Origin of the sequence: Aeromonas sp. 603404, assembly GCF_049171775.1 — a bacterium.
GTDB classification, from domain to species: Bacteria; Pseudomonadota; Gammaproteobacteria; order Enterobacterales; family Aeromonadaceae; genus Aeromonas; species Aeromonas veronii_A.
In genome coordinates this window covers 1-230,686 of the sequence record NZ_JAAKPE010000001.1, presented here as the reverse complement: position 1 = coordinate 230,686, position 230,686 = coordinate 1, and the positions used below count along the sequence as shown (strand labels likewise).

202 protein-coding genes, 2 tRNA genes, 1 other RNA gene and 1 riboswitch (1 of these 206 cut by a window edge) are annotated in these 230,686 nt (G+C 57.9%); of the genes, 84 read left to right on the top strand and 121 right to left on the bottom strand.

Annotated elements, in window-relative coordinates; all coding sequences use genetic code 11:
- Both iscR and trmJ read right to left on the bottom strand, forming a co-directional pair.
- Positions 1 to 16: the beginning of a Fe-S cluster assembly transcriptional regulator IscR gene (gene iscR / locus G5306_RS01025; protein ID WP_026035025.1), read on the bottom strand. The gene continues 488 nt to the left of window position 1, outside the view; the window shows 16 of its 504 coding nt (coding positions 1–16); it begins with the start codon at positions 14 to 16; its stop codon lies beyond the left edge, outside the window.
- A 92-nt stretch (positions 17 to 108) separates the two neighbouring features.
- Positions 109 to 831 (bottom strand): tRNA (cytosine(32)/uridine(32)-2'-O)-methyltransferase TrmJ, encoded by a 723-nt coding sequence (gene trmJ, locus G5306_RS01020; protein ID WP_337072071.1) that lies wholly within the window; start codon positions 829 to 831, stop codon positions 109 to 111.
- Positions 832 to 1,018: 187 nt separating this feature from the next.
- Here trmJ and G5306_RS01015 point away from each other — a divergent pair, with 187 nt between their 5' ends.
- The gene (locus tag G5306_RS01015; protein WP_005351023.1) at positions 1,019 to 1,435 is read left to right on the top strand and encodes a hypothetical protein; all 417 of its coding nucleotides are present in this window, start codon (positions 1,019 to 1,021) and stop codon (positions 1,433 to 1,435) included.
- Here the strand turns inward: G5306_RS01015 and ubiT are convergent.
- Positions 1,388 to 1,921: a ubiquinone anaerobic biosynthesis accessory factor UbiT gene (gene ubiT, locus G5306_RS01010; protein ID WP_005344837.1), complete on the bottom strand. Its 534-nt coding sequence runs from the start codon at positions 1,919 to 1,921 to the stop codon at positions 1,388 to 1,390. The two genes, G5306_RS01015 and ubiT, sit on opposite strands and share 48 nt — an antisense overlap.
- Before the next feature lie 189 nt (positions 1,922 to 2,110).
- Here ubiT and ubiU point away from each other — a divergent pair, with 189 nt between their 5' ends.
- Together ubiU and G5306_RS01000 are read left to right on the top strand one after the other, a co-directional pair.
- Complete coding sequence (ubiU, locus tag G5306_RS01005; RefSeq protein ID WP_421312096.1) at positions 2,111 to 3,106, top strand: ubiquinone anaerobic biosynthesis protein UbiU; 996 nt, start codon at positions 2,111 to 2,113, stop codon at positions 3,104 to 3,106.
- Between the two features lie 11 nt (positions 3,107 to 3,117).
- Positions 3,118 to 3,990 (top strand): U32 family peptidase, encoded by an 873-nt coding sequence (locus G5306_RS01000; RefSeq protein WP_421312094.1) that lies wholly within the window; start codon positions 3,118 to 3,120, stop codon positions 3,988 to 3,990.
- An 82-nt stretch (positions 3,991 to 4,072) separates the two neighbouring features.
- Here the strand turns inward: G5306_RS01000 and ppsA are convergent, their stop codons facing one another.
- The gene (gene ppsA, locus G5306_RS00995; protein WP_421312092.1) at positions 4,073 to 6,445 is read right to left on the bottom strand and encodes a phosphoenolpyruvate synthase; all 2,373 of its coding nucleotides are present in this window, start codon (positions 6,443 to 6,445) and stop codon (positions 4,073 to 4,075) included.
- Positions 6,446 to 6,792: 347 nt separating this feature from the next.
- On the opposite strand from ppsA, the gene ppsR reads away from it, so the two are divergent.
- Positions 6,793 to 7,605 (top strand): posphoenolpyruvate synthetase regulatory kinase/phosphorylase PpsR, encoded by an 813-nt coding sequence (ppsR, locus tag G5306_RS00990; RefSeq protein WP_005333888.1) that lies wholly within the window; start codon positions 6,793 to 6,795, stop codon positions 7,603 to 7,605.
- A gap of 238 nt (positions 7,606 to 7,843) precedes the next feature.
- Here ppsR and G5306_RS00985 read toward each other — a convergent pair whose 3' ends face one another.
- Entirely contained in the window at positions 7,844 to 8,182 is a 339-nt protein-coding gene (locus tag G5306_RS00985; RefSeq protein WP_235671494.1) for a hypothetical protein, read from the bottom strand.
- A gap of 344 nt (positions 8,183 to 8,526) precedes the next feature.
- On the opposite strand from G5306_RS00985, the gene G5306_RS00980 reads away from it, so the two are divergent.
- On the top strand, positions 8,527 to 9,909 hold the full coding sequence (locus G5306_RS00980; RefSeq protein WP_421312090.1) for an amino acid permease: 1,383 nt from the start codon (positions 8,527 to 8,529) through the stop codon (positions 9,907 to 9,909).
- Positions 9,910 to 9,997: 88 nt separating this feature from the next.
- Here G5306_RS00980 and G5306_RS00975 read toward each other — a convergent pair whose 3' ends face one another.
- Complete coding sequence (locus G5306_RS00975) at positions 9,998 to 10,324, bottom strand: ArsR/SmtB family transcription factor (RefSeq protein WP_128815807.1); 327 nt, start codon at positions 10,322 to 10,324, stop codon at positions 9,998 to 10,000.
- Between the two features lie 106 nt (positions 10,325 to 10,430).
- On the opposite strand from G5306_RS00975, the gene G5306_RS00970 reads away from it, so the two are divergent.
- Positions 10,431 to 11,501 carry a permease gene (locus tag G5306_RS00970; RefSeq protein ID WP_421312088.1) on the top strand — a complete coding sequence of 357 codons (1,071 nt, stop codon included), beginning with the start codon at positions 10,431 to 10,433 and terminating at the stop codon, positions 11,499 to 11,501.
- A 127-nt stretch (positions 11,502 to 11,628) separates the two neighbouring features.
- Here G5306_RS00970 and G5306_RS00965 read toward each other — a convergent pair whose 3' ends face one another.
- Together G5306_RS00965 and G5306_RS00960 are read right to left on the bottom strand one after the other, a co-directional pair.
- Entirely contained in the window at positions 11,629 to 11,967 is a 339-nt protein-coding gene (locus G5306_RS00965) for an HAD family hydrolase (protein ID WP_323912126.1), read from the bottom strand.
- A gap of 135 nt (positions 11,968 to 12,102) precedes the next feature.
- The gene (locus tag G5306_RS00960) at positions 12,103 to 12,300 is read right to left on the bottom strand and encodes a hypothetical protein (protein WP_323912128.1); all 198 of its coding nucleotides are present in this window, start codon (positions 12,298 to 12,300) and stop codon (positions 12,103 to 12,105) included.
- A 204-nt stretch (positions 12,301 to 12,504) separates the two neighbouring features.
- On the opposite strand from G5306_RS00960, the gene G5306_RS00955 reads away from it, so the two are divergent.
- Positions 12,505 to 14,058 carry a methyl-accepting chemotaxis protein gene (locus G5306_RS00955; protein WP_216953960.1) on the top strand — a complete coding sequence of 518 codons (1,554 nt, stop codon included), beginning with the start codon at positions 12,505 to 12,507 and terminating at the stop codon, positions 14,056 to 14,058.
- Between the two features lie 91 nt (positions 14,059 to 14,149).
- On the opposite strand, the gene gcvP is transcribed toward G5306_RS00955, so the two are convergent.
- From gcvP to gcvT, 3 genes are all read right to left on the bottom strand, one after another.
- Positions 14,150 to 17,026 (bottom strand): aminomethyl-transferring glycine dehydrogenase, encoded by a 2,877-nt coding sequence (gcvP, locus tag G5306_RS00950; protein WP_421312087.1) that lies wholly within the window; start codon positions 17,024 to 17,026, stop codon positions 14,150 to 14,152.
- A 298-nt stretch (positions 17,027 to 17,324) separates the two neighbouring features.
- Positions 17,325 to 17,714 (bottom strand): glycine cleavage system protein GcvH, encoded by a 390-nt coding sequence (gcvH, locus tag G5306_RS00945; RefSeq protein ID WP_005333898.1) that lies wholly within the window; start codon positions 17,712 to 17,714, stop codon positions 17,325 to 17,327.
- 84 nt (positions 17,715 to 17,798) lie between these two features.
- The gene (gene gcvT / locus G5306_RS00940; RefSeq protein WP_005352980.1) at positions 17,799 to 18,896 is read right to left on the bottom strand and encodes a glycine cleavage system aminomethyltransferase GcvT; all 1,098 of its coding nucleotides are present in this window, start codon (positions 18,894 to 18,896) and stop codon (positions 17,799 to 17,801) included.
- On the opposite strand from gcvT, the gene G5306_RS00935 reads away from it, so the two are divergent.
- Positions 18,873 to 19,100 carry a hypothetical protein gene (locus G5306_RS00935; RefSeq protein WP_041915404.1) on the top strand — a complete coding sequence of 76 codons (228 nt, stop codon included), beginning with the start codon at positions 18,873 to 18,875 and terminating at the stop codon, positions 19,098 to 19,100. The two genes, gcvT and G5306_RS00935, sit on opposite strands and share 24 nt — an antisense overlap.
- A gap of 212 nt (positions 19,101 to 19,312) precedes the next feature.
- On the opposite strand, the gene G5306_RS00930 is transcribed toward G5306_RS00935, so the two are convergent.
- The 3 genes from G5306_RS00930 to G5306_RS00920 form a co-directional block, all read right to left on the bottom strand.
- Positions 19,313 to 20,581 carry an FAD-dependent 2-octaprenylphenol hydroxylase gene (locus G5306_RS00930; protein ID WP_421312418.1) on the bottom strand — a complete coding sequence of 423 codons (1,269 nt, stop codon included), beginning with the start codon at positions 20,579 to 20,581 and terminating at the stop codon, positions 19,313 to 19,315.
- Between the two features lie 136 nt (positions 20,582 to 20,717).
- On the bottom strand, positions 20,718 to 21,941 hold the full coding sequence (ubiH, locus tag G5306_RS00925; RefSeq protein ID WP_100645564.1) for a 2-octaprenyl-6-methoxyphenyl hydroxylase: 1,224 nt from the start codon (positions 21,939 to 21,941) through the stop codon (positions 20,718 to 20,720).
- Between the two features lie 185 nt (positions 21,942 to 22,126).
- A complete protein-coding gene (locus tag G5306_RS00920) occupies positions 22,127 to 22,696 on the bottom strand; it encodes a UPF0149 family protein (RefSeq protein ID WP_005333908.1) in 570 nt (189 codons plus the stop codon).
- A gap of 173 nt (positions 22,697 to 22,869) precedes the next feature.
- On the opposite strand from G5306_RS00920, the gene zapA reads away from it, so the two are divergent.
- Both zapA and ssrS read left to right on the top strand, forming a co-directional pair.
- On the top strand, positions 22,870 to 23,202 hold the full coding sequence (gene zapA, locus G5306_RS00915; protein WP_005333910.1) for a cell division protein ZapA: 333 nt from the start codon (positions 22,870 to 22,872) through the stop codon (positions 23,200 to 23,202).
- A 16-nt stretch (positions 23,203 to 23,218) separates the two neighbouring features.
- Positions 23,219 to 23,400, top strand: a non-coding RNA gene (gene ssrS / locus G5306_RS00910) — 6S RNA.
- 165 nt (positions 23,401 to 23,565) lie between these two features.
- Here ssrS and emrD read toward each other — a convergent pair.
- The 3 genes from emrD to G5306_RS00895 form a co-directional block, all read right to left on the bottom strand.
- Positions 23,566 to 24,762 (bottom strand): multidrug efflux MFS transporter EmrD, encoded by a 1,197-nt coding sequence (gene emrD, locus G5306_RS00905; RefSeq protein ID WP_005333920.1) that lies wholly within the window; start codon positions 24,760 to 24,762, stop codon positions 23,566 to 23,568.
- Positions 24,763 to 25,023: 261 nt separating this feature from the next.
- Positions 25,024 to 25,686 carry a glutathione S-transferase family protein gene (locus G5306_RS00900; RefSeq protein WP_421312085.1) on the bottom strand — a complete coding sequence of 221 codons (663 nt, stop codon included), beginning with the start codon at positions 25,684 to 25,686 and terminating at the stop codon, positions 25,024 to 25,026.
- Between the two features lie 168 nt (positions 25,687 to 25,854).
- Entirely contained in the window at positions 25,855 to 26,310 is a 456-nt protein-coding gene (locus G5306_RS00895; RefSeq protein WP_005352991.1) for a hypothetical protein, read from the bottom strand.
- A 199-nt stretch (positions 26,311 to 26,509) separates the two neighbouring features.
- Here G5306_RS00895 and suhB point away from each other — a divergent pair, with 199 nt between their 5' ends.
- From suhB to pseC, 7 genes are all read left to right on the top strand, one after another.
- Positions 26,510 to 27,313 (top strand): inositol-1-monophosphatase, encoded by an 804-nt coding sequence (gene suhB / locus G5306_RS00890; RefSeq protein WP_005352992.1) that lies wholly within the window; start codon positions 26,510 to 26,512, stop codon positions 27,311 to 27,313.
- Between the two features lie 322 nt (positions 27,314 to 27,635).
- Positions 27,636 to 28,568: a ZIP family metal transporter gene (locus tag G5306_RS00885; protein WP_005361496.1), complete on the top strand. Its 933-nt coding sequence runs from the start codon at positions 27,636 to 27,638 to the stop codon at positions 28,566 to 28,568.
- Positions 28,569 to 28,736: 168 nt separating this feature from the next.
- On the top strand, positions 28,737 to 29,429 hold the full coding sequence (gene mtnN, locus G5306_RS00880; RefSeq protein ID WP_021230869.1) for a 5'-methylthioadenosine/S-adenosylhomocysteine nucleosidase: 693 nt from the start codon (positions 28,737 to 28,739) through the stop codon (positions 29,427 to 29,429).
- Positions 29,426 to 30,388, top strand: coding sequence for a cobalamin biosynthesis protein CobD/CbiB (locus tag G5306_RS00875; RefSeq protein ID WP_216953966.1), 963 nt, complete (start codon positions 29,426 to 29,428; stop codon positions 30,386 to 30,388). The genes mtnN and G5306_RS00875 overlap by 4 nt, the downstream gene beginning before the upstream one ends.
- Complete coding sequence (locus G5306_RS00870) at positions 30,381 to 31,226, top strand: cobalamin-binding protein (RefSeq protein ID WP_421312083.1); 846 nt, start codon at positions 30,381 to 30,383, stop codon at positions 31,224 to 31,226. Before G5306_RS00875 ends, G5306_RS00870 begins: the two co-directional genes overlap by 8 nt.
- Before the next feature lie 156 nt (positions 31,227 to 31,382).
- On the top strand, positions 31,383 to 32,387 hold the full coding sequence (gene pseB / locus G5306_RS00865) for a UDP-N-acetylglucosamine 4,6-dehydratase (inverting) (protein ID WP_227340774.1): 1,005 nt from the start codon (positions 31,383 to 31,385) through the stop codon (positions 32,385 to 32,387).
- On the top strand, positions 32,384 to 33,505 hold the full coding sequence (pseC, locus tag G5306_RS00860; RefSeq protein ID WP_421254829.1) for a UDP-4-amino-4,6-dideoxy-N-acetyl-beta-L-altrosamine transaminase: 1,122 nt from the start codon (positions 32,384 to 32,386) through the stop codon (positions 33,503 to 33,505). Before pseB ends, pseC begins: the two co-directional genes overlap by 4 nt.
- On the opposite strand, the gene G5306_RS00855 is transcribed toward pseC, so the two are convergent.
- The 19 genes from G5306_RS00855 to G5306_RS00765 all read right to left on the bottom strand — a co-directional run bounded on the left by G5306_RS00855 (position 33,502) and on the right by G5306_RS00765 (position 56,313).
- Positions 33,502 to 34,668, bottom strand: a complete 1,167-nt coding sequence (locus G5306_RS00855; protein ID WP_216953971.1) for a nucleotide sugar dehydrogenase — start codon at positions 34,666 to 34,668, stop codon at positions 33,502 to 33,504. The two genes, pseC and G5306_RS00855, sit on opposite strands and share 4 nt — an antisense overlap.
- The gene (locus G5306_RS00850; protein WP_216953972.1) at positions 34,668 to 35,693 is read right to left on the bottom strand and encodes an NAD-dependent epimerase; all 1,026 of its coding nucleotides are present in this window, start codon (positions 35,691 to 35,693) and stop codon (positions 34,668 to 34,670) included. The genes G5306_RS00855 and G5306_RS00850 overlap by 1 nt, the downstream gene beginning before the upstream one ends.
- A gap of 161 nt (positions 35,694 to 35,854) precedes the next feature.
- Positions 35,855 to 36,994: a dTDP-4-amino-4,6-dideoxygalactose transaminase gene (gene rffA / locus G5306_RS00845; protein WP_421312081.1), complete on the bottom strand. Its 1,140-nt coding sequence runs from the start codon at positions 36,992 to 36,994 to the stop codon at positions 35,855 to 35,857.
- Positions 36,991 to 37,944: a radical SAM/SPASM domain-containing protein gene (locus G5306_RS00840; RefSeq protein WP_421312079.1), complete on the bottom strand. Its 954-nt coding sequence runs from the start codon at positions 37,942 to 37,944 to the stop codon at positions 36,991 to 36,993. Before G5306_RS00840 ends, rffA begins: the two co-directional genes overlap by 4 nt.
- Before the next feature lie 11 nt (positions 37,945 to 37,955).
- Positions 37,956 to 38,657, bottom strand: coding sequence for a WbqC family protein (locus G5306_RS00835; RefSeq protein ID WP_421204706.1), 702 nt, complete (start codon positions 38,655 to 38,657; stop codon positions 37,956 to 37,958).
- Between the two features lies 1 nt (position 38,658).
- A complete protein-coding gene (locus tag G5306_RS00830; protein WP_421312077.1) occupies positions 38,659 to 40,248 on the bottom strand; it encodes a hypothetical protein in 1,590 nt (529 codons plus the stop codon).
- 257 nt (positions 40,249 to 40,505) lie between these two features.
- Positions 40,506 to 41,504 carry a hypothetical protein gene (locus tag G5306_RS00825; protein WP_421312076.1) on the bottom strand — a complete coding sequence of 333 codons (999 nt, stop codon included), beginning with the start codon at positions 41,502 to 41,504 and terminating at the stop codon, positions 40,506 to 40,508.
- A gap of 220 nt (positions 41,505 to 41,724) precedes the next feature.
- The gene (gene asnB / locus G5306_RS00820) at positions 41,725 to 43,533 is read right to left on the bottom strand and encodes an asparagine synthase (glutamine-hydrolyzing) (RefSeq protein WP_129505123.1); all 1,809 of its coding nucleotides are present in this window, start codon (positions 43,531 to 43,533) and stop codon (positions 41,725 to 41,727) included.
- A 60-nt stretch (positions 43,534 to 43,593) separates the two neighbouring features.
- Positions 43,594 to 44,757 carry a hypothetical protein gene (locus G5306_RS00815; protein ID WP_421204704.1) on the bottom strand — a complete coding sequence of 388 codons (1,164 nt, stop codon included), beginning with the start codon at positions 44,755 to 44,757 and terminating at the stop codon, positions 43,594 to 43,596.
- A 14-nt stretch (positions 44,758 to 44,771) separates the two neighbouring features.
- Complete coding sequence (locus G5306_RS00810) at positions 44,772 to 46,394, bottom strand: glycosyltransferase (protein ID WP_421312074.1); 1,623 nt, start codon at positions 46,392 to 46,394, stop codon at positions 44,772 to 44,774.
- 19 nt (positions 46,395 to 46,413) lie between these two features.
- The gene (locus G5306_RS00805; protein ID WP_421204702.1) at positions 46,414 to 48,774 is read right to left on the bottom strand and encodes an HAD family hydrolase; all 2,361 of its coding nucleotides are present in this window, start codon (positions 48,772 to 48,774) and stop codon (positions 46,414 to 46,416) included.
- 113 nt (positions 48,775 to 48,887) lie between these two features.
- Positions 48,888 to 50,021 carry a UDP-galactopyranose mutase gene (glf, locus tag G5306_RS00800; RefSeq protein ID WP_421312073.1) on the bottom strand — a complete coding sequence of 378 codons (1,134 nt, stop codon included), beginning with the start codon at positions 50,019 to 50,021 and terminating at the stop codon, positions 48,888 to 48,890.
- Positions 50,022 to 50,065: 44 nt separating this feature from the next.
- Positions 50,066 to 51,037: a glycosyltransferase family 2 protein gene (locus tag G5306_RS00795; protein WP_421173049.1), complete on the bottom strand. Its 972-nt coding sequence runs from the start codon at positions 51,035 to 51,037 to the stop codon at positions 50,066 to 50,068.
- Between the two features lie 169 nt (positions 51,038 to 51,206).
- Complete coding sequence (locus G5306_RS00790) at positions 51,207 to 52,412, bottom strand: acyl-CoA reductase (RefSeq protein ID WP_323912156.1); 1,206 nt, start codon at positions 52,410 to 52,412, stop codon at positions 51,207 to 51,209.
- A complete protein-coding gene (locus G5306_RS00785) occupies positions 52,391 to 53,446 on the bottom strand; it encodes an acyl-protein synthetase (protein WP_421204701.1) in 1,056 nt (351 codons plus the stop codon). The genes G5306_RS00790 and G5306_RS00785 overlap by 22 nt, the downstream gene beginning before the upstream one ends.
- Entirely contained in the window at positions 53,443 to 54,801 is a 1,359-nt protein-coding gene (locus G5306_RS00780) for an AMP-binding protein (RefSeq protein ID WP_421312071.1), read from the bottom strand. Before G5306_RS00780 ends, G5306_RS00785 begins: the two co-directional genes overlap by 4 nt.
- Positions 54,798 to 55,547: an SDR family NAD(P)-dependent oxidoreductase gene (locus G5306_RS00775; protein WP_227340787.1), complete on the bottom strand. Its 750-nt coding sequence runs from the start codon at positions 55,545 to 55,547 to the stop codon at positions 54,798 to 54,800. The genes G5306_RS00780 and G5306_RS00775 overlap by 4 nt, the downstream gene beginning before the upstream one ends.
- The gene (locus G5306_RS00770; protein ID WP_144715547.1) at positions 55,547 to 55,780 is read right to left on the bottom strand and encodes an acyl carrier protein; all 234 of its coding nucleotides are present in this window, start codon (positions 55,778 to 55,780) and stop codon (positions 55,547 to 55,549) included. The genes G5306_RS00775 and G5306_RS00770 overlap by 1 nt, the downstream gene beginning before the upstream one ends.
- The gene (locus tag G5306_RS00765) at positions 55,777 to 56,313 is read right to left on the bottom strand and encodes a GNAT family N-acetyltransferase (RefSeq protein WP_421312069.1); all 537 of its coding nucleotides are present in this window, start codon (positions 56,311 to 56,313) and stop codon (positions 55,777 to 55,779) included. The genes G5306_RS00770 and G5306_RS00765 overlap by 4 nt, the downstream gene beginning before the upstream one ends.
- 173 nt (positions 56,314 to 56,486) lie before the next feature.
- On the opposite strand from G5306_RS00765, the gene pseF reads away from it, so the two are divergent.
- The 6 genes from pseF to G5306_RS00735 are packed head-to-tail and all read left to right on the top strand — an operon-like array spanning position 56,487 to position 61,772.
- On the top strand, positions 56,487 to 57,182 hold the full coding sequence (gene pseF / locus G5306_RS00760) for a pseudaminic acid cytidylyltransferase (protein WP_421312067.1): 696 nt from the start codon (positions 56,487 to 56,489) through the stop codon (positions 57,180 to 57,182).
- The gene (pseG, locus tag G5306_RS00755) at positions 57,172 to 58,428 is read left to right on the top strand and encodes a UDP-2,4-diacetamido-2,4,6-trideoxy-beta-L-altropyranose hydrolase (protein WP_421223450.1); all 1,257 of its coding nucleotides are present in this window, start codon (positions 57,172 to 57,174) and stop codon (positions 58,426 to 58,428) included. Before pseF ends, pseG begins: the two co-directional genes overlap by 11 nt.
- A 6-nt stretch (positions 58,429 to 58,434) precedes the next feature.
- A complete protein-coding gene (gene pseI / locus G5306_RS00750) occupies positions 58,435 to 59,481 on the top strand; it encodes a pseudaminic acid synthase (protein WP_421309654.1) in 1,047 nt (348 codons plus the stop codon).
- A complete protein-coding gene (locus G5306_RS00745) occupies positions 59,474 to 60,769 on the top strand; it encodes a motility associated factor glycosyltransferase family protein (protein WP_323912169.1) in 1,296 nt (431 codons plus the stop codon). The genes pseI and G5306_RS00745 overlap by 8 nt, the downstream gene beginning before the upstream one ends.
- The gene (locus G5306_RS00740; protein WP_010635733.1) at positions 60,766 to 61,026 is read left to right on the top strand and encodes a hypothetical protein; all 261 of its coding nucleotides are present in this window, start codon (positions 60,766 to 60,768) and stop codon (positions 61,024 to 61,026) included. The genes G5306_RS00745 and G5306_RS00740 overlap by 4 nt, the downstream gene beginning before the upstream one ends.
- Entirely contained in the window at positions 61,026 to 61,772 is a 747-nt protein-coding gene (locus G5306_RS00735) for a class I SAM-dependent methyltransferase (protein ID WP_421204695.1), read from the top strand. The genes G5306_RS00740 and G5306_RS00735 overlap by 1 nt, the downstream gene beginning before the upstream one ends.
- Here G5306_RS00735 and G5306_RS00730 read toward each other — a convergent pair.
- From G5306_RS00730 to flaA, 12 genes are all read right to left on the bottom strand, one after another.
- On the bottom strand, positions 61,754 to 63,115 hold the full coding sequence (locus tag G5306_RS00730) for a DUF4910 domain-containing protein (protein WP_421204694.1): 1,362 nt from the start codon (positions 63,113 to 63,115) through the stop codon (positions 61,754 to 61,756). The two genes, G5306_RS00735 and G5306_RS00730, sit on opposite strands and share 19 nt — an antisense overlap.
- Positions 63,112 to 63,516: a VOC family protein gene (locus G5306_RS00725; RefSeq protein ID WP_005346679.1), complete on the bottom strand. Its 405-nt coding sequence runs from the start codon at positions 63,514 to 63,516 to the stop codon at positions 63,112 to 63,114. The genes G5306_RS00730 and G5306_RS00725 overlap by 4 nt, the downstream gene beginning before the upstream one ends.
- Positions 63,513 to 64,268 (bottom strand): AAC(3) family N-acetyltransferase, encoded by a 756-nt coding sequence (locus tag G5306_RS00720; protein WP_408082949.1) that lies wholly within the window; start codon positions 64,266 to 64,268, stop codon positions 63,513 to 63,515. Before G5306_RS00720 ends, G5306_RS00725 begins: the two co-directional genes overlap by 4 nt.
- Complete coding sequence (locus tag G5306_RS00715; RefSeq protein WP_227340795.1) at positions 64,265 to 64,498, bottom strand: acyl carrier protein; 234 nt, start codon at positions 64,496 to 64,498, stop codon at positions 64,265 to 64,267. The genes G5306_RS00720 and G5306_RS00715 overlap by 4 nt, the downstream gene beginning before the upstream one ends.
- Complete coding sequence (locus G5306_RS00710) at positions 64,491 to 66,110, bottom strand: HAD-IIIC family phosphatase (RefSeq protein ID WP_227340796.1); 1,620 nt, start codon at positions 66,108 to 66,110, stop codon at positions 64,491 to 64,493. Before G5306_RS00710 ends, G5306_RS00715 begins: the two co-directional genes overlap by 8 nt.
- 85 nt (positions 66,111 to 66,195) lie before the next feature.
- Positions 66,196 to 68,280, bottom strand: a complete 2,085-nt coding sequence (locus G5306_RS00705) for a 6-hydroxymethylpterin diphosphokinase MptE-like protein (RefSeq protein WP_421173043.1) — start codon at positions 68,278 to 68,280, stop codon at positions 66,196 to 66,198.
- Positions 68,281 to 68,286: 6 nt separating this feature from the next.
- A complete protein-coding gene (locus G5306_RS00700; protein WP_129503714.1) occupies positions 68,287 to 68,595 on the bottom strand; it encodes a hypothetical protein in 309 nt (102 codons plus the stop codon).
- Complete coding sequence (fliS, locus tag G5306_RS00695) at positions 68,592 to 69,014, bottom strand: flagellar export chaperone FliS (protein ID WP_005346697.1); 423 nt, start codon at positions 69,012 to 69,014, stop codon at positions 68,592 to 68,594. The genes G5306_RS00700 and fliS overlap by 4 nt, the downstream gene beginning before the upstream one ends.
- Before the next feature lie 25 nt (positions 69,015 to 69,039).
- Positions 69,040 to 70,458, bottom strand: a complete 1,419-nt coding sequence (gene fliD / locus G5306_RS00690; RefSeq protein ID WP_216954022.1) for a flagellar filament capping protein FliD — start codon at positions 70,456 to 70,458, stop codon at positions 69,040 to 69,042.
- A 26-nt stretch (positions 70,459 to 70,484) separates the two neighbouring features.
- Positions 70,485 to 70,925: a flagellar protein FlaG gene (locus G5306_RS00685; protein WP_129503712.1), complete on the bottom strand. Its 441-nt coding sequence runs from the start codon at positions 70,923 to 70,925 to the stop codon at positions 70,485 to 70,487.
- A gap of 33 nt (positions 70,926 to 70,958) precedes the next feature.
- Positions 70,959 to 71,864, bottom strand: a complete 906-nt coding sequence (gene flaB, locus G5306_RS00680; RefSeq protein ID WP_129503711.1) for a flagellin B — start codon at positions 71,862 to 71,864, stop codon at positions 70,959 to 70,961.
- A gap of 579 nt (positions 71,865 to 72,443) precedes the next feature.
- On the bottom strand, positions 72,444 to 73,355 hold the full coding sequence (gene flaA / locus G5306_RS00675; protein ID WP_129503710.1) for a flagellin A: 912 nt from the start codon (positions 73,353 to 73,355) through the stop codon (positions 72,444 to 72,446).
- A 382-nt stretch (positions 73,356 to 73,737) separates the two neighbouring features.
- Here flaA and G5306_RS00670 point away from each other — a divergent pair, with 382 nt between their 5' ends.
- Both G5306_RS00670 and G5306_RS00665 read left to right on the top strand, forming a co-directional pair.
- On the top strand, positions 73,738 to 74,370 hold the full coding sequence (locus G5306_RS00670; protein ID WP_129503709.1) for a trimeric intracellular cation channel family protein: 633 nt from the start codon (positions 73,738 to 73,740) through the stop codon (positions 74,368 to 74,370).
- Positions 74,371 to 74,469: 99 nt separating this feature from the next.
- The gene (locus tag G5306_RS00665; RefSeq protein ID WP_042053183.1) at positions 74,470 to 74,862 is read left to right on the top strand and encodes a hypothetical protein; all 393 of its coding nucleotides are present in this window, start codon (positions 74,470 to 74,472) and stop codon (positions 74,860 to 74,862) included.
- 72 nt (positions 74,863 to 74,934) lie between these two features.
- Here G5306_RS00665 and thiI read toward each other — a convergent pair whose 3' ends face one another.
- Positions 74,935 to 76,383: a tRNA uracil 4-sulfurtransferase ThiI gene (gene thiI, locus G5306_RS00660; RefSeq protein ID WP_042053185.1), complete on the bottom strand. Its 1,449-nt coding sequence runs from the start codon at positions 76,381 to 76,383 to the stop codon at positions 74,935 to 74,937.
- Positions 76,384 to 76,560: 177 nt separating this feature from the next.
- On the opposite strand from thiI, the gene G5306_RS00655 reads away from it, so the two are divergent.
- On the top strand, positions 76,561 to 77,526 hold the full coding sequence (locus tag G5306_RS00655) for a hypothetical protein (protein WP_421312065.1): 966 nt from the start codon (positions 76,561 to 76,563) through the stop codon (positions 77,524 to 77,526).
- A 426-nt stretch (positions 77,527 to 77,952) separates the two neighbouring features.
- On the opposite strand, the gene pbpC is transcribed toward G5306_RS00655, so the two are convergent.
- From pbpC to G5306_RS00635, 4 genes are all read right to left on the bottom strand, one after another.
- Complete coding sequence (gene pbpC, locus G5306_RS00650) at positions 77,953 to 80,298, bottom strand: penicillin-binding protein 1C (protein ID WP_236727557.1); 2,346 nt, start codon at positions 80,296 to 80,298, stop codon at positions 77,953 to 77,955.
- Positions 80,299 to 80,350: 52 nt separating this feature from the next.
- Complete coding sequence (locus G5306_RS00645) at positions 80,351 to 85,234, bottom strand: alpha-2-macroglobulin family protein (RefSeq protein WP_421312064.1); 4,884 nt, start codon at positions 85,232 to 85,234, stop codon at positions 80,351 to 80,353.
- 165 nt (positions 85,235 to 85,399) lie between these two features.
- The gene (locus G5306_RS00640; protein WP_421243958.1) at positions 85,400 to 86,059 is read right to left on the bottom strand and encodes a DedA family protein; all 660 of its coding nucleotides are present in this window, start codon (positions 86,057 to 86,059) and stop codon (positions 85,400 to 85,402) included.
- A gap of 216 nt (positions 86,060 to 86,275) precedes the next feature.
- Positions 86,276 to 87,964 carry an FAD-dependent oxidoreductase gene (locus G5306_RS00635; RefSeq protein ID WP_005344666.1) on the bottom strand — a complete coding sequence of 563 codons (1,689 nt, stop codon included), beginning with the start codon at positions 87,962 to 87,964 and terminating at the stop codon, positions 86,276 to 86,278.
- Positions 87,965 to 88,099: 135 nt separating this feature from the next.
- Here G5306_RS00635 and G5306_RS00630 point away from each other — a divergent pair, with 135 nt between their 5' ends.
- From G5306_RS00630 to G5306_RS00620, 3 genes are all read left to right on the top strand, one after another.
- Entirely contained in the window at positions 88,100 to 91,036 is a 2,937-nt protein-coding gene (locus tag G5306_RS00630; RefSeq protein ID WP_245133507.1) for a sensor domain-containing phosphodiesterase, read from the top strand.
- A gap of 65 nt (positions 91,037 to 91,101) precedes the next feature.
- Complete coding sequence (gene pflA, locus G5306_RS00625; protein ID WP_005333994.1) at positions 91,102 to 91,899, top strand: pyruvate formate lyase 1-activating protein; 798 nt, start codon at positions 91,102 to 91,104, stop codon at positions 91,897 to 91,899.
- An 87-nt stretch (positions 91,900 to 91,986) separates the two neighbouring features.
- A complete protein-coding gene (locus G5306_RS00620; protein ID WP_257699128.1) occupies positions 91,987 to 92,628 on the top strand; it encodes an energy-coupling factor ABC transporter permease in 642 nt (213 codons plus the stop codon).
- Between the two features lie 84 nt (positions 92,629 to 92,712).
- Here the strand turns inward: G5306_RS00620 and G5306_RS00615 are convergent, their stop codons facing one another.
- The gene (locus G5306_RS00615; RefSeq protein ID WP_421173037.1) at positions 92,713 to 94,005 is read right to left on the bottom strand and encodes an NAD(P)/FAD-dependent oxidoreductase; all 1,293 of its coding nucleotides are present in this window, start codon (positions 94,003 to 94,005) and stop codon (positions 92,713 to 92,715) included.
- Positions 94,006 to 94,079: 74 nt separating this feature from the next.
- Positions 94,080 to 94,619: an alpha/beta hydrolase YcfP gene (ycfP, locus tag G5306_RS00610; RefSeq protein ID WP_005334000.1), complete on the bottom strand. Its 540-nt coding sequence runs from the start codon at positions 94,617 to 94,619 to the stop codon at positions 94,080 to 94,082.
- Between the two features lie 505 nt (positions 94,620 to 95,124).
- On the opposite strand from ycfP, the gene G5306_RS00605 reads away from it, so the two are divergent.
- Complete coding sequence (locus G5306_RS00605) at positions 95,125 to 96,531, top strand: nucleobase:cation symporter-2 family protein (RefSeq protein ID WP_139441505.1); 1,407 nt, start codon at positions 95,125 to 95,127, stop codon at positions 96,529 to 96,531.
- Positions 96,532 to 96,594: 63 nt separating this feature from the next.
- Here the strand turns inward: G5306_RS00605 and G5306_RS00600 are convergent, their stop codons facing one another.
- The 3 genes from G5306_RS00600 to G5306_RS00590 all read right to left on the bottom strand — a co-directional run bounded on the left by G5306_RS00600 (position 96,595) and on the right by G5306_RS00590 (position 99,577).
- Positions 96,595 to 98,391: a M3 family oligoendopeptidase gene (locus G5306_RS00600; protein ID WP_421202610.1), complete on the bottom strand. Its 1,797-nt coding sequence runs from the start codon at positions 98,389 to 98,391 to the stop codon at positions 96,595 to 96,597.
- A 123-nt stretch (positions 98,392 to 98,514) separates the two neighbouring features.
- Positions 98,515 to 99,435 carry a DUF808 domain-containing protein gene (locus G5306_RS00595; protein WP_421202611.1) on the bottom strand — a complete coding sequence of 307 codons (921 nt, stop codon included), beginning with the start codon at positions 99,433 to 99,435 and terminating at the stop codon, positions 98,515 to 98,517.
- Between the two features lies 1 nt (position 99,436).
- The gene (locus G5306_RS00590; protein WP_021231002.1) at positions 99,437 to 99,577 is read right to left on the bottom strand and encodes a hypothetical protein; all 141 of its coding nucleotides are present in this window, start codon (positions 99,575 to 99,577) and stop codon (positions 99,437 to 99,439) included.
- 251 nt (positions 99,578 to 99,828) lie between these two features.
- Here G5306_RS00590 and G5306_RS00585 point away from each other — a divergent pair, with 251 nt between their 5' ends.
- Complete coding sequence (locus tag G5306_RS00585) at positions 99,829 to 100,431, top strand: DUF924 family protein (protein ID WP_421312060.1); 603 nt, start codon at positions 99,829 to 99,831, stop codon at positions 100,429 to 100,431.
- Positions 100,432 to 100,498: 67 nt separating this feature from the next.
- Here G5306_RS00585 and G5306_RS00580 read toward each other — a convergent pair whose 3' ends face one another.
- From G5306_RS00580 to G5306_RS00560, 5 genes are all read right to left on the bottom strand, one after another.
- Positions 100,499 to 102,118 carry a methyl-accepting chemotaxis protein gene (locus G5306_RS00580; RefSeq protein ID WP_421202612.1) on the bottom strand — a complete coding sequence of 540 codons (1,620 nt, stop codon included), beginning with the start codon at positions 102,116 to 102,118 and terminating at the stop codon, positions 100,499 to 100,501.
- A gap of 104 nt (positions 102,119 to 102,222) precedes the next feature.
- Positions 102,223 to 103,482 carry a dicarboxylate/amino acid:cation symporter gene (locus tag G5306_RS00575; RefSeq protein WP_421202613.1) on the bottom strand — a complete coding sequence of 420 codons (1,260 nt, stop codon included), beginning with the start codon at positions 103,480 to 103,482 and terminating at the stop codon, positions 102,223 to 102,225.
- 204 nt (positions 103,483 to 103,686) lie between these two features.
- Entirely contained in the window at positions 103,687 to 104,118 is a 432-nt protein-coding gene (locus tag G5306_RS00570) for a CC0125/CC1285 family lipoprotein (protein WP_216980324.1), read from the bottom strand.
- 216 nt (positions 104,119 to 104,334) lie between these two features.
- Positions 104,335 to 104,411 (bottom strand) — tRNA-Pro (locus G5306_RS00565).
- A 112-nt stretch (positions 104,412 to 104,523) separates the two neighbouring features.
- Positions 104,524 to 105,867 (bottom strand): dihydroorotase, encoded by a 1,344-nt coding sequence (locus G5306_RS00560; RefSeq protein WP_075115531.1) that lies wholly within the window; start codon positions 105,865 to 105,867, stop codon positions 104,524 to 104,526.
- An 80-nt stretch (positions 105,868 to 105,947) separates the two neighbouring features.
- On the opposite strand from G5306_RS00560, the gene G5306_RS00555 reads away from it, so the two are divergent.
- The gene (locus G5306_RS00555; RefSeq protein ID WP_421312058.1) at positions 105,948 to 106,823 is read left to right on the top strand and encodes a 6-pyruvoyl trahydropterin synthase family protein; all 876 of its coding nucleotides are present in this window, start codon (positions 105,948 to 105,950) and stop codon (positions 106,821 to 106,823) included.
- 69 nt (positions 106,824 to 106,892) lie between these two features.
- On the opposite strand, the gene G5306_RS00550 is transcribed toward G5306_RS00555, so the two are convergent.
- Positions 106,893 to 108,905, bottom strand: a complete 2,013-nt coding sequence (locus G5306_RS00550; RefSeq protein ID WP_216979043.1) for a methyl-accepting chemotaxis protein — start codon at positions 108,903 to 108,905, stop codon at positions 106,893 to 106,895.
- A 249-nt stretch (positions 108,906 to 109,154) separates the two neighbouring features.
- On the opposite strand from G5306_RS00550, the gene hinT reads away from it, so the two are divergent.
- From hinT to tyrA, 12 genes are all read left to right on the top strand, one after another.
- Positions 109,155 to 109,505 (top strand): purine nucleoside phosphoramidase, encoded by a 351-nt coding sequence (hinT, locus tag G5306_RS00545; protein WP_266133813.1) that lies wholly within the window; start codon positions 109,155 to 109,157, stop codon positions 109,503 to 109,505.
- Positions 109,505 to 110,941 carry a COG3014 family protein gene (locus G5306_RS00540; RefSeq protein ID WP_421312057.1) on the top strand — a complete coding sequence of 479 codons (1,437 nt, stop codon included), beginning with the start codon at positions 109,505 to 109,507 and terminating at the stop codon, positions 110,939 to 110,941. The genes hinT and G5306_RS00540 overlap by 1 nt, the downstream gene beginning before the upstream one ends.
- An 82-nt stretch (positions 110,942 to 111,023) precedes the next feature.
- Entirely contained in the window at positions 111,024 to 111,422 is a 399-nt protein-coding gene (locus G5306_RS00535) for a YcfL family protein (protein ID WP_005334038.1), read from the top strand.
- Entirely contained in the window at positions 111,422 to 112,018 is a 597-nt protein-coding gene (gene lpoB / locus G5306_RS00530) for a penicillin-binding protein activator LpoB (protein WP_005302153.1), read from the top strand. The genes G5306_RS00535 and lpoB overlap by 1 nt, the downstream gene beginning before the upstream one ends.
- A 10-nt stretch (positions 112,019 to 112,028) precedes the next feature.
- Positions 112,029 to 112,853 carry a phosphotransferase gene (locus G5306_RS00525; RefSeq protein ID WP_254204278.1) on the top strand — a complete coding sequence of 275 codons (825 nt, stop codon included), beginning with the start codon at positions 112,029 to 112,031 and terminating at the stop codon, positions 112,851 to 112,853.
- Positions 112,854 to 112,856: 3 nt separating this feature from the next.
- Positions 112,857 to 113,714 (top strand): DUF6279 family lipoprotein, encoded by an 858-nt coding sequence (locus G5306_RS00520; RefSeq protein WP_421312056.1) that lies wholly within the window; start codon positions 112,857 to 112,859, stop codon positions 113,712 to 113,714.
- Between the two features lie 96 nt (positions 113,715 to 113,810).
- Entirely contained in the window at positions 113,811 to 114,245 is a 435-nt protein-coding gene (locus G5306_RS00515) for a hypothetical protein (RefSeq protein ID WP_043819384.1), read from the top strand.
- 158 nt (positions 114,246 to 114,403) lie between these two features.
- Positions 114,404 to 116,206, top strand: a complete 1,803-nt coding sequence (gene secD, locus G5306_RS00510; RefSeq protein ID WP_421312054.1) for a protein translocase subunit SecD — start codon at positions 114,404 to 114,406, stop codon at positions 116,204 to 116,206.
- A 150-nt stretch (positions 116,207 to 116,356) separates the two neighbouring features.
- A complete protein-coding gene (secF, locus tag G5306_RS00505) occupies positions 116,357 to 117,274 on the top strand; it encodes a protein translocase subunit SecF (protein ID WP_257690224.1) in 918 nt (305 codons plus the stop codon).
- Between the two features lie 289 nt (positions 117,275 to 117,563).
- Positions 117,564 to 118,880: a glucose-1-phosphate adenylyltransferase gene (gene glgC, locus G5306_RS00500; RefSeq protein ID WP_216954048.1), complete on the top strand. Its 1,317-nt coding sequence runs from the start codon at positions 117,564 to 117,566 to the stop codon at positions 118,878 to 118,880.
- Between the two features lie 346 nt (positions 118,881 to 119,226).
- Positions 119,227 to 120,300 carry a 3-deoxy-7-phosphoheptulonate synthase gene (locus tag G5306_RS00495; RefSeq protein ID WP_139411344.1) on the top strand — a complete coding sequence of 358 codons (1,074 nt, stop codon included), beginning with the start codon at positions 119,227 to 119,229 and terminating at the stop codon, positions 120,298 to 120,300.
- Between the two features lie 135 nt (positions 120,301 to 120,435).
- Positions 120,436 to 121,563: a bifunctional chorismate mutase/prephenate dehydrogenase gene (gene tyrA, locus G5306_RS00490; protein WP_421312051.1), complete on the top strand. Its 1,128-nt coding sequence runs from the start codon at positions 120,436 to 120,438 to the stop codon at positions 121,561 to 121,563.
- Positions 121,564 to 122,125: 562 nt separating this feature from the next.
- Here tyrA and G5306_RS00485 read toward each other — a convergent pair.
- Entirely contained in the window at positions 122,126 to 123,175 is a 1,050-nt protein-coding gene (locus G5306_RS00485; RefSeq protein ID WP_088869706.1) for a porin, read from the bottom strand.
- Between the two features lie 395 nt (positions 123,176 to 123,570).
- Here G5306_RS00485 and dinG point away from each other — a divergent pair, with 395 nt between their 5' ends.
- The 3 genes from dinG (at position 123,571) to G5306_RS00470 (ending at position 127,441) form a co-directional block, all read left to right on the top strand.
- Positions 123,571 to 125,643 (top strand): ATP-dependent DNA helicase DinG, encoded by a 2,073-nt coding sequence (dinG, locus tag G5306_RS00480; RefSeq protein WP_421173160.1) that lies wholly within the window; start codon positions 123,571 to 123,573, stop codon positions 125,641 to 125,643.
- Between the two features lie 142 nt (positions 125,644 to 125,785).
- On the top strand, positions 125,786 to 126,445 hold the full coding sequence (locus G5306_RS00475; protein ID WP_216954052.1) for a DUF2057 domain-containing protein: 660 nt from the start codon (positions 125,786 to 125,788) through the stop codon (positions 126,443 to 126,445).
- Between the two features lie 99 nt (positions 126,446 to 126,544).
- Positions 126,545 to 127,441: a histone deacetylase gene (locus tag G5306_RS00470; protein WP_421173159.1), complete on the top strand. Its 897-nt coding sequence runs from the start codon at positions 126,545 to 126,547 to the stop codon at positions 127,439 to 127,441.
- A 159-nt stretch (positions 127,442 to 127,600) separates the two neighbouring features.
- Here the strand turns inward: G5306_RS00470 and ylqF are convergent, their stop codons facing one another.
- Positions 127,601 to 128,551, bottom strand: a complete 951-nt coding sequence (gene ylqF / locus G5306_RS00465) for a ribosome biogenesis GTPase YlqF (protein ID WP_421173158.1) — start codon at positions 128,549 to 128,551, stop codon at positions 127,601 to 127,603.
- A 323-nt stretch (positions 128,552 to 128,874) separates the two neighbouring features.
- Between ylqF and G5306_RS00460 the strand changes: the two genes are divergently transcribed.
- The 8 genes from G5306_RS00460 to G5306_RS00425 all read left to right on the top strand — a co-directional run bounded on the left by G5306_RS00460 (position 128,875) and on the right by G5306_RS00425 (position 137,551).
- The gene (locus G5306_RS00460) at positions 128,875 to 130,272 is read left to right on the top strand and encodes an alkaline phosphatase (protein ID WP_005334065.1); all 1,398 of its coding nucleotides are present in this window, start codon (positions 128,875 to 128,877) and stop codon (positions 130,270 to 130,272) included.
- 11 nt (positions 130,273 to 130,283) lie between these two features.
- Positions 130,284 to 131,675: an alkaline phosphatase gene (locus tag G5306_RS00455; RefSeq protein WP_103250647.1), complete on the top strand. Its 1,392-nt coding sequence runs from the start codon at positions 130,284 to 130,286 to the stop codon at positions 131,673 to 131,675.
- Between the two features lie 72 nt (positions 131,676 to 131,747).
- On the top strand, positions 131,748 to 132,434 hold the full coding sequence (locus G5306_RS00450; RefSeq protein ID WP_201906334.1) for a hypothetical protein: 687 nt from the start codon (positions 131,748 to 131,750) through the stop codon (positions 132,432 to 132,434).
- A gap of 82 nt (positions 132,435 to 132,516) precedes the next feature.
- Positions 132,517 to 133,254, top strand: coding sequence for a substrate-binding periplasmic protein (locus G5306_RS00445; RefSeq protein ID WP_158111102.1), 738 nt, complete (start codon positions 132,517 to 132,519; stop codon positions 133,252 to 133,254).
- Between the two features lie 245 nt (positions 133,255 to 133,499).
- Entirely contained in the window at positions 133,500 to 133,895 is a 396-nt protein-coding gene (rnk, locus tag G5306_RS00440; protein WP_005334070.1) for a nucleoside diphosphate kinase regulator, read from the top strand.
- Between the two features lie 192 nt (positions 133,896 to 134,087).
- Complete coding sequence (uhpA, locus tag G5306_RS00435; protein ID WP_005334071.1) at positions 134,088 to 134,678, top strand: transcriptional regulator UhpA; 591 nt, start codon at positions 134,088 to 134,090, stop codon at positions 134,676 to 134,678.
- A complete protein-coding gene (uhpB, locus tag G5306_RS00430; protein ID WP_421312048.1) occupies positions 134,675 to 136,195 on the top strand; it encodes a signal transduction histidine-protein kinase/phosphatase UhpB in 1,521 nt (506 codons plus the stop codon). The genes uhpA and uhpB overlap by 4 nt, the downstream gene beginning before the upstream one ends.
- Positions 136,196 to 136,216: 21 nt before the next feature.
- A complete protein-coding gene (locus G5306_RS00425; protein ID WP_421312046.1) occupies positions 136,217 to 137,551 on the top strand; it encodes an MFS transporter in 1,335 nt (444 codons plus the stop codon).
- An 86-nt stretch (positions 137,552 to 137,637) separates the two neighbouring features.
- Here G5306_RS00425 and G5306_RS00420 read toward each other — a convergent pair whose 3' ends face one another.
- Positions 137,638 to 138,771, bottom strand: a complete 1,134-nt coding sequence (locus G5306_RS00420) for a GGDEF domain-containing protein (RefSeq protein WP_421312044.1) — start codon at positions 138,769 to 138,771, stop codon at positions 137,638 to 137,640.
- A 521-nt stretch (positions 138,772 to 139,292) separates the two neighbouring features.
- On the opposite strand from G5306_RS00420, the gene G5306_RS00415 reads away from it, so the two are divergent.
- From G5306_RS00415 to G5306_RS00400, 4 genes are all read left to right on the top strand, one after another.
- A complete protein-coding gene (locus tag G5306_RS00415) occupies positions 139,293 to 140,093 on the top strand; it encodes a transporter substrate-binding domain-containing protein (RefSeq protein ID WP_236361932.1) in 801 nt (266 codons plus the stop codon).
- A gap of 99 nt (positions 140,094 to 140,192) precedes the next feature.
- Positions 140,193 to 141,152 (top strand): amino acid ABC transporter permease, encoded by a 960-nt coding sequence (locus G5306_RS00410; protein WP_421312041.1) that lies wholly within the window; start codon positions 140,193 to 140,195, stop codon positions 141,150 to 141,152.
- A complete protein-coding gene (locus G5306_RS00405; RefSeq protein WP_421312039.1) occupies positions 141,136 to 141,258 on the top strand; it encodes a hypothetical protein in 123 nt (40 codons plus the stop codon). Before G5306_RS00410 ends, G5306_RS00405 begins: the two co-directional genes overlap by 17 nt.
- On the top strand, positions 141,242 to 141,985 hold the full coding sequence (locus G5306_RS00400) for an amino acid ABC transporter ATP-binding protein (RefSeq protein WP_421312037.1): 744 nt from the start codon (positions 141,242 to 141,244) through the stop codon (positions 141,983 to 141,985). Before G5306_RS00405 ends, G5306_RS00400 begins: the two co-directional genes overlap by 17 nt.
- A gap of 107 nt (positions 141,986 to 142,092) precedes the next feature.
- Here G5306_RS00400 and G5306_RS00395 read toward each other — a convergent pair whose 3' ends face one another.
- The gene (locus G5306_RS00395) at positions 142,093 to 142,884 is read right to left on the bottom strand and encodes a substrate-binding periplasmic protein (RefSeq protein ID WP_421305653.1); all 792 of its coding nucleotides are present in this window, start codon (positions 142,882 to 142,884) and stop codon (positions 142,093 to 142,095) included.
- A 168-nt stretch (positions 142,885 to 143,052) separates the two neighbouring features.
- Between G5306_RS00395 and G5306_RS00390 the strand changes: the two genes are divergently transcribed.
- On the top strand, positions 143,053 to 143,892 hold the full coding sequence (locus G5306_RS00390; RefSeq protein ID WP_421312035.1) for a sterol desaturase family protein: 840 nt from the start codon (positions 143,053 to 143,055) through the stop codon (positions 143,890 to 143,892).
- Between the two features lie 97 nt (positions 143,893 to 143,989).
- Here the strand turns inward: G5306_RS00390 and G5306_RS00385 are convergent, their stop codons facing one another.
- From G5306_RS00385 to tadA, 9 genes are all read right to left on the bottom strand, one after another.
- Positions 143,990 to 145,405 (bottom strand): basic amino acid/polyamine antiporter, encoded by a 1,416-nt coding sequence (locus G5306_RS00385; RefSeq protein ID WP_421312033.1) that lies wholly within the window; start codon positions 145,403 to 145,405, stop codon positions 143,990 to 143,992.
- A 9-nt stretch (positions 145,406 to 145,414) separates the two neighbouring features.
- Entirely contained in the window at positions 145,415 to 146,317 is a 903-nt protein-coding gene (locus G5306_RS00380; protein ID WP_088869413.1) for a homocysteine S-methyltransferase family protein, read from the bottom strand.
- Between the two features lie 293 nt (positions 146,318 to 146,610).
- Positions 146,611 to 147,153, bottom strand: a complete 543-nt coding sequence (locus G5306_RS00375; protein WP_069555291.1) for a hypothetical protein — start codon at positions 147,151 to 147,153, stop codon at positions 146,611 to 146,613.
- Between the two features lie 19 nt (positions 147,154 to 147,172).
- Positions 147,173 to 148,492 carry a hemolysin family protein gene (locus G5306_RS00370; RefSeq protein WP_005334094.1) on the bottom strand — a complete coding sequence of 440 codons (1,320 nt, stop codon included), beginning with the start codon at positions 148,490 to 148,492 and terminating at the stop codon, positions 147,173 to 147,175.
- Positions 148,493 to 148,682: 190 nt separating this feature from the next.
- A complete protein-coding gene (gene phoU / locus G5306_RS00365; RefSeq protein ID WP_005334097.1) occupies positions 148,683 to 149,393 on the bottom strand; it encodes a phosphate signaling complex protein PhoU in 711 nt (236 codons plus the stop codon).
- A gap of 108 nt (positions 149,394 to 149,501) precedes the next feature.
- A complete protein-coding gene (gene pstB, locus G5306_RS00360; protein ID WP_216954080.1) occupies positions 149,502 to 150,320 on the bottom strand; it encodes a phosphate ABC transporter ATP-binding protein PstB in 819 nt (272 codons plus the stop codon).
- Positions 150,321 to 150,430: 110 nt separating this feature from the next.
- On the bottom strand, positions 150,431 to 152,080 hold the full coding sequence (pstA, locus tag G5306_RS00355; protein ID WP_042012620.1) for a phosphate ABC transporter permease PstA: 1,650 nt from the start codon (positions 152,078 to 152,080) through the stop codon (positions 150,431 to 150,433).
- Positions 152,081 to 152,112: 32 nt separating this feature from the next.
- Positions 152,113 to 154,350, bottom strand: coding sequence for an ABC transporter permease subunit (locus tag G5306_RS00350; RefSeq protein WP_227340827.1), 2,238 nt, complete (start codon positions 154,348 to 154,350; stop codon positions 152,113 to 152,115).
- 204 nt (positions 154,351 to 154,554) lie between these two features.
- Entirely contained in the window at positions 154,555 to 155,106 is a 552-nt protein-coding gene (tadA, locus tag G5306_RS00345) for a tRNA adenosine(34) deaminase TadA (protein ID WP_266133794.1), read from the bottom strand.
- Between the two features lie 255 nt (positions 155,107 to 155,361).
- Between tadA and G5306_RS00340 the strand changes: the two genes are divergently transcribed.
- The 4 genes from G5306_RS00340 (at position 155,362) to aceA (ending at position 159,485) form a co-directional block, all read left to right on the top strand.
- Positions 155,362 to 155,438 (top strand) — tRNA-Pro (locus G5306_RS00340).
- A 223-nt stretch (positions 155,439 to 155,661) separates the two neighbouring features.
- Positions 155,662 to 155,802, top strand: coding sequence for a hypothetical protein (locus tag G5306_RS00335; RefSeq protein ID WP_421204665.1), 141 nt, complete (start codon positions 155,662 to 155,664; stop codon positions 155,800 to 155,802).
- Positions 155,803 to 156,490: 688 nt separating this feature from the next.
- On the top strand, positions 156,491 to 158,098 hold the full coding sequence (gene aceB / locus G5306_RS00330) for a malate synthase A (RefSeq protein ID WP_421312030.1): 1,608 nt from the start codon (positions 156,491 to 156,493) through the stop codon (positions 158,096 to 158,098).
- 73 nt (positions 158,099 to 158,171) lie between these two features.
- The gene (gene aceA, locus G5306_RS00325; RefSeq protein WP_005344572.1) at positions 158,172 to 159,485 is read left to right on the top strand and encodes an isocitrate lyase; all 1,314 of its coding nucleotides are present in this window, start codon (positions 158,172 to 158,174) and stop codon (positions 159,483 to 159,485) included.
- A gap of 204 nt (positions 159,486 to 159,689) precedes the next feature.
- On the opposite strand, the gene hda is transcribed toward aceA, so the two are convergent.
- The 3 genes from hda to upp all read right to left on the bottom strand — a co-directional run bounded on the left by hda (position 159,690) and on the right by upp (position 162,290).
- Positions 159,690 to 160,391: a DnaA inactivator Hda gene (hda, locus tag G5306_RS00320; protein WP_021231044.1), complete on the bottom strand. Its 702-nt coding sequence runs from the start codon at positions 160,389 to 160,391 to the stop codon at positions 159,690 to 159,692.
- 102 nt (positions 160,392 to 160,493) lie between these two features.
- Positions 160,494 to 161,513 (bottom strand): DUF2066 domain-containing protein, encoded by a 1,020-nt coding sequence (locus G5306_RS00315; RefSeq protein WP_421204662.1) that lies wholly within the window; start codon positions 161,511 to 161,513, stop codon positions 160,494 to 160,496.
- A gap of 150 nt (positions 161,514 to 161,663) precedes the next feature.
- Entirely contained in the window at positions 161,664 to 162,290 is a 627-nt protein-coding gene (gene upp, locus G5306_RS00310; RefSeq protein WP_005334115.1) for a uracil phosphoribosyltransferase, read from the bottom strand.
- 176 nt (positions 162,291 to 162,466) lie between these two features.
- Here upp and purM point away from each other — a divergent pair, with 176 nt between their 5' ends.
- The gene (gene purM / locus G5306_RS00305) at positions 162,467 to 163,504 is read left to right on the top strand and encodes a phosphoribosylformylglycinamidine cyclo-ligase (RefSeq protein ID WP_042080181.1); all 1,038 of its coding nucleotides are present in this window, start codon (positions 162,467 to 162,469) and stop codon (positions 163,502 to 163,504) included.
- Positions 163,501 to 164,139, top strand: coding sequence for a phosphoribosylglycinamide formyltransferase (gene purN, locus G5306_RS00300; protein ID WP_421312028.1), 639 nt, complete (start codon positions 163,501 to 163,503; stop codon positions 164,137 to 164,139). Before purM ends, purN begins: the two co-directional genes overlap by 4 nt.
- Positions 164,140 to 164,247: 108 nt before the next feature.
- Here the strand turns inward: purN and G5306_RS00295 are convergent, their stop codons facing one another.
- From G5306_RS00295 to G5306_RS00275, 5 genes are all read right to left on the bottom strand, one after another.
- Entirely contained in the window at positions 164,248 to 165,009 is a 762-nt protein-coding gene (locus G5306_RS00295) for a Nif3-like dinuclear metal center hexameric protein (protein WP_421312025.1), read from the bottom strand.
- 156 nt (positions 165,010 to 165,165) lie between these two features.
- A complete protein-coding gene (locus tag G5306_RS00290; RefSeq protein ID WP_421312017.1) occupies positions 165,166 to 166,509 on the bottom strand; it encodes a sigma-54-dependent transcriptional regulator in 1,344 nt (447 codons plus the stop codon).
- Between the two features lie 76 nt (positions 166,510 to 166,585).
- Positions 166,586 to 167,620 carry a sensor histidine kinase gene (locus G5306_RS00285; RefSeq protein ID WP_216954098.1) on the bottom strand — a complete coding sequence of 345 codons (1,035 nt, stop codon included), beginning with the start codon at positions 167,618 to 167,620 and terminating at the stop codon, positions 166,586 to 166,588.
- A gap of 106 nt (positions 167,621 to 167,726) precedes the next feature.
- Positions 167,727 to 169,148, bottom strand: a complete 1,422-nt coding sequence (locus G5306_RS00280; protein WP_216954401.1) for a sigma-54 dependent transcriptional regulator — start codon at positions 169,146 to 169,148, stop codon at positions 167,727 to 167,729.
- A gap of 268 nt (positions 169,149 to 169,416) precedes the next feature.
- Positions 169,417 to 170,295, bottom strand: a complete 879-nt coding sequence (locus G5306_RS00275; RefSeq protein ID WP_227340833.1) for a DUF2726 domain-containing protein — start codon at positions 170,293 to 170,295, stop codon at positions 169,417 to 169,419.
- Between the two features lie 196 nt (positions 170,296 to 170,491).
- Between G5306_RS00275 and G5306_RS00270 the strand changes: the two genes are divergently transcribed.
- The 3 genes from G5306_RS00270 to ppx all read left to right on the top strand — a co-directional run bounded on the left by G5306_RS00270 (position 170,492) and on the right by ppx (position 174,631).
- Positions 170,492 to 171,007, top strand: coding sequence for a glycine cleavage system protein R (locus G5306_RS00270; RefSeq protein WP_216963538.1), 516 nt, complete (start codon positions 170,492 to 170,494; stop codon positions 171,005 to 171,007).
- 74 nt (positions 171,008 to 171,081) lie between these two features.
- Complete coding sequence (gene ppk1 / locus G5306_RS00265; RefSeq protein ID WP_421213051.1) at positions 171,082 to 173,151, top strand: polyphosphate kinase 1; 2,070 nt, start codon at positions 171,082 to 171,084, stop codon at positions 173,149 to 173,151.
- Positions 173,141 to 174,631 carry an exopolyphosphatase gene (ppx, locus tag G5306_RS00260; protein WP_042052939.1) on the top strand — a complete coding sequence of 497 codons (1,491 nt, stop codon included), beginning with the start codon at positions 173,141 to 173,143 and terminating at the stop codon, positions 174,629 to 174,631. The genes ppk1 and ppx overlap by 11 nt, the downstream gene beginning before the upstream one ends.
- A 60-nt stretch (positions 174,632 to 174,691) precedes the next feature.
- Here ppx and mgtE read toward each other — a convergent pair whose 3' ends face one another.
- The 14 genes from mgtE to G5306_RS00190 all read right to left on the bottom strand — a co-directional run bounded on the left by mgtE (position 174,692) and on the right by G5306_RS00190 (position 189,277).
- Positions 174,692 to 176,035, bottom strand: a complete 1,344-nt coding sequence (mgtE, locus tag G5306_RS00255; protein ID WP_421204981.1) for a magnesium transporter — start codon at positions 176,033 to 176,035, stop codon at positions 174,692 to 174,694.
- Positions 176,036 to 176,155: 120 nt separating this feature from the next.
- Positions 176,156 to 176,325: riboswitch (M-box (ykoK) riboswitch) on the bottom strand.
- Positions 176,326 to 176,501: 176 nt separating this feature from the next.
- Complete coding sequence (gene flgL / locus G5306_RS00250; protein ID WP_216954104.1) at positions 176,502 to 177,710, bottom strand: flagellar hook-associated protein FlgL; 1,209 nt, start codon at positions 177,708 to 177,710, stop codon at positions 176,502 to 176,504.
- Positions 177,711 to 177,714: 4 nt separating this feature from the next.
- The gene (locus G5306_RS00245) at positions 177,715 to 179,718 is read right to left on the bottom strand and encodes a FlgK family flagellar hook-associated protein (RefSeq protein WP_216954106.1); all 2,004 of its coding nucleotides are present in this window, start codon (positions 179,716 to 179,718) and stop codon (positions 177,715 to 177,717) included.
- Positions 179,719 to 179,721: 3 nt separating this feature from the next.
- Positions 179,722 to 180,795 (bottom strand): flagellar assembly peptidoglycan hydrolase FlgJ, encoded by a 1,074-nt coding sequence (gene flgJ / locus G5306_RS00240; protein WP_421235708.1) that lies wholly within the window; start codon positions 180,793 to 180,795, stop codon positions 179,722 to 179,724.
- A 43-nt stretch (positions 180,796 to 180,838) separates the two neighbouring features.
- Positions 180,839 to 181,936 (bottom strand): flagellar basal body P-ring protein FlgI, encoded by a 1,098-nt coding sequence (locus G5306_RS00235; protein ID WP_216954108.1) that lies wholly within the window; start codon positions 181,934 to 181,936, stop codon positions 180,839 to 180,841.
- Between the two features lie 8 nt (positions 181,937 to 181,944).
- Positions 181,945 to 182,616, bottom strand: a complete 672-nt coding sequence (flgH, locus tag G5306_RS00230) for a flagellar basal body L-ring protein FlgH (protein ID WP_216954403.1) — start codon at positions 182,614 to 182,616, stop codon at positions 181,945 to 181,947.
- 14 nt (positions 182,617 to 182,630) lie between these two features.
- A complete protein-coding gene (gene flgG / locus G5306_RS00225) occupies positions 182,631 to 183,419 on the bottom strand; it encodes a flagellar basal-body rod protein FlgG (protein ID WP_216954109.1) in 789 nt (262 codons plus the stop codon).
- Between the two features lie 14 nt (positions 183,420 to 183,433).
- Positions 183,434 to 184,180 carry a flagellar basal-body rod protein FlgF gene (gene flgF / locus G5306_RS00220; RefSeq protein WP_005344530.1) on the bottom strand — a complete coding sequence of 249 codons (747 nt, stop codon included), beginning with the start codon at positions 184,178 to 184,180 and terminating at the stop codon, positions 183,434 to 183,436.
- Between the two features lie 137 nt (positions 184,181 to 184,317).
- Positions 184,318 to 185,676 (bottom strand): flagellar hook protein FlgE, encoded by a 1,359-nt coding sequence (gene flgE / locus G5306_RS00215; RefSeq protein WP_227340839.1) that lies wholly within the window; start codon positions 185,674 to 185,676, stop codon positions 184,318 to 184,320.
- Positions 185,677 to 185,686: 10 nt separating this feature from the next.
- Positions 185,687 to 186,427, bottom strand: coding sequence for a flagellar hook assembly protein FlgD (locus G5306_RS00210; RefSeq protein WP_216954111.1), 741 nt, complete (start codon positions 186,425 to 186,427; stop codon positions 185,687 to 185,689).
- Positions 186,428 to 186,442: 15 nt separating this feature from the next.
- Positions 186,443 to 186,862 carry a flagellar basal body rod protein FlgC gene (gene flgC, locus G5306_RS00205; RefSeq protein ID WP_005344527.1) on the bottom strand — a complete coding sequence of 140 codons (420 nt, stop codon included), beginning with the start codon at positions 186,860 to 186,862 and terminating at the stop codon, positions 186,443 to 186,445.
- The gene (gene flgB / locus G5306_RS00200; protein WP_005344526.1) at positions 186,862 to 187,260 is read right to left on the bottom strand and encodes a flagellar basal body rod protein FlgB; all 399 of its coding nucleotides are present in this window, start codon (positions 187,258 to 187,260) and stop codon (positions 186,862 to 186,864) included. The genes flgC and flgB overlap by 1 nt, the downstream gene beginning before the upstream one ends.
- Positions 187,261 to 187,521: 261 nt before the next feature.
- Positions 187,522 to 188,346, bottom strand: coding sequence for a CheR family methyltransferase (locus G5306_RS00195; protein ID WP_005344525.1), 825 nt, complete (start codon positions 188,344 to 188,346; stop codon positions 187,522 to 187,524).
- A gap of 19 nt (positions 188,347 to 188,365) precedes the next feature.
- Positions 188,366 to 189,277 carry a chemotaxis protein CheV gene (locus tag G5306_RS00190; RefSeq protein WP_005344523.1) on the bottom strand — a complete coding sequence of 304 codons (912 nt, stop codon included), beginning with the start codon at positions 189,275 to 189,277 and terminating at the stop codon, positions 188,366 to 188,368.
- A gap of 144 nt (positions 189,278 to 189,421) precedes the next feature.
- On the opposite strand from G5306_RS00190, the gene flgA reads away from it, so the two are divergent.
- The 3 genes from flgA to G5306_RS00175 all read left to right on the top strand — a co-directional run bounded on the left by flgA (position 189,422) and on the right by G5306_RS00175 (position 190,932).
- Positions 189,422 to 190,105, top strand: coding sequence for a flagellar basal body P-ring formation chaperone FlgA (gene flgA / locus G5306_RS00185; RefSeq protein ID WP_421312417.1), 684 nt, complete (start codon positions 189,422 to 189,424; stop codon positions 190,103 to 190,105).
- Positions 190,106 to 190,198: 93 nt separating this feature from the next.
- Positions 190,199 to 190,519: a flagellar biosynthesis anti-sigma factor FlgM gene (flgM, locus tag G5306_RS00180; protein ID WP_005344518.1), complete on the top strand. Its 321-nt coding sequence runs from the start codon at positions 190,199 to 190,201 to the stop codon at positions 190,517 to 190,519.
- Entirely contained in the window at positions 190,516 to 190,932 is a 417-nt protein-coding gene (locus tag G5306_RS00175) for a flagella synthesis protein FlgN (RefSeq protein WP_040066163.1), read from the top strand. The genes flgM and G5306_RS00175 overlap by 4 nt, the downstream gene beginning before the upstream one ends.
- Positions 190,933 to 190,968: 36 nt before the next feature.
- On the opposite strand, the gene yfcE is transcribed toward G5306_RS00175, so the two are convergent.
- Positions 190,969 to 191,511 (bottom strand): phosphodiesterase, encoded by a 543-nt coding sequence (gene yfcE / locus G5306_RS00170; protein ID WP_227340840.1) that lies wholly within the window; start codon positions 191,509 to 191,511, stop codon positions 190,969 to 190,971.
- 10 nt (positions 191,512 to 191,521) lie between these two features.
- The gene (locus G5306_RS00165) at positions 191,522 to 193,159 is read right to left on the bottom strand and encodes a peptide ABC transporter substrate-binding protein (RefSeq protein ID WP_421208147.1); all 1,638 of its coding nucleotides are present in this window, start codon (positions 193,157 to 193,159) and stop codon (positions 191,522 to 191,524) included.
- Positions 193,160 to 193,316: 157 nt separating this feature from the next.
- On the opposite strand from G5306_RS00165, the gene G5306_RS00160 reads away from it, so the two are divergent.
- The gene (locus tag G5306_RS00160; protein WP_421208145.1) at positions 193,317 to 194,216 is read left to right on the top strand and encodes a DMT family transporter; all 900 of its coding nucleotides are present in this window, start codon (positions 193,317 to 193,319) and stop codon (positions 194,214 to 194,216) included.
- A 19-nt stretch (positions 194,217 to 194,235) separates the two neighbouring features.
- Here G5306_RS00160 and rsuA read toward each other — a convergent pair whose 3' ends face one another.
- On the bottom strand, positions 194,236 to 194,928 hold the full coding sequence (gene rsuA / locus G5306_RS00155) for a 16S rRNA pseudouridine(516) synthase RsuA (protein ID WP_421208144.1): 693 nt from the start codon (positions 194,926 to 194,928) through the stop codon (positions 194,236 to 194,238).
- A gap of 168 nt (positions 194,929 to 195,096) precedes the next feature.
- Between rsuA and G5306_RS00150 the strand changes: the two genes are divergently transcribed.
- The gene (locus G5306_RS00150) at positions 195,097 to 196,296 is read left to right on the top strand and encodes an HD-GYP domain-containing protein (protein ID WP_421204654.1); all 1,200 of its coding nucleotides are present in this window, start codon (positions 195,097 to 195,099) and stop codon (positions 196,294 to 196,296) included.
- Positions 196,297 to 196,304: 8 nt separating this feature from the next.
- Here G5306_RS00150 and G5306_RS00145 read toward each other — a convergent pair whose 3' ends face one another.
- Positions 196,305 to 196,484 carry a hypothetical protein gene (locus G5306_RS00145; RefSeq protein WP_421312013.1) on the bottom strand — a complete coding sequence of 60 codons (180 nt, stop codon included), beginning with the start codon at positions 196,482 to 196,484 and terminating at the stop codon, positions 196,305 to 196,307.
- Between the two features lie 125 nt (positions 196,485 to 196,609).
- Positions 196,610 to 197,263 carry a fructose-6-phosphate aldolase gene (fsa, locus tag G5306_RS00140; protein ID WP_227340846.1) on the bottom strand — a complete coding sequence of 218 codons (654 nt, stop codon included), beginning with the start codon at positions 197,261 to 197,263 and terminating at the stop codon, positions 196,610 to 196,612.
- A 128-nt stretch (positions 197,264 to 197,391) separates the two neighbouring features.
- Between fsa and G5306_RS00135 the strand changes: the two genes are divergently transcribed.
- The 5 genes from G5306_RS00135 (at position 197,392) to G5306_RS00115 (ending at position 204,602) form a co-directional block, all read left to right on the top strand.
- Complete coding sequence (locus G5306_RS00135; RefSeq protein WP_421312012.1) at positions 197,392 to 198,288, top strand: glycyl-radical enzyme activating protein; 897 nt, start codon at positions 197,392 to 197,394, stop codon at positions 198,286 to 198,288.
- Between the two features lie 53 nt (positions 198,289 to 198,341).
- Positions 198,342 to 200,774: a formate C-acetyltransferase/glycerol dehydratase family glycyl radical enzyme gene (locus G5306_RS00130; RefSeq protein ID WP_421312011.1), complete on the top strand. Its 2,433-nt coding sequence runs from the start codon at positions 198,342 to 198,344 to the stop codon at positions 200,772 to 200,774.
- Positions 200,775 to 200,865: 91 nt separating this feature from the next.
- The gene (locus G5306_RS00125) at positions 200,866 to 201,612 is read left to right on the top strand and encodes a DNA-binding transcriptional regulator YciT (protein WP_029303991.1); all 747 of its coding nucleotides are present in this window, start codon (positions 200,866 to 200,868) and stop codon (positions 201,610 to 201,612) included.
- Between the two features lie 127 nt (positions 201,613 to 201,739).
- Entirely contained in the window at positions 201,740 to 202,630 is an 891-nt protein-coding gene (locus tag G5306_RS00120) for an EamA family transporter (protein ID WP_421312009.1), read from the top strand.
- Between the two features lie 121 nt (positions 202,631 to 202,751).
- Positions 202,752 to 204,602 carry an extracellular solute-binding protein gene (locus G5306_RS00115; protein ID WP_421312008.1) on the top strand — a complete coding sequence of 617 codons (1,851 nt, stop codon included), beginning with the start codon at positions 202,752 to 202,754 and terminating at the stop codon, positions 204,600 to 204,602.
- A 94-nt stretch (positions 204,603 to 204,696) separates the two neighbouring features.
- Here G5306_RS00115 and G5306_RS00110 read toward each other — a convergent pair whose 3' ends face one another.
- Positions 204,697 to 205,089 (bottom strand): DUF2750 domain-containing protein, encoded by a 393-nt coding sequence (locus G5306_RS00110; RefSeq protein WP_005344491.1) that lies wholly within the window; start codon positions 205,087 to 205,089, stop codon positions 204,697 to 204,699.
- Between the two features lie 156 nt (positions 205,090 to 205,245).
- Positions 205,246 to 205,800, bottom strand: coding sequence for a hypothetical protein (locus G5306_RS00105; RefSeq protein ID WP_227340850.1), 555 nt, complete (start codon positions 205,798 to 205,800; stop codon positions 205,246 to 205,248).
- Between G5306_RS00105 and G5306_RS00100 the strand changes: the two genes are divergently transcribed.
- Positions 205,799 to 205,972 (top strand): hypothetical protein, encoded by a 174-nt coding sequence (locus G5306_RS00100; RefSeq protein WP_227340851.1) that lies wholly within the window; start codon positions 205,799 to 205,801, stop codon positions 205,970 to 205,972. The two genes, G5306_RS00105 and G5306_RS00100, sit on opposite strands and share 2 nt — an antisense overlap.
- Before the next feature lie 73 nt (positions 205,973 to 206,045).
- Positions 206,046 to 206,294, top strand: coding sequence for a TIGR02647 family protein (locus G5306_RS00095; protein WP_005334209.1), 249 nt, complete (start codon positions 206,046 to 206,048; stop codon positions 206,292 to 206,294).
- Here G5306_RS00095 and G5306_RS00090 read toward each other — a convergent pair.
- From G5306_RS00090 to G5306_RS00040, 11 genes are all read right to left on the bottom strand, one after another.
- Complete coding sequence (locus tag G5306_RS00090; protein WP_421312006.1) at positions 206,281 to 206,586, bottom strand: hypothetical protein; 306 nt, start codon at positions 206,584 to 206,586, stop codon at positions 206,281 to 206,283. The genes G5306_RS00095 and G5306_RS00090 overlap by 14 nt on opposite strands.
- A gap of 90 nt (positions 206,587 to 206,676) precedes the next feature.
- Positions 206,677 to 206,886, bottom strand: coding sequence for a cold-shock protein (locus tag G5306_RS00085; protein ID WP_005302803.1), 210 nt, complete (start codon positions 206,884 to 206,886; stop codon positions 206,677 to 206,679).
- A 208-nt stretch (positions 206,887 to 207,094) separates the two neighbouring features.
- Positions 207,095 to 208,195, bottom strand: coding sequence for a dihydrolipoamide acetyltransferase family protein (locus G5306_RS00080; RefSeq protein WP_421254860.1), 1,101 nt, complete (start codon positions 208,193 to 208,195; stop codon positions 207,095 to 207,097).
- Positions 208,192 to 209,178, bottom strand: coding sequence for an alpha-ketoacid dehydrogenase subunit beta (locus tag G5306_RS00075; RefSeq protein ID WP_021231077.1), 987 nt, complete (start codon positions 209,176 to 209,178; stop codon positions 208,192 to 208,194). The genes G5306_RS00080 and G5306_RS00075 overlap by 4 nt, the downstream gene beginning before the upstream one ends.
- Positions 209,171 to 210,259: a pyruvate dehydrogenase (acetyl-transferring) E1 component subunit alpha gene (gene pdhA / locus G5306_RS00070; protein WP_041209832.1), complete on the bottom strand. Its 1,089-nt coding sequence runs from the start codon at positions 210,257 to 210,259 to the stop codon at positions 209,171 to 209,173. The genes G5306_RS00075 and pdhA overlap by 8 nt, the downstream gene beginning before the upstream one ends.
- A gap of 267 nt (positions 210,260 to 210,526) precedes the next feature.
- The gene (locus tag G5306_RS00065; RefSeq protein ID WP_421312004.1) at positions 210,527 to 211,396 is read right to left on the bottom strand and encodes a hypothetical protein; all 870 of its coding nucleotides are present in this window, start codon (positions 211,394 to 211,396) and stop codon (positions 210,527 to 210,529) included.
- The gene (locus G5306_RS00060; RefSeq protein ID WP_421312003.1) at positions 211,393 to 215,367 is read right to left on the bottom strand and encodes an amino acid adenylation domain-containing protein; all 3,975 of its coding nucleotides are present in this window, start codon (positions 215,365 to 215,367) and stop codon (positions 211,393 to 211,395) included. The genes G5306_RS00065 and G5306_RS00060 overlap by 4 nt, the downstream gene beginning before the upstream one ends.
- A gap of 125 nt (positions 215,368 to 215,492) precedes the next feature.
- Positions 215,493 to 216,260 (bottom strand): 2,3-dihydro-2,3-dihydroxybenzoate dehydrogenase, encoded by a 768-nt coding sequence (gene dhbA, locus G5306_RS00055; protein WP_421312002.1) that lies wholly within the window; start codon positions 216,258 to 216,260, stop codon positions 215,493 to 215,495.
- Complete coding sequence (locus tag G5306_RS00050) at positions 216,257 to 217,204, bottom strand: isochorismatase family protein (protein WP_421312001.1); 948 nt, start codon at positions 217,202 to 217,204, stop codon at positions 216,257 to 216,259. Before G5306_RS00050 ends, dhbA begins: the two co-directional genes overlap by 4 nt.
- Positions 217,201 to 218,847, bottom strand: a complete 1,647-nt coding sequence (locus G5306_RS00045) for a (2,3-dihydroxybenzoyl)adenylate synthase (protein WP_421312000.1) — start codon at positions 218,845 to 218,847, stop codon at positions 217,201 to 217,203. Before G5306_RS00045 ends, G5306_RS00050 begins: the two co-directional genes overlap by 4 nt.
- Complete coding sequence (locus tag G5306_RS00040; RefSeq protein WP_421311998.1) at positions 218,844 to 219,992, bottom strand: isochorismate synthase; 1,149 nt, start codon at positions 219,990 to 219,992, stop codon at positions 218,844 to 218,846. The genes G5306_RS00045 and G5306_RS00040 overlap by 4 nt, the downstream gene beginning before the upstream one ends.
- A gap of 266 nt (positions 219,993 to 220,258) precedes the next feature.
- Here G5306_RS00040 and G5306_RS00035 point away from each other — a divergent pair, with 266 nt between their 5' ends.
- Together G5306_RS00035 and G5306_RS00030 are read left to right on the top strand one after the other, a co-directional pair.
- Entirely contained in the window at positions 220,259 to 222,211 is a 1,953-nt protein-coding gene (locus G5306_RS00035) for a TonB-dependent receptor domain-containing protein (RefSeq protein ID WP_337072978.1), read from the top strand.
- Positions 222,212 to 222,336: 125 nt separating this feature from the next.
- On the top strand, positions 222,337 to 223,401 hold the full coding sequence (locus G5306_RS00030) for a 3-deoxy-7-phosphoheptulonate synthase (protein WP_421311997.1): 1,065 nt from the start codon (positions 222,337 to 222,339) through the stop codon (positions 223,399 to 223,401).
- 77 nt (positions 223,402 to 223,478) lie between these two features.
- Here G5306_RS00030 and G5306_RS00025 read toward each other — a convergent pair whose 3' ends face one another.
- From G5306_RS00025 to G5306_RS00015, 3 genes are all read right to left on the bottom strand, one after another.
- Complete coding sequence (locus G5306_RS00025; protein ID WP_040066127.1) at positions 223,479 to 224,477, bottom strand: LacI family DNA-binding transcriptional regulator; 999 nt, start codon at positions 224,475 to 224,477, stop codon at positions 223,479 to 223,481.
- Between the two features lie 177 nt (positions 224,478 to 224,654).
- Complete coding sequence (locus tag G5306_RS00020) at positions 224,655 to 226,556, bottom strand: transglycosylase SLT domain-containing protein (RefSeq protein ID WP_040066126.1); 1,902 nt, start codon at positions 226,554 to 226,556, stop codon at positions 224,655 to 224,657.
- A gap of 99 nt (positions 226,557 to 226,655) precedes the next feature.
- A complete protein-coding gene (locus G5306_RS00015) occupies positions 226,656 to 229,160 on the bottom strand; it encodes a putative bifunctional diguanylate cyclase/phosphodiesterase (RefSeq protein ID WP_421204641.1) in 2,505 nt (834 codons plus the stop codon).
- A gap of 368 nt (positions 229,161 to 229,528) precedes the next feature.
- On the opposite strand from G5306_RS00015, the gene hpf reads away from it, so the two are divergent.
- Entirely contained in the window at positions 229,529 to 229,867 is a 339-nt protein-coding gene (gene hpf / locus G5306_RS00010) for a ribosome hibernation-promoting factor, HPF/YfiA family (protein WP_005334257.1), read from the top strand.
- Between the two features lie 111 nt (positions 229,868 to 229,978).
- Here hpf and G5306_RS00005 read toward each other — a convergent pair whose 3' ends face one another.
- A complete protein-coding gene (locus G5306_RS00005; protein WP_216977409.1) occupies positions 229,979 to 230,488 on the bottom strand; it encodes a VC2046/SO_2500 family protein in 510 nt (169 codons plus the stop codon).
- Positions 230,489 to 230,686 lie beyond the last annotated feature (198 nt).

The window sequence follows — 230,686 nt, the reverse complement described above, 5'->3', positions numbered from 1 at the left end:
TTGAAGTCAGTCTCATGTGCCTTACCGTCTTGCGAAGCAATTTAATGGGGCACATGGTCACATACCCGACCAAATCAGTCAAGTATATGGTTGAGTAAATCAGTCGGATTAATCCGGTACGCGCGCTTTCTGCACCGAGGTCAGAATACCGCGCAGAATGTTGAGCTCCGCCGCTTCCGGCCGAGCCCGATTGAACAAGCGACGCAGCTTGCTCATCACATGACCCGGATGATCATCAGCAATAAAACCGGTCTTCATCAGAGTTTGTTCCAGGTGCTGATAAAACCCTTCCAGCTGGGCGGCACTCGGATAGGCCATCTCATCTTCAAGCTCGGCGGCCTGCCCCTGCAGCCAGCGCATCCGCACTTCGTAACAGAGGGTCTGTACAGCCATGGCCAGATTGAGAGAGCTGTAATCAGGATTGGCCGGAATGGCCACGTGGTAGTGGCACTTTTGCAATTCGTCGTTGGTGAGACCGGTGCGCTCACGACCAAACACCAACGCAACCGGGTGCTGCATCCCCTCAACCACCGACTTTTCGCCGGCCTCACGGGGATCGAGCATGGGCCAGCTCAGGGTTCGAGAGCGGGCGCTGGTGCCAATCACCAGACCACAATCGGCAATTGCGTCGTCCAGCGTCGGGACGATACGGGCATTGGCAAGCACATCGCTGGCACCAGCCGCCAGGGCGAAGGCATTGTCATCCGGCAAGGCTTGCGGATCAACCAATACCAGCTGAGTCAAACCCATGGTCTTCATGGCTCGTGCCGCAGACCCCATGTTGCCGGTATGAGAGGTGTTTACCAAAACGATACGAATCTGATCCAACATGCCCAGTCAATCTTCAGTCAAAAATGGCGCGCAATTGTAACATAAGAGAACACAATGTTGGCACCGTAAAAGCCGAGCCATTTCAGAACAAAACTACCCGTTTGTATAACAAACCAGCATGAGGGAAGTGAGAGGGGGGGACTAAACTTGATGGATATCCGATAAACGGCACAGGAGACACCACGCCATGCTTCCTCCCTTTATCTATGAGAGATTGCCCAGCCTCTACCTGCTGGCAGCCATTGCCATTATTACGTTGAGTGAACAGCCCCTGCTCTGGTTTGCAGGCGCCTTGCTGTTTATCGCCGGAGCGGTGACCTGGATGATGCGCTCCAGCTACCGACGTACCGATCTGATTATCTTTCCGAGCAAACGCTGGCTACAGCCGGAGTGGCTGTATGAAGCGCAACCCTTTATCTGGCTGGCTGCGGGGCTGGCCATGTCACAGCTGCCCGCCCCTGCGGCACTCATCGCCTTGGTGCCCTGTCTGTGGGCCTGTCGTTGCCTCTGGGCACGGCACCATTATCGTCGCCATGCCCATGGGGTGATTGTCCACTTAAGACGGGATCCCGCCCGGCGCCGTCTGCACCGGAGCCTGCGCTGACTCGGTGCGGGCGCGTTCGATAAACGTCGCCAGATCCATCAGGGGATACTTCATCAGGCTTGGCAAGCCATCGAGATCCAGACTGTCCATCAGGTTTTTCACCTCAAGGCCCAGTTCGGTATCCCCTTCTATCTTCAACTTGCGCTGGAAGAAGAGCGAATCCGGATCCTCTTTGCGACCGGCAATCAGGATCAGGTCGTTGGCGGTACCGCTGAAGCAGACATCGGCCTTGTCACACTCGCGAGCTACCACCAGCTGGCCATTCTGCTCACTGATAAACCAGCACAGCTCCAGATCAGAGACTTCGACTTTCAGCCACTTGTCTGCCAGAAACTCGAAATCACCATCTTCGATAGCCTCTTTGAAAACCCGGGCCAGCAAACTCTCCATCAGCTGCTTTTGCAGATTGAAGGGAACCAGCTTGAGGGGATGGCGCAAGAAGCGCGGAGCCTGTTCGACCAGGCGGCGTTGCAGTTGTTGAAACACGATAGACTCCCTTTTTTGCGCATTCAAACACAGGGAGAGTGGCAAGATCCTGTTGGAAATCAAACTTGTGCAGGGTTACCTCAAGAAGGGTAAAGCCACACAAAGCTGCCTCAGGTCAAAAAGCGGGAGTGCATGGCTGCATACAATCAGGGCTCGTTTGCCCTTCATATGCACTCTCGGAGCGTACCAATGGAATTACTCTGTCCGGCAGGCAGTTTGCCGGCACTGAAAACCGCCGTGGATAACGGGGCCGATGCCGTTTATATCGGTTTCAAGGATGACACCAATGCCCGCCACTTTGCCGGTCTCAACTTTACCGACAGCAAACTGGAGAAGGCGGTAGATTATGTGCATCAACATGGTCGCAAGCTGCATATTGCCATCAATACCTTTGCCCATCCTGGGGCCGATACTCGATGGAAACAGGCGGTTGATCGCGGGGTGGCCCTCGGCGCCGATGCGTTAATCATCGCCGATCTCGCCGTGCTGGAATATGCCAGCCGCCACTACCCCGAGATGGAACTCCATGTCTCGGTGCAGGCCAGCGCCACCAATGCCGCCGCCATTCGCTTCTATCAGCAACAATTCAATGTCACACGGGTGGTGCTGCCCCGGGTGCTCTCAATGCATCAGGTCAAGCAGCTGGCCCGCGAGACCGATGTTGGCCTTGAGGTATTCGCCTTTGGCAGCCTCTGCATCATGGCCGAGGGGCGCTGCTATCTCTCCTCCTACATGACTGGCGAGAGCCCCAACACCGTCGGCGCCTGCTCACCGGCCAAGTTCGTCCGTTGGGCAGAGACCCCGAATGGCCTCGAGTCGCGACTCAACGAAGTGCTGATCGACCGCTATGGCCCGGGCGAAAATGCTGGTTACCCGACCCTGTGCAAGGGGCGTTTCGACGTGGATGGCCAGACCTACCACGCGCTGGAAGAGCCCACCAGTCTCAATACCCTGGGTCTCTTGCCCGAGCTGTTCAAGACCGGGATCCAGTCGGTCAAGATTGAAGGGCGCCAACGCAGCCCTGCTTATGTGGAGCAAGTGACCCGGGTCTGGCGTGCGGCCATCGATGCCTATCAGGCCAATCCCGAAGCCTATCAGGTCGAAGCCGAGTGGGATGCCCAGCTCGCCCGCGTCTCCGAAGGTAGCCAGACTACCCTCGGCGCCTACCATCGTCAGTGGCAATAAGGAGTCCACCCATGCAATTTTCTCTCGGGCCCCTGTTCTTCTACTGGCCCAAAGCCGATACCGAAGCCTTTTACCATGCCGCCGCCGACAGTCAGGCCGACATCATCTATCTGGGGGAGACAGTCTGCAGCAAGCGGCGCGAACTCAAAGTCGATGACTGGATTGCACTGGCCCGTCAGGTGGCCAGCTCCGGCAAGCAGGTGGTGCTCTCGACCCTCGCCCTTATCTCCGCCCCTTCCGAGCTCAAGGAGGTGAAGCGACTGGTCGACAATGGCGATCTTATGGTCGAAGCCAACGATCTCGGTACGGTGCAACTCGCCTGGGAGGCAGGGATCCCCTTCGTCTGTGGTCCCGCCATCAACGCCTATAACGCCGATGTGCTGCGCATGCTGCTCAAACAGGGGATGAAACGCTGGGTCATGCCGGTGGAGCTCTCCCGTGACTGGCTGATCCAGCTCAATCAGGATCTGGGCCCCCTACGCGACCAATTTGAGGTGGAGGTGTTTGCCTACGGCCATCTGCCGCTCGCCTATTCGGCGCGCTGCTTCACCGCCCGCTCCCTCGACAAACCGAAAGATAACTGCGAGCTCGCCTGCATCAACTACCCCACCGGACGACTGGCCAACAGCCGCGAAGGGCAACGGGTGTTCAATCTCAACGGGATCCAGACCCAGTCCGGTTACTGCTACAACCTGGGTAACGAGCTGGCTGGTATGGAAGGTCTGGTAGATGTGGTCAGGCTTTCGCCGCAAGGGATGGAGACGCTGGAGATGCTGGCCCGCTTCAAAGCCAACCGGCAGGGCCAGGCTCCCCTCTCCTTGCAGCAAGGAAGCGACTGCAACGGCTACTGGCGCCAGATCCCCGGCATGAGCCTGGTGGAATAAGCCCAAGGGCAAAACATAAGATAATAGCGATCAAAAGGGGGCCATTAGGCCCCCCTTTCTAATCACTCATGTCGATAGTGACTTACTTGGCGCCATGCTGCTCCGCCAGATAGAGCCAGGTATCGACAACTGTATCGGGGTTGAGCGACACCGAGTCGATCCCCTGCTCCACCAGCCAGGCGGCGAAGTCCGGATGATCAGATGGGCCCTGACCGCAGATCCCCACGTACTTGCCCGCCTTGCGCGCAGCCTGGATCGCCATCGCCAGCAGCGCCTTGACCGCCTCGTTACGCTCGTCGAACAGATGGGCGATTAGCCCGGAATCCCGATCCAACCCAAGGGTGAGCTGGGTCATGTCATTGGAGCCGATGGAGAAGCCATCCACGTGCTCGAGGAACTTGTCTGCCAACAGGGCATTGCTCGGGATCTCGCACATCATGATCACCTTGAGCCCCCGCTCGCCGCGGCGCAGACCGTTCTCGGCCAGGATGTCGATCACCTGCTCCGCCTCGCCCACGGTGCGCACGAAGGGGATCATCACCTCGACGTTGGTCAACCCCATCACATCGCGCACCCGCTTGATCGCCTCGCACTCGAGGGCAAAGCAGGGGCGGAAGCTATCGGCGATGTAGCGGGATGCGCCACGAAAACCGATCATCGGGTTCTCCTCGTGGGGCTCGTAGCCACGACCGCCCACCAGATTGGCGTACTCGTTGGACTTGAAGTCCGACATCCGCACGATCACCCGCTCCGGCCAGAAGGCGGCCCCCAGAGTGGCGATCCCCTCGGTCAGCTTGGCCACATAGAACTCCCGCGGGCTGTCGTAACCGGCGATCATCTTGGCGATGGTGGTCTGCAGCTCTGGGGTTTGCTGGTCAAACTCCAGCAGCGCCTTGGGGTGCACGCCGATCATCCGGTTGATGATGAATTCAAGGCGCGCCAGCCCAACCCCTGCATTGGGCAACTGGGCAAAGTCGAAAGCGCGGTCCGGGTTGCCGACGTTCATCATGATCTTGATGGGCAGGCGCGGCATATTGCCCACCTCGGTCACCGCCACATCGAAGTCCAGCTCGCCGTCATAGATAAAACCGGTATCCCCTTCCGCACAGGAGACGGTGATCCGCTGGCCCGGCTGAATATGGTCGGTGGCGTTGCCACAGCCGACCACCGCCGGAATGCCCAGCTCGCGAGCGATAATGGCGGCGTGACAGGTGCGGCCTCCCCGGTTGGTGACGATGGCGGAGGCCCGCTTCATGATGGGCTCCCAGTCCGGGTCGGTCATGTCGGTAACCAGCACGTCGCCGGGTTGCACTTCGTCCATCTGGCTGATGGAGGAGATGACCCGCGCCGGGCCCGCGCCAATCTTGTGACCGATAGCCCGCCCCTCGATCAGCACCTTGCCCGCTTGCTTGAGGGCAAAACGCTCGAGGGTGTTGGCCTCCTGGCGGCTGCGCACGGTTTCCGGGCGGGCCTGCACGATATAGAGCTGGCCATCCTGACCATCCTTGGCCCACTCGATGTCCATCGGGCGGCCATAGTGCTGCTCAATGATGAGGGCCTGTTTCGCCAGCGCCATCACCTCCTCATCGCTGATGCAGAAGCGGCTGCGCTCGGCCTCATTGGTGTCGACAATCTTCACCTGACGACCATGACCGGCATCGTCAGAGTAGGTCATCTTGATAAGCTTGGAGCCGAGGGTCTTGCGTACCACCGCCGGGCGGCCCCCCTTGAGGGTCGGCTTGTGCACATAGAACTCGTCCGGGTTGACCGCGCCCTGCACCACCATCTCGCCAAGACCATGGGCGCCGGTGATAAAGACCACGTCGTTGAAACCGGACTCGGTATCCAGGGTAAACATGACGCCGGAGGCGGCGAGATCCGAGCGCACCATCCGCTGCACCCCGGCCGAGAGGGCAACACCCTTGTGGTCGTAGCCCTGATGCACCCGATAGGAGATGGCGCGATCGTTGAACAGGGAAGCAAACACATGCTTGACCGCCGTCATGACGGCATCGATGCCACGTACGTTGAGGAAGGTCTCCTGCTGACCGGCAAAGGAGGCGTCCGGCATATCCTCGGCGGTGGCGGAGGAGCGCACCGCAAACGAGGCCTCGACACCGGCACTCAACTTTTCATAGGCAACCCGGATAGCCTGCTCCAGCTCGGGCTGGAACGGGGCTTCGATCACCCAATCGCGGATCTGCTGACCGGCCCGGTTGAGGGCGGCGATATCGTCCACGTCGAGATTGTCGAGCAGATGGTGGATCTTGCCGTTGAGGCCGCTTGACTCCAGAAACTCGTTAAACGCAAAGGCGGTGGTGGCAAAGCCCCCCGGCACGGATACGCCGGCGCCAGAGAGGTTGCTGATCATCTCGCCAAGGGATGCGTTCTTGCCGCCAACTCGTTCTACGTCCTGCATTCCGAGTTGTTCGTACCAGAGCACGTACTGTTGCACTTGGATGTCTCCAGGTTGGTGGGCACCGATGCCATAGCACCTCGTGCGCCCGATTTAATCGATGAGGTTATGGGTAAGTCAGGTGCGTTATTGTCTGTTTCTTTTGTTGCCAACGACAATGAAAACGTTTTCTACTGATTTTCAAAAAAATCCCCGAGCAAGAGTTGGGGATGGTCGAATGACCGGAACATTCTACAATGGCGACACAAAAAGATAACGATTCAGGTTTGCAAGCCACTTCACAACTTGGGCACAGCAGACCGGTTGACAAAACTGGTATGGTTTCGGGAGATACTTCTCACCCCTTACCCCATGCGACCCCACCCGCGGTATCACAGGAGCCCTACGTGCACACCGTATTTTATGTTTCAGACGGAACCGCCATCACCGCCGAAGTGTTCGGCCACGCGGTACTGAGCCAGTTTCCGCTGGCCTTCGAGCAGATCACTATCCCCTTTGTGGAGACACTGGAGAAAGCCCGTCAGGTACGGATGCGGATCGACGAGCAGTTTCGCCAGACCGGGGTACGCCCCATTCTGTTTCACACCATCGTCGACCCGCTGGTACGGGAAGAGGTACTGAAATCGGAGGCGTGCGGCCACGACTTTCTCAATACCTTCGTCAGCCCGCTGGAGCAGGAGCTGGGGGTCAAAGCCGAGCCCCGCCTCCACCGCACCCACGGCATGGAGAACCGCAAGCTCTATGACGATCGCATCGAGGCGGTCAACTTCGCACTTGCCAACGACGATGGCATCACCACCAGGGAGTACGATGAGGCGGACATCATCCTGATCGGGGTCTCCCGCTGCGGCAAGACCCCCACCAGCCTCTATCTGGCGCTGCAGTTTGGCATTCGCGCCGCCAACTACCCCTTTATCGAGCAGGACATGGGGATGCTGGAGCTGCCCGCCCCCCTCAAGGCCAACCGTCACAAGCTGTTTGGCCTCACCATAGCGCCGCAGCGGCTGCACGAGATCCGTAACCAGCGCCGTGCCAACAGCCGCTACTCCTCCATCGAACAGTGCGAGCAGGAGCTGGCCTGCGTGGAGCGACTGTTTCGCCAGGAGGCGATCCGCTTCCTGGATACCAGCTCCCACTCGGTGGAGGAGATCAGCGCCAAGGTTCTCGAGGCAACCGGTCTGCGCCGCCAGCTCTGTTAAGCCAGCTTGACAGCTATCTGCATCAACAAAAGATAAAAATTACAGTGTCGCGGCGAAAGTCAGCTGTGGCGAACTGCAATTCACATAGATGGCAGTGAAAAGCATGGATAAAAAGGGATAAGCACCACAAATACTTGTCCCTCTTCTTGTCGACCTTGGCGTTGTGCCCTTGTCACCCGCTGCCAGTTAGCCGCTATTCGATTCCGTTCTGCTGCGCTCGGCAAACAGCCAGCGTTCACTAACGATTGAGCTCAGGGTTGTTCATCAACCGGGCATAGAAGGCCAGCAAACCGTGGCGCAGGCGAACCCGCTCCGCCAACCAGCCGCCAACGAGCGCCCCCGTTACCCCACCAACCAGCAACAGCGGCTGCCAGTAGTGCAGCAACTCCTGATCACCGAGTAACAGCCAACCCAGCAACATAATCGCGGCCACCAGCAACAACAGCGGACTGGCGGCAATCCCTAACCAGAGCGCCACCAGCACACTCCGGGCAACCCCTTGTTGCAGCACGCTTTCGCGTTCCCTGTGCTCCAACTCCCTGCACTCTTCCTTGCACTCCCGCTTGTTTGGCATCATTTGCATCCATTTGTGGCTCGGCACAACAAAAGCACACCAACAAGACAAAATGTCAACAAAACAGAATTCGATTGCACAAACATCAACCAAAAACTACCAACGTGCCTCTTCAGATCATGAAAAAGCTGCCATTGGTACAAAATACGGCCATTCGAGATGGAAAATAGGTGCATTCATGGCGGATTATCACTATTCTGCTTCGGTTGCCAGCCAACACTAAAAATTGAAAACGGCATGGCGTAACGAAATAAATACAGATTTCGTCAGGTTTTGGCTACGCACTGCGGCCTGCTCAGGATGAGCCCAACACCGACCAGAGACAACAGAGACGTAAGGACAGACCCATGGATTTGAAACAAGACGGTGAGGAGCTGAAGCGCGGCCTTAAAAACCGCCACATTCAGTTGATTGCTTTAGGCGGCGCCATCGGCACCGGCCTCTTTCTGGGCATTGCCCAAACCATCAAGATGGCAGGCCCCTCGGTCCTGCTGGGGTATGCCATCGGCGGCTTTATCGCCTTCCTGATCATGCGCCAGCTCGGTGAAATGGTGGTGGAAGAGCCGGTAGCCGGTTCATTCAGCCACTTTGCCTACAAATACTGGGGCGAGTTTGCCGGTTTTGCATCCGGCTGGAACTACTGGGTGCTCTACGTGCTGGTGAGCATGGCCGAGTTAACCGCAGTGGGCATTTATGTCCAATACTGGTGGCCCGAGATCCCGACCTGGATGTCGGCCGCCTTCTTCTTCGTGCTGATCAACGCCATCAACCTCTCCAACGTCAAAGCGTTTGGCGAGATGGAGTTCTGGTTCGCCATCATCAAGGTGGTTGCCATCATCGGCATGATTGGCTTTGGCGGCTATCTGCTCCTCTCCGGTGCCGGCGGACCCGAGGCCAGCGTCACCAACCTGTGGGCTCAGGGCGGCTTCTTCCCCAACGGCATCAGCGGTCTGGTGATGGCGATGGCGGTGATCATGTTCTCCTTCGGCGGTCTGGAGCTGGTGGGCATTACCGCCGCGGAAGCGGACAACCCCGAGAAGAGCATTCCCAAGGCCACCAATCAGGTGATCTACCGCATCCTCATCTTCTACATCGGCGCCCTGGCTATCCTGATGTCCCTCTATCCCTGGGGTAAAGTGGTGGAAGGCGGCAGCCCGTTCGTGATGATTTTCCACGCTCTGGACAGCAATCTCGTCGCCACCGTACTCAACATCGTGGTACTGACGGCAGCACTGTCGGTCTACAACAGCTGCGTCTACTGCAACAGCCGGATGCTGTTCGGGCTGGCCAAACAGGGCAACGGCCCGAAAGCCCTGCTCAAGACCAACAAGAGCGGCGTGCCACTGGTTGCCCTCTCGGTCTCGGCCATCGCCACCCTGCTCTGCGTGCTGATCAACTACCTGATGCCGGGCAAGGCGTTCGGCCTGCTGATGGCGCTGGTGGTCTCCGCACTGGTGATCAACTGGGCGATGATCAGCCTCGCGCACCTCAAGTTCCGCAAGGCCAAGGTCGCAGAGGGTGTCCAGCCCAAGTTCAAGGCGTTCTGGTACCCCTTAGGCAACTATCTCTGCCTCGCGTTCATGGCCGGTATTCTGGTGATCATGTATATGACCCCCGATTTCCGCATCTCGGTCGAACTTATCCCCGCCTGGCTGGTGGTACTGGGCATTGGCTTTGTCATCAAGCGCAAGGGACAAGCTCAAAGCAAGGTTGCAGCCAATCTGGGTTAATGCACGCAGTTGAGAAAAACAATGCAAAACGCCGATCGCATGATCGGCGTTTTTTTATTACGCGCAGCACTACTAGCAGCCATAGCCCTCAGGAAGGCAGCTCTTGCCTTTGATCTTGCCGATGCTCCGGGCTGTTGACGCAACACTCATCGCGGAAAAAGGCGATGATCTCCTCCAGCACCGCGTATTGAGAGACGCACAGCAGGGTGCGACTCTCCCGGTTTTGCTTCACCAGCCCCACCGAGACCAGCGCCGCGATATGGTGGCTGAGGGTGGAAGCGGGGATCACCAGCTGCTTTTGCAGCTCCCCCACCGGCAACCCCTGCTCTCCCGCCTTGACCAGATGCTTGAAGATAAACAGTCGGGTCGGATGACCCAGCTCTTTCAATGCCTTGGCGACCTCTTCCAGTTGCATCTCTGCGCCCTCCACGAATTTGATATTTCGATAATACCAGAAATATCTTGACCGACCATTAATTTCGATTATTTTGGAAATATAGAAACCAAGTGAGGATACGACAATGAATGAGTGGTTAACCATGCTGACCGATGCAGCCCAGATGTTCCTGTTTCTGGCTGTCGAGCTGTCGGTGCTGTTTCTGGTCATTAGCGCCGGGGTCAGCCTGATCCGTCAGAAGATCCCCGACGAGAAGATCCAGCGGATGCTGGGGGCCCGCCACGGCAAGGGCTATCTGCTCTCTGCCCTGCTCGGCGCCGTCACCCCCTTTTGCAGCTGCTCCACCATCCCCATGCTGAGAGGGCTGCTCTCGGCCAAGGCTGGCTTTGGCCCCACCCTCACCTTCCTGTTTATCTCGCCACTGCTGAACCCCATCATCGTCGGCTTGATGTGGGCCACCTTTGGCTGGAAAGTGACCCTGCTCTACGCCGTGATCGCTGCCAGCGTCTCCGTCATGGCGAGCATGCTGCTCGACAGGCTCGGGTTCGAGCGCCATGTCATCGACCCCAAAGAGGCCACCCCCTCTTGCGGTAGCGGCTGTGGCCCGGCGACCCGCGCCACCACTCAAGCACATTGCAGTGACAACCAACGCAGCGCCATTCGTGCAATCAAACCCCTCAACGGGGCAGCGTGCTGCCCGGCACCGCAACCAGAGATGGCAGAACAGGCCACCCTCTCCTGCTGCGGCGATGGCACGGCAACCCTGACTCGTGCGCCACAGCTCCCCACCGCCTGGGTCAAAGCTCGCCTCGATGCCTGGCAGCAGTTCAAAGCGGTATTGCCCTTCCTGCTGCTGGGGGTGCTCATCGGCTCGTTTATTTACGGTTTTATTCCGGCCGAGTGGATCGCCGCCCATGCTGGTGCCGACAACCCGCTGGCCATCCCTTTCAGCGCCATCGTCGGGATCCCGCTCTACATCCGTGCCGAGGCCGTGATCCCTCTAGCGTCGGTACTGCTGGGCAAAGGGATGGGGATGGGCGCCGTCATGGCGCTGATCATCGGCAGTGCCGGTGCCAGTCTAACCGAGGTGATCCTGCTCAAATCCATGTTCAGAACCCCGATGATTGCGTCCTTCCTTACCGTGATCCTCGGCATGGCGATCCTGATGGGCTACCTGACGCAACTGCTGTTTTAAACCACCCATTTTTAAGCAGGCAGAGTGTTAAGCCAGCTGAGTGTGAAACCATCAGGCTTCACATAGACAAAACGCCGATCAACAGATCGGCGTTTTGCATGTTCTGTATGACAATCTGCAACCGGCGTTACAGATATTGCCCGACGATGGTGAGCAGATCCTCGACGTCACAGACGATATGGTCGGGTTGGTGTTCCCAGCGCTCCGGGGTCGCGCGGCTCTGCTCGCCAAGCGCCCCTTGCAAATGACGGGCAAACTGCACATCCGCTTCATGGTCACCGATATAGATCAGCGACTGGCACCAGGCTGGGCCGAAGATAGACTCCAGACATTTGAGGCCACCGAAAGGATGAGGTTTTTGCTGCAGTCCGGGCACGTCATCATAGCCGACCACAGCCTTGAACCGGCTGTTCACGCCATGCAGTTCAAGCACCCGGAGAAGGTTTTTTAGGCGTTTTTCGAACAAATGCCATGGGAAATGGCAGAGAAATGGTCAATCACCACCTCCAGCTCCTAAAAAATGCACCTAAGTCCCTGTCTCTCCTGATGTTTGGCTCACTGACTGCCAGCCTGCACTAGGCTCGTCCCGCGACAGGCCGTACTAATCCATATCGAGCGCCTGCCAGTTCTTGGCGGCGTGATTGGCGTGGTGATACTCCGCTTCGCTGCGCAGATAACGAGGTAACTGATCGCCGGTCAGATGGGGGGCGACCTCAGCCAGGATCTGCTTGGCGATATCGATATTCTGCGGCACCGAATTGACCAGGGTGCCGTCATAATTCCATAAAATCGCCCCCAACTTAATTGCCTTACCTGTATCGCTGCGTGGCTATAACTCATGCGATGTTACTTGGCTTGCGTCCCCCGCCAAACCGTTGCGATGGAAGATGTGTAGATGCCCCTGCTAGGCGCAGAACAGTTAATGAGCAACAACACAATAAAATGAGCAGCCTCTGCCATACTCAGACGATGCATTCCGTTATGGTAAAACCGGAGCCTGATCATGGTAACCAACACACCTCACACTACAGATACCGAAGTTGAATTTACCGACAACGTCCAGTTGGTATCGACCACCGATCTCAAAGGAGACATCACCTACGCCAATCCGGCGTTTTGTCAGGTGGCAGGCTATAGCCTTGAAGAGATGCTGGGACAACATCACAACCTGGTACGCCACCCAGACATGCCCAAGGCGGCATTCGCCGATCTCTGGGCCCATCTAAAAGCGGGCAAGCCGTGGCGGGGCATAGTCAAAAACCGCTGCAAAGATGGTAGCTATTACTGGGTTGATGCCTATGTCACCCCGATCTATGAAGATGGCAAGATGGTGGGTTACCAATCCGTTCGTTGCCGACCCTCCGCAGAGCACAAAGCGCGTGCCAACAAGATGTACAAAACCCTTAAGGCACGCGAAACCGGCTCCGCCATTCACATGGGGCAGCGCCTGCTCACTCCGGCCATCATGACCATACCCCTGCTGCTGCTCAGCGTGATTAGCGCGCTCTGGCTGCTCACACCACTGCAGGCGCTCTGGATCATCATTCCCCTATTGGCCACCCTCTGGTTCAACCGTAATGCGCTCTTCCTCACACCGCGATTCTTGCAACAGCTTGAGCAGGACTACGACAGCATCAGCCGCCTGATCTTCTCGGGGGATGCCCCCCACAGCATTGCCGATTTCCATATCAAGCTCTGGCAAGCCAGAATCCGTACCGTGCTGGGAAGAGTCGATGACACCACACTCTCGCTCAATGCCATGGCCAACAATTTGAGTGGTTCGGCCGCACTGGCCAGCAGGGATATCTCCTCACAGGATATGCAAATTCAGCAAGTCGCCACCGCAGTTACCCAGATGGCATCAGCTGCCGAAGAGATCAGCCGCAATATTCAGGACAGCAACCAGCAGATAGAAGAGGCGCGCAACCATTGCATCACCACCAGCAATCAGCTTTCCGATGCGGGAGAAGAGATGTCGGCACTGGCTACCCAGGCAGAGCAGGCCTTCCAGTCAGCCGTCGAGCTGGCAAGCGAGTCCGAACGGATCGGCAGCATCATGAGTGAAATTCGCGGGATTGCGGATCAAACCAACCTGCTGGCACTCAATGCCTCCATTGAAGCAGCGCGGGCGGGCGATCAGGGACGCGGCTTTGCAGTGGTGGCTGACGAGGTACGCAGCCTGTCGACCAGAACCCATAGAGCAACAGAGCAGATCCAGAGCAGCATTGGTCATATCCAGCAAACCCTCGGGGGATGGAAAGAGATGATGCATCTCAATGTGACCAGAACCAATGATTGCCTCGCAACCACTCGGGCAAGCACCGGCAACCTGAATCAGGTCGTGATCGAAATAGACAAGGTCTCTGATTTTTCCAATCAAGTTTCCGCTGCAGCGACCCAGCAGCAAGCGGTGATCGAGGAGATCTGTCGTAATATCAATCAGATATCCTCACTTTCTCACGATAACAGCCTCAAAATCGATCAGGTCAGTAAAACCAGTGCCAACTTGCAGAGCAAAGCGAGCCAGCTCAAGGACCTAAGCCGGACATTCGGATAGCAGCATGCAGATAAAGTCCATGTAAACGAAGGGCCACCCGTCTGGGTGGCCCTGTTGTTTATACGGCTTAACTGTTGCTCCTGGACGCTACTTACTTGGCGTAATCCTCGGTCGGAATGCAGGAGCAGAACAGGTTGCGATCGCCGTAGACGTCGTCGATGCGGTTCACAGAGGGCCACAGTTTGGCGGCGCGCACAGCGTCGGACGGGAAGACCGCCTCGGCGCGGCTGTAGCCACGGGACCACTCTGCATCCATCACGTCATCCTGAGTGTGCGGCGCATGAACCAACGGGTTGTCGGCGAGGCTCCACTGCCCCTCCTGCACCTTGGCAATCTCGGCGCGGATGGACGTCATCGCCTCGACGAAGCGATCCAGTTCGCGCTTGGATTCCGACTCGGTCGGCTCGACCATCAGGGTGCCCGCCACCGGGAAGCTCATGGTCGGTGCGTGGAAGCCGTAGTCCATCAGCCGCTTGGCTACGTCCATCTCGCTGATGCCAGAAGCCTCCTTGAGCGGACGGATATCCAGAATGCACTCGTGCGCCACCCGACCGTTGCGGCCAGAGTAGAGCACCGGGAAGGATTCACCCAGCTTCTTGGCCAGATAGTTGGCGTTGAGGATCGCTACCTGAGTGGATCTCTTCAGCCCCTCGTCACCCAGCATGGCGATATACATCCAGCTGATGGGCAGGATGCTGGCCGAGCCGAACGGTGCCGCCGACACGGCGCCGTTGTCACGGCTCTCCTTGTCGGTCTTGACCACGGCGTGACCAGCCACGAACGGTGCCAGATGCTTCTTCACGCCGATGGGGCCCATGCCCGGGCCGCCACCGCCGTGAGGAATGGCGAAGGTCTTGTGCAGGTTGAGGTGAGAGACGTCTGCCCCGATAAAGCCCGGCGCAGTCAACCCGACTTGCGCGTTCATATTGGCGCCGTCCAGATAGACCTGACCACCGTGCTGGTGAACGATGTCGCACACCTCCTTGATGGTCTCCTCGTACACCCCGTGGGTGGAGGGATAGGTCACCATCAGACAGGAGAGCTGATCCCCCGCCTCGGCCGCCTTGGCGCGCAGGTCGTCGAGATCCACGTTGCCGGACTTGTCACAGGCGGTGACGATCACCTTGAGCCCCGCCATCTGGGCAGAGGCGGGGTTGGTACCGTGGGCAGAAGCTGGGATCAGGCAGATGTCGCGATGCCCCTCGCCACGGGACTCGTGGTACTTCTTGATGGCGAGCAGACCCGCGTACTCGCCCTGGGCACCTGAGTTGGGCTGCATGCAGACCGCATCGTAACCGGTCACCTTCACCAGCCAGTTTTCGAGGTCGGCCAGCAGCAGTTGGTAGCCCTTGGCCTGTGCCAGCGGGGCGAACGGGTGCAACTTGCCGAACTCGGGCCAGGTCACCGGGATCATCTCGGCGGTGGCGTTGAGCTTCATGGTGCAGGAGCCCAAGGAGATCATGGCGTAGTTGAGCGCCAGATCCTTGGCTTCGAGACGGTGGATATAACGCAACATCTCGGTTTCGGAGTGGTACTTGTTGAACACCTCGTAGGTCAGCACGGCGTCGGTGCGCAGCAGATCCTGCGGGATGGCGTGATGGGCCTGCGCCGCCTTGTCGAGAGCCTCGAGCTCCAGTCCGTGACCTTGACCGAGGAAGAGATCGAACAGCTCGGCCACATCGCCGCGGGTGGTGGTTTCAGAGAGGGACACCCCTACCGCACCGTCGAGATCGGCGCGCAGGTTGATGCCGAGCCCCTCGGCCTTGGCAATGAGTGCTTCTTTATCTGCCGTCAGCACGGTCAGGGTATCGAACCAGCTGGCATGCTTGAGGGCCACGCCCTTGGCCTTGAGGCCGAGCGCCAGAATGGTGGTGAGACGGTGCACACGGGAGGCGATGGTTTTCAGCCCCACCGGGCCGTGATAGACGGCGTAGAAGCTTGCCATGTTGGCCAGCAGCACCTGAGCAGTACAGATGTTGGAGTTGGCCTTCTCGCGGCGGATATGCTGCTCGCGGGTCTGCATCGCCATGCGCAGCGCGGCCTTGCCACGGGCATCCTTGGAGACACCAATGATGCGGCCCGGCATGGAGCGCTTGTAGGCATCACGGGTGGCGAAGAAGGCGGCATGTGGGCCACCGTAACCCATGGGCACACCAAAGCGCTGGGCGGAGCCCAACACCACATCGGCGCCCAGCTCGCCCGGGGATTTGAGCAGCAGCAGGGAGAGCAGGTCGGCGCTGACGCAGGCCAGCCCTTTCTGGGCCTGTACCGCGGCAATCAGGGCGCGCAGATCTTTCACCTCACCTGTGGTGGTGGGGTACTGGAACAGGGCACCGAACACCTCTTCGCTCACTGCATCGCTGGCGGCGCCAACCGCCACGTCGAAACCGAAGTGAACCGCACGCTCCTTGACCACGTCGATCACCTGCGGATGCACGTCATCGGCCACGAAGAAGAGGTTGGATTTGGACTTGGCCATCCGCTTGGCCAGCGCCATCGCCTCGGCGGCGGCGGTCGCTTCATCCAGCAGGGAGGCACTGGCCAGATCCATGCCGGTGAGATCCAGCGTCAGCTGCTGGAAGTTGAGCAGGGCTTCGAGACGGCCCTGTGCCAGCTCGGGCTGATAGGGGGTGTAGGCGGTATACCAACCCGGATTTTCCAGCACATTGCGCAAAATGACGTGGGGCACATGGGTATCGTGATAACCCATGCCGATATAGCTCTTGGCAATCTTGTTCTGAGCGGCATAGCCCTTGAGCTTGGCCAGCGCCTCCACCTCGGTCATGCCGGCACCGATGCCGAGCGGGCCCGGCAGGCGAATGGCGGCAGGCACGGTCTGTTCAATCAAATCGTCCAGGCTTTCGGCCCCGACGGTCGCCAACAGCTGGCGCAGCTCTTCCTCGCCCGGGCCGATATGGCGGCGGACAAAATCGGTTTTTTGCTCGAGTTCAAACAGTGACTGGGTCATTTCCCTATTTCCTGATAAATAAGTCCTGGCATGACATCCTGATAACCAAGACCTGATGTTCCTGATCGTCGGCTGATACCGACTCCACTCATGTTCTGGGTCCCGCAGACAAGGTGCGGCACCGGATGCTGCGGCAGCATCAAGAGGGGATCGCCTTGTTGCGGACCGGCCCGTTTACCCTGGCAAGAGCAGGCTGGTAAACGACAGACGCGGGCGACTTCACCCTTCCACCGGCCGGTGCTTGCCCGGCTGGCGGTCATACAAAGGGGCCCTGCTGTGTTGGCAGGGCCCGGGGGCATTACTCTTCGTCCACCACGTTCTGGTAGCCTTCGGCATCCAGCAGGTTGGCCAGCTCGCTCTCGTCATCGAGCTTGATGCGGAACAGCCAGCCAGCGCTGTAGGGGTCGGAGTTGACCAGCTCGGGGCTCCCTTCCAGCTCTTCGTTGACGGCGATGATCTCGCCGCTCACCGGGCTGTAGATATCGGAGGCCGCCTTGACCGACTCGGCCACGGCGCAGTCGTCACCGGCACTGACCTGCTTGCCCACTTCCGGCAGCTCGACAAACACCATGTCACCCAGCAGCTCCTGGGCGTGCTCGGTGATACCGACCACGGCCTCGCCGTTGGCTTCAACACGGATCCACTCGTGGGAAGTGGCATATTTCAGTTCGCTCGGGATATGGCTCATTTGTGCTTCCTTTGATCTTTGAGTCGCGTTTAAAAACGAATATGAAAAGGGATGGGGGAGGCACTGCCCTCCCCCAAAACGGTATTAAACCAGCTTCTGGCCGTTACGGACGAAAGCGGGCTTGGTGACCTTCACGGTGACCAGCTTTTTGCGGATCTCCACCTCGGCCAATTCACCGATATCGCGGGGCACCCGTGCCAGGGCAATACTGTAGCCCAGGGTGGGGGAGAAAGAGCCGGAGGTGATCACACCTTCCCGCTTCTCACCGTTTGCCGCAGTGAAGGTAACGGGCATACCGGCACGCAGCACCCCTTTCTCCTCCATCACCAGACCCACCAGCTTGGGCTGGTTGCCCGCCGCTTTCTGCGCTTCCAGCACGTCACGGCCGATGAAATTGCGATCGCTCGGCTCCCAGGCGATGGTCCAGGCCATGTTGGCGGCGAGTGGAGAGATTGACTCGTCCATATCCTGACCATAGAGGTTCATCCCCGCTTCGAGGCGCAGGGTATCGCGGGCACCGAGGCCGCAGGGGGCCACGCCGTTATCCAGCAGCGCTTGCCACAGCTCGCAGGCTTTCTCTTGCGGCACCACGATTTCATAACCATCTTCGCCGGTGTAGCCGGTAGTGGCGATAAAGAGATCGCCAGCCTGCACGCCGAAGAAGGGTTTCATCCCCACCACGGCGGTACGCTGAGCGGCGCTCAGCACAGCAGCAGCCTTGACCTTGGCGTTGGGGCCCTGCACCGCAATCATCGCCAGCTCAGGACGCTCGGTCACTGTGATATCGAAATCGATGGCGTGATGGCGGATCCAGGCCAGATCCTTCTCGCGGGTAGCGGAGTTGACCACCAGCCGGTAAAACGTATCGCCAAGATAATAGGTGATGAGGTCATCGATAACCCCGCCTTCCGGATTGAGCATGCCGCTGTAGAGGGCCTTGCCGGGGGCAGTGAGTTTGGCCACGTCGTTGGCCAGCAGGTGTTGCAGAAAGGCTTTGACCCGTTCGCCGGTCAAATCGACGATGGTCATGTGGGAAACATCGAACATACCGGCATCGCTGCGCACCGCGTGGTGCTCTTCCAGCTGGGAGCCGTAGTTGATGGGCATTTCCCAACCGTGGAAGTCCACCATCTTGGCGCCGGCTTCCAGGTGTTTGGGATGCAGTACAGTAGTCTGGATCATCGCATTCTTTCCTTAGCAAAAAGCCTTTTCGCTTTGGCGACCACCCTTGCGACCCGCGCCACCGCTCTGACTGCATTGCGTGCAACAAAAAGCGACCGGATCCAAAAGTGTGTGCTCGCTCCTGCCCTTGCCAGGCAAGAGGGATTCCTTGAACGGAGCGGATTATATGACAAGCAGGCGAGCGTGCCGCTCAAAAAAAACTAATCCCCTCCCGTAAAACTGACTCCAGACACTAAGATAAATGCAGTGATAAAAACAGCCATAAGCCGACTCAGGCGAGATTAAATTTTGATTTTCACCGTTTCGTCACAATTTGCAGAAAAACGTTTCGCTCCAGAGCAAAATTAAAGGCTGACACCCAAAACGGGTCGTCAGCCTTGTCGGATTACTTTTGTTGTCAAAAACGGCGAGTAATATTAGTTTTTTTCACCCTTGGCCTGCATGGCACTGCCTTTGGTCGCAGCAACAGCCCAGTCAGGACGGGCCAATGCGGGCAACTCTCCCTCCAGCCCCATGGCGGCGCGGATCACCCCCTCCTTGAAGGGCGTCAGCAGATTGGCCGCACGCAACCCCACGCCCCGCACCAGCTTCTTGAGCGGGTTGGCCCCGCTGAACAGCCGCTTGAGCCCCTCCATCGCAGCGAGCATGCGAGCCGCTTCGCTCTTGCGCCAGCGCTCGTAGCTGCGCAGGTTGGCGAGCAGGCCGATATCCTCGCCCGCAGCATGATTTTGCAAGATCTGCTCCGCCAGCGCGGCAGCATCCAGCAGGCCAAGGTTGACCCCCTGCCCCGCCAGGGGGTGGATGGTATGAGCGGCATCTCCCACCAGCACCAACCGCTCGCGAGCAAAGTCGCGGGCATAGCGGGCGGTGAGGGGAATGGCGCTGCGCGGCCCCTCCACCTTGCACAGACCGAGCCGGGCATCGAAGGCGGCGGTAAGCTGGCGATTGAACTGCTCGTCGTCGCAGGCGCAGAGCGCCTCGGCGCGGGCCGCAGGCAGCGACCAGACGATGGAGCAGAGGTTCTCTTGCCACAGCGGCAAAAAGGCGAGCGGGCCATCCGGGGTAAAGATCTGGCGAGCAACAGCTTCATGGGGTTCGGCGCAGCGCACCGTCGCCACCAGCGCGTGGTGACCGTAATCCCAGCTGGTGAGCGGGATATCGGCCTGACGGCGCACCCAGGAGTGGGCGCCATCGGCGGCTACCACCAGTTTGGCCGAGATAGCCTGACCATCTTCAAGGAGCAGCAGGGCGCCCGCCGAGCCGCTCTGCAGGCTCTTGGCTCTGGCGGGGGTCAGCAACTGGATATTGCTGGCACCTTCAATCGCCTCAAGCAGTGCCAGCTGGATCACCCGATTCTCGACGATGTGGCCGAGGTTGGCCTGACGCAAGCTGGCGGCATCGAAGTCGATATGGCCGAAACTGTCCTGCTCCCACACCGCCATCTTGTCGTAGGCCTGCAGGCGGCGCGCTTCAATGCCGTCCCAGGCGCCGACATGGCGCAGGATCTGCTGGCTGGCCAGACTCAGGGCGCTGACCCGGTTATCGGCCACCTCCCCCAGCTGCGGGTCGGGCAGTTGTCCCTCCACCACCAGCACCTTGAGGGCGCTATGTTGCAGGGCCGCAGCGAGCCCCAGCCCCACCATGCCGCCACCGACAATCACCACATCCACATTTTGCATCTGCATCATCTCATCCTTTCAGGGCTGACCGGCTGGCCAGCGAGGGGACGCCCGCAGGCATCACCTCTTTATTCAATAGGTTTTGATCAACGAATGGCGGTCACCATCTTCCGGTCAACAGGTTCCACTCAACAAGTGCTGGCTAGTTGCCGCACACATCAGCGACAAAGCCCAGGGTGCGCGAGGCAAGCGGCGCCTTGAGGCACGGGAATCGCCCCATCAGGGTGAGCGCCAGATTGCGCCCAGCCACCAGCGGATCGTGACCATTGGAGAAGAGCTGGGCCAGCGAAGAGGTAAGCCAGACGGTCTGCTCCTGATCGCGCTGACGCTGCTGCCAGTAGCCACTCAGTACCTTGAAGCTGCCGATATCCTCCCCCTCTGCCAACGCCTTGGCTACGGCGCCGGTAAGCAGGTCGAGATCCCGCATCCCGAGGTTGAAGCCCTGTCCGGCAATCGGGTGCAGGGCGTGGGCGGCATTACCGACCAGCACGGTGCGCTGGGCCAGCGGGTAGTCGCAGGCGGTCAGAATGAGCGGATAGACGTTACGCACGCCGCATCGCTCGAAGCGACCAAGCCGCCAGCCAAAGGCCTGCTGCAGACGGGCAAGAAACGCCGCCTCATCGAGGGCCGTCAGCTCATCCACCTCATGCTGCCCTACGCTCCACACCAGCGAGGAGAGCCCCTCCTGCATCGGCAGTAGGGCCAGCGGCCCCCCTTCGGTAAAACGCTCGAAGGCGCGTCCCTCAGGGTCTTGCGCCGTTTTGACCGTGGCGATGATGGCGTGTTGCTCAAAGTCGTGGCGGGTCACCGGCAACTTGAAGTGCTGACGCACAAAGGAGTTGCCGCCGTCTGCCGCCACCAGCAGGCGGGTCTCAATCTGTTCACCGCTCTCGAGGGTGAGGGTCACCTTCTCCTCATCGGGCACAATCTCGCTCACCCGAGCCGGACAACAGACCCGGATATTGGGAGAGGCCGCCATCGCCCGTTGCAACTCATGACCGGCAGCTGCAAGCTCGATCACCTGGCCCAGCGCGGGCAGACCGTATTCGGCAGCCGACAGGCGAGCCTGACCGAAGTGGCCCCGATCCGAGACATGAATCTGGGTAATGGGGGCGCAATGGGGGGCAAACAGCGGCCAGAGTCCGCATCGCAACAGCGCATCACAGGTACCGGCCGAAAGCGCAATGGCGCGGGCGTCGAACCCTGAATGGGTGTGCTGTTCGGGGACGCTTGCCTCCAGCAGCAGGATCTCGAGGGGGGAGCCATCGGATCGAAGCAGGGCTGCCAGCGAGAGGGCCAGCACGGCACCGCTCATTCCACCGCCGACCAGGGTGACATCGACCTGTCGCACATCAGATTGAGACATAAGCAGAGAGGAAGAAGTGAAAAAGGTGGCCTCATGCTATCACAAAGCCGCTGGCCGAATGCGAGGTCACCGGCAAAAAACCGGTTGCGCCTCACAGGGTTAGCCACCACAAGGGAATAAAAAAGAGCGCCATCAGGCGCTCTTGCAGATTCAGTAAGGGTCGCGTTGACCCGCACCTCAGCACCTCAATGAAGGGTCGGCGGCGCGCTCGGGGTATCGGGGCGCTTGCCAAACTCTTCGAAGGCCATCATAACACCCAGTTTGACGTGTTCGTAGAGCACCAGGAAAGAGGCTTCGTTCTCGTCATCTTCCTGATCGAACTCGGCGGAGACCTGAGTGATGCTGGCGATATCCTGGATCATCTCCTGCAGCTCTTCCGACGCGCGGGAGAGCTCCTGCTGCACCACGCCGAAACCGGCCAGAAATGCCTGTGACCAGTCCACCAGCGAATCGATGCGCTCGTCGAGGGGAGCATCATCACTTGGCAGCAGCAGCTCGACGCCCTTCTGGGCCATCAGGCTCTCGACCACATTGTGATAAAGATCGGTCATCACCTGGCGCACCGGGGCCGGCAGGCCGAAACCGTCGTTCACCAGATCGTTGAAATGGGGCAGCCAACTCTTGTCGTCCAGTGCCACACCGCCGCACACCAGACCGCAGATCACACCATGGGCCTCTACTGCGCTGGCCATCAGCTCATGTTGTTCCATGATGTCGGCCACTGCCGCATATTTAAGGGGGTTCGTTTTGCTCATCGAGGATCCGCTCAAAGTTCAGTCAAATTTGCAGAATTAATGGTCAGGATCCTAGCATTCTCCCTCTTGCAGAGCCAGCAAGGCCTTGAAACTTATGCATCTGCGCTATATAGTCCCGCCCAGTTGTCCACGTGGATAAAGGCGGAAATCAGCTCCGCCGTATTGAGGAAGGCATGAGCACAGAGGCCGTAGAAATCGTCATTTTGGGACGTCCCTACAAGGTATCCTGTCCCTTGGGACAGCAGGATGCCCTGCGCCAGGCCGCCGAGCAGCTGACCGACAAGTTGATCGACCTGCGTCAACGCTCCAAAGTCTCCAGCAACGAGCAATTGGCTATCATGGCGGCGCTCAATTTCTGTCATGAGCTCTGCCTTGAAAAAGAGAAGAACCACCAATACTCTGAGACCATGGACAAGCGGATCAAGATGCTGCAGCGCACCATCGAAGCGGCCCTGATCGAGCACGGACAATATGGTGATTCCAGCGAAGAGGGGCAACAGCCCTAATCGCAAACCGTTTTAAAATTCCCTGGGATGTTTGTCAGCCGGTTCAAGTCCCCGAGCCGATATTCATACCAAACAGGGGATCTGCCTTCTGGCTATTGCGCATGCTCGGCACGACCGAGAAGCCTGCGGTCAGATCCGATCCCCGCCTTGAACCGACGGTTCAAGGGCCCAAACCGGCAACGGCATCTCGGGGTACCAACAGCAAAAGCCCGTCACCAGCGTGACGGGTTTTTTCTTTTCCGGAATTAACCTCACAACATCGATCACTACATCAAGCTAATGCGATCTCCTAGCCCGTTCTCCGGATAAAACAAAGCCCACCGCTGAGGGTGGGCTTGCTCCAGATGCAAAGAGAGCGGCAGATCAAATTGCCATCTGCTCGTGGGGGGAGCCATGGTGGCGTAACCAGACAAAACTCAGCGCCACGATCAGCACCATCAGGGTCATGATGGCACCCAGAGTCACCTGACCGGTCATCGGGAAACCGGCCGCCAGCAGGGTCACCACACCGGCACCCAGATTCTGCATCCCGCCGAGAATGGCACCCGCGGTACCGGCCTGACCCGGGAAGGGCTCGATGGCACAGGAAGTGGCGGTCGGGTAGAGAATACCGCTACCAATGAAGTAGACAGCCGCACCACCGACCAGCGAGGCGGCACTCACCACCCCGAACAGCCCCGGCACCAGAATGATGAGGGAGCCGAGCGCCAGAAAGGCGATGCCAAGGCGCATCAGTTTGCCCTGAGTCAAACGGAAGCTCAGCTTGGCAGAGAGCCAGGCACCGAACAGATAGCCGGGCAGCGGCAGCACGAACAGCACGCTCACGGTACGGGCACTCAGTTTCAGCACATCGCCGAGCAGCACACCGGCCGCCGCTTCAAATACTGCCAGTCCCGCAAAAGTCGCCATCAGGCAGAGCAGGTTGCCCTGAAACTTGGGGTTGCCCAGTACATGGCGATAGGCAGCACCGACGCGCAGCGGCTGACGGGCAGCAGCAGGCAGCGTCTCACCAAACCAGGCCATGATCGCCAGGGTAGCTACGGCACCAAAACCGAACAGGAACCAGTAACCGGCACGCCAGTTGAACAGCTCGGTCAGCCAGCCACCCAGCACCGGTGCCAGCAGCGGGGAGAAGATCACCCCCATGCTGACCAGACTGTTGGCGCGGTTGAGCTCGGCGCCGTTGTAGCGATCGCGCATCACGGTACGGCTCATGGCGCCACCGGCACCGGTACCCAGCCCCTGAATAAAGCTGCCCACCAGCAAGGCGGCAAAATGGGGGATGACCTGAATGATCAGGGTGCCTACCAGAAACACCATCATGCCGACGATCAGCACCGGACGACGACCGATGCGATCCGACAGCGGCCCGTAGACAAACTGGGAGAGGCCATAGGGGATCAGGTAACAGGCCATCACCGCCTGCAACTGGCCCGAGGCCACATTGAAGTCCCCCGCCATCATGGGAATGGAGGGGACATAGAGGGTCTGGGTCATCTGGCCCACAGCGACCATCAGAATGGTCAGTAAAAACAACGGATAAAAACTGTGCCGATCCATATCAGTCCCAAAAAATCGAAAAAATGCTGCCGCCCTCTGGCACAAAATGGCCCAGAGGAATCTGATCACAGAGGCTGTGATGCAATCAAAAACAGTGTTGGAAACAGTAGGCGGGGAGCCCGCCAGACCACCGCACAGGACGCTTGGTGGTATGGGGGCATCATAGTGATTCAGCTCACAGAAAACGAACGAATCTTTATAATCGGCTTGCCTTAGTTTTTCTAATATTACGGGGCAATACGCCCCGTCTGCGGTTCAAAATCAACGTGTTACCATCTGTTGTGCCTGCTTGATCAGCTCATCCGGCTGCTCTTTGCGCGGTGGTATGGTGATCCCCTTCTGGCAGGCAGGCTTCTCGGCCATCCGATCCATCCAGGCTTGCAGATGGGGTAACCCTTCGATGGAGATGCCGCTCCAGTCATAAATCCGCACCCAGGGCCAGGTGGCGATATCGGCGATGCTGTACTCGTCCGCTAGATATTCGTGATGGGCCAGATGGCTGTCGAGCACCTCGAACAGGCGGCGCCCCTCCTTCTGGTAGCGTTCGATGGCGGCGGGGATCTTTTCGGGGAAGTAGCGATAGAAGACATTGGCCTGCCCCATCATGGGCCCTACCCCGCCCATCTGGAACATCAACCACTGAATGGCCTGAGAGCGGCGTTTGGGGTCCGCCGGCAACAATTTGCCCGTTTTCTCCGCCAGATAGATAAGGATGGCACCCGACTCGAATACGGCAAAATCGTCATTATCCCGATCGACGATGGCCGGAATGCGGCCGTTGGGGTTGATGGCGAGAAACTCGGGCTTCTTCTGATCCAGTGCCGAGAGATCGAGAGGAATGACCCAATAGGGCAATCCCAGCTCTTCCAGTGCAATGGCCACCTTGAAGCCATTGGGGGTTGCGGCGGTATAAAAGTCGATCATGATTCACTCCTTGTTGGTCATAGCCAGATTGCACGGTTGGAACTGGGTGCAACACCATAGCCGCCTCATCTTGCAACAAGTGACCGGCTCCAGACCATTAAAAAGCGGCGTACCGTAGGCCAAACAAGGCCACGGTGCGCCGCTGGTGCTCTCTGGCAATAGTAGATATTAGTTAATCACGGCGACCGGCTTGCGCTGGCGCAGCATGATCAGGCGGGAAAGCAGCGGGAAGTAGGACTCCAGCTTGCGCAACAGCACCCGGCTGCAGGCAGGCTCGGCCAGCTCCGACTCATCCAGCACGATGCCGTTTGAGACAAAATAGAAACGGGGGTCACGCACATCCGGCCCGCAGACCGTCAGCTCCTTGTCTCCCTTACGGATCAGCAGCGGCAAGACCGGCAAACCGATCGTCTCATCCTCTCCCCGGGCAAATCCGGCATCCTGCCAGGGCGCATCGCCGTCGATCAGCAGGATCGCCGCCTCCGTCTTGGCCGGTTGCCACTGGGCCAGGGGGGTCACGGTGATGTGGGCAAAGTGATCACCATACTCGGGTGATGACCGCAAGATGGCCAACAGTCCCTCGCTGGCTGCTGACACGTTCTGACTCACTAATGACAAATTCATGGCTCATATCCCTATGCTCATGACAGCCTGTATCCGGCTGCTGGGATAAGACTAGCGCAGATCTGGTCTATATTGGAGCCGTCAGATCTGGCAGTCGCAATCAATTAGTCGTAGGGGGATAACAGTTGCCATCGCACAAAATACTGGTATCATACCGCGTCCTGTTATCCCCCGTTCTTTAACATCCAGTGGTGAACCTATGCATCCGATGCTGAATATCGCCGTGCGCGCTGCGCGCAACGCCGGTCAAGTTGTAGTAAAAGCCTTCTCCCAGCCCGAGAACATTGAGGCTATCCAAAAAGGCAGCAATGACTTCGTGACCAACGTTGACCGTGAAGCCGAAGCGGCCATCATTCACACCATCAAAAAATCTTACCCGGAGCACAGCATTGTTGCTGAAGAGTCTGGTGAGATTGCCGGTACCAATCCGGACTATCAATGGATCATTGACCCACTGGATGGCACGACCAACCTGGTCAAAGGCATTCCGCACTTTGCCGTCTCCATCGCCCTGCGTGTCAAGGGCAAGACTGAACAAGCCGTTGTTTACGATCCCATCCGTGACGAGCTGTTTACTGCTACCCGTGGTAGCGGCGCCCAGCTGAACGGCTACCGCATTCGTGTCGGCAAAGCCAAAGAGCTGGCTGGCACCGTGCTGGCGACCGGTTTCCCCTACAAGCAAAAGCACCACATCGAGTCCTACCTGAAGATGTTCCAGAGCATGTTCATCGAATGTGCCGACATCCGTCGCTCCGGCTCTGCCGCACTGGATCTGGCCTACGTGGCTGCCGGTCGCGTCGACGGTTTCTGGGAAATCGGCCTCAAGCCCTGGGACACCGCTGCCGGTGAACTGCTGGCCAAAGAAGCTGGCGCCATCGTCACCGACTTCGTAGGTGGTCACAACTACGAAAACTCCGGCAACATCGTGGTTGCCAACCCGCGTGTCCTGAAAGAGATGCTCGGCAAGATCCGTGAAGAGCTGCCGGAGTCCCTGGCGAAATAAGCCAGCCTTCGAGCAGACAGATAACAAAACCGGCGCAAGCCGGTTTTCTTGTATCTGTTATCCGAACACCAAGGCAGACATCTACAGCTGATTTAAAAGAGTTCGCGATGCATCCCCACTTGCCTCTCAACATCCACTTCAGCCATTTGCAGACAACCCCTCTTGCCCCCCGCCTTTGGCTACCGATAAGAGTTCCCATGTGGTTGCCTGGATAAACTCTTTCCAGATTTTCAGATAGCGGCAATCGCCCTGCAGACATGGACAAGGGGCGGCCGAATCGATGTAATGCCACCATCCACTTTGCACACCTTGAGGTCATGCCATGGACCATCTCTCAGCTCTTCCTCCGTTATCATGGTCACAGCAACTGCGCAGCCAGATGCAAAGCCGCCCGCTCACTGCTCTCGGCCTCTTTATCGCGCTGGCTGCCGTCTTGTTGCTGCTGTTGCAGAGTCTCATCATGCTCGCTACCGGCGAGGTGACCAGCGGCGTGCGCTATGGCCTGATAGGTGGTGCCGCCGGGTTTGCCGCCACCGCCATCGGCGCCCTGCCCGCTCTGTTTCTACGCTCGGTACCGCAAAAAGTGGAGGACACCATGCTCGGCTTTGCCGCAGGCATGATGCTGGCGGCCAGCGCCTTCTCCCTGCTGCTGCCGGGGCTAGAGGCTGCCGAGGGGATCACCGGCAACGGCTTTAGCGCCGCCGCCGTGGTGGTTGTCGGCATGACCCTCGGGGTGCTGTTGATGCTGGGGCTGGATCAGTTCACCCCGCACGAGCATGACAAAACCGGCCCCTGCGGCCCCGGCCACGAGAGCTGCTCCCGGGTCTGGCTGTTCGTCTTTGCCATCGCCCTGCACAACCTGCCGGAGGGGATGGCCATCGGGGTGAGCTTCTCGCAGGGGGATATGTCGGTGGGGCTGCCGCTTACCACTGCCATCGCACTACAGGATATTCCGGAAGGATTGGCGGTGGCGCTGGCCATGTGCGCCGCCGGTTTTCGCCCCTCTGTCGCGGTGCTGGTTGCCATCGCCAGCGGCCTGCTCGAACCGGTTGGCGCCCTGCTCGGAGTGGGGCTCTCCAGTGGCCTTGCCATCGCCTACCCCATCGGACTTGGGCTCGCCGCCGGCGCCATGCTGTTTGTGGTCTCGCACGAGGTGATCCCGGAGACTCACCGCAACGGTCACCAGACCTATGCCACCCTCGGTCTGATGGCAGGCTTTGCCCTGATGATGACCCTCGATACTGCGCTCGGCTAAAGGCACTCTCCCCTCCTCATCAATGCTTTTTGTCACCTGCGGCGCTCCCATATGGAGCGCCGCGCTTCATCTCTCCTTTCGCTTGTGCCTCTCGGCGCCGACGCCATCTTTTGTTATGATCTACAGCAACTTAAATTCAGCCACACGGCTATCAAGACGAGGTCAGCAATGAAAGTAGGTATTATCGGCGCCATGGAGCAAGAAGTGGCCCTGCTGCGCAGCCAGATGAGCAACCCCACCACCCTGCAACTGGGCGGCTGCGAGTTCTATCAAGGTGAGCTGGCAGGCAAAGAGGTGATCCTGACCCGCTCCGGTATCGGTAAGGTCGCCGCCAGCGTGGCCACCAGCCTGCTGCTGGAAAAGTTTGCCCCCGACTGCGTCATCAATACCGGCTCTGCGGGCGGCTTTGCCCAGGACCTGCATATCGGTGATGTGGTGATCGCCAGCGAGATGCGTTTCCACGATGTCGACGTGACCGCCTTTGGTTACGAGATGGGCCAGATGGCGCAACAACCCGCCGCCTTCCCCTGCGACGAGAAGCTCATCGCGGTCGCTCAGGATTGCATCGCCGAGCAGGGCAAGCACCAGACCAAGGTCGGCCTAATCTGCACCGGCGATCAGTTCATGTGCAAACCGGACGCCATCGCCAAGGCTCGCGCCGACTTCCCGCAGATGCTGGCGGTCGAGATGGAAGGTGCCGCCATCGGTCAGGTGTGCCACATGTTCAAAGTGCCCTATCTGGTGGTGCGCGCCATGTCCGATATCGCTGGCAAGGAACAGGTTGAATCCTTCGATGCCTTTATCGAAGTGGCCGGCAAGCACTCCGCCGAAGTGATCATCAAGATGCTCGGCAAGCTGTGATCGAGACCGGCTCGCTTGATTTGATGGCCGACGCCCTCCTCTCGACGACGGCGGCCATTCTGGTAGGTGCTGCCCTGCTGGAGGCGGTGATCCCGTGGCCATCCCATCTGCGTCTTTCGGCCGTCACGCCCCTGCTGACCCGGCTGGGGCACAAGGTACACAGACCCGATGGTTCACCCGGCCAGCAAATGCAGGCCGGCCTGCTGGCAATGCTGGTAGTCTGGCTCCCCTGCGCAACCGGGCTCTGGTCGCTTCGCAATCTGGCCCTGAGCGAGCCGCTCTTCGACCTGTTGTTCTTGCTGCTGATGCTCGAATCCCGTCCGCTGCGCGAACTCTCCCATGCCACCCGCTCGCTCGCCACCCAGGAGACCCTGCCGCTGGCGAGATTGCAGTCTGCCCCCTGGCTTAAGCGGGAGACCGGCAAACTCTCGACCATGGGGCTAGCCAAAGCAGTGACGGAGAGCTGCGCCCTGCGTCTGGTCGGCCAATGGGCTGGCCCGCTGCTGGGATTTGCCTTGGCTGGCGTACAGGGCGCCTTGCTCTGGCGGCTGGTGCAGCTGATGAGCCAGGGCTGGAGCATGAAGGATCCCGCGTTTGGCTATTTTGGCCGAGCCTCCAGTACCCTCTATCAGGGGCTCAATGCTCCCACCATCCTGCTACTGGGGCTACCGCTCCTGCTACCGCGGCTCAAACAGGCCGCACAGCTGGTGCGAAGTGGCGCGCTCTGGCCCTATCCAGTCATGGGGATGCTGCTCACCCTGCTGGTAGATAAGTGCCGGATCCGCCTTGGTGGCCCTCGCTACTATCAGGGGGCTCTCCAGCGCTGGCCAGTCATCGGCACAGGTGCTGAGCCAGATAGCGAGACTCCGCGCAAGGTGCTCAACATTCTGCAAGGATGCGGCTGGGGCTGGTTGATACTGGCGCTGGTTGTCACGATAGCGGGGTTATTTCATGGATAGATGGCTGCGATTGCCGATCTGGCTGCCCTGCGTGCTGCTGGCCTGGTTGCCCGGTGTTCTGTTTGCCGCGACTCCGAGCCGGGTGGTGAGCGTGGTACCCCATCTTACCGAACTGCTTTACGACATCGGTGCCGGTGACAAACTGGTGGCCATCGATGATGCCTCAGACTATCCCGCCGAGGTGAAAAACAAACCCAAGGTGGCCAATTATCGCAGCATCAATGTCGAGGCCCTGCTGGCACAAAAACCGGACCTGATCCTGGGCTGGCGCTCGGCCCAGTCACGAATGCTGGCACCGCTGGAACAGCTGGGTATCTCGGTGTTCTACTCTGAACCCACCGATTTTGCCTCGCTGGCGACCGAGATGCGGGCGCTGGGCAAATTGCTGGGTGTTGAGAAAAGTGCCAACGAAGCCGCCGATCGCTATCTGGCGCGCCTGCATGAGCTGCAACAGCGTTATGGACAATCAACCGGCGTCAAGGTGTTCTACCAGCTCTGGTACCCACCGCTCACCAGCGTCAGTGGCAATGCCTGGCCGGCTCAGGCCATCGAACTCTGCGGCGGGGTCAACGTCATGGCAAATGCCAAGACCCCCTACCCTCAAGTGGACATGGAACAGGTGATCAAAGCGAACCCCGCGCTGATCCTGGCGGGGAGTCAAGATCCTGACGCCCTGAATCACTGGCAAAAGTGGCCCAATCTCGATGCGGTGCAGCACCAGCGACTCGATTTGATCAACTCGGATGAACTACACCGCTTCACCCCGAGAGCCCTCAATGGGGTTGAAGAGGTTTGCCAGGCTATTCAGCTAAGCGCGCAGAGCTCCAGCACATCTTGATAAAGCTCTACTGATGCGAGCCAATCCGAGGTGGTCTGGGTGCGCCCAAATCTTTAAAACTGTTTTTGTGAATGGATCACACTCTTTGCCAAAAAAGCTGGTACTTTATTTGCTAGCATATGATTCATCTACTGTTTTTATGACGAGATGCCCACAATGTTCAACGATAAAACGCTACTGATCACAGGTGGCACCGGCTCGTTTGGCCAACGATTGGTCAAGACAGTACTGGAACGTTATAAGCCGAAACGGCTCATCATCTATTCTCGTGACGAACTGAAACAGTTCGAGATGCAGCAGGAGTTTAACGACCCCTGCATGCGCTATTTTATCGGTGATGTCCGAGACGCCAACCGGCTTACCATGGCAATGCGTGGCGTCGATTACGTGGTTCATGCAGCAGCACTGAAACAGGTTCCAGCCGCTGAATACAACCCCATGGAGTGTATTAAAACCAATATCCATGGTGCAGAGAACGTGATCCAGGCCGCTTTGCTCAATCAAGTCAAAAAAGTTATTGCCCTCTCCACTGACAAAGCTGCCAATCCAATCAATCTCTACGGTGCCACCAAACTGGCATCAGACAAGCTCTTCGTGGCAGCAAACAACATCGCGGGGCAGGATCCCACCCGTTTTGCAGTGGTTCGTTACGGTAACGTGGTGGGTTCTCGCGGCTCTGTCGTCCCCTTCTTCCAAAAGCTGATTGACCAGGGGGCGGATGCGTTACCCATCACCCATGAGGAGATGACGCGTTTCTGGATCACCTTGCAGCAAGGGGTTGATTTTGTCCTGGACAATTTTGGGCGGATGAAGGGGGGGGAAATATTTGTTCCCAAGTTGCCATCCGTCCGAATTACCGAGCTCGCCAGCGCCATGGCCCCTCACCTGCCACACAAGATCATCGGCATTCGCCCGGGAGAAAAGCTCCATGAAGTGATGTGTCCTGCCGATGACTCTTATCACACCTTCGAGTTTGATGACTTCTTCGTGATTGGCCCAACCATCAACTTCAATAATCGCAACAACGATTTCTCCAAAACAGCGGCGGGCGAAAAAGGAAAAATGGTAGAACAGGGCTTCGAATATAACTCTCGCAGCAACCCTCACTTTTTTACCATTGAACAGCTTTTGAAAATGAACCAAAAGGGGAGAACTGAATGATCCCTTATGGCCGCCAATCCATCAGCCAGGCAGATATCGATGCTGTTGTGGACGTTCTCAAGTCCGACTTCCTGACCCAGGGACCCGTAGTCCCCCGCTTCGAGCAAGCAGTAGCCGATTACTGTGGAGCCAAATTCGGGGTGGCAGTCAATTCAGGTACCGCAGCACTCCATGTAGCCTGTCTGGCACTTGGCGTTGGCCCCGGCGACTGGGTCTGGACATCCCCCATCAGCTTTGTTGCATCCGCCAACTGTGCTCTCTACTGCGGTGCACAAGTCGATTTTGTCGATATTGAACCAGATACCGGTAACATGTGCGCTTTGGAGCTGGAGAGGAAGCTGATTGCAGCCAAGGCGGAAGGAAAGCTACCCAAAGTAGTCATACCGGTGCACTTTGCCGGCCTCCCCTGCGACATGCAGGAGATCCACCGCCTGGGACAAAAGTACGGTTTCAAGATCATCGAAGATGCCTGCCACGCCCTTGGTGCCCGTTATCATGGTGAGCCTACCGGCAATGGCCGCTATAGCGACATCACAGTATTCAGCTTCCACCCGGTGAAGATCATCACCACTGGCGAGGGTGGCATGGCCATGACCAACGACCCTGCGCTTGCCAAGACGATGCGCGTGCTCCGCAGCCATGGCATCACCCGTGAACCGGAAGACTTTATCAATGAGCCGGACGGCCCTTGGTACTATGAGCAGCAGATGCTCGGCTTCAACTACCGCATGACCGACATTCAGGCTGCGCTGGGGTTGAGCCAGATGGCCAATCTGGAGACATGGATTCACACGCGTAACGAGATTGCCCAGTACTACTTCGAAAGACTGGCACCACACCAGCTACCTCGTCATTTCAACACCGAGCGGCGTAGTGCCTTCCATCTCTATGTTCACCATGTAGCCCCTGAACAACGCAGTGCGCTCTTCCAAAAAGTACGTGCACAGGATATCGGCGCCAACGTGCACTATATACCTATTTACAAACAACCTTGGCATCAAAAGTGGACTCATACTACCCTGCCCTCTACTGAGCAATTTTACGCAGGCGCAATGACCTTGCCACTCTTTCCTGGTTTGACAAAAGCACAGCAATTGAAAATATGCAGTCTGCTTTAGTCGTAGCCAAAAATGTCTCGTGTATAGACCTTATCAATCACATCGGCTAAATCAGGACTCATTCGGTTGGCAAGTATAATGTCACACATACCTTTAAATACGGATACTTCAGTGATGACTTTTGACCTAAAGAAATAAGGTTCCATTAAGGATGGCTCATAAACAACAACCTCAATACCCTTCGCCTTGATTCTTTTCATGACTCCCTGTATTGCCGATGCTCTAAAATTATCCGAACCAGCCTTCATAACTAGTCGATAAATACCTACTCGTTTAGGATTAGTCGCGATAACTGTATCGGCAATAAAATCTTTTCTCGTTGTATTAGCATCAACAATAGCTCTAATCAGGTTGCTGGGCACTTGGTTGAAATTTGCCAGAAGCTGCTTGGTGTCTTTTGGCAGACAATAACCTCCATAACCAAAAGATGGATTGTTGTAATAGTGGCCAATACGAGGGTCCAGGCAAACACCATCAATAATATCCTTTGTTTCTAGATTATTTTTTTGGGCATATGTATCCAACTCATTAAAAAATGCGATTCGCATCGCCAGATATGTGTTAGCAAATAATTTTACAGCCTCTGCTTCCGTACTTTCAGTAAAAATGACTGGCACATTTTTTTCTATTGCCCCATCAATCATAAGTCTAGAAAATGTTCGTGCATATTCACTTGTTGCCCCGACTATAACACGTGATGGATAAAGGTTATCATATAATGCTCTCCCTTCACGTAAAAACTCGGGGGAAAAGAAAATATTCTCGTAATTATGAGTCATCCGCATTTTAGAGGTAAAACCAACAGGAACAGTAGACTTGATTACAATTACTGCCTCAGGATTAATTTCCATAATATCAAAAATAACTGACTCTACCGACGCAGTATCAAAGCAATTTGTATCAGGATCATAATTAGTGGGCGTCGCAATTATAATATAGTCAGCATGTTGGTAAGCGGTTGATTTATTCAAGGTTGCGGTAAGATCCAAAGTCCGTTGTTTAAAGAACAGATCGATATCAGAATCAATAATTGGAGATTGTCGCCTGTTAATCATGGACACTTTTTCTGGATTAACATCAAATGCAACAACATGATGGTTCTGAGCTAACAATATTGCATTAGACAAACCTACGTAACCTATACCGACAACGGCAATTTTCATTATTGAACCTTCACATCCAAAAATTGATAATAAGAGCGATACCATTCAACAAAATTCTGTATGCCCTGTTCTATCTTCATTGATGGGCGATATGAAATAGTAGCAAATAAATCCTCAGTATCCGCCCATGTCGCATAAACATCACCCGACTGCATGGGCATCATATTTTTTATAGCTTTAACCCCCAGCGCTTGCTCGAGAGATTGAATAAAATCAACTATTTTAATCGGCCTACCATTACCAATGTTAAATACACGATAAGGGGCACTGCTATCAGCTGGAGAACCAGTTGCGCAACGCCAGGCAGAATTTTCAACCGGTATCACGTCCGCTACCCGGATCACACCTTCAGCAATGTCATCTATATATGTGAAATCTCGGCTTAACAGACCATTGTTATATACATCTATTGGCTGTCCAGACAGCATACATTTAGTAAATTTAAATAATGCCATATCCGGCCGTCCCCACGGGCCATAAACTGTGAAAAAACGCAATCCTGTGGTTGGGATACCATACAAATGAGAATATGTGTGCGCCATCAGCTCATTCATTTTTTTTGTCGCTGCATATAACGAAATAGGATGGTCAGTGGGTTCACTCACTCTAAATGGCATTTCCTCATTCATTCCATATACGGAGCTAGAAGATGCATAAACAAGATGCTCAATATGATGATGACGACAACCTTCCAGAATTGTCAAAAATCCGTCTACGTTGCTATCAATATAAGAAAAGGGAGATTCCATTGAATGGCGAACACCGGCTTGAGCGGCAAGATGAATTACTCTGTCAAACTTCTCTTTGGAAAAAAGAGTCAGGATAGATTTTCTATCAGAGACATCCATTTTTACAAACTTGAAGTTAGAAAATGGAGTTAACTGTTCAAGTCTACTTAATTTAAGAGATACCTCATAGTAATCATTTAGGTTATCAATACCTATAACCTGATACCCTTTCAAGCACAGTAGTTCGCACACCTTCGCACCGATAAATCCCGCTGCACCAGTTACAAAATATTTCATACGACATACCTGTTAAAAATTGCTTTTGGTTATACGCTAAGGTGAAATCATTATCTTACTGAGTGCCAATATCCATATGTATATTACAAATATTATAGCTTATGAATATTTATAAGATCATTAATAAAATGCATCTAATTCATTTAAATTTATGATTAGCTTTAATTATTGACTACAAAAAAGTGTCTGACCGCATCAATAATGAATACTTGCTCCGACTCAGTCAGGCTTGCATATAAAGGTAAACGTAACAGCATTCTAGAAACCGCTGTGGTATTTATATCATCGCCATGAAATCTACCATATCGAATACCAGCCGGACTAGAATGCAGAGGTACAAAGTGTGAGGTAACTTCCACATTAAGATTGCGCATGAATTTAAATAATCCCTGTTGTTCGTCAGGGGATCTTGTTCTTATATGATATATATGAGCATTATGCTCAACATGTGCCGGAACGGCAGGAAGTGTGAGCACTCCAGCATTAGCCAACTCAGATAAACATGTATGATAAAAAAGCCATTTTTTTAATCTAGCATTCGTAATTTGTCTCGCGTTTTGTAATTGCTGCAACAAGACTACAGCTTGAACCTCTGACATTACATAACTAGATGATAAAATTTGCCATGTATATCTATCAACCTCTCCACGCAAAAACCTTGAACGATCAGTTCCTTTCTCCTGAATGATTTCACATATACCATGGTACTTATCTTCGTTTACTAAAAAAGCCCCGCCCTCACCACCGGCATGAATATTTTTAGTATGATGAAAGCTGACGCAGCCAAATTGACCAATTGAACCAAGTGGCCGTCCTTTATATGTTGACATGATACTTTGTGCAGCATCTTCAACCAATACAAGATTATAGCGATTGCATATATCGACTATAGAAGACATTTCTGATGCAACACCGGCATAGTGAACAACCACTACGGCTTTCGTTCTAACTGTAATAGCCTCTTCAATAAGCTGCTCATTTATATTCAAAGTGTCTGGCCTGATATCGACAAATACTAATTTTGCGCCCCTTAAGGCAAAAGCACTTGCAGAGGTAACAAATGTAAAGCTTGGCAGTATTACCTCATCCCCTGGCTGCAAATCCATAGCTAAAGCTGCCATCTCCAAAGATGCACTACAGGATGGCGTTAAAAAAACTCGCCTTGCATTATATATATCGTGTAATAGTTCCTCACATTTTTTTTTATTAACACCGATACCTAAACATTCTCCATCACTTTCAGTGATATGGCCAATATTATTGGGGCGATTATATGGTATCCAATTGCGATATGATTTCATTTCATAATAACCTTAATGTCACTGACAAGATTTGCATAACTTCTTCCTGAATCAGGCCATGTTGTCAGCCTCCAATCAGGACATTGCCCACAAAAAGTATGGCATTTGAAATCGTTATTAAGATGAGCCTCTCGCAGTTCGTTTAAAAATGCTCCCTGCCAAGCAGTTTTTAGCGTTGTCTTCCTGTAATCAATGAAACTGGATGCATACACCCAATCTGTCGGGCAAAAAGAAAGCTCACCTTTTGGATCCAGGGTCAAACGCTCCCATGGATATAAGCATGGGCGCCTTGACTCATGGGAATGAGCTTCCCCTTGAGCCAACATACCTGCCGCCGAATGTAAATTCCTGATCAGCACTTCATCAGCTCCCTGATTTTTCCAAAAAAGAGAAAAATCATCTACCTCATCTTCATTTCCTGCCTGACGAATAAAACTCACAACAATACGAGTTCTGTATTGCCCTGTCTTGATATGTTCGATCATTCTAATTATATTACGTCGCACTTGCTCAAGACGCCCGCCACGAATATTCGCATAAGTCTCATCTTTAAAGGCATCAATGCTGACATCAATCATATGAAGGCCACTTTCTAATAACTGTTTTAGTTTGTTCTCATTAAGAACTGTACCATTAGTGGTTAACGTGACAAACGTGCCACTATGCTCGACAGCATACTGGATCATTTCATGTGCATGTGGATGCATAAGTGGCTCACCATTGCTGGTATATCGTATATACTGGCAATGTCCGTCGCTATTGTCTCTTATATCATCGATCAGCTTCTTGTTTAGTTCAGGGTCTAACAATCTTGCGGAATAATGTTCAGACTCTTTAAATTGAGGGTGTGGACAATGTATGCATCTTAAATTACAAATTTCAGCAATATCTACAATGACCTGTGATGGAAACTCCGATGACAGTCGATCATAGAAACCATATTTAGCCATGAGTCCTCCTACTAATAATTTAGTTCGCTATGAACAAAATCACCGCCAGCACATAATAAAGCATCGATAATACTGACGCGGCAATCAAAACCAGGTCCGTTCTGGGGATAGCGAGCATATTCAGGATATTCCATCCAGGCAACACCGATACCCCTTTCTTCAAAGCGCCCGATATCTAAATAATTTTTTGCCGCCGGCCCAGAAAAATAAATACTTGCATCAGCTCTTTCAGCAATGACGATCAGTCTTTCCGTTGCATCGCTAACCCCCCCCCCATTCAAGTAATGACTATCCGTAAAGATGGGGGTGGTGATCCCTAATAAATGCATGATTTTTTTAATAAACATGATATTTATATCAGAGATATACTCAAATTCACGTGCATCTTCATACCATGATTTAATTTCATCTATATATCTATCAAAAAAAAGCGCCTTTTTGTATCGCTCTTTAATTATAGCAAAATGCTTCTGACACCATAGATTATCGACAACTTTTGTGGATGATATTTTCTGATTTCTATCAACATGACATACGGGTATTGTTAACCATACAGCACCCTGTGTGGTCATAATCCTATTGCGGTTACGCCAATCTCTTGTTGTATACTGGACAGAATCAAGAAATATAAATTCGTCCACCCTGTTTATAATATCAAAGTAGCCTATCCAAGGAATATAATTAGATTGAATGATTGCTATCTTTTTATGCAAGTTAGTATGCTCTTAATATTTTTGAACGTGTTAAACCACATGAAATCATCTGTGCTTTAATCTCGGGCCAGTAATCAGAAGCAATAATAACCACATCAAGTTCATTGGTGGCCTCCAGTGTAAACTTTTCTATTGGGGCATTACAAAATATAGCGCCAAATTTACTATCGTCATTATCAAAAAAACACTTCACCTTTATTTCCATGTCAGAAAAAACAAGGTCAGAATGAAGTTTTCCATAGAATTTTTTTGCACCAGAGCCAGTGCCAAAAATAGCTATTTTAATATTTCTTTTTCTTCCAAATCGATAGTAAAACTCATCTGGCAAATTTCGTTTAAATCGATACGTGAATTTCTCTGAAAATGAACTTTCAAGTAAAAAACCTCTGATTTTCGGCAAAATAACGTCAATATTATGAAACTGTTCAACATAGTTGCAGCAGCTTCTTGATTTATTTTCGAGAAAACCATATTGGAATACATCTTCAAGCATAACATGAATATCATTTCGCTGTGGGGAAGGCTCCCCAATTAGCGAGAGATAAAGACTTGAGCCTTCATCAAACTCGTCTGAAGCTTCATCAAGCCACACCCCTTTCACTAGACGACGGTATCCTTTAACACAAGAGTCTATGGCAATCACAGGTAATCCGATCATTGCAAGATGATATGCTGAGGAGCCCATTGCAACACCGAAATGATATTTTTCAGATTCAATTAGGCTGTATATATCAGATTCATTTCTCTTTCCTAAGATACGAATTTCAAGGCGTTCATGCGCAAGCTTTTTATATGATTCAACTTCATCCTCATAGAGAGCATATCCATATCCTATCAAATCAAAAAGTATATGCAGCTGAGGTTTATTGTTAAGAACAACATTCAAGCTGTCAATAAAACTCAAGATGCTTTCATTCTTGAAAAAGTCAAATCTCCCGAGCCAGAGCACCTTCATAAACTCTTCTGGAGCAGAAATATTGTACCGTATCTTTTGTGTTACGGGCTCAACAGGAACAGTGGCAGATGAGTGATGATTAAGTGGAACAGAAAAATACTCAGAATTATATTTACGATATATGTCATTGGGATACCAGATTGCATGTGCTCGATCCAACTTTAATAATAATTGGCGCTGGTAGTGCCAAGTTTCATTAATTAACTTTGGTTTGAATGCACGAGATGCGTTAAATCCAATCCCTGGCTCCCAGATACTCCAAGCTTCTGGATGCAACATCCCAGTCAATATATGAACTCTTTTATTTCCATTGAAGACATGCATAGCCCTATGCAAAACTTCAAAATATGAAGCGAGAACATATATATCTTCCCCAAAAAAATCATCAATAATTTTCTGTCCAAGTGCCCCCAGATACGATTGATTTGAAATAGAAACAAAGAAATCATCCATTTCTGGAATGATATACTTTTTTATCTTTACACTCTTGTTATCCAATAGCCCAAAAAGTGCAGAATCCTCGTATCCAACTACGGCAACGGAATCACCTAATCCAACAAGATAGTCAATAAATCTACAGTTAAATGTCTCCGCACCACCGACACTCTTATTGAAATCAAAAACAACAATGTTCACGCCGCCCCCACAACCCTGTGTTAACAATACGCCGAATAAAATTACCAGCCTTAAATAATAACTGATGCGATTAATACCATTTTTTCAAAAAATGAACAATCTATAACATATAGGAATCTCTAAAAATCAATACACTAGCTCGAACTGGTTCGTCAAGGAAGAATCAAAGGATAAATTTAAAGAGTAATTCATAAAAAATTGGAGACTAAAAACAAAAGGAAAGTAATAAAATAACTTATAATATCTATAGCTATTTATCAGTTTAAAAAAACAACTCTCCCATCAAATTTCATCAATAAAGCACGTCTAATTTCCTCTCGATAGAAATCCGATGCTATATAGACTGGTGAATTAATAGCATCTAAATCCCCCAACGTGTTAACCTTGAAGTCATTCATAGCATGCGAGTGTTCATCAACAATAATATTAATTTTTTTCCTGTGCTTGGAAAATTTTAAAATGGCCTGTCCGATATGACCAGCACCATATAGAAGTACTTCAGAATAACTATTGCTTACCTCATCGAAGATGAGCGTATGATTTAGAACATTATCCGTGAAAGGATATTGAACAACTTGGCTCAACAAATAGATGTCATCAGAGCACAACGCCATCACTTTATCAATAGAAATCAAAGGGTTATATATTATCTGCTGCGGAGAAACAAATTTATCTTCCAGACATTTTCTAGCCACTAGGAAAGCATATTGTTCAGTTGTCTGATGCTCAACGACGTCTGACAATGAGCCAAATGTATACTCACCATCAGTACCTCTCCAACCAAATACTAACTCAACGACTTCATAGTTGTTTGAAAAACAAAGTGAAATGAAAAAATCAACATTATATGTAAAAAGTCCATGTGGGGAATGCTTCATAGGCAAACAATGAATCATTAATCCATTTTTCTTTGTAATGTTATGTATTGACGCAAAAACATTATATTGATTAAAAACATGTTCACTAGTTCCAAGATTAGTTACCACATCATACTGATGAGATAACTCGAGCATCTGACTATTAAAATCGCAAAATATTGTCCCATCATAAACATCCACAGAATCATATTTTAAACCTAGGTTTTCATACATAGATTTTGTAAAATCACCATCCTGATAATTCTTTAATTCTTCATCAATTATCTCTGCCGAGTTTAATGAATAAAACTGCTGGCACCCTAACTCAATTATCGAATTAAAGTTTTCAGGAAAGTGATTCTTCATTTTATTAAACATAGCTGGCGTCATACCCATCACAGAACTCCCGTAACATATAATATGAAGTTATAAGAAAGACTTATCAATTCACGAATGAATTATATTTCACAAACAATGTAAACAAGGCTATAATTTCAACCGCAGTTATAAACTTCAAAAATTCTTCGCCTTTATTATATAGCCATAAAATATATTCATAATAGTGGGCTCGGTCATTATAATTAATATTATTTAATAACTTTTAGCCCAAAGCGTTATCTCACAAATTGAACTCATGGGACTGCAACCAGATCTCAAGCACCAATAAACCCCAAACATGATAGAAGGTCATACCGTCAAACTGGTTATCCAGCAACATCCGCAACCGGTCGGGAGCGATAAACTGATGCAGACAGAGCTGGCCTGAAGAGGCCTGCTGACGCAGTTGCGTAATCGCACTCTGTTTGGCCTGTTGATTGAACGGATCTATGCTGAAACCCTTTTTCGGCCTGTCGATCCATTCCGCCGGCAAGTAGCGTTTGGCCAACTGGCGCAACAGGAACTTACCCTGTCCTTGTGCAATCAGCTCTGACTGTGCCAAACCTGCGGCAAACTGAGCTACTTCGGTCGACAGGTAGGGCGTGCGGCACTCAAGGCTGTGCAGCATGCTCATTCGATCTACCTTGGCCAATACCAACGGCAGATAATTGGCAATATCGGCCTCACGGAGGCGATTAAGATACGGGCGGCTATCCATATCGATACGCCTGCGCAGCGCCATCAAGTGATCACCAGTACCGGACGGAATGCGACCGAACAACTGTTCCAACTGGCGATCGGCATACAGCAAGATGCGACCAGAGTAGTACTCCCGCCCAAGATGCCAGCTACGCGCCTGCATCTGTTGCTCTCTGCCCTCGGCGGCGACCAGTGTCTGCAGGTAACGGCCATAACCGCCAAACAGCTCATCCCCCCCGTCACCCGTAATCGCGACGGTGACCTGCTGACGAGCAAGCTGCGAGACCATATAGGTCGGTACACAGGAGGTGTCGGCATTGGGCTCATCCATGCGCCGCGCCAGATCACCAACCTGTTCAACAAAAGCCTCGGGACGCAGCAGTTGCTCAGTGTGTTCGGTTCCGAGAAAGTCGGCAAAAGCCCGAGCCTCCTCATGTTCGCTCTCCGGCGCCTGTTCAAAACCGATGGAGAAGGTGCGGATCGGCCGTTGCAAACGACGGGTGATCAGGGCCACCGCCGTCGAGGAGTCGACACCACCGGAGAGAAAAGCCCCCACCGGCACATCGGCGACCAAGCGGCGCGATAACGAACGCAGCAACAGATCCTCAAGCTGGTCAACCTGCTCCTCCAGCGGGCGTGACGGCATATGGTCACCGGCACAGATAAAGTGGAAGTAACGCTCTGCCTGTGAGACCGCTCCTGTCACGGCACGCATCAAGTGCCCCGGCAGCAACTTTCTGGCGTGTTGATACAGGGTGCGTTCCCCGACGGGGTGCTGGAAAGCCAGATAATGGGCGACTGTATCAACCGTAATGCGGGCAGGGAATCCTGGCACCAGGGTCAAAGCCGCCAGCTCGGAGGCAAAGACCAACAAACCGTCAAACTCGGCATAATAGAGTGGCTTCTCGCCAAACGGATCACGCGCCAGCAGCAACTCCCTGCGCTCACGATCATAGTAGGCAAGTGCAAACATCCCCTCGAGCCGGGTCAGAAAGTCAGCACCTTCCCGTACCAGGCCATTGACCAATACCTCGGTATCAGAATGGCCAGTAAATGATATGCCGGCGTCTTTAAGACGCCCCCCCAACTGAAGATGGTTGTAGATCTCCCCATTAAATACGATACAGGCTCGTTGCTGTGCATCATGCATTGGTTGATGCCCGGCAGGCGATACATCCAGAATACTCAATCGACAATGTGCCAGAACACAGCGTCCGTCATCCGACTCCCAAAGACCCCGGTCGTCAGGCCCTCGATAGGTCATCGCCTCCGCCATTCTATTAGCCTGCTGTTTCAACCACGCAGGATCATGTTGACCATGAATACTCATTATTCCGGCTATACCGCACATTTTATAACTCCCTAAAGGTAAGCCAACACATGATGTCACGCATGAGACATCATAGAATAATCAACTATCATGCGATGGCTTTTCCAGAACGAATAGCACACCAGCGACTTCCAAATCCTCCCATCCCAGTGATGCATACTCATCTGCGAAATCGACAGAGACTTCCTGAATATGCTCTCTATCATTCTTCATATATTTATCTTCAGCAACAATCCTGAAGCCACATTGTAAAAATATCTGTCGATAATCACTATAACGCAGCTGATTACCATGTAAAAAGTGGCCAGCATCACCATAATGGTCACGCCACTCTGACTTGCCTATTGTCAGGAAATCAAGTGGTCGTGAAAAATCCCGGTGGTCTCGGAGGTCAATCCAGTGAAAAGCAAAACCACCTGATGCTAATAGCTCAAATGTCTTGGCTACGAATGAATGAATATCTACAACATGCTCCATTACGGCACACGAATAGCATACATCATATTTTTCATCATCATTGAAATCTTCAAGCTTTATCTCAGGAAAGTAATTTAGTCTAGTGCCATGATGATCATGAAGATGGAATGATTCAACATCATCATTAAATACAATGTCATCATTTACCTTACATGGGACATTGAAAAGCCCCATTAAATCTTTAATCATTGAAACATGATCATTGAAAGGATATTTCCCGCTTAGTCCCGGGAATGGCTCGATCGCGGTCCACTCCCCTCCCCATCGTAATAGACTATATATCTCCACCCCAAGGGAATGACCAGAACCTATATGTAAAAATCGATTTACCGGCTTTGAAATATATTGTTTACGGCATTTCTCGAAATGATTACCAAGTGATATGTGATAAAAAACACTGCCACTGGTGTTTTTACTTCCTATTATCTCATCCACGAGCTCACGTCCAATTAGCCCTTTCACTTCCTGCTTCTCTCGATCTTTTTTTTCACTTTCCTCATCATAAGGAAAGGGTAAATATAAATCATCCAACCCCAATTTGACGAGTTGAGCACAGATATCTGAGACATGCCTCTGAAGACAAGAGAGAATAATAAAACTTGGCTTATATAGATGAATTTCATCAGGAGAGATAATAGGAAGCTCACCCTTAAACTGACCATGTAAATTTTCGTTATTATCAGCAATAGCCAATATTGAAAATCGTTTAGGAAGTCTTTTTATAAATGAATCACAAACTTCACCAGCACCGAACAAGATAACATCCATATTCCGTCTCCGATTTATTTTTTAATAGTCAGTGCCAGTGTTTTTTCAGCAAGTATACGTGGTGAATAATGCTCACTCATCTTTTCCACCAAACCAACTGGTGTTTTCTCTCCACTCCCCATTAATAATGACACTATCTTTTCAACCATCAAACCCCATTCCCCATAGGGAATCAAGTCACAAGAAAACTCTGTCAGTACAGTTTCTCTATTTCCTGGAATATCTGTCGCTACAACAGGACAACCAAGTGCCTGTGCTTCCAAAATAACATTAGACATTCCCTCATGACTGGAGGTGGAAATGAGCAGGCTGGCACAACTTAACCATTCAAAAATATTATCTTTCACACCCACGACATGAATGTTATCGCGGCACGGCTGCTGCGCAATGCAAGCAAGGACCTCTGAGCGCAATGGTCCATCACCGATTAAAATTGCATGGGTTTGAGGAAGTTTGGCAATGACAGAAGCGACAACCTCTATAAAGCGACATGGGGACTTTTCCGGAGACAGTCGCATTATCCCCATCAATATTGGGGCCGATAAATGAATATCTAACTGCTGTAAAGGCTCTTGTCCCTCAACCCGCTTGGCCATGACCGCATTTTTCACTACGGGGATGCTCGATTCAGGCAAATTTAGCCAGCGAGCATACGACTGCGCCCCTGCCATGGAGTTAACACTCAAAACGATTCCTGGCAACTCGGTCATCAGACGATAGTAAGCTGCCAACCTCGACTCATCATAAACGGCCAGGTATTCAGGAAACTCTGAGGGTGCAACACTCCTTCCAGAGATAATGATCTGTTCTACTCCCGCGAAAATTGCGGCCATAGAAGCAATGACATTACCGTCTTCTAGATAAGCGATAACCAGTTTGGGCTGAACACGTTGCATATAGTCATAGGCAGTGAGAATGCCGTGAAGCAGTCCGGGCTCAAAGAAGGGTGCCAATTGATTAGCCAACTGGTAGCTATTTTCCTCCTGCTCCAAGTTCGGCCAGCACTCACGGGCAGAAGGCACGAAGTAGAGCTCTACACCATGAGTACGCAAAAGCGCCTCCCAGTTATTAACCTCCAACCCCTTATTCTTCACCGAGATCAAATGCACTTCCCATCCCTGCTGGCGCAATCCGATGGCCAGCAATACCATCTGCCGCTCAGCACCGCCTTTGACCAAGGAGTGGATATATAGCACGACACGCTGCACTACTTGGGGCAGCCGATGTGCTCGACGCTCGCGGATCAACCGCTCAAGCTTTTGCTGCAACATCGCCGATGGCTGGCAGGTTGCCTCAACATAGGGAGTGATATAGGGATAGTCGCCATAATGACCTAGTTGCTCGATAATCTGCCCACCGAATTGCTGTAAATCTGAAAAGATGACAATGACCACCTCCTCTGCTGGGTAATTATTAAGCAGTTCTGGCCCTACAATCGGAATGCCACAGGCGAACTGACCGACTTGAGGACCGTTAAGACCATCGATGATGGCGACGAATGGATAAGGGGATTGGAGCACATGATAATAAAGATTTCCCGCCACCCCCCAGGCAATCGCCTTGCGTTTCCCGGACAGCAGTTCCTGATGCAATAACGCATCAAAAGGCAGGGCATGTTTCATCGACAGATCCAGCATGTGTCGGTTTCCTTGGAATTCAATTCAATGACAATATGGTCACATCTTGGCTGGATATAGTCGCAAAGATGTCTCGTTTTATTTCGTCCACAAAGGAGGCGGACGCGACAATCAGTACAGAACCAGATGGAATTGAGCACTCGGATAATGATATAACGTCATATCCCATCACTTGGTAGTGTCCAAAGTTGGCTTTTTTATCGATCACGGTACGGATACGGATGCTTTTTTTAATCAGTTCAGGTGCCAGACACTCAAAGAATTCTCCCGCCCCATACACTATGACTTCGGTGGCATGTTGACTTTGCATCAATTCCAGAAGTCTATCGATCGCTTGGGCATGCTTATAACGTGCATCGCGTAAGCCGACAAAATCCATCATCAAATCAGGATCCAGCCGACTCAGGGAACCTTGTGGCCAAGCCAACCAACGCTCACCATAAGACATGTTTTTACTGAACTTGCGATAGAAGGTTTCTATTCCTTCTGAGTGGATCCGCGCCAACCCGGAGGAATTAATAACCTTGTAACTACGCTCCGAGCCAAAGTTGTCTTCATGAACCAGATTACCAAGATAGTGCACCTCGCTCGATACCGGACACTCGACCAGACGCTCCATCATGCGTAAAAAAGAGATGCGCTCACTCAAATCGGATTCGGCGATGCCCAGCGACTGGTCCCATAACTGATAGGCATTAACTCCAGCCTCAAAACTCCGGATATTTTGCTGATGCTGGACACTGTAGCGGACCTCTGCCTGTCGCGGCACAACTTTCCCTTCCGCTGTGCGCCGATACCCCAGTGTGCTCCCTTCCAAACCAACGAGAACAATTTCAAAAATCTCTGGTGAACGGGCAATCTTCTTGATCCCCTTTATGGTATCGTTACGCACCGGAATAAAGGCACTGATCGGCGTGATAACGGAGTTTTTGCTGCCTCTATGGTTACAGTAGAGCAACAGACTGCTCATTGGCTGTTGCAACATGGCCTTGCTAATTTGAGAGGGAATCGTCCCACCGCCACCCAAGTCGACTAGCAGATAGGGAGCATCTCCCGTCAAGCCAACAAAATAATCTCGCATGTCCAGCCTGCTTTGCTGAATACTGCTCTTGATCTGCTCGATATTTTGCTCAAACACTTCAGCCATCAGTTGCAGACCATCTTGCCCATCGATGGCAATTTGATCCAAAAGCGCCAGTGGCGTGTCAAGAAAGGATGCCAACCTGACATCCTGAACACCAAATTCATTGAAAAAGTCACGAACGGTGTAATTGCGGCGCATCAAGGTCTGGGAAACAGCCTCTTCCACTTGGCTATCATCTATCGCGGGCAAATAGGTTGCCTTGCGTGAGGCATAACAGGTCTGACAGCGTATATCTGGGTACTGCTGTGATTGAAAATCGACCTGGCGGTTGATACAGGCAGCAAAGATCCCGCCCTCTCGCATCAGCGACAAAATGTTTTTTACCTGCAGTCGTTTGGCTGACTGCAGAACCCACTTGGCAAATGCCGTCAGGACGGGTCCAAGGATGAAGGCGCCATATGTGTAGAAAAATTGCTCCTCCTCGGAAAGCTGTTGTGGCATCGACAGGACGGCCAGCTTCCTGGCATGTTGCATGGTCGATGGCACATTTACCCGATAAACTTTCTCGTTTTCCAACACCTCAGACAGATTCTCTGGGATATCAAAATGCAATGAAGCCAAACCATGTTGCCGTGCCGACTGCACATCAGCCCTGGGATTGTCACCGATATGCAAAACTTGCTCTGGTTTCAGCTTTATCTGAGTAATTACATGGCTAAAGAGAGCGCCACTCTGCTTGGTCAACCCAACACTTGATGAAACAAACAGATAATTATAAGAAATTTCAGGGCATTTTTCTGAAATACAGTCGCGCAAAAAAACTTCTGGCAAATACATGTCGGAAATAAAAACAATCAGTTTATTTTTACGTTGTGCACGTACCAAAACTTCTTGAATAATCGGGTCTGGATAAAGAACTTCTCGTTCTACTTTCAGCTCTTCAACTTTAAGCACCGCCTTAATTTCATCACTAAAAGGCAGCTGTTCAAAAATATCATCAAAACTAATTTCTTCACCTGAAATTAGTTTGCGAGCACGAGCTTCAGCCTCGAGGCGGCAAAATCTATAATCTTCTGCCTCTATTGGCAGATTAAGACCTCTATTTAGCAACCGTCTCGCTGCTTCCTCAAAAACCCACGAGGGTTCATCACATGCACGACGCAATAATGTATCAAAAACATCCAATGAAATATGTGTTATTTTATCAATGCAAAGATACTGATCAAGAGCAGTTAGAAACTGGCTATTTTCTAGTAAATCACGCAACTCGGGAGACATCACCGCATAATGACTCATATATACCTACACATGCATCAAAATAAAAGAAATCACATAAAAAACATTCACACTCAAAAACTCGAATACTTTTGCGGAATGAAAATATCTATCTCTGCAATAGATTATATTCATTACTTATTTAAAACGGCAAAACAGGCATCGGAGACCAATCGAGAGAAATTGTTCAGCGCGTTATCCACTGCATCATCCATATCGAAATAGCGATACTCGGCAAGGCGGCCCAAAGCAATCAGTTGCGGGAACTCGGCCAATTCATCGCGGCAAGTCTGATAATGCTGTTTGGCTGCATCGGTAAACAGCGGGTAGTAAGGCTCCAGCCCCTGCCCGGCCACATAGGTGCAGGGGTATTCATAAACGATGCTGGTGCCGGGATGTTGCTGCCCCGTCAGATGCTTGAATTCAGTGATGCGGGTATAGGCCTCTTCATTCGGATAATTGACCGTGGTCACCGGCTGAAATTGAGCTTGCGGCAGATGACAGTGCTCAAAGCGCAGTGAACGGTACGGCAAGCCGTCGTGCCCCGCCGGCATCAGCTGATCCAGCATCCCCGTATAGACCAAGGGCCCGGCAAAGGGCACGCCATCCAGCAGTATCCGTTTCTGTTGCCAATCCAGACAGACGCGGGACCCCATGGGAATGGATAGCCTCACCTCAATCAAGGGGTTCGCCAAGATGCGCTCGAACATGGCGGTATAACCCTGCGCGGGCACCGCCTGCCAGGGATCAATAAAGTAACGGTCATCACGATTGACGACAACCGGCACGCGCGCAGTGACCTCGGGCGAGACCTGCTCTGGCGATACACCCCACTGCTTGCTGGTGTAGTTGACGAAGGCTCGCTCATAGATGAACTGGGCCAGCTCAGCCAGCAGAGGCTCAGCTTCCTGCCGCAGTGCCATGATGGGCACTCTGGCCCCCTCACCAAATCTGGCCTGAAGGGCCTCAATCATGGCCGCTGCCTTCTCCGCCGGAAAGCAGCGTTCAATGCTGGTCAGGTTGAACGGGATGGGCACCAACTGACCATCTATCCGTGACAGCACGCGATGCTCATAAGACAACCACTCGGTGAACTGCGACAGGTAATCCCAGACTTCCTGCTTGTCGGTATGGAACAGGTGTGGCCCATAACGATGGATCAGCACGCCGTGCTCGTCATACGCGTCGAAGCAGTTGCCACCGATATGATCGCGCTGTTCCAGCACCAGCACCTTCCAGCCAAGCTGGCTGGCCATTCGTTCAGCCATGACGGCACCCGAAAGCCCAGCGCCGATGACGATCGCCTGATAGCTCACGCTCTATCTCCAAACAGTTGCTGCATGACACGCGCGGGATGGGCCCGCTCTGCCCATGCCAACTGATGTCGTTCGTCGAAGAACCAACCCGGGGCTAGCCTTGCCACAGCATCGACCGACTGCTCGATAAGCTGAGTGAAGCGCACGACATCATCCTGCCGCAAAAAGTAGAGCGCGGCAGAGTAGTAGTGATGGGCACGCCCCTGAGCAATGATCACGGGATCAGCACCGAATGCCGCCGCATTGTCACAGGCACGCAGCAAATCGCGCAGCGACTGTTCACGACGTTCAGCCGATTTGCGGGTTTGCCCGCCAAAGCTCTGGGTATGGAAGCGATAGCGGCCCAATAATTCGGGGATAAAATCCAGCGTCCCCGGATTGTGGGAGAGGTTCAAGATATGCCAGGGATAATCGAGGATGATCTTGCACCCCTCATCGATGGCGTTCTCCATCCCTTCATAACGGCGAAACATAATGGAACTGGCATTGACGAACACCCCGAAGCGGATTAATGCCTCCCGCGTCATCACTAGTTCGAGATAGCGAGCATTGTAATAATCGCGGGTGAAGAGCTTGATCCGAGCATCGGTCTCATCATCAAACATCTCCGCTTCGTGGTAGCAAAGGGTGCAACCGGAATGCGCGTCCAGATAATCGGCCTGACGCTGCAGCTTGCCCGGCAGGGCCAGATCATCCCCGTCGACATAGGCGATATATTCGCCGTTCGCCTCTCTCAACAAGCGTTTCTGGGTTTTAGCCAACCCCATATTTTGCGCGTTCTGTAGTGCCCGTAGCCGAGGCCACTGTGACGCCAACCGCTGCATAATGGCCCAGGAGTCATCGCTCGAGCCGTCATCAATGGCGATCACCTCGAATTCGAAATCCGTTTTTTGTTCCAGCAGGCTAAGCAGGCAAGGTTCAATGAAGCGCCCGAGGTTGTATACCGGCACCAGTATGCTGATTTTCATAAGGAAACCCAGGGTTTGAGTAAAAAAGAAGCAAAACAAAGAAAATGGACAAGGCTACCGCACGGTCTCTGTCAACCTTTCCTGCCCTTCATCACAATAATTACTGCAAGAGCTGTGCCTGACCAAGCTAATTGATTGATATGACTTGATTTATGTGACCTGGCATCCACTATTCAATGCGGGCAAGCCGACGGCTACAGGCGGCTAGCATGTCGATGCCGTCCCAGAGCCATTCGAATGCCAGCGCCTGTCCCGGACTTGCCACCCTATCGATACGACAACCTGGCGATACCAGGAGCGCATGCTCAAGCTGCGTTTTATCCGGGCCAGCCCAGACAGAGGTCTGCATATCCCAAGGCTGTAGCAGCAACTCATCAAGGTTATCGGCAACAAATTCGGCGACTGTACCTCCTCCGATGTGTGCAAGCCGCAAAGAGGCGGTGGGAGTCAATAAGGTGACGCCAGAAAAGGTGTCCAGCTGCATCTGGCCATCATGGGCGGCATTTTGTTGACTATTGATAAGGCGTTCCATCATCAGGGAGGGATTATCTGCAAATGGGGCGAAGATCCCTTCGAGCAGACGACGGCGCAACGTGCTGGCGGGAGTGCCCAACCAGCAAATCGTAGTGGGTGAGGCGCAGGCTTGTTGATTGAAACGGGTAAAGTCTTGTTGCAAAGCCGCGACCACTTGCCGCCACGCAGCAGCATCCAGGTTGGCGAGCCATTGGCTATCCAACACCGCCATGGAGCGGCGATCCGGAAACACGATTTCCTGAGCGCGGGGTGAGAGCGGAATAGCCCGTACCCGGCTGATGGTTTCATCACCTCCCCAGATAATGCGAAGCCGACACCGGGCCGACAGCCAGGCGGTGATGCCCTCGTCGTGGTCATAGCGGATAAAACGGGTACGGGAGGCAATCTCTTGCCACTCGGGCAGAGAGAAGAGCTCGTTCAGGATGGCCAGCATGGCCTCTTGCACCGGGTCGATGCGCGATGAGAGACGTACCACGGACCCATTGCCCATCAGCAGCGCCATGATCCAGGAGTAGAACGCGACGGTCGGCACGTTGGAGGGGACCAGATGAAAAACCATCCCCAAGGGTGCACGCCCTGCCATGCGTTTGCGCTGTACCTCAATCTGGCGCGGCCGCAACAAAAAGCCAAAGGCGGCCAGATCAGGGTTCTCTCGCCCCTCCTTCAGCAGACGTGCAGAGAGCGCAGCCACAAAGTCGCAGATGACGGGCGCAAAGCTTGGCAACGGGCGAATGACAAAACCTTGCCAACCGCTGACGGGAGCTACGAAAGCGACTTCTGGCCCCGCTTGCCAGATGGCATCTTCTACATCTGATCGGCTCACTGGAAAGTGTCGCTGCATCCCCTCACCTCGGCGCCTTGCTGACGTCCTGATACATGGAAATAACGGCCACGACGGCCGCAGGGGCAATCATCTTCCCCCAGCAGCACGCCGAGATCCTCGGTCAGCAGGCTGTGGCCAGGATAACTTTGGGGAATGGCAGAGATCACCTGCAGCAAGCCGGGTTGGCCGACCCCGAGCGGTCGATGAGTCAGCGGATCCCGCACCAGCAGATCGGCAAAGAGGGGAGCATGAAGATGGCCATGCTCACACTCGACAAATACCGACCCCACCTGCTCCACCATGCCATAGAAGTTGTGCACCCGACTCAGCCCCAGCTGTTCATGGCAACGTTGCTTGAAAGCCGGATTATCCACCGCGAGGTGTTGCAGCTTCTTCCAGCCACCGCTGTGAAAAAGCGTGCCGTGCGTCAACGGCAGTTGCAGACCTCGCTCACGCAGCGGCTCCAGCAAACATTGCCAGACCATGAAGGTGAAGCCGAACAGCAGGACCGGCTGGCCCGCATATTTGTCACAAAACGCCTCGATGACAGGCCAGTTGGGCCGCATCTGCTCATCGAGGGCATAGGTATGGTCACGGCCAAGGAAGGAGAGCCCCAGCGCACCGGCTCCCCGAGCGGAAAAACCGCTGCGGTTTTGAATCAGGGCGGGTTGCTCCACCAGCAGCATAGGCAGCCGTTGCTTGCCGACGAACTCTTGCAGGATCTTCACCAGCACCTTGCTCTGCAACGCGGCGGTCTCCCTGTCCAGCACGATCCGTGACGGCGTTCCGGTAGTGCCAGAGGAGGTGAGCACCTTGAACACTTCTTCTTGCGGCACACTCTGCCATTGGGCCAATTTGAACAGGCGAGCGGCCAGATAGGGAAGCTCTTGATAGGTCGAGGCCTGACCCCAGCCAAACGCCGTCAGAATATTGGCAAAGGCTGGGCACCCCTGCCCATGCCGCTGCGTCAATTTATTCAGACGAGCAAGGAGCAGCCCACTTTTTTCCTGTTGGGACAGCCCGAAAACCGGCGCATCAAACAGCCTGTTCATAGCTGCTCCAGCTCTGTTAACAGGGCCGGATAATCAATCTTCATATTGCTGCGTCGTGGCAAATGATGTTGGTAGATACGCACGCTTGATGGTGGCACCATCAGCCAGCGGGCCACCTCCAGCTGTAGTGCGTCACAGGGGCACGCGTCTGCCTCGATGGCTACCAGCAGGCGATCATCGCAGCCGGTCGCGGCGCAGGAATAGCCCCTCCCCTGCAACCAGGTTTCCACTTCAGCCAAGCTCACCCGCTTGCCAAACAGCTTCAGGAAACGGTTGAGTCGCCCGGTCAGATAGAAGCGGCCCGCCTCATCACAACGAGCCAGATCTCCGGTAAAGAGCGCATCCATATCACGCCCACGCGCCAGATCTTCAGGGCGCTCGGCATAGCCAAGCATCACGTTTGGCCCTTCGTAGACCAGCTCCCCCTCCCCGTCAGGAAAGCCGGGCTCATGACGCAGAGAGAGATGCCCGCCCGGTACAGCACGGCCGATGGCATCGGGGGCAATCATCACTTCATCGTGCGCCAACCAGGCGATGCGCGGCGCCGCTTCGGTCTGGCCATACATCACGAAAAAACGACGTCCCAGTGCAGTTGCCTGCTCGGCAAACTGTCTTGCCAGTGCCGGCTCAAGTCGTCCTCCGGCCTGGGTCAGTGTCATCAGGCTGGGATAACGCGCCCAGTCAAAACGCAAGCGGTTTAGCATCTGAAAGGTAAAGGGTACCCCCGCCACGCTGGTGACCTGATAGCGATTGACCTCATCCCAGAATTGGCGCTCAAGGGGGCTGGCAGTGCATGAAACCAGAGAGGCGCCAGCCAAAAGATGGCTGTTGAGCACCGACATACCGAAGGAGTAAAAAAGTGGCAACGAGGTGATGGCACGCTCACCCCCGTTCAGCGCCAGGTATTCGGCGATGGCCGCGGCATTGGCATCAAGATTGGTTCGCGACAATCGCACCCATTTGCTGGAACCGGTGCTGCCCGATGTCGGCAGCAGCATGGCCAGCTCAGGGTGAAGTGAAGGCGCATCGCCAAGATGCGCAACTGCCCCATCCTCTAATACCCGCAGACTAACACCAAAGCGCTGGCACTGTTCACTGTGCAACCGGGCATCCTGTGCAGGATCGGCCAGCATGATGGCGTGGCCATCACGCAAGGCCAGCAAGTAGTGCAGCAGATGCAGGGTAGACGTCACAAATGGCAGGTAGACCAAATGGCGGCCAGCAGGATAGGTGGTGGCCAACTGCGCCACACGCCGAGCCAGCTCACCATAACTGAGCCACCCCTCTTGCGGGTCTCGCCAGGCGGGCTCGTCATTGTCGTCAACCAGATGGGTCAGAAAATCAGGCCGGTTCAAATCACCATCCCCCCATCGACCCCAATCACCTGCCCGGTCACATAGCTCGACAAGTCGGACGCGAGAAACAGGGCCACTTTGGCCACTTCATCTGGCGTGCCAATCCGTCCCATGGCGATGCTGGCCACCCGCTCGGCAAACTTCTCTTGCGGGATGGCATGCGCCATATCGGTATCAATAAAACCGGGAGCAATGGCATTGACACGGATCTGGCTGGCAGCCAGCTCCTTGGCCAGTGACTGGGTAATACCGATCACCGCCGCCTTGCTGCCGGCATAGCAACTGAGCCCGGCTGCCCCCACCAGCCCCATCAGGGAGGCGAGATTGATGATGCTACCGCCACCACTGCGCTGCATCATGCGGGCGGCATACTGGCTGCAGTAGATCACGCTAAAGGTATTGTTGCTGAATGTCTTTTGCAGATGGGTCTGGTTCGCCATTCCCAATAACGCCTCTTCCAGCATGCCGGCATTGTTGACCAACACGTCCAGCTGACGAGTCTGAGCAAACAGCTGCTGAAAAGCCTGCTTGACCGCCGACGGATCAGCCACATCAAAACAGAGAGGCTGGCAAGGCACGCCAAACTCGGTACCAATCGCGGTCACCAGCTGGCTCATGGTCACCTCATCACGGCCTCCCAGCCACAGTTCAGCCCCCTGAGAGGCAAACTGGCGGGCGATGGCAAGACCGATGCCACGCCCGGCACCGGTGATCAACACCCGCTTGCCCTGCAACAGCCCCAGCATCAGAAAGCGACCCCGTACTTGGCTAGGATCTCGCGCGCCTTGCCGACCGAACTCATGTCGATAATGTCATCGGTGTCGAGCAGCACGCCGTAGTTATCCTCCAACTGGGCAATCAGCCCCATGTGGGCGACAGAATCCCACTGCGGGATACTGTTGTAGGCCAGCTCATCGCTGACGCTGCCGATATCGAGACCCAGCGCCTCGGCAAAAACCTGTTCCAATGCGATTGTCATCTGAAAAATCTCCGTAGCCGCTCACGGGCGGCATAGTAATTCGCCGGCAGCAGTTCCAATGCAAAAAATCCGTTCTCTTGTCCTATCTGGCTATAACCCAGTTGTTCATTCAAGCGCAGGGCAGAGCGATTGTTCTCCCGAACCAGGGTGCGGATACAACCGATGTGCAACTCATCAAAACCCTGATCAAGCTGAGATAAGGCAGCAGCGACAGCCAGCATGGGATGCCGCACGGTTGAGTTGCCCAGATAGAGTCCCGCATCGGCGATCGCCTGACCCAGCAACTCGCCCTGAGACTCACCTTTAAGATTGACGTAGCCCGCTCGCACGTCTTTGCACCAGAGCACCCAGTGCTGCTGATCCCGCCGCTCACTGGTGGCGGTGAACCATTGGCGCTGTTGCCGTGGCGAAATACGCGTCTGGGATACCATCTGCATTCGCACCTCATCCTGATTGCGCCAACGCCGCAAAGCGGGAAGATCCCACGGCGCTATCGGGCGTAGCTCAACGCCATAACTCATCTTCAACGCCATACAGTTTCCATGACTTCCATGACCTGTCTCTCTTATCGACCACACGGCCGCCATTCCGTAGCAAAAATCGATAATACAAGCAGAAAAACCAGTATAATATCAAAAATAATCAAAGAGTTGTCATCGATTATCCTGGCTTTGGCCAGTCATTAATCCAGCAGAGAGAACCCATCATGGCCATCGCCATTATCCCGGCCCGGGGTGGCAGCAAACGCATTCCCCGCAAGAATATCCGCCCCTTTTGTGGCCAGCCCATGCTCGCCTATGCCATCCAGGCGGCGCAACAATCGAGCTGTTTCAGCAAGGTGGTGGTCTCCACCGATGATGAGGAGATTGCCAAGGTCGCTCGTCAACTGGGCGCGGAAGTACCATTTCTGCGGCCAGCCAACCTCGCCGATGATCACACAGGTACCACCCCTGTGGTGATCGACACCATCCAGCGGCTCGACCAGCTCGGCATCCAGGCAAAGCACTACTGCTGCATCTATGCCACGGTCCCGCTTATTCAAGCCGATGACTTGAAGGCCGCCCATCAGCGACTGAGCGCAAGTAATGCTCCCTTTGTCTATACCGTGGCCGAGTTTGGCTTCCCTATTCAGCGCGCCGTGCGCATGGACGAGCAGGGCCGGGTCACCCCCTTCTGGCCGGAGCAGATGGCGAAACGCTCTCAGGATCTGGAGCCTGCCTATCAGGATGCCGGCCAGTTCTACTGGGGCAGCCGTGCGGCCTGGCTGGGAGGGATCAGCCCGGTAGGGGGAGAAGGGATTGGCCATATTCTGCCAAGACACAGGGTGGTCGACATCGACACGCCGGAAGATTGGCACCTGGCCGAACTGCTCTATCAAGTGCTGGCCCAAGATGACGTTTAAGGTTGCCTTCCGGCTCGACGCCGGCACCGAGATTGGGCTGGGTCATCTGATGCGCTGTCTGGCCATCGCCGATCGGCTGAAAACGGCTGGCGCCGAGTGCCACTTCCTCTGCCATCAGCTACCTATGCACCTGTTGCCACTGTTGCACTCCCACCAGCATCACGCTCTCTGTGATCTGGACGATGCAGGCCCCTTGCCCACCTTGCGCCCGGAGTGGCTGGTGTGTGATCACTACCAGATTGATCGGCAAATCGAGCAGACACTGGCAAGTCACTGTGGTCAGTTGCTGGTGATCGACGATCTGGCCGATCGCCCTCATCATGGTCAGTTGCTGCTGGATCAGGGGCCACAGCGCAGCACAGCCGATTACCAGTCACTCGTCCCTGCCGACTGTCGGCTGCTGCTGGGCACCGACTATGCCCTGCTGCGCCCTGCCTATCGCCAGCTAGCACGCCAAAAGGCCAGCCGGTGGCGACATGGCCTCATCTGCTTTGGTGGTGCCGATCCGGCCGGAGCCTGCCTCATCACCCTCAATACGCTGGCTCGACTGCCATGGGCTAAAACCGTCAGCTGGACTCTGGTAGCCGGTGGGGCCAATCCTTTCTGGCCCGAGTTGCAACAAAGGGTTGCCGAACTGCCCGATCTGCCGCTCACCTTGCTGCGTCAGAGCGACCAGATGGCCGACCTGATGAGCCGACACGACTTCGCCATTGGCGCTGCGGGCGGCATGACCTGGGAGCGGGCCTGTCTCGGCCTGCCGACCCTGGCGGTGCCCATCGTCGACAACCAACAGTTTAACGATGAGGTGATCGCCCGCTTCCAGTTGGCAGAGCGGCTGACCCTGAGCGAACTGGATGAACCTGAGCGGCTGATGCAGGCCCTGCAACGACTTGAATTGCAAGCAGATGACTATCGCTGCCACGGCCAGCAACAGGTGGATGGGCTGGGGCTGGATCGGCTCACCGCCTGGCTGCTACCACAATCCGATTATCAACTGTTGCCAGATGGCCAACAGTGGCAACTACGCCATGATGGCAAACTGCTGCTCACCCTGACGCTGAACGGCCAGCGGCTGACATGGCAGGCCACCCGGCCACTTCAACTATCGGAGTGGCAAGAGCTGGCACATCGCTTGCAAACAATTTTCTCCCAATTTCCCCTCTATCTTGCCGAGCCACCGCAGATAGCGCCCCCTGCCCCCTGGCAGCCGGCGCCGCAAGGCTGGCAACTTGGCACAGGAATCTGAACACAGATGCAGATCGATCATCGCCCCATCAACCAGGAACAGGCCCCCTATGTGATTGCCGAACTGTCGGCCAACCACAATGGCAATCTGGACCGCGCCCTGGCCATTATGACCGCCGCCAAAGCAGCGGGTGCCAGCGCCGTCAAACTGCAAACCTACCGCCCGGATACCATCACCCTCAAAAGTGATCGACCGGAATTTCAGATCCACGGCGGTTTGTGGGATGGCCACAGCCTCTACGATCTTTATGAGTGGGCGCACACCCCCTGGGAATGGCACCAAGCGCTGTTTGCCAAAGGGCGCGAGCTGGGGCTGACTGTCTTTAGCAGCCCGTTCGATTTCAGTGCGGTGGACTTGCTTGAATCACTGGACTGCCCGGCCTACAAGATCGCCTCCTTCGAGCTGGTGGATCTGCCCCTCATTCGCTACGCCGCCCAGACCGGCAAGCCGCTTATCATGTCCACCGGCATGGCGAACGAGGCCGAGATCTCCGCCGCGGTCGATATTGCGCTCAAGCATGGCAACGGCCAGCTGGCCCTGCTGCACTGTGTCAGCGGCTATCCGGCGCCGGCAGCCGAGTACAACCTGCGTACCATCCCCATGTTGCGCCAGCGCTTCGGGGTCGAGGTGGGGCTCTCCGATCACACCCTGGGGTCGGCCACAGCCATCGCCGCTACCGCGCTCGGGGCCACCCTGATCGAGAAACACTTCACCCTGGCCCGCGCCGACGGCGGACCGGATTGCGCCTTCTCCATGGAACCGGCCGAGCTCACCGAGCTGGTGGCCTCGGTCAATACCGCCCATGCCGCCCTTGGGGTGGCTGACTACCAGCTCACCGCCAGTGAACAGGGTAACCGTGCATTTCGCCGCTCCCTCTATCTGGTCAAGGAGATGGCCGCCGGCGAGCAGCTCACCGCAGAGCATATCAAGTCGGTGCGCCCCGCCCTCGGCCTGCCCCCGGCCGATTACGATCGGCTCATCGGCAAGCGGGTCAACCGCAGCCTGAGTGCCAATCAACCGCTGAGCTGGGAGTGGATAGACAACGATGAGTGATGATCTCTTCAACCAGCACGGTAGGCTCATCAGCCAGCGCTGGCCCGCCCTCTGGCCCCGCTTGCTGGCACAGGACGTTGAAAGCCTGCCGGCCGAGCTGACCGAAGGTCTCGGCTCCACCCTAAGCCTCCACGGCATACAGCTCACCAGCCGGCACGACCGGGTGAAGGAAGCCGAGCTGCAGGCCGCCAGCCTGCCCGAGCAGCCGGTGCTGCACCTCTACGGCACCGGGCTCGGCGATCTGCCGCGCACCCTGCTGGGGCGCAGTAGCCTCAAGCGGCTGGAAGTGAAGATCATGAATGGCGCCCTGTTTGCCCTTGTACTGCGGCTGCTAGACCAGCAGGACTGGCTGACGGACCCCAGGGTCGAGCTGATGATGGCCGGCGACGAAGGGGAGGTGCGGCTGCCCTTCTTCGCCCTGCCGCCCGAGCTGCTGCTGGTGGAAGATGCTGCCGCCCGCATCCGCGACCGGCTGGTGAGTGAAATCGATTTGCCGTTCGCCCGGGCCAGGTTCGACGCCGAGCACCCCGACATCACCCGGCGGCTGGCGGAAAACCGCGATCTGCTGGCCGGCGACGGCGATGTGGCCTCCCTGTTCGGTCTGGCTCAGGGCAAGCAGGCGCTGATCGTGGCGAGTGGCCCAACCCTGCAGCACAACCTGGCCACCCTGCAGGCCCAGTTGCAGCGCCGTCGGCAGGACTATCTTCTGATTAGCGTCGATACCGCGCTGGCGTTTTTGCTCAGCCACGGTATCCGGCCCGACATCGTCGTCACCATCGATGACGCCATCCACGGCAACCGGCTGCCCGCCGCCCAGTCGGCCCAGACCACCCTGGTCTATTACCCCACGGTTCCCACGGCAGCCCTGCTGGCCTGGCAGGGGCCACGCATGACCGCCTACTCCCGCAGCCCCATGTATCAGCAGCTGCGACAGACGCTCCCCAAGGGCGTGCTGCACTCGGGCGGCAGCGTCATTCATCCCGCCGTGGATCTCGCCGTGCAGATGGGTTGCCGCCAGGTCATCCTGCTGGGCACTGACTTCGCCTTTCCCGGCGAGCTCACCCACTCGGGCTGGGCCGACGGTGCGCTCGGCCCCAGCGCCGCGCTGGCCCTCAGCTGGGCCCTCGACGGCCATGGCCGGCGGGTCAAGACCAATCCAAACTTTTCCGCCTACCGCACCGAGCTCGAGCGCTACATAGCGCTCCACACCGATGTGCAGTTCTGGAACTGCAGCCGGGAAGGGGCGGAAATCGCCGGCTGCCGCTATCACCCGGAGTACGTGCAATGAAAAACGGCCAGATCACCCGCCTCACCGCCCTGGCGCACCAGTTTCGGCTGGGGCAGTCGGTTGCAGCGAGTCAGGCATTGCCGGAACTGCTGCAAGAGGTGCTCACCGAGCAGGGCAACCTGCCACCCGGACTGGTAGCCGCACTGCTGCAGTGCCAGGAGCGCCAGGACTGGCTGGGGCTGGCCGACTACCTCGAATATGAAGTGGTGCACTGCCTGTCGACCCCGGCCGGCGACACCACCACAGGAGACCACTGATGATCAAGGCCATTTCCAACGCCTCCGAGCAGGAGCTGTCACGCCGCCAGACCTTCAGCGAGTTGCTGCACGCCAGCCCGCTGCCCGCGGCCGAGCTGCAGAACAACCTGGGCCTCTACCTCAAGCGCCAGTCGCTCTCCCGCATCCTGTTCATGCACGAGCTGTATCAGAAGATCGTGCCGGTCCACGGCGTCATCATGGATTTCGGTACCCGCTGGGGTCAGAACCTGGCGCTTTTCTCCTCGTTTCGCGGCATGTATGAGCCCTACAACTACAACCGCAAGTTGGTGGGATTCGATACCTTCAGCGGCTTCCCTTCCCACGCTCCGCAAGATGGCAGTGATGCCGCAATCCAGCCCGGTGCCTACGGGGTGACGCCGGGCTATGAGCAGCATCTGGCCCAACTGCTCGCCGCCCATGAGGCGGAAAGCCCGCTGGACCATATCGTCAAGCATGAGCTGGTGAAGGGGGATGTGACCGAGACGCTGCCGGCCTATCTGGCTCGTCAGCCGGAAACAATGATAGCGCTGGCCTATTTTGACTTTGATCTCTACGAGCCGACCCGCCGCTGTCTCGAGCTCATCAAGCCGCACCTGACCAAGGGATCGGTGCTGGCATTCGATGAGCTCAACTGGCCCGCCTTTCCGGGGGAGACCCTGGCCCTCAAGGAGATGCTGGGGCTGGATCGCTACGCCATCCGTCGCACCCCGCACAACCCGGGACCAGCCTATCTGGTGATCGAGTAGTCCGGTTGCGGGCTGAGGCGACGCAGCAGCCCGGCATCCAGCAGCATCCGCGCCAGCGGCTCCACCCGCCAGAACGGCGCCCCTATGGTCTCGGCAATCTCGAACAGGGTCAGCTTGCCGTCGCTGTAGGCCAGCAGATTCATCATCTCCCGTACCTGCCAGCCCGAATAGCGGGTCGACAAATCCGGGTAGAGCCCCCGCTTGCCGAGCTGGGGTTCGCCCAGCACAGTGACCTCGCAGCGCTCGTCCAGCTCCAGACACTCGATGGCACGGCGCAGCGCCATGAAGCCGCCGGCCAGACCGGCCGACGTCACCAGCGAGAGGTCATCGAGCGAGGTGTGGTACTCGGCATAACAGCCGTATCGACTGCGCATCACAGAAGTGACCGGCAGATCGATGCCGGGCGCGCACAGCTGCCGCTCGTTGGATCCCCGCTCCAGGAAGCTGTAAGCCTTGTAGCCCGGCGCCAGATGACCCAGCACATGGCGACCGATGCGATCCGCCAACGTGTTGCCCTGGCGTGAGGGCAGGAAGGAGTAGCTGCGGTCATCGCCAAGACAGGTCAGGTTGAAGCCGGCCAAGGTGCGCTGCTTGAGCTGGTCCAGATGACGGGAGAGATAGACGATGGCCCCCAGGGTTTCAGGCACCAGCATCAGCCGGTAGCTGTAGCGACGTGTGGGCAGTGACGCAAGCCAGGCCATCAGGAATACACCGACACAGGGGCCGGAGAGCTCGTTGTTGGCCATGGAGGGGTGGCAGGTGTAGCTCGACAGCAGGATCTCCTGCTCGCTCTCCCCCGGCAGCACCCAGTCACCATAGGTGAGCGAGCCCGGGGCCAGGGTGGCATCGATCACCACCTGATATTCTCCCTCCGGCAGCGCTTCACGCAGCCGATGGGGCAGACAGAAGCCCCAGCGGCGCTTGTAGTAGGAGGTCACATAGGGAATGGCATCCGGCTGCTCGGGCAGAGAGTGGAGATGGGGCTGCAGCTCGGCAAGCGAGAGGGTGCAGCGCACCGGCTCCGAGTAACCGACCAGATGCAGGTTGTGATCCTGGAAGTCCACCACTCTGCGTCCATCCGGCCCCACTATGTAGGCTTCCCGCACGTTCCACTCGTCAGGCACTGTCCAGTCGAAGCACTCGGTGCCGCTGGCCACTTCATGGATCCGCAGCTCGGGCAGGCAGTGCTCGCGCCACAGGGCCAGCGACTGCCGAACCCCGTCCCCGGTCAGGCTGCGATTGAGCGGAAACAGCAGGGTGAGCAGCCGATGCAGCTGTTCACCGACTTGTGCCTGGTCGTCCCAGTCGGTGGGCAGATAGCCGCTCTTGGGTGAAAAACTCATGGGGTGGGTGCCTCGATCAATTCGACAATGTGGCCAAGGGGGCTCAGGAAAAACTGGACGTGGGCGCCGCCAAACGCGATGGCTGGCTGGCTGGGCCCGAGGGGAAGATGACGCTGGGCCCGCAGTTTTTCGGCAGCCATTGCCAGGTCTGCCACCTCATAGGCCAGATGATTGAGCAGGTTATGACGGGTTCGTAGCGCCTGACTGACGGGGCTATCATCACTGGCAGGTGCAATCAGTTCATAGCAAATCCCCGCATCATCATAGGCAAAACAGATATGCACCCGCTGCAACGGATCGAGCACCGGCTCGCTAAAGCGGGAAAGCCCGAGGGTCTCGCAACAATAACGTACGCCAAGATCCAGTTCGGCCACCACCAGTCCAATATGGTGCAGTTTCATCTCCCCTCCCTGATGAGCGCATGGGGATGGACAGCGATCAGCTCTTTTGCCACCGCGGCAAAGTCGGCGCAGCGAACGGCCCAGACTGGTAAACGGCCAAATAACCCCTGGTGCCATTTGTCCTGATTTTTAAGGGCTTCAACCAGACGGGAAAGATCTATCTCGCTGGCCAGATCGAGTCTTCGCACAAAGTAGTCACAATGCCAGGGGCGCACCATTCCCTGCTCGCGGACATCACCCTCAAAGCGTTTCATAAAGCGATAATCGACACCTAGTTGCTGCTCGACATAGTGGGTGAAGGTAATGCGATCGGGATGACAGGCAAAACCGGCAATCCAGCCATCGTGAGCCGCCAACCAGGCGAAGGGGCTCTCTTCACCAAAGCAGTCATGACCCCCTGCTGCAACCACCTGGTCACGCCCCGCGCCCCATACCGCAACGCTGAAGATGGGATCGCGGGTCCGCGCAACCCCTGGCAGAGTGCGAAACTGCTCCGTCATCAACCCGACTTCACTGGGGGATGTCGCCCTGTCGAAACAGCTCTGGCGAGTCAGGCTATACGTGAATGTTGGCACCAGCAGAGTGCCCTCGTTTCCAAGCCACTCCTGCATCCCCAACCAAAAAGCATGCATGCCGGCTTCATTGCCCCGCCCAGGAAACTGGGCCACAGCCATGGCGTCAGTGTGAACCATGATAGCGCTCCCTCGTGCGATCCCAAGGGAGCCAAGAACATGAGAGAGAGCTTCAATCACAGCACAAGACCACGCCGCAACAGCGCATCACGAATGTCCTGAAGTTGCTTCATCTTCGCCAGCTCTTCAGGCTCGAAGCGTACCGAGAACGTCTGCTCAACCAGCAGCAGAAAATTGAAATGACCAAGCGAATCCCATTCCGGAAAGGCCCCAAGTCCCAACTGATAGTCGCCTCGCGTGACGGTTGCAGAAGGAAACTGCTGTTCCAACAAAGTGAAGAGATCAGTCATGGTGATAAAACTCCAAAAAAGGCAAATTCAGCTGTTCGAGCGCCAGACTATGGTAATGCTCATGGGAAAAACGGGCGGGATCCGGATTATCACAGGGGGTCAACGGCAGGGATGCCAACCATGTCAGCGCAGGTTCATTACGTGCACAACGATTCGAGCCAATAACCAGACGCTCGATCCCCGCCTCGCGCAATGCAGCCGAGACGCTATCCAGTAACCAATATTCGAGTCCTCTGGACAACACTCTGCAACTCAGAGCCAGCGTATCGAGCAATGCCAGTTTGGGCGTGATGTTTATGATCAGCACCAAGCCAACCAAGCCATGATCGGCAAAGCGATCCTGCAACGACACTAGCCAGCACCAGCCAGACTGCGCCAGCCGTTTGAGCTCGCTCGCCTCATATCGCAGACAGGAGAGATTAAACTGGTTGGTTTTATGGATGATCTGCTCGGCACGAGCAAGGTTATCCACCGCCAACGGCTGTATCGCCGCACGCAACGACAAGGAGGCGAGAAAATGTTGTTCACTGCCAACCTCGCTACGTAACCGGGCGGCGTCTGCCAATGCCAGATAGGAGGCTTGACGAAGAGCATCATCACCACTGAATATGCGCGAGAACCCCCCATAAGTGAGCAAGGTTGTAGGCCATGCCCAAATATCTACTGGTGGTTCAATGACATCGACTTGTGGCAGGGCATGGCGAACTTCAGCCCTTTCCAAGGGGGAATCATCCCAGAAGACCAAGGCCTCAAGCCCCAGATTGAGGCTGGCAGCAATATGTCGCAAACCTTGAGATTTAGAGCCCCAACCAATGGCAGATGCTGCAATATTTCGCCTTTTGAGTCTCATGGCGCCATGCTGCTCAAACACCAGCCAAACATCTGCAGGCTCGTTTTTAGAGCACAATGCCAACAACACGCCGCGCTGATACCAGTAGAGCGCCGCATCCTGAAACGACTGATAGAGTTTGCCGAGACCGTCCTGACCAAGGTAAAGGCCAGTCAACCCCTCTTCACCCACTACCCCCCCCCACAGGGTATTGTCACAATCGAGCACCAGCACCTTGCGTATTGGCGCCTGATCAAGCATCCAACGCGCGGCAATCCAGTCGGCAAGGCTGGTCAAGCCGTGCATCGAGAGAGGACAAGAAAGAAGGTAACGATTACGCTCGTCCACACAATGGGCTCGCCCCTGCTCAGAGAGCCAGCGACCCAGCCCCAAATCCCTAATGTGGTGACGTGCAAGCGCTCGGGTAAAGCAGACATCCAGCTGCATCATCCAGGGATGAAGAGCGCTACTCACACCACCGCCTTGCAGTGAACAGGCACCAAGATAAAGATGAGGGAGCCCCCGCAGTGGCGAGAGCAATGCTTCCAACCAGGTGTCGATGGTCTCGGACAATGCGGGTTCAGCCAAGGTGTACCAATGCTGGCATTCGCTGTCGGTCAGCAGTTGCTCCCAAAACCAGAGCACCAGATGTCCGTCACAAGCGGCCATCGGCTGCCATTGACCTTGAGGGCAAAATTGCAACTGTGCATGTCGGGCCAAAGGAGCCCATGCCACATTACCGGGCATGAGAAATGCGGTGGATGCCAGGGAAAGGGTGGCCATATATGCACCTGAAAGGATTAAATACTTCTATATCATACTGTTAGGGAATGGAGATGAACAGAGTCATCCCCATCCGATTCAAGGACTAGCGCTTGAACACATCCAGGCCGGTAAAATAGGTGGTATCATGGCCATCGAACGCATCGGCATACATCACTTTGCTATCCTCGAAGAATAACTCCAGAATTGCCTGCGCCTCTTTTATCTTGCCCGCCAGCACCTCGGGTTCTGCTGTCACCTGCGCCATCATTAGGCTGATGATATTGGCGTAGAAATAGTTAATTGAACCAATCAACACACGATAGAGATGTGATTCGCGGCTCATCAGCAGATAGAGCAGATAGTCGTGATGGCGTTGCATCATGGCCAATACCGCATTGTGTTCACAGGCTACCTGGCGCCAGTCATCGCGCAACTTGTCTACCAGCTCAACGAACAGCGGCACCTGCAATGCAGCAGCGAAATCAACGCTGCTCATGTCAAAGGACTGGAAACAAGTGGCCATCACTTCATCCATGAGCGGGATTTTGTCGAGTACCGGCCATTCAGGTTGCAACGATTCAACACGACGAGGGATTGCCCCTTCTATATAAGCGCCGTCACTACTGTTGACGCACTGCATCTCGGGATAATCACGCAATACACTGGCCATATTGTGAATGGCTAGCCCAAACAGATGATTGATACGCACTTCGTCGCCAAAGTTACCCGGTGCCGGGAAAGTATCCTTTAAATTTTCCTCGTATTTCGCCTCTTGCTTGTCGTTGTAATAGAGACTCAGGCTGGAGTGATGCTGTCCGGCTGTTTTATAGCCATTGTCGATACCAAACAAATACACCTGCTTGAAACCAAGCAAGGCCGCATAATTGAGGCCGGTATTGCCGACGAACGGGTTGGAAAATTCAATGGTATCGTACTCAAATGCCTGACCAAACGCGCTAATCAGCATGGAGAACATCGGCTCGTTGGGCTTGAACGCCAACCCTGTTTTACGAAAGAAGCGCTTGCATTCAGGGTGAATGACATCAACGCTCAGAAACACGGTGTCCTTGATAAAGTCATCGGCATTGAGAATGCTCAGAAAATCGGCTGAGCTCTTGGTGCGCTCCACTGCAACGTAGATATCCGGTTTTACGCCAGCTTTGTAGAGTGCACTGACCGCAGTACCGCAGGCGATAATGATTGCCTGCTGCTGATGCTGCCGGATGAACTCGATGCTCTGATCCAGCGAGGGGCCATTGCCAACCACAAAGACAGGGATCTGCTCGAAGGCACGGCTATCGCGCCACCGTTTCAGAAAGGGGGTGCCGTCTTGCAGATGGGTGTGGCTATGGGCAAGTGCATAGATGTTGTCATCAAAGAACCCCCACCCCGTTTTGAGCAGATAGAACTCCCTTTCCACCTGTGTTATCAAGGCGTGCAGCTTGGGGGAATGGTAATGACAAAACGAGAAATAGCTTGCCGACCAGAATGCCCCCTTGCGATGCAGCGCCTCCATCATGTCAGCGACCAGCAATCGCTCGTCAACACCGATAAAGAGGTGCAGACTGATCGACTCCTCCTCCATGTAGGCGAGCAGCTGATGCCAATCAAAACAGAAGAGCGAGGCGTAAAACATGTCAAGATCAGGCTCGAAAGCAAACAGATTCTTGATCTTGCACTGTTCATACAAGCAACCGAGCTGGTAGCCCAAACCAATGCCATACATCAGTGCCAGAGGAATATCGGTATGTAATGCTGCCTTTAGACGCAACCCTTCCAGAGCTGACTTCTCTTTTAATTTGGAGATTTCATTGTTGTATTTGATATGGATTTGGCCATCGATATACCACTGGGGCACAAAATCGATGCACTGCAAGACACTGTGTTCAATGACCTCGGCAATCTGCGACTGAACCTCGCTAAATGGATCATCCCCATAAAGCGAGATACCCTCGTCGAGCCACAGAATATTGGGAACGCCGTTTTCATTACAGAAGAAACGAAAAGGCCTGGCAGGCTGGTACTCCTTGAAAAAGTCATGAATGGCGGGCATGTATTTGGCAAACGCAGCCATATTGAGTTCATAACGAACGGGGAGTACTTCCAGCATGGCGGCCTCCTGCTGCTTTTGCAGAGCCAGGCGTGCCAGTTCACTTTCTACATCATGAATCTTGTGATGGATATCCATGTCAGACTAACCTGCATTCAGCTTGTAAAGACCGGATGCACGTCCGGCCTGGGAGAATTGTCGTAATTGTGCTTCAGCCTGCTGCTTTTCCTGACCCACCCAATCATAAATAAGCTGGAACTGCATCAGTGCCTGCCGCTGTTCCACATTGAGAGTCTCTCCCCAAGGCAGTGACCCGAATACCTCTTCCAGAGCATGCAGATAAAGTTCAGCCAGCTGTTCTGCTGCAACCAGCTCACCTTGCACCAGTAGAGACTGCAACTGCTCGCCCTGTCTCATCAAGGCAGACACAGAAGTACTATTGACCTCATTCATGCCGGTCTGCCTACCTTTTGCTGTGCCAGCGCCTTGTCTCGCTCATCGACAGGGATGGCATCCCAACCGCTCTTGACCGTCAGCATCAGGTTCATCACTTCATCAATGGCGCCTACATCCATGTCACGGCTGGCATCCATCATGCGCACTTTCATATAGTCATAAAGTGCGAACAGGTCTTCGGGGACCTTGCCATAAGAGAGATCAAGTGAATCTTGCAGACCATTGATAATGGCCAGCGTCTTGGAGATAGATTGGGACTTACCCTCGAAATCGCGACGCTCGACTGCACCGCGAGCCTGAGCGAGACGTTCGAGACACCCTTGCATCAATAACTGGATCACGCGATAGGGATCCGCCACTGCCAGCTCAGACTGCAAACTCTGGGTTGTATAGGCCTTGATCGTTTTTCGATACATACGAGACTCAGCTCCTGACTACAAATTAACTGGTTTTGTTGTTGGTATTGAGCAGGTTGAGATAGGAGGCAGATTTGTTCATCTTGGCCAGCAAGGTATCCAGACTGCCGTAGCGTGCCCTCAACGTCTCTTCATACTTGGTGAGCTGCGCCGCGACATCTGCTTGTTTGCGGTTGACATCACGCAGATCAGAATTGAGTGTCTCTTCCCGCTTGGCAAGCAGTCCCCCTGTCTTGGAGTAGGTCTCAAGCTGGCTGGCCAACTTGCCAGCAACACCGTCCTTGCCACCAAATACAGCCACTACCTGGTCGAAGTTCTTCTCGACCGCTTCATCGAATTTCGTCGAATCAAGTGAGAGCACTCCCTTGTTGTCCATCTTGACCCCCAACTGAAAGATGGTAGAGAAGGTCGAAGAGTTGTTAGAAGGCTCGGTGACGGTGCCACTCATCAGGTTGGTCACAGCCTTGGTCGTCGCATCCCCCGCCAGGGCTCCACCATCATTCTGGCTGACACCGGCCACGATAGAGCTGCGTTTGCCCAGATCGGTGCTCTTCTTCACCAGAGCGTTATAGCCATCGATGAAGCTCTGCACCATGGTCTTGATGCCAGCCTTGTCTGTCGTCACATCCACTCTGTTTGGCTTGTAAGTGGTCGTCACGGTACCATCACTCGGGTTCGTGGTAGTGGTGCTCTCCGACTCTTTCAACACCGTAATCTTGAGACCCACAATGGTGCCATCAAAGGTGTTGGTCGCACTGGTCAATTTATTGCCATCCACGCTTATCTCGGCATCACGGGCTTGTTGCTTCTGGGTCAGCTTGGAGATGAAATTGTCAGTCAGTTCAGGTGTACTGCCGGTTATCTGCAGATCTTTACCTGTTCCACTGACACCGGAGTCAATCACAAGGGCCGCCTTGCCATCGGAGGTATTCATGATATTGACGCTAAGACCAAAGTTGTCACTATCATTGTTGATCCGCTTGCGAATGGACTGGAGTGAATCCCCTGCTTTAACATCCACATCAAAGGTCTTGTCACCTGCCTTGAATGTCAGGGTGCCATCTTGAGTGATCATGGGCGTGGTCGAAGAGGCGAAACTACCTTCAAATTTGCTGGTCTTCGCCAATTTTTCGACACTGATGTCATATTGCCCGTTGGAAGCGCCACTCTTGCTCTCCACCTTGAGAACCGGATTATCTTTATCCTGGGTGATGTTTATCGCACGTTTGTTAAACGCGTCATCCTTTGACATAGCCTGCAGAGTGGTGACAAAAGTCGCGATCGCTGACTTCAGCTGGCCTACCCCTGAGAGAGTGATCTGGGCGTTGGTCTTTTTGGTGGTAATTGGCTGCAACAGCTGCGCCTTCTTGGCATCAACACTTGCAGCAATGACAGACTCCAAGTCCAGTCCAGAGCCCGCACCAGCAGACGTAATTGTGGCCATACTCACTCTCCTCGCAAACGTAACTATTAAATCTCTTTATCAAGCAATAACCCGACTCGAGAGCCACCGCCAATCACATCACCTTCGCGCAGAGCCTGGATTCGTTTGCTGATAGCCAGCAACTCTTCGCTTGGTATCTGACGGATCATTGATTTGGTATCGGCATCCATTACCTTGATAACAACCTGCTCCAGTTCCTTTTCAACACTGAAATTGACGGTCCATCCTTGCAACTGGCTGAACTCTTGCAAGTTTTGTACCCCTTTCTCAATTTCCTTGTCTGAAATCTTCGGCTTGCCAGCCCTCTCCTGCTCAGGCAGCCCCTGTTGCTTTTCCATGTCCTTTGCCGTCCCCCGCTGCTCTTCTGCTGTGCCAGATAGCACTTGAGCGGCCGACTGGCCGCTCTTGCTACTTGACTGAAGAGAAGAAGGAGTGACCGATGACGGAATTCCAATTTCATTGGCCATATCGTCGCTCCTTTTTTATCTCATCACAGCCTGTTAACCCAGCAGGGACAGGGCTGATTGCGGTCTTTGGTTGGCTTGAGCCAGGATGCTGGAAGCAGCCTGTTGCAGAATGTTCTGCTTGGTCAGATTAGCGGTCTCGGTTGCAAAGTCTGCGTCACGGATACGAGAACGTGCTGCGCTCAGGTTTTCAGAGACGTTGGACTGGTTGCGAATGGTGGAGTCAAACCGGTTCTGCACCGCACCCAGCTCTGCCCGCTTGCTGTCGACCGCCTTGATCATGAAATCAAGGTTGGCCATGGCCAGCTGGGCGGCACTGGCAGAGCTGATGCTGCTGACGCTGGTAGAGGTTACTGCAGATGTTCCCTTGGTCACGGTATAGGGCTCGCCAGAGGCACTGGTAGCAACGGTCGCGCTTCCCTTGGTTGATGCCGCAATCCCACTGATGGTAAAGGCGGAAGTCATCTTGAAGGTGATAGTCTGACCAGCATCCGCCCCCACCTGGAACGACCCCTTGTAGTTGCCATCCAGCAGCTTCTGGCCACCGAAAGTGGTGTCGTTGGAGATACGGTTGATCTCTGTAGTCAGTTGGTCAAACTCTTGCTGCAATGCAGTACGGTCATCGGTGTTGTTGGAACCGTTAGCAGATTGCTGTGCCAGCGTGCGCATACGCTGCAGCATACTGGTCACTTCATCCATGGCCCCTTCAGCCGTTTGAGCAACCGAGATACCATCGTTGGCGTTGCGGTTACCTTGATCCAAACCGTTGATCTGGGAAGTCAAACGGTTGGAGATCTGCAAACCGGCAGCATCATCTTTGGCAGTGTTGATACGAAGTCCCGATGCCAGTCTGGTGTAAGAGGTATCCAGAGACTTGTTGGTATTCATCAGGTTACGCTGGGCGTTCAGTGATGAAGTATTCGTGTTGATATACATGGCCATAAAATATTCTCCCGAAGAACATGCGACTGCGGGTTGCGCCGTCAAAGCGGCGTCCCACCGTTAGAAGAACAGGTTGAACGAGCCTGAGTCTTCTGGCGGGTGTCTGTTTGAACGGACAGGTCACCCGCAGTAGTGCAAACGTTGGATTCCGAACACCCCTCGATTGCTTCACCTTGTTTAACGGCAGTGCAGAGGCAAGCTTTAGGAAAATTGTTGCCTAACGCGGCAATTTTTCTCCGGTACATGGCAAGGAAAGCCAGATGGCAAACATAGTGCAAGACGTAATAGAGGGGTTGCAAGATGGTGTAACAGGATTATTTTTGTGGCACGGTTTGTGCTTAGATTGGGTAGAGTGACGTCGATTTGACGACACAATAAAAAGAGGCCGGTAAACCGGCCTAAAGATGAGCATATGCTCAGGAGAATATGACCAAGCGTGACAGAACTGAACAGCTGGACAACACTTGGCATTACTAGTAGAGAATTATATCTCTCCCGATAGAACAGAGTGCGAACCGAACACCCCTTTGTTCCATCTCTTGACCAGGGCGGCCTGAACAACCGCCCTGTTTTCTTTTGTTAGCCTTGCAGCAGCGAAAGAGCTGACTGGGGGCGCTGGTTCGCCTGGGCCAGTATGGTTGATGCGGCCTGTTGCAAGATATTCTGCTTGGTCAAGTTTGCAGTCTCGGTGGCGAAGTCTGCATCACGGATACGTGAGCGTGCAGCACTAACGTTTTCGGAGACGTTCGCCTGGTTGCGAATGGTCGAGTCAAACCGGTTTTGTACCGCCCCCAATTCAGCACGCTTGCTGTCCACCACCTTTATCATGTAATCCAGGTTGGCCATAGCCGACTGGGCCGAGCTTGCAGCTGTAATGGTCGACATACTGGTAGATGTGACCGGCGTTCCTGCTGTCTTCGTGATGTTATACGGCTCGCCCGAGGTCGTGGTTGCCACTGTCGCACTACCACTGGTGGCAGAGGCCATGCCCGAGATAGTAAAGGCGGTCGTCATCCGGAAGGTGATGGTCTGCCCTGCGTCTGCCCCCACCTGGAAGGTGCCCACATAGCCGCCATTGAGCAGGTTCTGGCCACCGAAGGTGGTATCTTTGGCTACCCGGTCGATCTCAGTCATCAGCTGAGTGTACTCTTGCTGCAGCGCGGTACGGTCATCTGTGTTGTTGGAGCCGTTGGCTGACTGTTGAGCCAGCGTACGCATCCGTTGCAGCATGGAAGTAATTTCATCCATTGCCCCTTCGGCAGTTTGGGCAACAGAGATACCGTCATTGGCATTACGATTACCTTGATCCAGACCGTTGATCTGGGAGGTCAAACGGTTGGCAATTTGCAGGCCGGCGGCATCGTCTTTGGCGCTGTTGATACGCAGACCGGATGCCAGTCGAGTGTAGGATGTATCCAGTGATTTGGTCGTGTTCATCAGGTTACGCTGAGCGTTGAGTGATGAAACGTTAGTGTTGATATAAAGGCCCATGACTATTCTCCTAAGCTATTAAATTTACTCTTCTATTTGCTCTGGCTTTATTATTTTCTGTGCCCGATGCGTCTTATTTAACGGCCCGTTTTTCGATGTCTTTAGCATTTTTTTCAACGCTTCATCACGTTAACGCCGCTTACCCTATATATCGACAGGTCGGGGATAAACTTAAGGAAAAAAACGCCCACTAAAACGTGGCAGAAACTCATCGCGCCCCTCCTCCAACAAGGAGGTAAACAGGCACACTCGAGCCCCTCCTCGTCCATGATGCGAGAAAAAAGCGGTGTCGACTCTCAATTTTGTCGAGCACAGTTGGCGATTGGGCTCTCCAGCCCCTAAAATCGCGGCCCCATCAACAATTTGGCGTGAGTTGTTTTCCATGCAGACACTGGTTGAGCAGATTGTTTACATCAGCGATATGTTTGGTACTGCGGTATTCGCGTTTTCAGGGGTTCTGGTGGCGGGCCGGCTCAGAATGGACGGATTTGGCGTCATGGTTTTGGCGGCAGTCACCGCCATCGGCGGTGGTACCATCCGCGACATGATCCTAGGAGCAACCCCGGTGTTCTGGGTTCGCGATCCTCTCTATATCTGGGTGGTCATTGCAACGGCGCTGATCGGGATGTGGATGGTCAAACTGCCCCGCAGAATGCCCTGGTATGTACTGCCCGTCGCGGATGCCTTCGGGTTGGCCCTCTTTACGGTGATTGGGGCGCAAAAAGCCCTCAACTTCGGTACCCCGGGACTGATCGCCGTGCTGATGGGGACCATGACAGGGGTAGCAGGCGGCATGATCCGTGATGTACTGGCCAGGGAAGTGCCTATGGTGTTGCAAAAAGAGATCTATGCAACAGCCTGCATTTTGGGCGGAATCCTCTACACCCTGGCACTGGAGGCGAACATGGACAGAGTAACCGCCATGCTCATCTGTATGACAGCAGTGTTCGGTTTGCGGGTAGCTGCTATCTACTGGCACCTGTCGCTACCAACCTTCTCGCTGCAACGCAACTGAAAGCACGCCCGCAGTGGAATATGGCTCTGTGGGTTGTGCGTTGAACCAAATGGGCTTTTCTGTTGTCATAGAAGCAGTCGTTGTTAGCCGGATATTCTCATGCACAAAATCGGTATGCTTACCACTCTCCTCCTTGCGAACGTGACAGCAGCACATGCCGAAGCACAAGCCGTTTTTGGACGACTGGCATCGGCGCCAGTGCAGCAGTTCAACCAGCAGATACGTCAGGCGAACGAGCTACATCAGAAATGGGTCAATGACTACCGTGAGGTAGCACTTCGTTTTGTCGGTCATAGCGACATCCCCAGTCGCATCCATGCACAGCAACTGGATAATGATCTGGTACTCTCGGTTGCCCTCGATGGCAGCAAGAACGACATGCTCTATATCCTGACTCTCTATCGCAGCGATAACCTTTGGCAAATGAGGGGAGCGGAAATGGGTTGGCGTTGCCTGGGGGAGCACTCCTTCACTCCCGTTCCCTGTCCATAAATCCAAGCTCCGAGCTATAAAACAAAAATCCGGCACATTGGCCGGATTTTTTATGGGAGATTGAGCGTCAAATTACGGACGGTAAACTTTGACGTTGGCAAAGCCTTTCTCTTTCAGGTAAAGCGCCTGCAGCTTGCTCATCACGCCGCGATCGCAGTAGAGCAGGTAGGTCTTCTCTTTGGGCAGATCGCCAAAGGCGGTGGCCAGCTTGAAGAAGGGGATATGCAGTACTTCACGACCTTCCACCACCAGCGGCTTCTCGTCGTGTTCGTCGGCAGAGCGGATATCCAGGATCACCTCGTCAGCGCCCAGCACCTGGGTGGTTTCCACCTCTTGCACTTCAGCGGCAGTCTCTTCACCGATACGACGGATATCGAGGTAACGGGCCTCGGAGACCACCTTGTCCAGAATGGAGAAGTCAAAATTGGCCTCTTCTTCTTCAATGCGGGAGAGCTCGGCCTTCACAGTCGGCTTTTTGGAGATGACCCCACAATACTCCGGCATGGTCTCGGCGAACTCCAGGGTGCCGATGCGGCGGGCTTCACTGATGATATCCGGCTTGTCCCAAGTGATAAGCGGGCGCAGGATCACCTTGTCGGTGACCCGGTCGATCACGTTCAGGTTGGTGAGAGTCTGGCTGGATACCTGACCCACACACTCGCCGGTCACCAGCGCCGGGATCTGGAACTCATCGGCCACCTTGGCGGCAGCACGCATCATCATCCGCTTGAGCACCACGCCCATCTGACCGTTGTCGATCTTCTCGAGGATCTCGGCAACCACCGGCTCGAAGTCCACAGCGGTGAAACGTACCCGGTGGGAGGAGCCGAAACGGTTCCACAGGTGGTAGGCCACCTGCTTGACGCCGATTTCGTGGGCAGCACCGCCCAGATTGAAGAAGCAGTAGTGCACGCGGCAGCCGCGCTTGATGAACTGGAACGATGCCACGCCGGAGTCAAAACCGCCGGAGAGCAGGCTCAGCACATCTTCCTGGGTCGCGATGGGCATGCCGCTCAGGCCCTGATGGATGGCGCTGACAATAAAGAGCTCTTCGCCGTCGATCTCGAGGTTGATCTTCACATCCGGGTTCTTGAGGCGCACACCATTGCTTTCGCAGTGCTGGTTCAGTCCACCGCCCACATAGCGCTCAATCTCGAGAGAGGAGAACTCGTGCTTGCCGTGGCGCTTGGCGCGCACGCAGAAGGTTTTGCCCTTGAGCTGGTCGCCCCACACGGCTTTCACCTGCTCGAAGATGTCGTGCAGATCGGTAAACTTGCTGGCTTGTACCTCGAGGAAGGCCTGAATGCCGGGAATGCAGGCCAGGGCTTCGATTGCCTGCTCGCGGAACTGGTCATTGCGGGAGCTCACGATCAGCTTGTCCCAATCCATCCGTACGCGGGCATCGTCGTCGAAGCGGCGCAGGACATTGCGGATATTGCCCTGCAGGATCTTGATAAAGCGCTGGCGAACCGACTTGCTCTTGATGGTGATTTCCGGGAACAGCTTGATAATGAACTTCATGGTAATGACTCGGGTGACCTTGATTTAAGGGCGCGAATTATATCAGAACTTTGTGGCCAGCGCCTACTGGATGAGCGTTTGCTCACATTACCCCACGCAGTGTTTGCCGCGCGACCGCAATCTTGCGTATATTCCCGACCCTGCGCCTCGCCAGATTTTTGACAACAGACTGATCCGATGAAGACCTATATCTACTACCCCGGCATGGAGGTACGCGACGAGCTCTGGCTCAAATTTGCCCTGCTCTATCTGGAGCGGCTTGCCTTTGTCTTCACCGTCAGCGAAAAGAGCGGTCTCACCGCCCTGCTCGATACCCTTCAACAGCAGACCGATCTGCTGGCCGAGCGGCCCGATGCAGCCTTTTTTGCCGCCATTACCCCGCAATTGGAGAGCCAGATAAGCGGCCTGGTGGCCCCCGATTTCGTCCGCCACAAGGTATTTGGCAACAAGGAGCTGATTGGTCGCTGGCGTCAGGAGGCCAACCACGACTGCTTTTGCCCGGATCAGGCGGGACTGGAGCGACTGCACGGCTTTTGCCTGACTCACGGCTTTGCGACCCGGGATGAGGGGGGGATCAGAATGGCGCGGCGCTTTGCCAATCTGCTCTCCATGCGTCTCGCCCGTGAGTGGGCACTCGCCAATGACGGGGCGCTTATTACCGATCACGACTATCTCGACCGCCTGCTCCACCTGCTCGAATCCCGCTACCACAATCGCGGTGGTCAGGATTGCTTCCACCTCGAGATCCCTTTGCAAGTGCCCACTCACCTGGCCGACATTTCGTTTGCAGAGCTGATTGCCCTGCGCGGGCGCAGCGGCTTTCGCCAACAGCTGGCCGAATTTCATCTGGCCATCGACAACCTGCTCGCCATGCTGGGTAGCGGCTATGCCGACCCGGCGGCCCTGACCCGCTTTGAGCAGGCTCAGCAAGGGCTCAATCAACTGCTGGGGCCCGAGACCCTCAGCATACCACTCACCACCCTGGTCAGCACCAGCCTGCCCGCCGTAGCCATGCTCCACCAGTTAAAAGCGAGCCACCCCGAAAGCAACCTTATCTTCCATCCCATCAAGAAGAGCCACTTTCACCAGCGCAAGAGCCAGCACTTCTTCACCCGGCTCGGCCATCTGCGCCACCTGGGCTGAACCGATGGAATGAAAAAGGGGTTGGCATCTACCAACCCCTCTCGTTTTCTGCGGCCTACCAATCATCACCCCGGTGATTGGCCTGCTCTTGCGCCTGCCTGCGCGCCTCCATCGCCCTGTCACGGCGGATATTGGCAGGGGTACAGGCAAACTGTTTCTGATAGCAACGCGCAAAACTATCGGAAGCAGGTTCGAAAGGTGAATAGAACCCGGTACGTTCAGGAGAAACATGGTGATCACCATGATTGGTTGTGGCACAACCCGAACTCATCAGCACCAGCAAGGGACACAGAACACGCAGCAAAAGAGAACTCCCGATTGGATTTGAATGAACTCGTAATTATTCACAAATTAATTCATCCAATCAAATATTGATGCATTTCAAATAGTTAATTACATTCACCTCAATGGCTGTCGGCAAAACGATCAACGGGTGATGGTGCCGGCATCACTGTCAGGATGCACCACGCGAAACTCGATACGATCGCTGTTGCCCGCTTCATCCACCACCACCAGCTGATAACGACCCGCCACACTCAGCACCTGATCCCCGTCCCAGCGCAGTCGCTGGCCGTTGAGAAACCAGGCCGACTTGCCGACACCGCCCAGCACCTTGGGCTGCAACCGATAGCGCTGGCTGCGGATAAGGTTGCCCTCCCCCAGCGCCACGATGCGAATGGGGGCCTGCAGCTCGGCGCTCTGCCCCTCCCCTGCACAACTGCTGGCGAGCAGCGACTGCCGCCGCTCACCGGGGGACCGCCACGGCTCCAGCGACAATGGCCAGAGCGCCCGAAAACCGGATTGTGCCGCATCGGGGCAACGGGTCAGAGTCGGCTTGCCCGCGGCGGTCAATGCAACTTGACGCAGCGGCGAGGGCCAATCCATGGGATCCGGCAAGGTGGGGGGATCGCGCTCTTCCAGCAACCAGGCGCTCTGACGCTGCAAGCAGGCCTCAGGCAGGGTCGAGCTCATTTTGCGCCCCAGCGGCCAGCAGATCTCGGCTTCGCTCACCGTGTTGGGTTGTGCCGGCAGAGAGCTGTTGTCAGCCAGCCGTGAGTAGACCGAGAGCAGCAGCGGCACCGCTGCGCTCTGGCCGTAAAAACCGGGCAAAGGGGTGCCGTCGGGGCGCCCAAGCCAGATGCCGATAGTCCAGCGACCGGAGACCCCCATGGCCCAGCTGTCGCGATAGCCGTAGCTGGTGCCGGTCTTCCAGGCCAGTCGGTTAACCCGGCCGGTCGCCTCACTGGCAAAGGGCTGATCCGCGCGCCCCTGGGCACTCAATATCTGCCAGATGATCCAGGCCGCGCCCGGGCTCAGCAAGGGGCGTGACACCGCCTGCTGCCCCGCCAGCCAGACCGGCATCGCCACCTGCCCCTGCCGGGTCAGCGAGCTGTAGAGCGCCACCAGCTGTTCGAGCCGAATGCCCGCCGCCCCCAGCGCGATGGCAGGATTGGGTTTGTCGGAGAGCGCCAGTCTCACCCCGGCGTTGTCGAGGCGGCTGACCAGTTTGTCCGGCCCCAGCGCCTCCAGCACCTGCACCGCCGGCACGTTGAGGGATTGCTGCAGCGCCTGGGCCAGGGTCACCGGCCCCTGAAAGGCACCGGAAAAGTTGGCGGGGCGGTACTCCGAGCCCAGCCTTGGCGCATCGGAGAGCAAGGAGGCCGAATGCACCAGCCCCTCGTCCATCGCCAAACCGTAGATGAAGGGCTTGAGGGTAGAGCCGGGGGAGCGGATCGCCTGCACCATGTCGAGGTAACCGTGGCGACGCAGATTGCCATACTCGGCGCTGCCCACATAGGCGCGCACCGCCATGGTTTTGTTATCTACCAACAGCAACGCCGCTGAGGTCTGCTCGGGGAAGCGACGGATATAGCTCGCCACCCGCCCCTCCAGCCAGCGCTGCAGATCGCCGTCTATGGTGGTGTGCACCAGCGCCCCGGCCTGATTATCGGCGGCAAGGCGGGCAAAGAGCGGCGCCTCCATTGGCGTGAAGTGACCGCGGGCCAGCACCGGCTCGATGCGTCCCTCCAGCCACGCCTGTTCGGGCCAGACGCCCTGCGCTACCAGTCGCTGCATCACCTTGTCACGGGCGGTGCGGGCCCGCTCGGGATGGCGGTCCGGCCGGTTGCGGCTGGGTGCCTGCGGCAACACCGCCAACAACGCCGCCTCGGCATAGGTCAGCTTGGCCGCACTCTTGCCGAGATAGGCAAAACTTGCCGCCTGCACCCCCTCCAGATTGCCGCCAAACGGCGCCCGATTGAGGTAGACGGTGAGCAGGGTGCGCTTGTCATAGTGCCACTCCAGCTGCAGCGCGCGGGCCATCTGGCGCAGCTTGCCGGGCACGCTCCTGTGGTAGGGCTCGATAAGACGCGCCACCTGCATGGTAAGGGTCGAGCCGCCCGATACAGCCCGCCCATAGCGCAGCCACTGCCAGACCCCGCGCACCATGGCCACCGGATTGACCCCGGGATGACGCCAGAAGTAGCGATCCTCGTAGCCCAGCAGCGCCTCGATATAGCGGGGGGAGACCTGCTCCAGGGTCACGGGATAGCGCCACACGCCGCTGGTATCGGCAAAGGCGCGCAGCGGCCGCCCCTTCATGTCGAGCACCACCCGTGCGTAGGCAGGGTCGAGTGGCGGCGGCGGGAAGAGTCGATCCAGCGCCAGTAATGACAGGAGCAGTGCGACAACGCCCAGCACCGAGAAGAGCAGCCAGCGTGGCAAACGACCAAGCCAGCGCCAGCAAGCGTGGCCAGTGCGACCCAATTTCAGCCAACCACGCTGCCAGAAAGTGAGCGGGCGAACCCGCTCAAGGGAGGGAACATTACTCAGAGATGATCACCTCATGGATATCCTCACCCACGGCACGCAGCTCGGGGCGGTACATATCCTCCGCCTGGGTCGGCGGCACCTGATAGCGACCCGGCGTCACCGCCCGCATCAGGTAGACCAGTTGCTGGTTGCTCCCCTCGCTCAGATCCAGCGCAGCCGTGTAGCGGTCATCGCGAAACTCCTGATGCTTGAGATAGTCGTTCCACTCGCTCTGCCACGCCGGTTTCCCCTCGATGGAGAGCTCTTCCAGCTTGATGCTGTTGCCAAGGGCTGGGTTCTCCAGCTCGAAGCCGGCGGGCACCATCTCCACCAGCAGGGCATCGGGCACCGCCGACTCACTGCTGACGTTGAGCCGCACCACCACCAGATCGCCCACCTTCACCTTGGCGGGATCAAACGGCTGACCGTCGCTATTGAACCAGCTACGGGTCACGCTCATCCCCTTGCTGATCCGTGCCGGAGCCTGTTCGGGGTAACCTACCAGAGTACGCTGCACATAGAGGGCCCCCCTGCCCTCGTTGGTGACGGAGCTCGCCGCCAGCGCCTCGGGGGCGCCCTGCTGCAGCGGAGCCGAACCGCTCAGGGATCCACTGCCAAGAGAGGAAGTTACCTTGGCCTGCCAGTCGACGGCCGGATCGAAGCGGGCGAGTCGCAGCAGGGCGAGCCGCTCCTGAGTGCTGAGCCACTGACGGTGAGCCAGGGTATCTGCCACCTTGGCACTGAGGGCCGGCCAGCGCTCCACAGCCAGCTTGTGCTGGCGCAGCAAGGAGAGCTCAAGAGCTTCATCGCGCAGCGGTGAGCCGTAATCCCCGAGATAGTCATCACCGCGCTCGGTCGCCAATGCCCGGCTGAGGGCCTTGGCGGCGTTCTGCTCATCCCCCATGGCCGAGAGGGCCAGCGAGAGGTGGAGCAGCGGCAAACCGGAACGGGCGTGATCGGCCTGCTGCTCCCAGATAAGACGCAGGGTAGCGAGCGGTGCCTTGCCAACCCGGGCCAGCACATAGGCACTGTAGGCCTGATAGGCCAGCCGGCTGTGCTCGGGGGCACTGCTCCAGCGCTCACCGTACTGACTGTCGGTGAGATAGTTTTGCAGCCGGTTCAAAGCCTGATTGAGCATCGCCTCCGGCACTGCGTCACCCGCCTCCTTGCGCGCCAGCAGGTAGTCGGCGGCATAGGCGGTGAGCCACTGCTCCTCGTCGGAGCGACCATCCCAGAGGCCAAAGCCACCGCTTGGCAGTTGCAACCGCTGCAGCCGTTGCAGCAGGGCGCGCTGCACATCCGCCTCGCTCGCCGCTTTCTTGCCCTCTGCGGGTTTGCTCCAGGCGGCCCGCTCATCGGCCGTGGTCAGCAAGTAGGGCCAGGCACGGGACAAGGTCTGCTCCAGACAGGCATAGGGGTAATCGGCCAGCGCCTGCCACTGGGCAGCCGGATCCCAGGGGGGAGTACCGGAGAGGCTGAGCAGCCCCTGCAGGTTGGCGCGATCCAGCCCGACCAGCTCAGCTGGCGCAAAGCTCATCTGTTGGCCGGGAGCCAACATCTGATAGCGCTGGCGAGTCTCGGCAGGCCAGGGGGAACGCAGCGGCAAAGTCCAGTCGCGGCTGATGGCAAAATCCTTGCCGCTGGCCGCCAACTGCAGGCTTGCCACGCCGCTCGCCCCGGTCACGGTGAGCGGCAGGGTCAGCCACTGCTCCTCGCCGTTTTTAAGGGAAAGGGTGCCGGGCAGCTCGCCATTTGCCTTGAGCCCGCCGTTGAGGGTCCAGACAAGGGAGAGGGTCTGATCCTCGCCGCTCATGTTGCGCAGCTGCACCAGCGCCCGGGTCTCATCCCCTCTGGCGCCAAAGCGCGGCCAGCCGATCTCTGCCACCAGCGGCGCCACTACCTTGACGGCGCGCTCGGCCTCCCCGACTTGCTGTTCGTTCCAGGCCAGCGCCATCAGCGCCAGTTCGCCGTTGAAGTTGGGCAAATCGAGCGGGATCACCGCCTTGCCCTGCTGGTCAAAACTCACCTCGCCGCTCCACAGTGCGGCGATCTCGACCCGACTCTCCAGCGCGCCACCCTTTTTCAGCGGCGCCCGGTCACCCCCATAATTGAGGCGGGCCAGCTTGCCATCTTGCGGCGGGATCACCTGGCCGTAGTTGTCGAACAAATCTTGAGCGAAGCGCTTGCGACCAAAGAAGATCTCGAACGGGTCGAGCGGCTGGTAGTCGCTGATATTGAGCACGCCCCGATCCACCGCCGCCAGCACCACGCGCCCCTGACTGTTGGGGGTGGAGGTGGCGGTCACTTCCAGCCGGGTAAGCGGCACCGCTTTATCCGGTGCGCTCAGGGTAAGCGGCAGACGACGCGCTTCCCGATCCAGGGTGAGCGGCACCAGTCCGACCGAGCGCAGGCTCTGTCCCTGCTGGCTGCTGACCGGTTTGGAGGCGCTGTCTGGCGCGGCGATCTGGGCCGAAATGTGCAGATCATGACGCTGCCACTCGGGGCTGACCGGGATCTCGAACTCGCCGCGGGCATCCTTGGCATCGCCACCGGCCCCCTTGAGCTCGATGCGCTGCCACCAGCGCAGGCCGTCGCCATCTTCCACCAGCAGCAACCCCTTACCGGGGCGCGGCGCCACCAGCGTCACTTTGGCCTTGTCGCCCGCCTGATAGGCGCGTTTGTCGAGAGTGATGGCAATCTTGTCAGGCCGTGCCTGCTCGCCACCACCGCCCCAGGCGTAACTGCCTATCTCCACCCGCAGGCTGGATTGATGGCCCTGACTGTTCTCAACCTCCAACCGATACCAGCCCGCCGCCAGTTGCAGCGTGAGCGGGGTCGGCCCCTTGCCATCCAGCTGCAGGGTCTGCTCCTGTTCCAGATAGGGCTGGCTGTTGAACTCGTACTTCCACCCCTCGCCATCGGCGTAGTGCCAGTAGTAGTCGCGGTACTCGTTGATAAGGCGCACTTTCACCGCCCCCGCCACCGGTTGGCCTTGCTCATCGAGGTTGAGGATCTGGAAGGGGAGCGGCTTGCCCCCCTCTACCCGATCGGCCACGAAGTCGGCCTTGAGTGCCGGCCACTGGCTGCCTGCAGGCCAGCCATACTGGGTGCGGCTGCGATTGACAGCGCGGCCACCGGGCTCGGCGAGCGACACCCGATAGGCCACCTCCAGCGGCCCGAGGGCGCGCACCCCATCGAGCTCATCAGCTAACGAAAAAGTCCCCTGCCCCTGCGCATTGAGGGTGAGATTCAGCGGCTCGAGATCCTTGGCCTGCTCGGCGAGCAGCACGTCACCCAGAGTGAACTCCTGCCACTGGGTAAAGGGCATGGTGGCGCGGCTGATCTTCACCTCTGCCTTCGCCTTGGTCGCACTGGCCGGCGCGCCGTAGAGATAGTCCCCTTGCAGTGGAAGAGTGAGGGCAGCGTCCAGACTCGTCACTTCCCCATCCGGCCCCTTGCCAAGCTGCAGTTTCAACCGTTCAGGCAGAAATTCCTCCACCAAAAAGGGCCACTCGAAGCGACTACCGGCAGCGGTCTTGAGGTTGATAGTCCAGCGCCCGAGCGGCGCATCATCCGGCAAACGCAAGCCGTAATGGGCGGCGCCCAAATTGTCCGGCAACAGCCGTTTCTGTTCGAGCAGCTGACCATCCGGCTGCTTCACTTCCAGCTCCACCGCCATCCCCGGCAGCAGCTGGCCATCCTGCCCCTTCAGCAGGATCTCGCTGTCGAGCCGCTCGCCGGGGCGATAAAGGTCGCGCCCACTAAAGAGATACAACTGCTGGGCCTGCCAGGGCTGGGTGCCGAGATCGAAGGTGGAGAGATCGAGCGCAGCCCCATCGAGGCGCAGCACCGCCAGATGGTTGCCCTGTTCAGCCAGCAGCAAGCGAGCCCCCTGCACCTGATCGAAGCGGCGATGGCCCTGGAGATCCGTGGTTTGCACCTGTAGCCGGTTGCCCTTCTCGTCGAGCAGGGAGAGCTGCACATCCTTGAGCGGGTCGGCGCTGGCCAGGGAGCTCACGAACACCTCCAGCTCATCGCGGTAACGGCGGGCACTGAGCCCCATGTCGCTCACTGCGAAATAGGTGGTCTCCTTGCGCCAGTCGTAATTGCCAAGGGGGGACATCACCGCAAAGTAGACGCCAGCCTCCGCCAGCTGCGGCTCCTTCACATTGATAAGGCGGGTCTCGCGCCGATTGGCATCGAGCTCCAGCGCATAGCGGCCGCTGAACACCCGCTTGGCCCGCTGGGTGATCTGCTCAAGCTCCCAGTTGCCCATGCCGGCACCGGGGCGATATTCCGCCAGAAAACGGGGCAGATATTCGGCATCGACCCGAAAGAAGTCGATATTGACCTCGTCCACGTTGACCGCGCTGATGGGCAGGCGCAGCTCGTCGCGCAGCGGCAATACCATGCCACTGGCGGTAAAAGAGGCCCCCGCCTCCAGCGGCCGGGTCATGAGGGTCCAGCTCTGAGGGGATGGGCCCAGTCCCGCCTTGAGGCTCACCTCATAGCTTTTATCGGGCTGGACGTTCGAGAAATAGAGGGTGCGACCATCATCGGCCAGGATCCACTCCCCCTGCACCTGCTTGCCCCCTTCACTGACCCCGAGCCAGCTCTGCCAGTTTGCCTTCGGCGCCAGGGGGCCGGAGAAGACCAGCGCCAGTGCCGGCGCATCGCGATACTGGCGGGCATTGGCCTGCACTACAGATGTTGGTGCCCCGGTCTCCTGCTGCGCAGTGGATTCGGTGGTCGGTACTTGGCTGGCGGGCTTGTCAGGGCCGCAACCAGACAGCAAACCGACCACTCCGCAAAGCAGCAGGGTTGACCAGCGGTGGCGCAGAGCGCCGGTTCCAGCGGTAGAGCGGTGAGAAGCAGAGGGAGAGTCGAAGAGGCGCATAGGTTCCATCCCGAGTTGGAGCGCTGCAAACGCAGCGTGGCTGGAAACAGGATAAGGCATCCTGCTCACCCGACACAAAGCTCATTACCCGAATGGGCACAATTCCGCACCCCTGCAGCACGATAACCCCCATGCCCACAGATCCAGTGCGGCAAGTGTTGTCATCTAGTCGTGGCTGGTCTCGTTTTTTGCTCCCCCTTTGAACCAGCGAAACAGGATGGCCATGACGGCCGCCAGAAACAGCACCAGCGAGGTAATCAGCAGGGCTCGGGTCAACAGTTCGCTGTGATGGAGGAAGAAGGGGGTATTCATCGCCAGCTTGCCCACCAAACTGAGGCAGAGCGCCCACATAAAGGCACTGGCAAAGCTGGCCACGCACATCCGCATCACGCTCAGGCGGCCAATCCCCATCAGCATGGGGGTCAGCACCCGCACAAACGGGATAAAACGGGAGGAGAACATCGCCAGAAAACCGTACTTTTTCAGCAGCCGGGTCGCCTTGGGCAGGCTGTCGGGAGGCAATATCCGCTCGATATGATCCATAAAGCGGGTGCGCTGCAGTGCCCGTCCCTGCCAGTACGCCAGCACAGATCCCAGTCCCGCCGCCAGCGGCAGAAAACAGAGGGTCACTTCGGGGCCAAACACCCCCATGCCCACCAACCCACCGGCCAGCAGTACCAGGCTGTCCCCCGGCAGGGGCAGAAAGACGAATGCGGACTCCAGCAGCAGTACCAGCATCAGGCAACTGATCAGCAGGGGTACCGCCTGCATCTGAACCAGGGCGTCAAAATCCTGATGCCAAATGGCCATCAGCATATCCAGCATGTCACTCTCCCTACTACACGGTTCATCATGAACGAGGCAGGGGTTATAGCACCCATCCCCTGAACAAAACGTTAATTTTGTCCGGCACAGGAAATAAAGTGTGTCGAAATATTGCAGCAACGAGGGGGAATGCAAGAAGGGCGAAAAGCAGAAACAAAAAGCCCCTCATCTTGCACGCACAAGGGAGAGGGGCAAACAGGCACAGAAATAAAACGGTTACTCGGCGGTGGCCATCTGCCAGGTTTTAAAGCCGCCGGAGAGATTCTTCACTTTAAAGCCGTGTTGGCTCAGCAGGCGGCAGGCGACATGGCCGCGCAGCCCGACCTGACAGCTGATCAGCAGCTCTTTCTCTTTGGGCAACTCATGGAGGCGACCACGCAACTCGTCGAGGGGGATATGCAGTGCCCCCGGAATGCGGCCCAGCTTGTCGAGCTCCGGGCCATTGCGCACATCCACCACCAGCTGATGGGGGTTACGAGCCTGCACCTCGGCCACGTGGCAGAGCAGGGTGTCCCCCTTCAGGTGGTTGCTTGCCACAAAGCCCGCCATGTTGATCACATCCTTGGCCGACCCGAACGGCGGCGCATAGGTAAGCTCCAGATCCTGCAGATCAAACACGGTGAGGCCGGCACGCTGGGCCACCGCCAGCACATCGATGCGCTTGTCGATGCCATCCTTGCCGATGGCCTGGGCGCCATAAATCTTGCCATCCGGGGCAAACAGCAGCTTGAGGCTGACCGGATGGGCGCCTGGGTAGTAACCGGCGTGGCTGCCCGGGTGGACATAAACCTTCTCGAACGGCAATCCCAGTTGCACCAGTCGCTTCTCGTTCAGCCCCGTGCTGGCCACCGCCAGATCGAACAGCTTGCAGATGGCGGTCCCTTGCGTCTTCTTGTAGGTTTCGCTTCGGCCCAGCATATTGTCGGCGGCGATGCGCCCCTGCCGGTTGGCCGGGCCCGCCAGCGGGATCAGCACAGATTCGCCGGTGACGAAGTCGATCTCTTCCACCGCATCCCCCACCGCGTAGATAAAGGGATCCGAGGTACGCATCCCGGCATCCACCTTGATGCCGCCCCGTGGGCCCAGCTCCAGCCCCGCTTTGGCGGCGAGCAGAGTTTCCGGCTTGACGCCGATGGCGAGGATCAATAGACCGGTATCAAGATGGGAACCGTCATTGAGGGTCAGGCGCAGGCCACCGCTTTTGGCGGTCGGCACGGCGGAGGTCTTCTCGGCAGGCAGATCCAGACTCTCGATGGCGGTGAGGCCGGTGCGCAGGCGCAGGTCGATCCCCTCTTCCCTGATGCGGGCATGGAGCATGTTGGCCATCTCCTTGTCCACCGGTGCCATCACCTGATCGGCCAACTCCAGCAGTGTGACATCCAGCTTGCGCTGATGCAGCGCCTCCATCATCTCCAGCCCGATAAAGCCGCCGCCCACCACGGTAACGTGGCGCGGCTGATCGTGATGCAGGGCCGCCAGAATGCGATCCATATCCGGGATGTTGCGCAGGGTATAAACATGGGGACTGTCGATACCGGGGAAAGGAGGACGGATCGGCGCGGCGCCTGGGCTCAGCAGCAGCACATCGTAATGCTCGCGCTGCTCTTCACCGGTTTGCAGGTTGCGCACCAGCAAGGTCTTGCCCGCCTTGTCGATCTCAATCACATCGTGGAAGACCCGCACATCGACGTTGAAACGGCGCTTGAAACTCTGGGGAGTCTGCAGCAGCAAGGCATCCCGGTCGGGGATATCGCCCCCGATGTGATAGGGCAGACCGCAGTTGGCGAAGCTGACAAACTCGCCCCGCTCGAACATCACGATCTCTGCCTCTTCACTCAAACGACGAGCACGAGCCGCCGCCGATGCGCCCCCCGCGACACCACCGATAATCAGGATCCGTTTCATCTGCAAGACTCCTCATACATGATAATGGGCAATAAATTAGACTTTTCTAATTTAGAATTCAATGAAATTTTGTTTCACATCATTTTGCAGTATTCTTGCAACCCCGACGGTTGCTTAACAGGATGTTGTTTGTTCATGTCGTCTACCGCACTCAGTCATCTTCCTCCTGCCCTCCAGACGCCGCTCTTTTTCCGTCTGGACCTGCGCAGTCAACGGCTGGTCGCCCTGACCGACGTGATGCAAACCCCGCTCTACTGGCTCGACGAGCCGCGTGCTCCCTGGCCTGCCCAGCTGCCCGATGCCCTGCGCCTGCCCATCGAACAACTGCTGGCCAACGGCCATGGCGGCAAGATCACCGTGCGCTTTGCCAGCCAGCTCTGGCACATCGCCCTCGCTCACGAGCAGGATGGCTTCTGGCTCATCTGTCTGCAGAACCTTCGTCAGGAGCCCATCGCCGATCTGGCATTGCAACTGCCGCGCCTCAGCCAGATGGCGAGCCAGCAACAGTATGCGCCCCTGCTCGAGGCCCTTAAAGAGAGTTTGGGGGCCGATCGGCTCATCCTCTGGCACTATCAGGCCAACGGCGATCTCGGCAGCGAGCAACTCACCCCGGTGTTCACCCTGGGGGTCGAAGCGCTCTACCCCATTCGTGGTGACAGCCGCTATATCCGCGCCCTGCGTACCCGCAAAGCGTTGAGTTTCTCGGAGGCCGCCCACCAGCCGATGCTGAGCAATCACCTCTATCTGACCAGTGCCGGTGTGCGCTCACGCCTTGATGGTGCCCTGCTGGAGCAGGACAAGCTGTTCGGGGTGCTGAGTCTGGAGTATCTCGATCCCACCCCGCTTAGCGAGGAGATGTTGCAACTGGTGCGCAGCAGCGCCCAGCTGCTCGGCCACTGGCAACCGCAACCGGAAGAGCACCGCGCCGAGCTGGCCCTCCCGCCCGAACTGCACCAGCAGACCGGCATCGACTACTGCAAGACGCTGGTAAGCTGGGCCATGAGCGCCAGCGGTGCCCGGGTGGGCTGGATCGGCGAGTTCCAACCCCGCGGTCAGGATCTCTGGATCATCCCCCGCTGCGTCATCAACGAGGAGATCTGCTCCACCCTCAAGCCCATCCAGCTCGACCCCGGCCCCGCTCAGGAGCTGTTCCAGCATGGTCAAGCCATCTATGTGGAAGATCTGCCCGTGCGCTATCCCAAGGCGACCCGGCTGCTGGCCCTCAACGCCAGCGCCTACATCGGCATTCCACTCCATGGCCAGAGCGGCGCCCCCATTGGCCAGATCACCCTGCTGCTCGATACCCCCCTCGAGGAGCCCGAACAGCTTCTGGATCTATTGAGCAGCCAGCACGAGCGGGCCGCCATCGAGCTCAAGCGCCTCGCCACCGACGATGCCCTGCGGCTGGCTGAGGTAGCCTTTAATACCCACGATGGGCTGATCGTGATGGATCACAACGGCATCATCCTCAAGGTCAACCACTCCTTCAGCCGGATCACCGGATTTGGCGAGGTAGAGGTGATCGGTCACTCCATTCGCAAGCTGCGCCCCACCTACTACGGGGATCATCTCAAGGAAGATGTCAGCCGCACCGTCAACGAGCAGGAGTTCTGGCTCGGGGAAGAGCGCTGCCTGCACAAGGATGGTCACCTCTTTCCGGTGCGCTTGATGGTGAACGGCGTCAAGGATGAGCAGGGGGAGCTCAGCCACTTTATCTGCAGCTTCTACGACATCACCCAGGAACAAGAGGCAGCCAGACATATCGAGCAGCTCGCCTACTACGACGATCTCTGCGGTCTGCACAACCGCCGCAGCCTCAACCATATTTTGCAGCAGACCCTGAGCGCCCCCAACGGCCAGTGGGGCGCCCTGCTGCTGGTGGATCTCGACAACTTCAAGTCGATCAACGACTCCCTCGGTCATGCCTGCGGCGATCTGCTGCTGCAGGCCGTGGTGCAGCGTTTCAGGGAGCTGCCCCAGGACAATCTGGTGCAGGCGCGCATCTCGGGGGATGAGTTTGCCCTGCTCTTTACCCAGCTCGGACAAGGCGAGGTCACCGCCAAAATTCTGGCAGAGCACTTCGCCCGCGAGCTGATGGGGCTGTTTCGCACCCCGTTCGACATCGGTGATCACAAACTGCACTGCAGCGCCTCGGTGGGGATCAGCCTCTTCTCCGGCAACGAGACGGATCATCTGGTCCTGATGCAACAGGCCGACACCGCGACCCACATGGCCAAGCGCGCCGGTCAGGGCCACTACGTCTTCTTTACCGAGGCGATGGCCCAGCACGAGAAAAATCGGCTGACCCTCACCAATGAGCTGCGCGATGCCCTGCGTCATCACGAGCTGCAGCTCCACTATCAACCGCAATACCGGGTCGACAATGGCTCGCTGTCGGGTATCGAGGCGCTGCTGCGCTGGCAGCGCAGCGACGGCACCATGGTGCCACCCGGGGAGTTTATCCCCATCGCCGAAGAGACCAGCCTGATCCTCGAAATCGGTTACTGGGTGATGAAGACCGCCTGCGCCCAATACAGCTTCTGGCTCAACCGTGGCCTGCAGATCCCCCATCTGTCGGTCAACGTCAGTGCCCGCCAGTTCCACACCCAGGGCTTCGTACAACAGGTGGAGTACATCTTGCGCGACACCGGTGTGCCCCCTTCCCGCCTGCTGCTGGAGGTGACCGAATCGGTAGTCTTGGAGAATCGGCAGGAGAGTATCGCCAGAATGCGCCAGCTCAAGGAGCTCGGCATCCTCATCTCCATCGACGACTTCGGCACAGGCTACTCGTCGCTGGCCTATCTGCGGGATCTGCCCGCCGATGAGGTAAAGCTGGACAGAAGCTTCATTCAGACCCTGGTACACAGCGAACAGGACAGAGCCATCGTCAAGGCGATACTCGATCTGGCCCAGGTCTTTCGTTTTACCGTCACCGCCGAAGGGGTGGAAGAGGAGGCGCAGCTGGCCATCCTCAAAGCGCTGGGATGCCAGCATTATCAAGGGTTTCTCACCAGTCGGCCGCTCACCGTCAAGGGGCTGGAGCAGCTGCTTGGCAGCCGGGCGCCGGACTAAAGGTGTAGGATCAATAGGGGTTTATGTAATAAAATAACGGCCTGCTCGAATCGTTGGAGTTGTTTATGTCTGTCATTAATCGGATCCCTGCCGTTGAAATCAGCCAGCCAGCCGGAGCTCACGGCACCGTTGGCCGGATCCATTCCGTCGAAACCTGCGGCACTGTCGATGGCCCGGGAATACGCTTTATCGTATTCATGCAAGGCTGCCTGATGCGCTGCAAGTACTGCCACAACCGCGATACCTGGGATACCGAAGGTGGCCGCGAAGTGACCGTACCGGAGTTGATGAGTGACATCACCAGCTATCGCCACTTCATGAATGCCTCCGGCGGTGGCGTGACAGCGTCCGGCGGTGAAGCCATGCTGCAACCGGCTTTCATTACCGAACTTTTTACCGCCTGCAAAGAGAAAGGGATCCACACCTGTCTCGACACCAACGGCTTCGTCCGTCATCTCGACGAACAGGTGGACAAGCTGCTCGACCAGACCGATCTGGTGCTGCTCGACATCAAACAGATCAATGACGAGAAACACATTCCGCTGACTCACGTCAGCAACAGATACACCCTGGAGTTTGCCCGCTATCTGGCGGCCAAAGGCAAGACCATGTGGATCCGCTACGTGGTGGTACCGACCTGGAGCGATGACGACGAGAGCGCCGAAGGGCTGGGCCAGTTCATCGCCGAGCTGGGCGAGAGCGTGGAGAAGGTGGAGCTGCTCCCCTACCATGAGCTGGGCAAACACAAGTGGGACGTGCTGGGCGATCCGTACGAGCTGAGCGGGATCAAGCCCCCCAGCAAGGAGACCATGGAACGGGTCAAGGGCATCCTCGGCAAGTACCACAACAACGTCAAATATTGATGGTAAAAGCAGGCTGACTCGTCAGCCTGCTCTGCTATGGGCGGTCGGGAAGACCGCCCGGACTCTACTGCATAAATGGACGACAAGATGAGTGAAGGACAACTCGCCGCCCTCCTGATCTGGCTGGTACTGCTGGCCTTCAGCCTGCGCCGCTCCCTGTGGCAAACCCTCTATGACAACCCCCTCTATCAGCACCTGCTGCTGGGGAGTGCCATCGCGCTGGTGCCGCTCTGGTATCTAAGGGCCGGTCTGCATGAGGGGCTGGAGGTCCATTTTCTCGGGCTCACCTCCCTCACCCTGCTGCTGGGCTGGCGACTGGCGTTGCTCGCCCCCTGCCTGACCCTGCTGGTGCTCGGTTACTTCGGTGTCACCAATCTGGCCGATTTTGGCTGGCAGGCACTGGTTGGCATCGCCCTGCCGGTAGCCACCAGCTGGCTGCTGTTTCTGGCCAGCTGGGCCTGGCTGCCGCGCCATCTCTTTGTCTATATCTTCGTGGCCGCCTTTCTCGGCGGCGCCATCACCATCTCGGTCAAGGTGGCCGCCAGTGCGTTGCTGATGGGGCTGAGTGACAGCTACCCCTGGCACACCATCACGGCGGATTACCTCTCCATCTGGCCACTGCTGTTGTTCCCCGAAGCCCTGCTCAACGGCATGGCGATGACGGTGCTGGCCATCTACCGCCCTCACTGGGTCAATACCTTCTTCGACCGTACCTATCTGGGCAAGTAACGCTCTCTTTCCTGATCTGCGCCCATAAAAAAGGAGAGGCCATCGCCTCTCCTTTTGGTATTCCGAATTCTGTCAAACCTTGGCTTAGTGCAGCTTCAGGGTCGGACGCAGCACACGGTTGATGCGACCCACCAGCATGATGAGGCCGGTCTTGACATAGCCGTGCAGGGCGATCTGGTGCATCCGGTAGAGGGAGATGTAGACCAGACGGGCAATGTAGCCCTCGACCATCATGGATCCACGCATCAGGTTGCCCATCAGGCTGCCCACGGTGGAGAAGCGGCTGAGGGAGACCAGCGAACCGTGGTCGTGGTAGAGGTAGGGCTTCATCTCGCCGCCGTTCATCTTGGCCAGAATGTTCTTGAACGCCTGGCTGGCCATCTGGTGGGCAGACTGGGCGCGCGGCGGCACAAACTTGCCATCCGGCTGCGGGCAGGCAGCGCAGTCACCGATAACGAAGATGCTCTCGTCACGGGTAGTCTGCAGGGTCTCTTTCACCACCAGCTGGTTGATGCGGTTCGTCTCAAGACCAGCGATATCCTTCATGAAGTCAGGTGCCTTGATACCGGCCGCCCACACCATCAGATCCGCTTCAATCAGCTCGCCATCCTTGGTGTGCAGACCGTCGCTGGTCGCTTCGGTGATCATGGTGGCGGTACGCACGTCCACACCCAGCTTGACCAGCTCCTGATGGGCGGCGCCGCTGATGCGCTCCGGCAGAGCCGGCAGAATGCGCGGGCCCGCTTCCACCAGGGTCACCTTCAGGCTGTCGGTGGTGAGGTTCTTGAAGCCGTAGGCGTAGAGCTGCTCGACCGCATTGTAGAGCTCGGCAGAGAGCTCGACGCCGGTTGCGCCGCCGCCGACGATGGCAATCTTCACCTTGTCGCCCGGCTTATATTCGGTGGCGAACTGCAGGAAGCGGTTCATCATGCTGTTGTGGAAACGGTGCGCCTGGGAGGGGCTATCGAGGAAAATACAGTGATCCTTGATGCCCTTGGTGTTGAAGTCGTTGGAGACAGAACCGATGGCCATCACCAGATAGTCGTAGGGCAGTTCGCGCTCGTTGACCACGATGTCGCCATTGTCGTCGTGGATCGGGGCCAGCACGATGCGTTTATCGTCACGCTTGATGTCGGTCAGGGTGCCGAGCTGGAAGTCGAAACCGTGGTTCTTGGCGTGAGACTGGTAGCTCAGGGCATCGATGCCCGCGTCCATGGAGCCGGTGGCCACTTCGTGCAGCAGGGGTTTCCACAGGTGGGTGCGGTTGCGATCGACCAGAGTGATCTTGGCCTTGTTCTTCTTGCCAAGCTTGCGACCCAGACTGGTGGCCAGCTCCAGGCCACCGGCGCCGCCGCCTACAACGACAATATTCATCATGATGATTTTCCTCGGTTCCTCAAAACGAAAGGGAGCCATTGGCTCCCTAAAACGAAATCGGTCGACGTGATGGATCAGGCTTCTTTGAAGGCCTTCATCCGCTGCAGATGATGCGAGATATTTTTGAACTTATGAGTCTCGCGCTCATCCCACACGATGTCGTAATAGTTCTTCAATTCACGTTCAGTGTCCCGATTATCGCGCACTTCATCCTGAACGGAAAGGATACACAGGCAGTTTCCTGAATTTTTCTTACGAAATTCAGTTACACACTTGGTGCCAATATCGTCATATTCTTCCGGCCGGTCGATCTTGCCCTGCATGTTCTCTTCAGGATGGAGGTTGGGGTTGAAGATCACCTGGCGAATGCCGCACAGAAAGCCGATCCGCTCGCTCCAGTAGCCACCAAGACCCACGCCGCAGATCAGCGGTTTGGGATCGGTACTCATATCGAGCTGTTTTTTCACTTCCTTGAGCAGATGGCTCATATCATGACGGGGGTGAACCGTGCTGTAGTGCACGAAACGCACATCATCATCAATAAACTGCAACTGCAGCACTTTCTCGTGATTGCCTGGGCTGGTGGCATCAAAGCCATGCAGATAGATGATCATGGATAAGACCTCAGGATCTGTGTCGGTTTTATCGAAACTACCCCAGCGGCGGCCATGCGCGCCACCAAAACATCCAACTTTCTTGCTTTGGATCACGCCCCCGCCCCCGATTGCGCCCAGCAGCCCGCGAGCGCCGTCACATGCAGAGGGGCGCATTGCGAGCAACGTTATGGTGCCCGGCTATCAAAGTGAGATCACCAAACTGATAATGATAAACCCCTTACCAATCTGAGATGCCCCCACCTCCTTCCCCTGCCAACAGCCGGACACTTATCTGGCCGGTATGTGACTCATCCCGCAAAAACAAGGCGTTATCGCCAAACGTTTTCTCTCGTGAGTGGCGTTGTGCATGTTTTGTGCACTGACCCGTGCTGCACCGGATCCCTCTCACTACTGCCGAGGGATCTGGCACCTCTGTCAATACACGAGATCAATGACCGGGAAAGCTGCGGCTTTCACTATCTTGCCTGTAGCAGTTGCGCGGGCTTCAAGGAGTGATCTGTTCATGAACGAGACCAATCCCCCCTCCCCCCGACCGGGTGCGCGCAAGCGCCCGGTGGATGAAGTGGAGCGCATGCTCCCCATGGGCCAACTCTTTACCCTGGGCTTACAACATGTGCTGGTGATGTACGCCGGCGCCGTGGCGGTGCCACTGGTGATTGGCGGCAGTCTGGGGCTGCCCAAGGAGCAGATCTCCTACCTTATCAGTTCGGATCTCTTCTGCTGCGGCATCGTCACCCTGCTGCAATGTGTCGGGATTGGCCGCTTTGCCGGGATCCGGCTGCCGGTCATCATGTCGGTCACCTTTGCCGCCGTGATGCCGATGCTGGCCATCGGAGCCAACCCGGATCTGGGGCTGACGGGCATCTTCGGCGCCACCATTGCAGCCGGTATCATCTCGACCCTGCTGGTGCCGCTGATAGGTAGGTTGATGCCGCTCTTCCCCACCGTAGTGACCGGAGTGGTTATCACCTCCATCGGGATCAGCATTATGCAGGTGGGGATCGACTGGATGGCGGGGGGCAAGGGTAATCCGGAATATGGCAGCCTGCGCTATATCGGCACCAGCTTCCTGGTGCTCGTCTTTATCCTGTTGGTGACCCGCTTCACCAAGGGCTTTTTCAGCAATATCTCGGTGCTGCTCGGGATCATCTTCGGTTTCGTGGTGGCCATCGCCATGGGCGAAGTGAGCCTCGATGGCCTCGGCGAGGCAGCCTGGTTTGCCCCCATAGTGCCCTTCGCCTTCGGCTGGCCCACCTTCGATCCCATCTCCATCGCCACCCTGACGGTGATCATGCTCATCACCTTTATCGAATCCATGGGGATGTTTCTGGCCCTTGGCGACATCGTCGGCCATCCGGCCAGGCGCGGTGATATCGTGCGCGGGCTGCGGGTGGATGGCATCGGCACCATTATTGGTGGGATATTCAACAGCTTCCCCCACACCTCCTTCTCCCAGAATATCGGTCTGGTGAGCGTGACCGGAGTATCTAGTCGCTGGGTCTGTGTGATGTCGGGGGGGATACTGCTCGCCTTTGGCCTCATCCCCAAGATGTCGGTGCTAGTCGCCTCCATCCCGCCCTTCGTACTGGGGGGCGCCGGTATCGTCATGTTCGGTATGGTGCTGGCAACCGGGATCCGCATCCTGGCGCGCACCGATTACAACAGCAACCGCCACAACCTCTATATCGTCGCCATCAGTCTCGGAATTGGCATGATCCCGACGGTCTCCGGGAATTTTTTCCAGCAGCTTCCGGCGCAGCTACAACCGCTTTTTCATAGCGGTATCCTGCTGGCCACCATCAGTTCGGTGCTGCTCAACCTCTTCTTCAACGGCTATCAGCCGGATCTGACTCACCAGACCCGCCCCCTGTTCGTTGGCCCCATCAAACCGCAACAAAAGCAGGCATAACAAACAGGCCTCCGGACAGCGAGACTGTCCGGAGGCCTGTTGTTCATATCACCGCAGACCCAATCAGGCAGGCAACTGCGCGAAGCGCTCAACCGCATGCGCTACCTGTGCCAGACTCCCCTGCCAGAAGGCGGCCTCACGGATATCCTGCCCCAAATGCTTGGCTACCAGATCTTCGGCGCTCATCCGGCCGGTATCGCGCAACAAGGCGCGATAGGCTTCGGCAATGCCCTCTTCCCCCGCCGCCTTGCGGCTCATCAACTGCTGATAGACCCCGAGGCTGAACAGATAACCGAACAGATAGGGATAGTTGTAAAAGCCCAGCCCGGCGATGGAGAAGTGCGCCTTGGCCGCCCAGAACATGGGGTGATAGCGGGTCAGGCTCCCCTCATACCAGCGTCCCCACGCCTCGTCGGTCAACGCTTTGAGTCGCTCTGCGGATACATAACCCTGCGCCCGCTCGGCCACCAAGGCCTGCTCGAAATCGAAGCGAGCCGGGATATTGACCAGGAAGGTGGCCGCACCGTCGGCTTCGGCCCAGGCGATCGCCAACTGCTCTTCGGGACTTTCTGCCTGCTCGAACAGGGCGCAGCGCACCAGAGTCTCGGCAAAGATGGAGGCCGTTTCGGCCAGCGTCATGGGATAGCTGCGCTGGCTCATCGGCAGATCGCGAATGACCCAGTTGTGCCAGGCGTGGCCCAGCTCATGGGCCAGAGTGATGACGTTATCCATGGTGCCGGCATAGGTGACGAAGACCCGCGGTTCGACCGGTTCTGCAAACTTGGTGCAGTAGGCGCCGGTGCGGCGATTTGGCGTGGGCGCCGCATCAATCCACCCCTTCTCGGCCATCATGCGGGCAAACGCCCCCATCTCGGGATCGAAACGGCTAAAGGCATCGGCAATCAACTCGATCGCCTCATCAAAAGGAATGTCGCGGCTGCTGGAAGCAGGCGGCGGCGCAAAGAGATCCTCCGGCCCCAGATCGTCGAGACCAAGGCGCTCGGCCATCAGCTCTAGGGCGCGCTGGCCCAACCCACGGGCTCGCCAGGTTTCGCTCATCAGGGCATCGAGGGTGGCACGCTCGATATGGCTCTGGTGGCAGGAGAGATCCAGCGCATCGAGCAACCGGGTGTTGCCACGCTGGCGGGCCAGCTCCAGCCGCCAGCCGTTGAGGGCATTGAGGATGGCGGCCACCGTCTCCTGCTCTCCCTCCCAGCCAGCACTGATGGCATCAAAGGCTTCTAAACGCAGCGCACGTATCGGGCTGGAGAGCAGATTGCTCGCCTCGGCCAGCCCCATCTCGCGGCCATCAATGGTCAAGCGGATCTTGCCCACCAGATCGTTATAGAGGTTGCCCCAGGCGTGCAGACCATCGGTGCCCAGACCAATCACCAGCTGCTCCGCCGCCACCGGCAAGCGCTGATCCTGCAAACGACGCTCATGGCCCAAGCGGTACGCCTCCTCGCCGAGCAGCGGATCACTCATCAGCGCGGCAAATTCAACTTCCGGCAGCGCCAGCATCAGATCTTCCACCGGCGCCAGGGTCTTGAACAGATCGGCATTAAGGGCGCGGGCACGGGACGCCAGCTGTTTGGCCTGCGGATCCCGCGCATCCTGACTGCCGCGGCACGCGGCCAGAATGGCGACGTTCCAGCCGATATGGCGAATATCACGGGCGCGCAGCCGCACTTCCCGCAAGAAATCCAGCAGCGCTGCGTCATCGCCGCGCACCCCGTCCAGACCTGCCATATAACTGGCCAGATCTTCCAGCGCGTGGCGGGCAGCGCGCATGTCCGCTTCCAGCTCGGTGCTGTCGAGGCCCGGGTAGATATGGTCGTTATTCCACTGTTGTTGATACATAACTTCTCGCAAAGGCCTTTATCGGGAGGCACAACAGACCTGCGGGCAGCAAGTCCGACACCGGGCAACCCGACGGCCAAAAAATGAAGAGAGGAAAAAAGATAAAATGGCCCGCAAGCTCGCTTATCCCTTGGCCGGGGCAAGACGGCTCACCAGCGTCATCACAGCAACCAGCAGCAGACCCGCCACCACACCGGCCACGGCGTTGAGCAAGGTCGGCGTCACCGCCGCCAGTACGGCCCCTACAGTGGGCAGAGTGGCGACAACGGCGGCGGCACCTTCAATCAGGTGATGGGCAAAAGGCCAGCCATGCACCAGAATGCCGCCGCCCACCATAAACATGGCGATCGTCCCTACCAGCGCCAGCAGATGCATCAGCTTGGGCGCCGTACTCAGCAGTCCCTGCCCCACCGCGCGGCGCAGGGCGCTGCCATCAGGTTTTTGCAGCAAATGCAGGCCGATGTCATCGAGCTTGACGATCAGCCCCACCAGCCCGTAGACCCCAATGGTCATCAGCAGGGCGATGCCCGCCACTACCGAGAGCTGCAGCGCGAGGCTTGCTCCCTGTACCGTGCCAAGGGCGATGACGATGATCTCGGCAGAGAGAATAAAATCGGTGCGGATCGCCCCCTTCACCTTCTGCTGCTCAAACGCCACCAGATCATCAGGAATAGGAGCAGTGGATGCCTCACCTTCACTCGCCTCATGGGGCAGGAACTTGTGGGCCAGCTTCTCGGCCCCCTCAAAGCAGAGGTAGGCACCTCCCAGCATCAAGAGCGGCGTGATAAGCCAGGGCACCAGCGCACTGATGGCGATGGCGGCGGGCACCAGAATCAGCTTGTTGCGAAATGAGCCCTTGGCCACCGCCCACACCACCGGCAGCTCCCGATCGGCACGCACTCCGGAAACCTGCTCCGCGTTGAGGGCCAGATCATCCCCCAACACCCCGGCGGTCTTCTTCGCCGCCATCTTGGTCATCAGTGCCACGTCATCAAGCACGCTGGCGATATCATCGAGCAGGGCCAACAAACTGGTTCCAGCCATATCAAAGATCCCTTATATCAGTGAGAAACGTCTTCCCGAAAAATGTCTCGCGCTTGTTCACCACGACCTTGGTCATCAGCGCCACGTCATCAAGCACGCTGGCGATATCATCGAGCAGGGCCAACAAACTGGTTCCGGCCATATCAGAGATTCCTTATATCAGTGAGAACAACCCCGGGAGAGAGGTGTACGTCCCGATAACCACCGGGGTCAAGAGGGCCACCTCATGGCGATGGCAGGCCATCATCGGCCGAGCCAAGAATCCGGCGCTCGCCATCGGGGGGTTACGTCTTTCGGGCAAAAGATGGCACAGTGTAACGAGAAGCTGCCGTTTCGGCAGCACCCCTGAGCCATTTGTTCCTGGTTCCCTCTGAATCACATCAAGGAGTTCCCATGCCACCCTGGCAACCTCTGATCGATTTCTGGTTTGGCGACGAAGCCGATGACGTCCTGCGGGCCACACGGCAAGCCCCGCTCTGGTGGGGCAAAAGCAGCGAAACGGATGCCCTGCTGGCCAGCCGCTTTGGCGAGCTGGCAGAGGCCGCAGCCAAGGGCAGTCTCGCCCACTGGGCCGATCTCCCCAGCGGTCGGCTGGCGCTGATCCTGCTGCTCGACCAGTTGCCCCGCAATATCCATCGCGGCACGCCTGCAGCCTTTGCCCGGGATCCGCTGGCACGGGATCTCTGCCTGAAAGGGCTGTCCATCGGGGCGGACAAATCCCTCTCACCACTGGAGCGGGTCTTCTTCTATCTGCCGCTGGAGCATGCCGAATCCCGGGAGCAGCAGGCCAGAAGTGTGGCGCTGTTCGAGGCACTGGCTGCCGAGCAAGCTGGCACACCGGCGCAGGCGACCTTTGCCGGATTTGCCGACTTTGCCCGCCGCCATCAGGTGATCATCGAACACTTTGGCCGCTTCCCCCACCGCAACGACATTCTGGGTCGCACCAGCACACCGGAAGAGGCGACATTTTTGCAGCAACCGGGCTCGGGCTTCTAAGCAGGCCATATAAAAAATCCCCGCCAGCTAGCTGGCGGGGATAGCAGATGGATAACAACTCTCGGCGTTACTGAATGCGATAGCGGGATATCTGCTGGTGGATGCTCTCGGTGGTGACATTGAGCTCCTCGGCTGCGGCTGAGGTCTCCTCCGCGGTGCTGCTGGTTTGCTGCACGACCTGAGCAATCTGCTCTACCTGGTGAGCGATCGACTCGGCGGCCGAACTCTGCTCGCGGATGGCATTGGTGATCTCGCCCACCTGCTCCATCACCCGGTGCGACGCACTGCGGATCTCGGCAATAATGGCGCCACTCTCGGTAGCCATGTTGACCCCCTGGCTCACCTTCTCCTCCACCAGATGCATGCGGGAGACCGTATTGTTCGACTCCTGCTGGATCGCCTCTACAGTGGCAGATATCTCCTGAGTGGATTGGGCTGTGCGCTCAGCCAGTTTGCGCACTTCATCTGCCACCACCGCAAAGCCACGGCCGGACTCCCCGGCCCTCGCCGCCTCAATGGCCGCGTTCAAGGCCAGCAAGTTGGTCTGCCCCGCCACATCACGGATCACGTTGACCACACCGCCAATGCGCGAAATGCCCTCACCCAGCGCAATGACCTCGGCCGAGGCCTGCCGAATGGAGTCGGCGATCTCGTTGATGGCATGAACGGTACGATCTATGGTTCTGCTTCCTTCGCTAGCCAGCTGCCCCGACTCATTGGTGATACGGCTCGTCTCCTGAGTACGCTGGGAGATATCTGTGATGCTGACCGTCATCTCTTCCACACCGGCGGCTATCAGACTGGTGGCATCATTGGCCTGATTAGCCGAGCTGGCCAGGTGCTGCGCTGCCTGAGAGAGGGATTCGGCAGTGCTCTTGATCTGCAAGCTGCCGACGGAAAATTCGGTAAATGTCTGTTGCAGCGTATCGAGCAATCGGTTGACCGCATTGAGGGTCAGACCAATCTCATCCTGCTGTTTCACATCCGCTCTGAGGGTAAAGTTGAGGTCGCGCTGGATCCGGGTCAGGGTATCCATGGCGGTGCGAAGGGGATTGGCCACCTGATTGAACAACCAGACAAACAGCCCCATCGTCAGCACGGTGGCACCACCGGCGATAAACAACAGGGTTTGCAGGCTGTTGTCATAATTCTCCTGGCCCTGCTTCTTGAGCGCCAGTCCCAAATCCATATTGAAGTTGACATGAAGCTCGATTGCCTTGGCAAACTGCTGGAACACTCTGGTGGCTTCTCCCGCCAACATGTCCCTGGCTTCATCGTTCTTGTTTTGTCTGGAGAGCTGCAGAACCTTGTCTATCTCCTGATAATATTGCGCAATAAGGCGCTGATCATCGTCGGTCAGGCGGCGATCTTCGTCATTGGAGAGCATCTCGGCCTTATATTTGTCCAACAACGAATTAATCTGTTTGCGTTTATCGGCAATGTCCGTCTCTATCTGCTGCATCTTGTCATTGTCGGTGTTGAGGATATGGCTCTGCACCCGTGAGTGCAGCTCATAGAAGACCGCCTGCACCTCCTTGATCAATGAAATACTGGGCACCGTATTGTCCGTCACATAGCTCAAGTCTCGATTGCCAGCCCCAAGGCGATTAATACTGAACCAACTGAGAAAAATGAGCGTCAGCATCACCAGCAGCGCTATCAGTTGCAGTCGACGAGCAATGTTCATAACCGTACACTCCAGATGGAAACTATCTAGCAGTGTAGACGAGCCATAAACAACAACGGCCCGCATTGGCGGGCCGTTGTTGTTTATTTTTCATAGCGTTGTGATCAGGCCTTGGCTGGCTCACTCTCACCCAGCGCGACGGTGTCACCCAAGCTGTCTTCGGTCTTGGCAACCACGCTGGCGGCGATGGCGTTGCCCAGCACGTTGGTGGCAGAGCGGCCCATATCGAGGAAATGGTCGATCCCCAGCAGCAGCAGGATGCCAGCTTCCGGAATATGGAACTGGTTCAGGGTCGCGGCAATCACCACCAGAGAGGCACGCGGTACCCCGGCCATCCCCTTGGAGGTGACCATCAGCAGCAGCAGCATGGTGATCTGCTGGGCCATGGAGAGCTCGATTCCATACGCTTGGGCAATGAACATCACCGCGAAGGTGCAGTACATCATGGAGCCGTCGAGGTTGAAGGAGTAACCCATCGGCAGCACGAAGCTGGCAATGCGCTTGTCACAACCGAACTTCTCCAGACGATCCAGGGTCTTCGGATAGGCGGCTTCAGAGCTGGCGGTCGAGAAGGCGAGCAGGATGGGTTCGCGGATCATCGCCAGCAGCTTGATGACACGACCACGCAGGAAGACGCTGCCCATGGCGATCAGCAGCAGCCAGAGGCAGGCCAGCGCGATGTAGAACTGGGCCATAAAGCTGCCGTAGGTAACCAGAATACCCAGCCCCTCTTTGGCCACCATGGCGGCGATGGCGCCAAATACCGCGAACGGCGCAAAGTTCATCACGTAACCGGTCACTTTCAGCATGATCTCGGCAGCGCTGGCCATCAGCACCACCACCGGCTTGGCCAGATCGCCGAGCGCAGCGGCGGCCAGACCGAAGAAGAGTGAGAAGACCACGATCTGCAGGATCTCGTTGGTGGCCATTGCCTCTACCACGCTTTTGGGGATGGCGTGGGTCACGAAATCTTTCAGGGTAATGGCACCGGCAGCAATGCCCGAGCTGGCGGTGTCATTGGGCAGGGAGAGCGAAAGCCCCACACCCGGCTGCATCAGGGTCACCATCACCAGACCCAGGCTCAGGGACATCAGGGAGGCCAGCATAAACCAGCCGAGGGTCTTGGCACCGATACGCCCCACGGTGCGGGTGTCGCCCATCTTGGCGATACCGACCACCAGGGTGGTGAAGACCAGGGGAGCGATGATCATCTTGATCAGTCGCAGGAAGATATCGGTCAGGATCGTGATGTTATTGGCAAAATCCGCAGCCTGATCTGCGGCAAACATGCGATAGCCCTGGCCGGTGAGGATGCCAAACATCATGGAGATGAGGATGGCGACCGTCAGTTTATTCATTTTCATGGGGGAGTCCCGGTTTTGATTGGTGCAAGCCGTAAACGGTGGCATGGGAGCCACAACAGTCCGTTTTTGTGATCCGAGCCGTTGATTCCTGGCGGCTGGTATGCTGGGAGAATGCCTAAAAGCAGGGGGTAAATCTAGAGGCTTTCTCCAGAATTTTATCCTGCCATTAGGTGTATGTGATATAGATCTTGCAAACCACCAATATTAATCACTGTTTATTTTGATTTCAGCGAGATATTTCGCATCCAGAGTTCGCTCATCGAGTGCCCGTGGCAACAGGCGAAAAGTGAGCAGCGCCGAGATGGTATGCTGCACCTGCATCTGGGCCATAAAGAGATCCGGTTCATCCTCGTCAAAGCCGAAGATCGGCCGTGATGGGGTCACCCTGACGGCATCGCGGTTAATGGTCAGCTCATCGACCTTGAGCCAGGAGTAACCCTCTGCCAGTGCCAGCTCCCCTGCCCGCTTGAGCACATATTTGCGGGCGGTCTCCCTGTCCACCAGATCGTTGCCAACAAACTCCAGCTGCCACTTGTCCGGGCCAAGCCGGGTCTGGGAAAAACCGGTCTGGCCGTTCCAGAATGACTTTTCACTCTGGTAAGGGGTGGCGCAGCCCACCAGCAGCAGGGTGAGCATCAGCAGACAACAGGGTTTAGATACGGATGCAGACACGAGAGGCCTCGCCAGGCAAATGAGCAACAGAGTTGTTACTACACCATAAAGCGCGGTGACTGCACAATCTGCTCACGCCAGCAGCGACCAGCGTGCATCACCACAGGCTTCACGCCTGTGCGGCGAATCGCAGGCAAAAGAAAAGGCCTTGTCGTTTGACAAGGCCTTTACCGGGGAATTTGGTCGGTGTGAGAGGATTCGAACCTCCGACCCTCTACACCCCATGCAGATGCGCTACCTGGCTGCGCTACACACCGACGGAGTCAGCTCGGCTGACGGGGGCAGAGTTTATGGAGATGACCCTGCCCTGTCAACAGGGAAACGCCGCCAATTCCTCGGCCACGGTGCGTTCGCCTGCTTTGCGAACAATCAGCGGTTAAAGGTCAGCCGCTTGCCCAGGATCTGGTCAGTCACCTGCCCGTTTTGCCAGGCGATCTGGCCATTCACCAGCGTCATCTCCACCGTGCTGTGGAAGCGGTAGCCGTTGAAGGGTGACCAGCCACAGTGGTAGAGGATGTTGTCGTCGTTGACCACATAGGGCTTGCCCAGATCCAACAGCACCAGATCGGCGAAGTAGCCCTCGCGGATATAACCGCGATCCTGCACCTGGAAGCGCTCGGCTACCGCGTGGGAGGTCTTCTTGACGATAGTCTCCAGGGTAAACACGCCGTTGTGGTAGAGCTCCAGCAGCGCCTGCAAAGAGTGCTGCACCAGCGGTACGCCGGACGGCGCCTTGAAGTAGCTGTTCTGCTTCTCTTCCCAGGTGTGGGGCGCGTGGTCGGTGGCGATGATGTCGAGCACGTCGTTGCGTACCGCATCCAGCAGTGCCTGCTGGTCGGCGGCACTCTTCACCGCAGGGTTGCACTTGATCAGGCTGCCCTGGGTCTCGTAATCGGCTTCATTGAAGAAGAGGTGGTGAACGCACACCTCGGCGGTGATGTTCTTGTCCTTCAGCTCGCTCAGGTCGTGGCTGGCGGTAAACAGCGACAGCTCCTTGGCCGAGGTCAGATGCAGCACATGCAGCTTGGCACCGTATTTTTTCGCCAGCGCCACCGCCATGCTGGAGGATTTGTAGCACGCCTCGTCACTGCGAATGCGGCCGTGCTCGCCCATCGGCACATTCTCGCCCCACTTGGCTCGCGCCGCCTCTTCGGCCTTGGCGATGGTCGGGGTGTCTTCGCAGTGGGTGACGATCATCACCGGACTTTCGCGGAAGATGGCCGCCAGGGTCTCCTGATTGTCCACCAGCATGTTGCCGGTCGAAGAGCCCATAAACACCTTGACCCCGCAGGACTGCTTGGGGTCGAGACGCTTGATCTCTGCAAGGTTGTCGTTGGTAGCACCGAGATAGAAGCTGTAGTTGGCGACGGAGGAGTTGGCGGCGATCTGGTATTTGGCTTCGAGGGCGTCGAGGGTGGTGGTCTGGGGATTGACGTTGGGCATTTCCATGAAACTGGTGGTGCCACCGGCGACGGCGGCACGGGATTCGCTGGCAATAGTCCCCTTGTGGGTCAATCCCGGCTCCCGGAAGTGGACCTGATCATCGATCATTCCGGGGATGAGATGACGACCTGCGGCATCGATAACCAGCGCATCGGGCGCCTCGATATCCGGGGCAATGCGGGCAATCCGTTCCCCCTCGATCAACACATCGGAGGCATAGATGCGGCCTTCGTTGACCAGGGTGGCATTTTTGATAAGCAGTTTGTTCATGGGGGGTTCCAGTTCCTTTGCCGATAATCGCGGGTCATAATAGCGCAAAACTGCCCTTTCTCTGTAGCAAGGCCTGACTGATGAAGTTATTTGTAAGAGATTTGACCGTGATCGACTCCAGCTACCTGTGCGAACGCCGCGGCATGGTGGGCGAGAGCTGGCTGGTAGATATCGAAATGAGCGGTGAGCTGAACGAAATGAGCATGCTGCTGGACTTTGGCCGGGTAAAGAAGCTGATCAAGTCGATCATCGATGAAGAGGTGGACCACAAGCTGCTGGTGCCGACAGAGTGCCCGCTGATCCACGTCGAGACACTGGATGGCGACGAAAGCACAGTGGATCTGCTGCGCCAGGGGCGCTCCATCCATCTGCGCTGCCCATCCCAGGGCTTCGCCTTTATCCCGGCACCGCAAGTTGATAAAGAGTCGGTGACCCGCTACCTGCTGGCGGTACTGGCCAAACGGCTACCGGGCAATATCAAGGATCTCTCCCTGACCCTGCGTCAGGAGGCGATCACCGGTGCCTTCTACCACTACAGCCACGGCCTGAAAAAGCACGATGGCAACTGCCAGCGCATCGCCCACGGCCACCGCTCCCCCATCGAGATCCACGTCGATGGTGAGCGCGACCAGGAGCTTGAGTTCAACTGGGCCGAACGCTGGGGCGATATCTACCTCGGCACCGAAGAGGACAAGGTGGCACTGACCGAGCTCACCTTGAACCCCCGCGCCAATGCCCAGCTTGGCGAGCATCACACCGGCTTCAAATATATGGCGCCCCAGGGGCTGTTCCAGCTGGCCATCCCCACCGCCGAGGTAGAGATGATCGACACCGACACCACGGTCGAGCTGCTGGCCTGCTACATCGCCCGCGAAGTGAAGAAGATGGTGGGCGACAAGTTCGTCAAGATTGTCGCTTATGAAGGGGTCGGCAAGGGCGCCATCGCCTACGCGTAATTCCTGCGTTGACTACCGCAATAACAAGGCCCCGCATCTGCGGGGCCTTGTTGTTTCAACTCTCGACCATCAGGCGCTGAGGCGGAAGCGCTTGACCAGGCTCTCCTGCTGCTCGGCAAGGGAGTCCAGCTGCTGGCTGGTCTCGGCTACCCGCTCAATCCCCTGATAGTTGAGATCCGAGATATCGGAGATGCGGTTGAGGTTGGTGGCAATGTCGGCGCTGGTGGCCTGCTGCTGCTCAGCGGCAGAGGCGATCTGGCTCGACATGTCGCTGATCAGCACCACAATCCCCTGCACCTCCTCCATGGCGTTGTTGGCGTGGGAGCTCTGTTCGACGCAACTGTCCATCTCGCGGGAGCACTCCTGCATCACGGTTACCGCCTTGGCGACCCCCTGCTGCAGGTTCTCGATCATGGTCTGGATCTCGCTTGTGGACTGGGCGGTGCGGCCCGCCAGACTGCGCACCTCATCCGCCACCACCGCAAATCCGCGCCCCTGCTCGCCGGCCCGCGCCGCCTCAATGGCCGCGTTGAGAGCCAACAGGTTGGTCTGCTCGGCAATGCCGCGAATGACATCGAGGATGTTGCCTATCTGGCTGCTCATGGCGCTCACATCACCAATCACCTTGCCGGTCTGTTGCAGCTTGCCCGCCAGCTGATGGGTGGTGGTGATATTGCCCGCCATCACCTTGCGTCCCATCTCGGAGGCCTTCTCCACATCCATCACTCGCTCCAGAGTCTGGTTGGCGGCCTGCGCCACTTCCCGCACCGATGCCTCCATCTGGGTCATGGCGGCGGCGACCGAGGCGGTCTCCTGTCGCTGTTTCTCCAGATCCGCCCGCACCGATTCGGTGGTGCGACGGTTGCCGTGGGCGGCATCGTTAAGCTGGGCCGATGCTTGTGAAAGCTGCGCCAGTACCTCCCCCATCTGGGCGATCAGCAGGTTGATCTGGCTGCCCAGCTGACCAAATTCATTCTTGCTCTGAAAACCGATGCGCTGGGTCATGTCGCCCTGGGTTACTTCGGTCAGCACCCGCAGCAACTCCCTGAGCGGACGGCGAATGGCCTTGCCCAGGGTATAAGCCACCAGCATGGCAATCAGGATGGCGACCGCTATGCTGGCTCCCTGAGTCAGGGTGCTCTGGCTCTGTGCGGCTTTGGCATGCTGAATGCTCTGGTTCATCAGTTGCTGGCTCTGATCGGTGATCCGCTCAAGCCGATCCTGAATTGCCACGATGAGCGCACTCGCCTGCTTGCTCTTCTCCCGCATCTGCTCCTGCTGTTGCATCAGCGCCAGATACTGGGCCAGGACACCTTCATTACCGGTCGTATCGCGCACGAAACCGTGGACGTAGTGACCCATGTTGTTGTCGAAATCCTTGAGCTCACCCTGCAGATCCTTGATGGTGCTGTTGAACCCCTCGATCTGCATCCTGTTGCGCTTGAGCGCAGCTTCAATGGGGGCCGGAATGCTCTGGTTGAGGGCATCCATGGTGGAGAGTTCGATAGCGGAAAGCTTGGTGGTCAGGGTCTCGGAGAGCATCTTGATGAAGCTGTCGTCGATGGTGATCATCATGTCCCCCAGACTCTTCTTGAACTGGGGCAAGCTGACCTGAAACTGCCCCTTGGCCAGATTGACCTTGTGCAATCGGGTGAGCAGCGCCTCGTGTTCGCCCGGCAGGGTATCGGTCAGTTGCAGGTAGCTGTCGACCTGCTGGCTCAGAGTGCCCATCTCCCCTTGCAGTTCGGGGTGGTGGGCGACCTGCTGGCGCAAGGCATCGAGGCTCTTGCCCACCGCGGCCTTGGCCTGTTTCAGTTCGGCCACTTCGGCAGGCAGCAGTTTGGGGTCCTGCTCGGTGAGCACATCCCCCAGCCACTTGTTGGCACTAAGCAGGGTGATCTGGGTCTGGCTGCTGGCAATCACCAGCGGCATAGACTGCCGGGTCACCTGTTCCAGCGCTCCCCCCAGGGTATTCTGACTACGAAATGTGAGTAGTGAACTGGCCACCATCACGGCCACCAGGATCGCGAAGCCAAGGTAGACTCGCTGCAAGATGGAGAGATCCGACATTGTTTGTTTCATTATTGTCCCGCTGTATATGCAAAAGTCCCTTGCCTGAGTACCCCGTCCTTTTGATACCCTGCAGACCCCTGAACAGGCGCTGCAGATGACGTCCCTCTGGCTATCGGTATTCTTAACAATAACTGAAGGGAATGGGACATCAGCTGTGTCAAATCTCGGCTTGTGTCACACTTGACGCGCTGCTCGCCTTCTTTCGGGAGCCGCTTGGGATGCAAGTTCAATTTTCTTTTTCATATAAGGGAGTTAGCCATGGCGCAAGAAACCATTTTCAGCAAAATCATCCGTAAAGAGATCCCTGCCGACATCCTTTATCAAGACGATCTGGTCACCGCATTCCGGGATATCCAGCCCAAGGCCAAGACCCATATCCTGATCATCCCGAATGTGCTGATCCCCACCGTCAATGACGTGGAAGCCGAACATGAACTGGCCCTTGGCCGGATGTTCACCGTGGCCCGCAAGCTGGCAAGCGATGCGGGCATCGCCGAAGATGGCTACCGCCTCATCATGAACTGCAACCGCCACGGTGGGCAGGAGGTCTACCACATCCACCTGCATCTGGTCGGCGGCGAGCCGTTGGGACCGCTGCTCAGCCTGTAATGAATCGCAACGCCTCAACCTGCCGCAGCGCCCTGTTGCTCTGCGGCGCCCTGCTGTTGCTGGGGGGCTGCGCCTCCCACTGGCAGGATATGTTTGTCTCCTACTCCGACCAGATGGTGCCCTTGCGCAACCAGCTGCTGCTGGGCCATGCCGCCGAGGCGCTGCCCGAAGTGCGCGACTCCACCCTCGGCGATGACACCTTTGTCCTCGATCGCCTTGAACAGGGGCGTATCGCCTGGCTGGCGGGGCAAGATGCGGACAGCAAGCAGGCGTTCACCGCCGCCGACAGCCGCCTTCAGTGGGAAGACAATCAGGCCGAATACCGGCTCAGTCACGGGCTCGATCAGGTGGGCAGCCTGCTTACCAACGACCAGTCGATGGCCTATCTCACCCCCGATTACGAACGCACCATGCTGCACCACTATCTGGCCCTCAACTACCTGCAACGGGGAGATGCCGATGGCGCCTTGGTGGAGGTACGCCGGGCCAATCAGGTGCAGGAGCAGGCCCTGAAACGGCGAGCCGATGAGGTACGCAAAGCGAAGGATGAGAGCGAAGAGGCCGAAGCAGAAGGCGAGATACGCCAGCTGATGTCGCGCGGCGCACCGGATCTCGACCGGTTGATCGGCAAGGTCAAGAACGGTTTTCAGAACGCCTACACCTTCTACTTTTCCGCCGTGCTCTATGAGGCGGCCGGGGATCTCAACGATGCCTGGGTCGACTATCAGCGCGGCTACCAGATAGCGCCAGACAACCGCAGCCTGCAAGATGCCTTGTTGCGTCTGGCGCGGCTGCGTGGCTCACCGGACGAGATCCGCGAGACCGAGAAAAAGATAGGCCGCAAAGCGCCGCCGCTTGCAAAAGATCAAGGCCAACTGGTGGTGCTGTTTGAAGATGGTTTGATCCCGGCACGGCGAGAACTGTTCCTGCCGCTCCCCATTTCCACCTCCCGCGGCGATTTTCGCACCTTTACCGTCGCCATCCCCTATTACGATAATCGGGCCAGCGACACCGGCCCGCTGACGGTGGAAGTCGGCAAGCGGGCCTGGCAGACCAGCGAGCTGGTCAGGCTGGAAGCGCTGGCCGCCAAAGATCTGCAAGAGCGGCTGCCCGGCATGCTGACCCGCCAGGCGCTGCGACTGGTGGCCAAGGAGCAGATGCGCCGCACCGCCGCCAAAGAGGGAGGGGATGTGGGCAATATTCTGGTGGGGATCTTCAACACCCTCTCCGAGCGGGCCGATACCCGCAGCTGGCTGACGCTGCCAGCTCAGGCATCGAGCTGGCAGGGAATGGTGCCAGCAAGTGACATCAACCTCACCCTGAGCGCGGGGGCGGCGCAGCGGCAATTGCCGCTCACCATCCACAAGGGCCGCACCACCCTGGTCTGGGTACAGCGCCTCGGCGCCGGCCTGACCACCCGGGTGATGCCGCTCTGAGCAAGCGGCAAAGAGAGATGAGCAAGACGATTAACCGGGCAGCCCCAGTGCTACCCCACTCACTCCAATTAAGGAGAGCAAGATGAAAGCATACGGGTTGGCCCTCGGGCTCGCGCTGCTGCTGACCGGCTGCGCCACCAACACCTCCGGCGTGGCGCTCTATGGCCCGGCGGGCGGTGCACCCACGCTGGAGCAGCATCAAAACGTCAACGTTACCCTGACCGAGCTGAGCCGCCGCCAGCAAAATGGCCTGCTGCAGGTCAATGTGGCCGCCGCCAGCACCCAGCGCGGCGATAACAAGCTGCAATATATCTTCTATTGGTATGATGAGGCTGGTCAGGAGGTCGCCAGCGATGGCCGCGGCTGGACCCCCATCAAGCTGCATGGCTATCAGACCCGCACCCTCTCGGCCCTGGCGCCCAGCCCGGCGGCGCAGGGTTACCGGATTTACGTACGCGAAGTGATTGAGGAATCCTACTGATGAAAATGAATCATGCCCTGCTGATCCTGACCGGCGCGCTGCTGCTGGGCGGCTGCTCCAGCACCACCGTCAGCTATGGCGATCCCACTGAAACCGAAACCGTCACCGTCGATTACGGCTCAAGCGATCTGCAGGCCATCGCCGACAAGATGGCGGACTCCATGCTCGCCTCCCCTGCCACCAGCGAGATCACCGCAGGCGGTCGTCCGGTGATGTTTATGGACTCCATCCGCAACAAGACCTCCGAGCACATCGATACCGAAGCCATCACCGATACCATCCGCACCAAGCTGCTGCGGGCCGGCAAGTTCCGCTTCGTCGACATGAGCAAGGTGGCCGCAGTCAAGCAGCAGCTCGAATACCAGCAGAGCAGCGGCATGGTGGATCCTGCCTCCATGGTGCGGCTTGGCAAACAGACCGGTGCCCGCTACATGGTCTATGGCAACCTCGCCAGCATCGTCAAGGACAATGGCAAGGTGAAGGATGTCTACTACCAGATGACCATGAACCTGATGGATCTGCAAAACGGCGAACTGCTGTGGGCCGATCAGAAAGAGATCCGCAAACAGGCGAAGAAATCCACCTTTGGCTGGTAACAGGCTCCCGGTGACAGGCAACTGTGATCCGCTACTGGCCAGCCTGCCCGCCCCCTGGCGGGAGGGGCAGCTGGAACCACTCGGGTTAGGCCTGACCAACTGCAACTATCGACTGCGCCTCCCCTCGGGGCGCAGTTACTTTTTGCGTCAGGGCCACTCCGACCCGGTGCGCCTTGGTATCGACCGTCCCACCGAGTGGCAGCTTTATCAGGGGGCGATAGCCGAAGGACTAGCGCTGCCTTGCCACTATGGCGATCCCGCCAGCGGTCTGATGCTGCTCGAATGGTGCGATGAGCCAAACTGGGTGCACGCGGCGCCACCGGCAGTCGATCAGCCCCGTCTGCTAGCTGAGGTGCTGCGCAAGCTCCATCGCCTGCCGCTACCTGCGGTGGTGATGGCGGTGCGAGCCCACGCGGCGGGCTATCGCGCCCGACTGGCACACATCCCCTCCTGGCTGCCCGCCCTGGAGCGGAGCTTGCTCGTCAGCAGTGAGCCAAATGATTGCTGGCGCCCTTGCCACCATGATCTCAATCCGGCTAACTTGTTGGGAAGCAAACCCTGGGTCATCGACTGGGAGTATGGCGCGGCAGGTCACCCCGGCTTTGAGCTCGCCAGCATCCAGCGCACCCATGAGTGGCCCGCCGAGCGGCGCGACGAGCTGGAAGCGCACTATCTGCAGGCCGTGCCGCGCCACCAGTGGCCCGATTTTCAGAGCGAGGCATTTTTACCCTGGGTCGACTATATCGGCCTGCTCTGGGCCCTGCTGATGGCAGAGCAACAGCCCTCACTCGACTATGACACCCTGATCGCCATCAACCGGCAACGACTGGAGTAACAGATGATAAACAAGGTGCGCTGGCACAAGCCGAAAACCTGGGGTCTGCTGCTGATCGGCCTGCTGCTGACCGGCTGCTCCACCCGAGTGATCTACTACTGGCTCGATACCGCCATCATCTGGCAGCTGGATGACTACTTTGCCCTCTCCTATTCGCAGAAGGATCTGCTCAGCCGTGAAGTGAAGGGGCTGATGGCCTGGCATCGCCAGCACGAGCTGCCGCGCTACGCCAAGGATCTCGACGCGCTGGCCAAGGCAGTGGCCAGCCCCATGACGCCGGAGCAGATCTCGATCAATCTCGATGCGGTGCAGCAGAGCCTGACCCGCACGCTGGAAAACACTATCCCCCGCGCGGTCAGGCTGGCGCGCACCCTGACCGACGGGCAGGTGGCCCGCTTCATGACCGATCGGGTCAAGCGGCAACAGGAGCGGCAAAAGGACTTTGCCACTGAGCCCAGAGAGCAGATGCTGGCAGAGTTTCGCGACAAGATGAACAAGCGGCTCGAGTTCTGGATTGGCGAGGTGAAACCGGCACAGGCGCCACTGGTGGCCCAGTGGGCCGAATGGCAATACGAGCTGATGCCCCCCTGGCTCGAGTTTCAGGAGTCCTGGACCCAGGAGCTGGACAGGCTGATGAAGCAGCGCCAGAGTCCCGACTTTACCCGCGAGCTGACCAACCTGCTGGCCGAGGGGGATGGGCTGATGGATGGCCGCTTTACCGGCTATACCGAACAGTCGCGCCAGCGTACCGTCAACTGGCTGAGCGCCATGAGCCAGTCGCTGGATATCTCTCAGCGGGCCCATCTCTACTCCCTGCTTAAGGGTTATGCCCGCGACTTCAAGCAGATGAGCGGCAGCTGACAGCCAGCACCGAATGGTGCCATGTGCCCGGGGCAACCTTGTTCAAACCGGGCGCTTATGGTAGTTTGCCCTTCCTATTTATCGGGAATTAACTTTTTGCGCCTTATCGACAAAGTAAAACTGGTGCTGGTAACTCTGGTTATCGCCCTCACCCTGCTTTGTTCCATCGCCCGAATGGAAGGCCCGCTGCTACCCGCATCTCCCCAGAGTGAACAGCAGCAGACTCAGGTGTTCAATCAGCTTAGCGACAGCGATGATGGCATCATCAAGTTTGTCGGCAGCCATCAGAATCACCTGCTGCGTCTCGAACAATCCCTGCGCAGTGACAACCAGCCCAAGAGTGTGGTCTACGAGCTGATCCAGAGCTGGTCGGCCCAGGCCATCCTGCTGTTACTGCTCGGCTGGCTGATGCTGGCCCCCGAGCTCTATCACAAACAGAGTTTTCGCGATCGCTTCGGTGCGATCCATCGGCGCCATCTACAGCGCCAACATCTGCAATACCGCTTCACCCAGAGCTATCTGAACGCCTGACCCCGGAGGGGCTGGCACATCCACTGTTTGCTCATCTCCTCTTCCTGACGGATCCGGCGACTGCCTGATCCGCATCTGATGCATCCCATTTTTTGCGCCTTGCCGAGCCTTGTTGCTATCGGCCCGGGCACCATTCTCCTGACAGAGGCTTGTTTGCCATGAGAAAGAGCAATCGCACCGTTCTCAACCGCATGAGCAAGTGGCAGTACGCACTGCTGCTGTTGATGCTGTTGACCTTTACCTTTTACTCCCTGCCCACCTTTTTTGGTGAGCAGCCCTCCCTCGGCCTGCACGGACAGCAGCGCCTGACCCCCCAGCAACAGATGTTGCTGAGCGACAAGCACCTGACCCCGATCAAGGTCATTGAGCAACCTGAGCGGGTCGAGCTGGTCTTTGCCAGCCAGGGCGAGCAGCAGCGCGCAAAGCAGTTGCTGGAGCAGCAAGGGGTCGACAGTGCCGCCCTGACCCTAGAGTTTCACTCCAACGCGCCGACCTGGATCACCCGCCTCGGCGCCGATCCCATCAAGCTGGGACTGGACCTGCGTGGCGGCTCCCAGCTGCTTATCGGGGTGGACGTGGACTTTGTCATCGACAATCAGACCAAGAATCTGGTGGATACCCTGCGCACCCGCTTCCGTGAAGCCAATCTGCGCGGCGCCAGCGTCACGCGCAGCGCACAGGGCGCGGTAGCCGTCACCCTGCCGGAGGTCGCCGAACAGGAGAGCTGGCTCGCCATCATCAAGGAGAGTGCCGGTACCCGACAGGATCAGTGGAAGCTGACCCGCTCCGGCAATGATCTGAAACTGGTGCTGAGCGATGCTGAGCGCACCCTGCTGGTCAACAACGCCGTGACCCAGAACCTGTCGATCCTGAAAAAACGGATCAACGAACTCGGCATCGTCGAGGCCTCGGTGGTTCGTCAGGGGCAGGATGGTATCCGTATCGAACTGCCCGGGGTGCACAACCCCAAGCAGGCGAAAGAGGTGATCGGGGCCACCGCCTCGCTGGCCTTCTACGAGGCCAAAGCCGATAGCCATTTCTATATCGCCGATCGCAACGGTCAGGCCGTCGGCATGGCACGCAAGCCGGTGCTGACCGGCGAGCACATCGTCGATGCCCGCGCCAATATGGGCGAGATGGGTCAACCCCAGGTCAATATCGTGCTTGACACCCTGGGTGGCAGCAAGATGAACCAGTTCAGCCGCCAGCATGTGGGCAAGCCGATGGCGACCGTCTTCACCGAGTACAAGACCAACGCCCAGGGAAAACTGCGCGCCCAGAGCGAGGTGATCAACGTCGCCACCATCCAGACCGCCCTTGGCAACCAGTTCCGCATCACCGGTATTGGCAGTCTGCCGGAAGCGCAAGAGCTGGCCATGCTGCTGCGTGCCGGCGCCCTCACCGCCCCTCTCAAGATCCTGGAAGAACGCAGTATTGGCCCGACGCTGGGGATGCAGAATATCGAGGCGGGCTTCACCGCACTGGCCTTCGGTATGGCAGGCATGATGCTGTTTATGATGGCCTGGTACCGCAAATTCGGCTGGGTTGCCATCACGGCGCTGGTCGCCAACCTGTTGATGCAGGTCGGCATGCTGGCAGTGCTGCCGGGCGCCGTGCTGACCCTGCCGGGGATCGCCGGTCTGGTGCTGACGGTGGGCATGGCGGTGGATACCCATGTGCTGATCTTCGAGCGGATCAGGGACCGTCTGCGAGAAGGGGGCTCATTGGCCAACGCCATCGACTTTGGCTATCGCTCGGCCTTCCACACCATTTTCGATGCCAACATCACCACCCTCATCTGCGCCGTGGTGCTCTACTCCATCGGCTCCGGGCCGCTGCAGGGCTTCTCCATCACCCTCATTCTGGGTCTGCTCTCCAGCATGCTCACCGGGATCTGGGGAACGCGCGCCATCATCAATCCCCTGTGGGGACGCAGCAACGAGCGCACGCTGAAGGTGTAACGGGACAGCAATCCCTCTGATGAGCGGCTTTGGCTGCGCCATCGGCCATGGATATGGCCGGAGCGGCCAAAGCAGAACACTATTTCCCGGCGTGTCGCGACACGTCGTGATGGGCCAACAGCCTGATGCTGGCTGGCCAAGGAGAGAATTATGTTGAGAATGATCGTTGCCATGGGGCTGACCCGTTGGCGTTATATCGGCCTGTGGGCTTCCATCCTGCTGACCGTGGCCAGCGTCGCCATCTTGCTGGTGAACGGCCTGACACTGGGGCTCGATTTTACCGGCGGGATCCTGCTGGAGTTTCATATCCAGACCCTGAAAGAGGCCCATGAGCTCAATGCCATGCTGGTCTCCCCGCTGGCGGGAGCCGTTGAGCTGAGCTCGGCCGGTATTCCCGGCGAGTGGCTGATCAAACTGCCCCCCCACGAACTGCCCTGGCCCGCGGCGGATCTCGCCACCATGCTGACCCAACAGCTGGGGATGCCGGTCGAGTTGCTGCGCACCACCATCGTCGGTCCTCAGGTGGGTGCCGAGCTGTTCCAGCAGGGTATGCTGGCCGTGCTGGTCGCTTCGCTGGCGATGTCGGCCTATCTGGCGTTTCGCTTCGAGTGGCGTCAGGCCATCGGCATCCTGCTCTCGGTGGTCCATGACGCTATCGTAGCGCTGGGGCTGCTGTCACTCTTTCAGATCGAATTCGATCTGAACATCATCGCCGGTCTGATGGCGGTGATCGGCTACTCCCTCAACGACAGCATCGTCATCTCGGACAGGTTGCGGGATCTGCTGAGCTCGCGTACCCAGATGGGCATCCACGAATGCTCCGATGTGGCCATCAGGGCAACCTTCAGTCGCACCATGATCACCTCGGGCACCACCCTGTTTACCGTGGGCGCGCTGCTGCTGTTTGGCGGTGACGCTCTCTACGGCTTCTCCTTCACCCTGTTTGCCGGGATCCTGGTAGGCACCGTCTCCTCTATTACCGTTGCCTCGACCGTGCAGGAGCTGCTGGGCCTCACCCCGCAGGCCTATCAGAAAAAGAGCGAGGAGCCAGTGGCCAACGCAGCCTGACCCTTGCTATCCAGAGTCGGCTAATCGAGCCTCTACCAACTATGCCCTTGCCAACCATTGGCAGGGGCTTTTTCTACCCTCCCCCGCCAATCCCCGTCGCTCCTGTTACTGGCCAAGTCGCCTCAATTGACAACTGACCATATTGAAAGCAATGACGGATCAATCCGTCATTTTTAATAACAAAAAGGTCATTTTATTACGTCAAAAACCCTGAAATGTGACTGAAAGCACTTTCTTGAGGGTTCAAAGGAGGCAACATTGTAGTGATTTATCTACAAAGGGATATGAGATGTTGTTACAACCTGCCAATACAGCAAAAGCCAGACAGTTGCTGAACGAGACCATGGCTCTGGTACTCGCAGGAGGGCGGGGTAGTCGCCTCAAACAGTTAACCGACAACCGTGCCAAGCCTGCCGTCCATTTCGGCGGCAAATTCCGCATTATCGATTTCGTGCTCTCCAACTGCATCAACTCCGGCATTCGTCGGGTCGGTGTCGTGACCCAGTACAAATCCCACAGCCTGTTGCGCCATCTCCAGTCCGGCTGGTCTTTCCTGCGCTACCAGATGAACGAATTTATCGATCTGCTCCCTGCCCAGCAGCGAGTGGATGAGGTGAACTGGTATCGAGGTACCGCCGATGCGGTCTACCAGAATCTGGATATCATCCGCGATCACGCCCCCAAATATGTGGTGGTACTGGCAGGCGATCACATCTACAAGATGGATTACGCCGCCATGCTGCTCGACCACGTCAATATGGGTGCCAAGGTGACTGTAGCCTGCATAGAGGTGCCACGCAGTGAAGCAAGCGCCTTCGGGGTAATGGCTGTGGATGATGATCGCAAGATCAACGCCTTCGTCGAAAAGCCCGCCAACCCGCCTGCCATGCCGGGCAAGGCCGACACCGCGCTGGCCTCCATGGGCGTCTATATCTTTGATGCCGAATATCTCTACCAACTGCTGGAAGAGGACATTGCCAACGCACAGTCCCATCACGATTTCGGCATGGACGTGATCCCCCGCGTGGTGAAAGAGGGTACTGCATTCGCTCACCCGTTTGGCATGTCCTGTGTCGGTTGCTGTCCGGATCGCCGTCCCTACTGGCGCGACGTGGGCACCGTGGACTCCTTCTGGGAAGCCAACATGGATCTCGCCTCCGTCACGCCGGAGCTGGATATCTACGATCAGGAGTGGCCCATCTGGACCAGCCAGAACATGACCCCTCCCGCCAAGTTCGTGCAGGACAGAAACGGTCAGCACGGCATGACCATCAACTCGATGTTTTCGGGCGGCACCATCGTCAGCGGCTCCTTCATCCTGAGCTCGGTGCTCTTCACCAATGTACGGGTCGACTCCTTCTGCACTCTGGATCAGGCCGTTATCTTCCCGGGTGTGGAGATTGGTGCCGGCTGCCGGCTGCGTCGGGTAGTGATCGACAAGGGGTGCAAGCTGCCGGAAGGGATGGTGATCGGTGAGAACGCCGATGAAGATGCCCGCCGCTTCCACCGATCCGAACAGGGGATCGTACTGGTCACCAAGCCCATGCTGGATGCACTGGCAAAAACGGCGCGCAAGCAGGCTGTAGAGCAGGCCGTACCGGCATAACTCTCCGACCAGCACTGTTATCGCGACAAAAAACGGGAGCCCTTGCAGGCTCCCGTTTTTTATAGCCACTTGCCCCCCGCCATTCGACCTCCCCTTTTTAGGCTGTAAATGTATAATTACAGCAGTAGCTTTTCATGGACAAATTTGGCAGTTAATCCAAACCTTTGGCGATGAGCAGTACTTTCATATTGCCAAAAGGCTATTAAATTCCATATTCACACTTGAAAGTTGGCATTTACTTGGTATTGTGATGGCCATACGTAACGAAAGTGGTACTTTCGTAAACTTAAAATTACAGCTGGTGGTATCAAAACCAGTGTGCTGACTCTGACGAGGCGAAGAGGCTATGCAACGAGATCCCCTGAACAACATCCATATCCAGTCCGAACAAGTGATGATCACGCCTGCCCAGCTCAAGGAGAAGTTACCCATCTCCGACAAGGCGCTGGCATTCGTGCAAGGGGCCCGCAATACCATCGCCGACATCATTCACCGCCGCGATCACCGCCTGTTGGTGATCTGTGGTCCCTGCTCCATCCACGACATGGACGCCGCCAAAGAGTACGCAACCAGACTCAAAGCGCTGCATGATGCTTATCAGGACTCTCTCTACATTGTCATGCGGGTCTACTTTGAAAAGCCGCGCACCACGGTCGGCTGGAAAGGCTTTATCAACGACCCCAATCTGGATGGCACCTTCGATGTGGAACTGGGGCTGCACCGTGCCCGCGAGCTGCTCTGCTGGCTGGCGGAGCTGGAGTTGCCGCTGGCCACAGAAGCGCTCGACCCCATCAGCCCGCAATACCTGGCGGAGCTCTTCTCCTGGTCAGCTATTGGCGCCCGTACCACCGAATCCCAGACCCACAGGGAGATGGCGTCCGGCCTCTCCATGCCGGTCGGCTTCAAGAACGGCACCGACGGCAACCTGGGGACTGCCATTAATGCGTTGCAGGCGGCCTCCTCCCCTCACGCCTTTATGGGGATCAACCAGCAGGGCCAGGTTGCGCTGCTGCAGACTCAGGGCAACCCGGATGGCCACGTGATCCTGCGCGGCGGCAAACATCCCAACTATGACTCGGTCAACGTGTCGCTGGCGGAAGAGGCGCTGGAGAAAGCGGGCCTGCTGCCGAGCCTTGTGGTGGATTGCAGCCACGGCAACTCCAGCAAGGATCACCGTTTGCAGCCCAAGGTGGCCGACAACGTCATCCACCAGATCCAGGAGGGCAACCGCTCCATCATCGGGGTGATGCTCGAATCCAACCTGTTCGAGGGAAACCAGTCCAGCGAGCAGCCCAAGGAGCAGATGCGCTACGGGGTCTCCATCACCGATGCCTGCATCGACTGGGACACCACCGCTACCCTGCTGGACCGCTGCCACAACCAGCTGGCTGACCCCCTCAAGGGCAGAACTGCACGGTAAGCCGTGGTATCTTGTCGTAACCTATTGAACAATCGAGGTATCACTAGTGGTGGCATCAAACCGCTCACGCCGTGATACCTTGTTGCATCTTGATTTTCAGGGCGCCGCCGCTCGCGGCGCCAGCAGGGACTGGATATGGCTGAAGAGTTGAATGTACTCAGGGACAAGATAGATGCGGTGGACAAGCAGCTGATCGATCTGCTGGCCGCCCGTCTGGCCCTGGTGGGAGAAGTGGGTGAAGTAAAGAGCCGCCACGGCCTGCCCATCTATGCACCGGACCGGGAAGCGAGCATGCTGGCCCGCCGCCGCGCCGAGGCCGAGCAGTTAGGGGTGCCCGGCGATCTCATCGAAGATGTGCTGCGCCGGGTGATGCGTGAATCTTATGCCAGCGAGAAAGATACTGGCTTCAAGTGTATGAAGCCGGACCTTGGCAAGGTGGTCATCATCGGCGGTCAGGGCCAGCTTGGCCGGCTGTTCGGTCATATGTTCAGCCTCTCCGGCTACCGGGTCGAGACGCTGGAACAAGCAGACTGGCCGCGCGCTGACGAGATCCTGCAGGGCGCAGGACTGGTGATGGTGGCAGTGCCCATCGACATCACCTGCCAGCTCATTGATCGGCTCGGCAACCTGCCCGCAGATTGCCTGCTGGTTGATGTCACCAGCGTGAAAGCGGCGCCGCTCGAGCACATGCTGGCTGTGCACCAAGGGCCGGTACTGGGACTGCACCCCATGTTCGGGCCGGATGTGGCGAGCCTTGCCAAGCAGGTGATCGTCTGCTGTCAGGGGCGCGACGGCGCCGCCAGCCAGTGGCTGCTGGATCAGATGACTATCTGGGGCGCCCGCTTGCAACAGGTAGAAGCCAAGGCCCACGATGAGGCGATGACCCTCATTCAGGCACTGCGTCACTTCGCCACCTTTGCCTATGGCTGGCACCTCGCGCGCGAGCAGGCCAATCTGGATCGCCTGCTGGCGCTAAGCTCCCCCATCTACCGGCTGGAGCTCGCCATGGTGGGGCGGCTGTTCGCTCAGGATCCCCACCTCTATGCCGACATCATTTTGTCGTCACCGCAGAATCTGGCGATGATCCGTCGCTACTACCAAAACTTCGGCGAAGCGCTGGGGCTGCTGGAGCGGGGCGACAGGGACGGTTTCATCGAGGCCTTCTCTCAAGTCTCCGGTTTCTTCGGCGAACACGCCGACCAGTTCCTGCGTGAAAGCCGCATGTTGCTCGCCCAGGCCAACGACCGCCGCCAACACGGCTGATCCTGCAAAAGCAGGAACGCTCATATCACCAAAAAGGGAAGATACTCAGGCATCTTCCCTTTTGTTTGTTACTAATTTCAACGCTAACTCAGTCGAGAGCGGCGACACACCAAGCACCTACCGCTGATTGGCCTCACAATCCCCTCCCCCTGTGCAGCATCACATCCACCATGTATGCCCCCTCAATATCCGCACAATCCGCGCAAATAGCACCGCCCCTTGCAAGGGCAGCCAGATTCTCACGGTCAAACCAAGCTGCTGCGAGCAACGACTGTATGACGTAAAGGAGAGCAGTGCCCTCCCCATCAAAGAGATAAGCAGGAAGCAGGAAGCAGGAAGCAGGAAGCAGGAAGCAGGAAGCAGGAAGCAGGAAGCAGGAAGCAGGAAGCAGGAGAGATTAACCGAGACAAATGGTTTGCCAAAGATCACTTAACACAGCAATCCGGCGATTTATCATGGCGCCAATCCGCTGTCGCCAAAAAAGAAAATGGCCGAGAAATTATCTCGGCCATTTGTAGCCTGGTCAAAGACTCAAGCCTGGATATTACTCTTGTTCAACTTATTAGAAGTTGTACTGCAGAGCAACAGTCCACTCGTCGTCATGCTTCTCGATACCCTGGATCTTGTACTCGGTGTAAGCTTTCAGCTTCGGAGTGAAAGCGTACTGAACACCCAGCAGGGTCTCGTCAACCAGATCCTTGTAAGTAGAACCGGCAGCTTGAGCGTTGGCCTTGCCTTCTTTGAAGTTGTAACCAGCCAGGAAGGTCCAAGCATCTACGTTGTAAGAAGCAGCCAGCTCGTAACCACGGCCGTCATCTTTCAGACCCAGGCTCTTGTTCTTCACTTCGCCTTCAGTGTAAACACCGGCAAAATAGAAGCCATTGATAGCGTAGTGCGCGCCAATAGCCCACTCGTCTTTCTTACCAGTCTGACCATTAACTTTGTTTTGCAGGTCGGAGTAGGCATAACCGGCGTTGAAGCCCAGGCCGAAGTCAAAATCGTAACCGGCGGCAACGGCATAAGCTTTCTTACGCTTAACGTCGGAACCAAAGATGGCATCTTCTTTGACCTTCTGACCAACGTCAGTGATCTTGACCGCTACGTCGTCATTGGTTTGGTAGGAAACTTTACCTTTGAAACCACCGAAGGTGTTGGAGTAGATAACCTGGCCTTCCTGACGACCGTCATAGAAGTTACCCGCATCGCCCCACTCGTTGAAAATATCGGTCGGCTCGAGTACGTCGTAGAAAGCAGTGTCGGTCTGACCGAAGATGATTTTACCGTACTGGGTGCCGTCAAAGCCTGCATAGATATGACGAGCATCGAACTTGCTAGACTTACCGTCACTGCCCTTGTCGGAGTTTTCAGCAGCAACTTGCCACTCGGTCTTGGCGATACCGGACCAGGTGTTGTTCAGAGCAACTTTACCGGACCAGCCCAGACGGGAAGAACCAATCAGCTCGCCATCGGTATCATCGTGCTCACCGTAGTAGTTAGCCTGTACACGGCCGTATACGTCGAAAGTGGTACCGTCTTTGTCATAGATCACTGCGGCGTTAGCGGCGGATGCAAACAGAGCCGGAATAGCAATAGCCAGAATTGTCTTTTTCATAGTTTCCAATGCCTACTGTAATTAAACACTAAGTTGTTGTTATTCCCTGTGTTAGCGATGTTCTTTGCATCACTATGCCGCCGAGACTAGCACCGGATTTTTTGAACCGCAATGAAAAAACTTGGAACTTTTTACGCAAACCATAGTCATGGAGGCAAAAATGTGAGCCAAGTCTCACCTGACGGCAAGGTAAAAGGAAAACGTTTACAATGAATCCTGCTGATTATTTGGACTCAAATAGTCTATTTTGCATGCAAATAACGCTAACTACCTGATAAACAACCAAAGTGGTCTGATCAGCGTAAAACTGCCGTGATAATGGCTGTTGCCTCGACCTCACCGAGGGGTTGCGGGTATCCTTGTCCTTCTATTAACCCCTAACTGGCCTTCTCTTCATGCTCTCTACTCGCCTCAAAGCAACCATTCGTCAAACCTATCGCCAGATTTCGGATGGATTACCCGGTTTTGTGCCGCGCAAAGAGCAGAACTTTCTGGTGGCCGAGATAGCCAAAACCCTGACCGGCGAGTACGACAAACAACGCCGTATTCTGGTTGCCGAAGCGGGCACCGGTATCGGCAAATCCCTCTCCTATGCGCAGGGCGCCATTCCGGTGGCGCGACTCACCCAGAAGAAGCTAGTGATCTCCACCGCCACAGTGGCCCTGCAAGAGCAGCTGATCCACAAAGACCTTCCTTTTTACCACCGCCACAGCGAGCTTCCGTTTCGCTTTATGCTGGTCAAGGGGCGTCAACGCTACTGTTGCGAGCATCTGCTGGAGCAGGCAGCCAGTGGCGCCGAGATGGCCAACTTCGAGCTCGACTTTGGCAGTTTGAGCAAATCCAAACCATCGGACAGCGACAAGGATCGCTACCAGGCGCTGTGGCAGGCCTACACCAATGGCAAGTGGGACGGGGATCGGGACAACTGGCCGGAGCCCATTCCCGACACTTGCTGGGATCGCATCGCCGCAGACCGCCACACCTGCAACAAGGCGCTGAGCCATCACCAGCACTGCCCCTTTCATCGCGCCCGCAACGACATGGAGAGCGCCGATGTGCTGGTCGTCAACCATGCGCTACTGCTCTCCGATCTCACCATGGGCGGCGGCATCATTCTGCCGCCCCCTGATGAGTGCATCTATGTGCTGGATGAGGCCCATCACCTGCCCACCATCGCCCGGGATCACGGCGCAGCGTCGGCCAGCGTCAAAGGCTCGCGTCGCTGGCTGGAGAAGCTGGTACAAAGTGCAGGCAAGCTGGCGCGGACTCTTAATAAGGAGAGCCTGCTCGACCCCCAACTCAAACTGCAGGATGCACTGGCCACCATCCAGCCTGATCTGAAGGCGGTCGAGCAGTGGCTCAGCGCCAACGATCGGCTGTTTGGCACGGAACCCCACTACCGCTTCGTCGAAGGGGTATTGCCGGATCCCCTGCCCATGCTGGCGGAGAATCTCAAGGAGTCGAGCAAGAAGGCGCTGCGAGCGCTGGATCGGATGCAAGGGGCCATAGGTGAAGCGCTGAAAGATGGCGAGATCCGCCGCAAGGAGGCCGAACCCCTGTTGGCAGAGAGCGGTTTTCATCTGCAGCGGCTGGAGAGTTTCTGCGCCCTCTGGGAGATGCTGGGGCGCCATGTGCCGACCGGCAAAACCCCGCTCGCCCGCTGGATGGCCAAGAGCGATGACGGCGATATCTGGCTGCACGCTTCACCGATAGAGGTGGGCTATCTGCTGGAGGAGTGGCTCTGGTCGAAATGTCTGGGAGCCGTACTGGTCTCCGCGACCCTCACAGCACTCTCTTCCTTTAGTTATTTTCGCCATCAGGTGGGGCTCAAGGAGCACGACGGTACCCGCTATCTGCGCCTTCGCTCCCCCTTTGACTACCAGAAAGCCGAGCTCTATCTGCCCAAGATGGAGCACGAACCCAACTCACCAGCCTTTACCAATGAACTCATCAGCGTGCTGCCACGTATTCTGGCGGGCAAGGAGGCGAGTCTGGTGCTCTTCTCCTCCTACCGCCAGATGAATGAGGTGGCCGTTGGCTTGCGAGCCAAGGGACTGTCACTGCTGGTGCAGGGGGAAGCCTCCCGCAATGCCCTGCTCACCCTGCACAAGCAGAAATGCGATGGCGGTCAAGCCAGCATCCTGTTTGGTACCGGCAGCTTCTCGGAGGGGCTGGATCTGCCGGGTCACTACCTCACCAATCTGGTGATCACCAAACTCCCCTTTGCGGTGCCCAACTCGCCGGTCGAGGAGGCTACCGCCGAGTGGGTGGAGCAGCGAGGAGGCAACCCCTTTCTGCAACTGACGGTGCCGGAGGCATCGCGCAAACTGATCCAGGCCTGTGGCCGCCTCATCCGCAAAGAGGCCGATCGGGGGCGAGTCACCATTCTTGACCGGCGTCTGCTGACCAAACGTTATGGCAAGGGGTTACTTGATGCCCTCCCCCCGTTTACACGGCGGATCGAATAAATAAGCATGCCGTTATTGATAAATGAACTGACAACTGCACGAACATACACCTCCAGAAAGAGCCATTGCCGCAGTAGACCAAACCTGTAAAAATGAGCCCCTGTTTTCAGTGGGCAATCGCCTGACTGTTCAAGGAGATGAAATGAAACTGACTGTTCTGGTACCGGCGCTGGCTGGTCTGTTGTGGGCCGGTAGCGCCTTGGCTGATGCCAAACTGGAAGTATCCACCCCTTACATCGTGCAGTTGATTGATGGCCAATCCATCAACCCCCAGCTGCTCGACAAAACCAGCACCTTCCCCCTCTCTGCCGGCAAGCACCAGTTGGTCGTCGCCTTTGAAGGCAACTACTCCAGCCGTAACGAAATCAAGCTGGTGACCGCCGAGCCGCTGGTGCTGAACTTCACTGCAGCCGACAATCAGCAGCTGGTGCTGGACTATAAAAAGCCCCGCAATGAAGCAGAAGCCAAACAGTTCCTGAAAGATCAGAAAGTGGCGCTGAAAGACAAGGTCACAGGACAGCAAGTGAGCAGTGAACAGTTCGTAATGCCGAAAGTAGAGGGCTTCCAGCTGACCCGTGACTATCAGCAAGAGCTGATCAACATGGGCAAAGCTTTCAACCAGCCCAAAACCGTTGCCGTCTCCTCTGCTGCCGTGATGGCTGCCGCCAGCGCACCGGCCCAAGCCGCGCCCAGCAAGGCGCAAAGCAATCCGGAAGCCCTGACCCAACTGCAAAACTGGTACAACAAGGCCGATGCGGAAACCCGCAAAGCCTTCCAGATCTGGGTTATCCAGCAGCAGTAATCCGGAAACATCATCCTGACCCGTCAGGAATGACAAGGGGAGCTTGGCTCCCCTTTTTCATATCCAGGTTCATCTCTGCATCGATGGAACAATGCCCTGATGTCACTGCATATTTTCTATCACCCCCTCTACTCCTCCCTGGCCCTGCCCGAACGCCATCGCTTCCCGCTGGCCAAGTATCAGGGGCTGTTTGAGCGCCTGCAGGTGCAGGGTTACCCCCTTGGCGAAGCGCCGTCGGCCACCCGGGAGCAAATCTGTCGCATTCACGATGCCGATTATGTCGCAGCGGCCCTGAGCGGCCAGCTTGAAGAGCGCGCCATCCGCAAGATCGGTTTTCCCTGGTCACCCATGCTGATGGAGCGCACCTTGCGCTCGGTCGGTGCCACTATTGCCGCCAGCCGCCATGCTCTTGAGCAGGGCTGCGGCTTGCAGATCTCCGGCGGCTACCACCACGCCCATCGGGATCACGGCAGCGGTTTTTGTCTATTCAACGATCTGGTGATTGCCGCCCAGACTTGCCTCGACGAGGGGCGCTGTGAACAGGTGCTGATCATCGATCTCGATGTGCATCAGGGAGATGGCAGTGCGGCCCTGTGCGCCGGACGGCGCGATATCATCACCCTATCCCTTCATGGGGAGCACAACTTTCCCCATCACAAAGCCGCCTCTCACCTCGACTTTCCGCTGCCAAGCGGCATGGCAGACGATGCCTATCTCACCACACTGCAACAGGCACTCTCGCTGGCACTGCGCCTCTATTCGCCGGATCTCATCCTCTATCAGGCGGGCGTCGATGTGCATCATGCCGACGAGCTTGGCTATCTCTCCTTGAGCGATGAAGGGGTTCGCCTGCGCGATGCCATGGTATTTGACTGTGCAATCAAGCATGGGTTGCCCATCGCGGCGGTGCCCGGTGGCGGCTATCGCCGCGACTGGCAACAGCTGATCCCGCTTCATATGTCGCTGTTTGAAATAGCGCGCCACCGTTTTGGCTGATGGCATGGCTTTATAGCGCGGACACCCCATCAGAGTCGGGCGGGCACTTCACCAGATAAAACAGAAGAGGCGACCCCCTGGGGTCGCCTCTTCGTGTTTCGTCCTCTCGGTCACACAAGCTCGCTCGTTGTCAGGCAAGCTCGGGACGCCTGAGGATAACTATTTCTGACGCTTGCGGGCGTACTTGCGGCGGGCGCGGGCCTGACGCTCCTCTTCCCGCTCGGCCTTCTCTTTGGCTTTTTGCTCGGCTTCTGCGGCGGCTTCGACAATCTCGACGCTCACCATCTCCGGCGTCTCCAACGAGATGCGGCCAAGCAAGCCGGAGCGGAACTCGTTGATCAGGATCTCGGACGCCTTGTGCAGGTCGGCCAGCCCCCCTTTGCGCATAAACGCCCGCTGGCGGGCGATCATCTCCAGCAGCTCGATCTCGGTCTCGGGCAACTCGTCAATCTGGTAGCGCGCCTTGATCCGCTCCGGATAGGCCTTGATGAAGTAATCGGCAGCGAACATGGCGATATCGGCATAGTCGAAAACCGTGTCCTTGATGGCCGCAGTGATGGCCAGACGATAACCGCAGGAGGGCGGATTGAGCTTGGGCCAGAGGAAACCCGGGGTATCGGTCAGGATAACGTTGTTATCCAGCTTGATCCGCTGCTGGGACTTGGTCACCCCCGCCTCGTTGCCGGTACGGGCGATGATGCGCCCCGCCAGGGTATTGATCAGAGTGGACTTGCCCACGTTGGGGATCCCCATGATCATCGCCCGCACGCCGCGCAGCTCAAAATTGCGCTCCGGCAGCATCTCATGGCAGAGGGTCAGCAGTTGCTTGATCTTCTCCGGCTCTTGTTGTGTCAACGGCAGCGCCTTGATCCCCTTCTCTTTTTCCATGTTCGCCACCCACAGATCGGTGATCGCCGGATCGGCCAGGTCCGCCTTGTTCAGCACCTTGATCACCGGGGTATCACCACGCAGCTCGGGCACCAGCGGGTTCTCGCTGGAGAAGGGGATGCGGGCATCGAGCATCTCGATGATCACATCGACCTGGGGCATGACCTCGGCAATCTCTTTGCGGGCCTTGTGCATGTGACCGGGGAACCAGTTGATGGACATATCCGTTACTCTCTGTGGGGGCTGCGGGCGCGCGCATGGAACAACAGGCGCTCTGCCGCGGGCATCGAACGAAGGGGGCGCATTTTACCTGCTGCGGGCTCATTTTGACAGGTCATTCTAGCTATCACCTCAGCAAATCAGCAAACCGTCGAGACGAAACAAAGCAGCCGGAAACGACCGGACCAATCAGCTCAACTGATAGATAACACATTGATATAATGTAACATTCTTATCATTTGTTCACACAACCGTCACCGATAGTCAGTAAAAGTGTCATCTGCCCCCTCTAGGCTGCGCTCAGGTTTTACAAGGAGCGAACCCCAATGAGAAAAATGGCAGGACTTGCAGTGATGATCGGCGCCGCCCTGGCTGCCGGCTGCAAATCAGACAATGACACGGTGGCGACCAAGCCCGCAGCCCAACCCACCAACGTCATCTTCTTCCTCGGTGACGGCATGGGCCTCAACACCCTGACGGCGGCCCGCATCTACGGTGTCGGCGAAGAGGGTGATCTCACCATCGATACCCTGCCAGAGACGGCCTTTATCAAGACCTTCTCCCACGATGCCCAGGTCACTGACTCGGCCCCCTCCATGGCGGCCTACATGACCGGGGTCAAGAGCAACAACGGCGTCATCAGCATGGACGGCGACGCCACCTATGAGAGCGACTGCAGCAAGAGCGCCGGCAAGCCGGTGACTACCCTGCTGGAGCTGGCCAAAGCCGATGGCCGCGGTACCGGCGTGGTAACCAGTACCCGGGTGACCCACGCCACCCCGGCAGCTACCTATGCCCATATCTGCAACCGGGATCTGGAAGCGGATATCGCCGTCCAGCTGGTACCGGGCGGCAAAGGCTACAACAGCGCCCTCAAGGAGGGGCTGGATGTGGTGCTCGGTGGCGGCAGCAGTTTCTTCCTGCCCAAAGCTGACAAGGGCAAGCGGGAGGATGGCCGCAACCTCATCAGCGAAATGCAGGCCAAGGGCTACCAGTTTGCCAGCAATCTGGATGAGCTGAACAAGGCCGATGCGGGTAAGCCGCTGCTGGGCCTGTTTGGTTCGAGCCACATGAAATATGACCTAGACCGCCCCGCCAGCGAGCCGTCACTGGCCCAGATGACCCTGGCCGCTATCAAGCAGCTCAAGGGTAAGGAGAAGGGTTACTTCCTGATGGTGGAAGGGGGTCGCATCGACCACGCCCTGCACGACACCAACGCCAAGCGGGCGCTGCAGGACACCATCGCCTTCGACAACGCCATCAAGGCCGCCATCGACGAGGTGAAAAAGAGCGACCCCGAGCTGAAAAACACCCTGATCGTGGTTACCGCCGACCACGACCATACGCTCGTGCTCAACGGCTATGCCAAGCGCACCGGCAAGACCACCGCCGACAACCCCGGCGTACTCGGGCTGGTGAAGAACTACGAGACTGGCGAGCCAAGCAAGGATAGCGAGGGCATGCCCTACACCATCATAGGTTTTGGCAACGGCTACAACCGGGTGGATGGCCCGCGCAGCAGCGTCGCCCCGCTCGACGATGCCACCGTCTCCGCCAATGACTACCACCAGGAAGTGGTGGTCAAGGTGGGCGAGATCGGCAACGAGACCCACGGCGGCACAGATGTCTTCCTCGGCGCCATCGGCAAGGGGGCTGACAGCTTCCATGGCTCACTCGACAACACCGCCGTGTTCGGCAAGATCAAGGCTGCGGCCAAGCTGTAAGGAGCACTTTCATGAGCAAACAGATGAACACATCCATCAAGCACACGCTGGTCTGCGCCGCCCTGTTCAGTGCACTGGGCGCAACCTCCCAGGCACAGGCCGGTGATGCCAAAAACGTCATTCTCTTTATCGGTGATGGCATGGGGCCTACCGTGCTCACCGCCACCCGCCTGTTCAAGGTGGGAGAAGAGGGCAATCTGGAGATGATGAAACTGCCGCGCAGTGCCCGCATCAAGACCTTCTCCAACGATGCCCAGACCACCGACTCGGCCCCCTCCATGGCGGCCTACACCACCGGGGTCAAGATGAACAACGAGGTGATCGCCATGAGCAGCGACACCAAAGCCGTCGCCCCCGGCAAAGACGTCAATGGCAACAAAACCGTCAACAATTGCAGCAGCGATAATGGCAAGCCGGTGCCCACCATCCTGGAGCTGGCCAAGGCGGCAGGCAAATCGGTCGGGGCCGTCACCACCACCGAGCTGACCCACGCGACCCCGGCGGCTACCTACGCCCACATCTGCCATCGGGATGCCGCTTATGACATCGCCGCACAGGCCGTTCCGGGAGGAACTGGTTTCAACCAGGCGCTGGGGGATGGGGTCGATGTGCTGATGGGCGGTGGTGCCAACCACTGGACCCCCTACAGCGCCAGCAACAAGGGCGGTCGCAATGACAACCGCGACCTGACCGCCGAGATGAAGGCGCAGGGATACAGCTATGTCACCACCCAAAGTGAACTGGCCAAGGTCACCAGTGGCAAGGTGCTCGGTCTGTTCAGCAGCAAATCCCACCTCGACTACGAGCTGGATCGGGTCGCCAAGGGGGCTGCCAATACCCAGCCGTCCCTCTCCGAAATGACCGCCAAGGCGATCGACCTGCTGAGCAAGAACAGTCAGGGTTACTTCCTGATGGTAGAGGGTGGCCGTATCGATCACGCCCTGCACGGCACAAATGCCAAGCGCTCGCTCACCGACGCGGTGGCGCTGGATGAGGCGGTCAAGACGGCGCTGGGTAAAGTGGATCTCAACAATACCCTGATCGTGGTCACCGCCGACCATGACCACACCATGACCATTAACGGCTACTCCGCCAAGGGCAATCCGGTGCTGGATCTGGTGAAAAATGGCGATGGCTCGACCCAGAACGACGTAGATGGCAAACCCTTCACCACTCTGGTGTTCGGTAACGGCCCCAACCGTCCCGATGTACGCCCCGTCCTCACCAGCGATCAGGTGATGGCCAATGATTACCTGCAGGAGACCGGCGTCAAACTGACATCGGAAACCCATGGCGGCGGCGATGTTATGCTGTTTGCCGATGGCGCCGGCAGCAACCGCTTCAAAGGCACACTGGATAACACCAAGGTGTTTGGCAAACTGCGGGAGGCGCTCGGCCTGTAAGCAGCAGGGGCCCGGGTGCATCTGAGCAATTGACTCAGCGGCCCGGGCCCCGGCTCTTTCGAGCGACAGATGATGATGCGACTTTTGCTTTCGTTATGGCTGCTTGGCAGCACCCTCGCCTTCCCCCTGCATGCTGACGACACGCCCCCGGATCTCGCCGCCCGGATCAGCTATCACGACCGGAACACCGGCAGCGATGGCATCGCCAGAGAGAGTGTCTGGCAAGAGAAGTGGCTGCGGGTGGGCAATCAGGTGTGGAGCCAGCGGCTCATTCCCCTCCCCCTTGCCCGAGCCTATCACGCCACTCACGACGCCACCCCCGGCCACAAGCACTTTACCCACCAGATGGCGGCCCGCTGGGTCAGCCGCAGTGATGAGGGTGAGCTGCAGCTACGCTATGCCGACAGCTGGCACAACCAGCTGGTTGAGGTGCCGGTGGAAGAGTATGGCCAGGTGGCCTTCAAGCCCGACTGGCTGCGGATCCGCCATCTCGTCAACCCCGCGCTGATCGAGGGGATGACACCGCTGGATGAGGCCGCCCCCGAGCAGGCCCGCTGGTATGAAAAGCGCGAAGGGCAGCAACGAACCCGCATTCTCTGGTCGAGTCAGTGGCAGATCCCGCTGGTGGTCGAATCGGCCAGTCTCGATGGCTATCGCAGCTACCGGATGGAGGTGACCCTGCGCAAGCTGCCTGCTCAGCTCCCCTGGCAGCAACTCGCTGATTACGAAGTGCGCGATCTGCGGGATTTCTTCGACTGAGATCCCAACCCCTCAGCGGGCACAACGACAACGCAGGCAGGAATGTTACACTCTGCATATTCGACTCTGGCTCACGACCTTGATGCGCGCTCTCTGCCTGCCCTTTTTTGCACTGCTGTTGTTGCTGGTACACACCGGTGCCCAGGCTATTGTGCTGGTGGCGGCCGAGCTGCCCCCTTACGTCATTCGCTCCTCTCACGGCAAACCAAGCGGTGTCGCCATCGAGATCATGGAAGAGGCCGCGCGACGCCTTAAAGAACCGCTCACCATCGAGTTGATGCCGCTGGCCCGAGCCCTCACCCAAACCGCCCATCGCAAGGATGTACTGCTGATACCGCCAGTACGCAGCTCTCAACGGGAGCATCTCTACTACTGGGTTTCCCCCATCCTTGATGAAGAGTTCCTCATTGTCAGCAATCGCCACAAGCATCCCACCCCGCTCATGATAAACGCGCTTCCTTCACTCAAGGTGGGCACCTTGCGTCACTCCTTCGGCCAGTATCTGCTCAAGCAGAGGCTGAATCTCGCCAGCCAAACCGTCGCCACCGAAGACCTCAATGCCCTCAAACTGCAACGAGGACGCATCGATGCCTGGGTCGCAGCCTGGAACGTCATCCTCTACAACCAGCAGACGGGCGGATTTTCCATCGATGAGATAGTAAAAGGCGAATCCTTGATGCGTACCCAGTTATTTATCGCGGCCAGCAAGGATTTTCCCTTCACCGAAGGGCGTCGCTGGCAAGCCGTGATTGACGAGATGCGCCATGATGGCACACTGGCGCGGATCATCCGTCAGTACAACTATCAGGTTCCTGAGTAGTCACTCAATCACGGTTGCCAAGGCCGGCCAGAATGGTTATGGTAGCCCCATGAAAATACTCGCTATTTCCTCGCATTTGCTCACACCCTGCTGAGCCCCCGCCTCGCTCCTTCGGCCGCGAGTCGCTTGGGGGCATGGCATTTTCAATCGATTGAACCTGTTGAATCCATTTTTGTAACACTTTGCGTGATGGCCAACCTGCACCCGCCGGTATGGGCCTATCCGCTATTGATAAGGAATATCTTATGAAACAACCTCATCTGGTTATCTCCAGCCTTGATCTGGACCGTATCGAACAACTGCTCGGCAACCACCCGCAGCATCTCGCCCTGCAAGAGGAGCTGGACCGCGCCGAGATCCGCGAACCGGCCGACATGCCGCCGGACGTGGTCACCATGAACAGCAAGGTACGCTTCAAGATGCAGAGCAGCGGCAACGAGTTCTGCCTCACCCTGGTCTACCCACGCGATGCCAAGGGCGACGAGAGCAACATCTCGGTACTGGCGCCGGTGGGCAGCGCCCTGCTCGGTCTGAAAGTGGGCGACAGCATCGCCTGGCCGGGCCCGGCCGGTCGCACCATCGAGGTCGAAATTCTGGAAGTGGTCTATCAGCCGGAGCGCGCCGGCGAGCTGCACCGCTGAGTCCCACGGGCTGGTCATCCCCTGTTGATCAGCCCGCTTGCTCGCCCTTGCCAGCTGATCCCGATCAAGCTTTGTTCACCTTGCTCCCCGGTTTTTAGCCCCTTTTCCTGCTGCTGCTTGAGCCTGACTCGAGGGGCAGGTATCTTGTTGGCCGCGTCATGGTCATGACGCACCGAATTTCAGGCTGACATCATGATAAAAATTGCCCTTATCGACGATCACCAGATCGTCCGATCCGGTTTTGCCCAACTGCTCAATCTGGAGCCCGACCTGCAGGTGGTCGCCGAATTCGGCTCCGCCAGCGATGCCCTTGCCGGCCTGCCCGGCAGCGGGGCGCGCGTCTGCGTCTGCGACATCTCGATGCCCGACCAATCGGGGCTGGATCTGCTCAAGCAGCTCCCCTCCGGCCTTGCGGTGGTGATGCTCTCGGTGCACGACAGCCCCGCCCTCATCGAGCAGGCGCTGCAAACCGGTGCCAAGGGATTTCTCTCCAAGCGCTGCAGTCCGGACGAGCTGATCGCCGCTGTGCGTACCGCCGCCCAGGGGGGGTGTTATCTGACGCCGGACATTGCCCAGAAACTGGCCAGCAGCAGCCGGGATCCCCTCACCAATCGGGAGCGGGAGATTGCCCAGTTGCTGGCACAGGGGCTAGAGGTGAAGGCCATCGCCGAGCAGCTTGGCCTCTCCCCCAAGACGGTTCACGTCCATCGCGCCAACCTGATGGACAAGCTCAAGGTCAGCAACAACGTCGAGCTGGCCCACCGCATGCTGGATAGCTGGTGATCTCCCGTTTTGCCAGCTATGTCGCCATCGCGCTGGCGGCCTGCTTCATCTTTGCCGCCGGCTGGTTTTGCCTCTGGAGCATCAGCCTGCATCTGGCGGGTGGCCCGGCGCTGGCGGTGCTGCTGTTCCCCTTCGGCCTGCGCCTCGGGTTACTGCTGCAAAGTCCCGGCCACTACTGGCCGCCGCTGTTGCTGTGCGAAGGGCTACTGCTCTACTGGCTCAATCTGGAAGTGGGGCTGCCCCACTGGCCTTGGCTGGTCGCGGGCAGTCTGCTGACCCTGCTACCGCTGCTGATTGCCCGTCGCAAGCAGGTGCGCAACGACTGGCAGCAACTGTTGCTGCTGCTCGCCACCGTCACGGCGGCGGCGCTGCTGCAAGCCCTGCTCTGGCATCTGGCCGGGGAAGATGGCCTCTCGGCCCTGCTGCTCAGCCTGACCGGCGGTCTGACGCTGACCTCCACCTGCATGCTGATCTGGCACTACCTCACTCGTGCCACCTGGGTGCCGCTGGGACCTGCGCTGGTGGATCAGCCGGTAGAGTGGCGCTTTCGCCATCTGGTCTGGTATCTGCTGCTGTTCGTATTGAGCCTCTGGCTGCAACTGGGATTGCCCAACTCGCTGGTACGCTTCACCCCGTTTTGTCTGGCCATCCCCATCATCGCCATGGCGTGGCGCTACGGCTGGCAAGGGGCGCTGCTCGCCACCCTGATGAACACCATCGCCCTGCTGGCCAGTCAGGCCTGGCACGATCACCCCCTCGATCTGCTGCTCTCCCTGCTGGCCCAGAGCCTGACCGGCCTGCTGCTGGGTGCCGGGATCCAGCGCCAGCGCGAACTCAATCAGGCGCTGACCCGCCAACTCGCCCATAATCGCCAACTCACCGAGCGGCTGCTGGAGACCGAGGAGAGCATCCGCAAGGAGGTAGCGCGCGAGCTGCACGACGACATCGGCCAGACCATCACCGCCATTCGTACCCAAGCCGGGATCGTACGCCGCCTCGCCCCCGATAATGCCGGGGTGGGCCAGAGCAGCGCCCTGATCGACACACTGTCGCTCGGGATCTACGACGCGGTGCGCGGTCTGCTCGGGCGGCTGCGCCCGCGCCAACTCGACGACATGACTCTTGAACAGGCGGTACGGGCACTGCTCAGAGAGCTGGAGCTGGAGCGTCACGGCATCGTCACCCGTCTGGAGTGGCAGCTGGCGGATGGGGATCTCTCGGATGCCCAGCGGGTCACCCTGTTTCGGGTCTGTCAGGAGGGGCTCAACAACGTGGTCAAACATGCCAACGCCCACTCGGTCACCATTCGCGCTCGGGCCTACGGCGAGCAGTTGCAACTGGTGCTGGAAGATGATGGCCGCGGTTTGCCGGAAAGCCGCCCGCAACAGGGCTATGGCCTGCTCGGCATTCGCGAGCGGGTACAGGCCCTAGGGGGCAATCTGCAACTCTCCTGCATCCACGGCACTCAGCTGACGGTCAACCTGCCCAGTCGCAGACGGGAAGAGAGTCATGGCTAATCACCACCAGAGGGCCTGCCTGTGCTGAGTTTTATGAGAAGCGCGCCGCACCGGCCCCTTATCCGGGATCAGGCCGAGATCGACGCCACCTATCGCCACTGGCGGCTGCACCTGCTGCTGACCATGTATCTGGGCTACGCGGTGTTCTACTTCACCCGCAAGAGCTTCAACTTCGCCATGCCGGACATGCTGGCGAGCGGCATGCTGGACAAGTCCGACATCGGCATGCTCTGGACCCTGTTCTACATCACCTACGGCTGCTCCAAGTTCTTTTCAGGCATCATCAGTGACCGCGCCAACCCGCGCTACTTTATGGGTGTCGGACTGATGGCCACCGGCGTTATCAACATCCTGTTCGGCCTCTCGTCGGCACTCTGGATGTTTGCCACCCTCTGGGTCGCCAACGCCTTCTTCCAAGGTTGGGGCTGGCCCCCCTGCTCCAAGCTGCTTACCAGCTGGTATTCGCGTACCGAGCGCGGAGTCTGGTGGTCGGCCTGGAACACAGCTCACAACGTCGGCGGCGCGCTCATCCCCCTTATCGTCAGCACCATCGCCCTGCAACATGGCTGGCGCTACGGCATGATAGTGCCCGGCCTTATCGCCATCATCGCGGGATTGTTCCTCTGCTGGCGGCTGCGGGATACCCCGAGTGCCATGGGATTGCCAACGGTGGGCGAGTGGCGCAAGGATGCCATGGAGCTAGCCCAGCAGACTCAGGATGCGGGCCTCTCCCATCGCAAGATCCTGCGCAAATATGTGCTGGGCAACCCCTATATCTGGCTGCTCGCCTGCTGCTACGTGTTGGTCTATGTGGTGCGCACCGCCATCAATGACTGGGGCAACCTCTACATGACCGAGCAGCGCGGCTTCAATCTGATGAGCGCCAACTCGGCCATCTCCATGTTCGAGGTGGGGGGCTTTATCGGCGCTTTGGTGGCGGGTTGGGGATCGGACAAGCTGTTCAACGGCAACCGTGGCCCGATGAACCTGATCTTTGCGGTGGGGATCCTGCTGGCGGTGGGATCGCTCTGGCTGATGCCCTTCTTCAGCTATGTGATGCAGGCGGCCTGCTTCTTTACCATCGGCTTCTTCGTGTTTGGCCCCCAGATGCTGATCGGCATGGCAGCGGCGGAGTGCTCCCACAAAAACTCGGCGGGGGCCGCCACCGGCTTTGTCGGCCTGTTTGCCTACATGGGGGCGGCGCTGTCAGGCTATCCGCTGGCCAAGGTGATGGAGATCTGGCACTGGAACGGCTTCTTCGTGGTGATCTCGGTGGCGGCAGGTATCTCGGCCCTGCTGCTGCTCCCCTTCCTCAAGGCGCAGGCACCGAGACCCCCTCAAGCGAATGCAGATTAGCGGGTGGCAGCTAACGAGCTATATCCGGCAAGCAGACAGGGCGCGGATCACCGCGCCCTGATTTTATTCCTGAACCTATTCCTGCATCAGGCAGCCTGACAGACCCGGTTCTTTCCTTCCCGCTTGGCCCGATAGAGAGCGTCATCCGCACGGCTGAACAGGCTGTCAAAGTGCCACTCCCCCTGCCAGTAAGCAATACCCATGCTGACGGTGATATGGATCCCCTCCACCTCGCTGGCCGCAAGCTGAACCCGCAGTGACTGGCAACGGGCGATGGCCTCGTCCGCGGCGACATGGCGAAACAGCAGCACAAACTCCTCACCCCCAAAGCGGCCCGCCAATACCCCCTCCAGCTCGCGCAGTGCCAACCCGACCCGCTCCAGCACCCGATCACCCACCTCATGACCATGCCGATCGTTGATCTGCTTGAAGTCATCCAGATCGAGCACCACCAACGCCCCCTGTTGTGCAGGGCGTCCCCGGGCCAGACGCTCCATAAAACCACGGCGATTGAACAAGCCGGTCAGCGGGTCATGACTGGCCTGATAGCGCAGCTCCAGCGCCCGGTGCTGGTTGCAGAGCAGCAGCACCCCGAAGGTAAGCATGGAGCTGCCCACCAGCATGGAGACATAGGGCAACACGTTGAACAGCTGACGCTGGAACGGGCTTTCGATCACCTCGCCCCACACGGTAAACATCCGCATCAATGTCATGGCAATCAGTACCAGATTGAGGCCAATCAGTACCCAGACTGCCACCTGATAATCGGGTCGACCGTGCCGCCAGAGCTGCCAGATGATGAGCGTACTGAGCACGAGGAAGGTGGCGCTGCTGATCATCACCCGCACAGCAATCCGGCCATCGATGGCGACCGACCAGGTCATAATGGCGGCAAACAGCAGGATGAATCCCCAGCAGGCAGGCCAGCCTGGCGATTGACGGAAGAAACAGCGCTGGGCAACCAGCAGCAGCGACACATGAAAAATCAGAAAGACATTGCCAACCCAGGAGCCATAGGGGGTGGGGGTCAGCAGCAGACTGGCAAATCCCGCCTGACCCAGCATGGCAAACAGACTGGACCACCACCAGACCCCGACACCGGGAATATCGTTGTGGGTAACACGAATGATGGTAAGAGTGAGGAAACCGAGACAATAGCCACACAAGGCCATGATCATCAAGGTAAAAATATCCAGCTTAAGCAGTAGTGAGGCGTCCATACCAAAGCCATGCAGAGAGGGTAACTGAGTATATGAGAAGCGTTTGCCAAGACCCAGTGGGACTTGATGGTTTTCATAATAAAGCCCGTTCGTTTGCTGACAAACAGCGCAATGAGCGTGATATCCCATCAATACGTATTTGTCTCCGCCCCTGAAAAAAGTCTCTTATGGAGCTTATCGGTGCAATAAGAGCCGCAAGCGGCGCCCTGGCTTTGTAACAAAATGTCTTGGGCATAATTTGGGCTTGAACCCACCCCATTAGATAGATATGTTGTTTTCGTGTGATTTTATGAATGAAGTCATGAGCAATAAATGTCTCTAACCTGTTGAGTCTTCTGACACAATCTGTTTTTGGTACATTTTTCACTCAACCACTATTCATAGCATCTCATATGGGGCTTTTGTCCCGCTCAAGACATTCATCCTGTCTTGCCTGTTGCCGGATGCAGCAGTCTCTTGTGCCACGGAGTCGCACGGGATCAGGTTCAAGGCCGAACACAACATCGACAGAGACGTCACTTATGATCAAAAAACTGATTCTTTCTAGCCTGCTGTTTTGCGGGATCGCCACGGCGGCCCCGACCCCAGCCCCTACCTCCACCCTGGATGCCGTGCTCGAACGCGGCGTGCTGCGAGTCGGCTTTGATGCCGGCTATCAACCCTTCGAGATGACCAACAAGCAGGGCCAGTACATCGGCTTTGATGTGGATCTCGCCAAGATGGTCGCCAAAGAGATGGGCGTGAAGGTCGAGTTCGTCAACACCGCCTGGGATGGCATCATTCCGGCGCTGCTGACCAACAAGTTCGACGTCATCATGGGCGGCATGACCGTCACTCCCCAGCGCAACCTGCGAGTCAACTTCGCCGATCCTTACATCGTGGTCGGCCAGACCATAGTCCTGCGCAAAGAGAAGGCGGGCGAAATCAAATCCTTCACCGATCTCAACGACCCGAAATACAAGATCGCGGTCAAGCTCGGCACCACCGGCGAGCAGGCAGTCAAGCGCCTGATCCCCAAAGCCACCCTGCTGCAGTTTGAAACCCAGGATGACGCCAAGCTGGAGGTGATCAACGGCAAGGTCGATGCGTTCGTCTATGACCTGCCCTACAACGCTATTTTCGCCTCCCAGAATCAGGGCGCCGTGGTGCACCTCGACAAGCCGTTCACCTTCGAGCCGCTGGCTTGGGCCATCCGCAAAGGAGATCAGGACACCCTCAACTGGTTCAACAACTACCTGCGCCAGATCAAGGGCGATGGCAGCTACGACCGTCTCTACAAGAAGTGGTTCGAATCCAACGCCTGGCTGAACCAGCTCAAATAACCTCCGGGGGGCGGCACATGCCGCCCCTGCACCACGCAGCTCCCCACACAATAACGAGACGAGGTTGTGACTGTGCACACACCTAAACCGACAAGACAGATGGAAAAACAGCCCAATCAGCTGCTCTGGCATGGGGTTTTCCTGCTGATGCTGCTGGTTGCCGTATTCGGCATCTACAAGGCTGTCCAGTCAGTGGATTACACCTGGCGCTGGGAACGCATTCCCCAATACATCGCCTATCAGGCGGAGCAGAAGAATCTGGCCGAATTTGACGGCACCGTGATTGCAGGTACCAGCGATGCCGAGAAGGGCAAGCTGTTCCTGCAAGACGATCTCGATCCCAATGTGCGGCAAGCCATCGCCAGTACCGGCGTACAAGTCGCCGAAGGGGATACCGTTTTTCGTGGCGATACCCTCGACACCCAACTGAGCTGGACCGCAGGCCCCATCGCCTGGGGCGTCTGGGTCACCGTCAAGCTCTCGCTGGTGGCGGGCATCTTCGCCATTTTGCTCGGCACTCTGGCCGGACTGGCCCGACTCTCCCCCAACCCGGCCCTGCGCAATCTGGCCGTCACCTATGTGGAGCTCATTCGCGGCACCCCGCTGCTGGTGCAGATCTTCATCGTCTACTTCTTTATCGGCACAGTGCTGAACCTCGATCGTTTTACTGCAGGGGTCGCCGCGCTGGCGGTCTTTACCGGCGCCTATGTGGCGGAGATCGTCCGCGCCGGTATCAGCTCCATCCACAAGGGGCAGATGGAGGCGGGCCGCAGCCTGGGTATGACCTCCGCCCAGACCATGCGCTATGTCATCCTGCCGCAGGCGTTCAAGCGGGTACTGCCACCGCTGGCGGGCCAGTTCATCAACCTGATCAAGGACTCCTCGCTGGTCTCGGTCATCTCCATCACCGATCTGACCAAGGCGGGGCGCGAGGTGGTGAGCTCCACCTTCAGCCCGTTCGAGGTATGGTTCACCGTGGCCCTGCTCTATCTGGTGCTGACCGGCACCCTCTCCTTCCTGGTACGCCGTCTCGAGGTGAAATATGCACGCAGCAACTGATCCCATCATCAAGGTGCAACAGGCATCGAGAAGTGCAGCCATCACCGACACCCCCTTCGCCTTCCCGGTTCGTTTTCTGGAGGCGAAATATGCGCGCAGCAACTGATCCTATCATCAAAGCGACCGGCGTTGAGAAGTTCTACGGTAGCGAAGTGCATGCCCTGAAAAATGTCAGCACCCAGGTGGCCGAAGGGGAAGTGGTGGTGATCGTCGGCCCCAGCGGCTCGGGCAAATCGACCTTCCTGCGCACCCTCAACCAGCTGGAGACCATCCACGACGGCAATATCGTGGTCGACGGCATCTGCCTGACCGAGCCGGGCGATGTCAACAAGCTGCGGGAAGAGGTGGGCATGGTGTTCCAGTCCTTCAACCTCTTTCCCCATCTGACGGTGCTGGATAACATCTGCCTCGCTCCGCAGAAGGTGCGTGGCCTGTCGCGCCGTGAGGCCGAAGACAGAGCCAAGGCGCTGCTGCTGAAAGTGGGGCTGTCGGTCAAAGCGGCCAGCTATCCCTCCCAACTCTCCGGCGGTCAGCAACAGCGGGTGGCCATTGCTCGGGCGCTCGCCATGCAGCCACGCATCATGCTGTTTGACGAGCCCACCAGTGCGCTCGACCCCGAGATGGTGGGGGAAGTGCTGGATGTGATGAAGGGGCTGGCCCGCGAAGGAATGACCATGGTGGTGGTGACTCACGAGATGGGCTTTGCCCGCGAGGTGGCGGATCGGGTGCTCTTTATGGAGAGTGGCGAACTGCTGGTGGATGAAAAACCGGCCGATTTCTTCGACAATCCCCCCTCTCCTCGTCTGCGCCAGTTCCTCAGTCAGGTGCTGTAGCCAACACGCTCTGCTGGATAAACGAAGAGGGACTGCAAGGTCCCTCTTCTTGTGTGTCACGCTGAGCAGGCTTAACCCAGCTGAACCCGAGTGCCCCTCTCATCGGCTCAGCGCGGGGACTTTCCCAGATAGCGCTCCACGATCACTTTCACCCCGTCACGTTTTTTGAGCTGATAGAGCTCCTTGTCAAACTGGTCGATAAAGACCTGTTTGTAGGGATACTCCCCCTTGCGGCTATAGCCGAGAAACCCCTGCTCCTTGCTGAGCACCGGCCCCTGTTTGAGCAGGGACATATCGGCCACCGCCAGCTGATCGGCCTTTATCATGTTGAGTAACTCATAGAGCAGGGAGAGGCGATCATTGATGGTGCAATCGACCCGGCCGCGGACAATCTTGAGCAGGTTCTCCCGATTGCTTTTCACCTCCTCCACGTCGATCTGCTTCTCTTTTACCGCCTGCCAGAAGGCATCGCCGCCGACGGCAAAACCGGCGTTCATGCCAAAACGCAAACCGTGATAGTCGAGCGGAAACCTAGCCTGCGGGGTATTGGCCGCCACACTGGCGCCGCACATCACCACCAGCTCTTCATCCAGCATCGGCTGGGAGTAGGGCCACATATAAGGGCGGGTATCGGGCATGTAGTAAGGTGGAAAAATAGCGAAGGCGGCCCCCTGCTCCACCATGCTCAGACCGCGCCGCCACGGCATGGGCTTGAGCACCACCTCATAGTCAGGCATGGCAGAGGTCACCTCACGGATGATGTCGGCATAGATCCCCCTGACCTCCTCCCCTTCCTGCCAGGAGTAGGGGGGATAGGCGGCATCAGCCAAGATCTCGACCCGGGTCTTGGCGTGCGCCATCATGCACAACCCCAGCAACAAGCAACACCAGACGCGCATAAGCCAGCACCTCCTGAAAAAGCCTGCATCAAGCATAGCCATCCACTGCGCCTTCCTCTGCTGCCGAGCCATATTTCATGCCATCTCTTCGTTGGCTGAAAAATGTTAATGAAATATTAAAACCATCCTTTATGCTGGAGAGCAATTGCTCTGAATGGATGGCCGCATATGGATGTGCAACTGCTTCTGCTCTACCTCTCACCGGTTTTTCTGGCCTTTATCGGCTGGGAGATGCTCTACCTGCGCAAACATGGCGCGGCCTTTCCCACCGCTACCTACCAGTGGCGGGATCTGTTCGCCAACGCCGCCCTGGCCCTGATGCATCAGGGGGGCGATGCGCTGGCGGCCATCGCCATTGCTTATCTGTATGACACCCTCTGGGGCTGGCGACTGTTCGATATCGAGCTGAATCTCTGGAGTGTGCTACTGCTGTTCCTGTTGCAGGATCTCTGTTACTGGCTGTTCCACTTCACCAGCCACCATGTGCGCTGGCTGTGGGCCTCCCACGTGGTGCACCACAGCTCGGAGCGGCTCAACCTCTCCACCGCCTTTCGCCAGAGCCTGATGTACCCGATCTCCGGCATGTGGCTGTTCTGGATCCCGATGATTGTCATCGGCTTCCCGCCCGAGGCGGTGGTCGTCACCGTGCTGCTGAGCCTGGGCTTTCAGTTCTTCGTCCACACCCAGGTAGTGGGCAAACTCGGCCGACTTGAGTGGATCTTCAACACCCCCTCCCACCACAGGGTGCACCACGCCAGCAACGCCAAGTACATAGACCGCAACTTTGCCGGGGTGCTGATCATCTGGGATCGACTGTTCGGCACCTTTGTCGAAGAAGATCCGGCCGAACCGTGCCGCTTTGGCATCACCAAGCCGATCCACAGCTTCAACCCCCTCACCCTCACCTTCCACGAGTGGCGCGACATGTTGCATGACGCCCGTGGCCAGCCTTGGCGACAAAAACTCGCGGTGCTGTTTGGCAAACCGGCCGGGCCTGCCAGCCGCTGAACCTTCGCCCCGAATAGCAACTCCCTGATAACCAACTCCTGATAACAAGAGAGCGCCACAGTGGCGCTCTCTTTTATGATCAGTCACATCTTCGATGTCAGAGATTGGCGAACGACCAGACGGCGGGGATAAGGCTCAGCAAGGTCACACCGGCCAACAGCCGCTCGCGGCCGCTCAGACAAAGATCTGTGCCCAGCTGACGACGGCTGTAGAGAAACAGCAGCAAGCCCGGCCCGTAGAGCAACAACGACAGCAGCAGATACTCCACCCCGGCGGCATAAAGCAGCCAGAAGCCGTAACCGCTCGACACCAGCGCCACTGCCCGCATCAGGCCTCGGCCCTGCCCACACTCTCCCTCCTTGCTGAACGAAAGCTTGAGCAAAAACAGCCCGATCAGCAGGTAAGGCACCAAAATCATCGAGGTCGAGATAAGCAGCAAACTGGTGTAGCCCTTGCCGAGCAGCCACACCAGCAGCAGGCAAGTCTGCACCGTCAAGCTGGTGAGCCAGAGCGATGCGATAGGCGTCCCGTTGCGGTTCTGGCGCCGGAAGATAGCAGGAAACGCGCCGTGGCGTGCCGCGCTGAACGGCACCTCGGCCGAGAAGAGGGTCCAGCTCACGTAGGAGGCAAGCACCGAGACGATAAGGCCCACGCTGATGAGCAGCTTGCCCCATGAGCCGGTCATCTTGGCCATCAGCCCTGCCATGGAGGGGTTGGGCAGCGCCGCCAGCTCGGGTCGGCTCAATATTCCGAGCGCCAGCACCGAGATAAGCACATAGAGCAGCAACGCCAATACCACGCCAAGCACAGTGGCCGTGCCCACATCTCGCCGGTTTCTGGCGCGGGCCGACAGCACCGCTGCCCCCTCGATACCGGTGAAGACCCAGAGGGTGATCAGCATGGTGTTGCGCACCTGCTCGGAAACCGGCACCGCCAGGCTACTACCCTGCTGATCCGCCACGAAGGTGACCGGATCGAACCAGTAGCAGGCGAACAGAATAAACAGCAGCAGCGGCAGGCTCTTGGCCAGGGTCGCCACCAGATTGAATAGCGCCGCCTGCTGCACACCTCGAGCCACCAGCAGGTGCACCGCCCAAAGGATGCAGGACTCGCCGACAAACGCCGCCAGGGTATTGCCGTCACCAAACCAGATCTGCTCCGGCGTATCGACAAAGCTGCCCAGCGCCGCAAATGCGATCACCAGATAGCCCACCACGCCGATGGTGGCACAGAGCCAGTATCCCCAGGCAGAGAAGAAGCCCACCAGCTCGCCAAAACCGGCGCGGGCGTAGCTGTAGATGCCGCCGTCGAGATCCGGCCTTAACCGCGACAGATAGAGAAAACTCATGGCGAGCGCCAGGATGCCCACCCCCGTCACGCCCCAGCCGATCAGCACGGCGCGGGCGCCTGCCACCTCGGCCATGTTCTGGGGCAGGCTGAAAATCCCCGCCCCCACCATGGAGCTGAATACCAGCGCGGTGAGGGACCAGAGCCCGATCTTGCTCTCTTTCATGGGTGCTCCTTAGCGCAACCGGCGGCTCAGCGCCTGAATATGCTCGGGGCCGATACCGCAGCAACCGCCGATCAAATTCGCCCCGGCCGCGCGCCAGCGCTCGGCCCAGCCGAGATAATCCAGCGGCCCCAGATCGGCGCGGATCTCGTCCAGCCCATCGTTGGCGGTGGCCTCTTTGGGCTGCGGCGGGAAGGCGTTGGCATAGGCACCGAGGCGAATGTCTGCGCGGCCCAGCGCCTGCAATCGGGTGCGGGCAACCTCGAGAGCCCCCTCGATCACCTCGGGCTGACAGCAGTTGAACAGGATGGCATCGACTCCAGCCGCCACCAGCGCGGTCACCGCATCGGCGACTCGCTCGCCGGAGCGCAGTCGCGGCTCGTTGCCCGGCGCCTCATCTTCCAGCGTGAAGGAGACCCAGAACGGCTTGCCGTCATCAGGCAGCAGCGCTTTCAGGGCCAGTGGCTCGGCAATCAGGCTCATGGTCTCGGCCAGCCAGATATCCACATAAGGGGATAGCGCCCGGATAAGCGGCGTCGCCAGCTCGCTCACCCTGTCCGCCTTGAACAGGTCGGCACGGTAGGAGCCAAACAACGGTGGCAGAGAACCCGCCACCTGCACGGCCCCCTTCTGCGCGTCAGCCACCTCACGGGCCAGTTGACCAGCCAGCGCTGCCAGCCCCTCCCCGTCGGCAAAGAAACGCTCATCGCCGATATGAAACGGCACCAGCGCATAGCTGTTGGTGGTGATGACCCGGGCTCCGCTCGCTACATAGGCCTGATGCACGTCACGCACCGTCTCTGGCGCCTCCATCAAGGCCAACGCCGACCACTCGGGTTGACGAAACGGTGCCCCCCGCCGTGCCAACTCGCGCCCCATGCCCCCATCCAGCACCCACAATTCCCTGGTTTCCATCTGTCGTGTCTCTTAGTTATGTGCGTTGTTTATTTGCGTATTTATCTGTTTGTTTTGTTGATCTGCGGTTTCACATCGAATCGCTGCAGATCGTCCTGCTTCATCCTGGGAAGCCCTTTTACCATTCAGCCATAAAAACATATAGATGTTTGGATGGCCAAAACAAGATAAAGCAAAGCGCCACGGGCGGCAATCAGTATCAGCAGAAATCAGCGTGCAAACGGCGAGGCAAACGCAGAAATGCAAGAGGCCACCCTAAGGTGGCCTCATCACAATCTTGATCCGCTGGTAACTTAACGCCCGGCCAGCACTCGCTTAATCTGTTTGACCCAGTCGGAGACCCGACCCTGCTGCGGCAAACCGCGCCAGATCTGCTCCCACTGGGCAGGGCTTAGCGGACGACCGAGGCGACGCTGTACACCCGCATAGAGGTAGTCATGGGCCGTAGTGGCCGCATGCTCGGAGGTGAGGAATTTGGAGACCGGATCGGTCAACCGCACATCCCGCATGCCGAGCAGCGGATAGTCGTTGTGCACCGCTGCCAGCATGGTCTCGCGCATGGCGGACTCGATGTAGCCACGGGCAAACAGGGCGGTCACCGACTCCAGCGACCCCTGATCCGGACCGTGATACTGCTCGTCAAAAACCGGGCTCGGCTCTGCCATCCCGCTTTGCACCACCGCATCGGGATCCGGCTGCGGCACGACCACGGCAGGCTTGGGGGCTACCGGCTTGGCTGCCACTGTGGCTTTGCGCGGCGCACTCTGGCTACAGGCACCCAGTGCCAGGGCGAGCGCGACACAGGCCAGCGCACGGGAATGAGACTGCATCTTCATGACTCTTATGTCGCTCCTTTTACGATTCCTGAGCTGGCTTCTCGGCCACAGCCGGTTCGACCCGGGTAACCAGCAGCTGATCAATCTTGTAACTGTCGATATCGACCACTTCGAACTTGTAACCGGCGTATTTGACCGAGTCAGTGCGCTTGGGGATCTTGCGCAGCATATACATGATAAAGCCGGCGATGGTCTCGTAGTTCTGGTTCTCGGGGAACTCTTCGATATCGAAGGCGCGCATCACGTCGGAGATGGGGGTCACCCCGTCCACCAGCCAGGAGTTCTCGTCGCGCTGGACGATCTGCTCTTCCACCACGTGGGTCGCCCACTCGCCCATGACGGTGCTCATCAGGTCGTTCATGGTGACAATCCCCACCACCAGCGCGTACTCGTTCATCACCACGGCAAAGTCGCCACGATGATTCTTGAAGTACTCCATCGCTTCATAGAGGTTCAGGGTATCGGGGATGATGATGACGTTCTGCACCAGGTTGCCACCGATCAGGTCGATGCTCTGGCCGCCGATAACGCGGATCAGCAGCTCTTTGGCATCGACAAAGCCCTTGATGCTGTCGAGGTTGTGGTCACAGACCAGAAACTTGTTGTGGGGATGCTCGGCGATCTTCGCCTTGATGCTCTCTTCACTCTCTTGCAGGGTGAAGTAGATCAGGCTCTCGCGGGCCGTCATGGCGGAGGTGACACCAAGGGACTGCAACTCGAATACGTTCTCGATGAGCTGATGCTCCTCGCGCTGGATAACCCCCGCCTCGGCACCGGCATCCATCACAGCATAGATATCGTCGGAGGTGATCTCGTCGTTACGCACCGTGGAGACGCGCATCAGACGGAACAGGGAGTTGGCCAATCCGTTGAAGACCCACACCAGCGGCATCAACACGGTGACGAAGAAGAGCATGGGGCGCACCACCACTACGGCAATCTGCTCGGGCATGGTCATGGCCAGACGCTTGGGCATCAGGTCGGCAATCAGGATAAACATGCCGGTGACGAACACGAAGGAGGCTCCGGAGCTGATCTCGCCAAGCCAGGGGCCCTGGTAGAACTGGGAGACAATCCCCTTGATGGCGGGGTTGAGGGCAGACTCACCCAGGATACCGCCCAGAATGGCGACGGTATTGAGGCCAATCTGCACCACGGTGAAAAAGTTGCCCGGCTGGGCCTGCAGGGCCAGCACCTTTTCGGCCTGGCGATTACCTTCATCCGCCATCACCTGCAATTTGATTTTGCGAGACGCGGCGAGAGAGATCTCGGAGAGGGAGAAGAACACACTGCCGCCAACCAGCAGCATTAAAAAGAACAAACTATCGGCAAAACTCATGATTAACCTATTGCTACACCCGCCTTAGCACAAGACGGCAAACTGGGCCCGGGAGACCGGACCGTGAGCCCATCCGGGACTCACACAGGGGGAGTATTCTATCAGAAAACAGCCAGTTGGGGGCTTTATCTTACTCCGACCAGTTATGCAACAAAAAAGGCGCTTCACGCGCCTTTTTATTCACTTCCGGTTAGCCCTTGCCCAGCAGGGTGCCCAGATCGTCCGCCTTGGTGTGGCGCACATCCTTGCCTTTCACGTAGTAGACGATGTACTCGCAGATGTGCTGGCAGCGATCGCCGACCCGCTCGATGGCTCGCGCCGCCCACAGGACGTTGAGAACCTGGGGGATAGTGCGGGGATCTTCCATCATGTAGGTCATCAGCTCGCGGATGATGGACTCGTACTCGCGGTCTACCTTGTCATCTTCCTTGTAGACCGCCAACGCCGCATCCAGATCCATGCGGGCGAAAGCGTCGAGCACATCGTGCAGCATCTTGATGGTGCGACGGCCCATGTTCTCCAGCGACACCAGCGGCGGCTGCGGCTTGTTGGCGTTGTCGGTCAGCATGCGTGCGATCTTGTCGGCCACGTCGCCAATACGCTCCAGATCAGTGATGGTCTTGATGATGGCCATCACCAGTCGCAGGTCGGAGGCAGTCGGCTGACGCTTGGCGATGATGCGGGTGCACTCCTCGTCGATCGCCACTTCCATCGCGTTGACCTTGTGGTCGTTGGCCACGATCTTGCGCGCCGCATCGAGATCCTGATCGTGGATCGCCGCAATGGCGTCGGTGAGCTGCTGCTCCACCAGACCGCCCATCACCAGCACCTGGTTGCGCACGCTCTCTAGCTCGGCATTAAACTGACCGGAGATGTGTTTATTGAGGTTCATATTGTCCATACAAATAATCCTTGATTGCTCCGATTATGCCTTAGCCGTTGAACTGAACGGTAATCTGTTTATTGCTGCTCATCATGTTCATATCCATAACCCTGGTTCAACCACGCCTTAGCCATAGCGACCAGTGATGTAATCCTCGGTCTTCTTCTTGGCCGGTGTAGTGAAGATGGTGTTGGTATCCGAGTACTCGATAAGCTCGCCCATATACATGAAGGCGGTCTGATCCGACACCCGCGCAGCCTGTTGCATGTTGTGGGTCACAATCACCACGGTGAACTGGCTTTTGAGCTCGTTGATCAACTCCTCGATGGTGAGGGTGGAGATGGGGTCGAGCGCCGATGTCGGTTCATCGAGCAGCAACACTTCCGGCTCGATGGCGATGGCGCGGGCGATCACCAGACGCTGCTGCTGACCCCCGGAGAGACCGAAAGCGTTGTCGTGCAGACGATCCTTCACTTCGTCCCACAGGGCCGCACCGCGCAGGGAGCGCTCGGCGGCCTCATCCAGAGTGCGGCGATCGTTGATCCCCTGCAGGCGCAGACCATAGACCACGTTCTCGTAAATAGACTTGGGGAACGGGTTCGGGCGCTGGAACACCATGCCCACCTGACGGCGCAGGGCGGAGACATCCACGCTCTTGTCATAGATGTTGTGGCCGTGCAGCAGGATCTCCCCGTCGATGCGGCAGATCTCCACCAGATCGTTCATCCGGTTGATGCAGCGCAGCAGGGTCGATTTGCCACAGCCTGACGGGCCGATAAAGGCGGTCACCTGCCCTTTGGGGATCTTCATGTTGACGTTGAACAACGCCTGCTTGCTGCCGTAGTACAGGTTGAGATCCTTCACCTCCAGCGCGGTCTGCTCCGGGCTCAGGTTAAGCAGGTCCAGCGCGGTGTGCTGGGTAGACGTGGTCGTTACGTTGATCATCTGTTACCTCAAAATCTGTCGGTGGCGGCGGGCAATCTCATCGCCCGCGGCCGGAACGCTTGGCTGGCAGGGAACCCTGTCCCCTGCCCGTCTCTGTGGTGGCTGGCCTATCAATGTTCCAGCGACCGGAATTTCTCGCGCAAGTGGTTACGAATACCGATAGCGGTCAGGTTCAGACCCACGATCACCGTCACCAGCAGGAAGGAGGTGGCATAGACCAGCGGGCGGGCCGCCTCGACGTTGGGGCTCTGGAAGCCGACGTCATAGATGTGGAAGCCCAGGTGCATGAACTTGCGCTCCACATGCAGATACGGGAAGTTGCCATCCATCGGCAGGGTCGGTGCCAGTTTCACCACCCCCACCAGCATCAGTGGCGCCACTTCACCGGCTGCACGGGCAATAGCCAGAATAAGGCCGGTCATGATGGCCGGGCTCGCCATCGGCAGCACGATGCGCCACAGGGTCTCGGCCTGGGTGGCGCCCAGTGCCAACGAGCCCTGACGGATGGTGCTCGGGATCCGCGCCAGCCCCTCTTCGGTGGAGACGATCACCACCGGCAGGGTCAGGATGGCCAGGGTCAGCGCCGACCAGATCACGCCAGGTGAACCAAAGGTCGGGCTCGGCAGCGCTTCCGGGTAGAACAGCTGATCCAGCGAGCCACCGAGCGTGTAGACGAAGAAGCCCAGACCAAACACGCCGTAGACGATGGAGGGCACGCCCGCCAGATTGATCACCGCGATGCGGATGATCTTGGTCAGGCTGTTCTTGCCTGCGTACTCGTGCAGGTAGACCGCCGCCACCACGCCGAGCGGGGTCACGATGATCGCCATCAGGAACACCATGAAGACGGTGCCGAAGATGGCCGGGAAGACGCCGCCCTCGGTGTTCGCCTCACGGGGATCGTCGGATACAAACTTGCCGATCTGGTGGAACCAGTGACCCACCTTGGCCAGCAGGCTCATGTCGTTGGGCCATACCACATCCAGTACCCTGGACATGGGCATGGTCACCAGCTCGCCACGCATATCCTTGACGGTGATGCTGTCCCGGTCAGCCTGACTGCGCAGTGAGAAGAGCTCTTTTTCCAGCACCTGATAACGATCGTTAAGGGCCTGACGTTCACGCTCCAGCTGAGCTTTCAGCTGATCGGTCAGCTTCTCTTCCAGCTCGGCCTTGCGCTCTTTCAGGCGCAGCCGCTCCAGCTGATAGTTGATGCTGCCGATGTCCCCTTTTTGCAGATCGTTGGCCTGTTCGGAGAGGGCATTGGCTCTCGCCAGCACCCGCTGCAGGGCAGGATGCAGATCCGAAGTCAGCTCGCGGCCATCCTCTTTTACCCCGACGATATAACCGTAGAAGTTACCGTTGGTGGCACGCTCAACCATGGCCAGCTCGGCTGGCTGGCTCTGGGACTTGATGTCCGTCTCCAATACCCAGCGAAAATCGAGGTCGACGAACTCACGGTTGCCGGTCTTGACCAGATAGCGGGTCAGCAGCTCGCGCTCTTCCCCCTCCAGCGGCAGACCTGCGGCGCGCAGTCGCTCCACCGGCACCAGCTCGCGATCGTTGATCTCGCCGATCAGCACGCTCTTGTTGCCGCTGGCGTCCTCCAGCTGCCACTCATAGATGGGGTGCGGCCAGAAGTAGACCAGACCACGCCATCCGATCAGCAGCAGCAGACCCAGTACCGCCACCAGACTCAGGCTGACGGCTCCGCCGGTCATCCAGATCCAGGGGGCCCCTGATTTAAACCACTTACCCATTGTCGATTCCTTGTCCATTACAGAGCCGCCCCTTACATCGAGCTGTATTTTTCACGCAACCGCTGACGGACAAACTCGGCCAGGGTGTTGAACATAAAGGTGAACACAAACAGGACGAAGGCCGCGAGGAACAGTACCCGATAGTGGGAGCTGCCCACTTCCGACTCCGGCATTTCCACCGCAATGTTGGCGGCCAGAGTACGCAGCCCCTGGAACATGGAGAAGTCCATGATGGGGGTGTTGCCGGTAGCCATCAGTACGATCATGGTTTCGCCCACGGCACGGCCAAGGCCCATCATCACCGCCGAGAAGATGCCCGGGCTGGCAGTGAGGATCACCACCCGGCTCAGGGTCTGCCACGGGGTAGCCCCCAACGCCAGCGAGCCCTGAGTCAGGTGCTTGGGCACCGAGAAGACCGCATCTTCGGCGATGGAGAAGATGGTGGGGATGACCGCAAAGCCCATGGCGATACCGACCACCAGCGAATTGCGCTGGTCAAACTTGATACCCATTTCGTGGGTCAGCCAGATGCGCGAATCACCGTGCATAAAGGCATTCTCGATGAGCGGGCTCAGGGCGAAGGCCCCCCAGCCAATCAGCAGCAGCACTGGAATAAGCAGGATGGCGTGCCATCCCTCCGGCAGCCAGGACTTGCCACGCTCCGGCAGGTAGTTCCAGACCAGTGCGGTCAACAGCATCCCCATCGGCAGCAGGATCAACAGCAGGATCACCCCGGGCAGCGCCCCCTCTATGATGGGCGCCAGCCACAGACCCGCCAGGAAGCCCAGGATAACGGTCGGCAACGCCGCCATGATCTCCACCGTCGGTTTGACGTATTTGCGCAGCCCCGCCGACATGAAGTAGGCGGTATAGATAGCACCGGCGACACCGAGCGGCACCGCAAACACCATGGCGTAGAAAGAGGCTTTCAGCGTACCGAATACCAGTGGCACCAGGCTCAGCTTGGCTTCAAAGTCGTTGCTGGCGGAGGTGGATTGCCACACATACTGGGGCTCCGGATACCCTTCATACCATACCTTCTGCCACAGGGCCGACCAGGTCACCTCGGGGTGATCGTTCTCCACCGAGAAAAGCTTGAAGGTCTCCCCTTGCTGCATCAGCAACAGGTTGTGACGGGGGGAGATGGCCAGGGCAGAGAGTTCACCCCCTTCCACCGTCTCGGTCAGCAGCTTGGTCTCGCCAGTGGCGTGGAAGAAGCTGATGATGCCGTCCTTGTCGGCACTGATGAAGGCTTTGCGATAGTGCTCGGGGGTCAGAAGATCCACCGCGCCATCGCCCTTGAAGTCACGGATCTGAGTGAACTGGCGTTTGCCATCTTTTGCCACTTCAAACCACTGGGAGATGATGCCGTTGTCGTTGCCCACCAGCAGGGAGGAGGCACCGGAGAGCAGCTCGACCCGGGTCACGTTGGCATCTGGCGCATTGATCTCCAGCACGTTGCGCACGGATATATTGCTCAGGTCATGAATGTCATAGACAGAGAGACGATTGCCTTCCCGCACAAAGAGGATCCGCAGATTGGGGGTCAAAAGCATCTGATCCACATGGCGCGGCAGGGACGGAATGGTGTAGTTCTCACTGCTCCACTCAATCTCGCCGGAGAGGAAGTTCTCCTCACCGCTCATCACCATCAGTACGCCACGACCATCTTCGGTCACGGCGGCGGTCGCCATCTTGTCCTTGGTGGCCTCAAACACCATGGCACTGAGCGCTTTGCCCTGCGGATCGACCACTACCGGCTCCTCGCCAAAGGGATATTGCAGACTGGGTTCGATCACCCGCACATCGTTGGGATAGGAGACCTTGAACGCAGGCTGGACGACCTGCGCCTTGCCATCGGCGAAACCGTAGGCGATCAGCTTCTGACCAGGGGACGGTGGCGCCACCGCAGTGACATCACCGGTGACCTCAGCATGACCAAGGGATTGCCCGACCTTGATCTTGTCATCTCCCTGCACCGCGAAGAAGTTGACCAGTCCTTTATCGCTGAAGCGATAGCCGATCTCGTTCTGCTCTTCCACGCCGAGCCAGGCGGTCTTCCCTGCTGCAGGCAGAGTAAATGAGGCAGTTGGCTCCATGGAGGCGCCATTGAAGATGGGTTTCACCACATAGAGCAGATAAAAGAAGATAAGCAGCAGCGCCACCAGTACCAGGGCTCCGCCTGTGGTGACGCCATATTTGGCCAATTTATCCTTGATCCGGCGTTTTCTACTGCCCGCCATGACCAGGTTTAACGATTCCGATGACATGCAAGACCTCAATGTAAGCTAGGCTTGGCGGCATTATATGGCGGTTGCATGACAGTTTTGTTACATCGAGAGCGCTTTAACCGAGGTTGCTAGTGGAAAAATGGGCGGGGGTCCTTTCGAGGGAAAGTGAACACAATATATTGTTTATAAAGAGATATTTGTGAGAATAATCAGCAAGGGCAGCCTGTGCTGCCCCCAAATGATTCAGGAAAGGGCATCGTTTGATTGTTGCAGCGCCAGTTTGGCCGCCTTTTTCTCGGCGCGGCGACGCTTGAAGAAGGCCGACAACTGGGCCGAGCAGGCATCGGCCAGCACACCGCCGGTCAGCTCGACACTGTGGTTGTGGCGCGGGTCCTGCAAGATCTCGAACACAGACCCCGCAGCACCGGTCTTGAGATCACGTGCGCCGTAAACCACCCGCTTGACCCGGCTATGGATCAGCGCACCGGCACACATGCAGCAGGGTTCCAGCGTCACATAAAGTGTGGTGTCGAGCAGGCGGTAGTTCGCCAGCTGCTGGCCCGCTGCCCGAATTGCCATCACCTCGGCATGGGCACAGGCATCGTGTTCGCTGATGGAGCGGTTCCACCCCTCGCCCACCACCTGACCATCCAGCACCAGAACGGCACCGACCGGGATCTCGCCAATCCCTTCGGCCCGGGCGGCCAATGCCATGGCATGGCGCATCCACTGTTCATCCTGCGCGGTCTGACTCGGAGCCTGACCCAGTGTTTCTGGGACCTCTGATGGTTTCACGCCCATCCCCTCTTTATATTGTTCAATTGTGCTTTTTACATTCCAGCTATCCATACCTGTCAGATGATTCCATAGATAGCAGGCATGATAGCTCGCGGAGACAGGGCGGCGATTATGCCAAATCTGCACGTCAGACCCAAGCCACATCCCGACTGAGCAATAAAGAAGCAATCGGCATCTCTATGATAAAAAAGGAGTTGCACCCGTTTGGCCATGCTATTAGACTTCCTCCCCGTCAGCCGAGTCTGACTCCGTCGGTGTGTAGCGCAGCCAGGTAGCGCATCTGCATGGGGTGTAGAGGGTCGGAGGTTCGAATCCTCTCACACCGACCATTTTCCCCGAGAATAGCCCAGTCAAACGACTGGGCTATTTTTTTGCCTCCGATTTATCCTCCTGACAACGCCAGCCTACTAAGAACAAAAAACACTCAGAACCACTTGAATCTTTTTGCCGAACTCATTAAGATGCGCAACTTTCCGCCGGTAGACAACACAGGGAGGTGGAAACACAAGTGAAGGGATCACTGTCCGGCTTGCGTGCAACACAGGACCAGGCATGAACCAGAACACCGATTTCGCACCCGCCATTACACTTTATTCCGTTCCTCATGACACCCCTTGCCACACCGAAAGCGAAGACGAACAGGTCATCCAGCTGGATGTGATCGATCTGGCCGAACCGGATGATGACTATTGAGCCCGGCCAGATGGCCGCTCAATCACCAGCACATCGCCTGTTCAACGCACTCAGTTTCAGGCCCTTGGCGAGAAATCTGCAAAAAACGACAAACTGCTAATTCTATCAAGGATGGCAGTATTATTGACTAATGTGTCTCCCCCTTCCCTCTCCGGCATTCCCCCCGACAACTGATACAAACCTACGTTATTGCGCTTCACTTTCTATCGCTGCAACCGCTGGTGCCAACAGAGCCTGCATCACCACACCAAGTTTAAAACGCACGTTCACCAATCAGGTCTAGCATTAGCAAAACATTCATTACCACATTCAAACGCGCTTTATACGGCTGTTTTGGCACAGCCTGGAGTTAGGTCGGGATTTGTTTTTGCATTTGTAATTTTATTACGTAATAAGTTACAAAATGAGGGGCAGGGTAACGGCTCAAATTAGCCGTTGTCCGATGGGAAAAAGCAGGAGCATAACCATCTGCGTAGAGCTTTTACACCAACCAAATAAAACAATAAAAAACATCAACTTAACCATATCCAAAAAACAGGTGTTTAAAAAAAACTGTTGACGTACTCAACAATATTTCGCACCTTATCAATCGTGTTACCCCGTTGTTGCGGGAACGTTTCAGGAACAGGGATTCGACTTTAGTCGTAGTTAGTAAGTTCAAAATGTAATTCTCAAAGGAGTGAACCTTATGTCGGCACCGGCTCAGACCCACTGCAGCGCCCGCCTTCGCATCCAGGGCGAGATGCTACCCGAATACGCGCAAATTCTGACGCCGGACGCGGTGGCTCTGGTCTCCGAACTGGTGGAACGTTTTGCTCCCCAAAGAGGGGAATTGCTGAAACAACGTGTGGCACGCCAGGCCCGTATCGATGGCGGCGAGCTGCCGGACTTCCTGCCGGAAACCGCCCACATCCGTGAAGGTGACTGGACCATTCGCGGTATTCCCACCGACCTGCAAGACCGCCGTGTGGAGATCACCGGCCCGGTCGAGCGCAAGATGGTGATCAACGCCCTCAACGCCAACGTCAAGGTGTTCATGGCGGATTTCGAGGATTCACTGGCTCCCGCCTGGAATAAGGTGATCGAGGGCCAAATCAACCTGCGAGATGCGGTCAACGGCACCATCTCTTACACCAGTCCGGAAGGAAAGGCCTACACCCTGACCCACAATCCGGCGGTGCTCATCTGCCGGGTACGCGGTCTGCACCTGCCGGAAAAACATGTCACCTTCGATGGCGAGCCCATCCCAGGCGGCCTGTTCGATTTTGCCCTCTACTTCCTGCACAACTATCAGGCGCTGCTGGCCAAAGGCTCCGGCCCCTACTTCTATGTACCCAAGCTGCAGAGCCATCTGGAAGGGCGTTGGTGGAGCGAAGTGTTCGCCTGGACCGAGGACAAGTTCGGCCTGCCCCGTGGCACCATCAAGGCCACCGTGCTGATTGAAACCCTGCCAGCCGTATTCGAGATGGATGAGCTGCTTTATCAGATGAAGGATCACATCGTTGCGCTGAACTGCGGCCGCTGGGACTACATCTTCAGCTATATCAAAACCTTGAAGAACCATCCGGATCGGGTACTGCCTGATCGTCAGGTGGTGACCATGGACAAGCCGTTCCTCTCCGCCTACTCGCGGCTGCTGATCAAGACCTGTCACAAGCGGGGTGCGCTGGCGATGGGTGGCATGGCTGCCTTTATTCCGGCCAAGGACGCTGCCGCCAACGAGCAGGTCTTCGCCAAGGTCAAGGCCGACAAGGAGCGCGAAGCCAACAACGGCCACGACGGTACCTGGGTCGCCCACCCTGGCCTCGCTGATACCGCCATGACGGTGTTCAACGCCACCATTAAGGCTGGCGCCAAGAACCAGATCGGCGTGCTGCGCGAGCAGGATGCCCCCATCACTGCCGCCGACCTGCTGGCACCCTGTGAGGGCGAGCGCACCGAAGCTGGCATGCGTACAAATATCCGGGTTGCCCTGCAATATCTGGAGGCCTGGATCAACGGCAACGGCTGCGTGCCCATCTACGGTCTGATGGAAGATGCCGCCACCGCCGAGATCTCCCGCACCTCCATCTGGCAGTGGATCCGCCACGGCAAGAGCCTGTCGAACGGCAAGGTGGTGACCAAGGAGCTGTTCCGCCAGATGCTGGCCGAGGAGCTGGAGGTGGTCAAAGCCGAGGTGGGCGCCGCGCGCTGGCAGGCAGGACGCTTTGCCGAGGCAAGCGAACTGATGGAAGAGATCACCTGCGCCGATACCCTGATCGATTTTCTGACGCTGCCCGGTTACGAGCGGCTCTGAATCACGGGCCCCGGGCGGGGCTCGCCAATAACAAGTCAATGGAAACGTGAAATCAATGAAAGAGGGAACTGATATGGCACTGACCCGTGAGCAACAGATCCAGGCTATCGAGAAAGACTGGGCGGAAAACCCCCGCTGGAAAGGGATCAAGCGCGGCTACAGCGCCGAAGATGTGGTGAACCTGCGCGGCAGCTTGCAGCCGGTGCACACCCTGGCTCAGCGCGGTGCCGACAAGCTGTGGGGCCTGATCCACGGCGACGCCAAGAAAGGCTACGTCAACTGCCTCGGCGCCCTGACCGGCGGTCAGGCGGTGCAGCAGGCCAAGGCGGGGATCGAGGCGATCTACCTCTCCGGCTGGCAGGTGGCGGCGGACAACAACTTGTCCTCCACCATGTATCCGGATCAGTCCCTCTACCCGGCTAACTCGGTGCCATCCGTGGTGGAGCGCATCAACAACTCCTTCGCCCGTGCCGACCAGATCCAGTGGGCCAACAAGGTTGGGCCGCAGGATGAGGGCTTTATCGACTACTTCTTGCCGATCGTGGCTGATGCGGAAGCCGGTTTCGGCGGTGTGCTGAACGCCTTCGAACTGATGAAGGGGATGATTGAAGCGGGCGCCGCTGGCGTGCACTTCGAAGATCAGCTCGCTTCGGTCAAGAAGTGCGGTCATATGGGTGGCAAAGTGCTGGTACCGACTCAGGAAGCGGTGCAGAAGCTGGTTGCTGCCCGTCTGGCAGCCGATGTGTGCGGCACCACCACCCTGGTGATCGCCCGTACCGACGCCAACGCCGCTGACCTGTTGACCACCGACGCCGACCCGTACGATGCAGACTTCCTGACTGGTGAGCGCACTGCTGAAGGATTCTACAAGGTGCGTGCCGGTATCGATCAGGCCATCGCTCGCGGTCTGGCTTACGCCCCCTACGCCGACATGGTGTGGTGTGAAACCGCCAAGCCGGATCTGGACGAAGCGCGTAAATTTGCCGAAGCAATCAAGGCCAAGTTCCCGGATCGCATCCTGGCCTACAACTGCTCCCCGAGCTTCAACTGGAAGAAAAATCTGGACGATGCCACCATCGCCCGCTTCCAGCAGGAGCTCTCCGACATGGGCTACAAGTATCAGTTCATCACCCTCGCGGGTATCCACAACATGTGGTTCCACATGTACGAACTGGCCTACCAGTACGCCCGTGGCGAAGGGATGAAGCACTACGTCGAGATGGTGCAGGAGCCGGAATTTGCTGCCGCCAGCCGTGGCTACACCTTCGTGGCCCACCAGCAGGAGGTCGGTACCGGTTACTTCGACAAGGTGACTACCGTGATTCAGGGTGGCCAATCCTCGGTCACCGCGCTGACCGGCTCCACCGAAGAAGATCAGTTCCACTGATAGGCAGAACTCTTTGAGAGAGTCCTTGAGATAGCAAAACCCCGGCTTGATGCCGGGGTTTCTTTTTGAAAGGCCCTTCTCCCGAAGGGAGAAGGAACAAAGCTATAGAACCGGTTCACGGTTTGTGACGAGAGGTCGTCAGCAAGGTGAAGAGCAGCACATGAGCCTTGCTCACGGCCTCGCAGTAAGAACGTGGCCAGGTTCTCAGAGCTCGAGTATCTCTTTGACAAAGGGAATGGTCAGCTTGCGCTTGGCGCGAAATGAGGCGTTGTCGAGCTGATTGAGAGTGGTGAGCAGGGTTCGCATATCGCGGGAGAGTCGGTTGAGCAGGAAGCGGCCCACATCGATGGGCAATTTGAAGCCCCGCAGCTCGGCACGCAGCTGCAGGGCACTGAGCTTGCCTTCGTCATCCAGTTCTTCGAGATGGAAACTCACCCCCCAGTCAAGGCGCGAGGCGAGATCCGGCAGTTGCAGCCCCAGTTTGCGCGGTGCGCTGCAACCGGTGACCACCAACGTCCCCTCGCCCTTCTCCTGCCAGCGGTTGTAGAAATCGAATAGCGCCCGCTCCCACACGGCATTGCCGGCGATGGCCTCAAGGCTGTCGAGACAGACCAGCGGCAAGCTTTCGAGGGCATCGAGCATGCTGGGATCGAGCTGTTCAAATTGATCGAGGGAGAGATAGGCCGCCGCCGCATCGCGGGCGTTGACCTCGGCACAGGTGGCGTGGAGCAGATGAGAGCGTCCGGATCCCTTGGCTCCCCAGAAATAGAGGAAAGGTGATCCCTGACCGATGGCCGCGTTTTTGAGGGCGGTGATCAGATGAGCATTGGTGCCGGGATAAAAACTGACGAAGGTTTCATCATCCGGTAGTTGTACGGCTAAAGACAGTTGGGCCGGTTGCTTCACTCGTTGGGCTTTGACTGTGACATTTGTGGCTAAGTGTATCATCGCAAAGACAGATAGAGAACCGCCCGGGCAAGCCGGGCGGTCTACAAAAGCCTTATAAAATCAGGGCTGCGACCATTGGTAACGCAAACCGCTGCCATTATCGTCAACCTTGCGCAAACGACTCTCAAGCTGCAGCGCCCGTACCAGCTCGGCCAGATCTCCTTGCAGGGTAAAGTTGAAGGTGACCTGGTCCCCCTCCAGCTTGCCGATCGCCACCTTGCTGACGTTGGCCATCCCCTGCAGCATCTTCTGCACGGCGATCATGCTGTCCACTTCGGAGAGGCCATCTACCACCAGGGTCTGGCTGGTTGCCGGACCCGAGATACGGGCACCGTAGTTTTTCACCAGCCAGGCCGCTAGGGTATCAGCAAACCCTTGCGCCACTTCGGCCTGAGTGCCGGTGCTATTGCCACGGGTCAGCTCGGCCACTTCACCGGCCGCCTTGGGGCCGTAGAGTCCCCAATCGATGCTCCACTTGTCACCTTCTGGTGTCAGCTTGCCCAGCACCACCATCTCGGCGCCATAGCGCTGGCTTGCCTGCAAAATCGGGTCGGCAAAGCGTCCCCAGACGTCGGTGGCACTGACCGCCATGTTGTCATCGAGATCCATCAGCGGAATGCTGATGGGCAGCCCCAACGTCTGGGCCTGCTCGCGCAAGGCTTGCGCCCAACCATCGCTGGATTGATCCGCCAGCAGGCGACGCTCCCCCTGATCCACCACCAGCCAGATCGCCATCTGGGGACGCGCCGGGCCAAGCAGGGCAAACTGGCTCTCGGAGACCAGGCTGTTAACCTTGTCACTCTTGAACTCGGCTTTCAGATACTTGACGGAGTCCTGATCCTGATAACCATAGCTTTTGACATAGTCGCCCGGGGCCGCCAGCGCCTTGACCACCACCGGCTGGGTGAGGATGTCACGCTTGCCGGTCACCTTGATCAGCACCTGACCCAGTGCCTGCCCCTGAGCGGCCACCATGTCACCACTGGTCGGGGCCTTGCCCTGATAGAGGTCGGTCACCTGAGCGGCCGAAGCCATGAATGACAAGCCGCAGCAGAGGGCGGTCACAACACGTTTGAACATGAACAGAGTCTCGAAATGGGAGAGTGTGCTTATGGTAGCGGCAAGGCGCATCCTGCGGCAAGGCTGGCACAAGCGGCCACAAACAGCAGAGCCGGCGATGCGCCGGCTCCGATCACCCCTTCCACATGGGAAGCGGGTCAAGGCATAAACTTATTTGGTACCGAAGATCTTGTCGCCTGCATCGCCCAGACCCGGCACGATGTAGCCTTTCTCGTTCAGCCCCTGGTCGACAGAAGCGCAATAGAGCTCCACGTCAGGGTGAGCGGCTTCCAGCGCCTTGATCCCTTCCGGCGCGGCAACCAGTACCAGCACCTTGATGGATTGGCAGCCTTTCTTCTTCAGCAGATCGATGGTGGCGATCATGGAGCCGCCGGTGGCCAGCATCGGGTCAATGACCAGCGCCAGACGCTCTTCGATGTTGCTGACGATCTTCTCGAAATAGGGAACCGGTTGCAGGGTCTCTTCATCGCGGTAGATACCGACCACGCTGACGCGGGCGCTCGGCATGTGCTCCAGCACACCATCCATCATGCCAAGGCCGGCACGCAGGATAGGTACGACGGTTACCTTCTTGCCTTTGATCTGGTCAACTTCTACTGGCCCATTCCAGCCATCGATGATAACCTTCTCGGTTTCGAAGTCAGAGGTCGCTTCATAGGTCAACAAACTGCCCACTTCTTTGGCCAGTTCACGGAAACGCTTGGTGCTGATATCGCCTTCACGCATCAGACCGATCTTGTGTTTGACCAGGGGGTGTTTGACTTCAACGACTTTCATTATTATCTCCTCTAACCTGCCGCAAAAAAATCGCGGAATCATACAACAAAAGCCACCACTTGTAGAGCATTTCCGCGCAAAAACGCGCAAACGATTTCCTTTCTGGTTTTTCACCGCCACTGTTAGAATACGCCCCGAATTTTACCCTCCACTTCTTTACATGACGGGGAATACTCGTGACTGACAAAACCTCACTGAGCTACAAGGATGCTGGCGTAGATATCGATGCCGGCAATGCACTGGTTGAACGTATCAAGGGCGTGTCAAAGCGCACTCGTCGTCCTGAAGTCCTTGGTGGTCTTGGCGGCTTTGGGGCCTTGTGTCAAATCCCTGCGGGCTACAAGGAGCCGGTACTGGTCTCCGGTACCGATGGTGTGGGCACCAAGCTGCGGCTGGCCATCGACCTGAAGAAGCACGACACCGTGGGCATCGATCTGGTGGCCATGTGCGTCAATGACCTGATCGTACAGGGCGCCGAGCCGCTGTTCTTCCTCGACTACTATGCAACCGGCAAGCTGGACGTGGACACCGCAGCCGCGGTGGTCACCGGGATCGGTGCCGGTTGCGAGCAATCAGGCTGTGCCCTGGTGGGCGGCGAGACCGCCGAGATGCCGGGTATGTATGAAGGGGAAGACTACGACATCGCCGGTTTCTGCGTCGGTGTGGTGGAGAAGAGCGAAATCATCGACGGCAGCAAGGTCGGTGAAGGGGATGCCCTGATCGCGCTGGCTGCCAGCGGCCCTCACTCCAACGGCTTCTCCCTGATCCGTAAAATTCTGGAAGTCTCCAAAGCCGACGTGCATCAGCCGCTGGGTGACCGCACCCTCGCAGATGCCTTGCTGGAGCCGACCCGCATCTATGTGAAACCTGTGCTCAAGCTCATCAAGGAGTGCGAGATCCACGCCCTCTCCCACATCACCGGCGGTGGCTTCTGGGAGAATATCCCCCGCGTATTGCCTGCCAATACTCAAGCGGTGATCGACGAGCAGAGCTGGCAGTGGCCGGCGGTGTTCAGCTGGCTGCAGCAGGCTGGCAACGTCACCCGTCACGAGATGTATCGCACCTTCAACTGCGGTGTCGGCATGATCATCGCCCTGCCCGCCAACCAGCTGGAGAAGGCGCTGACCCTGCTCAAGGCAGAAGGCGAGAACGCATGGCACATCGGTCATATCGCCAAGGCAGCAGACGGTGAGGAGCAGGTCGTCATCAAATGATGCGGATCCTCGTCCTAATCTCTGGCAGCGGCAGCAACCTGCAGGCGATCCTCGACCACTGCGCCAGCGGCAAGATTGCCGGTGAAGTGGCCGGCGTTATCAGCAACAAGGCCGATGCCTATGGTCTGGTTCGCGCCAAAGAAGCTGGCGTGGCGACCTCCATTCTGGCCCAGCAGCAGTTTGCCAGCCGGGAGGAGTATGACACCGCCCTGCTGGCGCTGATGGCAGACTATCAGCCGGATCTGGTGGTGCTGGCCGGGTTTATGCGGATATTGAGCGGCGATCTGGTGCGCCATTTCGCCGGCAGGATGATCAATATCCACCCCTCCCTGCTGCCCAAGTATCAGGGCTTGCACACCCACCAGCGCGCCATAGATGCCGGTGACAGTGAACACGGCGCCAGTGTCCACTTCGTGACCGAAGAGCTGGATGGTGGCCCGGTTATCCTGCAGGCCCGCGTGCCCATCTTTGAAGGGGACACGGCGGACGAGGTAGCGGCACGGGTACAGGCGCAGGAGCACAGCATCTACCCGCTGGTGGTGCGCTGGTTCTGCGAAGGCAGGCTGCAGATGGTGGACGGCGCTGTGCAACTGGATGGCGCCCTGCTGGGCCCCGCTGGTTACGCCTGCGAGTAACCGCTAACAACTGCATGTCAGATACAACAGGGAGGCTTAAGCCTCCCTTGTCATTTCTACCTACCGCACGATGGCAGCGGTTAGGTCGGATTACTCGGCCAAGCGACCCTACACCGGATTGTCGATATCGATAAAGGTGACATCCAACCCGTGCACGGTCGCCAGCCACTCGCCCAGCGCCTTGACGCCGTAACGTTCGGTGGCGTGATGGCCAGCAGCGTAGAAGTGCATCCCCATCTCGCGGGCTGTGTGAATGGTCTGCTCGGAGGCTTCACCGGAGATAAAGGCATCGATGCCCTGCTCCGCCGCCAGATTGATGTAGCTCTGACCGCCGCCGGTGCACCAGGCCACGGAACGGATCAGCTCGGGGCCGCTGTCGCCACAGTGGAGCGGCTCACGACCAAGGCGCTCGGCAATCAGCTTGGCAAAGTCGGCGCCACTCATCGGCTCTTCCAGCTTGCCCACCATGGCGACGCTCTTGCTATTCCACGGCTCCAGACCGCGACGCACCTTGATATCGAGCAGCTTGGCGAGCTGGGCGTTATTGCCCACCTCGGGATGGACATCCAGTGGCAGGTGGTAGGCAAACAGGTTGATATCGTGGACCAGCAGGGTCTTGATGCGGCGCTGCTTCATACCGGTGATCTGGGCCGGCTCACCGCTCCAGAAGTAGCCGTGGTGAACCAGAATGGCATCGGCATCGGCAGCCACGGCGGCATCGATGAGGGCTTGACTGGCGGTGACACCGGTCACCACCTTGCGAATGCGCTCGCGCCCCTCCACTTGCAGGCCATTGGGGCAGTAATCCTTGATGGCGTGGGGCTCAAGCAGGTGGTTCAGTACGGTTTCCAATTTTCGATGAGAGATCATAAGGGTCCCTTTATAACGGCGCGATTCCCTGTTTTACCAATAAAAACAAGGCCCCGGCTCAAAACGCCAAGGGCCCTATGATAATCGAGAGCCGTCATCAAGACCATGACGGTTCCCACACAGTGATACATCCCTCTATTGAGGCACCAGCCTGATTCAGGCGGGCAAGTCGATGCCGGCATCCCGCATCTGGGCCAACTTGTAGCGCAGAGTGCGCGGGCTGATCCCGAGCCGGTCGGCCACATCCTTGCGACTGCCGTTGCACTCTTGCAGGGTGTCGAGAATGATCTGGTGCTCCTGCTGCTTGAGCTCGCTGCCGAGGCGATCGGCGCCATAGCTGCGCTCCACGCTGACAAACTCCATCTCCTGCTCGTCCAGCTCTTCCAGAATGAGGTGGTCACAATCAATGACCCCGTCGGGGCTAAGGATCAGGGCACGCTGTACCACGTTATCCAGCTCCCGCACATTGCCGGGCCAGGGATGAGAGAGCAGCCGCTCGCGCGCCTGCGGCTCCAGCTGCGGGGTGGGCAGCCCTTGCTGGCTGGCATGCAGGGCCAGCAGGTGCTCCGCCAGCGGCAGAATGTCGCCGGGCCGCTCACTCAGGGCAGACCATCGCAGCGGGAAGACGTTGAGGCGATAGTAGAGATCTTCGCGGAACAGGCCATCCTGCACCGCTTTTTTCAAATCCCGGTTGCTGGTGGCGATAACTCGCACATCCAGCGGGATCATCTTGCGACTGCCGAGCCGCTCCACCTCTTTCTCCTGCAACACCCGCAGCAATTTGGCTTGCAGCCCCTGATCCATCTCGGTGATCTCGTCAAGCAGCAGGGTGCCCCCCTGCGCCTGCTCGAACTTGCCCGGGCACCCCTGTACCGCACCAGTGAAGGCTCCCTTCTCGTAGCCAAACAGGGTTGCCTCCAGCATGTTTTCCGGAATGGCGGCGCAGTTGATGGCGACGAAAGGCTGCTCGGCGCGGCTGGAGTTGTCGTGAATGTAACGGGCCAGCACCTCTTTACCCGTCCCGCTCGGGCCGGTCACCATCACGGTCGCTTCGCTTCTGGCCACCCGGGTCGCCAGCTGGAACAGCTCGGCAGTTTTGGGATCCCCGTAGACCACGGCACGTTTTTCCACCTTCTGAGCAGGCACATAGCGGCTGACCTGATTGAGCAGCACCTCCGGCGAAAAGGGCTTGGCCAGATAGTCGATGGCCCCTTCGCGCATGGCGCGCACCGCGCCGTCGATATTGGCGTAGGCGGTCATCAGCAACACAGGTATCTGCGGATATTGCTGGCGGATGGTAGCCAGCAGGGTGAGGCCGTCCATTCCCCCCATCTGGATATCGGAGATCACCATGTCAAACGGCTGACGGGAGAGGGCCAGCAGAGCACGCTCGCCGCTGTCCGCTTCGCGGCACTCATAACCGCCGAGCAAAAGGGTATCCACCAGCGCTTCGCGCAGGCCATTGTCATCTTCTACAACCAGGATCCGGGCCTGAGTCATGCTACACCTCCCACGACAGCCAACCTGGCCGCATTGATATGGCTCCCTCTCGGCAGGCACAGCTCCTTAACAAGGCTCATGCTGCACCTCCAAGTTGCACCTGCTGCTGATGCAGGGGGAACGACAGAGTAAAACAGGTGCCTTCACCGGGAACCGAGGCCACACCGACCTCCCCCTGATGGGCACGCACGACGGATTGCACCACCGCCAGCCCGAGGCCAGTGCCTTGGGAGCGGGTGGTAAAGAAGGGTTCGAATACCTGACCAAGCAGGTGAGAAGGGATCCCCTTGCCATTGTCGATGACACGCATCTCCACCCGGACACCACTGCGCACCGCGCTGACCAAGAGTGACGTGGCCCCCGCCTGCTGGGCATTGGCGATCAGGTTGTTGATGGCGCCCGCCAGTGCGCTGCTGTTGGCCAGCAGGCAGAGATCGGGCTCCGGCGCCTCTATGTGCAGTTCGCAGCCCTGTTGCTGACAGAAAGCCTCGGCACCAGCCTGCACTTCAGCCAGCAAGCCCTGTACCGAGATGGGGGTGACCACCTGATTGTCGCCATTGCGGGCAAACAGCAGGATGTCGTTGATCTGCTTCTCCAGATCCTGGAGGCGGGCCATCAGCTTTTGCTGAAACTGGCTGCGGGACTCCGGCTTGAGGGTACGGTTGGCCAGGTTGGCGGCATAGAGCATGGCGGCGGAGAGCGGAGTGCGGATCTGGTGGGCGAGCGAAGCCGCCATATTGCCCAGCGCCGACAGCCGCTTCATGTGGTTGATGCGATCCTGAAGCTTGCGGGTTTCAGTGAGGTCATTGATAAAGACCAGCTGGCCGCTCTGATCCGGCAGCGGCTGGGTAGAAAGCTGGACCCGTCGTCCATCGCGCAGGGAGATCTCGTGGCCATCATCCTCACGTGGTTCAAAACAGCGGGCAATGATGCGGCGCCAGAGCTCTCCTTCCAACGGCTCCCCCAGCAGGGAGATGGCTGCCGGATTCGCGCGGGTGACCACCCCAGCCCCGTCAAGCAGCAACACCCCGGTGGGGAGCGCCTTGAAGATGGCATAGAGCTGGCTCACTTCGTGGGACTGGAGTGGCATGTCCTGCTGCTGGATCGTCATAAACCTGACCTCAAACTGGCTATTGGGTCAGGTCATTCAATTTCCATGCCACTAAAATATGTTAATTAAAACAATAGATTGCATGTTAACGTCAAGGCTTTGACCCTTAAACGTCCTTGCTCATCCCGTACTTTTTCATCTTCTCTACCAGGGTGGTACGGCGCATGCCGAGCAGATCGGCGGCGCGGGCCACCACCCCGTCCTGCGACTCCAGCGCCTGGCGGATCAGCTCGACTTCAAGGTCGGCCAGCATCTCCTTGAGATTGACCCCCTCCTCCGGCAGTTGCATGGTGCGGGCAGAGGCGAGGGGGTGATCCAGCTCCGGCGGCTCCTGGAACACCGCCGCCAGCGCATCCCGCTCATCCATCTCGGTCAGCCGCTCATCCCGCGGCTCGCTCGGCAACAGACGATAACGACTCGGCAGATCCGCCACATCGACGATCTGTTGCGGGTAGAGGATAAGCAGCCGCTCCAGCAGGTTGGAAAGCTCGCGCACATTGCCCGGCCAGGGGTACTGCATCAGCGACTCCAGCGCCCGCTGGGTCAGACGGATCACACTGTGGTGCTGCTCCGCGTGACGGTTGAGCAACTCCTGCAGCAGCAGCGGAATGTCATCGATGCGATCCCGCAGTGGCGGGGTCTCAATGGGGAAGACGTTGAGGCGGTAGTAGAGATCTTCACGAAAACCCTGACTGCGGATCAATGCTTCCAGATCCCGATGGGTCGCCGCAATGATGCGCACATCGGCCTGAATGGGTTTGCCGCCACCGACCCTGTCGAACAGCCGCTCCTGCAATACCCGCAGCAGTTTGACCTGCATCGGCATCGGCATGTCGCCAATCTCGTCGAGGAACAGAGTGCCCCCCTGCGCCAGCTCGAAACGACCGCGACGAGCTGCGATGGCGCCGGTAAAGGCTCCCTTCTCGTGACCGAACAGTTCGCTCTCAAGCAACTCGGCAGGAATGGCACCACAGTTGATAGGCACAAAGGGGCCACTACTGCGGGCCGAGAGTTCGTGAATGGCACGGGCCACCACTTCTTTGCCGGTTCCCGATTCACCAAGGATCAGCACGTTGGCATCGGTCTCGGCCACCTGGCTGATGAGGCGGCGAACCTCCTGGATCCCCTTCCCTTTGCCCACCAGCAAACGCAGCAACGTCTGCCCCTTGTCGTGGGTCTGTTGACGGGGATGGAGAGAGACAAAAGCCTGACAGAAGTGCAGGTGACGAGTCAGCGACTCATAGGTAAAGGGGGCCTGGGCAACACCGATAAAGTTGCTGTTGGGCAGTTCCGCCTCAACCAGCGAGATAAAGGGGGTACGAGGGAAAGCGGCAAGTAACTCGGGCAAGGTGCGACCTGCCAGTTCACCCACCAGCACCCCTTGCAGTGGGCCAGAAGATTCGATGGCGACATCCAGGTCCCCTTCTGCGACATCCTGCCACAGGATCCCCATAAACGTGAGCACGGTTCCCAACTGCTGGCGCCGCTGCGCATCGGCATCAACAATCAACACGCCCATCTCCACCATATCCATCCCTCGCGATATCCTGAACTAACTTATTGTTTTATTTAGTAATAAAACAGCTACTGACTGTCTTTTTGCAGGCACACAAAGTGCCAAAAAACCGACACATTGTCAAAAATTGTCGTATTCAGGCTAAGTGTATCGATAGAAACGGGAGATTAGATAAATTTTGCCGAGGAATTTTCTGCATTGGCGCCGCTAGCAAACGCCGCCAATGGCGGAAAGAAAACTGCCCTCGTCAGAGGGCAGCATGCAATACGGTCAGATGAACTCAGTGGCTGTGGTGGTGATGCGGCGCCGCATAACGACACGCGGGAAAACGACTACAGGCCAGGAAGAGTCGACCGGCGTGGGGGCCTTTTTTCGCCTCCCGCTCCACCAGAGGTGCATCACAACGAGGGCAGTGGTGTACCTCGTGCTCTTCATCATCTTCCACATCGGCGAACAGGCTATCGACCAGCTCACCCTCACTCTGTGGCGCCTCCACCATCCCCTTGACCTGGATGGCGGGCTCGTGGAGCGACGCAGGCGAGATGGCCTCGGCATGGGCATTGCGGCCACGCATCCCGGCACCGACATCCACGCCGTCCAGCAACAGAGGATTGAACGTCGGCTCGCGCCGCGCCCCGTGCGGCAGATCATCGATCAATGGTTCGCTGGTTTTGACCAGCAGTGGCAGGATCTGTTCGCGCAGCTCTTCCACCAGATAGCTGGCACTTGCCGGGATCTGCAGCAACGGCAGTCCGGCGCTGTCGCAGGCGGTTTTCAGAAAGAGATCCCGCGCCTTGCGCTTCTGGTGACGGTGGGAGCTGTCATCGAGTTCGATGGCACAGATAAAGGAGAGATCAGCGGGGTGGCAAAGCAGATAGTCGAAATGCTTGGCGCTGATCTTGTTGAAGTACTGCTGCCATTTGCTTTTGCCGATCCCGGCCTGCGGCGTCAGCACATCAGCCACCCGCACCTTGGCAAAGACCCGGGCCTTGTCACCCACCGCCAGATCCAGCACCCCGAGAAAGGAGCGCTCGGCGGGACTGAACAGGGTCTCCTGCATATCATAGGGCAGGCGCTTTTGCTGTCTGCCTCTGCTCCAGAAGATCGCCAGCACAAGCAGCGCCAGCAACAACAATCCCGATAGGACAAGGGTATTCATGAGAGCACGATCCATTTCACGACACGAAAGGGGAATTACTTTACCACAGCCGCCACGGAGCAAGGCAGCAGACCCGTGTATAGAAAGTGAAAAGTCCCGTCTTTTTATCTATTTGTCAGCAGGCGGGGGTTCATATGACCAGCCCCAGCAGGCACAATAGGGATAGAGCAAGAAATCCCATTTCAAGGAGAGCAGGATGCAAAAGCAATTGGTGGTCACCGTGATCGGTGCAGACAAACCCGGGATCGTCGAGAGTCTGGCAGCAGTCATCAGCCGCGAGCAGGGCAACTGGCTGGGCAGCGCCATGAGCGAACTGGCGGGCCAGTTTGCCGGTATTCTCCATGTCTCTGTCCCCGATGAGCACTATCGCAGCCTGTGCGAAGCACTGGCCATGCTACCGGGTCTGACCATCAGCTTTGCCGAAGGGACACCGACCACCGAGCCAGCCCATCAAGTCATGATGACGGTGACCGGCAACGACCGCCCCGGCATCGTCCATGAAGTAGCCAGCATCCTGCGTCAGCTCGAGATCAATGTGGCCGATCTCACCACTGGCTGTGAACCGGCTCCCCACTCCGGCGCCCCGCTCTTCTATGCCCATGCGCTGGTAGCCCTGCCCGACGGGCTCGCGATGGATACGCTTATCACCGCGCTGGAATCCCTCTCCGACGATCTGGTCGTCGACATCGACGAAGCGTTCAGCGAGCAGTAACAATACTGTCATTTATTTGTCATATATTAACGCCATAACTGCCGCGCAGACGCGACCTGAAACAGAGGCACAAGATGAGCACCGACAAGCAGTATGAAGAGAAAGAGCTGAGCTGGCTCTCATTCAATGAACGGGTGTTGCAAGAGGCAATGGACAAGACGGTGCCCCTCATCGAGCGGGTTCGTTTTCTGGGGATCTTCTCCTCCAACCAGGATGAGTTCTTCAAGGTACGGGTATCGGACGTCAAGCGCCGCATCCTCATCAATGAAGTACATGGTGGCGACGATGAAGCAAAAGTGCTGCTGCGCGCCATCCAGCAAAAAGTGATGGCGCTCGGTGAAGCGTTCGACAACACCTATAAAGAGCTGTTGATTGCGCTCGCTCGCCACAACATCTTTCTGGTCAACGAGAACCAGCTCTCCGATGCCATTCAGAAGTGGCTGCGGGTCTTCTTCAAGGAGAAGGTGCTGCGTCACATCATCCCGATCCTGCTCAACAAAGAGGTCAATCCGGTCAAATTCCTCAAGGATGAGTACACCTATCTGGCCATCGAGATGAAGAAGAACGGTCAGGTGATCCAGTACGCTCTGGTGGAAGTGCCGACCGACGACCTGCCCCGCTTCTTCCAGCTGCCGCCGGAAGGGACCCGCCGCAAGAAGCAGATCATCATTCTGGATAACGTCATCCGCTTCTGCCTCGACGAGATCTTCAAAGGCTTCTTCGACTACGACGAGATTGCCGCCTATGCGGTGAAGCTGACCCGGGATGCCGAATACGACCTCTCCGACCAGCTGGACTTGAGCCTGGTGGACAAGATGAGTGACGGCTTGAAGCAGCGCCTCACCGCCATGCCGGTGCGTTTCGTCTACGAGCGGGAGATGCCCGCCGCCATGATAAGCTTCCTGAAACTCAAGCTGCAGATCAGCTCCTACGACGCCATCATGCCGGGTGGGCGTTACCACAACTTCAAGGATTTCATCGGCTTCCCCAACGTGGGCCGTGACTATTTGGAAAACCCCAAACTGCCGGCCCTCGATTGCCGCGATTTTGACGGCTTCGTCAACGCCTTCGATGCCATCACCAAGCAGGATATTCTGCTCTACTACCCGTATCACAAGTTCCACCACTTCACCGAGTTGGTGCGCCAGGCGGCGTTCGATCCGGCGGTGAGCGCCATTCGCATCAACATTTATCGGGTGGCCAAGAAGTCGCGGATCATCCACTCCCTCATCGATGCCGCCAACAACGGCAAGAAGGTGACCGTGGTGGTCGAGCTGCGTGCCCGCTTCGACGAAGCGGCCAACATCGACTGGGCCAACATCCTCACCGATGCCGGGGTCAAGGTGGTGTTCGGGGTACCGAGCCTCAAGATCCATTCCAAGCTATGCCTCATCACTCGCCACGAAAATGGCGAGCCAGTGCGCTATGCCCACATCGGTACCGGTAACTTCAACGAGAAGACCGCCAAGATCTACACCGACTTCTCGCTGCTGACCCGCAATCCGGATATCACCGCCGAAGTAGAGGGGGTGTTTGAATATATCGAGTACCCCTATAAGCGTTACAAATTCAACCACCTGCTGGTCTCCCCCATCAACAGCAGACGTCAGCTCTATCGTCTCATCGACAACGAGCTATCCAACGCCAAGGCGGGCCAGCCGAGCGGCATCATCCTCAAGATCAACAATCTGGTGGACCGGGATCTCATCAACCGGCTCTATGCCGCCGGTCAGGCGGGCGTGCCGATCCAGATGATCATCCGTGGCATGTGCGCCCTGCGGCCGGGCGTGCCGGGTTTGAGTGACAACATCAAGGTGATCAGCATCATCGACCGCTTCCTCGAGCACCCGCGGGTGATGGTGTTCCACAACAAGGGCAACCCCCAGCTCTATATCTCCAGCGCTGACTGGATGAGCCGCAATATTGACGGCCGGATCGAGGTGGGCACGCCCATCTATGACGAGCGGCTCAAGCAGCGCATCATGGATATTCTCGAGCTACAACTGAGTGATACCTGCAAGGCGCGGGTGATCGATGCCGACCAGAAAAACGAATATGTGAAGCGGGGCAATCGCCGAAAAATCCGCTCTCAGGTCGCGATTTACGACTATCTCAAACGTATCGAGTCAAACAATGGACAATAGTCTCTATGCCGCCGTGGATCTCGGCTCCAACAGTTTTCACATGGTGATCGCCCATCTGAGCGAAGGGCGTTTTCGCATCGTCGATCGCATCAAGGAGCGGGTGCGGCTGGCGGAAGGGATGGATGAGCAGAAGCGGATGAGCCCGGAGGCGATGGAACGCGGCCTCGCCTGTCTGTCACTCTTTGCCGAGCGGCTCACCAACATCAAACCGGATCAGATCCGCATCGCAGGTACCTACACATTGCGCCGTGCCAGCAACGCCCGCGAATTTGTGAGTGAAGCAGCCAAGGTGCTCAACCACCCCATCGAGATCATCAGCGGGCAGGAAGAAGCACGGCTCATCTATCAGGGGGTCGCCCATACCCAGCATATCGAGGGCCAGGTACTGGTGATCGATATCGGTGGCGGCAGCACGGAGCTCATCATCGGCGAAGGGTTTGAGCACAAGGCCCTCACCAGTCGCAAGATGGGCTGCGTCAGCTTTACCCAGAGCTTCTTTGCCAGCGGCAAGCTGAGCGACAAGCACTTCACCAATGCCGTGCTGGAGGCGCAGCACCAGCTCGCCCCCATCGTCAACCAGTACCGCAAGCTGGGCTGGCAGAGCTGCCTTGGCAGCTCAGGCTCGATCCGCACCGTGCGCGACGTGCTGCAAGGTGAGGGGCTGACCGATGGCAGTATTACGCTGGAGGGGCTGGAGCGGCTCAAGGCGCTGATGATTGAGCGCAAGCGAGTCGATAACCTCAAGCTGACAGGGCTTACCGAGGAGCGTCAGGAGGTGTTTGCCGCTGCGGTCGCCATCTTGCTCGGGCTGTTTACCTCGCTGCCCATCGAGCGGCTCGACTACTCCGATGGTGCCCTGCGCGAAGGGTTGCTGTATGAGTTCGAGGAGCGCTTGCAGCACCACGATATTCGCGAGCGCACCGCACAAGCGCTAGGCACCCACTACCGGATGGACCGCAAACAAGCAGCCAGGGTGGAGCAGAGCGTGCTGACGCTGTTTGATGCCCTGCAAGAGCCCTGGCAGATGGAGATAGAGCCCTATCGCGCCATCCTCGGCTGGGCGGCGCGGCTGCACGAAATTGGCCTTGCCATCAACTACAGCGGCATTCACCGTCACTCCGCCTATATCCTGCAACACACCGACCTGCCCGGCTTCAACCAGGACGATCAGGCCCTGCTGGCGGCGCTGGTACGCTTTCAGCGCAAGGGACTCAAGCTCTCCGAGCTGCCTCCCCTGCCCAACCACGACATGCAGACGGTGCTGCGCTGCATCCGCATCCTGCGCCTCGCAGTCGCCGCTCACCACAAGCGCCAGGACAACCTGCTGCCCGAGTGGAAAGTCGCGGTACAAGGCGATCAGTTGGTCGTGACCCTGCCGATCGACTGGTGCGAGGAGAACCGTCTCCTGATGCAGAATCTGGAGAAGGAGCATCGTTATTGCCAGGAGCAGGGCTGGCCACTGTTGTTCCAGCTCGGCTAAACCGGAAAGATAAATGAAAAAGGCAGCCCACTGGCTGCCTTTTGCATCTCAATCTCCCGGTTACTGCAACTCGGGCAACAACCACTTGGCCATCTCGAAATAGATGATAAGGCCGGTGCCATCCACCAGTGTTGCGATGAATGGCGCAGAGACCACCGCCGGATCGATGCGGAAACGGCGCAGCACCATGGGAATAATGGACGCGACCGTGGCACTCCAGAGCACGATAGCGATGATGGTAAAGGTCACCACCATGCCAATCTGGGGACCGACGCCAAGACTCCATGCCCGCACCCAGGCCGCCATGGCAATGGCCCCCGAGATGAGCAGACCGGTGGAGAGCTCCTTTTTCAGCACTGTGCCGAGATTGCGCAGGCTCACCTCCCCGACCGCCATGGCACGTACTATGGTGGTGGTGATCTGGGTGCCGCTGTTACCGCCAGTACCGATCAGGAGCGGAATAAAGAAGGCCAGCGCGATGGCCGCTTCCAACTGCTCCTCGAATGCCCGCAGAACAGTGCCGGTGTAAGCTTCCGCCACAAACAGGATAAGCAGCCAGCCCACCCGTTTGCGCCACAGCTGCCAGGGAGTCGCCTGCAAGTAAGGGGTATCGAGCGGTGATGAGCCCCCTTGCATCTCGGCATCCTCGGTGGATTCGAGCTCCAGGATGTCGGCGGCATCATCGACGTGGAAAATACCGACCAGTCGTCCCTGATCCTCGACCGGCAATACCGACAGGTCGCGGTCGATGAGCAGGCGCGCTGCCAGCTCCTGATCCGCACGGGCATTGATCCGCACAGTCTCTCGGTCCATCAGGTTAGCGACACTGGCCTCGGGGTCAGCAATCAGCAAGCTCTTGAGCGAGATACTCCCCTGTAGACGGCCATCCACGTTGACCACATAGATGTGGCGGAACAGCTGGGCATTGTCCCAGGCATCGTGGATCAGCTGCTTGGCCTTGCCGACGGAATCCTGTTCGCTCACTGCCAGATACTCGTGGCGCATATTGGCCCCGACGGACTCAGGCGGCCAATCCAGCAGTGAGTAGTAGATGGCCTGCGCCTGGGTCGGGAAGCGAGCCAGCAACATGGTGCGATCCTGACGACTCAGTTTGCGCAGGATAGCCACCATTTCGCGACGGGGAATAGCCTCCTGCAACACGCTGACGATGCTGCCATGGAGCCGCAGCAAAAGGCGACCGGCACTCTCTGCGGAGAGAGAAGCGATCAGTTCTGCCCCTTCTGACGCAGGCAAGGTGTCAAAGATGCAGTTGAGCTCTTCCGGACGCAGGGTCAGCAGCTGATCGGCGCGCTGAACCGGATCCAGATTGTGTTCCAGCCAGCCTTGCAGGCTGGCGAGATCGAGCAGTTGATGACGGTTGAGAATGGTGTGTGTTTTCTTCATCACAAAGAACCTCATGTGATTTCAGGCAAGCCTGAGCGCGAGCGGAGACCGTTCGCTGTCTGAAAGAAAACAGCAATTTGATTGACGAGTAATAGGCAGGAAATGACGCCGTTCGGCGTGTCATCATCCCCACGTACCAGCTTTAGCACTGCATAACGTATCCGGCATGCCGGAAGCCACTTGGGTTTACACCTTAATCCGATGAAAACTGTCCTGATCTTGGGCGTCTCTGGACGTCGTGAGATCAGTGGCCTGTGTTTATACAGGAGCCTCGCCTAACGAGATGCTGCAAATAATATGCACAACCCTCTGTTGTGCGGGCGGCATGATTATCCAATCCCACAGGGAGGTCAACCCCGCCTCAACCAGGAAACAGGGTATGGCAACAGCTTGTTACAATTGTCGGAACATATCAGGGGAACTCTGCCGGGGATGCATAGCAAAAAGGCCCCATAGGGGCCTTTTCTTAGCGAATATAGTCAAATAGCGTCAGACGACTTATTTTGCTGAACGAGAGCTGCGAGGCACTCAATGCCGCATCCTCTTTTGACAGTGCTGAAATTACCTCATAGAGATCGGCTTCCGACACCTTGGCTCTCGCCTCGGCATTGAGGGTGCTCAACCCCTCGTTGGAACCCATCACCTGCTCCAGACTGTTCATCCGGCCACCCAGTTCACCCAGCCCATGATCAATGTTCAAACGGGCATTTTTCATATGAACGGTGGCATCGGCCACTTTTTGCTCAAAACTCTCGGCTGAAATATTGGGATCACGCAGAGCCGTAATGAAGTCTGACATCCCGTTCAACACGTTGTCATTCTTGGGAGGATTGAGAGCAAACTGCTGTGCTGCACCACCTGCAGGCTGATCCAGTGTCAGTTCGAGACCATTGAACGGTATTTTGGTACCGGGAGTGTAATTACCTGTCTGCAGGGTATTGCCACCCGCATCCTTGATATCATAGGTATCGGGCGGGCCAATTGTGGTGGAGACTGTGTAGGTGTTGCTGGGCAGTGCCGGGTCGTAACTGGATTTATAGAAATTATCAAAATCCCCCTGATCCCCGACCCCGACCTTGATATTCGCACTGGTGGCACTGGCGGTTCTTCTGGTTGCTACGATTTCAAACAGATCTTGTCCGGAGTCATTGGCAGCAATTTGCACTGTGGGCGATACCTGAATATTTCGCTGGCCAGGATCTCCCTGATAAATGTATTTACCGTTGGCATCTTTCACATAGGGCTGGGTCTTGCTCTGATTGCCCCCGAAAATAAATTCACCCGATGAGTTCTTGCTGTTCATCAGGTCAAACATTTGCTGCTGCAACCCTTCCAGTTCGCTGGCAATGGCCTTTCGGTCATCCAGGCTAATGGCACCATTATTGGATTTCTGGATCAGGGTCTGAGCACTGAGCATCGCAGTATTGAGAGAGTCCAATACTGTCTCTTCATGCCCCAGACTGTTCTGCAGCAGACTGCCATTCACCCCGTACTGTTTAAACAGTTCAATCTCTTTGGTCAGCGCCATCTTCTGGCTCATGCCTGCCGGATCCTCACCGGCACTCTGAAACTTGTTGCCGGTTTGCAGCTGCTGATAGGCCTTGTCCAGTCGCTCGTTGGTATTTGTGAGTGAGTAAAGATTCCGATCGTAGATCATGTTTGTAGTGATGCGCATGACGTTACCTCACGGACGAAAGCAGTGTATCGAAGATGGTTTTGGCCGTACTGACCACCTGCGCGGATGCCGCGTAAGATTGCTGGAAACGGATCAGATTGGCCGCTTCCTCCTCCAGATTGACCCCGGAGACGCTCTCGTAGATCCCGGTACTCTGGATCAGCTTGGATTCATTAGCCTTGAGCAGGGTTTTTGCCTGACTGGTATTGTTACCCACTTCCATCACCAACCCGGAGTAAGCCTGGTTAAAGGTCATCTTGTCGTTGGTGGTACCACCATTGGTGCTTTTGCGTACCAGATCCTTGTTCTGCAACTCAGCCATTGCCAGACCATTGCTGTTATCAGCAAAACCATTGGTGTTGTAACTAAGCTGGAAGCTGTCGGTTTGTTCTACCGTGCCGGTAATGCTGAACTCGTAGCCCGGGCTCTGTTTCGGGTTGCTGTAGACCGCAGGCCCACCCGGAAAGGGGTTTACTATCGAGGCCATCAAATTCTGCCCTTTGCTGGCTGCCGGCGCGACACCGATCAAGGTAGTGCCATCACCGGCATACACCTCATAATTGCCGTTATTGCCGATCTTGACGATCTGGGGAGCGGCGGGATCCAGGCTGTTGGTACCAAAACCGGAACCCGTTCCGGTATTGAAGATGCCATCGAGCTTGATGTCTGCACTGCCGATGTTGTTGGTAGTCTTCTGTACTTTGAGAGGTGCAGCCAAGGCCAGGTCTTCCGGCCGGTTGATCTGCTGAGCCAGCCCGGCAGCAGCCCCCTTGGTTGGTTGCAGCAGCAGCTTGTCTCCTGCCGCTGGCGTACCGGTGAGATCGATCGAGATCCCGTGGCCAGCCAGTTCAAACGTTGCTGGCGGCGTGGTGCCCGTCGCCACAGAGGTGCGATTACCAGATTTGTCCAGCGAGAACACTTCATATCCGGTCGCACTGCTAAAGCGCACTTCATAGTCGAAGGGGGTTACAGAGCTTCCTTTGCCGGGTACAAAGCTGACATTCGCTCCGACCGACCCTGTGTTGTCGCCATAAGGCAATCCCTTGCTGGTTGGCAGGGTGAAAATATCGCTGCCCAACTCGTTGTCCAGATCCATCCCGAGACGGTTTTGCTGGTTCATGGCATCCGCCATCGCAACGGCCAGCTGGCCCAGTTCACGCTTGGTCGGCTCCAGGTCGGTACGCGCCTTGAACAGCCCTCCCATGGCCCCCCCGAAGGTATCGTGATCGATGAGAGCCTGATTGTCGCCAAGAGTCAGCTGCAACTCCTGATCACGGGAATCGGGATCGCCCGCCACCACCTTGAACTGGGCAACGCCCCCATCCAGGATCAGCGAATGACCAGTGCTCATATTGACCAATACGCTGCCGTTAGCCTGGGTTACGGTACGGATATCCATCTTCTCGGAGAGCTGCCTGATCGCCTCGTCACGCTGATCAAACAGCATCAGGTTCTCTTCGGGAGACCCCTGAGTACGGATGATCGCCTGGTTGAGATCATTGATGCTGGTGAGCAGACTGTTGACCTGCTTGGTCTCATCTTCAATACGGGTGTTGAGGGTATCGCTCTGCTTGTCGAGCTGGGCCGAGAGTGTGTGAAAGCGGTTCACCATACCGCTCAGCTCCGTCATCACTACCTTGCGGCCACCGATCTCGGCAGGTGATTCATTTGCCGAATGAAAGGACTTGAAATAAGAGGTGATGGTCTCCCCTACGCTATTGCTGCTGTCTCCCAGCAGGCGATCCACGCCGGCCAACTGCTCGTAATGAGTCAGGGATGCGTAAAAGGCAGAGGTATCGCGACGCACTTCTCCCTGCATATAGCTGTTGATTACCCGCTCGGTCCTGATGTCACCGGTGCCAAGACCGATGGCATTGGTAAACACCAGCGTACGCTCACGCACATAGCCCTGGCTATTGACGTTTACGATATTGTTACTGGTGCTCTGCAGCAGGCGCTGCTGTGCCAGCACGCCCGATGTACCAATTCCAAGCAGATCGCTTGCCATATGTTACAGCTCCATCTCGTTGTATCGGGCAATGGCATCACTGCGCAATACCTGTTTCAGTTTTCTGGCATAGTGCGGGTCGGTGGCATAACCCGCCTGTTGCAGCGCCTCGAAGTAGCGATCCGGACTGTCCACTCTGGCCAGGGCCCCCTTGTAGCGGGAACCGGAGGTGAGAAAGTCCACATAGTCGTTGAAGCTCTCTTCAAACGAGCCATAGGAACGAAACGCCGCTTTCTGGCGGGACGCCACTCCCTCTTCATATTCCAGGGTGCTGACTACCGCCTTGGGCCCTTCCCAGCGAGGATCGGCCTTGATGCCAAACAGGTTATGGGTCATCTGCCCTTCACCATCCTTGATCACCCGTTTGCCCCAGCCGCTCTCCAATGCCGCCTGAGCGACCAGTACCGCCGGGCTTAACCCCAACTTGTCGGCCGCTTTCTTGGCCAGCGGCATCAGGCGATTAACGAACTCTTCCGGCGTATCGAACCCTTTGCCCCCACTACTGGCGGCACTGCCCTCTTCGCTGGCCATGCGTCCCATGGGCGGAATGCTGCGGTGCGGTCGACGGGGCATAGTGAGTGCGTGGCTCTCCTTGACCCCCTCGGTCATCTCTTTTTCAGCAAAATCTTTGCCAACTTTTGATGCCGAGATCAAATCAGTGGCAGCCGTCTTGGGTGGCTCGTAGGGTTTATAGACCCGTTCCGTCCGTTGCGGCATCTTGAGCACCCGGCCATCCTGATGGACAAATGTCGCCGGTGAGAGCTGCCTGGCCACCATGTCAGCCAATCCAAGCCCCCCCTTGCTGGACATGTCTGCCACTCGCTGTTCATCCAGCATCCCTTCATAGAACTGGGTATAGCTGCTGTTCATAGGGTTGTCCTGAGTCAACACCCCGTTGGCCTGACGCATGCTCTGAAACAACATCTGGGTAAAGATTGACTCGAACTGGCGCGCAGCCCCCTGCAGTGCCTCGGCCTGTCCCTCTTTGCTGTGGCTCATCTGGCGCAGACGGTCCAGGTTCTTGATATCCTGCACCACCCCGAGATTCATGCCGCTGTTGGTGTCAAACTCCGCCATTTTGCTTACCTCATTGCCACCCGTGGCAATCACTTGCCGCCAGTTACAATATGACCAGTTGCCCCTCGATGGCACCTGCCTGCTGCAGCGCCTCAAGGATAGCCATCAAATCACCGGGGGCGACCCCGACCTGATTGACCGCACGGACCAGATCGTCCAGAGTCGCACCGGTATCAAACTTGAACATCCGCCCGGGCTCCTGCTGGACATTGATGGTCGAGTTGTTGGTGACCGTGGTCTCGCCCCCTGCCAGCGGGTTGGGTTGAGAGACCTGCTGGTTTTCGGCTATGGTCACCGTCAGGCCTCCGTGGCTGATGGCCGCCGGTTTGAGCTTCACCTGACTGCCGATAACTATGGTGCCGGTGCGGGAGTTGACGATGATCTTGGCCGCCTCGTTGGCCGGATCCACCTCCAGGTTCTCGATAGTCGCCAGATAGGAGACCCGTTGACCCGGATCTCGTGGGGCATAAACCTTGACCGAAGTGGCATCGAGTGCCTGCGCAGTATTGGGCCCCACCAGATCGTTGACCACATCGGCCAACCGACGCGCGGTGGTAAAATCGGGGCGATTGAGATTGAAGGTGATGGTGTCACCCTGGCTGAAGGCATTGGGCACCTCTCGCTCTACAGTGGCACCATTGGCAATGCGGCCGACGGTCGGAGTATTGACCACCACCTTGGAGCCATCAGCCCCCTCGGCACCCAACCCGCCGACCACCAGGCTGCCCTGCGCGACTGCATAGACCCGCCCATCCAGCCCTTTCAGGAAACTCTGCAGCAGCGTACCACCGCGCAGGCTCTTGGCCTCACCGATGGCAGAAACAGTGACGTCTATGGTCTGGCCCGGCTTGGCAAACGGCGGCAAATCCGCATGGATTGCCACCGGCGCCACATCCTTGATCTTGGGTTTGATGTTGTCCGGTACCTTGATACCAAAGTTGTTGAGCATGGTGCGGAAGGTCTGTTCGGTAAAGGCGTTGTTCTTCTCGCCGGTACCGGGTAGACCCACGACCAGACCGTAGCCAATCAACTGGTTGCTACGCACCCCCTCTACCGAGCTGATGTCCTTTATCCGGGCGGCATTAGCCATCCCCAAAGGCAGCAGACAGCAGAGCAGAGTAACCAAACGGAGTGACTTCATAACATCTCCTAGAGCGGCCACCAGGGACCATTGAAAAAGCTGGTAAGCCATCCCTGTTCCTGGGTATTGGCAAGATCGCCGGTACCACCATAGTAGATACGGGCATTCGCCACTTTCTGGGATGACACGCTGTTATCCGAGGTGACATCCTCCGGTCTAATCAGACCTGTGATACGGATATACTCATTGCCATTGTTGAGCATGATCCACTTCTCGCCCCGTACCAGCAGATTGCCATTGGGCAGTACCTTGGCCACACTGACCGAAATATTGCCCTGCAGGCTGTTGCTCTGATCCGCCTTGGCCTGCCCCTTGAAGGCACTGTTTTGAGCGATGGATGCGGAGAGATCATAGGGGCTGGCAGTGACAGGCACGCCCCCCAGCGTCACCGGATCCAGATTGAACTTGTTATCCTTGCCACTCTGGGTATTTGCCTTCTTCGAGGCGGAAGTGGACTCAGCCAGCTCGATGGTGATGATGTCACCCACCTTGTGCGCCTTGATATCCGAATAGATGCCATTAACCTGATCCGGCTGAAAAATAGCACCCGTCGGTCTCACCGAGACTGGCTCCGACTCCCCGTATACGGGGGAAAACTCGGGGTCATCAGGCCTGGGTGTATTGGGAGTACTGCTACACCCCCCCAACACCAGCAACCCCAGCATCCATACGCTTTTCATCATGGCTCTCCCCATTAGGTCCGCTGGATCAGGAAGGACATCATGCCATCCACCGCAGAGAGGACTTTAGAGTTCATCTCGTAGACCCGCTGAGCCTGGATCAGATTCACCAGCTCTTCGGTGACGTTAACGTTGGAGCTTTCCAGCATCCCTTGCTTCAAGACCCCCATGCCATCCGCCCCGGCAGTTCCCTGAATGGCTGCACCGCTGGACTGGGTTTCCAGAAACATGTTCTCACCCATCGGCTGCAGACCACTGGCATTGACAAAGTCTGACAGGGTGATCTGTCCGACCACTTGAGAAGCACCATCTCCCTTCAACTGTACCGAGACCTGACCATCAGTGCCGACAGTGACACTCTGGGCATTTTCCGGGATCTGGATTTCTGGCTGCAGGGGATAACCGTTACCCGGCGTCACTATGGTGCCTTCACTGTTAAGGGTGAATTGCCCATTACGGGTATAGGCCAGGCTGCCGTCGGGCAATTGAATTTCAAAGTAGCCACGGCCACTGATCATCAGATCCAGCGAATTATCCGTAGTCTGTACGTTGCCCTGACTGTGGTTTTTCTGGGTAGCCACCACCTTGGCGCCCGCGCCAAGCATTAAGCCGGAGGGCAACTCGGTATCCGCCGACGAACGGCCGCCGGGCTGATTGATGTTTTGATAGAGCAGATCCTCGAAAATGGCCCGCGATTTCTTGAAACCAACGGTGCTGGCGTTCGCCAGGTTGTTCGAGGTGACCGAAATATTGGTCTGCTGAGCATCCAACCCGGTCTTGCTGATCCAGAGTGCAGGATTCATAGGTAACTCCTTGATTAGCTGATACGCAGCAACTGGGTTTGGGCCTCGTCATTCTCTTCGGCCGTTTTCATCATCTTGACCTGGGTTTCAAACTGTCGTTGTAACCGGATCAGGTTGGTCATCTCATCCACCACATTGACATTGCTCCCCTCCAGGGAGCCGGCGATCAGGCCAACGTTGGCAGAGGCAGGCTCATTCTGGCCATCTTTGCGCCGAAAAAGCCCATCCTGGCCTTTCTCTACCGCATCGGCGGCCGGGTTAACCAGTTTGATCCGCTGAAAATCTTCCGACAAATTCGCGGCGGCCCCTTCAGGACGGCCACTGATGGTGCCATCCCGGTTAATCTCCAGCTTCTCCATCGGCATTGGCAGCACGATGGGTTGACCACCGTCATCCACGACGTTCAAGCCGGTAGAGGTCTGCAGGTTGCCAGTCGCATTGACCTGCAGATTTCCCATACGGGTATAGGCCTCCCCCCCCTTCGGATCTTGCACCGCAATCCAGCCGGGACCATCCACCGCCACGTCAAGATCCCTCCCCGTGGTCATCAACATGCCATGCTGCAGGTTTTGGCCGGGACGTTCCGTCATGGCAAATACCCGACTGGGCAGCCCCTCACCAAAGGCCTGCATGCTGCGGGCCTGCTCGAAATCGGATTTAAAGCCGGTGGTATTGGCATTGGCGAGGTTATTACCGCGAACAGCCAGGCTGTTCATGTTCTCTTTGGCCCCGGACATGGCGATATAAAGCAGGTGATCCATGGGATTCTCCGTCAAACAGATGACTCTGACAGCAGAACTGCAATTTGGATGCCAACAGAAGGGGAATGCCACGCCATTCGACAGTAGAGAACGATAAAAAAACGGGGCACCCAAGGTGCCCCGTCGCCTGAGAGGAATTAACGGATCTGCAAGATGGTCTGCTGCAGCGAACTGTTGACCTCCAGAGATCGGGAGTTCGCCTGGAAGTTACGCTGGGCAGTGATCAGATCAACCAGTTCGGAGGTCAAATCTACGTTGGATTGCTCCAGCGCCGACGATTTGATGGTACCGAAGGTGCCTGAATTGGGCGTTCCCGGCAAAGCATCGCCGGAGAGCAGGGATTGCCGCCAGGAAGTATCACCCACCTGGGTCAGCCCTTGCGAGTTGGCAAATTTGGCCATGGCCACCATGGCTACCTTGATGGTGGTGGCATTGCTGTAGGTTGCAGAGACAATCCCATCCGGCGTGATCTCGACCTTGGTCAAACGGCCGACAGTGGAACCATCCTGTGACAACTTGTTGACTTCAAACGGTGAGGCATATTGGGTCACAGTGCCGAAAGTGATATCTACCTGCTGGGTAGGATCCGCACCATTGGTAATAATCCCCGCTCCTGCTGCACCCAACTGCTCCGTTTGGATGTTTGCCGGTGTGGTCGGAGTAATCATTTTACCATCGGCACCAAAGGTAATTCGGGCACCGGCAGGTGCAGGATTCAACCCTGTGGCCATTGTTGGCGTCACCCCTCCGACGATATCGACCGGCTTGTCACCTTGATAGAGATACATGCGCCAAGCTGTCGGGCTGGCTGGCTTGGTCAGGTCTGTTGGATCTGCCTCTTTGACAAAATACTGGGTGATAGTGTGAGGTTCACCGAGCGAGTCATAAATCACCACTGAGGTGGATGAGGAGTAGGTTTTGGAATCCTTAGGGTCAAAGGTGGAGGCATCCCCCGCACCATTACCTGCAGGCAGGGGCGATGCGGTGGAAGGCAAGTTGAAACTTGCATCAATCTTGCTGGTTTTGATCGGCTCACCCGCCCGATCAGGGATCTGGATCGGCTTGGTCGCATTGATACTGACCGCCTTGGGTGTGCCATCGGCATTGATCTCGTAGCCTTGCAGATAGTGGCCCTGATTGTTAACCATATAGCTGTTTTCATTGAGCTTGAATGCACCGGCACGGGTGTAAGTCCGATCCAGGTTGGTCAAACCATCAGAGGTGACAAAGAAGCCGTTCCCCTGAATGGCCAAATCCAGCGCGTTATTGGTAAATTGCAGCGCCCCCTGATGGAACTGCTGGGCAACAGCACCGGTCGCCACACCGTTACCGACCTGAGTCTTGGCATTGACAAAGATGGAGTTGGCGTAGACATCCGCAAACTCGGCACGGGACTCTTTAAAGCCCATTGTATTGACGTTCGCAATGTTGTTAGCGGTGACGTTCAAGTCTTTTTGTGCCGCGTTGACACCGCTCAAGGCATTGTTAAATGACATATCCAGCTCCTTAGATCGATGCTGTCGACGTGGTTTTTGACGGAGTAGCCGTCTGGTTTGGATTGGTGCCTGATATTTGCAGGACGGAACTCAGCAGGGTGCTACCCAGTCCCTTCAAATTAAGCATTGTGGGGTTTGTTGCATTCCCCAGGGCAACGCTATCGACCTTGCCATAAGCGTATGTGGGAATAGTTTCTGCCTTGCCATCCACACTACCACTGGCCTTGATCACGTATTTGCCTGGCTTGACCCGGTTGCCCGCCTTGTCAGTGCCATCCCAGGCGATCTCCACATTGCCCTTCTGTTCTCCTTCCAGGCTAAATTCCTTGATGACCTGACCCGCCTCGTCTTCAACGATAATCTTGACACCCGCGTATTGATTGGTCGTGCCAACCTGAACGACACCGGAGACAGGGCCCTCCTTGTCCAGATAGCCCACATTGCTAGGCAAGAGTACATTCTGGCCAACCAGAGAAGATGCTTGCAGAGCCTGGCTGGAGATCATCTGCTCATTGAGCTTGCCCATCTGGGTAGACAGACTGCTGATCCCCTCCGAGGTAGACATGGAAGCCATCTGGGAGAGCATCTGGGCATTGTCCACCGGCTTGAAGGGATCCTGATATGACAGTTGCATGGTCAGCAGTTTCATAAACGAAGCCTGATCCAGCTCTTTCTTCGGCGTCGTTGTGGTGCCTGTGGTCTGGGTCGTGGTACGGCCAATGCCGTTCACACTGTTTGTGGTGTCGACCATGTTGCATCCCTCCTATCAGGATTTGCCAAGCTGGAGCGTCTGCTGCAGCATCTTCTTGGCCGAATCTGCAACCTGTACATTGGTCTGGTAGCTGCGCGAGGCATTGATCATGTCAGCCATCTCTTCAACCATGTTGACGTTCGGTTTGAAGATAAAGCCATCCTTGTCCGCCATAGGGTGGTTAGGGTTGTACTCCTTGAGCAGTGGAGCCTTGCTCTCGACAATCCCCTTCACCTCAACGCCGACCGATCCCTGCTTATCTGACATGGCCTGATCGAGCTGAGCGGCAAAAATTGGCCGCCTTGCGTGGTAAGTGTTTTCCACGCTGGAGCTTACGCTGTCCGCGTTGGCCATATTGCTGGCAACCGTATTGAGGCGCACGGACTGCGCACTCATGGCCGAGCCGGCAATATCAAAGACCTTGAACAAACTCATCACTGCTCTCCTTTCAGGGCTTTAAGCAGGCCACTGATCTTGCGATTCATAAATTCCAGGGAGGTTTGGTACTCCAGACTGTTGCGCAAGAACTCGCTCCGCTCCTGCTGCACATCCACCGTGTTGCCATCACCCGTATCAGGCTGCAACGGATTGCGGTATTGAACAGTACCGGGGGCATCCATATTCAAGGCAAAGTGCTTTTCACTGGTTGTTACCAGGCCAAAACCCTGTTTATGCTGGGCATCCTGCAATGCCTGTGCAAAGTTGATATCCCTTGCTTTAAAACCTGGCGTGTCCGCATTGGCAATATTGCTGGACAACACCTCGGCACGCTTGGCGCGAACACCCAGCGTGTATTGATGGATACCAAATGCCTTGTCGAATGAAAAAGCCATAGCACACCTCCTGCTTGGTATATTTTTCTTGCAAGAGATGTGCCAGACGATTTTCAAAATGTTGCCAGATTGTCGAGCCTAGCTATGAAAGCCTTTAGACGGAGTCCAAGGATCTGCTGCGCGATAGATAGGAACATGGTGCAATGCCATCACGAATGGAGCTATAAGAATGGAGCCATAAAGAGAGAAGGAGGCACTGTGCCTCCTTCTCTTATAACAATGTCACCAATCACAACTCATTGAATACCATGGGCTGCAACGTTATTTGACCTTGTAAACAATTCCGGGATTGCACCGAATCATCTCGAATCGGTCAGTCAAACCCGCCAGCGATTCCGACGCTCCCAGCATCAGGTATCCACCAGGATTGAGGCTGGATGCAAACTGGTTGAGGATTTTTGACTTCACTTCCGGTGCAAAGTAGATAAGCACGTTACGGCAAAAAATGATGTCAAATTTACCGAGCAGACTATAACTCTCCAGCAGATTGAGCGGCCGGAAGGTGGTCAATTTTCTGACTCGCTCTACCACCCGCATTTTGTTGTCACCATAGGGCTCAAAAAACATCTTCTTGCGCTCTGGCGACAATCCGCGTGCCAAAGCCAGACTGTCATATACCCCTTCCTTGCACTGATTCAGCATGGTAGTCGATATGTCTGTCCCGACAATCTGCACTCCACCGGGCAAGGTACCCGGCTTCTTCATCTGCTGCTCCAGCGCCGTCATGGCGATAGAATATGGCTCCTGTCCCGAAGATGAGGCAGCAGACCAAATCTTGACAGGGCGACCACTTTTGCCCAATTCAGGAAAAATCTTGTCGGTCAGCAGCTGGAACGGATATGTATCACGAAACCAGAGGGTCTCGTTAGTGGTCATCGCATCAACAACCGCCATTTTCAGGTCACGCTCTCGTACACTCATTGCACGGGTGACCAGTTCAGACAGACTCTCGATGCCAAACTGTGCCATCAAAGGTGAAAGACGGCTCTTCACCAGATACTGTTTGTTATCACCCAGCACGATCCCGCTCTGAACCGCAAGAAAGTTGCTGAACTGTTTGTATAAGTCATCCGAAAGTGTCTTCATGCAGCTGTTCTTCTTTAAATTAGAGTGCGTTTTGTACGGCTTTGGCCAATTCATCAGGCTGGAACTTGGCAATAAAGTTGTTTGCACCAACTTTTTGCACCATAGCCTGGTTAAATACACCACTGAGCGAGGTATGCAGAATAACATGCAAATCTTTGAGATTGGGATTATTCCGGATCTCGGCAGTGAATGTATAGCCATCCATCTCGGGCATTTCGATATCGGAAATCACCAGCGCAATCTGATCCTTGATAGGGCCATTTTTGGTCATCTCCAGCAGCATGTTCAATGCTTCGCGGCCATCTTTTGCCAGCACGCATTCAACTCCGATCGCCTCCAGCGCACGCTGTACCTGTTTGCGCGCAACCGAAGAGTCGTCAGCAACCAATACGGGACGTCCCAAGGTCGGATGCTCGACACTGGCCTCCACCAGCTCCTGGCTGACCTCAGTAGAAACCGGAGATATTTCGTTGAGAATACGTTCAACGTCGAGGATCTCGACCAACTCGCCATCAACCTCGGTAACCGCCGTCATATAGTTGATGCGACCAGCCCCCTTGGGGGGAGGAAGGATAGATTCCCAGTTCATATTGATGATGCGCTCGACCGAGTGCACCAAAAAACCCTGAATGGAGCGGTTGTACTCGGAGATGATAATGAAGCACTTGCTCAAATCTTCAATGGGGCGCTTGCCCATTGCCATGCTGAGATCGATGACCGAGATAGTCTGGCCACGAATATGAGCCACTCCGCGAATACAGGAGTTCAACTTGGGCATCACGGTCAAGGGGGGGCACTGCAACACTTCACGCACTTTGAATACGTTGATGCCAAATCTTTGACGTCCATTGAGACGAAACAACAACAATTCCAGCCGGTTTTGCCCCACTAGCTGGGTACGTTGGTTGACCGAGTCCAGGATACTGGCCATAAACACTCCCTAAAAACGCTTGGCATTAATCATGCATGCGTGATGGATTGCGTCAGACTATCGATGTGACAACAAACAGATTCTGAAGCAATCATAGTTAAATATGGTGATATGCGTGAACAACTTATCGACCGACGAGCGAAAATGATTAACCGACTTTTACTCATCAGCCTCTTTTTTGGCAGCATATCCTCGAGCCATGCCTCGGATGTCACAACCTATCTGAGAGAGCAAGCACAAGAGTTCGTTTATGGTCAACTCGATCTGCCGCTGGATGCCAGAGCAGAGGTCACTGCCGCGACCCTTGATGAGAGACTCCCGCTAACCCGTTGCGATGATCTGTTGACCATCAGCTTGCCAGCAAAAATGGAAATTCGTCGTAATACAACTATTTACATGAAGTGTGAGGAAGAAAAACCCTGGGATGTCTACTTGCCGGTAAGGGTCAGTATTCAAAAACCCTTTGTTACTGTCACCGACCCCATTGCCAAAGGGGATCTGCTGAATGAAAGCAAGCTGGTAGTGGCGTTTCAGGATCAAACCCTGATCCGTGGTGACTATCTGACCAACCCGGCCCCTCTGATTGGGGTACGCAGCAAGCGGGAGATCAAACCGGGACAGCCCATCCGCTTGAGCCAGGTTTGCGTGATATGTAAAGGGGATCAGGTCACCCTGACTGCCGAAAACAGCAACTTCCAGATCAAAACCATGGCCCGAGCCTTGCAAGATGGCAGTTTCGGAGAGATCATCAAACTCGTCAATATTCGCTCCGGCAAAACGGTGGAAGGTAAAGTCACAGCAGTCGGTGCCGCATCGGTCACTTTTTGATATCCGGAGCCTGAACAATTTTTTTTCTAAAGTTTTGAGCTGCCGCACCGATAAACAGGTAAGCAAACCTTAAAGCAGACGAAGGTAACTAAAATGGCCATCAACAATATCAACAACTTGGCGAATAATCGGTTGCAAAATACCGCTAATAGCCAAGGGACAGGCAGCAAGTCAGTCACCTCATCGCCCGAAAACAAAGCGACCACTGTCAAGCTGGACTCCGTCTCCTTGACCAGTGAGGCGCAACAATTGCAAAAAATGCAACAGAACCTCAATACCGCCTCAACCGGCAACGAGAGCAAGGTTGAACGACTGAAAAAAGCCGTCGCGAGTGGCGAATATCAGGTTAACAGCGACGCTGTAGCCAAGAAGATGTTCAGTTTCGAGGCCAATCTGGACAAAGTTCTGGGATGATGGACTTACCTTCGTTACTGCACACCCAAGATGATTACCTCAGCCAGATGCAAGGCATTCTGGAAGAGGAGTTCAGCTTGCTCGAGCAGCATCAGGCACTGGCCCTGCCTGCACTGACCGAGCGCAAACAGCAGTTGCTTGCTGCGATAGAAACTCTGGACAAGACACTGGCAGAGATGCCGGAACTGGCACTGCAGCTGGCAGCCTATCCCGACGAGATGGCGCAGCTTCGTGCAAAACTGGATGCCTGCCAGGCACAAAATGATATCAACGGTCGCTTGCTTGAATTGAGCATCGTCTCCAACCGTCGTCTGGCAACCTTTCTGAGTCAGTTGCGTGATCGCAACAGCCTGACCTATGACGCCAAAGGCAATACTCGCTCTGGCACCCGCTCCTACGGTATCAAGGCCTGACATCTCTTATCAGGCCTTGCATTTTTGCTCTCCGTTTTAAAGCGCGAGGCGCAACAACTCCCGCCCATCCTCACACGCGTTGACGCGCAGTACCCCATCCTCATAGCTTCCATAACTGGCTGGCAGCTCGCCGCGCGGGAAACAGATTGACCCCGGGTTCATCAATATCCGTTCCCCCTGCCACTCCAGCACAGGTACATGGGTGTGGCCGCTCAGGAACAGACTACCCGCCGGTAGCTGTACCTCGTCCGGGCGATAAAGATGACCGTGGCTGACAAACCAGCGCCGCTCATCGATCAGCAACTGGTTGTAGGGGGCGGTGATGGGAAAGCGCAACAGCATCTGATCCACTTCGGAATCGCAATTGCCCCGCACCGCGATGATCTGTGGCGCAAGCTCGTTGAGCCTGTCAGCCACTGCCGCCGGGTTATACCCTTCCGGCAGAGGATTACGCGGGCCATGGTTGAGCAGATCGCCGAGCAGCAGATAGTGATCCGGCTGCCAGGAGTCAAGTCGGGTCAACACCCGCTCCAGCGCAATGATGCTGCCGTGGATGTCGGAAATGATGGCAAGTTTCATGAAATGCTCCTCACTGCGGGCTGAAATAGAGATCCTTGGTGGCAATCGTCCCTTTCAAATTCTGGCTGGGCAGTCCCCGCAGGGTGGGGTCAACCAGTCTCATCTGATTGTAATGATACACGGGGAGGATCGGCGCCTCTTCAAGCAGCAACTGTTCGGCATGCCGGTACAATTCAACCCGACTCGCACTGTCCAGCGTATTGGCAGCCTGCTCCAGCAGCAGATCAAAATCGGGATTGCAGTAGCCGCTCTCGTTGCGCAGATCCTGACAACGGAAGCTGCCCAATATGGCTGACGGCTCCACGTAATCGCCAAACAGGAAACTTCTGGCCACCTGGAAATCACCGCTATCCTTGGCCACCTGATAGGTGCCCCACTCCAGACTGTTGAGGGTGACCTGTACCCCCAGCTTCTGCCACATGGCAGCAATGGCCATTGCCATCTGCTTGTGGGTGTCGGCACTGTTGTAGGTAATGCTCAGCTTGAGTGGATTAGCGCTGTTATACCCGGCCGCTGACAGCAGTGCAGCCGCTTTGGCCTGACGGGTCGGCATATCTTCAAGCGCGACAGGCAATACCACCCGGGGGTAACCTGGCATCTCCGGCAACAGCGACCATGCCGCCTGTTCACCCTGCCCGCTCACCGATTCAATGAGCTGCAGTCGATCAATCGCCATGGAGAGCGCCTGACGCACCCGCACATCCTGCAGTTCCGGGCGTTTCAAATTGAATGCATAGAGATAGGTACCAAACAGCGGCAAGCCCCAGAGCCGCTCCGGGGATCCGCGCTTCATCTTCTGGTAATAGCCGAGGGAGACCTTGTTGGTCAGCTGGATTTCACCGGCCTCATAACGCAGCCGCTCCGCATGTTGCGAGGTGATCGGCAGGTAGGTGACTCGCCCGATGCGAGTGTGGCGATCGTCCCAGTAGTGGATATTGCGTTCGGCTTCGAGTCTCTCGTTAGGCACCCAACTAGCCAAACGATACGCCCCATTGCTCACCAGCTTGCCGGGCTCGGTCCACTGTTTGCCAAACTGGGCTATCACCTGCCGATTGACCGGTACAAAGGGACGCTGACTTATTAGCTGCAAAAAATAAGGAACCGGCCGCTCCAGGGTGACTTTCAGGATCTGATCGCTTTGCGCCTCAATGCCAAGATTGTCGAGCTCCAGTGCGCCGGCATAGATGGATTGCGCATTGTTGATCCCCATGGCCAACAGCAATCCGGCAGAAGGGGAGTTGATGGCCGGATCGAGCAGACGGCGCCAGGCATAGACGAAATCAGCGGCCACCAGCGGCTCGCCATTGGACCACTTCAGTTGGGGGCGCAGGAAAAATCGCCACTCCAGCCCATCTTCACTGACCTCCCAGCGCTGTGCCTGAGCCGGGACGATATGCCCCTGGCCATCCTCACTGACCAGCCCTTCAAAAAGATCGACCAACACGGCTTCCCCCGGAAAACCGGAGCGCACCAGTGCCGGGTCAAGGGATTCCGGTTCGGCACCATTGCCTTTGACCAACATCTGCCGGTCGGCCACAGGAGGCTGCTGTACAACGGCTGTTGCATGAGCCTGTGGAACGGCCAGCGCGGCAAGCAATAGGGGGGGGAGCCAGCGTCGCGCCAGCGTGGGGAAGAAACCAGACCTCATGACAAAACCTCGAATAAAACTACTGCAGGAGGGGGAAGGCCGACGGCTCGCCTTATGAATGCCTGATGCCGCGCTTGTTATCCCCGAAAACGCCCCGTATTGTATCGGGCTTGCCCGGGAGATGGAGTCTTTCGGGAGATTTTTTTCAGGAGTTTTTATGGGTTATGAGTGGCTGGCCCTCGCCTCGGCCAGTTTATGGGCAATTGCAGCGCTGATTTCGGTCAAACCGGCCCGTCATCTCGGCGCATTTGCCTACAGCCGCTGGCGCATGTTTCTGGTCAGCCTGATGCTCGGCAGCATCAGCCTGCTCAGCGGCGGCTGGCAAACCCTCACCGCCGGCACACTTCCACTGCTCGCCCTCTCCGGACTTATCGGCATTTTTATTGGTGATACGGCGCTCTATGCCTGCATGAACAGGATGGGCCCAAGACGCAGCGGCCTGCTCTTCTCCTGTCATGCCCTCTTCTCAGCCATGCTGGGGCTCTGGTTGTTTAATGAGCCACTGACCGGATGGCGCTTGCTGGGTGCCTTGCTGGTTTTTGTCGGCGTGATGCTGGCGATCCTGTTTGGCAGGCGCAGCAACAATAACGAGTGGGAGCAGATCCGTGGCGGCCTGGGAATCGGCATCACGCTGGGTCTCACCGCTGCGCTTTGCCAGAGTCTCGGTGTGATCATCGCCAAACCTGTGATGATGAGCGGCAATGTCGATGCCGTCAGCGCGTCCGGGGTCAGAATGGCCACCGCGTTGCTGGCACACTGCAGCTTGCGACTGGCAGGAATGCCTATTGCACGTCCGTTAAACCCTATCAACCGTAGGGTCCTAGCTATGATCATCGCTAATGGCTTCCTGGCGATGACGCTAGGCATGACGCTGATCCTGATTGCGTTACGGCAGGGCGAGGTTGGCATGGTGGCCATTCTCTCCTCCACCACGCCGGTACTGCTGCTGCCACTGTTGTGGTGGCACTCGGGGGAGCGGCCATCCATTGCCGCCTGGGTGGGGGCACTGATTGCCACCCTGGGTACGGCACTGGTGCTGGGTTTCAGCACTCACTGACACCCGGCAACAAGCTTGATCAGAACAGGGCGATCTCGTCAACGGTCAGCTCACGGTATTCACCGAGAGCAAGCGTCTCATCCAGCGTCAGGCCGCCAATCCGCTCGCGATGCAAGCCAACGACCTTGTTACCGATGGAGGCAAACATCCGCTTGACCTGATGGTACTTGCCTTCGTGAATTGTCAGCCTGGCCTCGCACTCACCGAGAATTTCCAGCTGGGCTGGACGGGTTTTATCGGTCTCGTTGCGCAGGTAGACCCCTTCGGCGAACAACTCGATTGCATCCGGGCTCACCGGGTCGGCCAGCCAGACGTGATAGGTTTTGGCACATTCGCGACGCGGCGAGGTGATGCGATGGGACCATTGACCATCGTCGGTCACCAACACCAGTCCGGTGGTATCGAGGTCAAGGCGCCCCACCACGTGCAGCTTGCCCATCGCCGGCTCATCCATCAGGAAGAAAACGGTCGGGTGATCCGGATCCTCGTTGGAGCAGACATACCCTTCCGGTTTGTGCAGCATGAAATAACGGTTGCGCTGCTCCAGCGTCAGCAGCACGCCGTCAAACTCGATCTGGCTCTGCTCATTGATATGAAAGGCAGGCTGCTTGACCACAATGCCATCCACCATGACCTCACCCTGACGGATCAGTTTGCCTGCCAGCGAGCGGGTCAAATCGGAACAATCGCACAGAAATTTATCAAGCCGCATTCACAACCTCGGAGTCCAACAAGTAAAGGGGCGTCATTATATCGGGCGGGGGCGACAACGCCACTGTTAAGGGGTTGCCAATTATGACGAACTGGTCATCCGATGTTACACTTCTCGGGTGCAATCCATCCGCACGATACTCATAATAATAAGAGTCAGGAAGCCCTCATGAAGTCTCAAGCATCCTACCCCGTCATTCCCGTCAACCAGCTGAAACCCGGCATGTATGTCATTGCTATCGCCAGCCAGACAGGTGGGATGGAGATTGCCCGGATGGGCATGGTGACCAGTGTGGCGCAAATTGCCAATCTGGTGCGTCAGGGGGTGCTCACGGTACGCATCGATCTGGCCCGCAGCAAGCTGGGCAGTACCGAGAGTGACGCCATCACCTCCCCTGACCTCAATGCCAACAGTGCTCAGGCAGGACGCCGGGTCGGGGCCAACGGCGAAGGGCGGGAGCTGAAGATCCGCCGCCTCTATCAGGAGGCGCGCGAGCTGCAAGGCAAGTTCATTCGTCAGCTCAAGGCGGGTGAACCCATCAACATCACCCCGCTCGCCGAAGTCGCCGAGGAGATGGTGGACACCATGTTCACCCATGGCGATGCCATGCTCTGCCTGGCCCGTATTCGTGCCAAGGATGCCTATCTGATGGAGCACTCCATGAACGTGGCCATCCTGCTGGCCAACTTCGGCCGTTATCTGGGGCTGGAGCGCAGCGTGCTCAAGGAGTTGACTCTGGGAGGGCTGTTGCACGACGTGGGCAAGATCATGACGCCGGACGAGGTGCTCAACAAACCGGGCAAGCTGACCGACGAGGAGTTTGCCATCATGCGCCAGCATGTGGTGCATAGCTACGACATTCTCCGCAATACCCCCGGCATCACCCCAACCATGCTGGAAGTAGCCGCCAACCACCACGAGCGGCTCGATGGTACTGGCTACCCACTAAGGCTCAAAGGGGATGAACTCTCCCTCTATACCCGCATGAGCGGTATTGTCGATGTCTATGACGCAGTAACTGCCGACAGAGTCTACAAGGCTGGCATGCAACCCACCCAGGCCTTTCGCATTCTGCTAAAGGGAGTCAACCAGCACTTCGATGCCGAACTGGTCACCAAGTTCATCAAGTGCATGGGGGTCTATCCGGTGGGAACGCTGGTACAGCTTTCAAACCAGCGGTTGGCCATCGTGATGCAGCGCAACGAGCAGCAGCCGCTCAAGCCGGTGGTCAAGGTGATCTATCACGCTTCCCAGCGCCACTACCTCGATGTGCAGTGGCTGGATCTGGCCAGATCGAGTGTGAAGGAGAGCATCGAGTGCACGGTCGACCCCAAAGAGTTTGGCATCAACCTCACCAACTTCTTCTAACTCTGCCCTCACGACTGGCGCTGGCTATCGAGCCAGTGCCGGATCAGAAACTCCTCATCCTGCGGCGAGAGATCGAAACGCTGGCTGGCCTCTTCGATGGCGGCGATATCGTACTGGTGGTGCTCACTGAGCCAGCGCACCGCACGTCGCAGATCTTCACCATGGGGGAGCAGCAGATGGTCGCTCATGGGATACCTCCGGTAGATCGCAAGGCAGCCAGCGCATCTGACTGCCTATTACAAGTCTAGTCGGTCAATCCCAATCCCCTCCTGCGTCTCCTCACCCTCCCCCATCTGTCACTGCAATCAGGCAATCAGCGACCGAAAGCTCGCTGCCAATCCTGATCGAACTTCACCAGCGCCGCATCCACCGCTGGCACGTTCATCAGCTGCTCCGCCACATCGAGCGGCAGAGTGATGGACTGGCAACCCGCCAGCAGGCAGTCGAGCGCCTGGCGCGGGGTACGGAACGATGCCGCCAGCACCTTGCTGTTCGGCGCGTGCAGCGCAAGCAGCTGTTGCAGCTCCTGCACGGTGGCGATGCCGTCACCCCCCTGGGCATCCAACCGGTTGACGTAGGGCGCCACGTACTCTGCCCCCGCCACCGCCGCCAGCCAACCCTGCAGCGGGGTATAGACAGCGGTGCCCAAAGTCGGCACACCGTTGGCGGTCAGGCTCTTGATGGCCGCCAGCCCCTCTGCGCATACCGGGATTTTGATCACCAGATCCGGGTCCAGCTCACGCAGAGCGAACGCCTCGCGCACCATCTCGGTTTCGGTTTTGGCCATCACCTGGGCAAACAGGCGCGCCTTGGGCCCCAGCACATCGCGCAAGGCGGGCAGCAGCTCACAGAGCGGCAATCCCCCGGCGGCGGTAATGGAAGGATTGGTGGTGACACCGGCCAACGGCAGGATCCGTGACCAGCGACGCACTGCCGCCACATCGGCGGTATCGAGATACAGCTCCATCTCTAACTCCTTAACGGGATGTTCAATATGTCGCCATTCTAGCGAGAAAACATCTGCAAACAGCTTGATCGAAATCAAATCAACTTTCGAATGAAAGCAAATAGAATGCAAATACAAAAGGAGGCGGTATGATTTTCGACCTGCAACGATATTCAACTCACGATGGCCCCGGCATTCGCACTCTGGTGTTTCTCAAGGGGTGCTCGCTGGCCTGTCGCTGGTGTCAAAACCCGGAAAGCCGCTCTCCCAAGCCGGACATACTACTCGACCGGCGCCAATGCATCGAGGGATGCCGGCTCTGCAGCGACGCCTGCCCGGCAATCTTGCGTGACAGCCAGGGTGTCCAGATCGCCCGCTCAACCCTCGGCAATCAGGATGTGGAACGGCTGCGCGGCCTCTGCCCCAGCGAATCGCTGCAGGTGTGCGGCCGGGAGGAGAGCCTGGACACCCTGATGGCCACCATCTTGCGGGATCGCCCCTTCTTCGAGCGCAGCGGCGGGGGGGTCACCCTCTCCGGCGGCGAGCCCTTCATGCAGCCCGAGTTTGCCGCCAGCCTGCTGGCCCGCTGCAAGGCCGAGGGGCTGCATACTGCGGTGGAAAGTTGCCTGCACGTACCCTGGCACCAGATTGAACCTAGCCTCCCCCACCTCGACCTGCTGCTGGCGGATCTCAAGCATGTGGATGAGGATCGCTTCTTCGACTGGACCCGCGGCAAGGTCGCCCTCCCCCTGGCCAATCTCAAGCGTCTGGCCGAGCGCGGCGTGGCCATGCAGATCCGGGTGCCGCTCATCCCCGGTTTCAATGCCGACCACGCCTCCATCGAGGCCATCACCCAAGCTGCCGCCCGCCTCGGCACCGTGCAGGAGATCCACTTTCTCCCCTACCACACCCTGGGCGCGGGCAAGTACGCCCTGCTCGACCAACCCTATCAGGCGCCCCTGCAGCCACTCGATGACCCGGCACTGCTCGCCTTTGCCCATGAGTGTGCCCGTGCGCAGGGGCTGACCCCGCTCACCCGGGGCTAGGAACAAACCCATGACATCCGCCACTCACTGCCCAATGACCAGAGGATAAGACCATGACCCAGCTCGACCTCACCACCCTGCCCCCGCGGATCCGTGCCCACAAGGAGAGCCTGATCCACATCGTCCAGCCGCCGGTCTGCACCGAGCGGGCCCGCCACTACACGCAAGCCTATCAGGTCCACCTGGCCCGGCCGCTGCCGGTGCGCCGCGCCCTGGCGCTGGCCCACCACCTCAAGGAGCGCACCATCTGGATCAAGCACGACGAGCTCATCGTCGGCAACCAGGCCAGCCAGGTGCGGGCGGCGCCGCTCTTTCCCGAATACACGGTGGGCTGGATCGAGAAGGAGATCGACGAGCTGGCGGATCGCCCCGGCGCCGGTTTTGCGGTGAGCGAGGCGGACAAGCTGGCCATCCACTCCCTCACCCCCTTCTGGCGCGGCCAGACGGTGCAGGATCGCTGCTACGGCCTCTTTACCGACGAGCAGAAGGGACTGCTGGAGAGCGGCATCATCAAGGCCGAGGGCAACATGACCTCGGGGGATGCGCACCTCGCGGTCAACTACGAGCAGCTGCTTGCTCTCGGTCTCGACGGCCTCAAGACCAAGGTGGCCGAGCGGCGCGGCCGGCTCGATCTGGCGGACTGGGCCGATCTGCAGCGCGAGCAGTTCCTGCAGGCCGTCGCCATCACCTTCGATGCCGTCAGCCAGCACATCGAGCGTTACGCCGCGCTGGCCCGCGAGCTGGCGCTGCAGGAGCCGCGCCCAGAGCGCCGCTGCGAGCTTGAGACCATCGCCCTCAACTGCGCCCACATCGCCCACCGGCCCCCCGAGACCTTCTGGCAGGCGCTGCAGCTCTGCTACTTCATCCAGCTCATCCTGCAGATCGAGTCCAACGGCCACTCGGTGTCGTTTGGCCGGATGGACCAGTACCTCTACCCCTGGTATCGCCGCGAAGTAGAGCTGTCGGAATCCCTGCCGCGCACACGCGCCGTCGAGCTGCTGCAAGGGTGCTGGCTCAAGTTGCTGGAGGTGAACAAGATCCGCTCAGGCACCCACTCCAAGGCCTCCGCCGGCAGCCCGCTCTACCAGAACGTCACCATCGGCGGCCAGAACTGGCGCAATGGCAAGGCCCATGATGCGGTCAACGGCCTCTCCTACGCGATTCTGGAGTCCTGCGGCCAGCTGCGCTCCACCCAGCCCAACCTCTCGGTGCGCTACCATGCCGGCATGAGCGAGGATTTCCTCGACGCCTGCATCCAGGTGATCCGCTGCGGCTTTGGCATGCCCGCCTTCAACAACGACGAGGTGGTGATCCCCGAGTTCATCAAGCTCGGGGTGAGCGAGGAGGATGCCCACCACTACGCCGCCATCGGCTGCATCGAAACTGCGGTACCCGGCAAGTGGGGCTATCGCTGCACCGGCATGAGCTTCATCAACTTCGCCCGTATCCTGCTGGCGGCGCTCGATGGCGGCCGCGATGCCACCACCGGCAAGGTCTTCCAGCCCCAGCCCCAGTCACTGCGACAAGGCACGTTCGGCCACTTCGACGAGGTGATGGCCCGCTGGGACGAGCAGGTACGCTACTTCACCCGCAAATCCATCGAGATCGACTGCGTGGTCGACAGCGTGCTGGAGGCCCAAGCCCACGACATCCTCTGCAGCGCCCTTGTGGATGACTGCATCGAGCGCGGCAAGACCATCAAGCAGGGGGGCGCCGTCTATGACTGGGTCTCCGGCCTGCAGGTGGGGATCGCCAACCTGGGCAACAGCCTGGCGGCGCTGAAGAAACTGGTGTTCGAGCAGGGGGTGGTGGATCAGCGCGAGCTGGCCGAAGCGCTCGAGCAGGATTTTGCCGGGCTCGAGGGTGAGCAGCTGCGCCAGCGCCTCACCCACGCGGCCCCCAAATATGGCAACGATCTGGACGAGGTCGACCTGCTGCTGGTACAGGCCTACCAGAGCTACATCGATGAGCTCAAGGGGCTGCACAACACCCGCTTCGGCCGTGGCCCCATCGGCGGCACCTACTATGCGGGCACCTCCTCCATCTCGGCCAACGTGCCGTTTGGGGCGGCCACCATGGCTACGCCGGATGGTCGCCACGCCCACACCCCGCTGGCGGAAGGGGCCAGCCCCGCGTCCGGCTCGGATCGCTTGGGCCCCACGGCGGTGTTCAACTCGCTCGGCAAGCTGCCCACGGCGGCCATTCTCGGCGGGGTGCTGCTCAACCAGAAACTGAGCCCGGTAAGCCTTGAAAACGAGCGGGACAAGGCCAAGCTGATGAGCCTGCTGCGCACCTTCTTCGAGGTGCACAAGGGGTGGCACGTGCAGTACAACATCGTCTCGCGCGAAACCCTGCTGGCCGCCAAGGCCCATCCCGACCAGTATCGGGATCTGGTGGTGCGGGTGGCGGGCTATTCGGCCTTCTTCACCGCCTTATCCCCCGATGCGCAAGATGATATCATCGCCCGCACCGAGCACAGTCTCTGACGGGCCCACCAGGGGCAGCTGTGCCCCTTTATGACCGGCAAGCCACCCGCGCGGTGGCTTGCCGCTATCCACTGCCAGCCAGCGAGGTCCCATGAACCCACGCCACCAACTGATCCTCACCCTGGTCCATCAGGCCCGCAAGATGAGCGTGAGCGAGCTCTCCCAACGTACCGGGGTCTCGGAGGTGACGGTGCGCAACGACCTGACCGCCCTCGAAAAACAGGGGCTGCTCAAGCGCGTGCACGGCTCGGCCATGGCGCTGGAGAGCGACGACCCCGACGCCCGGATGAACATCAATTACCTGCTCAAGGAGCGCCTCGCCGAGCGAGCCGCCCAGCTGGTGGAGGATGGCGAGACGGTCTTTATCGAGGGGGGCAGCGCCAACGCCCTGCTGGCCCGTCATCTGGCCCTGCACAAGCGGGTCACCATCATCACCATCAGCAGCTACATCGCCCACCTGCTGCGCGATACCCAGGCCCAGGTGGTACTGCTCGGTGGCCTGTTCCAGCATCAGAGCGAGAGCGTGGTGGGGCCGCTGACCCGGCTGTGCATCGAGCAGGTGCACTTCTCCAAGGCCTTCATCGGGGTAGACGGTTTTCATCCCGAGATGGGCTTCACCGGCCGCGACATGATGCGGGCCGACGTGGTCAACAGCGTGCTGGCCAAGGGGGTGACCAATGTGGTCATCACCGACAGCAGCAAGTTCGGCGCCATCCACCCGAGCCCGCTCGGCACGCCGGGCCAGATCGGCGTGTTGGTCACCGACGATGCCCTGCCCGCCCCCATGCGGGCCACCCTGACCGCACGCGGCATCACAGTGCACTGCGTCGCCGCCTGAATCGCACCTTGCCCCCCGTTGCCGGGTTGCTCCCCCGCCTGGCGGCTTGACGGCGCCCACCGAGGCTGGGGTATGCTCGTCCTCTTTTGGCCTCTCCTGCCTGAGGCCACAGACCGAAGGACGCCGCATGCACACCAAGGACAAATTTCTGGCCGCTCTGGTCATCCTCTGCTGGGGGCTCAACTTCGTCGCCATCAAGTGGGGGCTGGAGGGGATTCCCCCGCTGCTGCTGGGGGCGCTGCGCTTCGTCGGGGTGGTCTTTCCCGCCATCTTGCTGGTCCCCAGACCCGCCATGCCGTGGCGCTGGCTGCTGGCCTATGGCGGAGCCATCAGTCTGGGGCAGTTCTCCTTTCTGTTCTGCGCCATGAAGTTCGGCATGCCGGCGGGCATGGCCTCGCTGGTGCTGCAATCCCAGGTGGTGTTCACCCTGCTGTTCGCCATGATCTGGCTGGGTGAGCGCTGGCAACCCCACCACTGGGTGGCCCTGCCACTGGCGGGGGCCGGTCTCTATCTCATTGCCACCCATGGCGAAGGCAACCTCACTCTGCTCGGCTTCGTGCTGACCCTCTGCGCGGCCGCCTGCTGGGGCCTTGGCAACGTCATCAATCGCCAGATCGGGCTGCGCTACCAGACCACGCTGCCCAGCCTTATCGCCTGGAGCGGAGTGGTGCCCATCCTTCCCTTCCTCGCCCTCTCCTGGTTGTTCGAGGGGCCCGAGCTGATGGCCAGCAGCCTGCTCAACATCAGCTGGCAGGGTTTCCTGTGCGTGCTCTATCTCTCCTTTGTCGCCACCTGGCTCGGCTACGGCCTGTGGGGACGGCTGCTGATGCGCTACCCAGTGGCGCAGGTGGCCCCTCTCTCCCTGCTGGTGCCCTGCGTCGGCATGGTGGCCGCGGCCCTGCTGCTGGACGAGCACCCCACTCCCTTGCAGTGGCTGGGCTCGGCTCTGGTGCTGCTGGGATTCGTGGTGCATCTGCTGGGCGGCCGGCTGCGCTGGTTCAAGCAGCAGGCCGTCTGATCCTTATTTGCCCGCCGCCATTGACCAGGGCGGGGAAACTTTCCATGATGAGCCAGCCCCCATCGGGGCTGGAGCCACCAGCGAGTGGCCTGCAGGACGCAGCCATCAGGAGAGCAAGGACATGCCATCGACCTTCACTGCAAACCCCCGCATCATCCCGCGCCTTCTGCGCACCAGTGCCATTGCCCTGACCCTCTGTCTGAGCCACTACGGCTGGAGCGCCACCCTGCCGACCGATCTGACGTGGGAGAGCAACAACCAGGACCCTCTCTATGCCGATCCGGCCGCCAAACGCGGCGGCACCTTTCGCACCTTTATGACCAGCTTCCCCCTGACCCTGCGCAAATATGGCCCCGACTCCAACGGCGGCTTTGCCGGTTACGTGCGGGAAACCAACCTGCCACTGCTGAGCACTCATCCCGTCACCGGCAACCCCATGCCAATGCTGGCAAACGAGTGGGCCTTCGGGCCTGACCACAAGACCCTCTATTTTCGCATCAATCCCAAAGCGCGCTGGTCAGACGGCCAGCCGGTCACCGCCGATGACTGGCTCTTTACCCTCAAGATGATGCGCAGCAAAGAGATCAACGACCCCTGGTACAACAACTACTACAGCACCCAGATAGCAGACATCACCAAGTTTGATGATCACACCCTGGCCATCACCAGCGGCACCGAAAAGAGCCGCCAGGATCTGCTCGAATCGCTGCCCATCAGCCCGGAGCCGAGCCACGCCATCAAGCTCACCACCAACTGGGTCAAGGAGTACAACTGGAAGGTGTTGCCGGTCACCGGCCCCTATCAGATCGATCAGGTGAAAAAGGGTAAATCGGTCACCTTCAAACGGATTGAAAACTGGTGGGGGGATGACGAGCGCTACTTCCAGCATCGCTTCAATCCTGCGCGGATCGAGATCAAGGTGCTCAGGGATCTGAACATCGCCTGGCAGCACTTCCTGCGCGGCGATCTCGACAGCTTCCCGCTGGTGATCCCCAACTGGTGGCACGACAAGACCAACACCGCCGAGTTCGAGAAGGGGTATATCGAGCGGCGCTGGTTCTACAACCAGACACCCCAGCCCCCAACGGGGCTCTATCTCAACACCGCCGATCCGCTGCTGCGCAATCTCGATGTGCGGCTCGGCATCCAGCACGCCCTCAATCTCGACAAGATGCTCACCACCCTGCTGCGGGGGGATTACCAGCGCCTCAACAGCTACGGCTCTGGCCAGGGGGAGTTCACCAACACGGATCTCAAGGCCCGTCCGTTTGATCCCGAGCTGGCGCGCCACTACTTCGCCAAGGCCGGTTTCACCAAGCCCGGCCCCGACGGCACCCTGCAAAACAGCCAGGGCCAGCCGCTGACCCTGGCCATCACCTACACCACGGCGGAGCACGCCCAGCGCCTCACCCTGCTGCGCGAAGAGGCCAAGAAGGCGGGGCTCAACCTCGAGCTCAACCTGATGGATGCCTCGGCCGGCTTCAAGTCGATGCTGGAGAAAAAGCACCAGAGCGCCTGGATGGCCTGGTCAGGCAGCCGTTATCCCGCCTATTGGGAGTTCTTCCACAAGATCAACGCCAACAAGCCGCAGACCAACAACATCATGAACATCGATGACGACGCCATCACGACTCTGGTGGAGCAGTTCGACAAGGAGTTCGACTTCGCCAAAAAAGCGGCGCTGTCGCGCCAGATCCAGCAGCGGCTCTATGAGCTGGCAAGCTTCGTGCCTGCATATCAGGTGCCCTACACCCGGGAAGGGGCATGGCGCTGGGTCAAACTGCCAAAAGTACCAGCAACGCCCAAGAGCGAGCAGCTCTATTGGCCACTCGGTGGCGACAACAGCGGTTACAGCTATGGCGGTCTGCTGTGGATCGATGAAGAGCTAAAATCCGAGACCAGGGCAGCCATCAAGAGTGGCAAGACTTTCCCGGCCGAGCCCATCATCGACACCACCTATCGCCAGCCCTGATAGCGACAACTCATTTGGCAAACAGACCTAAAACAAAGACCCCGCCAGATAGCGGGGTCTTTGTTGGCAACCGATGTTGCGAATAGCTCGGTGATCAGCCGCGCTTGGCCTGCTTCTGGGCGATGGCATCAGCCACATCGGCCGGCTCCAGCACGATACCTTCCTGATCCGGAGTCGGGAACACGGCTACACAGAGTTCATCCTGCTCCATGCCGTCAATCCACCGCTCCAGCCACACCTTGAGGGTGATGGACTGTGGTTTGCAATCTGCCCACTCACCTTCGGCCCACGCCTTGGCGTACTCCGGGTGCGGCCATACCGGGATGCAATCTTCATCGTCGGTGGTCAGCATCATGACGCCATGCTCGTCAGTCAGGACGAACAGCTCTTCATGCTCGACCAGCTTGCTGATGAAGTGATCGTAACGGTAGTCAGCGTTCAGTTGCAGCGCGGCATTGCGCTCGGTGTCGCTCAGTTCATAGCTCATTGGCCAAGTCTCTCTCTCGATAAAGGGCGCCATGTTCACATCTTGTGGTCAGCTTGTCCAGCTTGCCGCCTCCTGACTCCCGTCGGGGAAACAGCAACGCTCATAAGGATAGAGCAGGGCGGCGAATAAAACGTTTCACCCACCTTCCAGACCGGATTAAAAGGTCGGGGTGATCAGCTCTACATCAGGTTGCTCGCTCAACTTCTGTCGCAGCCAGTAGGCAGACTCTACTTCGACGAAACAGAGTTGATCCCGACCGTCAGCCGCACTTTTCATCAACTGCTCAAATCGCTGCTGTTGTTGTTGCTCCCAGAGAGCGGCAAGCTTTTCGCCATGGGCCTCATCCACCACTTCGCGACGAAGTTCGAACAAATTATCTGTGATCGGGCTGTTGATCTTGCCCGCGCTATGCCAGTACATCTGCAAGTTGTCCATCATCTCGGTGTCGTAGTTGGCCAGCGCATCCAGCTCCGCAGTCGCCCCTTCCTGACCAGATATAAAATCGCACCAACCGGCATCGAGATTTGCCAGCTCGCGGGCGCGAGCCCCTTTAGCATGTTTGCGAAGATGGGTAATGTCGCCCCCCTTGCGGGCAGGTAGCCACACCTCTCCCTCATGGCCCTCCAACAAGGAGGTCAGCAAGGAGACTGGGTAAACAGGGAAAGTGGCGGTGTGTGAATGCAGCAGGGATACCAGCGTGATCTTGACCATGAGCAATACCTTGGACTGGGCGAACAGCCGCCAATGGACCGTCCGATATAAAGAATTCCCCTATCCTACCACGTTTGGTCCGGCTCGGCCCTTGGCGAAGCTGTCAGCCAACCATCTGATTACGCCGAAAAAAACAGCATTTGAAACGCAGCATCCAGCCAAAGATCAATAATTTGAGCCAGCGCCCACTAAAGTGGATCCGGGGATGCTAGTTTGCATACATCTTTAGCGTAAGGAGTAAATCCATGATTGGGATCGACCAGGTTTCTAACGAATTCGTGAACGATTTGAAAATACTGGCATGCTTTGATCCGGCCAACATGAGCCTAGGGATTAAATTACGCAGCGATATGTCTGAAGAGTTGTGCCAGGCGGCAGCCCGTCTGCACCAACAGGGGCTCATCAGCGCAGAAGATGGCGGCTATCTCACCCCGTTTGGCATGACCATGGTTGAACACCTGCAACATCTGCTGGTTGCACTCAAACCGCTTTGACCGGCTGTGGTGCCCAGAGCGAAAAGTTGAGTAGCTCCCAGCGCTCCCCTTGGTGAAGATGACAGGCAAACAGCAAAGGACCTTCGGGTCCTTTTACTTTGCCATCCACCAGCCACTCCCCCTCCCTTTCAGGCACCAGTCGCGCATTCACCTCATCGGGTTGCTGTGCAGTGCCCATCCGGACCTGGACGAATTGCTGGCAGATCACCTGCGCTTCCATCGCGGATTGAACCGGTACCGGCGCATCGGACGTCAGAGTCAAGGTGGCAGCAAGCAGGAGCGATAACAGCATGATTCAGCACATGGGAGTCAGTAGCAGAAGCCAGATAAACAAAAAGCCGTGGCACCAGAGGTACCACGGCTTTCTTAAATTCTGTAAGAATTACAGAGCGGTTACGTTCTCAGCCTGCGGGCCTTTCTGACCTTGGGTCACAGAGAACTGTACGCGCTGACCTTCAGCCAGGGTACGGAAACCGTTACCTTGAATGGCGCTGAAGTGAACGAAAACGTCCGGGCCGTTTTCTTGCTGGATGAAGCCAAAACCTTTGGTTTCGTTGAAAAACTTAACGGTACCGGTGATCATGTTAGACATATCTTTTAAACCTGTATTCAAAATAATTACTTATGCTTTTCAGCGGGTAAAGCTCAAAAAACGGGATTAACTTATGAACAACAGGACAAGATGTGAAACATCGTATTCATTGACATAACTATCGCCCTTTCAAGCTGGTTTGGATTATACGTGGCTTTGTAGATTACGCAAACAAATTTGTGCCCTGCCAACGGCAGGGCACAAACTGTTATAAGGTCGCTGCTTCCAACGCTTCGACCAGCGCTTTGAGAAAACGAGCCGCCTCCCCGCCAGTACAGGCTCTGTGGTCAAATGTCATCGACAGCGGCAATGCTCTGACGGGACGCGCTTCACCATGGATGAACACCACTTTTTCGAACAGTTTGCCTGCCCCTATGATGGCCACCTGCGGCGGCGTCACGATGGGGCTGGCATAGCGGCCTGCGATGGCGCCGAAGTTGGTGAGCGTAATGGTCGCCCCCTGCAACATCTCGCGCGGCACGGCGCGCGCCTTCACATCGGCGATCATCCGATCCAGCCCCTGCCGGATATCCGCCCCCTCCCGCTCGGCCACGTTCTCCATCACCGGCACATAAAGGCCATGCTTTGAATCCACCGCGATGGCTACATTGACCTCTTTGAACAGACGCCGTGAAAGGGTGTCGCCATCAAACCAGGCGTTCATCGAGGGCTCGGCGCGGCACGCCACGCCAATGGCCTTGATAAGGCGCACCGTCACATCCTCATCAGGCCGCCAGTGACGCAAATCCACCTCATCGGTGATGCTGACCGGCACCACAGTCTGATGAGAGAGCTCCATCGCCTTGGCCATGGCACGCCGCGACCCTTTGAGGAACTCGTTGCCGCTGCTCTGCTGTGACTCGAATGCCTGCTGCACATCCAGCTCGGTCACCATGCCGCCGCTGCCACTTCCCTTGATCCGGTCGATATCCAGACCCAGTTTTTGTGCCAGCAGGCGCACGGCAGGCATGGCTTGCACCAGCGCGCCACCCGGGGCAATGGCCCCCACCACGAAGTGATCCTCGATATGTTGCTGATGGGCGCTCACCTTGCCCACCACGGTGCCATCATCTTCGCCCCCCTCGAACTCCACCAGCGGCGCACCGATATGGAGGATATCCCCCTCGGCGCCGCAGAGACGGGCAATCACCCCGGCCACCGGAGAGGGCACATCCACCAGCGCTTTGGCCGTTTCCACCGACAAGAGCACCTGATCGACCGCAACGGTATCACCGGCACTCACCTTCCATTCGACGATCTCGGCTTCGGCCAACCCTTCACCCAGATCCGGTAATTTGAAAAATTTCATAGCCACTGGTTCTCCATCAGCTGATGAGCGGCATCGGCGATATCCTGCTCGGTGATGAGGTAATACGCCTCGTTGCGATAGTAGGGGACGGCGGCATCCACCCCGGTCAATCGTTTGGGTGGCGCCTTGAGGCTGGGAAGTGCCTGCTCGGTCACCCGCGCAACGATTTCGGCCCCGACCCCGAAGCTGCCACACGCCTCATGCACCACCAGTAACCGGCCGGTCTTGCGTACCGAGGTGAGGATGGTCTCCATATCCAGCGGCTTGATGGTGGCCAGATCCAGCACCTCGCACTGGATATCCTGCTCGGCCAGCAGGTTCGCCGCCCGCATCACCTCCTGGATGCAGGCCCCCCAGGCCACTACCGTGATATCCCGGCCCGGGCGCAGGGTGAAGCAGACATCCAGCGGCAGGCCGACACCGTCATCCACCACCTCGGATTTCATCGAGCGATAGATGCGGTCCGGTTCGAAAAACATCACGGGATCCGGATCGCGGATGGCCGAGAGCAGCAGGCCATAGGCGCGTCTCGGGCTGGAGGGGATCACTACCCTTAGCCCAGGGATATGGGCAAACAGCGCCTCGACGCTCTCGCTGTGATGTTCAGGCGAATGAATGCCCGCGCCATACGGGGAGCGATAGACGAGGGGACAGGAGAGGCGGCCACGGGTGCGGTTTCGCATCCGCGCCGCCTGACAGATGATCTGCTCCATCCCGGGAAAGATGAAGCCCTGAAACTGGAACTCAGCCACCGGCTTGAGCCCCTGGGTGGCCATGCCGACCGCCACCCCGGCGATTAATCCCTCGGCCAGCGGCGTGTCGATCACCCGCTTGAAACCGAACTTGTCGCGCAGGCCCACGGTGGCGCGAAACACCCCGCCGTTGACCCCCACATCCTCGCCGAGCACCACCACATCCGGGTCGTGCTCCATCTCGTAGTGAAGGGCCATGTTGACCGCTTCCAGCAAACTGATCTCACTCATGGCCAACCTCCTGCTTCATCCCCTTGGCAATCACTCGCTCGCGCTGGGGCACGAGTTCGGCGGGCAGGCTGGCGTAGTGATAATCGAGCATCGCCTCCGGCGGCTGGGGCGCCATCGCCTCATAACGGGCGACCGCCTGCTCTACCTCTCGGGTAGCCTCCGCCAGCAGGCTCTGCTCCTGCTCCTCATCCCACCACCCTTTGCTATGCATAAACTGGCGTAGCCGCTTGACCGGCTCTTTCGCCCAGGCGGCCTCGACCTCGGCCCCATCGCGATAACGAGTGGCATCGTCGGCCGTGGTGTGATCGCCGAGGCGATAACTGACCGCTTCTATCAGGGTCGGCCCCTTGCCGCTGCGGGCCCGTTCGACGGCACTGCGGGCGGCATCGTAGACCGCCACCACATCATTGCCATCCACCTGCAGACTGCGCACCCCGGCGCCAATCCCCTTCTGGGCCAGCGTAGGAGCGCTCGATTGCAGTTTGCGTGGCACCGAGATGGCCCACTGGTTGTTGTTGACGATGATGACCATCGGCAGGTGCCAGACACCGGCGCAGTTGAGCCCCTCCAGAAAATCCCCCTTGGAGGTACCGCCATCGCCGATGGTGACTACGGCAACCCGCGGTTGATTACGCAGTTTGAAGGCCGAGGCAATACCGCAGGCGTGGGTGATCTGGGTAGCGATGGGGACGCAGATGGGGAGATCTTCAGAGGGAGTCCCATCGGGTTTGAGAAAATAACTGCCCCGCTCGTCCCCCCCCCAATATTGCAGGTTTTTCTCCATCGGCACGCCCCGCACATAGAGGGTGGGCATGTCTCGATAGTAGGGAACGTAGACATCCTGCGGCTGCATGGCGAGACCAATGCCAATCCCCACGGCTTCTGCGCCGAGATGGGAGGGAAAAGTACCGAGTTTGCCGGTTCGTTGCAGCGCTATCGCTTTTTTGTCATAGCTGCGCACCATCACCATATTGCGGTAAAAGGTGTGCAGTATCGCCTTGTCCAGCCAGGTCGGTAAGGTGGCGACCGGGCACCCTTCCGCATCGAGGTAACGAAGGAAAGGGATGTCGACATGGGTCATAACTGGCTCCTTGCCGTTGTAGGCGTCACCGATGCTGGTGACACTTAGATGTAAATACCTTGTTAAATAAAAAGCAAAAGAATTTACTCAGGTAAGACCAGTAGAAACTTCTTTAAAGTAGCGAAGGAGCTGAATTTTCGGCGATGAGTGGCAAGGTATGCCGTAAATGGTGCAACTTTGCAGCACTGAATGCAGGATGCCAAATATTGAAAAGGGGAGCCTACTCCCCCTTCTGTTACTCAAGTTAGCGGTTACGCCAACCAGCAGTTACGCCAGCCAATGTTGCAGCTGGCGGGCCATGCCAGCTGGCAGCAAGTGAGCGCGACTCAACAAGCGGCTGCGCCAAGGCTCGGCCAGCAAGGTGGGGCAAATTCGCATCTCCCGTCCCCGGTCAGCCACGCGCACCAACCTGTCGACAAGAGTTTCCAGCGGCGGATGCGCCGACCAGTGGGGATACAGCTCGACAGTTGTGATATCGGCCAACTCGCACACCAGCTCCTCTTCCTCATCTCCCTTCCCAGCAACCATTGGCCAGGGGTGAAGCACCTGCAGCCAACCCGGCCTTGCCGCCTCCAGCAACTGACCCAGCGTCGGCTGCGCAAAGTGGGGATCCCCTGCGGCTTTGAGCAGATGGCGCGCCCCAGCCAACACCACCACGCCGCGGGCGGGAAGTGCAAGAAGATAGTCGGCCAGCGCCTGATCCCGCCCCCTGTTGTGCTGCTGCCATCGCTCCGGGCTCATCTCCTGCCACTCGAATAAGGGCTCGCAGAGATGCACCCGCAGCCGCATATGTGCAGGGCGCGCCAGATTGCTCTGGCGCAGAGCGGAAAAGAGAGCCGGAAACTCGGGGGCCATCCAAGCGGGAAAGGCACAGGAGTCGAGCCAGACCGGATAGAGCCGCGCCAGCGTCAGCGGCTCCCCTTGCCAGCGCACCTCACCCGCCAGCCAGGCATCGAGCAAGCCTTGATGGCGGCGGTTGCCGCACTCCAGCACCAGATCGGTCATGATTCCCCAGAGCGCCGGATCACACAGCCAGGCGTGCTGGCGCCGGATAAAATCCGGGTGCCAGTGCGGCTCCCCCAGCCCCACCAGCTTGCCCGCCTGCAAGGCTTCCCGGATGGCGGCAACCGGGGTCATGCATCCCCTTCCTGCCGGATGTGCGGTTGCTGCCCGACCCCATCGACCCGCTCACCAATAAGGGCGCCGATCTTTGCCAGCCAGTCGGGATGCACCATCTCCTGATGCAGACAGGGGAAGCGCTCATAGCGGGTCTCCCCTTTTGTCAGCGACTCCCAACCGCGTCCATCCAGCCAGGGCTGGCGAGAGGCTGACGCCTCGATAAAGATCACCTCCCCGTGGTAGCAGTAGTCGACCGGCTCACGGATGAGCCGGTTGTTGTGGCCCACCAGTTCAATCATGGCGATCACCACCTGCTCGTCGAGCATAGCCAGCGCACTCCCCTCCGCCCCCAATCGGGCCACCACGTCGCCCCGAGTGAGGGAATCGAGCGCCTCGTCCGCAACCGCAATGCCCCCCATCCGCAGCAGCGCATCGAGCATCCGCTGCTCGTCGGGCAACGGCTGGGTCTGCCACTGCTGGCACGGGTAGGCATCGAGCAGCAGCACCATGGCCACCTCCTGTCCCTGCTCTTGCAGCATGGCGGCCATCCGGTGCACCAGCATGCCCCCGAGGGACCAGCCGAGCAGCCAGTAGGGCCCCTCGCTCTGTTGACGACGCAGCTCGGTCACATAATCGAGCGCCAGCTCGTCGAAACTGGCGGGCAGCGGCGCATCCGGCTGACAGAGCGCCCGCGCCTGCAGGGCATAGACCGCCATGTCGGTCGGCAGATGGGGCACCAGTGGCGCATAACACCAGCCGAGGCCCCCTGCGGGGTGGACGCAAAAGAGGGTGGGGCACGATGTGCCAGACTGCGTACCATGCGCCCGCAGAGGCAACAGCATAGGCATCGCCTCCCGCTCGCCGCCAAGACGACGCGCCAGCTGGGCTGGGCTCGGCGCTTCGAACAGACTGGCCAAAGTGAGCGCCTGTCCGGTCGACTCTTCAATACGCACCACCAGCTGCGCCGCCAGCAGGGAATGGCCACCGAGGGCAAAGAAGTTATCGTCGGCGCCGACCCGCGCCAGCCCCAGTATCTCGGCGAAGAGGCGACAGAGGCGCTCCTCCAGCAAGGTTTTCGGCAGTGACTGACCCACCGCCGACGCCATGTCGGGCAGCGGCAGCCCCTTGCGATCCAGCTTGCCATTGGGAGTGAGCGGCAGCTCGGCCAGGTTTACCAGGAGCCCCGGCACCATATAGTCGGGCAGCACGGCGCCAAGGGCAGGTGTAAGCTCGGCCAGCGTCAGATCTCTGCTATCTGCGGCCACCACATAGGCCACCAGACGACGATCGCCGGGGGCAAATTCGGGGGCCAGCACCACCGCTTGCGCAACTCGGGAATGGCGCAGCAGCACCTGCTCGATCTCCTCCAGTTCGATGCGCTGGCCGCGGATCTTCACCTGAAAATCGAGGCGCCCCAGATACTCGATGGCGCCATCCTCGCGCCAAGCGGCCAGATCGCCGCTGCGATAGAGCCGTCCCGCCCCGAAGGGATTGGCAATAAAGCGCTCGGCGGTGAGCTCAGGCTGACCAAAGTAGCCCTCCGCCACCTGCACGCCGCCGATCCAGAGCTCCCCCGCCACACCGGGGGGCACCGGCTGCAAACAGGGGTCGAGAATGTGGATACAGGTATTCCAGACCGGATAGCCGATGGGCACGCTGGTTACCGCCTCGTCTGCCCGGCAGGGATACCAGGTGACATCCACCGCCGCCTCGGTCGGGCCATAGAGGTTGTGCAAGGGGGCTGAGAATGTCCCATACCAGCGCTGCACCAGATCCGCGGGCAGCGCCTCGCCGGAGCAAAATACCTGCCGCAGGGCGCGGCAACGGGCAGGCTCGGCCTGAGTGACAAAGATCTGCAGCATGGAGGGGACAAAGTGCAAGGTGGTGATCCCGGCCTGCTCAATCAGCTCGGCAAGGTAGGCGGGATCCTTGTGGCCGCCCGGTTTGGCGAGCACCAGCCGCGCCCCGGTCATAAAGGGCCAGAAAAACTCCCAGATGGAGACATCGAAACCGGCCGGGGTCTTTTGCAGCACCCGATCCGACGGGCCGATGGGATACATGTGCTGCATCCAGAGCAGCCGGTTGACGATGGCGCCATGGCTCACCACCACCCCTTTTGGCCGACCGGTCGAGCCGGAGGTGTAGATGATGTAGGCCGCATCTTCCGGTTTGGGGGCTGGCAGATCACAAGGTGCTACCGCCGCCAGCTGCTCTGCCACACCGGGGGCATCAAGGCAGACAAGTGGCGCGGCCACGTCGGGCAGCATCTGAAGCGTATTGCTGGTCAACACCAGCGCAGGATCGCTGCTGGCGAGAATGTAGCCAATCCGCTCCGCCGGATAGTCCGAGTCAACGGGCACGTAGACGGCACCTACCGCCATGATGGCCTGCTGGGCGAGAATAAGCTCAGGAGCGCGCGGGATCACCACCGCCACCCGACAACCGGGGCCCACGCCCCTTCCCGCCAGATAGCTGGCCAACTGGCGGGTTCGCTGGCGCAGCTCGGCCACACTCCAGCGCTCGGCGCCACACTCCAGCGCGATGGCGCTCTGATCTGCCGCCGCTAGCCCCTCGGCCAGCAGTGCACTCAGGGTGGTAGTCGGCAACGGATGGTCGGTTTGGTTCCAGCGCGCCAGCTCAGCCTGCTCGCAAGGCAGCAACAGCGGCAAGCGCACCGCCAGGGCTTCGTCATCCGCCTCACTCCAGGCCGCCAGATAGGCGACCAGCCGGGCCAGATGACGTTCGCTCTCCTGTTGGCTGAAGCGCCCCTGATGTGCTTCGAGGGTCAGGGTCATCGCGCCAGCCTCCTCGACAAAGTAGAAGGCGCACTCCTCCACCGGCCCCGCCGCCAGCACCTGCACCTCGCCACGAACCTGGTTGTGTCCTTCACCAAAGCTGAGGGTTCGGGCAAAGGGCATCAGATTGACCTGAGGGCCAAACAGCGGCTGGCCCGGCTGGCGCTGCTGCAACCACTCCTGACGGCAGCCCTGATGACGGCGCAGGGCGGCAAATTGCCGCTCGACCTGTGCCAGCAACTCTCCTACCCGGCTGGTGCCGCTCAGTTCAATGCGCAGAGGCACCACATTGACCTTCATGCAGGGAGTATCGGCCGCCGCTGAGCCCAGCCGCCCCATCAGCGGAATACCCAGCACCACCTCGCCAGCGCCGCTCATCCGCTGCACATAGCTGGCCACCGCCGCCAGCAGCAGGCTGTAGGGGTGACAGGCCGAGCGACTCGCCCGCTCTACCAATGCCTGCCACTGGCGGCCAGAAAGCCGCTGCTCAAGACGATAGGTGGGGCCCGGCCCTTGCGCCGGACGGCGGGAGAGCGACGCCGGGTTCTCCACCCCGGCCAGCTGCTGCACGAAGAAATCGCGATCCCGCGCGGCGCGCGGCGAATCCTGATAGGCAGCCTCTTCGGCCAACAACGCCTGCTGAGTCGCATAACGGCAGGGGGCTGGCTGCTCGCCCGCACAAAGCGCCTCATACCAATTTGCCACCCGCTGGCAGAGCAAACTCAGGCCAAAGCCGTCGATGGCGATATGGTGCACGGCAATAAACCAGGCCCACTGCTCCTCACCAAGGCGATAGAGGGTAGTGGCAAACAGCGGCCCCCCGGCCAGATTGAAGGGAAGGGCCAGCTGCGCACGCATCTCGGCCTGCGCGGCGGCGAGTGGATCGGCTTCGCTGCGCAGATCCCGCTCGGTCAGTTGCCAGCAGGCGGGATTGGCCACCATTTGCGGGCCATCGGCAGTGGCCACAAAGGCACAATGCAGACCGGGGATCTCGTCGATGGTCTGGCGCACCGCTCGGGTGAAGTGATGGGGAGCCAGCGCCCCTTCCAGCAGCCAGTATTCGCCGGTATTGCAGGCTGGGCTCTGTGGGTATTTTTGCTGGGCAAACCAGATGCCCGCCTGAGCAGTGGTAAGCGGCCAGCACGGGTGATCACCACGCTGGTGGGTGGCGCGCATCGCCATTGTCTGTTCCATGGGAATGTCCTTGCGCAAACATCGAGCGGGCAGCGGCTTGCCCCTGCCCGCATGGCTGAAAAGCGAGGAGGCCTGGCCTCCTCCATGAAGAAGGTGTCACGCCTGCCAGATTGGCGGCGCGCGGGCTAGACCCCCAATGTGGCACCGCCATCGACCACCAGATCCTGGAGGGTGATATGGCTGGCGGCATCAGAGGCGAGAAACAGCACGCAGGCTGCCACCTCGTCGGGTGTCCCGAGCTTGCCAAGGGGGATCCCCAGCTTGAACTGCCCGGGCAGGCCCGCGATAGTGCGCTGTTCTCCCTCCCGTTGCTCAGCCTCCCCCTCCTGCCACATGCCGTACAGCATCGGGGTTCGGGTCGAGCCCGGCGACACCAGATTGCAGCGCACCCCATAGGGGGCGAGTTCCAGCCCTGCCGTTTGGGTGAGGCTGGTCAGCGCCGCCTTGGAGGCGCCATAGATGCCCATCCCCACTCGTGGCACCCGACCGGCATTGGAGGAGACATTGACGATGGCGCCCCTGCGCCGCCCCTGAAACCAGGGGGTCAGGGCCCGCATCAGGTAGAAGGGGGCGAAGGTGTTGATGGCGAAGGTGCGCTGCAAGAGGGCGTCATCCACCTCATCGAGCCTGCCGGTCGCCAGTACGCCGGCGACATTGACCAGCACATCGGGCCCCAGCCCCTCATCCAGCAGCTGTTCGCAGCAGCGGGTCACGGCCTCGCTATCACTCACGTCGATAGTCACCCCCTTCACGTTGCCGGGCAGCGCCTCGGCCAGTTGCAGATCGAACGCCACCACGCTGGCCCCCGCCTCGGCAAAGGTACGCGCCACCGCATGGCCAATCCCCTGCGCCGCGCCGGTTACCCAGACGGTTCTACCTTGCCACTCGCTCATGGGGTGCACTCCGGTTCGCTGACGTGAACTTCGTTGACCTGATAAGCCGTGGCCTGACTGACATTGGGTTGACTGACATTAAGCTGACGGGAGAGGAGATCCCACCAGTGAGCCAGAGTCGGCGTGCGGGCCAGCTCGGCCAGCTCCACCACCAGCCCCTGCTGCCGCCACTCCTCCACCAGCCCCATCACCGCCAGCGAGTCGAGACCGTAGTCGAGCAGGTTGTCATTCTCGGCAGGCTGCTCCTGCTGCATCTCGGCGGGCAGCCGCGCCAGCACCTGAGCACGTAGTGACTCGCGAGTCAGGGGGCGCTTGCTGGCCGCCATCACCTCGGCCACGGTAATCACCCGACCGGCATTGCGGCTGACGTAGGAGAGCGCCAGCAGATGATCCTCGCGGGAGAAATCGGCGATGGCATCAGCCACCAGGAAGGGGCGGATATCGCGCATAAAGGCATCGACCGCCGTCTGCATCACCCCGATATGGCCATAGATGCCGCAGATCACCAGCTGATCCCGCCCCCATCCGTCCATCAGCTCCGCCAGCGGTGAGCGGCAAAAAGCGCTGTAGCGCCACTTGGTCAGCACCGTATCCTGCGGCTCGGGGGCCAGCGCCGGGACGATTGGTTGGCGCTCCGGCGCTCGGGTCAATCCGGGCCCCCACATGTCGTTGAGCAGCGCCCGATCGGCCTGGCTCTGCTCGGCGGGTTGGGCGGTATAGACCACCGGCATGCCAAGAACTCGCGCCTGACGGATCAGGGTGGCGATATGGTCGATAACCTGATTGATCAGCGGATTGCCCGCCCCGTAGAAATCGACGAAATAGTGCTGCATATCGTGGACCAGCAAGGCGGCACGGCCCGGTTCGAAGGGCCAGTTCACCCGCCCGGTTGGCAGCTCTTCTGCGGTAGGCAGCGGATAGGCGGCGAGGGATTGAATGGTCATGCACACTCCTTGGCGAGCTGCTCGCGCAGCGTCTGTTTGTCTATCTTGCCGACCGGGGTGTGGGGCAGTTGCTCCACCAGCACCAGGCGATCGGGCAGTTTGTAATCGGCCACCCCCTGCTCGCGCAGGAAACGGCGCAAGCGGGGCAGATTGAGGGGCTCACGGCACATCAAAAAGGCGCAGCTGCGCTCCCCGAGCATGGGATCAGGCATGGCGACCAGCGCTGCCTGCCGCACCTCCGGGTGGGTCAGCAGCAGCTCTTCAATCTCGAGGGCGTCGATCTTCTCCCCGCCCCGGTTGATCTGATCCTTGTTGCGCCCCACCACCATCAGATGACCGCTGGGCAAGCGGCAGACCAGATCGCCGGTGCAGTAGAAACCGTCCCGGTCAAAAGCCCGCTGATTGTGGGCATCAGCCTTGAAGTAGCCGCGAAAGGTGTAGGGGCCACGCGTCCAGAGCTCGCCGCACTCGCCATCGGGCAAGGGGCGTCCGTCGCTATCCCGCACCTCGACCTCGTCGCCCGGGCTCATCGGGCGGCCCTGGGTATTGACGATGTGCCACTGGTCATCCTCGATGCGGGTGTAGTTGACCAGCCCCTCGGCCATGCCGAACACCTGCTGCAAGCGGCAACCAAGGCGGCTCGCTACCGCCTCGGCATGAGCCGGGCTGAGGCGCGCACCGCCCACCTGCACACACTCCAGAGAGGTCTGCGGATAGTGGCTGGCCGCCTCCAGCCAGAGCGCCAGAGCCGGTGGCACCAGCGCCGCCCAGTTGACCTGATGGCGCTGCACCAGCGGCAGACAGGTTGCAGCAGAGGGATCCTTTGCCAGCACCACGCAGCCACCGGCATAAAACACTCCGAGTGCCCCGGGGGAGCTCAGGGGAAAGTTGTGGGGCGCCGGCAGGGCGCAGAGATAGATCACCCGCTCATCCCAACCACACACCGCCACGCTCTGGCGCACGCTGTAGCCATAGTCATCGTGGGTACGGGGGATCAGTTTGGGGGTGCCGGTACTGCCGCCGGAGAGCTGGAAAAAGGCGACCTGATCTGCCGGGGTAGGAGTTGGCGCAGTGGCCGCCAGCGGCGAACCATCAGCACGAGCCATGGTTTCAGATTGAGGCCATGCAAATCCTGACTGAAGATCGGGGCCTTCAGCCTGCTCGAACAGCAGTGTCTGACAGGAGGGCTGTACCAGCGCATCAAGGACCGCAAGGCTTCCCGCTTCACCGGCAAAGCCGGGATGAGAGGGACTGAGTACCAGCAAGGCGGGCTCAATCTGGCGGGCAAAGGCCACCAGCTCGCGCCGCTGATGGCTGTAGAGGGCGTGCACAGCCACCACTCCGCAGCGGATCAGGGCAAACCAGCAGATATAGAACTCGGCGCAGTTGGGCAACTGAACCAGCGCGGTATCGCCATGACCCAGCCCGCGCGCTGCCAGCCGCGCCGCCAGCGCATCGACCTCACGCTTTAACTGGCCATAACTGAGGGTACGCTCGCCGCAAATCAGGGCCGTGCGCTCGGGATAACGTTCGGCGGAGTCATCGAGCAGGGCGGTGAGCGGTTGCCCACGCCACCACCCTTGCGCACGGTAGTGGGCTGCCAGCTCTACAGGCCAGGGGGTAAAGGGCACCAGCGGCTTCATGCAGTTACCTCCGGCTCCCGGCTCTCGAGGCCAAACGCCCGCAGCATGGTGCCGAGTTTGGCGGCTGTCTCCTGCCACTCCGCTTCCGGCGAGGAGCCCACCACCACCCCGGCGCCGGCATAGAGCCGCAGTTGCCTGCCGGCCAGCACGCCACAGCGGATGGTGACAACCCACTCGCCATTGCCATCGGCATCCATCCAGCCGACGGCGCCACAGTAGAAGCGGCGATCGTACCCCTCGAGCCGGGCGATGGCCTGACGCGCTGCCGAGAGCGGCGTGCCGCACACCGCCGGTGTCGGGTGTAGCGCCAGCGCCAGAGCCAGCACGGGAGATGGCTCATGGAGCCGCCCGGCGATGCGGGTCGAGAGGTGCCACATGATAGGAGTGGCGATCACCTGCGGCTCCGGGGGGACGTCCAGCTCGCGGCAGAAGGGAGCGAGGGCCTCAGCGACCGCATCGGCCACCAGCGCATGTTCATAGCGATCCTTCTGCGCCCCCAGCAGCTCGTCACTGGCTGCATCTTGATCGGGAAAAGCGAGGCGCGGACGGGAGCCCGCCAGCGGATTGCTCACCACCGCCATCTCGTTGCGTGATACCAGCAGCTCGGGGCTGGCACCAAGCAGGGTCTCCCCCTCCGGCAGCGGGATCTGGAACACATAGGCACCCGGATTCTGAGCCAGCAGAGAGCCAAAGGCGTGTGCAGGGGAGGTCTGCTCTGCGCTCTGCACGTCGATGGCGCGCGACAGCACCACCTTCTCAAGCTGACCCTCGCTAAACTGCTGCAGCGCTGCCCGCACCGCCCCCTGATAGTGGGCTGAGCCGGTCACTTCACTCACCTCGCCATGGAGCTGGCAACAGCGGGCGGGCAACATCGCATCCCTTGCGACCCACTGCGATTGCGCCGGGATCACCAGATGCCAGGGGGATTGGGTATCAAACGGAATGGCGCCGATGGCGATGGGATTGATCATCCCCTGCTGGCGCAACTGACGCAGATGGGCGAGCAGCGTCTCCGGCTGGATGCCGGTAAAACTGTCGTGGATACCGGAGGCGACAAGTACCCTGTCACCGCTGGCAAAACAGCACACTTTATCCAACCCGACCGCTGTGGCGGGCCACTCTCCTTCCAGTGCATGGTCACACATGACGGTGCTACTCCTTGGAATGAATCACTGCCTGACACGACTTAAGGTGAGTCATTTGACTCACCAGATATCAGGGTGAACGGCATCCTAACAAGGAGCGAAAAAACGATCAATACAAATGAGAATCAATTTCATTAACTTCTTTTTAGTCAAAAGAGAGTGACGAACGAAACTGAGCTTCGCCGATAAAAAAGGGTTGCGATCGGAGCAAATTCAATTTGATAATGATAACGCTTATCATTTGTATATTATGGAAGATGTAAATAATGAAATCCTCAACCTCCCGTTTTATTGCTCCCAGCCTGCTGGCCACCACCATCGTCACTCTGCTGACCCAGCAAGCGATCGCCGCCAGCAACGCCCCTCAAGCCGATGAGGTGATCACCGTCACCACCACGGCGCACAATACCCGCTCGGCACCGGCCTCTATCTCTGTCATCACGGCCGAACAGATCGCCGCAGCGCCGGTCAATGACCTTGCCGACCTGCTGCGCCACGAAGTGGGCATTCAGGCTGAAGCTGACACCAATGGCCGCAGCGATATCGGTATTCGTGGCATGTCCGGCAAGTACACCCTGGTACTGGTGGATGGCAAACGCCTCTCCTCCTCCAATGCCCTGTGGCGCGGCGGCAACTTCGACAACACCCCGGTCCCCCTTGGCATGATCCAGCGGGTCGAGGTGATCCGTGGTCCCATGTCAGCACTTTACGGCTCCGATGCCATCGGTGGTGTCATCAATATCATCACCAAACAGCCGGGCAAAACCTGGCAAGGGGCGGCTGATGCCGACTTCAAGGCCATCGAGGGCAAGGATGGCGGCGATCAGCACAGGACCAACCTGGGCTTTACCGGCCCCCTGACCGACAACCTGCTGATCCGGATGAACGGCGAGGTGTATGACCGTCAAGCCTGGACCCCCACCGAAGCTGCTGACGGCATCCCCCTTATCGAAGCCAAACAGACCCGCAACTTCGCCTCTACCCTGAGCTGGCTGGTGGATGAGCAACAACGCTTCGAGCTGGATTACCTCTACAACCAGGATGAGCGGCCTCTCGATATCTTCCGCAAAACCGGCAACAAGGTGCACAGCCGCCAGCAGCAAAACGATCGCAACCTGTTTGGTCTGACCCACAAGGGGAACTGGAGCTGGGGTGACACCACCGTCATGGCCAACTATGAAAGCTCCCAGATCGACGACTTCAACACCAGCTACTCTGCCCCGCAACAGCGGGAGCTGGAAGAGAACACCTTGACCCTCAAGGGCTATACCAACCTGGCGCTGGCCAACCACTACCTGACCCTGGGTGGTGAATATCTGGATCGGGAGCTGGTGGATGCGGTGAGCTACAAGGATATCGGCGGCAAAGAGAGTCACTCCCAGGAGGCGCTGTTCGCTCAGGACGAGATCGGCCTGACCGACAGCCTGACCTTCACGCTGGGCGGCCGTTACGATCACCACGAGATCTACGGCAGCCACTTCACCCCGCGCGGCTATCTGGTCTATGAGATGAACGATGTGGTGACAGTGAAAGGCGGTGTCAGCCAGGCCTTCAAGGCACCGGCGCCGCACCAGTACTCCAACGGTTACAGCATCGAGAGCTGCGGCGGCAGCTGCCGCATCTATGGCAGCGACAAGGTCAAGCCGGAAACCAGCACCAACTACGAGCTGGGTGTCATCGCAGGAGAAGGGATCTGGGAAACCAGCGCCACCCTCTTCTACTCCGACATCGACGACATGCTCACCTTCAAGCAGTTGCCGAACTCCACTGACCGCACCTGGTACAACCTGGAGAAGGCCACCACCAAGGGGCTGGAGCTGACCGGCAAGCTCGATCTGACCGACGATATCAACCTTGGCGCCAACTACACCTACCTCAAGGCGGAAGGCGATCAGGGTCAGGCTCTGCCCGAGCGGCCGGAGCACAAGGCCAACGCCAAGATCACCTGGCAGGCCACCGAGCGGGTAAATGCCTTTGTCGGCACCACCTACACCGGCACCCAGTTTGCCGAGCAGACCGTCAACAAGGTTGTCGTACTGCACAAACTGCCCAGCTATCAAACCTTCGATCTCGGCACCGGCTTCAAGGTCACCGAGAACTTTGACCTGCGACTGGGGATCAACAACCTGACCGACGTGCGCCTGCAAGAGAAAGATACCCTCTTCCAGAACGTCGAACCGGGTCGCAGCTACTACGTCAGCGGCTCAGCCCGCTTCTAAAGTAGCCAAGGCCGATATAACAGAGCGCGGGCTCATGCCCGCGCTCTGTTAACCAAGAGAATAAGGGGAAGATCCCCACTGGACAGCAAAGAGCATGCAGATTTCCATTTTCATCAGGATCGCTCATGTTCACCTCACTTCTGAATGCTTCACCCCTTGCCACCCTGCCCACCCCTGACGAGATGTTAAAGGCCAGACCCTGTCCGGCACGGCTCGCTCGCCAGATCGCACGCAGCCGCCAGCAAGCCCGCCATATTCTGCAGGGAGAGGATGATCGCCTGCTGCTGGTGATCGGCCCCTGCTCCATTCACGATCCGGCAGCCGCCCGCGACAATGGTGGCCGGCTGGCTGAACTACAGGGCCAATACGGGGAGCAGCTGCAACTGGTGATGCGTACCTATTTCGAAAAGCCGCGCACGACGCTCGGCTGGAAAGGATTTATCTTCGATCCCGACCTCGATGGCAGCGATCGGCTGGAAAAGGGCCTATCGCTGGCCCGGGAGTTACTTCTGGCCCTTGGACAGGAAGGGCTCGCCTGTGCCACCGAATTTCTCGATCTCACCAGCATGCTCTATCTGGGGGATCTCATCAGCTGGGGCGCTATCGGTGCCCGCACCACCGAATCCCAGCTCCACCGCCAACTGGCCTCGGCCCTCCCCTGCCCCATTGGTTTTAAAAACGGCACCGACGGCAATATCCGGATCGCGGTCGAGGCGATCCTCGCCAGCCGGGCGGCCCACCTCTATACCCAACCTTCCGGTGATGGCCAGCTGGCACTGGTGCGCAGCCATGGCAACCCCGACTGCCACCTGATCCTGCGAGGTGGCCGCCAGCCCAACTATCAGAGCAATCATGTGACAGAGGCTGGCGAACTGCTGCGCCAGCATCATCTGTCACCCCGGCTGATGATCGATTGCAGCCACGGCAACAGCCAGAAGCAGCATGCCCGCCAGCTGCTGGTTGCCCGTGACATTGCCGACCAGCTGGGTGCTGGTAGCCATGCCATCGCCGCCATCATGGTGGAAAGTTTTATCTGCGAAGGGCGTCAGGATATCGGCAGCAAACCGCTGCGCTACGGCCAGTCGATCACCGATAGCTGTATCGGCTGGGAACAGACAAGGCGGCTGCTCGATATGGTGGCAGAAGGGGTGGAGGCACGCCGCCAGCAGCGGATCGCCCTGGCGGGATAAATGGCGGATTAGAGAGATAACTCAGAAAACAGTGTGGCCCCGATGGGGCCACCTTGTTGTTCGCTGTTTGACGCACGTCAGGCGACTGACTCACGCTCCACCAGCTGGGCTTCAAACTTGAGCGCCAGGCCGTCTACCGGCTTGTGATCGAGCAGGCGCAGCGCCAGTTCGGCAGCGCGGCTGCCCATCTCCTCGATGGGGTAGCGCACCGTGGTGAGCTTGGGATAGATGTAGCGGGCGTAGGGGATATCGTCGAACCCCACCACCGACACCTGCTGCGGGATCTTGTAACCCCGCTCCAGCAGGCAAGAGATCGCCCCCGCCACCATGCCGTCGTTGAAACCGAGCACGGCCGTGAACTCGACACCACGGGCCAGCAGTTCACTCATCGCCACATAGCCGCCATTTTCGTCGGCAAAGGCGCGGCTGACGAGTGCAGGATCAAAGGCGATCCCGGCTCTGGCCAGGGTCTGGGTGTAACCGGCCATCCGCTGCTGACCATCGACAAACTCTTCATCATCGGAGGTGATAAAGGCGATGTTGCGATGACCGGCATCCAGCAAGTGCTGGCACGCGGTGGTGATCCCCGCCTGGTTATCGAGCCAGACGCAGCGATCCTCAAAGCCCGGCACCTGACGGTTGATAAACACGATGGGGGTAGAGCCTGCCGCCAGCTCGCTCAGCTCCTCGTCCGGGAGCGCCTTGCTGTGGAGGATCAGCGCATCGCACTGGCGCTGCAGCAGCGCCTGAATGGCATGACGCTCGCGCGCGATATCGTGGTTGCCAGACATGACGATGGTGAACTTGTTGGCCTGATCGACCATGGTTTCGATGCCACGCATCATCTGGGCAAAGAAGGGGCCGCCGCAGAGGTCGCCAACCAGCACGCCAATGCAGTTGGAACGCTTGCTGACCAGTGCCTGGGCAAAACTGTTGGGTCGAAAATTCAGTTCCTTCATGGCCGCCAGTACGGCCTCACGCTTTTCCGGTGCTACCTGTGCCGTGTTATTGATAACCCGCGACACGGTGGAGATAGACACATTTGCCAGCTGAGAAACGTCTTTAATCGTTGCCACTATCCATTCCTTTATTGTGGGGGAACCTGTCGGTGCCGACGCCTGAGTATACCCTGCGGCCTGATGCAATTCCCGGAGCCAGGTCACCAGGCATGTTTCCTTTGGTAACAAAACCTTACCCGATGATACCCGGCAGCAAGGAAATTTGAAAACAGGGGCCGGCTGGCGGCCCCCGACTCAATAGGCGTGATTGAGCTCCCGCTCCGACATGAAGCGCAGCGGCTGCTGCAGCTTGTGCTGATAAATGAGATCGAACGACAACACGTTTTGTACGTAGTTGCGGGTCTCCTTGTAGGGGATACTCTCGACCCACACGTCCATCGGCTTGTTGTCACTCTGCTCTCGCCAGCGTTTTACCCGTCCCGGCCCGGCGTTGTAGGCGGCCGCCGCCAGGATCCGGTTGCCATCATAGACATCCAGCAAGCGCTTGAGATAAGCGCTCCCCAGACGAATATTCATCGTCGGATCAAACAGTTGCTGCTCGTTGCGATAGGGCACCCCCAGCTTGCCGGCAGTCTCTTTGGCAGTAGCAGGCATCAGTTGCATCAGACCGCGCGCCCCCACCGGCGACTGGGCCAGCGGATAGAGGGCACTCTCCTGACGGGAGATGGCATAGAGCAAACTGGTGTTCATGGTGCGCTCTTGCGCCATCTGGGAGAAGGTGCGTTTGAGCGGCAGCGGGAAGCGCAGGTCGAGGGCATCCCACGCTTCGGCGCGAATGCTGGCGAGAATGGCCAGCTCGTGCCACCCCTGATTGAGGGCGATATGACCAAACTCGATGCGCTGGGCCACCGGATTGCGATCCATGTTGTGGATCCACTCCGAGCGGGCCGCCGCAATCTCGTTCATCGAGAGCAATTCGCGCACCCGCAACAGGAAGGGCCAGCGCTGGCTGGCCGTGCGCCAGTCCGGTACATGCTTGACGCTCTGGTTCTTGATGCGATAGGGCACGCCGGTGCGCTGGGCGGCCATGAAACCGTAGAAACCGCGCAGGTTGGCGGTCTCCAGATAGAGATCCCGCGCCGGTTTTTGCTGCCCCTGCACCTCAAGGGAGCGCGCCATCCAGTAGCGCCAGCGATCCTCTTTCTGACGGGCCATCGGCATCATCTTCACCCAGCCGGAGAGGCCACGCCAATCCTGCTCCCAGATGGCCAGTCGCGCCCGCAGCTCGGTAATGTCGGGATCCGCCAGCTTTTTCACCGTGCTGTCGACCCAGCTACGCTGGGCAATGGAGCGATCCAGCAGCAGGCGGCGGGCAATGGCACGTTCTACCGGTTTCACCTCGGCCTGGGTCAGGCCGAAACGGCTGCGAAACAGCGCAAGCTGGCGCAGCACCGACTCCGGCTCCTGATTGGCATAGCGGGTCAAACCGAGGGAGAGCAGCTTGCGAGAATAAGGATTGCTGCTGAAATAGGCCGGGTTCATCGCCTTGGCAGGCTGCTCGAACAGGGTCACCATCTGATCGCCATAGCTTTGCAAGCCGCTACCCAGGGTTGCGCCAAGGTGGCGGATCAGGTTGGGGTTTTCCGCCTCGAACGCCAGCGTCATCCGCTGCCAGATCTTCTCCTGGGTTCGCTGACCGGATGCCTGCCACAGCTGGAACAGCGGGGAGCAGGCATCGGGACGGGATTGACCGCTCATCCAGATCTTGCCCGCCCCCTGCAACGCCTCTTTCGGCTTGCCGGTGTAATAGAGCGCCTGATAGTGCATGCAGAGCAGATCGGTGGAGCTCGGCTTGGCCGGATAGAAGCGCAGGAACTGCGACCACTGCTGGCTCTGGGCCAGATAGGTCAGATAGCTGCGCTCCAGCCGGTTGGACTGGGGGGTATCTCCATGCTGGCGGATAAAGCGGGTCACATCGTTGTAATCCGCCGCCCCCGGACGAAAGGCGAGCTGATAGTAATCGAGGTAAGGGAGCAGGGGGTAATGGGTCAACCGGGCACGAATTTGCTGGAAACGGGCCTGATCATTGGCCCGTACGGCGTCATACGCCTGACGGTAGAGCGTCTGGTCGGCAGTCTGCGCCATCAGGGTCGGCACGAACAGCGCCGACAAAACAATTCCCCATACAGCTTTCACTGAGCATCTCCATTGAGGGCAATACACCGCCCGCTGGCGGTGGGTCTACTGCCTCTCATTCTACCCGTTGCCGGGCAGCGCTACAGCGGGGAGCAGGGACTATTTTTCTGCCTCGCTCAGCTGCATTTCACGCAGTTGCTCCGGTCTGGTCAGCCGCTGTACATATTTCTCCAGATAGGGCACCGGCAGCGGCTTGGAGGCGAGATAGCCCTGATAGAAACTGCACCCCTGCGCCTTGAGAAACTCCAGTTGCTGGCGGGATTCCACCCCTTCCGCCGTGACGTTGAACCCCATATGTCGAGCCATGGCGATCACCGCCTCGACGATGGCCATGTTGTCGCCATCTTTCGGGATGTCCTGAATGAAGGAGCGGTCGATCTTGAGCTCATCGGCAGGCAGCCGCTTGAGGTAGCTCAGGGAGGAGTAACCGGCGCCAAAATCGTCGATGGCAAAGCTGATGCCGAGCTCCTTGAGCTCGGTCATCTTGCTGATGGTGTCCTCGGCATGACCCAGCACCACGGACTCGGTGATCTCCAGATTGAGGCAGGCCGGATCCATGCCGGTTTGCGCCAACACATCGTGGATCCGCTCGACAAAATCGGTGGCATGGAACTGCTTGGCACTGACGTTGACCGAGATCTGCGGAATGTGGATGCCGTTTTCCTCCCACAGCACATACTGGGCGCACGCCTCGTGCAGCACCCAGTTGCCGATATCGACAATCAGGTCCGTCTCCTCGGCAATGGGAATAAATTCGGCCGGCGAGACCAGCGAGCGACCGGCTGGCTGCCAGCGAATGAGCGCCTCGACACCAATGATATCGCCGCCATCGACCATATGCTGGGGCTGATAGTAGAGGGTCAGCTCTTGCTGGCTGAGGGCGTTGCGCAATTCGTTGTGAATGAGCAGACGGCGATCCGCCTGCTGCTGCATCGAGGCATCGAAGAAGCGACGGGTCTTGCGGCCAGCGGACTTGGCCTGATACATGGCGGTATCCGCCTGCTTGAGCAGATCATCGACCCCCTGCTCCCGATCCGGAAACAGGGTAATGCCGACGCTGGCACCGATGTGCAGCACCTGCCCCACATAGGTATAAGGAGCGGCAATCTCGGTGATGAGCCGCTCGGCAATGATATCGGCCTGCATCTCCGCCTGGGGCGGGCTGGCCGAGAGCGATGGCAGCAACAGAACAAACTCGTCACCACCGAGGCGGGCCAGACAATCCCCCTGTCGCACCAACCGTTTGAGACGGGCGGCGACCTCCTTGAGCAGCCAGTCACCGGTGGCGTGGCCGAGGGAGTCGTTGATGGTCTTGAAGTGATCGAGATCGATAAAGAGCAGCGCGCCAATCAAGCCATCGCGGGTCGCCTCGTTGAAGGCCTGCACCAGAGTCTCGTGGAGCTGACGGCGATTGGGCAATCCGGTCAGCTCGTCGTAATAGGCGAGATCCTGAATGCGTCGCTCGGCCGCCTTGCGCTCGGAGATATCCTCGAAGCAGATGACAAAGTGGCTGATCACCCCCTTCTCGTCCTGCACCGGCGTCACTATCTCCCACTGGGGATAGGTGTGACCATCGACATGGCGACGCTGGGTCTCCCCCTGCCAGCGGCTGAGGGTATTGAGCTCGTAGCCGAGCCCCCCCAGATTTGGCCAGAGATCCTCTTCCAGATGCAGGCCCAGCACCGACTGGCTGTCAAAGCCGGTGATCTGACTGAAGGCGTTGTTGACCCGCAGGATCTTGAACCCCGGATCCGTGATGATGATCCCTTCGTGGGTCTCGAATGCAACGGCAGAGAGGCGCATCTGGGCATCGGATTGCAGACGCTCCAGCTCGGCCACCATCCGTACCGAGAAGGTATTGAGCACCGAGGTGAGATTGCTGGTATCTGCCGGGGCCGAATAGAGCAGCGCCAGATGGCCCAGAAGTTGGCCTCTGGCATCAAACAGCGGCTGACCGTAGTAAGTCTGCCCGGCCGCCAGCCAGGGTTGATACTCCTGCGACTCATCGATCACCTCGAAACAGATGGCCCCTTGCTTGTAGAGCTCCTGACAGGGGGAGCCCGCCAGCGGATAGTCCTTCTGCGCCAGCCCGTCGGCGGCCAGTACTTTGACCCGATCTGCACCGCACAACTCACCCACCCAGACCGCATCCACCTTGAGGATATGAGCCAGCTGGCTAACCAGGGTATTGAAGAAATCGAGCCCGGTGCGGGCAGAGAGCGCCTGCGCCAACTGGGTGAGCAGGGTGGTTTGCAGCAATGGCAAAGAGAGGTTGAGGGAGGAGACTGCACTGTTGGCGGTATCAAGAGGGGCCAGCCAGCCACAGCAGATCTGCTGGGTGGGCACAAACTGACCGCTCCAGAGCACATGGTTGAGCTGCCCCTGATCATCTTTCAGATGACCGATAAACTGTTCAGGCAGATGTGATTCATGAAGCCGGACGAGAAAGTCGGCAAAGCCTGCCTCGTCTTCCGGTAACAAGCTAGCGGCCCAGGGATGATTGCCCTCCCCTTGCCACTGCTGGTAGGCCCCCTGATCAGAGAGACTCCACTGATCATGCTGCCGATCGAAAAACCACATGACTTGCGTGGCCTGCTGCTTCATTTACCACTCCAACACAACAACCAACCACGTTTGATGTCCAATCAGGCATAGCAACGCCCCCTGCATCCGCTCATCAGATCAGAGGTTGCGAGGAAAGAGTACAAACATGCGATATCAAGCAGTGGAAACCGGACATGAGGTCGACACGAAGTGCTGCCAAGAAGGGACAGAAACGATCCTATTCCCGTCATACTGCCTGCCAGTTTCATGGAGCTCAAGCTGTTTTTGGCACGAAACCGGAAAAGATCACAATTTATAAGTTGCTGAATAGCCAAGGGAAGGTTATGTGACATGGATCACATTTCAATCTTTACCAATGAGTAATCTGAAGGTGAAGACACAAGCAAGACGACCCGAAGGGGGCCAATATGAAAATCGAAATTACCAGCAAAATCATCGACATCACCCCGGCTATCCGCGAGCGCATCGAATCCCGTTTTGAAAAGCTCGAACGTCTTCAGGTGCCTCTCATCACACCCCATGTGATTGTTTCCAAAGAGCGTCTGATGTTCACTGTCGAAGCCAGTGCTGGCATCCCCAACGGCAAACTGTTTGCCCAGGCAGAGCATGAGGATCTCTACGCCGCCATCAACGAACTGGGGCAAAAACTGGAGCGCCAACTCAACCGTCACACCGAAAAGCCGATTGCCCGTCGTGCCAATGCCGCGCTCAAAGAACAGCCGCAACCGGATGAAGCTGACGCTTGATAGCATGCCGCAAGGCTAAAAATTCCAAAGAGCATAAAGGCGGGGTTACCCGCCTTTTTGTTGCCTGTGATTTTCCGACAAGCATCGCGTTACACCAGTGAACAGGCGCCATCAACTAAGCCAGTGCAACCGGGTATCCACCCCCTCTTGCAAACGATCGAGGATCGGCAGCAATACCAGCGGATCCTCCTGCCTCGGCACATCGGCCAGCTTTCCTTGCAACCGCTCCCGCGCCAGCGGTGACAGGTTGTCGTAGACAGCCTCATCCAGCAAGGATTGCTTGACCGCCAGCGGCGGCGTTTGCAGCGCCAGCCAGAGCCGCACATCCACCATGCTTCCCCCCTGTTGCAACCGCTCATTGATGGCACTGCAGTCACTCCCAGCCCCTTCAGCCACCAGCACCTCTGCCGGTCTCAGGTCAAAGTGCATACGCCAGTCACGGCTCTGGGAAGTGGCCGCCGGTTTGGCATCAAACCAGGGCTGCTCCTCCACCGCGTCGGTCAGCAGGGCCAGATGCAACCGGAAATCCGCCCGATCGCCATGTTGCAGGTCACGGTTGAGGCGCTGTCCCAACTGGCCCTCATCGACGAGCAGGTGATTACGGATTGAACTGGGCAGCATGAGATAACTCTCGAAAATGGCGATTTCACTGGTTATCGGCCACAAATCCAATTCTTTTAATGGAAAAATCCTGCTTGGGGGTTCACAAAACCGGAAGATCTGTTAGTATGCGCCTCGCACTTGTGGAGGGGTTCCCGAGCGGCCAAAGGGATCAGACTGTAAATCTGACGGCTCTGCCTTCGAAGGTTCGAATCCTTC

What these genes read in the sequence shown, in the direction of transcription:
- G5306_RS00105 (WP_227340850.1), bottom strand. Translation starts at nt 205,800, where the DNA reads ATGGTCAAGATCACGCTGGTATCCCTGCTGCATTCACACACCGCCACT.
- pflA (WP_005333994.1), top strand. Translation starts at nt 91,102, where the DNA reads ATGTCTGTCATTAATCGGATCCCTGCCGTTGAAATCAGCCAGCCAGCC.
- G5306_RS00580 (WP_421202612.1), bottom strand. Translation starts at nt 102,118, where the DNA reads ATGAACATTGCTCGTCGACTGCAACTGATAGCGCTGCTGGTGATGCTG.
- G5306_RS00850 (WP_216953972.1), bottom strand. Translation starts at nt 35,693, where the DNA reads ATGAAATATTTTGTAACTGGTGCAGCGGGATTTATCGGTGCGAAGGTG.
- G5306_RS00685 (WP_129503712.1), bottom strand. Translation starts at nt 70,925, where the DNA reads ATGGCCAATGAAATTGGAATTCCGTCATCGGTCACTCCTTCTTCTCTT.
- mtnN (WP_021230869.1), top strand. Translation starts at nt 28,737, where the DNA reads ATGAAAGTAGGTATTATCGGCGCCATGGAGCAAGAAGTGGCCCTGCTG.
- emrD (WP_005333920.1), bottom strand. Translation starts at nt 24,762, where the DNA reads ATGGATCGGCACAGTTTTTATCCGTTGTTTTTACTGACCATTCTGATG.
- G5306_RS00410 (WP_421312041.1), top strand. Translation starts at nt 140,193, where the DNA reads ATGGAAAAACAGCCCAATCAGCTGCTCTGGCATGGGGTTTTCCTGCTG.
- G5306_RS00175 (WP_040066163.1), top strand. Translation starts at nt 190,516, where the DNA reads ATGATGGACTTACCTTCGTTACTGCACACCCAAGATGATTACCTCAGC.
- G5306_RS00375 (WP_069555291.1), bottom strand. Translation starts at nt 147,153, where the DNA reads ATGAAGATGCAGTCTCATTCCCGTGCGCTGGCCTGTGTCGCGCTCGCC.
- G5306_RS00810 (WP_421312074.1), bottom strand. Translation starts at nt 46,394, where the DNA reads ATGCTGGATCTGTCGATGAAACATGCCCTGCCTTTTGATGCGTTATTG.
- rsuA (WP_421208144.1), bottom strand. Translation starts at nt 194,928, where the DNA reads ATGCGGCTTGATAAATTTCTGTGCGATTGTTCCGATTTGACCCGCTCG.
- G5306_RS00815 (WP_421204704.1), bottom strand. Translation starts at nt 44,757, where the DNA reads ATGGATGTTATCTTGTTCGGTGCTGGTGAAGTTTGTGATTCATTTATA.
- G5306_RS00290 (WP_421312017.1), bottom strand. Translation starts at nt 166,509, where the DNA reads ATGACTCAGGCCCGGATCCTGGTTGTAGAAGATGACAATGGCCTGCGC.
- G5306_RS00030 (WP_421311997.1), top strand. Translation starts at nt 222,337, where the DNA reads ATGTTCACCTCACTTCTGAATGCTTCACCCCTTGCCACCCTGCCCACC.
- G5306_RS00645 (WP_421312064.1), bottom strand. Translation starts at nt 85,234, where the DNA reads ATGCGCCTCTTCGACTCTCCCTCTGCTTCTCACCGCTCTACCGCTGGA.
- G5306_RS00665 (WP_042053183.1), top strand. Translation starts at nt 74,470, where the DNA reads ATGCACAAAATCGGTATGCTTACCACTCTCCTCCTTGCGAACGTGACA.
- G5306_RS00790 (WP_323912156.1), bottom strand. Translation starts at nt 52,412, where the DNA reads ATGCAGCGACACTTTCCAGTGAGCCGATCAGATGTAGAAGATGCCATC.
- pseB (WP_227340774.1), top strand. Translation starts at nt 31,383, where the DNA reads ATGTTCAACGATAAAACGCTACTGATCACAGGTGGCACCGGCTCGTTT.
- yfcE (WP_227340840.1), bottom strand. Translation starts at nt 191,511, where the DNA reads ATGAAACTTGCCATCATTTCCGACATCCACGGCAGCATCATTGCGCTG.
- G5306_RS00520 (WP_421312056.1), top strand. Translation starts at nt 112,857, where the DNA reads ATGATAAACAAGGTGCGCTGGCACAAGCCGAAAACCTGGGGTCTGCTG.
- G5306_RS00560 (WP_075115531.1), bottom strand. Translation starts at nt 105,867, where the DNA reads ATGAACAAACTGCTTATCAAAAATGCCACCCTGGTCAACGAAGGCCGC.
- G5306_RS00400 (WP_421312037.1), top strand. Translation starts at nt 141,242, where the DNA reads ATGCGCGCAGCAACTGATCCTATCATCAAAGCGACCGGCGTTGAGAAG.
- G5306_RS00590 (WP_021231002.1), bottom strand. Translation starts at nt 99,577, where the DNA reads ATGGCCGGAACCAGTTTGTTGGCCCTGCTCGATGATATCGCCAGCGTG.
- G5306_RS00765 (WP_421312069.1), bottom strand. Translation starts at nt 56,313, where the DNA reads ATGGCGTTGAAGATGAGTTATGGCGTTGAGCTACGCCCGATAGCGCCG.
- G5306_RS00165 (WP_421208147.1), bottom strand. Translation starts at nt 193,159, where the DNA reads ATGAGGTCTGGTTTCTTCCCCACGCTGGCGCGACGCTGGCTCCCCCCC.
- G5306_RS00705 (WP_421173043.1), bottom strand. Translation starts at nt 68,280, where the DNA reads ATGGATATCCATCACAAGATTCATGATGTAGAAAGTGAACTGGCACGC.
- flgE (WP_227340839.1), bottom strand. Translation starts at nt 185,676, where the DNA reads ATGTCATTTAACAATGCCTTGAGCGGTGTCAACGCGGCACAAAAAGAC.
- G5306_RS00805 (WP_421204702.1), bottom strand. Translation starts at nt 48,774, where the DNA reads ATGAGTCATTATGCGGTGATGTCTCCCGAGTTGCGTGATTTACTAGAA.
- ppk1 (WP_421213051.1), top strand. Translation starts at nt 171,082, where the DNA reads ATGAGCACCGACAAGCAGTATGAAGAGAAAGAGCTGAGCTGGCTCTCA.
- ppx (WP_042052939.1), top strand. Translation starts at nt 173,141, where the DNA reads ATGGACAATAGTCTCTATGCCGCCGTGGATCTCGGCTCCAACAGTTTT.
- flgB (WP_005344526.1), bottom strand. Translation starts at nt 187,260, where the DNA reads ATGGCTTTTTCATTCGACAAGGCATTTGGTATCCATCAATACACGCTG.
- G5306_RS00110 (WP_005344491.1), bottom strand. Translation starts at nt 205,089, where the DNA reads ATGAGCTATGAACTGAGCGACACCGAGCGCAATGCCGCGCTGCAACTG.
- G5306_RS00275 (WP_227340833.1), bottom strand. Translation starts at nt 170,295, where the DNA reads ATGAATACCCTTGTCCTATCGGGATTGTTGTTGCTGGCGCTGCTTGTG.
- G5306_RS00135 (WP_421312012.1), top strand. Translation starts at nt 197,392, where the DNA reads ATGATTTTCGACCTGCAACGATATTCAACTCACGATGGCCCCGGCATT.
- suhB (WP_005352992.1), top strand. Translation starts at nt 26,510, where the DNA reads ATGCATCCGATGCTGAATATCGCCGTGCGCGCTGCGCGCAACGCCGGT.
- pseG (WP_421223450.1), top strand. Translation starts at nt 57,172, where the DNA reads ATGACGTTTAAGGTTGCCTTCCGGCTCGACGCCGGCACCGAGATTGGG.
- G5306_RS00115 (WP_421312008.1), top strand. Translation starts at nt 202,752, where the DNA reads ATGCCATCGACCTTCACTGCAAACCCCCGCATCATCCCGCGCCTTCTG.
- G5306_RS00380 (WP_088869413.1), bottom strand. Translation starts at nt 146,317, where the DNA reads ATGGAAACCAGGGAATTGTGGGTGCTGGATGGGGGCATGGGGCGCGAG.
- thiI (WP_042053185.1), bottom strand. Translation starts at nt 76,383, where the DNA reads ATGAAGTTCATTATCAAGCTGTTCCCGGAAATCACCATCAAGAGCAAG.
- flgJ (WP_421235708.1), bottom strand. Translation starts at nt 180,795, where the DNA reads ATGGCGGAGTTTGACACCAACAGCGGCATGAATCTCGGGGTGGTGCAG.
- G5306_RS00080 (WP_421254860.1), bottom strand. Translation starts at nt 208,195, where the DNA reads ATGAAATTTTTCAAATTACCGGATCTGGGTGAAGGGTTGGCCGAAGCC.
- G5306_RS00335 (WP_421204665.1), top strand. Translation starts at nt 155,662, where the DNA reads ATGAACCAGAACACCGATTTCGCACCCGCCATTACACTTTATTCCGTT.
- zapA (WP_005333910.1), top strand. Translation starts at nt 22,870, where the DNA reads ATGAGCACAGAGGCCGTAGAAATCGTCATTTTGGGACGTCCCTACAAG.
- G5306_RS00655 (WP_421312065.1), top strand. Translation starts at nt 76,561, where the DNA reads ATGAAGACCTATATCTACTACCCCGGCATGGAGGTACGCGACGAGCTC.
- G5306_RS00085 (WP_005302803.1), bottom strand. Translation starts at nt 206,886, where the DNA reads ATGTCTAACATGATCACCGGTACCGTTAAGTTTTTCAACGAAACCAAA.
- G5306_RS00315 (WP_421204662.1), bottom strand. Translation starts at nt 161,513, where the DNA reads ATGTTCAAACGTGTTGTGACCGCCCTCTGCTGCGGCTTGTCATTCATG.
- G5306_RS00555 (WP_421312058.1), top strand. Translation starts at nt 105,948, where the DNA reads ATGAAGTTATTTGTAAGAGATTTGACCGTGATCGACTCCAGCTACCTG.
- hpf (WP_005334257.1), top strand. Translation starts at nt 229,529, where the DNA reads ATGAAAATCGAAATTACCAGCAAAATCATCGACATCACCCCGGCTATC.
- flaB (WP_129503711.1), bottom strand. Translation starts at nt 71,864, where the DNA reads ATGGCCATGTATATCAACACGAATACTTCATCACTGAACGCCCAGCGT.
- G5306_RS01000 (WP_421312094.1), top strand. Translation starts at nt 3,118, where the DNA reads ATGCAATTTTCTCTCGGGCCCCTGTTCTTCTACTGGCCCAAAGCCGAT.
- G5306_RS00285 (WP_216954098.1), bottom strand. Translation starts at nt 167,620, where the DNA reads ATGACGATCCAGCAGCAGGACATGCCACTCCAGTCCCACGAAGTGAGC.
- G5306_RS00980 (WP_421312090.1), top strand. Translation starts at nt 8,527, where the DNA reads ATGGATTTGAAACAAGACGGTGAGGAGCTGAAGCGCGGCCTTAAAAAC.
- G5306_RS00710 (WP_227340796.1), bottom strand. Translation starts at nt 66,110, where the DNA reads ATGGCCACCCTTTCCCTGGCATCCACCGCATTTCTCATGCCCGGTAAT.
- G5306_RS00125 (WP_029303991.1), top strand. Translation starts at nt 200,866, where the DNA reads ATGAACCCACGCCACCAACTGATCCTCACCCTGGTCCATCAGGCCCGC.
- G5306_RS00130 (WP_421312011.1), top strand. Translation starts at nt 198,342, where the DNA reads ATGACCCAGCTCGACCTCACCACCCTGCCCCCGCGGATCCGTGCCCAC.
- G5306_RS00120 (WP_421312009.1), top strand. Translation starts at nt 201,740, where the DNA reads ATGCACACCAAGGACAAATTTCTGGCCGCTCTGGTCATCCTCTGCTGG.
- G5306_RS00605 (WP_139441505.1), top strand. Translation starts at nt 95,125, where the DNA reads ATGAACGAGACCAATCCCCCCTCCCCCCGACCGGGTGCGCGCAAGCGC.
- G5306_RS00095 (WP_005334209.1), top strand. Translation starts at nt 206,046, where the DNA reads ATGATTGGGATCGACCAGGTTTCTAACGAATTCGTGAACGATTTGAAA.
- trmJ (WP_337072071.1), bottom strand. Translation starts at nt 831, where the DNA reads ATGTTGGATCAGATTCGTATCGTTTTGGTAAACACCTCTCATACCGGC.
- pstA (WP_042012620.1), bottom strand. Translation starts at nt 152,080, where the DNA reads ATGGGTAAGTGGTTTAAATCAGGGGCCCCCTGGATCTGGATGACCGGC.
- G5306_RS00900 (WP_421312085.1), bottom strand. Translation starts at nt 25,686, where the DNA reads ATGATCGACTTTTATACCGCCGCAACCCCCAATGGCTTCAAGGTGGCC.
- asnB (WP_129505123.1), bottom strand. Translation starts at nt 43,533, where the DNA reads ATGTGCGGTATAGCCGGAATAATGAGTATTCATGGTCAACATGATCCT.
- G5306_RS00795 (WP_421173049.1), bottom strand. Translation starts at nt 51,037, where the DNA reads ATGAAAATCAGCATACTGGTGCCGGTATACAACCTCGGGCGCTTCATT.
- G5306_RS00270 (WP_216963538.1), top strand. Translation starts at nt 170,492, where the DNA reads ATGCAAAAGCAATTGGTGGTCACCGTGATCGGTGCAGACAAACCCGGG.
- G5306_RS00725 (WP_005346679.1), bottom strand. Translation starts at nt 63,516, where the DNA reads ATGAAACTGCACCATATTGGACTGGTGGTGGCCGAACTGGATCTTGGC.
- G5306_RS00535 (WP_005334038.1), top strand. Translation starts at nt 111,024, where the DNA reads ATGAAAGCATACGGGTTGGCCCTCGGGCTCGCGCTGCTGCTGACCGGC.
- rffA (WP_421312081.1), bottom strand. Translation starts at nt 36,994, where the DNA reads ATGAAATCATATCGCAATTGGATACCATATAATCGCCCCAATAATATT.
- G5306_RS00065 (WP_421312004.1), bottom strand. Translation starts at nt 211,396, where the DNA reads ATGACCCCGGTTGCCGCCATCCGGGAAGCCTTGCAGGCGGGCAAGCTG.
- flgA (WP_421312417.1), top strand. Translation starts at nt 189,422, where the DNA reads ATGATTAACCGACTTTTACTCATCAGCCTCTTTTTTGGCAGCATATCC.
- G5306_RS00700 (WP_129503714.1), bottom strand. Translation starts at nt 68,595, where the DNA reads ATGAATGAGGTCAATAGTACTTCTGTGTCTGCCTTGATGAGACAGGGC.
- gcvH (WP_005333898.1), bottom strand. Translation starts at nt 17,714, where the DNA reads ATGAGCCATATCCCGAGCGAACTGAAATATGCCACTTCCCACGAGTGG.
- glf (WP_421312073.1), bottom strand. Translation starts at nt 50,021, where the DNA reads ATGGCTGAACGAATGGCCAGCCAGCTTGGCTGGAAGGTGCTGGTGCTG.
- G5306_RS00985 (WP_235671494.1), bottom strand. Translation starts at nt 8,182, where the DNA reads ATGATGCCAAACAAGCGGGAGTGCAAGGAAGAGTGCAGGGAGTTGGAG.
- flgG (WP_216954109.1), bottom strand. Translation starts at nt 183,419, where the DNA reads ATGAATCCTGCACTCTGGATCAGCAAGACCGGGTTGGATGCTCAGCAG.
- G5306_RS00210 (WP_216954111.1), bottom strand. Translation starts at nt 186,427, where the DNA reads ATGGTCGACACCACAAACAGTGTGAACGGCATTGGCCGTACCACGACC.
- fliS (WP_005346697.1), bottom strand. Translation starts at nt 69,014, where the DNA reads ATGTATCGAAAAACGATCAAGGCCTATACAACCCAGAGTTTGCAGTCT.
- pstB (WP_216954080.1), bottom strand. Translation starts at nt 150,320, where the DNA reads ATGATCAACGTAACGACCACGTCTACCCAGCACACCGCGCTGGACCTG.
- G5306_RS00385 (WP_421312033.1), bottom strand. Translation starts at nt 145,405, where the DNA reads ATGAAAGAGAGCAAGATCGGGCTCTGGTCCCTCACCGCGCTGGTATTC.
- G5306_RS00450 (WP_201906334.1), top strand. Translation starts at nt 131,748, where the DNA reads ATGATGCGACTTTTGCTTTCGTTATGGCTGCTTGGCAGCACCCTCGCC.
- aceA (WP_005344572.1), top strand. Translation starts at nt 158,172, where the DNA reads ATGGCACTGACCCGTGAGCAACAGATCCAGGCTATCGAGAAAGACTGG.
- G5306_RS00485 (WP_088869706.1), bottom strand. Translation starts at nt 123,175, where the DNA reads ATGAAAAAGACAATTCTGGCTATTGCTATTCCGGCTCTGTTTGCATCC.
- pdhA (WP_041209832.1), bottom strand. Translation starts at nt 210,259, where the DNA reads ATGACCCATGTCGACATCCCTTTCCTTCGTTACCTCGATGCGGAAGGG.
- G5306_RS00420 (WP_421312044.1), bottom strand. Translation starts at nt 138,771, where the DNA reads ATGGACGCCTCACTACTGCTTAAGCTGGATATTTTTACCTTGATGATC.
- G5306_RS00840 (WP_421312079.1), bottom strand. Translation starts at nt 37,944, where the DNA reads ATGGCTAAATATGGTTTCTATGATCGACTGTCATCGGAGTTTCCATCA.
- fsa (WP_227340846.1), bottom strand. Translation starts at nt 197,263, where the DNA reads ATGGAGCTGTATCTCGATACCGCCGATGTGGCGGCAGTGCGTCGCTGG.
- G5306_RS00955 (WP_216953960.1), top strand. Translation starts at nt 12,505, where the DNA reads ATGGTAACCAACACACCTCACACTACAGATACCGAAGTTGAATTTACC.
- G5306_RS00670 (WP_129503709.1), top strand. Translation starts at nt 73,738, where the DNA reads ATGCAGACACTGGTTGAGCAGATTGTTTACATCAGCGATATGTTTGGT.
- secD (WP_421312054.1), top strand. Translation starts at nt 114,404, where the DNA reads ATGAGAAAGAGCAATCGCACCGTTCTCAACCGCATGAGCAAGTGGCAG.
- G5306_RS00630 (WP_245133507.1), top strand. Translation starts at nt 88,100, where the DNA reads ATGTCGTCTACCGCACTCAGTCATCTTCCTCCTGCCCTCCAGACGCCG.
- dinG (WP_421173160.1), top strand. Translation starts at nt 123,571, where the DNA reads ATGCTCTCTACTCGCCTCAAAGCAACCATTCGTCAAACCTATCGCCAG.
- G5306_RS00160 (WP_421208145.1), top strand. Translation starts at nt 193,317, where the DNA reads ATGGGTTATGAGTGGCTGGCCCTCGCCTCGGCCAGTTTATGGGCAATT.
- flgL (WP_216954104.1), bottom strand. Translation starts at nt 177,710, where the DNA reads ATGCGCATCACTACAAACATGATCTACGATCGGAATCTTTACTCACTC.
- G5306_RS00460 (WP_005334065.1), top strand. Translation starts at nt 128,875, where the DNA reads ATGAGAAAAATGGCAGGACTTGCAGTGATGATCGGCGCCGCCCTGGCT.
- G5306_RS00475 (WP_216954052.1), top strand. Translation starts at nt 125,786, where the DNA reads ATGAAACTGACTGTTCTGGTACCGGCGCTGGCTGGTCTGTTGTGGGCC.
- G5306_RS00050 (WP_421312001.1), bottom strand. Translation starts at nt 217,204, where the DNA reads ATGACCATTCAATCCCTCGCCGCCTATCCGCTGCCTACCGCAGAAGAG.
- G5306_RS00145 (WP_421312013.1), bottom strand. Translation starts at nt 196,484, where the DNA reads ATGAGCGACCATCTGCTGCTCCCCCATGGTGAAGATCTGCGACGTGCG.
- G5306_RS00295 (WP_421312025.1), bottom strand. Translation starts at nt 165,009, where the DNA reads ATGATCTCTCATCGAAAATTGGAAACCGTACTGAACCACCTGCTTGAG.
- G5306_RS00075 (WP_021231077.1), bottom strand. Translation starts at nt 209,178, where the DNA reads ATGAGTGAGATCAGTTTGCTGGAAGCGGTCAACATGGCCCTTCACTAC.
- G5306_RS00045 (WP_421312000.1), bottom strand. Translation starts at nt 218,847, where the DNA reads ATGAAGCCGCTGGTGCCCTTTACCCCCTGGCCTGTAGAGCTGGCAGCC.
- hinT (WP_266133813.1), top strand. Translation starts at nt 109,155, where the DNA reads ATGGCGCAAGAAACCATTTTCAGCAAAATCATCCGTAAAGAGATCCCT.
- G5306_RS00035 (WP_337072978.1), top strand. Translation starts at nt 220,259, where the DNA reads ATGAAATCCTCAACCTCCCGTTTTATTGCTCCCAGCCTGCTGGCCACC.
- flgM (WP_005344518.1), top strand. Translation starts at nt 190,199, where the DNA reads ATGGCCATCAACAATATCAACAACTTGGCGAATAATCGGTTGCAAAAT.
- G5306_RS00740 (WP_010635733.1), top strand. Translation starts at nt 60,766, where the DNA reads ATGAAAAACGGCCAGATCACCCGCCTCACCGCCCTGGCGCACCAGTTT.
- G5306_RS00280 (WP_216954401.1), bottom strand. Translation starts at nt 169,148, where the DNA reads ATGGTGGAGATGGGCGTGTTGATTGTTGATGCCGATGCGCAGCGGCGC.
- G5306_RS00550 (WP_216979043.1), bottom strand. Translation starts at nt 108,905, where the DNA reads ATGAAACAAACAATGTCGGATCTCTCCATCTTGCAGCGAGTCTACCTT.
- dhbA (WP_421312002.1), bottom strand. Translation starts at nt 216,260, where the DNA reads ATGAGCGAGTGGCAAGGTAGAACCGTCTGGGTAACCGGCGCGGCGCAG.
- flgH (WP_216954403.1), bottom strand. Translation starts at nt 182,616, where the DNA reads ATGAAAAGCGTATGGATGCTGGGGTTGCTGGTGTTGGGGGGGTGTAGC.
- G5306_RS00100 (WP_227340851.1), top strand. Translation starts at nt 205,799, where the DNA reads ATGAGCAATACCTTGGACTGGGCGAACAGCCGCCAATGGACCGTCCGA.
- ubiU (WP_421312096.1), top strand. Translation starts at nt 2,111, where the DNA reads ATGGAATTACTCTGTCCGGCAGGCAGTTTGCCGGCACTGAAAACCGCC.
- G5306_RS00930 (WP_421312418.1), bottom strand. Translation starts at nt 20,581, where the DNA reads ATGCAGATGCAAAATGTGGATGTGGTGATTGTCGGTGGCGGCATGGTG.
- G5306_RS00370 (WP_005334094.1), bottom strand. Translation starts at nt 148,492, where the DNA reads ATGAGTTTTGCCGATAGTTTGTTCTTTTTAATGCTGCTGGTTGGCGGC.
- pseF (WP_421312067.1), top strand. Translation starts at nt 56,487, where the DNA reads ATGGCCATCGCCATTATCCCGGCCCGGGGTGGCAGCAAACGCATTCCC.
- G5306_RS00970 (WP_421312088.1), top strand. Translation starts at nt 10,431, where the DNA reads ATGAATGAGTGGTTAACCATGCTGACCGATGCAGCCCAGATGTTCCTG.
- uhpA (WP_005334071.1), top strand. Translation starts at nt 134,088, where the DNA reads ATGATAAAAATTGCCCTTATCGACGATCACCAGATCGTCCGATCCGGT.
- G5306_RS00470 (WP_421173159.1), top strand. Translation starts at nt 126,545, where the DNA reads ATGTCACTGCATATTTTCTATCACCCCCTCTACTCCTCCCTGGCCCTG.
- G5306_RS00235 (WP_216954108.1), bottom strand. Translation starts at nt 181,936, where the DNA reads ATGAAGTCACTCCGTTTGGTTACTCTGCTCTGCTGTCTGCTGCCTTTG.
- mgtE (WP_421204981.1), bottom strand. Translation starts at nt 176,035, where the DNA reads ATGAAGAAAACACACACCATTCTCAACCGTCATCAACTGCTCGATCTC.
- G5306_RS00615 (WP_421173037.1), bottom strand. Translation starts at nt 94,005, where the DNA reads ATGATGAATATTGTCGTTGTAGGCGGCGGCGCCGGTGGCCTGGAGCTG.
- G5306_RS00005 (WP_216977409.1), bottom strand. Translation starts at nt 230,488, where the DNA reads ATGCTGCCCAGTTCAATCCGTAATCACCTGCTCGTCGATGAGGGCCAG.
- G5306_RS00745 (WP_323912169.1), top strand. Translation starts at nt 59,474, where the DNA reads ATGAGTGATGATCTCTTCAACCAGCACGGTAGGCTCATCAGCCAGCGC.
- G5306_RS00390 (WP_421312035.1), top strand. Translation starts at nt 143,053, where the DNA reads ATGGATGTGCAACTGCTTCTGCTCTACCTCTCACCGGTTTTTCTGGCC.
- G5306_RS00715 (WP_227340795.1), bottom strand. Translation starts at nt 64,498, where the DNA reads ATGACTGATCTCTTCACTTTGTTGGAACAGCAGTTTCCTTCTGCAACC.
- G5306_RS00870 (WP_421312083.1), top strand. Translation starts at nt 30,381, where the DNA reads ATGGATAGATGGCTGCGATTGCCGATCTGGCTGCCCTGCGTGCTGCTG.
- G5306_RS00495 (WP_139411344.1), top strand. Translation starts at nt 119,227, where the DNA reads ATGCAACGAGATCCCCTGAACAACATCCATATCCAGTCCGAACAAGTG.
- rnk (WP_005334070.1), top strand. Translation starts at nt 133,500, where the DNA reads ATGAAACAACCTCATCTGGTTATCTCCAGCCTTGATCTGGACCGTATC.
- phoU (WP_005334097.1), bottom strand. Translation starts at nt 149,393, where the DNA reads ATGGACAATATGAACCTCAATAAACACATCTCCGGTCAGTTTAATGCC.
- G5306_RS00040 (WP_421311998.1), bottom strand. Translation starts at nt 219,992, where the DNA reads ATGTGTGACCATGCACTGGAAGGAGAGTGGCCCGCCACAGCGGTCGGG.
- gcvT (WP_005352980.1), bottom strand. Translation starts at nt 18,896, where the DNA reads ATGATCCAGACTACTGTACTGCATCCCAAACACCTGGAAGCCGGCGCC.
- G5306_RS00775 (WP_227340787.1), bottom strand. Translation starts at nt 55,547, where the DNA reads ATGCTGGGGCTGTTGCAGGGCAAGCGGGTGTTGATCACCGGTGCCGGG.
- purN (WP_421312028.1), top strand. Translation starts at nt 163,501, where the DNA reads ATGATGCGGATCCTCGTCCTAATCTCTGGCAGCGGCAGCAACCTGCAG.
- G5306_RS00060 (WP_421312003.1), bottom strand. Translation starts at nt 215,367, where the DNA reads ATGGAACAGACAATGGCGATGCGCGCCACCCACCAGCGTGGTGATCAC.
- G5306_RS00635 (WP_005344666.1), bottom strand. Translation starts at nt 87,964, where the DNA reads ATGAAACGGATCCTGATTATCGGTGGTGTCGCGGGGGGCGCATCGGCG.
- G5306_RS00770 (WP_144715547.1), bottom strand. Translation starts at nt 55,780, where the DNA reads ATGACAATCGCATTGGAACAGGTTTTTGCCGAGGCGCTGGGTCTCGAT.
- G5306_RS00445 (WP_158111102.1), top strand. Translation starts at nt 132,517, where the DNA reads ATGCGCGCTCTCTGCCTGCCCTTTTTTGCACTGCTGTTGTTGCTGGTA.
- G5306_RS00600 (WP_421202610.1), bottom strand. Translation starts at nt 98,391, where the DNA reads ATGTATCAACAACAGTGGAATAACGACCATATCTACCCGGGCCTCGAC.
- G5306_RS00350 (WP_227340827.1), bottom strand. Translation starts at nt 154,350, where the DNA reads ATGTCATCGGAATCGTTAAACCTGGTCATGGCGGGCAGTAGAAAACGC.
- G5306_RS00595 (WP_421202611.1), bottom strand. Translation starts at nt 99,435, where the DNA reads ATGGCTGGAACCAGTTTGTTGGCCCTGCTCGATGATATCGCCAGCGTG.
- lpoB (WP_005302153.1), top strand. Translation starts at nt 111,422, where the DNA reads ATGAAAATGAATCATGCCCTGCTGATCCTGACCGGCGCGCTGCTGCTG.
- G5306_RS00150 (WP_421204654.1), top strand. Translation starts at nt 195,097, where the DNA reads ATGAAGTCTCAAGCATCCTACCCCGTCATTCCCGTCAACCAGCTGAAA.
- G5306_RS00455 (WP_103250647.1), top strand. Translation starts at nt 130,284, where the DNA reads ATGAGCAAACAGATGAACACATCCATCAAGCACACGCTGGTCTGCGCC.
- G5306_RS00570 (WP_216980324.1), bottom strand. Translation starts at nt 104,118, where the DNA reads ATGCTCACCCTGCTGCTGGTGGGCTGCGCCACCCCTTACCAGAGTGAA.
- glgC (WP_216954048.1), top strand. Translation starts at nt 117,564, where the DNA reads ATGTTGTTACAACCTGCCAATACAGCAAAAGCCAGACAGTTGCTGAAC.
- upp (WP_005334115.1), bottom strand. Translation starts at nt 162,290, where the DNA reads ATGAAAGTCGTTGAAGTCAAACACCCCCTGGTCAAACACAAGATCGGT.
- flgC (WP_005344527.1), bottom strand. Translation starts at nt 186,862, where the DNA reads ATGAGTTTGTTCAAGGTCTTTGATATTGCCGGCTCGGCCATGAGTGCG.
- G5306_RS00190 (WP_005344523.1), bottom strand. Translation starts at nt 189,277, where the DNA reads ATGGCCAGTATCCTGGACTCGGTCAACCAACGTACCCAGCTAGTGGGG.
- G5306_RS00885 (WP_005361496.1), top strand. Translation starts at nt 27,636, where the DNA reads ATGGACCATCTCTCAGCTCTTCCTCCGTTATCATGGTCACAGCAACTG.
- G5306_RS00785 (WP_421204701.1), bottom strand. Translation starts at nt 53,446, where the DNA reads ATGAACAGGCTGTTTGATGCGCCGGTTTTCGGGCTGTCCCAACAGGAA.
- G5306_RS00090 (WP_421312006.1), bottom strand. Translation starts at nt 206,586, where the DNA reads ATGCTGTTATCGCTCCTGCTTGCTGCCACCTTGACTCTGACGTCCGAT.
- G5306_RS00855 (WP_216953971.1), bottom strand. Translation starts at nt 34,668, where the DNA reads ATGAAAATTGCCGTTGTCGGTATAGGTTACGTAGGTTTGTCTAATGCA.
- G5306_RS00405 (WP_421312039.1), top strand. Translation starts at nt 141,136, where the DNA reads ATGCACGCAGCAACTGATCCCATCATCAAGGTGCAACAGGCATCGAGA.
- ubiH (WP_100645564.1), bottom strand. Translation starts at nt 21,941, where the DNA reads ATGTCTCAATCTGATGTGCGACAGGTCGATGTCACCCTGGTCGGCGGT.
- pseC (WP_421254829.1), top strand. Translation starts at nt 32,384, where the DNA reads ATGATCCCTTATGGCCGCCAATCCATCAGCCAGGCAGATATCGATGCT.
- G5306_RS00245 (WP_216954106.1), bottom strand. Translation starts at nt 179,718, where the DNA reads ATGGCAAGCGATCTGCTTGGAATTGGTACATCGGGCGTGCTGGCACAG.
- G5306_RS00395 (WP_421305653.1), bottom strand. Translation starts at nt 142,884, where the DNA reads ATGCGCGTCTGGTGTTGCTTGTTGCTGGGGTTGTGCATGATGGCGCAC.
- secF (WP_257690224.1), top strand. Translation starts at nt 116,357, where the DNA reads ATGTTGAGAATGATCGTTGCCATGGGGCTGACCCGTTGGCGTTATATC.
- G5306_RS01015 (WP_005351023.1), top strand. Translation starts at nt 1,019, where the DNA reads ATGCTTCCTCCCTTTATCTATGAGAGATTGCCCAGCCTCTACCTGCTG.
- G5306_RS00585 (WP_421312060.1), top strand. Translation starts at nt 99,829, where the DNA reads ATGCCACCCTGGCAACCTCTGATCGATTTCTGGTTTGGCGACGAAGCC.
- ylqF (WP_421173158.1), bottom strand. Translation starts at nt 128,551, where the DNA reads ATGTCCATCAACTGGTTCCCCGGTCACATGCACAAGGCCCGCAAAGAG.
- G5306_RS00920 (WP_005333908.1), bottom strand. Translation starts at nt 22,696, where the DNA reads ATGAGCAAAACGAACCCCCTTAAATATGCGGCAGTGGCCGACATCATG.
- G5306_RS00735 (WP_421204695.1), top strand. Translation starts at nt 61,026, where the DNA reads ATGATCAAGGCCATTTCCAACGCCTCCGAGCAGGAGCTGTCACGCCGC.
- tyrA (WP_421312051.1), top strand. Translation starts at nt 120,436, where the DNA reads ATGGCTGAAGAGTTGAATGTACTCAGGGACAAGATAGATGCGGTGGAC.
- G5306_RS00895 (WP_005352991.1), bottom strand. Translation starts at nt 26,310, where the DNA reads ATGAATTTGTCATTAGTGAGTCAGAACGTGTCAGCAGCCAGCGAGGGA.
- pseI (WP_421309654.1), top strand. Translation starts at nt 58,435, where the DNA reads ATGCAGATCGATCATCGCCCCATCAACCAGGAACAGGCCCCCTATGTG.
- G5306_RS00640 (WP_421243958.1), bottom strand. Translation starts at nt 86,059, where the DNA reads ATGCTGGATATGCTGATGGCCATTTGGCATCAGGATTTTGACGCCCTG.
- flaA (WP_129503710.1), bottom strand. Translation starts at nt 73,355, where the DNA reads ATGGGCCTTTATATCAACACTAACGTTTCATCACTCAACGCTCAGCGT.
- G5306_RS00015 (WP_421204641.1), bottom strand. Translation starts at nt 229,160, where the DNA reads ATGAAGCAGCAGGCCACGCAAGTCATGTGGTTTTTCGATCGGCAGCAT.
- G5306_RS00195 (WP_005344525.1), bottom strand. Translation starts at nt 188,346, where the DNA reads ATGAAGACACTTTCGGATGACTTATACAAACAGTTCAGCAACTTTCTT.
- G5306_RS00415 (WP_236361932.1), top strand. Translation starts at nt 139,293, where the DNA reads ATGATCAAAAAACTGATTCTTTCTAGCCTGCTGTTTTGCGGGATCGCC.
- aceB (WP_421312030.1), top strand. Translation starts at nt 156,491, where the DNA reads ATGTCGGCACCGGCTCAGACCCACTGCAGCGCCCGCCTTCGCATCCAG.
- G5306_RS00575 (WP_421202613.1), bottom strand. Translation starts at nt 103,482, where the DNA reads ATGAAAATGAATAAACTGACGGTCGCCATCCTCATCTCCATGATGTTT.
- G5306_RS00620 (WP_257699128.1), top strand. Translation starts at nt 91,987, where the DNA reads ATGAGTGAAGGACAACTCGCCGCCCTCCTGATCTGGCTGGTACTGCTG.
- ycfP (WP_005334000.1), bottom strand. Translation starts at nt 94,619, where the DNA reads ATGATCATCTATCTGCATGGCTTTGATGCCACCAGCCCAGGCAATCAC.
- fliD (WP_216954022.1), bottom strand. Translation starts at nt 70,458, where the DNA reads ATGGCCACAATTACGTCTGCTGGTGCGGGCTCTGGACTGGACTTGGAG.
- flgF (WP_005344530.1), bottom strand. Translation starts at nt 184,180, where the DNA reads ATGGATCACCTGCTTTATATCGCCATGTCCGGGGCCAAAGAGAACATG.
- G5306_RS00730 (WP_421204694.1), bottom strand. Translation starts at nt 63,115, where the DNA reads ATGAGTTTTTCACCCAAGAGCGGCTATCTGCCCACCGACTGGGACGAC.
- G5306_RS00935 (WP_041915404.1), top strand. Translation starts at nt 18,873, where the DNA reads ATGCAGTACAGTAGTCTGGATCATCGCATTCTTTCCTTAGCAAAAAGC.
- G5306_RS00540 (WP_421312057.1), top strand. Translation starts at nt 109,505, where the DNA reads ATGAATCGCAACGCCTCAACCTGCCGCAGCGCCCTGTTGCTCTGCGGC.
- gcvP (WP_421312087.1), bottom strand. Translation starts at nt 17,026, where the DNA reads ATGACCCAGTCACTGTTTGAACTCGAGCAAAAAACCGATTTTGTCCGC.
- G5306_RS00975 (WP_128815807.1), bottom strand. Translation starts at nt 10,324, where the DNA reads ATGCAACTGGAAGAGGTCGCCAAGGCATTGAAAGAGCTGGGTCATCCG.